This is a genomic window from Bradyrhizobium sp. 41S5, from assembly GCF_011516665.3.
GTDB lineage: Bacteria > Pseudomonadota > Alphaproteobacteria > Rhizobiales > Xanthobacteraceae > Bradyrhizobium > Bradyrhizobium quebecense.
Genome location: NZ_CP083721.1, coordinates 5,763,569 through 5,994,254 on the forward strand (window position 1 = coordinate 5,763,569; position 230,686 = coordinate 5,994,254).

At 64.3% G+C, this 230,686-nt stretch carries 197 protein-coding genes (2 of these 197 cut by a window edge); 82 read left to right on the plus strand and 115 right to left on the minus strand.

The window, feature by feature from the left end; all coding sequences use genetic code 11:
• Nucleotides 1–700: the 3' portion of a hypothetical protein gene (locus HAP47_RS27930; protein ID WP_231168431.1), read on the plus strand. Its footprint begins 539 nt before the window's first position; the window shows 700 of its 1,239 coding nt (coding positions 540–1,239); the start codon falls outside the window, past its left edge; it ends in the stop codon at nucleotides 698–700.
• 109 nt (nucleotides 701–809) lie between these two features.
• Here the strand turns inward: HAP47_RS27930 and HAP47_RS27935 are convergent, their stop codons facing one another.
• The 12 genes from HAP47_RS27935 to HAP47_RS27990 form a co-directional block, all read right to left on the minus strand.
• Nucleotides 810–1,733, minus strand: coding sequence for a glycosyltransferase family 2 protein (locus HAP47_RS27935; protein ID WP_173641835.1), 924 nt, complete (start codon nucleotides 1,731–1,733; stop codon nucleotides 810–812).
• An 11-nt stretch (nucleotides 1,734–1,744) separates the two neighbouring features.
• Nucleotides 1,745–3,952: a glycosyltransferase WbsX family protein gene (locus HAP47_RS27940; protein WP_173641834.1), complete on the minus strand. Its 2,208-nt coding sequence runs from the start codon at nucleotides 3,950–3,952 to the stop codon at nucleotides 1,745–1,747.
• A gap of 332 nt (nucleotides 3,953–4,284) precedes the next feature.
• Nucleotides 4,285–6,318 (minus strand): tetratricopeptide repeat protein, encoded by a 2,034-nt coding sequence (locus HAP47_RS27945; RefSeq protein ID WP_173643082.1) that lies wholly within the window; start codon nucleotides 6,316–6,318, stop codon nucleotides 4,285–4,287.
• Nucleotides 6,318–7,664: an HlyD family type I secretion periplasmic adaptor subunit gene (locus HAP47_RS27950; RefSeq protein WP_173641833.1), complete on the minus strand. Its 1,347-nt coding sequence runs from the start codon at nucleotides 7,662–7,664 to the stop codon at nucleotides 6,318–6,320. Before HAP47_RS27950 ends, HAP47_RS27945 begins: the two co-directional genes overlap by 1 nt.
• On the minus strand, nucleotides 7,654–9,888 hold the full coding sequence (locus HAP47_RS27955; RefSeq protein ID WP_173641832.1) for a peptidase domain-containing ABC transporter: 2,235 nt from the start codon (nucleotides 9,886–9,888) through the stop codon (nucleotides 7,654–7,656). Before HAP47_RS27955 ends, HAP47_RS27950 begins: the two co-directional genes overlap by 11 nt.
• 197 nt (nucleotides 9,889–10,085) lie before the next feature.
• Complete coding sequence (locus HAP47_RS27960; protein ID WP_173643081.1) at nucleotides 10,086–10,700, minus strand: class I SAM-dependent methyltransferase; 615 nt, start codon at nucleotides 10,698–10,700, stop codon at nucleotides 10,086–10,088.
• A gap of 523 nt (nucleotides 10,701–11,223) precedes the next feature.
• Nucleotides 11,224–11,688, minus strand: a complete 465-nt coding sequence (locus HAP47_RS27965; protein WP_173641831.1) for a hypothetical protein — start codon at nucleotides 11,686–11,688, stop codon at nucleotides 11,224–11,226.
• A 137-nt stretch (nucleotides 11,689–11,825) separates the two neighbouring features.
• On the minus strand, nucleotides 11,826–13,268 hold the full coding sequence (locus tag HAP47_RS27970; RefSeq protein ID WP_173641830.1) for a calcium-binding protein: 1,443 nt from the start codon (nucleotides 13,266–13,268) through the stop codon (nucleotides 11,826–11,828).
• 672 nt (nucleotides 13,269–13,940) lie between these two features.
• A complete protein-coding gene (locus HAP47_RS27975; RefSeq protein WP_173641829.1) occupies nucleotides 13,941–15,095 on the minus strand; it encodes a glycosyltransferase in 1,155 nt (384 codons plus the stop codon).
• Complete coding sequence (locus HAP47_RS27980; RefSeq protein WP_173641828.1) at nucleotides 15,092–17,086, minus strand: heparinase II/III family protein; 1,995 nt, start codon at nucleotides 17,084–17,086, stop codon at nucleotides 15,092–15,094. The genes HAP47_RS27975 and HAP47_RS27980 overlap by 4 nt, the downstream gene beginning before the upstream one ends.
• Nucleotides 17,083–19,269 (minus strand): bi-domain-containing oxidoreductase, encoded by a 2,187-nt coding sequence (locus HAP47_RS27985; protein WP_173641827.1) that lies wholly within the window; start codon nucleotides 19,267–19,269, stop codon nucleotides 17,083–17,085. Before HAP47_RS27985 ends, HAP47_RS27980 begins: the two co-directional genes overlap by 4 nt.
• Before the next feature lie 111 nt (nucleotides 19,270–19,380).
• The gene (locus HAP47_RS27990; protein WP_231168436.1) at nucleotides 19,381–20,619 is read right to left on the minus strand and encodes a glycosyl hydrolase; all 1,239 of its coding nucleotides are present in this window, start codon (nucleotides 20,617–20,619) and stop codon (nucleotides 19,381–19,383) included.
• Nucleotides 20,620–20,736: 117 nt separating this feature from the next.
• On the opposite strand from HAP47_RS27990, the gene HAP47_RS27995 reads away from it, so the two are divergent.
• The 3 genes from HAP47_RS27995 (at nucleotide 20,737) to HAP47_RS28005 (ending at nucleotide 24,144) form a co-directional block, all read left to right on the plus strand.
• Nucleotides 20,737–22,047, plus strand: a complete 1,311-nt coding sequence (locus tag HAP47_RS27995) for a glycosyltransferase family 4 protein (RefSeq protein WP_173641826.1) — start codon at nucleotides 20,737–20,739, stop codon at nucleotides 22,045–22,047.
• A 73-nt stretch (nucleotides 22,048–22,120) separates the two neighbouring features.
• The gene (locus tag HAP47_RS28000; RefSeq protein ID WP_173641825.1) at nucleotides 22,121–23,431 is read left to right on the plus strand and encodes a nucleotide sugar dehydrogenase; all 1,311 of its coding nucleotides are present in this window, start codon (nucleotides 22,121–22,123) and stop codon (nucleotides 23,429–23,431) included.
• Between the two features lie 8 nt (nucleotides 23,432–23,439).
• A complete protein-coding gene (locus HAP47_RS28005) occupies nucleotides 23,440–24,144 on the plus strand; it encodes a class I SAM-dependent methyltransferase (RefSeq protein ID WP_173641824.1) in 705 nt (234 codons plus the stop codon).
• Nucleotides 24,145–24,165: 21 nt separating this feature from the next.
• On the opposite strand, the gene HAP47_RS28010 is transcribed toward HAP47_RS28005, so the two are convergent.
• The 8 genes from HAP47_RS28010 to HAP47_RS28045 all read right to left on the minus strand — a co-directional run bounded on the left by HAP47_RS28010 (nucleotide 24,166) and on the right by HAP47_RS28045 (nucleotide 33,217).
• The gene (locus tag HAP47_RS28010) at nucleotides 24,166–24,837 is read right to left on the minus strand and encodes a class I SAM-dependent methyltransferase (RefSeq protein ID WP_173641823.1); all 672 of its coding nucleotides are present in this window, start codon (nucleotides 24,835–24,837) and stop codon (nucleotides 24,166–24,168) included.
• A 186-nt stretch (nucleotides 24,838–25,023) separates the two neighbouring features.
• Nucleotides 25,024–25,650: a class I SAM-dependent methyltransferase gene (locus HAP47_RS28015; RefSeq protein WP_173641822.1), complete on the minus strand. Its 627-nt coding sequence runs from the start codon at nucleotides 25,648–25,650 to the stop codon at nucleotides 25,024–25,026.
• Nucleotides 25,647–26,936: a polysaccharide transporter gene (locus tag HAP47_RS28020; RefSeq protein WP_210285346.1), complete on the minus strand. Its 1,290-nt coding sequence runs from the start codon at nucleotides 26,934–26,936 to the stop codon at nucleotides 25,647–25,649. The genes HAP47_RS28015 and HAP47_RS28020 overlap by 4 nt, the downstream gene beginning before the upstream one ends.
• 26 nt (nucleotides 26,937–26,962) lie before the next feature.
• On the minus strand, nucleotides 26,963–28,255 hold the full coding sequence (locus HAP47_RS28025) for an O-antigen ligase family protein (RefSeq protein WP_173641820.1): 1,293 nt from the start codon (nucleotides 28,253–28,255) through the stop codon (nucleotides 26,963–26,965).
• Complete coding sequence (locus HAP47_RS28030; protein ID WP_173641819.1) at nucleotides 28,252–29,367, minus strand: glycosyltransferase family 4 protein; 1,116 nt, start codon at nucleotides 29,365–29,367, stop codon at nucleotides 28,252–28,254. Before HAP47_RS28030 ends, HAP47_RS28025 begins: the two co-directional genes overlap by 4 nt.
• Nucleotides 29,368–29,370: 3 nt before the next feature.
• Nucleotides 29,371–30,129 carry a class I SAM-dependent methyltransferase gene (locus tag HAP47_RS28035; protein ID WP_173641818.1) on the minus strand — a complete coding sequence of 253 codons (759 nt, stop codon included), beginning with the start codon at nucleotides 30,127–30,129 and terminating at the stop codon, nucleotides 29,371–29,373.
• 154 nt (nucleotides 30,130–30,283) lie between these two features.
• Nucleotides 30,284–32,557: a polysaccharide biosynthesis tyrosine autokinase gene (locus HAP47_RS28040; RefSeq protein WP_173641817.1), complete on the minus strand. Its 2,274-nt coding sequence runs from the start codon at nucleotides 32,555–32,557 to the stop codon at nucleotides 30,284–30,286.
• Between the two features lie 264 nt (nucleotides 32,558–32,821).
• Nucleotides 32,822–33,217, minus strand: coding sequence for a hypothetical protein (locus HAP47_RS28045; protein WP_173641816.1), 396 nt, complete (start codon nucleotides 33,215–33,217; stop codon nucleotides 32,822–32,824).
• A gap of 181 nt (nucleotides 33,218–33,398) precedes the next feature.
• On the opposite strand from HAP47_RS28045, the gene HAP47_RS28050 reads away from it, so the two are divergent.
• The 4 genes from HAP47_RS28050 (at nucleotide 33,399) to HAP47_RS28065 (ending at nucleotide 36,456) form a co-directional block, all read left to right on the plus strand.
• The gene (locus HAP47_RS28050) at nucleotides 33,399–33,662 is read left to right on the plus strand and encodes a hypothetical protein (RefSeq protein ID WP_173641815.1); all 264 of its coding nucleotides are present in this window, start codon (nucleotides 33,399–33,401) and stop codon (nucleotides 33,660–33,662) included.
• 125 nt (nucleotides 33,663–33,787) lie between these two features.
• A complete protein-coding gene (locus HAP47_RS28055; RefSeq protein ID WP_173641814.1) occupies nucleotides 33,788–35,080 on the plus strand; it encodes a hypothetical protein in 1,293 nt (430 codons plus the stop codon).
• A gap of 7 nt (nucleotides 35,081–35,087) precedes the next feature.
• Nucleotides 35,088–35,867, plus strand: coding sequence for a metallophosphoesterase family protein (locus HAP47_RS28060; protein ID WP_231168437.1), 780 nt, complete (start codon nucleotides 35,088–35,090; stop codon nucleotides 35,865–35,867).
• Nucleotides 35,860–36,456: a hypothetical protein gene (locus HAP47_RS28065; protein WP_173641813.1), complete on the plus strand. Its 597-nt coding sequence runs from the start codon at nucleotides 35,860–35,862 to the stop codon at nucleotides 36,454–36,456. The genes HAP47_RS28060 and HAP47_RS28065 overlap by 8 nt, the downstream gene beginning before the upstream one ends.
• Nucleotides 36,457–36,496: 40 nt before the next feature.
• On the opposite strand, the gene HAP47_RS28070 is transcribed toward HAP47_RS28065, so the two are convergent.
• Nucleotides 36,497–37,939, minus strand: a complete 1,443-nt coding sequence (locus HAP47_RS28070; RefSeq protein ID WP_231168439.1) for an undecaprenyl-phosphate glucose phosphotransferase — start codon at nucleotides 37,937–37,939, stop codon at nucleotides 36,497–36,499.
• A gap of 95 nt (nucleotides 37,940–38,034) precedes the next feature.
• Here HAP47_RS28070 and HAP47_RS28075 point away from each other — a divergent pair, with 95 nt between their 5' ends.
• On the plus strand, nucleotides 38,035–38,340 hold the full coding sequence (locus tag HAP47_RS28075) for a hypothetical protein (protein WP_173641812.1): 306 nt from the start codon (nucleotides 38,035–38,037) through the stop codon (nucleotides 38,338–38,340).
• A gap of 115 nt (nucleotides 38,341–38,455) precedes the next feature.
• On the opposite strand, the gene HAP47_RS28080 is transcribed toward HAP47_RS28075, so the two are convergent.
• Nucleotides 38,456–38,830 carry a helix-turn-helix domain-containing protein gene (locus HAP47_RS28080; RefSeq protein ID WP_092125207.1) on the minus strand — a complete coding sequence of 125 codons (375 nt, stop codon included), beginning with the start codon at nucleotides 38,828–38,830 and terminating at the stop codon, nucleotides 38,456–38,458.
• Nucleotides 38,831–39,495: 665 nt separating this feature from the next.
• Here HAP47_RS28080 and HAP47_RS28085 point away from each other — a divergent pair.
• The gene (locus HAP47_RS28085) at nucleotides 39,496–39,684 is read left to right on the plus strand and encodes a hypothetical protein (protein ID WP_173641811.1); all 189 of its coding nucleotides are present in this window, start codon (nucleotides 39,496–39,498) and stop codon (nucleotides 39,682–39,684) included.
• Between the two features lie 289 nt (nucleotides 39,685–39,973).
• On the opposite strand, the gene HAP47_RS28090 is transcribed toward HAP47_RS28085, so the two are convergent.
• Entirely contained in the window at nucleotides 39,974–40,186 is a 213-nt protein-coding gene (locus HAP47_RS28090; protein ID WP_092125205.1) for a hypothetical protein, read from the minus strand.
• A gap of 491 nt (nucleotides 40,187–40,677) precedes the next feature.
• On the opposite strand from HAP47_RS28090, the gene HAP47_RS28095 reads away from it, so the two are divergent.
• Nucleotides 40,678–40,881: a hypothetical protein gene (locus HAP47_RS28095; protein WP_173641810.1), complete on the plus strand. Its 204-nt coding sequence runs from the start codon at nucleotides 40,678–40,680 to the stop codon at nucleotides 40,879–40,881.
• A 467-nt stretch (nucleotides 40,882–41,348) separates the two neighbouring features.
• Here HAP47_RS28095 and HAP47_RS28100 read toward each other — a convergent pair whose 3' ends face one another.
• From HAP47_RS28100 to HAP47_RS28125, 6 genes are all read right to left on the minus strand, one after another.
• A complete protein-coding gene (locus tag HAP47_RS28100; RefSeq protein WP_210285661.1) occupies nucleotides 41,349–42,320 on the minus strand; it encodes an NAD-dependent epimerase in 972 nt (323 codons plus the stop codon).
• A gap of 154 nt (nucleotides 42,321–42,474) precedes the next feature.
• On the minus strand, nucleotides 42,475–42,891 hold the full coding sequence (locus tag HAP47_RS28105; RefSeq protein WP_092125202.1) for a hypothetical protein: 417 nt from the start codon (nucleotides 42,889–42,891) through the stop codon (nucleotides 42,475–42,477).
• A 55-nt stretch (nucleotides 42,892–42,946) separates the two neighbouring features.
• The gene (locus HAP47_RS28110) at nucleotides 42,947–43,222 is read right to left on the minus strand and encodes a hypothetical protein (protein ID WP_173641809.1); all 276 of its coding nucleotides are present in this window, start codon (nucleotides 43,220–43,222) and stop codon (nucleotides 42,947–42,949) included.
• 157 nt (nucleotides 43,223–43,379) lie between these two features.
• On the minus strand, nucleotides 43,380–43,577 hold the full coding sequence (locus HAP47_RS28115) for a hypothetical protein (protein ID WP_173641808.1): 198 nt from the start codon (nucleotides 43,575–43,577) through the stop codon (nucleotides 43,380–43,382).
• A 163-nt stretch (nucleotides 43,578–43,740) separates the two neighbouring features.
• Nucleotides 43,741–43,899 (minus strand): hypothetical protein, encoded by a 159-nt coding sequence (locus HAP47_RS28120; protein ID WP_171948113.1) that lies wholly within the window; start codon nucleotides 43,897–43,899, stop codon nucleotides 43,741–43,743.
• 457 nt (nucleotides 43,900–44,356) lie between these two features.
• Entirely contained in the window at nucleotides 44,357–44,509 is a 153-nt protein-coding gene (locus HAP47_RS28125) for a hypothetical protein (RefSeq protein WP_173641807.1), read from the minus strand.
• Nucleotides 44,510–44,763: 254 nt separating this feature from the next.
• Between HAP47_RS28125 and ku the strand changes: the two genes are divergently transcribed.
• Nucleotides 44,764–45,741: a non-homologous end joining protein Ku gene (ku, locus tag HAP47_RS28130; protein ID WP_176396281.1), complete on the plus strand. Its 978-nt coding sequence runs from the start codon at nucleotides 44,764–44,766 to the stop codon at nucleotides 45,739–45,741.
• A 212-nt stretch (nucleotides 45,742–45,953) separates the two neighbouring features.
• Here ku and HAP47_RS28135 read toward each other — a convergent pair whose 3' ends face one another.
• Nucleotides 45,954–46,118, minus strand: coding sequence for a Flp family type IVb pilin (locus HAP47_RS28135; RefSeq protein ID WP_173641805.1), 165 nt, complete (start codon nucleotides 46,116–46,118; stop codon nucleotides 45,954–45,956).
• Nucleotides 46,119–46,441: 323 nt separating this feature from the next.
• On the opposite strand from HAP47_RS28135, the gene HAP47_RS28140 reads away from it, so the two are divergent.
• Together HAP47_RS28140 and HAP47_RS28145 are read left to right on the plus strand one after the other, a co-directional pair.
• Nucleotides 46,442–48,076 carry a thiamine pyrophosphate-requiring protein gene (locus tag HAP47_RS28140; protein WP_173641804.1) on the plus strand — a complete coding sequence of 545 codons (1,635 nt, stop codon included), beginning with the start codon at nucleotides 46,442–46,444 and terminating at the stop codon, nucleotides 48,074–48,076.
• An 82-nt stretch (nucleotides 48,077–48,158) separates the two neighbouring features.
• Complete coding sequence (locus HAP47_RS28145; protein WP_173641803.1) at nucleotides 48,159–49,373, plus strand: NAD(P)/FAD-dependent oxidoreductase; 1,215 nt, start codon at nucleotides 48,159–48,161, stop codon at nucleotides 49,371–49,373.
• A 146-nt stretch (nucleotides 49,374–49,519) separates the two neighbouring features.
• Here HAP47_RS28145 and HAP47_RS28150 read toward each other — a convergent pair whose 3' ends face one another.
• The 7 genes from HAP47_RS28150 to HAP47_RS28180 form a co-directional block, all read right to left on the minus strand.
• Nucleotides 49,520–50,764, minus strand: coding sequence for an ABC transporter substrate-binding protein (locus HAP47_RS28150; RefSeq protein ID WP_173641802.1), 1,245 nt, complete (start codon nucleotides 50,762–50,764; stop codon nucleotides 49,520–49,522).
• Between the two features lie 42 nt (nucleotides 50,765–50,806).
• Nucleotides 50,807–52,288, minus strand: coding sequence for an ATP-binding cassette domain-containing protein (locus HAP47_RS28155; RefSeq protein WP_173641801.1), 1,482 nt, complete (start codon nucleotides 52,286–52,288; stop codon nucleotides 50,807–50,809).
• Entirely contained in the window at nucleotides 52,289–53,215 is a 927-nt protein-coding gene (locus HAP47_RS28160) for a branched-chain amino acid ABC transporter permease (protein WP_173641800.1), read from the minus strand.
• Nucleotide 53,216: 1 nt separating this feature from the next.
• On the minus strand, nucleotides 53,217–54,092 hold the full coding sequence (locus HAP47_RS28165; protein ID WP_173641799.1) for a branched-chain amino acid ABC transporter permease: 876 nt from the start codon (nucleotides 54,090–54,092) through the stop codon (nucleotides 53,217–53,219).
• 94 nt (nucleotides 54,093–54,186) lie between these two features.
• A complete protein-coding gene (locus tag HAP47_RS28170) occupies nucleotides 54,187–55,410 on the minus strand; it encodes an ABC transporter substrate-binding protein (protein WP_173643076.1) in 1,224 nt (407 codons plus the stop codon).
• Nucleotides 55,411–55,924: 514 nt separating this feature from the next.
• On the minus strand, nucleotides 55,925–57,520 hold the full coding sequence (locus tag HAP47_RS28175; RefSeq protein ID WP_173641798.1) for an MDR family MFS transporter: 1,596 nt from the start codon (nucleotides 57,518–57,520) through the stop codon (nucleotides 55,925–55,927).
• 214 nt (nucleotides 57,521–57,734) lie between these two features.
• Nucleotides 57,735–58,256 (minus strand): YcgN family cysteine cluster protein, encoded by a 522-nt coding sequence (locus tag HAP47_RS28180; protein ID WP_092125191.1) that lies wholly within the window; start codon nucleotides 58,254–58,256, stop codon nucleotides 57,735–57,737.
• Between the two features lie 288 nt (nucleotides 58,257–58,544).
• Here HAP47_RS28180 and HAP47_RS28185 point away from each other — a divergent pair, with 288 nt between their 5' ends.
• Genes HAP47_RS28185 through HAP47_RS28195 form a run of 3 tightly spaced genes read left to right on the plus strand, consistent with a single transcriptional unit; the run spans nucleotide 58,545 to nucleotide 62,015 of the window.
• Complete coding sequence (locus tag HAP47_RS28185) at nucleotides 58,545–60,818, plus strand: transglycosylase domain-containing protein (protein WP_173643075.1); 2,274 nt, start codon at nucleotides 58,545–58,547, stop codon at nucleotides 60,816–60,818.
• 1 nt (nucleotide 60,819) lies between these two features.
• Entirely contained in the window at nucleotides 60,820–61,398 is a 579-nt protein-coding gene (locus HAP47_RS28190) for a DUF1214 domain-containing protein (protein ID WP_050424324.1), read from the plus strand.
• The gene (locus tag HAP47_RS28195) at nucleotides 61,395–62,015 is read left to right on the plus strand and encodes a DUF1254 domain-containing protein (protein ID WP_173641797.1); all 621 of its coding nucleotides are present in this window, start codon (nucleotides 61,395–61,397) and stop codon (nucleotides 62,013–62,015) included. Before HAP47_RS28190 ends, HAP47_RS28195 begins: the two co-directional genes overlap by 4 nt.
• On the opposite strand, the gene HAP47_RS28200 is transcribed toward HAP47_RS28195, so the two are convergent.
• Nucleotides 62,012–62,854: an MBL fold metallo-hydrolase gene (locus tag HAP47_RS28200; RefSeq protein WP_173641796.1), complete on the minus strand. Its 843-nt coding sequence runs from the start codon at nucleotides 62,852–62,854 to the stop codon at nucleotides 62,012–62,014. The genes HAP47_RS28195 and HAP47_RS28200 overlap by 4 nt on opposite strands.
• Nucleotides 62,855–62,945: 91 nt before the next feature.
• On the opposite strand from HAP47_RS28200, the gene HAP47_RS28205 reads away from it, so the two are divergent.
• On the plus strand, nucleotides 62,946–63,806 hold the full coding sequence (locus HAP47_RS28205) for a LysR family transcriptional regulator (protein ID WP_173641795.1): 861 nt from the start codon (nucleotides 62,946–62,948) through the stop codon (nucleotides 63,804–63,806).
• On the opposite strand, the gene HAP47_RS28210 is transcribed toward HAP47_RS28205, so the two are convergent.
• Nucleotides 63,803–64,570, minus strand: a complete 768-nt coding sequence (locus HAP47_RS28210) for a hypothetical protein (RefSeq protein ID WP_173641794.1) — start codon at nucleotides 64,568–64,570, stop codon at nucleotides 63,803–63,805. The two genes, HAP47_RS28205 and HAP47_RS28210, sit on opposite strands and share 4 nt — an antisense overlap.
• Nucleotides 64,571–64,574: 4 nt before the next feature.
• Nucleotides 64,575–64,769 (minus strand): hypothetical protein, encoded by a 195-nt coding sequence (locus HAP47_RS28215; protein ID WP_097670912.1) that lies wholly within the window; start codon nucleotides 64,767–64,769, stop codon nucleotides 64,575–64,577.
• A gap of 295 nt (nucleotides 64,770–65,064) precedes the next feature.
• Here HAP47_RS28215 and HAP47_RS28220 point away from each other — a divergent pair, with 295 nt between their 5' ends.
• Nucleotides 65,065–65,997, plus strand: a complete 933-nt coding sequence (locus HAP47_RS28220; protein ID WP_231168441.1) for a DUF2336 domain-containing protein — start codon at nucleotides 65,065–65,067, stop codon at nucleotides 65,995–65,997.
• On the opposite strand, the gene HAP47_RS28225 is transcribed toward HAP47_RS28220, so the two are convergent.
• Nucleotides 65,994–66,338: a DUF1491 family protein gene (locus HAP47_RS28225; protein WP_173641792.1), complete on the minus strand. Its 345-nt coding sequence runs from the start codon at nucleotides 66,336–66,338 to the stop codon at nucleotides 65,994–65,996. The two genes, HAP47_RS28220 and HAP47_RS28225, sit on opposite strands and share 4 nt — an antisense overlap.
• Before the next feature lie 225 nt (nucleotides 66,339–66,563).
• Between HAP47_RS28225 and HAP47_RS28230 the strand changes: the two genes are divergently transcribed.
• Nucleotides 66,564–68,207: an ankyrin repeat domain-containing protein gene (locus tag HAP47_RS28230; protein ID WP_173641791.1), complete on the plus strand. Its 1,644-nt coding sequence runs from the start codon at nucleotides 66,564–66,566 to the stop codon at nucleotides 68,205–68,207.
• A 65-nt stretch (nucleotides 68,208–68,272) separates the two neighbouring features.
• Here the strand turns inward: HAP47_RS28230 and HAP47_RS28235 are convergent, their stop codons facing one another.
• On the minus strand, nucleotides 68,273–69,040 hold the full coding sequence (locus HAP47_RS28235) for a peptidoglycan-binding domain-containing protein (RefSeq protein ID WP_231168443.1): 768 nt from the start codon (nucleotides 69,038–69,040) through the stop codon (nucleotides 68,273–68,275).
• A complete protein-coding gene (locus HAP47_RS28240) occupies nucleotides 69,033–70,844 on the minus strand; it encodes a PAS domain-containing sensor histidine kinase (RefSeq protein WP_173641790.1) in 1,812 nt (603 codons plus the stop codon). The genes HAP47_RS28235 and HAP47_RS28240 overlap by 8 nt, the downstream gene beginning before the upstream one ends.
• 435 nt (nucleotides 70,845–71,279) lie before the next feature.
• On the opposite strand from HAP47_RS28240, the gene HAP47_RS28245 reads away from it, so the two are divergent.
• Together HAP47_RS28245 and HAP47_RS28250 are read left to right on the plus strand one after the other, a co-directional pair.
• Entirely contained in the window at nucleotides 71,280–71,657 is a 378-nt protein-coding gene (locus HAP47_RS28245; RefSeq protein WP_173643073.1) for a DUF5330 domain-containing protein, read from the plus strand.
• Nucleotides 71,658–71,800: 143 nt separating this feature from the next.
• Nucleotides 71,801–72,232 (plus strand): SufE family protein, encoded by a 432-nt coding sequence (locus HAP47_RS28250; RefSeq protein ID WP_173641789.1) that lies wholly within the window; start codon nucleotides 71,801–71,803, stop codon nucleotides 72,230–72,232.
• 5 nt (nucleotides 72,233–72,237) lie between these two features.
• Here HAP47_RS28250 and HAP47_RS28255 read toward each other — a convergent pair whose 3' ends face one another.
• Together HAP47_RS28255 and HAP47_RS28260 are read right to left on the minus strand one after the other, a co-directional pair.
• On the minus strand, nucleotides 72,238–72,651 hold the full coding sequence (locus tag HAP47_RS28255; RefSeq protein ID WP_092125178.1) for a MucR family transcriptional regulator: 414 nt from the start codon (nucleotides 72,649–72,651) through the stop codon (nucleotides 72,238–72,240).
• 178 nt (nucleotides 72,652–72,829) lie between these two features.
• Entirely contained in the window at nucleotides 72,830–73,714 is an 885-nt protein-coding gene (locus HAP47_RS28260) for a DUF308 domain-containing protein (RefSeq protein WP_173641788.1), read from the minus strand.
• 338 nt (nucleotides 73,715–74,052) lie between these two features.
• Between HAP47_RS28260 and HAP47_RS28265 the strand changes: the two genes are divergently transcribed.
• The gene (locus HAP47_RS28265) at nucleotides 74,053–75,702 is read left to right on the plus strand and encodes a glycosyltransferase family 39 protein (protein WP_173641787.1); all 1,650 of its coding nucleotides are present in this window, start codon (nucleotides 74,053–74,055) and stop codon (nucleotides 75,700–75,702) included.
• 224 nt (nucleotides 75,703–75,926) lie between these two features.
• Nucleotides 75,927–76,706: a class II aldolase/adducin family protein gene (locus tag HAP47_RS28270; RefSeq protein ID WP_173641786.1), complete on the plus strand. Its 780-nt coding sequence runs from the start codon at nucleotides 75,927–75,929 to the stop codon at nucleotides 76,704–76,706.
• A gap of 103 nt (nucleotides 76,707–76,809) precedes the next feature.
• On the opposite strand, the gene HAP47_RS28275 is transcribed toward HAP47_RS28270, so the two are convergent.
• Both HAP47_RS28275 and HAP47_RS28280 read right to left on the minus strand, forming a co-directional pair.
• Nucleotides 76,810–78,210: a M20/M25/M40 family metallo-hydrolase gene (locus HAP47_RS28275; RefSeq protein WP_173641785.1), complete on the minus strand. Its 1,401-nt coding sequence runs from the start codon at nucleotides 78,208–78,210 to the stop codon at nucleotides 76,810–76,812.
• 99 nt (nucleotides 78,211–78,309) lie between these two features.
• A complete protein-coding gene (locus HAP47_RS28280; RefSeq protein WP_173641784.1) occupies nucleotides 78,310–79,929 on the minus strand; it encodes a helicase HerA-like domain-containing protein in 1,620 nt (539 codons plus the stop codon).
• A gap of 354 nt (nucleotides 79,930–80,283) precedes the next feature.
• On the opposite strand from HAP47_RS28280, the gene HAP47_RS28285 reads away from it, so the two are divergent.
• The 9 genes from HAP47_RS28285 to HAP47_RS28325 all read left to right on the plus strand — a co-directional run bounded on the left by HAP47_RS28285 (nucleotide 80,284) and on the right by HAP47_RS28325 (nucleotide 88,421).
• On the plus strand, nucleotides 80,284–80,649 hold the full coding sequence (locus tag HAP47_RS28285; protein ID WP_092127034.1) for a hypothetical protein: 366 nt from the start codon (nucleotides 80,284–80,286) through the stop codon (nucleotides 80,647–80,649).
• A gap of 60 nt (nucleotides 80,650–80,709) precedes the next feature.
• The gene (locus HAP47_RS28290; protein WP_092125172.1) at nucleotides 80,710–81,117 is read left to right on the plus strand and encodes a DUF4332 domain-containing protein; all 408 of its coding nucleotides are present in this window, start codon (nucleotides 80,710–80,712) and stop codon (nucleotides 81,115–81,117) included.
• A 98-nt stretch (nucleotides 81,118–81,215) separates the two neighbouring features.
• The gene (gene folP, locus HAP47_RS28295; RefSeq protein ID WP_371821669.1) at nucleotides 81,216–82,073 is read left to right on the plus strand and encodes a dihydropteroate synthase; all 858 of its coding nucleotides are present in this window, start codon (nucleotides 81,216–81,218) and stop codon (nucleotides 82,071–82,073) included.
• Nucleotides 82,070–82,450, plus strand: coding sequence for a dihydroneopterin aldolase (folB, locus tag HAP47_RS28300; protein ID WP_173641783.1), 381 nt, complete (start codon nucleotides 82,070–82,072; stop codon nucleotides 82,448–82,450). Before folP ends, folB begins: the two co-directional genes overlap by 4 nt.
• Before the next feature lie 20 nt (nucleotides 82,451–82,470).
• The gene (gene folK, locus HAP47_RS28305; protein WP_173641782.1) at nucleotides 82,471–82,962 is read left to right on the plus strand and encodes a 2-amino-4-hydroxy-6-hydroxymethyldihydropteridine diphosphokinase; all 492 of its coding nucleotides are present in this window, start codon (nucleotides 82,471–82,473) and stop codon (nucleotides 82,960–82,962) included.
• 107 nt (nucleotides 82,963–83,069) lie between these two features.
• The gene (locus HAP47_RS28310) at nucleotides 83,070–84,944 is read left to right on the plus strand and encodes a methylmalonyl-CoA mutase family protein (protein ID WP_173641781.1); all 1,875 of its coding nucleotides are present in this window, start codon (nucleotides 83,070–83,072) and stop codon (nucleotides 84,942–84,944) included.
• Entirely contained in the window at nucleotides 84,941–85,411 is a 471-nt protein-coding gene (locus HAP47_RS28315; RefSeq protein WP_173641780.1) for a GFA family protein, read from the plus strand. Before HAP47_RS28310 ends, HAP47_RS28315 begins: the two co-directional genes overlap by 4 nt.
• 12 nt (nucleotides 85,412–85,423) lie before the next feature.
• Nucleotides 85,424–87,583 (plus strand): methylmalonyl-CoA mutase, encoded by a 2,160-nt coding sequence (gene scpA / locus HAP47_RS28320; RefSeq protein WP_173641779.1) that lies wholly within the window; start codon nucleotides 85,424–85,426, stop codon nucleotides 87,581–87,583.
• A gap of 70 nt (nucleotides 87,584–87,653) precedes the next feature.
• Entirely contained in the window at nucleotides 87,654–88,421 is a 768-nt protein-coding gene (locus tag HAP47_RS28325; RefSeq protein WP_231169007.1) for an RsiV family protein, read from the plus strand.
• Nucleotides 88,422–88,436: 15 nt separating this feature from the next.
• On the opposite strand, the gene HAP47_RS28330 is transcribed toward HAP47_RS28325, so the two are convergent.
• The gene (locus HAP47_RS28330; protein ID WP_173641778.1) at nucleotides 88,437–88,907 is read right to left on the minus strand and encodes an SRPBCC family protein; all 471 of its coding nucleotides are present in this window, start codon (nucleotides 88,905–88,907) and stop codon (nucleotides 88,437–88,439) included.
• A gap of 157 nt (nucleotides 88,908–89,064) precedes the next feature.
• Here HAP47_RS28330 and meaB point away from each other — a divergent pair, with 157 nt between their 5' ends.
• Both meaB and HAP47_RS28340 read left to right on the plus strand, forming a co-directional pair.
• Nucleotides 89,065–90,057 (plus strand): methylmalonyl Co-A mutase-associated GTPase MeaB, encoded by a 993-nt coding sequence (gene meaB / locus HAP47_RS28335; RefSeq protein ID WP_173641777.1) that lies wholly within the window; start codon nucleotides 89,065–89,067, stop codon nucleotides 90,055–90,057.
• Nucleotides 90,054–90,701: a pyroglutamyl-peptidase I gene (locus tag HAP47_RS28340; protein ID WP_173641776.1), complete on the plus strand. Its 648-nt coding sequence runs from the start codon at nucleotides 90,054–90,056 to the stop codon at nucleotides 90,699–90,701. Before meaB ends, HAP47_RS28340 begins: the two co-directional genes overlap by 4 nt.
• 89 nt (nucleotides 90,702–90,790) lie before the next feature.
• Here HAP47_RS28340 and HAP47_RS28345 read toward each other — a convergent pair whose 3' ends face one another.
• The 3 genes from HAP47_RS28345 to HAP47_RS28355 all read right to left on the minus strand — a co-directional run bounded on the left by HAP47_RS28345 (nucleotide 90,791) and on the right by HAP47_RS28355 (nucleotide 94,721).
• The gene (locus HAP47_RS28345) at nucleotides 90,791–92,779 is read right to left on the minus strand and encodes an AI-2E family transporter (protein WP_173641775.1); all 1,989 of its coding nucleotides are present in this window, start codon (nucleotides 92,777–92,779) and stop codon (nucleotides 90,791–90,793) included.
• Between the two features lie 150 nt (nucleotides 92,780–92,929).
• Nucleotides 92,930–93,334, minus strand: a complete 405-nt coding sequence (locus HAP47_RS28350; protein WP_173641774.1) for a DUF1236 domain-containing protein — start codon at nucleotides 93,332–93,334, stop codon at nucleotides 92,930–92,932.
• 217 nt (nucleotides 93,335–93,551) lie between these two features.
• Nucleotides 93,552–94,721, minus strand: coding sequence for a sensor histidine kinase (locus HAP47_RS28355; protein ID WP_173641773.1), 1,170 nt, complete (start codon nucleotides 94,719–94,721; stop codon nucleotides 93,552–93,554).
• A gap of 1,017 nt (nucleotides 94,722–95,738) precedes the next feature.
• Between HAP47_RS28355 and HAP47_RS28365 the strand changes: the two genes are divergently transcribed.
• A complete protein-coding gene (locus HAP47_RS28365) occupies nucleotides 95,739–97,109 on the plus strand; it encodes a TIGR03808 family TAT-translocated repetitive protein (RefSeq protein WP_173641772.1) in 1,371 nt (456 codons plus the stop codon).
• A gap of 8 nt (nucleotides 97,110–97,117) precedes the next feature.
• On the opposite strand, the gene HAP47_RS28370 is transcribed toward HAP47_RS28365, so the two are convergent.
• The 4 genes from HAP47_RS28370 to HAP47_RS28385 form a co-directional block, all read right to left on the minus strand.
• Nucleotides 97,118–97,615 carry a TIGR03809 family protein gene (locus tag HAP47_RS28370; protein WP_173641771.1) on the minus strand — a complete coding sequence of 166 codons (498 nt, stop codon included), beginning with the start codon at nucleotides 97,613–97,615 and terminating at the stop codon, nucleotides 97,118–97,120.
• A gap of 541 nt (nucleotides 97,616–98,156) precedes the next feature.
• Nucleotides 98,157–99,395 (minus strand): S8 family serine peptidase, encoded by a 1,239-nt coding sequence (locus HAP47_RS28375; RefSeq protein ID WP_371821670.1) that lies wholly within the window; start codon nucleotides 99,393–99,395, stop codon nucleotides 98,157–98,159.
• Between the two features lie 447 nt (nucleotides 99,396–99,842).
• Entirely contained in the window at nucleotides 99,843–100,580 is a 738-nt protein-coding gene (locus tag HAP47_RS28380) for a hypothetical protein (RefSeq protein WP_173643070.1), read from the minus strand.
• On the minus strand, nucleotides 100,580–101,149 hold the full coding sequence (locus HAP47_RS28385) for a sigma-70 family RNA polymerase sigma factor (RefSeq protein WP_173641770.1): 570 nt from the start codon (nucleotides 101,147–101,149) through the stop codon (nucleotides 100,580–100,582). The genes HAP47_RS28380 and HAP47_RS28385 overlap by 1 nt, the downstream gene beginning before the upstream one ends.
• Nucleotides 101,150–101,566: 417 nt before the next feature.
• On the opposite strand from HAP47_RS28385, the gene HAP47_RS28390 reads away from it, so the two are divergent.
• Together HAP47_RS28390 and HAP47_RS28395 are read left to right on the plus strand one after the other, a co-directional pair.
• Nucleotides 101,567–102,715 carry a GGDEF domain-containing protein gene (locus HAP47_RS28390; RefSeq protein ID WP_173641769.1) on the plus strand — a complete coding sequence of 383 codons (1,149 nt, stop codon included), beginning with the start codon at nucleotides 101,567–101,569 and terminating at the stop codon, nucleotides 102,713–102,715.
• 61 nt (nucleotides 102,716–102,776) lie between these two features.
• Nucleotides 102,777–103,883: a DUF2336 domain-containing protein gene (locus HAP47_RS28395; protein ID WP_173641768.1), complete on the plus strand. Its 1,107-nt coding sequence runs from the start codon at nucleotides 102,777–102,779 to the stop codon at nucleotides 103,881–103,883.
• On the opposite strand, the gene HAP47_RS28400 is transcribed toward HAP47_RS28395, so the two are convergent.
• Nucleotides 103,880–104,518 (minus strand): NrsF family protein, encoded by a 639-nt coding sequence (locus HAP47_RS28400; RefSeq protein WP_173641767.1) that lies wholly within the window; start codon nucleotides 104,516–104,518, stop codon nucleotides 103,880–103,882. The two genes, HAP47_RS28395 and HAP47_RS28400, sit on opposite strands and share 4 nt — an antisense overlap.
• Nucleotides 104,519–104,520: 2 nt before the next feature.
• A complete protein-coding gene (locus tag HAP47_RS28405) occupies nucleotides 104,521–105,066 on the minus strand; it encodes a sigma-70 family RNA polymerase sigma factor (protein ID WP_173641766.1) in 546 nt (181 codons plus the stop codon).
• Between the two features lie 327 nt (nucleotides 105,067–105,393).
• Here HAP47_RS28405 and HAP47_RS28410 point away from each other — a divergent pair, with 327 nt between their 5' ends.
• Nucleotides 105,394–106,077 carry a hypothetical protein gene (locus HAP47_RS28410; RefSeq protein ID WP_231168447.1) on the plus strand — a complete coding sequence of 228 codons (684 nt, stop codon included), beginning with the start codon at nucleotides 105,394–105,396 and terminating at the stop codon, nucleotides 106,075–106,077.
• A 126-nt stretch (nucleotides 106,078–106,203) separates the two neighbouring features.
• Nucleotides 106,204–106,983: an enoyl-CoA hydratase gene (locus HAP47_RS28415; protein WP_173641765.1), complete on the plus strand. Its 780-nt coding sequence runs from the start codon at nucleotides 106,204–106,206 to the stop codon at nucleotides 106,981–106,983.
• Here HAP47_RS28415 and HAP47_RS28420 read toward each other — a convergent pair.
• Nucleotides 106,980–108,842: an acetyl-CoA hydrolase/transferase C-terminal domain-containing protein gene (locus tag HAP47_RS28420; RefSeq protein WP_173641764.1), complete on the minus strand. Its 1,863-nt coding sequence runs from the start codon at nucleotides 108,840–108,842 to the stop codon at nucleotides 106,980–106,982. The genes HAP47_RS28415 and HAP47_RS28420 overlap by 4 nt on opposite strands.
• 242 nt (nucleotides 108,843–109,084) lie before the next feature.
• Between HAP47_RS28420 and HAP47_RS28425 the strand changes: the two genes are divergently transcribed.
• Both HAP47_RS28425 and HAP47_RS28430 read left to right on the plus strand, forming a co-directional pair.
• Nucleotides 109,085–110,503, plus strand: a complete 1,419-nt coding sequence (locus HAP47_RS28425) for a TolC family outer membrane protein (protein ID WP_173641763.1) — start codon at nucleotides 109,085–109,087, stop codon at nucleotides 110,501–110,503.
• A 145-nt stretch (nucleotides 110,504–110,648) separates the two neighbouring features.
• Nucleotides 110,649–111,617 carry an amidohydrolase family protein gene (locus HAP47_RS28430; RefSeq protein ID WP_173641762.1) on the plus strand — a complete coding sequence of 323 codons (969 nt, stop codon included), beginning with the start codon at nucleotides 110,649–110,651 and terminating at the stop codon, nucleotides 111,615–111,617.
• On the opposite strand, the gene HAP47_RS28435 is transcribed toward HAP47_RS28430, so the two are convergent.
• The 3 genes from HAP47_RS28435 to HAP47_RS28445 all read right to left on the minus strand — a co-directional run bounded on the left by HAP47_RS28435 (nucleotide 111,610) and on the right by HAP47_RS28445 (nucleotide 117,621).
• Nucleotides 111,610–114,744: an efflux RND transporter permease subunit gene (locus HAP47_RS28435; RefSeq protein WP_173641761.1), complete on the minus strand. Its 3,135-nt coding sequence runs from the start codon at nucleotides 114,742–114,744 to the stop codon at nucleotides 111,610–111,612. The genes HAP47_RS28430 and HAP47_RS28435 overlap by 8 nt on opposite strands.
• Nucleotides 114,745–114,830: 86 nt before the next feature.
• Nucleotides 114,831–116,078, minus strand: a complete 1,248-nt coding sequence (locus HAP47_RS28440; protein ID WP_173641760.1) for an efflux RND transporter periplasmic adaptor subunit — start codon at nucleotides 116,076–116,078, stop codon at nucleotides 114,831–114,833.
• A 151-nt stretch (nucleotides 116,079–116,229) separates the two neighbouring features.
• Complete coding sequence (locus tag HAP47_RS28445) at nucleotides 116,230–117,621, minus strand: CoA transferase (protein WP_173641759.1); 1,392 nt, start codon at nucleotides 117,619–117,621, stop codon at nucleotides 116,230–116,232.
• A gap of 194 nt (nucleotides 117,622–117,815) precedes the next feature.
• On the opposite strand from HAP47_RS28445, the gene HAP47_RS28450 reads away from it, so the two are divergent.
• Nucleotides 117,816–118,103, plus strand: coding sequence for a hypothetical protein (locus tag HAP47_RS28450; RefSeq protein WP_050626238.1), 288 nt, complete (start codon nucleotides 117,816–117,818; stop codon nucleotides 118,101–118,103).
• Nucleotides 118,104–118,638: 535 nt separating this feature from the next.
• On the opposite strand, the gene HAP47_RS28455 is transcribed toward HAP47_RS28450, so the two are convergent.
• Nucleotides 118,639–119,628 (minus strand): AraC family transcriptional regulator, encoded by a 990-nt coding sequence (locus HAP47_RS28455; protein WP_173641758.1) that lies wholly within the window; start codon nucleotides 119,626–119,628, stop codon nucleotides 118,639–118,641.
• Between the two features lie 286 nt (nucleotides 119,629–119,914).
• On the opposite strand from HAP47_RS28455, the gene HAP47_RS28460 reads away from it, so the two are divergent.
• On the plus strand, nucleotides 119,915–120,103 hold the full coding sequence (locus HAP47_RS28460; RefSeq protein WP_173640767.1) for a hypothetical protein: 189 nt from the start codon (nucleotides 119,915–119,917) through the stop codon (nucleotides 120,101–120,103).
• 1,009 nt (nucleotides 120,104–121,112) lie between these two features.
• Here HAP47_RS28460 and HAP47_RS28465 read toward each other — a convergent pair.
• From HAP47_RS28465 to HAP47_RS28480, 4 genes are all read right to left on the minus strand, one after another.
• On the minus strand, nucleotides 121,113–121,328 hold the full coding sequence (locus HAP47_RS28465; protein ID WP_173641757.1) for a hypothetical protein: 216 nt from the start codon (nucleotides 121,326–121,328) through the stop codon (nucleotides 121,113–121,115).
• A gap of 79 nt (nucleotides 121,329–121,407) precedes the next feature.
• The gene (locus HAP47_RS28470) at nucleotides 121,408–124,803 is read right to left on the minus strand and encodes an error-prone DNA polymerase (RefSeq protein WP_173643068.1); all 3,396 of its coding nucleotides are present in this window, start codon (nucleotides 124,801–124,803) and stop codon (nucleotides 121,408–121,410) included.
• Nucleotides 124,804–124,873: 70 nt separating this feature from the next.
• On the minus strand, nucleotides 124,874–126,661 hold the full coding sequence (locus HAP47_RS28475; protein WP_371821671.1) for a Y-family DNA polymerase: 1,788 nt from the start codon (nucleotides 126,659–126,661) through the stop codon (nucleotides 124,874–124,876).
• Nucleotides 126,552–127,346 (minus strand): ImuA family protein, encoded by a 795-nt coding sequence (locus tag HAP47_RS28480; RefSeq protein WP_173641755.1) that lies wholly within the window; start codon nucleotides 127,344–127,346, stop codon nucleotides 126,552–126,554. The genes HAP47_RS28475 and HAP47_RS28480 overlap by 110 nt, the downstream gene beginning before the upstream one ends.
• Before the next feature lie 254 nt (nucleotides 127,347–127,600).
• Here HAP47_RS28480 and HAP47_RS28485 point away from each other — a divergent pair, with 254 nt between their 5' ends.
• Both HAP47_RS28485 and HAP47_RS28490 read left to right on the plus strand, forming a co-directional pair.
• Nucleotides 127,601–129,064, plus strand: a complete 1,464-nt coding sequence (locus tag HAP47_RS28485; protein ID WP_173641754.1) for a UdgX family uracil-DNA binding protein — start codon at nucleotides 127,601–127,603, stop codon at nucleotides 129,062–129,064.
• Between the two features lie 589 nt (nucleotides 129,065–129,653).
• Nucleotides 129,654–131,276, plus strand: a complete 1,623-nt coding sequence (locus HAP47_RS28490; RefSeq protein WP_173641753.1) for an inorganic phosphate transporter — start codon at nucleotides 129,654–129,656, stop codon at nucleotides 131,274–131,276.
• A gap of 89 nt (nucleotides 131,277–131,365) precedes the next feature.
• On the opposite strand, the gene HAP47_RS28495 is transcribed toward HAP47_RS28490, so the two are convergent.
• On the minus strand, nucleotides 131,366–132,274 hold the full coding sequence (locus HAP47_RS28495; RefSeq protein ID WP_173641752.1) for a LysR family transcriptional regulator: 909 nt from the start codon (nucleotides 132,272–132,274) through the stop codon (nucleotides 131,366–131,368).
• A 138-nt stretch (nucleotides 132,275–132,412) separates the two neighbouring features.
• On the opposite strand from HAP47_RS28495, the gene HAP47_RS28500 reads away from it, so the two are divergent.
• Entirely contained in the window at nucleotides 132,413–133,594 is a 1,182-nt protein-coding gene (locus HAP47_RS28500) for a cytochrome P450 (RefSeq protein ID WP_173641751.1), read from the plus strand.
• 54 nt (nucleotides 133,595–133,648) lie between these two features.
• Here HAP47_RS28500 and HAP47_RS28505 read toward each other — a convergent pair whose 3' ends face one another.
• Complete coding sequence (locus tag HAP47_RS28505) at nucleotides 133,649–134,458, minus strand: lysozyme inhibitor LprI family protein (RefSeq protein ID WP_231168449.1); 810 nt, start codon at nucleotides 134,456–134,458, stop codon at nucleotides 133,649–133,651.
• Between the two features lie 38 nt (nucleotides 134,459–134,496).
• Nucleotides 134,497–135,669 carry a M20 aminoacylase family protein gene (locus HAP47_RS28510; RefSeq protein WP_173641750.1) on the minus strand — a complete coding sequence of 391 codons (1,173 nt, stop codon included), beginning with the start codon at nucleotides 135,667–135,669 and terminating at the stop codon, nucleotides 134,497–134,499.
• 282 nt (nucleotides 135,670–135,951) lie between these two features.
• On the opposite strand from HAP47_RS28510, the gene HAP47_RS28515 reads away from it, so the two are divergent.
• On the plus strand, nucleotides 135,952–136,377 hold the full coding sequence (locus tag HAP47_RS28515; RefSeq protein WP_173641749.1) for a hypothetical protein: 426 nt from the start codon (nucleotides 135,952–135,954) through the stop codon (nucleotides 136,375–136,377).
• Between the two features lie 121 nt (nucleotides 136,378–136,498).
• Here HAP47_RS28515 and HAP47_RS28520 read toward each other — a convergent pair whose 3' ends face one another.
• The 3 genes from HAP47_RS28520 to HAP47_RS28530 all read right to left on the minus strand — a co-directional run bounded on the left by HAP47_RS28520 (nucleotide 136,499) and on the right by HAP47_RS28530 (nucleotide 139,469).
• Complete coding sequence (locus tag HAP47_RS28520; protein WP_173641748.1) at nucleotides 136,499–137,125, minus strand: pyridoxamine 5'-phosphate oxidase family protein; 627 nt, start codon at nucleotides 137,123–137,125, stop codon at nucleotides 136,499–136,501.
• Nucleotides 137,126–137,230: 105 nt separating this feature from the next.
• Nucleotides 137,231–138,568, minus strand: a complete 1,338-nt coding sequence (locus HAP47_RS28525; protein WP_173641747.1) for an amidohydrolase — start codon at nucleotides 138,566–138,568, stop codon at nucleotides 137,231–137,233.
• A 130-nt stretch (nucleotides 138,569–138,698) separates the two neighbouring features.
• Nucleotides 138,699–139,469, minus strand: a complete 771-nt coding sequence (locus HAP47_RS28530) for an IclR family transcriptional regulator domain-containing protein (RefSeq protein WP_173641746.1) — start codon at nucleotides 139,467–139,469, stop codon at nucleotides 138,699–138,701.
• A gap of 170 nt (nucleotides 139,470–139,639) precedes the next feature.
• Here HAP47_RS28530 and HAP47_RS28535 point away from each other — a divergent pair, with 170 nt between their 5' ends.
• The 7 genes from HAP47_RS28535 to HAP47_RS28565 all read left to right on the plus strand — a co-directional run bounded on the left by HAP47_RS28535 (nucleotide 139,640) and on the right by HAP47_RS28565 (nucleotide 147,271).
• Complete coding sequence (locus HAP47_RS28535; protein WP_173641745.1) at nucleotides 139,640–140,131, plus strand: MaoC family dehydratase; 492 nt, start codon at nucleotides 139,640–139,642, stop codon at nucleotides 140,129–140,131.
• An 11-nt stretch (nucleotides 140,132–140,142) separates the two neighbouring features.
• On the plus strand, nucleotides 140,143–140,592 hold the full coding sequence (locus tag HAP47_RS28540; protein ID WP_173641744.1) for a MaoC family dehydratase: 450 nt from the start codon (nucleotides 140,143–140,145) through the stop codon (nucleotides 140,590–140,592).
• 237 nt (nucleotides 140,593–140,829) lie between these two features.
• Nucleotides 140,830–142,137: an MFS transporter gene (locus HAP47_RS28545; protein WP_231168451.1), complete on the plus strand. Its 1,308-nt coding sequence runs from the start codon at nucleotides 140,830–140,832 to the stop codon at nucleotides 142,135–142,137.
• A 196-nt stretch (nucleotides 142,138–142,333) separates the two neighbouring features.
• Nucleotides 142,334–143,953 carry a GMC family oxidoreductase gene (locus HAP47_RS28550; RefSeq protein ID WP_173641742.1) on the plus strand — a complete coding sequence of 540 codons (1,620 nt, stop codon included), beginning with the start codon at nucleotides 142,334–142,336 and terminating at the stop codon, nucleotides 143,951–143,953.
• A gap of 7 nt (nucleotides 143,954–143,960) precedes the next feature.
• Nucleotides 143,961–144,899: an alpha/beta fold hydrolase gene (locus tag HAP47_RS28555; protein ID WP_173641741.1), complete on the plus strand. Its 939-nt coding sequence runs from the start codon at nucleotides 143,961–143,963 to the stop codon at nucleotides 144,897–144,899.
• Between the two features lie 87 nt (nucleotides 144,900–144,986).
• A complete protein-coding gene (locus HAP47_RS28560; RefSeq protein WP_231168453.1) occupies nucleotides 144,987–146,882 on the plus strand; it encodes a potassium transporter Kup in 1,896 nt (631 codons plus the stop codon).
• Nucleotides 146,883–146,992: 110 nt separating this feature from the next.
• Complete coding sequence (locus HAP47_RS28565) at nucleotides 146,993–147,271, plus strand: hypothetical protein (protein WP_173641739.1); 279 nt, start codon at nucleotides 146,993–146,995, stop codon at nucleotides 147,269–147,271.
• A 96-nt stretch (nucleotides 147,272–147,367) separates the two neighbouring features.
• Here HAP47_RS28565 and HAP47_RS28570 read toward each other — a convergent pair whose 3' ends face one another.
• Nucleotides 147,368–147,775, minus strand: a complete 408-nt coding sequence (locus HAP47_RS28570; RefSeq protein WP_173641738.1) for a GFA family protein — start codon at nucleotides 147,773–147,775, stop codon at nucleotides 147,368–147,370.
• Nucleotides 147,776–148,026: 251 nt separating this feature from the next.
• On the opposite strand from HAP47_RS28570, the gene HAP47_RS28575 reads away from it, so the two are divergent.
• The 4 genes from HAP47_RS28575 (at nucleotide 148,027) to HAP47_RS28590 (ending at nucleotide 150,729) form a co-directional block, all read left to right on the plus strand.
• Entirely contained in the window at nucleotides 148,027–148,980 is a 954-nt protein-coding gene (locus HAP47_RS28575) for a metallophosphoesterase family protein (RefSeq protein WP_173641737.1), read from the plus strand.
• A 12-nt stretch (nucleotides 148,981–148,992) separates the two neighbouring features.
• The gene (locus tag HAP47_RS28580; protein ID WP_024579453.1) at nucleotides 148,993–149,316 is read left to right on the plus strand and encodes a cupredoxin domain-containing protein; all 324 of its coding nucleotides are present in this window, start codon (nucleotides 148,993–148,995) and stop codon (nucleotides 149,314–149,316) included.
• A 94-nt stretch (nucleotides 149,317–149,410) separates the two neighbouring features.
• Nucleotides 149,411–149,968 carry a sigma-70 family RNA polymerase sigma factor gene (locus HAP47_RS28585; protein WP_173641736.1) on the plus strand — a complete coding sequence of 186 codons (558 nt, stop codon included), beginning with the start codon at nucleotides 149,411–149,413 and terminating at the stop codon, nucleotides 149,966–149,968.
• Complete coding sequence (locus HAP47_RS28590) at nucleotides 149,965–150,729, plus strand: anti-sigma factor family protein (protein WP_173641735.1); 765 nt, start codon at nucleotides 149,965–149,967, stop codon at nucleotides 150,727–150,729. The genes HAP47_RS28585 and HAP47_RS28590 overlap by 4 nt, the downstream gene beginning before the upstream one ends.
• 143 nt (nucleotides 150,730–150,872) lie before the next feature.
• On the opposite strand, the gene hpnO is transcribed toward HAP47_RS28590, so the two are convergent.
• Nucleotides 150,873–152,264 carry an aminobacteriohopanetriol synthase HpnO gene (hpnO, locus tag HAP47_RS28595; RefSeq protein WP_173641734.1) on the minus strand — a complete coding sequence of 464 codons (1,392 nt, stop codon included), beginning with the start codon at nucleotides 152,262–152,264 and terminating at the stop codon, nucleotides 150,873–150,875.
• Between the two features lie 102 nt (nucleotides 152,265–152,366).
• Here hpnO and HAP47_RS28600 point away from each other — a divergent pair, with 102 nt between their 5' ends.
• Nucleotides 152,367–153,023, plus strand: coding sequence for a DUF2147 domain-containing protein (locus tag HAP47_RS28600; RefSeq protein WP_173641733.1), 657 nt, complete (start codon nucleotides 152,367–152,369; stop codon nucleotides 153,021–153,023).
• Nucleotides 153,024–153,250: 227 nt separating this feature from the next.
• Here the strand turns inward: HAP47_RS28600 and HAP47_RS28605 are convergent, their stop codons facing one another.
• Nucleotides 153,251–155,866 carry an MMPL family transporter gene (locus HAP47_RS28605; protein WP_173641732.1) on the minus strand — a complete coding sequence of 872 codons (2,616 nt, stop codon included), beginning with the start codon at nucleotides 155,864–155,866 and terminating at the stop codon, nucleotides 153,251–153,253.
• Between the two features lie 452 nt (nucleotides 155,867–156,318).
• Here HAP47_RS28605 and ispH point away from each other — a divergent pair, with 452 nt between their 5' ends.
• Both ispH and hpnH read left to right on the plus strand, forming a co-directional pair.
• Nucleotides 156,319–157,245 carry a 4-hydroxy-3-methylbut-2-enyl diphosphate reductase gene (gene ispH, locus HAP47_RS28610; RefSeq protein ID WP_173641731.1) on the plus strand — a complete coding sequence of 309 codons (927 nt, stop codon included), beginning with the start codon at nucleotides 156,319–156,321 and terminating at the stop codon, nucleotides 157,243–157,245.
• 46 nt (nucleotides 157,246–157,291) lie between these two features.
• A complete protein-coding gene (gene hpnH, locus HAP47_RS28615; protein WP_173641730.1) occupies nucleotides 157,292–158,461 on the plus strand; it encodes an adenosyl-hopene transferase HpnH in 1,170 nt (389 codons plus the stop codon).
• A gap of 557 nt (nucleotides 158,462–159,018) precedes the next feature.
• Here hpnH and HAP47_RS28620 read toward each other — a convergent pair.
• The 6 genes from HAP47_RS28620 to HAP47_RS28645 form a co-directional block, all read right to left on the minus strand.
• Entirely contained in the window at nucleotides 159,019–159,774 is a 756-nt protein-coding gene (locus HAP47_RS28620) for a phosphorylase (protein WP_371821673.1), read from the minus strand.
• Nucleotides 159,771–161,732, minus strand: a complete 1,962-nt coding sequence (gene shc / locus HAP47_RS28625) for a squalene--hopene cyclase (protein ID WP_173641729.1) — start codon at nucleotides 161,730–161,732, stop codon at nucleotides 159,771–159,773. The genes HAP47_RS28620 and shc overlap by 4 nt, the downstream gene beginning before the upstream one ends.
• Nucleotides 161,733–161,798: 66 nt before the next feature.
• The gene (gene hpnE / locus HAP47_RS28630; protein ID WP_173641728.1) at nucleotides 161,799–163,049 is read right to left on the minus strand and encodes a hydroxysqualene dehydroxylase HpnE; all 1,251 of its coding nucleotides are present in this window, start codon (nucleotides 163,047–163,049) and stop codon (nucleotides 161,799–161,801) included.
• Nucleotides 163,049–163,885 (minus strand): presqualene diphosphate synthase HpnD, encoded by an 837-nt coding sequence (gene hpnD / locus HAP47_RS28635; RefSeq protein ID WP_173641727.1) that lies wholly within the window; start codon nucleotides 163,883–163,885, stop codon nucleotides 163,049–163,051. Before hpnD ends, hpnE begins: the two co-directional genes overlap by 1 nt.
• Nucleotides 163,882–164,760 (minus strand): squalene synthase HpnC, encoded by an 879-nt coding sequence (hpnC, locus tag HAP47_RS28640; protein ID WP_173641726.1) that lies wholly within the window; start codon nucleotides 164,758–164,760, stop codon nucleotides 163,882–163,884. The genes hpnD and hpnC overlap by 4 nt, the downstream gene beginning before the upstream one ends.
• Nucleotides 164,761–164,956: 196 nt before the next feature.
• The gene (locus tag HAP47_RS28645) at nucleotides 164,957–165,196 is read right to left on the minus strand and encodes a hypothetical protein (RefSeq protein WP_173641725.1); all 240 of its coding nucleotides are present in this window, start codon (nucleotides 165,194–165,196) and stop codon (nucleotides 164,957–164,959) included.
• A gap of 405 nt (nucleotides 165,197–165,601) precedes the next feature.
• On the opposite strand from HAP47_RS28645, the gene HAP47_RS28650 reads away from it, so the two are divergent.
• Nucleotides 165,602–166,105, plus strand: a complete 504-nt coding sequence (locus HAP47_RS28650) for a hypothetical protein (RefSeq protein ID WP_173641724.1) — start codon at nucleotides 165,602–165,604, stop codon at nucleotides 166,103–166,105.
• Nucleotides 166,106–166,184: 79 nt separating this feature from the next.
• On the opposite strand, the gene HAP47_RS28655 is transcribed toward HAP47_RS28650, so the two are convergent.
• The 4 genes from HAP47_RS28655 to HAP47_RS28670 all read right to left on the minus strand — a co-directional run bounded on the left by HAP47_RS28655 (nucleotide 166,185) and on the right by HAP47_RS28670 (nucleotide 172,660).
• A complete protein-coding gene (locus tag HAP47_RS28655; protein WP_173641723.1) occupies nucleotides 166,185–168,569 on the minus strand; it encodes an efflux RND transporter permease subunit in 2,385 nt (794 codons plus the stop codon).
• A 197-nt stretch (nucleotides 168,570–168,766) separates the two neighbouring features.
• A complete protein-coding gene (eutC, locus tag HAP47_RS28660) occupies nucleotides 168,767–169,558 on the minus strand; it encodes an ethanolamine ammonia-lyase subunit EutC (protein ID WP_173641722.1) in 792 nt (263 codons plus the stop codon).
• A gap of 4 nt (nucleotides 169,559–169,562) precedes the next feature.
• The gene (locus tag HAP47_RS28665; protein WP_173641721.1) at nucleotides 169,563–171,149 is read right to left on the minus strand and encodes a B12-binding domain-containing radical SAM protein; all 1,587 of its coding nucleotides are present in this window, start codon (nucleotides 171,147–171,149) and stop codon (nucleotides 169,563–169,565) included.
• A gap of 128 nt (nucleotides 171,150–171,277) precedes the next feature.
• Entirely contained in the window at nucleotides 171,278–172,660 is a 1,383-nt protein-coding gene (locus HAP47_RS28670) for an ethanolamine ammonia-lyase subunit EutB (RefSeq protein ID WP_173641720.1), read from the minus strand.
• A gap of 348 nt (nucleotides 172,661–173,008) precedes the next feature.
• Here HAP47_RS28670 and HAP47_RS28675 point away from each other — a divergent pair, with 348 nt between their 5' ends.
• Both HAP47_RS28675 and HAP47_RS28680 read left to right on the plus strand, forming a co-directional pair.
• Nucleotides 173,009–174,715, plus strand: coding sequence for a methyl-accepting chemotaxis protein (locus HAP47_RS28675; RefSeq protein WP_173641719.1), 1,707 nt, complete (start codon nucleotides 173,009–173,011; stop codon nucleotides 174,713–174,715).
• Between the two features lie 171 nt (nucleotides 174,716–174,886).
• Complete coding sequence (locus HAP47_RS28680) at nucleotides 174,887–176,386, plus strand: GGDEF domain-containing protein (protein WP_173641718.1); 1,500 nt, start codon at nucleotides 174,887–174,889, stop codon at nucleotides 176,384–176,386.
• A gap of 45 nt (nucleotides 176,387–176,431) precedes the next feature.
• Here HAP47_RS28680 and HAP47_RS28685 read toward each other — a convergent pair whose 3' ends face one another.
• The 11 genes from HAP47_RS28685 to HAP47_RS28735 form a co-directional block, all read right to left on the minus strand.
• Nucleotides 176,432–177,310, minus strand: a complete 879-nt coding sequence (locus tag HAP47_RS28685; protein WP_173641717.1) for a transglutaminase family protein — start codon at nucleotides 177,308–177,310, stop codon at nucleotides 176,432–176,434.
• Nucleotides 177,307–179,850: a circularly permuted type 2 ATP-grasp protein gene (locus tag HAP47_RS28690; protein ID WP_173641716.1), complete on the minus strand. Its 2,544-nt coding sequence runs from the start codon at nucleotides 179,848–179,850 to the stop codon at nucleotides 177,307–177,309. The genes HAP47_RS28685 and HAP47_RS28690 overlap by 4 nt, the downstream gene beginning before the upstream one ends.
• A gap of 20 nt (nucleotides 179,851–179,870) precedes the next feature.
• Complete coding sequence (locus tag HAP47_RS28695) at nucleotides 179,871–183,137, minus strand: transglutaminase family protein (RefSeq protein ID WP_173641715.1); 3,267 nt, start codon at nucleotides 183,135–183,137, stop codon at nucleotides 179,871–179,873.
• A gap of 142 nt (nucleotides 183,138–183,279) precedes the next feature.
• A complete protein-coding gene (locus HAP47_RS28700; protein ID WP_231168455.1) occupies nucleotides 183,280–183,783 on the minus strand; it encodes a GDSL-type esterase/lipase family protein in 504 nt (167 codons plus the stop codon).
• 140 nt (nucleotides 183,784–183,923) lie between these two features.
• Nucleotides 183,924–185,447: a UxaA family hydrolase gene (locus HAP47_RS28705; protein WP_173641714.1), complete on the minus strand. Its 1,524-nt coding sequence runs from the start codon at nucleotides 185,445–185,447 to the stop codon at nucleotides 183,924–183,926.
• Between the two features lie 201 nt (nucleotides 185,448–185,648).
• The gene (locus HAP47_RS28710) at nucleotides 185,649–186,425 is read right to left on the minus strand and encodes an HpcH/HpaI aldolase family protein (protein WP_173641713.1); all 777 of its coding nucleotides are present in this window, start codon (nucleotides 186,423–186,425) and stop codon (nucleotides 185,649–185,651) included.
• A gap of 39 nt (nucleotides 186,426–186,464) precedes the next feature.
• Nucleotides 186,465–187,550 (minus strand): malate/lactate/ureidoglycolate dehydrogenase, encoded by a 1,086-nt coding sequence (locus tag HAP47_RS28715; RefSeq protein ID WP_173641712.1) that lies wholly within the window; start codon nucleotides 187,548–187,550, stop codon nucleotides 186,465–186,467.
• A gap of 36 nt (nucleotides 187,551–187,586) precedes the next feature.
• Nucleotides 187,587–188,315: an ABC transporter ATP-binding protein gene (locus tag HAP47_RS28720; protein WP_050406791.1), complete on the minus strand. Its 729-nt coding sequence runs from the start codon at nucleotides 188,313–188,315 to the stop codon at nucleotides 187,587–187,589.
• Entirely contained in the window at nucleotides 188,315–190,087 is a 1,773-nt protein-coding gene (locus tag HAP47_RS28725; protein WP_173641711.1) for a branched-chain amino acid ABC transporter ATP-binding protein/permease, read from the minus strand. The genes HAP47_RS28720 and HAP47_RS28725 overlap by 1 nt, the downstream gene beginning before the upstream one ends.
• Nucleotides 190,084–190,959 carry a branched-chain amino acid ABC transporter permease gene (locus HAP47_RS28730; protein ID WP_173641710.1) on the minus strand — a complete coding sequence of 292 codons (876 nt, stop codon included), beginning with the start codon at nucleotides 190,957–190,959 and terminating at the stop codon, nucleotides 190,084–190,086. The genes HAP47_RS28725 and HAP47_RS28730 overlap by 4 nt, the downstream gene beginning before the upstream one ends.
• A gap of 87 nt (nucleotides 190,960–191,046) precedes the next feature.
• The gene (locus HAP47_RS28735; protein WP_173641709.1) at nucleotides 191,047–192,192 is read right to left on the minus strand and encodes an ABC transporter substrate-binding protein; all 1,146 of its coding nucleotides are present in this window, start codon (nucleotides 192,190–192,192) and stop codon (nucleotides 191,047–191,049) included.
• Nucleotides 192,193–192,478: 286 nt separating this feature from the next.
• Here HAP47_RS28735 and HAP47_RS28740 point away from each other — a divergent pair, with 286 nt between their 5' ends.
• A complete protein-coding gene (locus HAP47_RS28740; RefSeq protein ID WP_173641708.1) occupies nucleotides 192,479–193,474 on the plus strand; it encodes a GntR family transcriptional regulator in 996 nt (331 codons plus the stop codon).
• Between the two features lie 25 nt (nucleotides 193,475–193,499).
• On the opposite strand, the gene hpaR is transcribed toward HAP47_RS28740, so the two are convergent.
• On the minus strand, nucleotides 193,500–194,036 hold the full coding sequence (gene hpaR, locus HAP47_RS28745; protein ID WP_173641707.1) for a homoprotocatechuate degradation operon regulator HpaR: 537 nt from the start codon (nucleotides 194,034–194,036) through the stop codon (nucleotides 193,500–193,502).
• 115 nt (nucleotides 194,037–194,151) lie between these two features.
• Between hpaR and hpaH the strand changes: the two genes are divergently transcribed.
• The 6 genes from hpaH (at nucleotide 194,152) to HAP47_RS28775 (ending at nucleotide 200,674) form a co-directional block, all read left to right on the plus strand.
• Nucleotides 194,152–194,958, plus strand: coding sequence for a 2-oxo-hept-4-ene-1,7-dioate hydratase (hpaH, locus tag HAP47_RS28750; protein WP_173641706.1), 807 nt, complete (start codon nucleotides 194,152–194,154; stop codon nucleotides 194,956–194,958).
• Between the two features lie 21 nt (nucleotides 194,959–194,979).
• On the plus strand, nucleotides 194,980–195,378 hold the full coding sequence (locus HAP47_RS28755) for a 5-carboxymethyl-2-hydroxymuconate Delta-isomerase (protein WP_173641705.1): 399 nt from the start codon (nucleotides 194,980–194,982) through the stop codon (nucleotides 195,376–195,378).
• Complete coding sequence (gene hpaE / locus HAP47_RS28760) at nucleotides 195,371–196,915, plus strand: 5-carboxymethyl-2-hydroxymuconate semialdehyde dehydrogenase (RefSeq protein WP_173641704.1); 1,545 nt, start codon at nucleotides 195,371–195,373, stop codon at nucleotides 196,913–196,915. Before HAP47_RS28755 ends, hpaE begins: the two co-directional genes overlap by 8 nt.
• A 65-nt stretch (nucleotides 196,916–196,980) precedes the next feature.
• Nucleotides 196,981–197,964: a 3,4-dihydroxyphenylacetate 2,3-dioxygenase gene (hpaD, locus tag HAP47_RS28765; RefSeq protein ID WP_173641703.1), complete on the plus strand. Its 984-nt coding sequence runs from the start codon at nucleotides 196,981–196,983 to the stop codon at nucleotides 197,962–197,964.
• Between the two features lie 184 nt (nucleotides 197,965–198,148).
• The gene (locus tag HAP47_RS28770; RefSeq protein WP_173641702.1) at nucleotides 198,149–199,021 is read left to right on the plus strand and encodes a fumarylacetoacetate hydrolase family protein; all 873 of its coding nucleotides are present in this window, start codon (nucleotides 198,149–198,151) and stop codon (nucleotides 199,019–199,021) included.
• Between the two features lie 24 nt (nucleotides 199,022–199,045).
• The gene (locus HAP47_RS28775) at nucleotides 199,046–200,674 is read left to right on the plus strand and encodes a thiamine pyrophosphate-dependent enzyme (protein WP_173641701.1); all 1,629 of its coding nucleotides are present in this window, start codon (nucleotides 199,046–199,048) and stop codon (nucleotides 200,672–200,674) included.
• On the opposite strand, the gene HAP47_RS28780 is transcribed toward HAP47_RS28775, so the two are convergent.
• The 10 genes from HAP47_RS28780 to HAP47_RS28825 all read right to left on the minus strand — a co-directional run bounded on the left by HAP47_RS28780 (nucleotide 200,671) and on the right by HAP47_RS28825 (nucleotide 210,281).
• Nucleotides 200,671–201,885: an MFS transporter gene (locus HAP47_RS28780; RefSeq protein WP_173641700.1), complete on the minus strand. Its 1,215-nt coding sequence runs from the start codon at nucleotides 201,883–201,885 to the stop codon at nucleotides 200,671–200,673. The genes HAP47_RS28775 and HAP47_RS28780 overlap by 4 nt on opposite strands.
• A 42-nt stretch (nucleotides 201,886–201,927) precedes the next feature.
• A complete protein-coding gene (gene alkB / locus HAP47_RS28785; protein WP_173641699.1) occupies nucleotides 201,928–202,581 on the minus strand; it encodes a DNA oxidative demethylase AlkB in 654 nt (217 codons plus the stop codon).
• Nucleotides 202,582–202,594: 13 nt separating this feature from the next.
• On the minus strand, nucleotides 202,595–203,338 hold the full coding sequence (locus HAP47_RS28790; RefSeq protein WP_173641698.1) for a 2OG-Fe(II) oxygenase: 744 nt from the start codon (nucleotides 203,336–203,338) through the stop codon (nucleotides 202,595–202,597).
• Between the two features lie 245 nt (nucleotides 203,339–203,583).
• On the minus strand, nucleotides 203,584–204,270 hold the full coding sequence (locus HAP47_RS28795; RefSeq protein WP_173641697.1) for a DUF2848 domain-containing protein: 687 nt from the start codon (nucleotides 204,268–204,270) through the stop codon (nucleotides 203,584–203,586).
• Nucleotides 204,263–205,612 carry an amidase gene (locus HAP47_RS28800; RefSeq protein ID WP_173641696.1) on the minus strand — a complete coding sequence of 450 codons (1,350 nt, stop codon included), beginning with the start codon at nucleotides 205,610–205,612 and terminating at the stop codon, nucleotides 204,263–204,265. The genes HAP47_RS28795 and HAP47_RS28800 overlap by 8 nt, the downstream gene beginning before the upstream one ends.
• A 109-nt stretch (nucleotides 205,613–205,721) precedes the next feature.
• A complete protein-coding gene (locus HAP47_RS28805) occupies nucleotides 205,722–206,441 on the minus strand; it encodes an ABC transporter ATP-binding protein (protein ID WP_173641695.1) in 720 nt (239 codons plus the stop codon).
• Nucleotides 206,431–207,162: an ABC transporter ATP-binding protein gene (locus HAP47_RS28810; protein WP_173641694.1), complete on the minus strand. Its 732-nt coding sequence runs from the start codon at nucleotides 207,160–207,162 to the stop codon at nucleotides 206,431–206,433. Before HAP47_RS28810 ends, HAP47_RS28805 begins: the two co-directional genes overlap by 11 nt.
• Nucleotides 207,152–208,072 (minus strand): branched-chain amino acid ABC transporter permease, encoded by a 921-nt coding sequence (locus HAP47_RS28815; protein ID WP_173641693.1) that lies wholly within the window; start codon nucleotides 208,070–208,072, stop codon nucleotides 207,152–207,154. Before HAP47_RS28815 ends, HAP47_RS28810 begins: the two co-directional genes overlap by 11 nt.
• The gene (locus tag HAP47_RS28820) at nucleotides 208,065–208,988 is read right to left on the minus strand and encodes a branched-chain amino acid ABC transporter permease (protein ID WP_173641692.1); all 924 of its coding nucleotides are present in this window, start codon (nucleotides 208,986–208,988) and stop codon (nucleotides 208,065–208,067) included. Before HAP47_RS28820 ends, HAP47_RS28815 begins: the two co-directional genes overlap by 8 nt.
• Nucleotides 208,989–209,033: 45 nt before the next feature.
• Nucleotides 209,034–210,281, minus strand: coding sequence for an amino acid ABC transporter substrate-binding protein (locus tag HAP47_RS28825; RefSeq protein ID WP_173641691.1), 1,248 nt, complete (start codon nucleotides 210,279–210,281; stop codon nucleotides 209,034–209,036).
• A gap of 244 nt (nucleotides 210,282–210,525) precedes the next feature.
• Here HAP47_RS28825 and HAP47_RS28830 point away from each other — a divergent pair, with 244 nt between their 5' ends.
• The 4 genes from HAP47_RS28830 (at nucleotide 210,526) to HAP47_RS28845 (ending at nucleotide 214,445) form a co-directional block, all read left to right on the plus strand.
• Complete coding sequence (locus HAP47_RS28830; protein ID WP_173641690.1) at nucleotides 210,526–210,939, plus strand: Zn-ribbon domain-containing OB-fold protein; 414 nt, start codon at nucleotides 210,526–210,528, stop codon at nucleotides 210,937–210,939.
• Between the two features lie 4 nt (nucleotides 210,940–210,943).
• Nucleotides 210,944–212,083, plus strand: coding sequence for a thiolase C-terminal domain-containing protein (locus HAP47_RS28835; RefSeq protein WP_173641689.1), 1,140 nt, complete (start codon nucleotides 210,944–210,946; stop codon nucleotides 212,081–212,083).
• Between the two features lie 157 nt (nucleotides 212,084–212,240).
• Nucleotides 212,241–213,155, plus strand: a complete 915-nt coding sequence (locus tag HAP47_RS28840) for an SDR family oxidoreductase (RefSeq protein WP_173641688.1) — start codon at nucleotides 212,241–212,243, stop codon at nucleotides 213,153–213,155.
• A gap of 177 nt (nucleotides 213,156–213,332) precedes the next feature.
• The gene (locus HAP47_RS28845) at nucleotides 213,333–214,445 is read left to right on the plus strand and encodes an SMP-30/gluconolactonase/LRE family protein (protein WP_173641687.1); all 1,113 of its coding nucleotides are present in this window, start codon (nucleotides 213,333–213,335) and stop codon (nucleotides 214,443–214,445) included.
• A 40-nt stretch (nucleotides 214,446–214,485) separates the two neighbouring features.
• On the opposite strand, the gene ppc is transcribed toward HAP47_RS28845, so the two are convergent.
• From ppc to HAP47_RS28860, 3 genes are all read right to left on the minus strand, one after another.
• A complete protein-coding gene (gene ppc, locus HAP47_RS28850) occupies nucleotides 214,486–217,293 on the minus strand; it encodes a phosphoenolpyruvate carboxylase (protein WP_173641686.1) in 2,808 nt (935 codons plus the stop codon).
• Nucleotides 217,294–217,566: 273 nt separating this feature from the next.
• Nucleotides 217,567–219,111, minus strand: coding sequence for an acyl-CoA synthetase (locus HAP47_RS28855; protein ID WP_173641685.1), 1,545 nt, complete (start codon nucleotides 219,109–219,111; stop codon nucleotides 217,567–217,569).
• Nucleotides 219,112–219,240: 129 nt separating this feature from the next.
• A complete protein-coding gene (locus tag HAP47_RS28860) occupies nucleotides 219,241–220,053 on the minus strand; it encodes a crotonase/enoyl-CoA hydratase family protein (RefSeq protein WP_173641684.1) in 813 nt (270 codons plus the stop codon).
• A gap of 101 nt (nucleotides 220,054–220,154) precedes the next feature.
• Between HAP47_RS28860 and HAP47_RS28865 the strand changes: the two genes are divergently transcribed.
• Together HAP47_RS28865 and HAP47_RS28870 are read left to right on the plus strand one after the other, a co-directional pair.
• Nucleotides 220,155–221,030, plus strand: a complete 876-nt coding sequence (locus tag HAP47_RS28865) for an SDR family oxidoreductase (RefSeq protein WP_173641683.1) — start codon at nucleotides 220,155–220,157, stop codon at nucleotides 221,028–221,030.
• A 245-nt stretch (nucleotides 221,031–221,275) separates the two neighbouring features.
• Nucleotides 221,276–222,856 carry a fatty acid--CoA ligase gene (locus HAP47_RS28870; RefSeq protein WP_173641682.1) on the plus strand — a complete coding sequence of 527 codons (1,581 nt, stop codon included), beginning with the start codon at nucleotides 221,276–221,278 and terminating at the stop codon, nucleotides 222,854–222,856.
• Nucleotides 222,857–222,919: 63 nt separating this feature from the next.
• Here HAP47_RS28870 and HAP47_RS28875 read toward each other — a convergent pair whose 3' ends face one another.
• Nucleotides 222,920–223,393 carry a GFA family protein gene (locus HAP47_RS28875; RefSeq protein WP_173641681.1) on the minus strand — a complete coding sequence of 158 codons (474 nt, stop codon included), beginning with the start codon at nucleotides 223,391–223,393 and terminating at the stop codon, nucleotides 222,920–222,922.
• Between the two features lie 26 nt (nucleotides 223,394–223,419).
• Nucleotides 223,420–224,694, minus strand: coding sequence for an acyl-CoA dehydrogenase family protein (locus tag HAP47_RS28880; protein ID WP_173641680.1), 1,275 nt, complete (start codon nucleotides 224,692–224,694; stop codon nucleotides 223,420–223,422).
• A gap of 220 nt (nucleotides 224,695–224,914) precedes the next feature.
• Here HAP47_RS28880 and HAP47_RS28885 point away from each other — a divergent pair, with 220 nt between their 5' ends.
• Nucleotides 224,915–225,694: an enoyl-CoA hydratase-related protein gene (locus HAP47_RS28885; RefSeq protein WP_173641679.1), complete on the plus strand. Its 780-nt coding sequence runs from the start codon at nucleotides 224,915–224,917 to the stop codon at nucleotides 225,692–225,694.
• 182 nt (nucleotides 225,695–225,876) lie between these two features.
• Here the strand turns inward: HAP47_RS28885 and HAP47_RS28890 are convergent, their stop codons facing one another.
• From HAP47_RS28890 to HAP47_RS28900, 3 genes are read right to left on the minus strand one after another with little or no spacing between them, the layout of a single operon-like run.
• Complete coding sequence (locus tag HAP47_RS28890; protein ID WP_173641678.1) at nucleotides 225,877–226,251, minus strand: DUF6285 domain-containing protein; 375 nt, start codon at nucleotides 226,249–226,251, stop codon at nucleotides 225,877–225,879.
• 1 nt (nucleotide 226,252) lies between these two features.
• Nucleotides 226,253–227,239 carry a phosphotransferase family protein gene (locus HAP47_RS28895; RefSeq protein WP_173641677.1) on the minus strand — a complete coding sequence of 329 codons (987 nt, stop codon included), beginning with the start codon at nucleotides 227,237–227,239 and terminating at the stop codon, nucleotides 226,253–226,255.
• Nucleotides 227,236–228,030 (minus strand): enoyl-CoA hydratase/isomerase, encoded by a 795-nt coding sequence (locus HAP47_RS28900; protein ID WP_173641676.1) that lies wholly within the window; start codon nucleotides 228,028–228,030, stop codon nucleotides 227,236–227,238. Before HAP47_RS28900 ends, HAP47_RS28895 begins: the two co-directional genes overlap by 4 nt.
• Nucleotides 228,031–228,193: 163 nt before the next feature.
• Between HAP47_RS28900 and HAP47_RS28905 the strand changes: the two genes are divergently transcribed.
• The 3 genes from HAP47_RS28905 to HAP47_RS28915 form a co-directional block, all read left to right on the plus strand.
• Nucleotides 228,194–228,976 carry an SDR family NAD(P)-dependent oxidoreductase gene (locus HAP47_RS28905; RefSeq protein ID WP_173641675.1) on the plus strand — a complete coding sequence of 261 codons (783 nt, stop codon included), beginning with the start codon at nucleotides 228,194–228,196 and terminating at the stop codon, nucleotides 228,974–228,976.
• A 325-nt stretch (nucleotides 228,977–229,301) separates the two neighbouring features.
• Nucleotides 229,302–229,679 (plus strand): VOC family protein, encoded by a 378-nt coding sequence (locus tag HAP47_RS28910; protein WP_173641674.1) that lies wholly within the window; start codon nucleotides 229,302–229,304, stop codon nucleotides 229,677–229,679.
• 176 nt (nucleotides 229,680–229,855) lie between these two features.
• Nucleotides 229,856–230,686 carry the 5' portion of an acyl-CoA dehydrogenase family protein gene (locus HAP47_RS28915; protein WP_173641673.1) on the plus strand. It continues 444 nt past the right edge of the window, so only the first 831 of its 1,275 coding nucleotides appear in the window; its start codon is at nucleotides 229,856–229,858; its stop codon lies off the right edge, out of view.

Here is a 230,686-nt window from a genome sequence, read left to right on the forward strand (position 1 = left end):
ATCCTCGCTGCCCCAGGAGCACATCGGCCTCATGGCGGACAAGAACTATCTGAGGGTGGAGAATGATCGGCCGCTGTACTTCCTGGGCTTCATCAAGGGTGTGGACGTGCAGAGAAGCTGGGGAGGCGTGCAAGGTCTCCGCACCCAGCTCGGCAAGTTCAAATCCGACGCCAACGGAGCCGGGCTTGCCGATCCTTACATCGTGCTGGCGGGAGACACGAAATTCCTGAGCCAGGAGGCCGCCAATCTGGGCGCCGACGCGGTCGGGTCATATGCGATCACAACCGGCAACGGCCGAGGAAGCTTTGCAGATCTTGCGAAGTATGCGGAGAAGGGCTGGAACGATCTGGCCGCGAGCCAAGTCCCGGTCGTACCCACGGTGATGACCGGATGGGACAGGCGCCCGCGCATCGAACGTCCCGTGCCTTGGGAAAAGTCGCAACGTCCGGGCGATGGCGTCACCAATTTCTATGCCGCGCCGACGAAGAAGGAATTGGCCGGCCATCTGGCGCAATCGATCAGCTGGGTGAACAGCCGTGCGCCCGACCGCCGGGCCCCCGCGGTGCTGATCTATGCCTGGAACGAAAATGACGAAGGCGGCTGGCTGGTCCCCACCGTGCCCTGCCAAACCGATCGCCTGGAAGCGCTGCGCGAAGTTCTCAAGGCGACCGCAAAGACGGCGTCGAAAAACCTTTGCTAGGTCGGTTTTAGAGACGTGTGTCGCGGCTTGCGTGAAGCCGCGCCGCACGCTCAATCAGGGCTCCGTTCCGATTGCATCGGAACGGACGAGGCCGGCTTTCCGTCCCTGATCAGCGCCAACGAAGCGGCCTGGTCCGATCGTTCGACTCCACCGTCCGATGTTCCGGGTGATAGGGCGCGTAGATCTGCTTGACCCAATAATTGAAGTTCGGGTGCAGCTTCACGAAGTCATAGAACGAATCGCCGAAATTCGACGGGCTGAGGCAGGTCTTGTTTTGCGGCCGCGACGAGATTGCATTCAGGCAATACGACTCCATGCAGGCCTTCGTCTCGCTCTCCGCCACCTTGCTCAGACTTCGGAAGCTGTTGGTCGAGTGAAGTCGATACAGATAGCGGTCGGACTCGAGATAGGTCGGCTCGACCTTGGTGACGGCGCGCAGGGCGAAGTCCCAGTCGTGACAGTATTTGAGGTCGGCGAGCCAGCCCACCTGCCGCAGCAGTTCACGGCTGAAGACGAAGTTTCCGGTCGACACGGCAATCTGGGAATCCAGGAATGTCCATGACAGCGGCGTACCTGCGATCTGGGCCCGGTCGATTGCATAGCGCAGGCGCGTGGGAAACTGGTAGTTGCTGATCGACCTGCCGTGTTCGTCGATCGGCTCGACGGCCGAGAAGCCGAAGAACAGCCGCTCATTGGCATATTGATCCGCGAACAGCCGAACCCGCTCCTTCGAGAAGGCATCGTCCGAGTTCAAAAGGAAGATCATGTCGCCGCTCGTCAGCGACAATGCCCTGTTCCAGGTGTAGTGGGCGCCGAGGTTTTGCGGGTTCTTCAGCAATTTGCAGGAGACAAAGCGCTTTCCAAATGACCCCTTCTTGATCACCCGCTGCGCGACTTCAAAACTCTTGTCCGGCGAATGGTCGTCGACGATGACGAGCTCGATGTCGGCAAAAGTCTGCTGATAGACAGTCTCGAGGCATTCCTCGAGATACTGCTCGTGCTTGTAGCACGCGATGACGACACTTGCGAGCATCGGCGGCGACCTTAACGTCTCACGATGATCGAATGGCGGGACCGCACCAGCGCGCTCGCGCCGTCGCCGACCTCCAGGACAGCGAGCTGATATTCACCGTCCGGCAGATCTCGAATCGAGAAGGACAGCTGGAATCCGAAATAGCAGTCCTTGCTTTCGGCCTTCATGTATTCCTTCACGTCCACGCGCTCATGCCAATCGACGATCAGGCAGTACCCGCTGTTGATCGCGCTATCCGGCGCAAGCGCCGACAGCACCAGGAATCCCGTTCGTTGCCGGCTTGCTTCGAACGTAATGCCCGCGCAGATCCATCCCCGCACCAGTATCTCGAAGCGCGGATCGACGATCACCCGCTCGCCCGTCTGAGAATTGATGTTCTCGATGACCAGCAGTGAACCTGCCGGATTATCGGATGCGCCTTCTGCCTCGACCGGCGTGCCGTTCCTGACACGCTGTACGCCCGAATGAGTGAGACCCGACCGGTGCAGGTTTGCCAGCACTTCGACATGCGTCGAGGCCTCCTTCACCGCCCACTCGAGCTCCTGCCTGCTCAGGCAATCGAGCAGATCCGGGCTATTCCGGATCTGCGCCGAAATCGGCTCAGCCGAAGCCACCCTTCGCACGACGTCGAGAAACGCTCGTCCGTGGCGCGAATCCGGCTCGAGATGAGCACCCTCCGCCCACTCGTTCCAGGAATTGATGAACACCAACGACTCGGAGAAGCTGTTGCCCCTAGCGCGCAGCGTCGCGTCGCGAAGCCAGACCTCGAACGCCTCCGGACTGGACCTGGTGAAGACGTGACCGCGCGCCCCCTTGCGAGGCGTATTGTCCCAACGCGGCATCACGGCAGGAAAGAACGGGAAATCGTAGGTCTTGCCGATCGACGATCGCATCGCATCGACATAGTCGTACACCTTTCCGGCGAAGGTCGGCGGAGCATCGACGTCGGCCGGCGGCACCTCCCGCGTCGAGACCGTGTGCGGCGGAAACTCGATCGCAGCATCACAATTGACGTCACGCGGATCGAACTCTCCGAAGGTCATCGCATTGCAGATCAGCAGCTCGCCGATTCCAAGCTCTCTGGCCCGCTCGCGCCAAATCTCGAACAGACGCTGCTTGTCCGGCAACAATGACGGCCTGTAGACGACGATGATCTTTCGACCGTCGACGGTGATGTAGCGCTCATCGAGCAGCAGGTCGGCCATGTCGTCGATGAAGCGGACATCGTCGTCGAGCGAGTGATTTTGTCCCAGCAGGAGCTCGGCATCCGAGCCGTCCCACCGGCGGGACCAGTTCTCGTTTGCCCAGCAGATGCAGAATGGCAGGTTCGGCTCGCCGTCCTCGAGCAGGAGCTGAAGCGGCTTTTCCAGCAGCCGTCGCCCCTGAAACCAGTAGACGTAATAGCAAAATCCATCGATGCCGTACTTGCGCGCGAGATCGCCCTGCTGCCGACGCGTTTCGGGCAGACGGACGTCATAGAATCCAAGATCGGCCGGCAACCACGGCGATTCGTGAGCCGGAAACTGGGCACGCATGCGCGCGACGTTGGTCCACTCGGAGAACCCCGGTCCCCACCACCTGTCATTTTCTTCAAATGAATGGAACTGCGGCAGGTAGAAGCAAATGTAGCGCACCTCTTTGGTCGCAGCGTCCGCCGGTCCGGCAATTGTCCTGTTGTCGGTGTTCGGAAACAGCAGATCATCGTAGTCGTCGATCGAGAAGCCCAGCGCTACGACCACTTCGCTCGGCGTAAAGTTCTCAAACAGCGGTATCTCGTAGTATTCGCCATCGTTCAGGCTGATGCGCAGATAGATCTGCGCATGCTTCGGCTCCACGAGCGTGTTTCGGAGGGCGCGCGCCAAGCGACGGCGCACCCCCGGCGTGGATAGATCGATACGGAATCCGGGGCGTCCGATCACGCTCCGCGGACCGATGCGGGCCGGCATGGATCGGCCGGTGCGTCCCTCTTCGACACAGTGGGAAGCGACAAAGAGCGCTATCGAAACCGTTGAAGCAGGCGACTGGGCATCGACAATCCAACCCGAGATTCCCCGCCCCGAATATTCGAGGATCGCACCACGCAACCGCGATCCTGACTGGAGATCGCTGATATCGGGATCCAGGAACAGGCTCTGCGGATGGTCTTCCTGCTGAACCGGACTGGCAACGGGCAACATATCCTTCGTATCCCTGACGCTCCGTTCGACCATCTTGTTCATTGCCACTCGATCTCCTGCCAACGTTTAACGCCGGCTCCAGTTTTTCTCCCGGTCACGCGGACGTTCGATCCCGGGATCACATTGCCTGACACGCTCCGGATCGTGACCTCTCGGTTCTTATCGATCATCTTCACACAACCAGAGGTGCAATGAGCATTTATTCCGTGAACCCACATTAACGCAATCTCTCTATCGTCGATATGAAGGCCATTGTTAGTTCTGCCTAGATTGTCACGCGGACATGCACGCTTCCGCCTTCGCGCCCAAAAACAAAGCTGTGTCACCGCCTCTGCCACTGCTTGCGCGCGACGTGATGTCCGCCTCCAACAATTTCAGCCGACGCTCTCGCCCAACGCCTGCAGACGACGCAGTGCACCTTCGTTGTTCTGCTGCGCCGCCTGTCGATACCAGCGCAGCGCCTGATCGCGATCCTGCGCGACGCCGTTGCCGGCACGCAGTGCATCGCCAATGGCGAGTTGTGCTTCGGCCATGCCCTGCTCCGCAGCTGCCGCGAACCACTCGGCCGCCTTTGCCGGATCGGCGTCGCGGCCCTGACCTCGCCCGAGCATCACGGCAAGGTTGTATTGCGCGGTCGTATGGCCCTGACGCGCCGCGGCCTCGTACCATTTCACGCCCTGGGCAAGATGCTGCTCGATGCCCTGCCCGGTGCAATACATCACCGCAAGCTTGAACTGCGCTGCCGCGCTGCCGCCCTCGGCAGCCTTGACGATCCAGCCGGCGGCCGCCTGCGGATCCTTGAGGGCGCTCTTGGGATCGGAATACAGCAACGCCAATGTGTGCTGGGCCTCGACATGGCCGGCACTCGCCGCGCGCTTGAACCATTGGGCCGCGGCCGGTAGATCGACGGCGCCACCGGACCTTCCCATGTGAAGCCCGCCCAACTGGAATGCCGCGGCGGAATGACCGACCTCGGCGGCATCGGTGAGCAGCGTGCGTGCTTGCGCAAGATCCGCTTCGGATGGCTCCTGCTGGATGAGAAACACCGCATAGGCCGTCTTTGCATCGGCGTCGCCGCCCTTGGCCGCCTTGCTGAGCCATTCGGCAGCGCGCACCTGATCGCGCGGCACGCCGTTGCCCGCCGAGTAGAGCCGGCCGAGTTGCACGCCTGCGGCGCTGATGCCTCCCTCGCACGCGCGCTCGAACCACTTGATCGCGGCCGCGACATCGCGCGTCACGCCGTTGCCGTTGAGATAGAACACCGCGATGTTGTGGGCTGCGGTGGCATGGCCGCTCTCGGCGGCGCGTTCGAACCATTTCGCAGCCTGGCGGATGCTGGGCGGAACGCCGGTGCCGGTGGCATAGAAGCGCCCCGTAAAGAACTGCGCCTGCGCGTCGCCGCGCTCGGCCGCCTTCTCGTACCAGTACGCCGCCTCGCGCAGATCCGGCTCGGCGGCGGTGCCGAGCGCATAGAACTCGGCCAGCGCCTGGATCGCCGGCAGGTAATCCTTCCGCGCCGCCTTGCGCAGCGCGGTCTCGGCCTTGTCGAGGTCCTTGGCCACCCCTTTGCCGCTCAGCCGCAACAGCGCGATGTTGTAGAGCGCTATGGCATCGTCATGGGCAGCGGCGCTCTGGAACAGCCGCGCGGCTTCTTCGACATTTTCGGGAAGCCCGGTGCCCTTGAGGCACATGAAAGCGAGCGCCACCTGCGCGCGGACATGCCCCCGCTCCGCGGCTTTTTGATACCAGATCGCGGCCTGCGCAAAATCGACGGGAACGCCGCGCCCCTGATAATGCACGTCGCCGAGCGCGAATTCGCCGGCTGCCGCCTTCTGTTCGGCCGCGGCCTCATACCAGCGCAGGGCAGCCGCGTGATCCTTGGTGCAGCCTTGCCCGTTGGCGTACATGTCGCCCAGGAGCGCCTGTGCGTCCGCCTTGCCGGCCTCCGCCGCCACCGACATCCAGAGGAAGGCGGCGTCGAGATCCCTGGGCACGCCGATTCCGTTCGGGAACACCAGATCGTGGAGGTTGGTCGCCTTGTCACCCAGCCGCGCTGCGGTGGATTGCCGCCACATCTCGGGCCTGTTCGGTCCGAGCGCGGCCTGAAACCCGTGGAAGTAGATCAGGCCGAGCTGGAATTGCGCGTCGGTGTGTCCGTTCAGGGCGGCGCGCTCATACCACGCCACCGCGTCCGGAATGTTGCCGATAACGCCCTCATTCCTCGCATAGAGCAGCCCGATCCGGTAATCCGCCTCCGGGTTGCCTGCCCGCGACGCAAGCCGCCACAAGCGCAACGCCTCGAGATATTGCCGGTTCTCGTAAGCCTCCAGTCCCCGTTCAAACTGCGATGAGTCTGAACGGGACGAACCGGGTCGGAGCAAGTCGAGAAGGGATCGCGTCGATACCATCATGGCTCGCGCATTGCTTCTTTTGCACTGCGCAGCATGCCGCCGAGCAGATACATCGCCACCGAACGGGTGCCGACATTGACATCGCCCTGCAGGGTCATGCCGGGGATGAGGCGGAAGTTCTTCGGAACATCCTTGAAGTTGGTCTCGTCGACCGAGCATCGCGCCTTGTAGTAGGCATCGACCGGCTTTCCGTCATCATCGGTCGTGAACGCACCTTCGCTGATCCAGCGAATCTTGCCCTGCGCCGTGCCGTGCTCCGCCGCGTTGAAGGCATCGACCTTCATCGTGCAGGGGTCGTTCGGCCGGACGAAGCCGACATCGCGCGACAGGATCTGGATCTCCGCCTCGAGCCGGGTCTTGAGCGGCATCAGCGTAATGAAGGGATCGCCCGGCTTCAGCACCGATCCGACCGAGAGCTTGGCGAGGGTCAGGACGACCGACGGCTCGGCCGCCGTCCACCGCACCAGGTCCTGATGCTTGATCGCCTTGTCATAGTTCGAGCGGGCGGTGTCTAGGCTGTTGCGCGTCGTGACCAGATCCTGGCTCAGCTGCGCATTCCATTGCTCGGTGAAGGCCTTGCGATCGGCTTTCAACGATTCCAGCTGGTGTTGCGCTTCCAGCAGAGTGTTGTGCGTGTTGTCGATCTGACGCAACAACTCCAGGCGATTATCCTGAGACAGATACAGGTTCAGCTTGGACCCGCTGCCGCTTTCGGCAAGCGTCGAGCGCATGTCCTCGATCTTGCCGGCGATCTCGGCACGTTGACTGTAGCGCTCGTCGTCCTTCTTCGACTTCTGGATCGTCGCTTCGGTCTGGCTGATCTTGGAGTCGTAGCTGTTCACCTGCGCGTTGTACTGGGCGACGCGCTGGTCGTAGAGCGCCTTCTGCAGGGCGTTGTACCTGGTGACATCCGGATCGCTGCTTTCGGCGAAGGACAACGGCTTTCCGGACAATTCGGCCTCGTCGCGGGCAACCTGTGCATCCAGGCTCGCAATCTGCAGCTTGTACTGCGTGACATCGGCCACGGTGAAGGTCGAGTCGAGGGTCGCGAGCAGCTGACCCGTCTCAACCTGCTCACCTTCCCGAACATCGATCGTCTTGATGATCGATGCGTCCAGGGCCTGCAGCACGTTGATCTGATCGACCGGAACGATCCTGCCGCCCACGCTTGTGATGACCCGATCGACGCGCGTGAAGCACATGATCGCCACGACGGAGACCAGGAATGCCGACAGCACGAACAGTGTCGCGCGAGCCAGCAACGGCTCGGCCGCCTCGCGGATGGCATCGGTTTCGGACTGAAACTGGCGAACGGTCGCGAGCGAAGCCTGATTAGGAGACAAGGGTCGGACTCCTGAAGTTCTTCTCGTTGCGGCCCGCCGGCACGAGATGCGTATTCTGCTGGTACCAGAGCGAGCTATAGATGTCGTTTCGTTCCAGAAGCTCCTCGTGGCGGCCGATATCGTTGACCACGCCACGATTGAGCACGAGGATCGCATCGGCCTTCGTGAGCGACGACAGCCGGTGCGAGATGATGATCAGCGTGCGCCCCTGGGCGATCCGCGAAATGTTCGCGTTCACGATCGTCTCGCTCTCGGCATCGAGCGCGCTGGTCGCTTCGTCGAGGATCAAGATCGGCGGATTGACGATCAGCGCTCGCGCTATCGCGAGGCGCTGACGCTGGCCGCCGGAGAGATTGGTGGATCCCTCGTAGATATAGGTCTCATAGCCGCGCGGCAGTTTATCGATGAACTCCTCGGCGCCGGCCAAACGCGCCGCCCTGACAATGTCGTCGAAGGTCGCATCGGGCTTTGCAGCTGAAATGTTCTCGCGGATCGTGCCGCTGAACAGGAAGTTCTCCTGCAACACGACGCCCACGTTGCGCCGGAGATGGTCGACATCGTATTCGCGGACATCGATGCCGTCGACCTTGATCAGACCGCCGTAGTCGGAGTGCAGCCGCTGCAACAGCCGCGTGATCGTGGTCTTGCCCGAGCCGCTCTTGCCCATCACGCCCAGTGTGGTGCCGAGCGGAATCTCGAACGAGATGTTGTTCAGCGCCGGCGACACCGCCCCCTTGTACTTGAACGTGACGCCGGAGAATTCGACCAGCCCCTTGAGCGGGACCCGCACGCCATGGCCGGAACGTCCCTCCTCGGGCGGCTGATTCACCAGCCTGCCGACGATGGTGACCGCCGTGCGCGCCTCGTCATACTGGTTGATGAGCTGAGCCATCTGCATCAGCGGGCCGGCAACACGTTGCGACAGCATCAGAAAGGCAAACAGCGCGCCTACATAGACCGGATCGCCGCTCGACACTGCGAGGTAAACGCCGAACGCATAGGGCGCACTCACCGCCAGTCGTTCCAACGGACGCACCACCGTCTGGATAGCGGTTCCGGTCAAGCCTTCGGCAAGACGCGCCTTGGCGACGCGCGCCACAAGCACATCCCACATGTGGCGCTGCCGCGTGTCGAGCGCCAGCGATTTGATGGTCCGCATGCCGTTCAGGCTCTGGATCAGGAACGCGCCCTGGGCGCCTTCGGCCGCCAGGGTTGCCGAGGACTTCTTCCGGTAGGTCGGCAGCATCAGGACAAGCCAGGTTACGATCACCCCTGCAAAGCCGAGAACCATCAGCGTCATGATCGGGCTGAAGAAGAACATGACGGGCAGGAAGAAGAACAGCGTCGTCGAATCGAGAATGGTTCCGAACAACTGCCCGGTGAGGAAGCCGCGAATACGAAACACCTCGCGGATGTCCCGCGAAATCAGGCCGACAGCGTTCTGTTCGAAGTAATCGATCGGCAAATTGAGCACTTTCTCGAACACGTAGGTCGACAACTTGACGTCGAGGCGGGCTGTCAAACGCTGCACCAGATACTGCCGCAGGAATGTGAACGCCGCCTCGAACATGATGACCACGAACATGGCGATACACAGCACGTAGAACGTGTTGTAGGCCTTGTAGAAAATGACCTTGTCCGAGAGCAGCCGCCAGAACATGATCGGTGCCAGGCCCATGAAGCCCAGGATCAGCGCCGCGATCGCGACGTCGCGCAGGATCCGCCGCTCGCGGAACAGCAATGCGGTGACAAAGCCGAAGCTGAACGGCTGGGTCTCGTCGGAGATCTCGTAATCGCGCTTGGCCATGACGACGTCGCCCGACCAGATGTCCTCAAAGCGCGGTTGATCGATGACGAGCAGCGCATCCTCGCTCGCGTTCGGATCCTGCAAGACCACCCGGGTGCTGTTTTCATCGCCTTCGAGGCGCAGCAATACCATGTGGCTGCCATCGCGCAGGCGAACGATTGCCGGCAGCGCCCGCTTGAGATGGCTCAGCCCCTTCCAGTCCAGCGTGACGGCCTTTGCCGTCATGCCCGAGGAATTCGCGCACTTCAAAAGCTCGGCAAGCGTGACTTCCTGGTCGCCCAGCAGATTGTCATGGATGAGCTGGGACGGGGTCAGATGCAAACCATGCTGTCTTGCCACGATGACGAGACAGGCGAGACCCGAGGGCGGCAGCGCCTCCACCGAAGGTGCGCCGACGAGCGAGAGGTGTTTGGTCATAGAAGCCTCGAGGTTTCGCGACTGCGCAAGATCAGGTCCCTAGCGAGATATAACTTATCACTGTTAGTTCGCTAACGCAGCATTTTCAGCGCATCGTTCCGAAAAGATATGTGTCACAACAAGCACAGACGCCAGTTCCGGCCCTTGCGAGGGTTGGTTTAACCACGGAACTTTATAACATGATTTAACATCGACAATCACGGGGCGGCGGTCGCCGTCTCCCGGAAGTCGAAGCCGCAGGCCTCGAGCTGCGGCCGGATCCGCCTCTCCTCGGCCTCCGGCATGAGCGCCAACGCGCAGACCTCGAAATTCCCACTGCGAACGGACACCGTCGGAAACCCGGCGCTCAGCAGCAGGTTTCCCATCCGATCGCACGAAAACCCGGTCTTGTGCGCCATGTGGTGGCGTCCCTGCTCGATCGCGCCGGAGTGCCCGTAGATCATATCAAGTGGCCGTATCGGACCGGCCGGCGAGACATAGGCGACCGCACCGAGGCCCTGGGTCAGCATGTGCTGAGCCACCGCCTCCAGGTCGGGCGACATGATCAGCGCGAATCCGTCCGGCTTGAGAACCTCGCGGAACTGGACGAATGTGGGATGTATCTCATGGGCATAGAGATGCTCCATCAGATGGGAGCACCAGATCGCGTCAAACGATGCCGGCCGGCACAGTTTGGCGAGATCGGTAATCGAGCCGACGATATCCGGATTCACGCTGCCGTCGACATCGAGGCGAACCTCCTCCCAATCATGCGACGTCAGGAGCGGCTGGATCCGTTTGGCAACGGTCGATCCAGCGCCGGCGTTCAGCATTTTCTTCTTGGCCAATTGGAGAGCTCCGCGGTTCGCGCATTAAGCGGCTGATTTCTGCAGCGATCGCTCGACTTGACCAAAGTTGCCGGCACCGCTGGAAAACCATCGGCCACAGCACCGTTCGATCAAGCGAGCTACACGCCTTTACAAAAGCTACGTGGTCCGAATGTGACGGAATAACATTCTAACGTCCGTTGACGGAATGACTGGAACGGAACTTGAGACGGAGCTCTGCCGATCCGACGCCAAAGGATCGGCAAGTTCCGATCGCCGTGTTCGCATACCAACGAAAGCGCCGCCCAACCGAGGTCGAGGCGGCCCCTCACTTCGTGAAGACCAGGGGTATTGCAACGTGGTCGAATGACCATCGTTGAAGATCAGGTATTCGATGTTGCTGATCTGGGCCACCTGGCCATTGCTGAAGTTGATGTCCAGAGAGCCGTCCTTGCCCGCACTGATTTTGGTCACGTCGGTCGAGGCGTGATCCAGGAAGGTCAGCGATTCCTTGTTGCCGGGGCCACCGTCAATGGTGTCTTTGCTGTGGAGGTTGGACAGGCACCGCCGTCCAGCGTGCTGGAAGTGCCGCTCGCGCTGACAGAATAGAGCCTGTCGTCGCCGCTACCGCCATACAGTTGCCGGCTCGAAGCAGGTCGTTGCCGGCGCCGGTGAGAACCGTCGAATCGCCGTTGTTGTTGAAGGAGACATAGTCGTTGCCGGCGCCGCTCGCGACCAGCACGGGGGGGCTGCCGTTCACCGTCAGCGTCACGTCGCTGTTGATAGCGCTGGTTTCGATCAGAACATTGGCGTCCGGATCGGGCTTGCTGATCCCGGCGCCCACCTCGACCGGGATCGTGGCGCCGTCGTCCGGGCTGGTGCACCCGGTCCCCGCATTGATCAGATAGTCGAGAATCTGTTGCCGGGTCGCGTGATCGATCGTGGCGTCGATCGCTGCTTTGAGATGTGCCTGGTCCAGATTGCGCGTCGTCATTCGATGACTCACATGAGAGCAGTCCGTCACACTACCTTAGATTGTCAGACGACATATCAGAACGCCACCTGCCAGCAGAAAAGCGCCGCCTCAACCATGGTTGAGACGGCGCCTTTGTTTAGTGGAGACCTAGGATCTTACAGCTTGGTCGAGTGACCATCGTTGAAGATCAGGTATTCGATGTTGCTGATCTGCGTCACCTGGCCATTGCTGAAGTTGACGTCCAGAGAACCATCCTTGCCCGCAGTGATACCGGTCACATCGCTCGAGGCGTGATCCAGGAAGGTCAGCGAGTCCTTGTTGCCGGCACCGCCGTCAATGGTGTCGCTGCTGTGGAGGTTCGACAGGTAGAAGTAGTCCTGACCAGAGCCGCCGACCATCGAGGCCGTACCGGAGGCGGAACCGACGAACGAGTCGTTGCCGCCGCCGCCGAGCAGCGTCTGGTTGCCCGAGCCGGCGACCAGCGTGTCGCTGCCGGAGCCGCCATACAGCGTGTCGTTGCCGGCACCACCGTAGAGCGAGTCGTTGCCGTCACCAGCGTAGAGCGAAGTCGCGTGCGACGCATCGCTGCCCGAGTAGAGCACGTCCTTGCCGGCGCCGCCGTACTCGGCAACGGTGCCGGTGCCGCCGACCAGCAGGTCGTTGCCGGCACCGCCATACAGCGTGTCGGCACCCGCACCGCCATACAGCGAGTCGTTGCCGGCACCGCCATCCAGGATCGAGCCGTGCGACGCATCCGAGTTCGAGTAGAGCGCGTCGTTGCCTGCACCGCCATAGAGCTGATTGTTGCCCGAGCCGCCGATCAGGACATCATTGCCCTTGCCGCCGTCGAGAACCTGGTTGCCCGAACCGCCGGTCAACGTGTCGTTGCCGTCGCCACCGAACAGGCGATCATTGCCGGCACCGCCGTACAACGCATCGTTGCCCTTGCCGCCATCCAACGTGCTGGAACTGCCAGCGGTGCTGCCGGACACCAGCACGTCGTTGCCGGTACCGCCATTCAGCTCGGACGAGCTGCCGCCGTAGAGCGTGTCGTTGCCGGAGCCACCGTTCAGGGTGTCGGCACCGGTGCCGAACAGCAGATCGTTGCCCTTCCCGCCATCGAGCGTGCTGTGACCGGAGACGTTGTCGATCAGCACGTCGTTGCCGTTGCCGCCGTCGATTGAGTCGTGGCCGGCACCACCGAACACCGTGTCGTTGCCGTTGCCGGCGAGAACCGTCGTATCGCCGGTCGTGTTGAGGAAGATCTGATCGTTGCCGTTGCCGGTCGCGACCAGCACCGGGGTGCTGCCGTTCACCGTCAGCGTCACGTCCTTGCTGGTGTCTTCGATGATCGCCTTCAGATTGGCGTCAGTGTTAACAGTGTTATTCGGGTTGGTCTCGATGAGAACATTGGCTTCCGGGTCGGGATTGCTGATGCCGGCGCCCACCTGCACCGGGATCGCGGTGCCGTCATCCGGACTGGTGTATCCGATGCCCGCGTTGATCAGATAGTCAAGAATCTGTTGCTGGGTCGCGTGATCGATCGAGGAGTTGATCGCGTGTTTGAGGTCGGTCTGGTCGAGATTGTAAGTCGCCATCGATGTAGCCCCTGCTTGGGATACGAGGATTCAAGCCGCTCGCCCGCACTTAAGCTGTTGATTCACAACCGGTTTGTTGCGACGCAGCTCAAATGTGGACACACGTTACGAACTTGTTAAGTCCATTGTTAAGTCCGCAATACGTGAGTGTCAATCAGCAATACGCCATTAACGTCTGGTTCCATGAGACTTATGTGAGACTTAGCGCAATTTTTGGCGCAAGCTAACATTCAACGCAGGCCACTCACAAATGTTAGCCGCGGCGCAAAAAAGGGTAGTGATTATACAGGGTTTCATCCGGTCCCAAGATGGCGCCATGGCACGGAATTTCGCAGCCTTTGCGAGCGCTTCGACGCGATTTTCTGATCTGAAAAAATATTTCTGCGCTGCGTGAGAGCTTTTCCAAAAAAGCGTCAAACCTCACAACCGACGGGCAAGCGGAACGGCGTTATGCCGGGTTCCGGTTGTAGGCTATGAGCGCCAGGCGGACGAAAACCGAGGAATCGATCGTAGAATCGGGGCAATTCGGCCGCTCGGCCAAAGCTGGAGCGGAGCCCGATCAAGCGCCAGATATAACGAATTAACATTAGATTCGCTGCAACCCGTTAGGGGCAAGAACGTGGAAACAGCGAGACGGAGCCCGATCACGGCCGAAGCAACCGTCTCCGGCGATCATCCAGCGGCGGCGCGCGCGTAGATGGCCTCGAGCAGCCGCAGATTCTCGCCCGGCGCGTAGCGCTCGAGATAGGCGGTCCGTGCAGCCAGCCCCCACGCCGTTGCGAGATCGGGCGCGCCCAGAAGCTCAACAATCCGCCGTCTGAGCCCTGCCGCATCGCCCGGCGGCACCAATGCGCCGGTCTTGCCGGCACTCACCACCTCGGCAAGTCCGCCGATGTCGGATGCGATCACCGGCGTACCCTGTGCGAAGGCCTCGACCACGACCATCGGAAATCCCTCGTACCATAACGACGGCACGACCAACGCCCGGGCACTCGCCATTTCCCGAAGCGCTTCTGCGCGCGAGAGTGCGCCGAGGAACCTGACATTGGCGGACGCCCGAGCTTCGAGCGCAGCGCGCTCCGGTCCTTCACCGACGATCCGCAAGGGCATGCCGGTCCCAGCAACAGCGTCGAGCAACACGCTAACGCCCTTCTCGCGGCTCAGCCGTCCGACATAGAGCAGCCCTGTGCGCGGCATGGCCGGATCGGGTGCACCCGGATCGGTCATGAAGTTCGGCTTCACGTCGATCCGGCCGGCATCGAAGCCTGCCTGCGCGAACAGCGTTCGGGCAAACTGCGTCAGCGCGATCAAGCGCACACCGGGATGGGTCCAGGTGCCGCGGCGCTGGTGCCGCGCGATCATGTAGGCCGAGGCCAGCGAGCCCGGCAGCGACCCGCGGTAGCAGCGATGGGCAACGCCCCAGAGATGCCCGCGGTCCAGGCATTTGTGGCAGATGCGGCCGTCGCGCAGCAGCATGCCGCCGGTGCAGATGCTGCGATAATTGTGCAGCGTCACCACCGCAGGTACGCGCTGTTGCCGGCAGACATCGAACACGGCGGGCGAGAGCAGCGGGAAGAAATTGTGGACGTGGACGATGTCGGGGCGAAAGCGGCCGATTGCCTCCGCCATGGCCCGTCTTCCCTCCGCATTATCGGCGATCGACAGCGTCGTCGCGATCCGCGCGGCAAGCGAATTGATCGCCTCGTTGCTGACCGTGAGCGTCTCGACACTGTGTCCAGCGTCGCGCAACAGGTCGACTTCCGCTTCGAACACGACGTCTTCGCCGCCGCGTCCCTGATACCTGTTGTGAGCGACCAGGATCTTCATGATCGGCGTGCCGGGTCTGAAGACCAGCGCAGCTCCGTCACCAGGCTTTGGCCGGCGGCCAGCGTTCCGGAGCCGATCAGCGTCGTCGCCGGCACCTTGAGGTCGAACGACGGCGAATACCAGCCGGCCGGCACGGTTTCGTCGCCGCGATACACTGTCCAGCTGAGCGCTGCCGGCAGTTCGAGCTCGCCGCGCCCGCCGGGCCATGACAGGCGCGCGTTACGCCCTTCGAGCTTGCATTGGACGTCGGGACCGAGATGCCAGCTAAGGCTCGCCGGCACCGCAAGCCCTTCATCGGCTAGCACAATATCGGTGACGACAAGCCGCGCCGCCAGACGCTGCAATTGCACCGAACGGCGATGCACGAGACGATCTGCTGTGTCCTGATATCCCGAATGCTCCGCGACCCAGCTTGCGTCCGCATCACGATCGTCCAGGCCGCTCGAAGCGATCAGCCGGCTCTGCGCATGCCGCGTCCAGAGAAACGGCCCGCCCGACACCGACTGGTTGCGCCCGAACAGGCAGAGCGTGTTGTGCGCCAGCGTGGAACGGAAATAGGCACGCCATCGCGGATCGCCGTGATAGCAATAGGTGCCGGGGTCGGCGAGGATATCGACCCCGCCGATCCTGCATTCGAGCGACAGCGCATCCGCATGGGCATGCCCCGCAATGCGGCCGAAGCCATGCGGGCCGTGATCGCAGCGGCACCACACCGCTCGGTCGGCATCGACGAGAAAGGTCTGTCCCGCCTCATCCAGCAAATGCGGGCGGCGCGCGGGTCGCGCGGCGATCGCACGCGCCTTGATGCCGTCGGTCAGAAAAAACGTCCGCAGGTCGGGCTCCGGCTGTTTGGGCCACCACGGCAGATCGCCGAACAGGCGCGCGCCGGTGGCGAGCAGGCCGAGCCAGCGATTGCAGGCCGGATCGTCGAGCAGCAGGCCAATGCCCTCGTCGCCATCACCCTGACGGGGTGGATGGGCGCGATCGTCGAGCATCGCGGCAATGACGTCGCTCATGCGGCACATCGTGGCCCAGACCATGTCGCCCAGCTGGTGCCCGGACGCTTCGCCCTGCACCGCCGCGGCCAGCAGCAGTTCGAGGACAAAGCCGTGATAATCGGTCGCGAGCTCACGATTGCTGCCGCAGGCGAAGGTTTGCGCAACAGCTTCGTCTGCCAGCGTCCTGGCGGCATTCTGGCGCCACAGCGCGCTGTCGCGGAAAAAGGGAAACACACAGGCCGCCACGAACTGCCCGGCAGTCTCCGCGATGAGGTGGTTGTTGGCGGAGGAGCCTCGGCTCGGGAACTGCGACAGCCAGTATTGATGCGCGTAGAGCTGCGCCAGGAACTGGTCGTTGTCCTCGAACAGCGCAGGCGCGCCGGGCCAGTTCTGCAGCAGCTGGCGCACCCAGGCCCACGAGATCAACCGCACGCCAAGCTCGATGCCGCTGATCCAGTGCGGGCCGCGCGGGAATGGATTCTCGCGCCACCAGCTTGTGAGATGCGCGGCCACGCGCCTGGCGTAGCGTTCGTCCGAGGTCAGGTAATACGCCGACGCGAGCACCGTGAGATGGTGGTGACGCGACGGCTCCCAGATGTATTTGATGTTCCCGACCGCGGCTTCGTTGCGATAGGGAACCACAAACGCGTACATGTCAGCAGGCGCCCGCTTGCCGCTGCGAACATCGACGAACCAATCCGGCCGTTCGCCCAAAGCACTATGATCTCTGGCGAATACCCGCCAATGTCCGGCGAGAATCCGGTCCGCAGCACGGATCAGTCGCCCGGTGGCCTGCTGTGGAGCGTGCTCCGGCAAAGGCAGCGGCTTCAGCCGCGCCTGGCGCGGGCCCGGGGCAAGCCTGGCGCTGGCGTGTCGTGCGATGTCGGGCGGAGTGATGCGCCAGAGCAGGCGCAGCAGCTGATCGTTCGCCCGTCCCGCAAGCTCGGACGGCTCCATGCGCTGCAGCCTGCGCAGATACCAGGCCGGATTCATCTCACGCCGGTCAAGGCGCGTGCGACGCCCCGCTCTGCTGCGCCGATGGTCAGATCGACCGGCATCCCGGCGGCTGCGCTCTCCTGCACCGCGAGCGTTGCGCGGGTGGTCGCAAGCAGCGATTTGAGCCCGATCGGCATCGCGGCTCCCGATGCGACCGCGGCGATGAAGGCATCCAGCATCAGCCGCTGCCCCTTGTCGAGCCGCGCTTTCTTCGCCGTTCGCTGTCCCGCGTGCCAGACCTCGAAGCTCGCGAAATTGTCGAAGGCGGCAAAGCCGGTGCTTGCCGATATTTCGAGCGCCTCCTTCGGCACACGCGGATCGCCGCCGGTGAGATAGCTGAGGCTCGCAACCGAGCCGTCGGCAAAGTCGAACGTGGCGATGAGATTGTCGACATCCTTGCCCGACACACGCGCGGAGATGCGCACCGGCTCGGCGCCGAGCCACCATGACAATACGTCGATGAAATGGCCGCCTTCGCCGACGAAGCGGCTGCCCTCGCTCTCGGCCTGCAGATACCAGGATGATTTCTCCAGCGGGCCGGCGATGACGCGATATTGCAGGGTCTGCGGCCCGGCCGCCGCGAACGCCGCGCGCATGCGCTGCAGCAGCGGCGAGAAGCGGCGGTTGAAGCCCACCATCAGCCGGCTATTGCCGGTATCGCGGATCACCTGCTCCAATTGATCGAGCGCGTCTGCATCGATCGCCAGCGGCTTTTCGACAAACACCGCCTTGCCGGCAAGCAGCGCCTGCGCCGCGAGATCGGCGTGGGAGGCATGGCGCGTCGCGATCAGCACAGCATCGATGTCGTCGGCCTCGAGCACCGAGGCCGCATCCGTCGAGGCACGCGCGAAGCCGAACTTGCGCACCGCGGTGGCGCCGCTCAGGCCCGTATTGGTGGCGACCTCGACGAGATCGACGCGCGGGTGACTTGCAAGCTGCGGCAACAGCATGCTGGAGGCATAATTGCCCGCGCCGATGACGCCGAGCCGGACCCGGCCGCTGCGCAGCGCAACGGCCGGACGATAGACCATCTGCATCGCGCGAGGAGCGGCGTCCGGATAGGCGAACACCATGCCGAGCCCCACCTCGCCCCGGCTCATGCGCTCGAACGCCGACGTCGCCTGCTCCAGCGGCACCACTTCGGAAATCAGCCCAGAAAAATCGAGCCGCCCGTCGGCGAGCAGCGCGACGATCGCCTCCATGTTGCGTTTTTCGGTCCAGCGCACATGGCCGATCGGATAGTCGATGCCGCCCTCCTCGTAGAGCGGATCGTAGCGGCCGGGGCCATAGGAGCGCGAGAATCGAACGTCGAGCTCCTTGTCGTAGAATTCGTTCCACGGCAGGTTAAGCGTGCATTTGCCGATGTCGACGATGCGGCCGCGGTCGCGCAGCAACGCGGCCGAACGCGACGCGAGATATGGATCGTCGCTGCCAGCGGTGATGAACACGCAATCGACACCGTTGCCTGCGGTCAGCTGGTCGATCCGGGCGCGAAACCCGGCCGCAGCATCATCCGATGCGACCGCGCAGATTGCGGCGCCCGCCGCCTCCGCCTGACGGCAGCGCGGCTCCAGCCTGTCGAGCCCAGCGACCACGACACCGGCGCTGCGCAGCAGGCGCACCATGATCTGCCCGATCAGGCCGAGGCCGATCACGCAGGCGGTCGCACCGAAACCGACTTCCGACTGGCGCATCGCCTGCAGCGCGATCGAGGCGATCGTCGTGAACGCGGCCTGGTCGAGCGCTGCACCGTCCGGCAGCGGCACGCAAAGGTTCATCGGCACCCAATTATATTCAGCATGGGTTGCATATTGATTGCCGCCGCAGCAGACCCGCTGTCCGACGGAGAAGCCGCCGACGCCCTCGCCGACTTCCACGACGGTGCCCGACAGCGAATAACCGAGCGGCGTGTAGGAATCGAGGCGGTTCATCACCTTCTGATAGGTCGCAAGCAATCCCTGCTGGCGGACCGAGCGCACCACCTTGGCAACCTGGTCGGGGCGCGCGCGCGCCTTGCCGAGCAGCGAAAGGCGCCCTTCGGTGAATTTCATCATCTCGGTGCCGGTCGACACCGCCGAAAATGCCGTGCGCACCAAAACCCCGCCGGGGCGGCAGCGCGGCGCCGGCAAGTCGATCAGCTTGAGCTCGCCGCTCTTATAGTTCTGCGCGATCTGCTTCACGGTCGGTTCAATCGCCTCAAGTTAACAGCACCCGTTGTATCGCGCCGCCGCCCGCAACGAAGCCCGGAACATCGTCATAGTTATCTCATCGCAGAGGATTTAACATCGTTATCATTCTAATAACAGGACCGGTTTGGGCGAGATCTCGACCTCACCGTTGGCGACAGCTCCTTCGCCGCCGTCCAGGCCCTGGTAACGGCTAAAACGCGGGTCGACCCGATGTACGGATCGCCCCCTGGTGGTCCAGAGGATCAAGCTGTTGCGGCCATCCGGCATGCGGAGTTCGACGCGCCAGGTCGACGGCGACGTCCGGTCTGCCGCCACGACGCTGGCGCCGACCAGCCATGATTGGACCGTGCGATAGGCAATTCCGCTCGGAAGCAGCCCGCGCGCCCGGTCCCACAATTTGCCGAAGTCACCGCCCCCGCCGGCGTACTCGTACCAATAGAACCGGTCGACACCGCTGATCCATTTCAGGATATAGGCGCGCGCCAGACAGCCATCCGGATTGTCCTCGTGGGACGACCAGCCGGCCTCGGTATCCCAGATCGGCCTTGTGGAGAGATCGTGCGCGGCGAGGATCTGCTTGAAGCGAGCGATGATTCCGATCACCGCTTCGGGTTCGCTCGCATAGCCGTGGAAGGCGAAGACATCGGCATATTGTCCGCCGCCTTGCGCCATGAAGGCCTGTTGCCAGCGATAACCGTCCGGCGTGCCGTTCGACGGCGGCGTCAGCACAGTTAGGGCGGGATCGCTGGCCTTGATGATCTCGTAGGCCCGTTTCTGCATCTGGACCATGGTCGCGATATCGCCCGAGTAATATTTGGGATCCTCGGGCTCGTTCCAGATTTCCCAGTATTTGATGCGGCCGGCGGCGCGCGTAACGGCCGCACGCACCCATTCGTCCCATGATGTGAGATCGGCAGGCGGCGAGCTCGCGCCCGGCGTGAATGCCGGCGGCGCATCCTTCACCGACGCGGCCCAACGCGGCGTGAAGGCGAGATTGAGGACGATCTCGACGTGCTCGCGCTCCGCCGCCGCAAGAATGGCGTCGAAGCGCGCCCAATTGTAGATGCCGGGCGCCGGGTTGATTTGCGCCCAGTAGATCGCGCCCCACAGGCGGACGCCGTCAAATTTGAGCGCCGGCCATGGCTGTGACTGCCCGATCGCATTGATCGTCATGCCGAAAAGCGTCGGCGGGATCACCACGTTCACATGGCTCACATAGAGCACATCGTTTGCCGCTGCACCGGCCCACTGCAGCGGCCATTTGTGAGCCAGCGGCGCCAGCGCACTCAAAACCAGCGCGATCAACGCCCTTTGTGCCCAATCCCTCACTTTACCTGCCATGTCCGTGTCTCGTCGCCGTCACATCCGCGGCGGGATTGCAAAATGCAAGCTGCGTATGTTAATGCCGATGTTAGTCGGATTGTGATGTTGTTAGGTCAATGGTATAGATCATCGCGGATGTCGAGAGCTGAACCATCACCGCGGCGGATCCTGATCATCGTCGAGAACCTTCCGGTTCCTTTCGATCGCAGGGTGTGGTGCGAGGCAACGTCGCTGCGCAAGGCAAGCTATGAAGTTTCGGTGATCTGCCCGAAGGGCCGCGGCCATAACGAATCCTACGAGTGCCTCGACGGCATTCACATTTACCGTCATCCGATGCCGCTGGAAGCGCGCGGGATCGCCGCCTATCTCATCGAATATCCGGTCGCGCTGTTCTGGGAGACGTGGCTTGCGATCAAGGTGGCGTGGAAGCACGGCTTCGACGTGATCCATGGCTGCAATCCGCCCGACCTGATCTTCTTGATCGGCCTGCTGTTCAAGCTCGGCGGCAAGCGCTTCGTGTTCGATCATCACGACGTCAATCCCGAGCTCTACGAAGCAAAATTCGGCCGCAGGGATTTCTTCTGGCATCTGCTGCGGCTGGTCGAATATCTCACCTTCAAGACCGCAAGCATCTCGATCGCGACCAACGAATCCTATCGCGAGATCGCGATCACCCGCGGCCGGATGCCGGCCAACCGGATTTTCGTGGTGCGCTCCGGCCCCAATCTCGACCGGGTACGCTCCCGCCCCGCCGATCCGGCCTGGCGCCGCGGCCGGCGCTACAGTGTCGGCTATGTCGGCGTGATCGGCCAGTCGGAAGGCATCGATCTGCTGCTGCAGTCGATCGGCCACATCGTGCACGATCTCGGCCGTACCGACATCCAGTTCAACATCGCCGGCACCGGGCCGGAGTGGAATGCGGTGGTCAAACTCTGCGAAGAGATGCAGCTCTCCGATTACGTGAATTTCACCGGCGCTATCGCCGACGAGGCGCTGTTCACGATGCTCTCGACCGCGGACGTCTGCGTCAATCCGGATCGCGTCACGCCGATGAACGACATTTCCACCATGAACAAGATCATGGAGTACATGGCGCTCGGACGGCCGATCGTTCAGTTCGAGGTTCGCGAAGGCCGCCGCTCCGCGCTCGACGCCTCGCTCTATGCGGCGAAGAACGACCCGCACGACTTCGCCGGCAAGATCATCACGCTGATCGATAATGCGGCGCTGCGGCGGACAATGGGAGCATTCGGCCGCAGCCGCATCGAGCGCGAATTGTCCTGGACGCATGAGGAGCCGAAGCTGCTCGCCGCCTATGAGGCGTTGTTCGCCAGGAAGCTTCCCTGGCAGAGCCGCGCCCCACGCCCGATCGCCACCGCAGAGCGGTCGACCTCGCAGGCGTCGAGCGTCAACGCCAATGCAGCTGCCGGGCGGGCATCGCGTTGAACGCCCCGCCGCCCCACTCACGCGAAACGCAACGCGGCCACGCGCAGGTCCCCGGATTGTCGAAGGTCGAAGCATGAACGTCAGCATTTTCGGCCTCGGCTATGTCGGAACGGTCTGCGCGGCCTGTTTCACCGAACTCGGCCACCAGATCATCGGGGTCGACAAGAGCATCGCGAAGGTCGACCTGATCCGCGAGGGCCGATCGCCGGTCATCGAGCCCGGCATCTCGGACAAGGTGGCGCACGCGGTTGCAACGGGTCAGTTGACCGCAACCACCGACGCCACCGAAGCGATCGTCAACAGCGACATATCGATGGTCTGCGTCGGCACGCCGTCGTCCGCCAACGGCAACCTCGACCTGACCGCGATCCGACAGGTCGCCATCGAGATCGGCCGCGGGTTGCGCGCGAAGAACGCGCCGCATACCGTGACGATCCGCTCCACCGTGCTGCCCGGCACCACCCGCGACACCGTCGGGCCGCTGATCGAGGAAGCCTCCGGCAACAAGATCGGACGCGATTTCGACCTCGCCTTCAATCCGGAGTTCCTGCGCGAAGGAAGCGCGATCGCCGACTTCAACGCGCCGTCCAAGACCGTGGTCGGCGCCTTCAATCAGGAAACCGCCGACCGCGTCATGGCGCTCTACAAGGATCTGCCGGGCGCCAAGATCACCCCGCCGGTCGAGACCGCCGAACTGGTCAAATATGTCGACAACAGCTGGCATGCGCTGAAGGTCAGCTTTGCCAACGAGATCGGCACCATCGCAAAGACGCTCGGCATCGACGGCCGCGACGTCATGAACATCTTCCTGCAAGACACCCGGCTCAACATCTCGCCGGCCTATCTGCGGCCGGGTTTTGCCTTCGGCGGCTCCTGCCTGCCGAAGGACGTCAAGGCGCTGAAGCACCTCGCGCACAGCCGTGGACTGTCGACGCCGGTGCTCGAAAGCATCCTGCCGAGCAACGACATGATCATGTCGCGCGGCGCCGACTGGATCCTGTCGCATGACGGCCGCCGCATCGCGTTCCTCGGCATCAGCTTCAAGGCCGGCACCGACGATGTCCGCGACAGCCCCTTCGTCGAGCTGGTCAAAAGCTTGCGCGGTGAGCAGCGCGACATCCGGATCTACGACCCAAACGTGCAGCTGTCGCAACTGATCGGCGCCAACCGGGAATTTTTGATGCGCAACCCGGAGCTGGTCGGTTTGCTGCATGACGATGTGACGGCGACAATCGAATGGGCCGACATCATCGTGCTGACGACGGCCGATCCGTGCTTCGTTGCAGCGCTGAAGGCAACCCGGCCCGACCACGTCGTGCTGGAACTGTCGGACATTGGACTGCCTCGAGAGGTGCGCGCCAAAGTGAGCGGCTTCCACTGGTAGGGAACACCATGGCTACCATGGCCCAGACCCGCGACCGACCTGAAATCCGCTTTCACGACGAGATCTCGTCGGAGTGGGAGAGGCTTCATCAGAGCCGCACCTTCAAGGCGCGCACCGCCGCGATGTTCGATCTGCTCGGGAACGCGGACCTCAATGGCCAACGCTGGCTGGATGCAGGTTGCGGCACCGGAACGCTCTCCCGCCTGCTCGCCGCGCGCGGCTGCGACGTCACCGGCGTCGACGCCTCATCGGAGATGATTGCGGCTGCACGCGAGCGCCCCGCCGACCGGCTCACATTCCGGCAGATTCCGACGATCGCAAACCTGCCGTTTGCGGATCGATCCTTCGACGGCGTGCTTTGCGCGAGCGTGCTGGAATATGTCCCCGACGTGGCGCAGTGCCTCGCCCAGATCCATCGCGTGCTCAGGCCCGGCGGACTGCTCCTGGTCTCGATCCCCAACCGCGGATCGCTGCTGCGCCAGGGCTACAAGCTCGCGCACGTGGCTTCGTCGCGCGTGTTGGCGCGGCCGCTGTTCCGCTACCTTGCCTTTTCCAGACTCGACACCACGCCGGCCGTCATGCAGGGCCTGCTGCGACAACATGGTCTCACAATGCTCGGCGTCAGCTTTGGCGGCTCGCCGCTCCCGCCGGCACTCGATCGCCGGCCCGCGGTCGGTACGCTGATCAATATCCTCGCCCGCCGCCACGATTGATGCGGCGGGCAGATGCCTGCCTCACGCCTTGATCGCCATCAGCGACTTGGTCATGCCGAGATATCGCTCGCGATAGATCTTCGCGTCCGGGAATGTCTCCGTCATCTCGCGCCAGTCGAACAGGTGCCAGTCGGGCGCGGTCCGCTTGAACCAGAAGCGGTTGAACCTTTCGATCAGTGCGATTTGCTGTCGCCTCGGCAACAGGACGATGATTCCGGGCAGCCAGGTATGGCTCTCGATCGGAAAGTACCGGTGCGGCGTCTGCACGTAAAACGACTTCGCGACCCGCGAGATCTCGCCGGCAAAGCGATTCTGGTGCTCGCGCGCCATAGTCCGGAATGCCGTGTCGTTCTCGATCGTCACGACGTCCTGCTTGGGCCCGGTAACATGTTCGATCACCGACGAGCAGAAGCAGAAGTCGAATGCCTGATCGTTGAACGGCAGGCGCTCGGTCTCCTGCAGCAGAACGGTCTTGAACCCGAAGCGCTCGCGCGCGGCCTTCAAATCGTCGCCAGAAATGTCGCAGACGGTGATGTCGGTATGGCGCGGCAGAATCGCGCGAATGTGCCGGCCGGTGCCTCCGCCGAGATCGAGGATCTTTGCGTCGAGCGGCAGATTCACGGTGCGGACGAGGAACTCGCCGCGCCGCTTGCGCGCTGCACCGGAAACTCGGGCTTGAATTGCGCCCAGCAATGTCAGTCTCCTGCTACCGGTTGCGTCGGTCTAAAGCGCGATGAGATTAGGTTGAATCGTCATCGCGCATTGGCTCTTTGTTTGAGCATGATCTTTTCGGAAAACCGCTTCGCACTTTTCCGGATCATGCTCTAGCACGACACGCGCAATTGTTCACGCAACGGCATATCGGCTCTCTGCTTCCGCTCACTTGATCGCCTCAAAGAAGATCGACTCGTCCGGCCGGTTGTCGAGCCGGTCGATGTCGGGGCAGATGCCTTCACGGTAGGTCCGGGTGTGAGTCTCGGAACAGCCCGCGTCGCGGAACAGCGCCGCGAGGGAGGCGCGCGTAAAGCCCCAGTGATGCGCGAAGGCGGCCTCCTTGCGGCGCTCGATCTCGAACACGCCCTTGAGGAAGCCCTGCGGTGCCGCCGGATCGTAGAGGGCGACGATCTTTTCCATATCGGGGACGACGATGCGGCATACCCCACCCGGCGCCAGCACCCGCGCGATCTCACGCGCCAGCCGCTCGACCTCGTCGGGAAACAGGTGCTCGAAGACATGCGCGCTGAACACCGCCGAAACGCTGCTATCCGCGAACGGCAATGGCTTGGTCAGGTCCATGTAGCGGAGGCCGGCAAACTTCCCCTGGCGGTGCTCGGCATAGCGGGCGTCGCTCAGCAGGCCGGCGAGATGCAACGCTTTCGCTGCGAGCGGCACCCGCGCGATCCACAGATGCATCGTGATGTCGGTGTTGATCCAGCCCGCGATGCCGCAATTGAAGGCGCCGATATGCAGCCGCTGCAGCGCGCGGCCGGGTGCGTCGTCAGTCATGTCTTCTCCCGCACCGAATTGGTCAGCACAACCACGATCACCGACGCAGCGCTGGAGGCCACCATCGCCACTACCGCTCCCATCACCTGCCAGGCTTCCGCCGCAAGCGGCAGAACGCAGCACAGCGCGACGAGGCCAGCGATCCGGCTCAGCATGAACCGCTGCGGCCTGCCGGTCGCAAACAGCGGCAGTGCGAGGCCGAGCCACACCGCGTCGAGCGCCATCGCGGTCCCCATCAAGGCGATGCTGCCGGTGCCGACCTCGTAACTCTGGCCGTGGATGACAAGCGCGAGCATGCGCTGACCGAGCAGCACGACCGTCGCGCCATAGGCGAGCGCGATCGAGCCGAGCAGCACGGCATTTTCGCGCGCAGCAGCGGCGACCGCACTGCGCCGGCCGGCGCGCAGCTCGGCTGCGATTTCCGGCAGGCGGACCGAGAACATCGTCGCGCAGAACTGGCTGAGCGGTGCAAACGCCAAGAGCAGGATCCGCAGCGACGCGCTCGCGTCCAGCCCGATCAGGAAGCCGCAAACTGGGATCAGCCCGATGCTGCCGATCCAATAGGTGAACGAAGTCGCGACGAACCAGCGGCCGTTCCGAAACAGCCGCCGCAGCGAGCCGCGGAATATGCGGGTCTGCGGCCAGGCCAGGTCGCTGGTGTGAGCGAGCAGCAGGCTGCCGGCGAGCGCCGCCGAGATCGCGATGCACGCCATCGCGGCGGCAGCGCCGGTCAGCTTGAACGCGATCATCAGCCCGGCCGAGACGACGAGCACCGCGCAATAGGTCAGCGACGACACCACCGCGCGCGGCAGCCGCCCATCGAGATAGCAGATGCGGCGGAACATGCTTTGCAGCCGAACCGCAGGGATCGCGAGCCCGGTTGCGATCACGAGCCCGCCGGCGACACTGCCGACCGCACCGATCACGAGGCCGGCAATTACCAGCAGCAGGCCAAGCACCGCCGAGACGAGCAGCGACGACAGATAAAGGCCGAGCCGCAGTTGCGACCACAACGATTTCGGGATGCGATGCGCAGTCGCCGGCAGCCCGTCGTCGAACAAGCCGCGCAGAAACACCGCCTCGATCAGGATCGAGAACGACCAGGCGATGCTGAATTGGCCGAATGAATTGATATCGAGCACATTGGCGAGCACGATCGTCAGCACGAAGGCCGAGCCGCTGAGCAGCGCCTGATCGATCAGGCCGAGCGCGACATTGCCCCCGGCGCGCCGCAGCCGGCCGAGCGCTCCGCGCGCAGCACCGGCGACCCGGCTCTGGGCCGCCATACGATCCAGCCTTTCAGTCAACACACTCACGCCTCACTCACACGCAGTCTGGCAAACGCCCGCCGCGGCGCCATTTGCAGCCTGGCTTCCGGCCCGAAATAGCACCAGAACACCAGCACGCAGCCGAAGTAATTATGCAGCAACTGACTCGAATCGTTGGCTGACGCGATCACGACGAACAGCAGCATCGCGAACGGCGCCAGCCAGTACATTCCGCGCCGCTCGAACGTGAAGACGATGGTGTTCCACAACGCCCGCGCCAGCAGCAGCATATAGAACGCGCCGCCGAGCAGGCCGAACTGGAGGAAGGCATCGAGATAGGAATTCTCGAACGAGCCGAACTCGGTGTTCCATGGCGCCATGCTCGTCAGCTCGTTCACGGGCGAGTTCGGCAGTTCGTTGAAGAACCCGGAGAAGCCGTAGCCCAGCCAGGGGTGTTGCCAGAAGAAATGCGGCCAGACCGCCCAGAGGAACGAGCGGCCGGTCAGGTTTCCGCTGCGGCCGACCAGCCCGTACAACTCGTCGCTCGGCACGGCGAACATGACCAGCGCAACAAAGGCGAGGCCGAGCCAGTAGATCGAGGCGGCTCCCCTGCGCCCAAGCACCACCAGCAGCAGCCCGAAAGTCACGGCGAGTGCCGTCAACATGCTGATCAGCGGTCCTGCCGCGCCGGCCGCGGCGAGCGCAAAAAGATGACACCCCATCAGCAACAGCGACCAGCCGAACTGCCGCCGCGGCCCCGCCAGCATGCGCACGAAACAGATCAGCACCATGAGACCGAAGAAGGCGCCCGCGAGATTCTTGTGGCCGAACACACCGGCATAAGCCTGGGTCCCGAGCACGGTCGGCCGATGCAGCGGGTCGTAGTCCCATTGCGAGCCGATCACCGGAAACAGCAGGACGTGAACGATCAGCACCGCGATTCCGATCCGGAACAGGGTGTCGACGAGCCGATCGACGGGACAGCTGATCACGACCCAGGCCGAGAACAGCGTGGTCAGGAGATACATCGCGAACTTGATCGACGCGCCCGCGGGGTCCGCGCTCAGCGCCAGCGACACCAGCGCGAAAGCAATGAATGTCAGATAGAGATGCGATTGCAGCATCAGCAGGCCGAAGCGCTTCCGATCGACCGCAATGTGCAGCATCAGCAGGATGTAAAGCAGCAGCCACGCGCCGCGGAACAGCGTGGACTCCCCGGCCCGTTCCGCGAACGAGATGCCCTCGATGAAATTGAACAGGAAATAGATGCAGCCGAGCACCATCACCAGATAGGCGTGCAGAAAGACCTCGGTTCGAAACCACCATCTGCCGATCATTGAACGGCTTCCTGCCGGGCCGGCGCCCTCAAGAGATGATCGACCGCGGCCGCAAAGCGCGCCGCGGCGTCGGCAAGTGCATCCTTTCGCACGCTCTGCCGGGCCTGCTGCGACATCGCCTCCCAGCGCGCGGGATGTTCGAGCAAGCCGCGCGCCGCGTCGACCCAGATCTGCTCATCGAGCACGCAAACATGGCCATTAACCTGGTCGCGCACCAACTCGCCGCCCGCCCCCACATGGGGCGACACCAGGCAGGGAACTCCGCACTGCAAGGCCTCGTTGCACACCAGACCCCACGGTTCCAGCAACGAGGGCAGCAGCAACAGCCGCGATTGCAGATAGACCTCCGATACCGCCTGCCACGGCACATAGCTGTCGTGGCTGACATCGATGCCGGCGCCTCCGAGCCGCGCCAGCATGCGCTGCTCGGCAGCGCCGGACCCGACCACGCGAACCCTTAAGCCGGGCAAGACCCGGCCGAGCACGATGGCGGCGTTCTCGAAGAAGATCGCGTTCTTGGCGTCGTCGTTGATGCGGGCGCACCACAGCAGGTGAAATGGACGGTCGTGGAAACCCGGGGCGGTGTCCGGCGGATCCCATGCCGGCACCAGCGGCACCACGAACAGATCGTCGTCGCCGACACCCTCGCCACGAAAATACGCCCTGCCCTTGTCGCTGCAGCACACGACCGCGTCGCACTGGCGCAGCAGCCAAGGCCGCGCCAGGCGGTGATACGCCGTGTTGGGCATCGTCTCGCGCCAGCCGTCGATCGTCAGTGCAAGCGCCCTGCCGTTGGCGCGCGCCCATGCTGCGCCGGCCAGCATCGAGGGATAAAGACCATTGACGAACAGCAGGTCGGGCGCGAGCGCGTTCAAGGCGCGCCCGATCCCGATATTGAGATGGGTGTAACGCGACCGCGACAGCGGGATCGAGACACCGGGCACCGTGCGCGTCGTGTAGCGCGGTGTGAACGATCCCGCCCAGGAGCGATCGGCCTCCTGCGCCGTACAGGACAGCACGGCGAGATTGAGCCCACGGTCAACCAGCTGGTTGTAGAGCCGGTTGGTGTAGGGTGTGATCATGTTGTTGAAGACCACCACGCGCGGCGCCATGGCTTATCGGTCCCGCGGCGGCGGCGCCGCCTCGGCGCGCCGGCAGAGCGCCCCGCAATGATAGGTCGCAAGCCGGGTCGCAAGCTCGGGGCTGACCGACAACAGCGACTTCCGCACAAGGCTCTTGGCAAGCCCCTTGACCCGCGATGAATGAAAGGCGTGCACCGGCAGGCTGTGATCATAGGTACCGAAGCCGACAACATCGAGCCGCGCGGTCTCCAGCACCAGGCGGAACGTGTCCGGCGTGTAGAAATTGATGTGGCCGATGTCGAGCGTCGATTGCAGCGCCCGGCGATTGGTCCGCGCATGCAGCTCGCACGGCACTTCGAGATAGATGAAATTCCGCGCCACCCGGGCAAGCTCGTGCAGGAACGCGCGCGGCTCGGGCACGTGTTCGAGCACGTGGCTGGCACAGACGAGGTCGAACGATCCGTCGGCGAACGGGATCGTTGCACCGTCATAGCTCGACCAGCGGAACGGGGCCGAAGCGGCGCCGTCGGTCTCCAGGTTGGTTGCGGGATCGATGACGTCGATGCCGGTGAAGTCACGGCCGATGCCGATCGCGGACAGCCGCGCCAGCACGGCGCCGGTGCCGCAGCCGACCTCGAGCACATTGCCGACACCGGCGGCGGAAGCACCGAGCAAGCCGGCAATATGATCGGCCTTGTCGACCGCGCAGACGCGGCGCCAGTCGCGCTCCTGCGCCGAATAGACGCCCTCATAATGCGCGTTGTGCTGACCGATGCTGAATTCCATCGTCATGGTCTAGCCATCGCTGCGGGCGGCATTCGGGCAAGCTCGTCGAGGCGGTCGTTCGATCTGCATCGCGTCCCAGGCGACCGACGAGCACGCGATCGCGGCCCGGAAGCCGCGCGCAAGCCAGATGGCGGCACGCCGGGGCATCCCGCCGTGCGTCTCACTCAGTGTAGCCATATCGCCCATAGTGCGAGTTGTAATAGTAGTTCTTGCCGCCATAGCCGCTATAGCGGCTCATCGCGGCGATATCGGCCTTGTTGAGCACGACGCCGAGCAGGTTCTCGTTGACCGCACGCGCGCTGCGCAGCGCCCGCTCGACCACCTGCACCTGGGTCTTGCCCCATTCCACGATGAAGACGAAGGAATCGACGAAGTGCGCGGTGATGCGGACATCGACCACCGGCGTCAGCGGCGGGAAGTCGACGATCACGTAATCATATTGGCTGCGAACGGCATCGATTAAATCCTTCATCTGGTCGGAGGCCAGCACCTCATGCGAATGCGCGATGCGCGACCGTGTGGCGCCCGGCAGGAAGGCAAGACCGGTCTCGGGATCGCGCCACAGCGTGTCTTGCAATGTCGCATTTTTCGACAATACATCGAGAATGCCGCGCTCGGCGTTCGCGGCGACCTTGCGGCTGAGCGAGGGATTGCGCAGGTCGCAATCGATCAGGAGCACGCGGGCCCCGCTCTGGGCGACCAGCTGCGCAAACACGAAGGCCAGCGTCGACTTGCCCTCGTTGGGCAGCGCCGAGGTCAGGCCAAGGATCTTCGACGGCTTGGTGACGTTGAGGTCTGCATTGACCTTGATCGAGCGGATCGCTTCCGAGAACCGCGAGAATGGTGAATCGATCGCAGCCCACAGCACCGGCTCGTCGCCGCGCTGGATCATGCGCGCGGCGACCGGCAGGTTCGGACGACCGGCCACCGGCGCCTTGAGCTGGCTCGGCGAGAGGCGAGGAACGATCGCAACGCAATCGGCATCGAGGATGGTCTCGACCATGTCAGCAGTGCGGAACACCCGGTCATAGAGATCGCGCAACACACCGAGCGCGAGCCCGGCAATCAGGCCGCCGATCGCCGAGAGCGCGAGCACGACGAGGGTCTGCGGGTGGCTCTTGCTGAGCGGACGCGAGGCACGGGTGATCACCCGCGCCTCGCTGACCGGAAACGACTGCTGCTGCACATTTTCCATGTAGCGCTGCAGGAAATTGTCATAGAGCGAGCGATAGGTCTGGGCCGAGCTCTCGAGCTCGCGCAGCGTGACCTGCGCCTGGTTGGTGGACTGCGACTGCGAAACCGAATCGTTCACCGCGCGCTCGATCTCGGTCTGGCGCTGCAGGGCGATCGCATAGTCGCTCTTGTAGCTCTCGGCGAGCCGCTTCAATTCGTCGATGATCGACGACTGGATCTCGCGCATCTGGTTGCGCAGATTGACGGCGGCCAGATGATTGTAGCCGTAGCGCGACGACCAGTCGGCCTCGCGGTTGGCAAGTTCGAGATATTGCGAACGCAGCTTGGTGATGACCTGGTTGTTCAGGGTATCGGCAACCGTCGCATCGGGGACGCCGCCCTTCACCACCGCCTCGATGCGGTCGAGCCTGGCCTTGGCGTCGGTGACCTGCGACTTCACTTGGACCAGCTGGGTGTTGAGCTCGCCGAGCTGCTGCTCGTTGAGCAGCTTGCCGCTGGACGTGACGATGTTGTTGGTCTTCTTGTAGTCGAGCACGGCGCGCTCGGCATTGGATGCCTGGCTGCGCAGCTCCTGGATGCGGTCTTGCAGCCAGACACTGGCGCGGCGGGTCGCCTGATACTTGGAATCGAGCTGTTCGACGATATAGGCGTCGGCAACGGCGTTGGCGATCTGCGCGGCGCGCTCGGGATCGAGCGATCGGAAAGAGACCTCGATCACATAGGTCATGCCGCGGCGGCGGACGTCGAGCTGCTTCTCGAAGGTGCGGACCGCGCGCCGGGTCCGGTAGAACTCGTTGGACGGCGCGCGGCCGGCAAACAGGCCGGACACGAAATCCAGCACCGCTCCCGCCGCGCCGGCCCTGGAGCCGATGAATTCCGGATCCTCGTTGAGCTTGAGGTCGCGGATCACCGCGAGCGCCACGTTCTCCGACTTCAGTATCTCGACCTGGCTCTCGACCGCGGATGAATCGACCGGGACGTCATTCGCCGGCGATTGCTGCTGGGCGCCCTGGAGTTTGCGCGTGTCGATGATCATCGTGGCGAGCGCGGTATAGCTCGGCGCGGCCGTCATCAGGTAGCAGATGCCGCCGAACAGGCAGAGCCCGGCAGTCCCGAGGATGACCCAATACTGCCGCAGCAGATAGGTGACGAAGGCGTCGAAGGTTTCCGCCAGCGACGGCAGTTCGGCCGGACGACTTCTCAGATCGACGGACGGCGAGATCTGGTTGCGCTGAAGCATCTCCGTCCTATCGCCGCGCCGGCAGGATGCATCCTGCCCTCGCGCCCTCCAATGATCCCGGGAAGCGTCCCGCCGCTGACACCGAAGCGCGTTGCTGCAGAGAATTCTCCATTGGCGATCGGAAGCCCGCTCAGGGAGTAACTGTTGAAGGAAGGGTGGTGCCGCTGGGCGCCGCGCGTGCCAACATCCTTAATACCGCCAGGCGCGGAGCGGAAAGACCGCCGGATCGCTCAAATGTGAACACTGATATCCTCCTAACGAATACTAACAGTTCGTTAGCATAGTCAGAGTTATCGCGCCAATTAAAACCCCTGCCCGGCCGCCCCCGGACCGACCCGCGAATTCAACGTTAACTGGCGAACCGGCCGCGATACAGGCATCACTCTCGGTGCGACCGCTGCCGGCCCCCTTGCCGGAGCGGAACGATTGTGACAGGCCCGCCCCGAGCAAAGCCGCGATAACAACCGCGTAGCCGGTGATTTGGAGCGAGAAATCGATCATCGAATGGAGTGCGCCGGCAGCCGACGCGCAGAGCGCCGCGAGCGGCACGATCACATCGCGGCGGCGGGTCCGCACGCCATGCGCGAGCACGCCGAAGGCTGCGAGCGGCGCGATCACGACTGCCCCGGCCATTAACATTCCGCCGTCGGACGCCAGCATTGGGGACCGTCGCCTTGCTTGACGGCCCTCTTGACGGCCCTCTTGGCAGCTCTGGCGTTTTTGCCGCGGAATTGGGCGTTTTCCCTCCCCCATGCGCCGTGCATCACTCCGACGATTTGCGACGACCGGGTTAACCCCGGCTTAGGACCCGGCCGATAATATGCGGGCGCAGGGTTTGGTTATGTTATTTGTTTTGCTTGGCAATTTGATCGGCGGCGCCGTGCTCGGGCTGCGCCAGCACTGTCTGGTGCTGGTGCCGGTGATGCTTGCCGAACTGATGCTGCTGGCCGCCATCGGCGTAGCTCGGCTCTCGTGGTCCGAGACTGCGCTGCTCATGATCACCGCCATGGTATCGCTGCAGGGCGGATATCTCGCGAGCGCCTTCACGCCGTTGCTCCGGTCCCGCACCTCGACGCCGCTCATCGCCGCGCGCCGTCCGCAGTAGCGCGCTACGGGGTCGCGCGATCTGGCGCGCCCGATTTCCATTGACCTCGCGGCGACCCCGGGGCATCCCGCTGCCTTGCGTTCTCATCTTCCGCAGGACCTGTTTCCGAAGGATTTGCCCCTCCCGTGTCGAACGTCACGGCTTTCATCTGCATCTTGATCGGAGCGTCGATTCCGGTGGGTCTGATCGACGCGTCGCTCGCCATTGGCCTGGTCGGCGCCGCAACGTCGCTCGGGCTGCTGGCAGGCTTGACGGCGATCCGGCCAGGTGAACTGTCGTTCCTGAAGCGGGTCGCCGGGCCCGCCGTTGCGGCAGCGCTCGTGCCGATGCTCTGGATCATCCTGCAGATGCTTCCGCTGACGTTCTGGGCGCATCCGGTGTGGAAGTTCGCCGGCGAAACATTGGAGACACCGCTCAGCGGCAGCATCACGATCGATACCGGCGCAAGCCTTGGCGCGCTGCTGCTCTGGCTGTCGCTGCTCTCGGTCATGATCACCGCCGCGGCGATCGCGATCGATGCCCGCCGCGCCGACATCGTGGCCCGCAGCATTGCAGCGACGGCGGCCGTCGCGGCGGTGATCCTGCTGTTGTATGGCGATCCGATCAAAGCCTGGCTTGGCGCCGCCGACGCTGCGCGCGACGGGACGGCCAACGGATTCCTCGTCGTCGTCCTGATTGGCGTCCCGCTCAGCCTTGCGCGCGCGCTCGATGTCGGCGGACATATTGGCGGCCGCACGGCGGCCCAGTCGGCCCGATTGCGCCGGCTGCTCGCCGCCAGCGCGCTGTTTAGCGCCGCCAGCGCCTGCTGGTACGGCCGGCGCGGCGCCGCCATCGCAATCGCAGCGGGCATCGCGCTCGTCCTGATGACCTTCGCCGCGCGAAAACTTCATCTGCCTCGCTGGAGCAGCGCTGCCGCTGCGGCTGCGGGCGCGCTGATCGCGCTGGTAACGGCGGTCGCCAACCGTCATCCCGACGTGGCGCTTGCCATAGCCTTCGCCCATGCGCCGGACGAGCTCGTGCAGTCGACCCACAATCTGCTCGCCGACCTGCCCGCGCTCGGCGGCGGCGCCGGCACCACGGCGACGCTGGCATCGACCTACATGGACTGGCAAGGGGCGACCACGCGGCCCGCGGTGGCGACCAGTGCCGCAGCCTTGATCGCGCAGTTCGGTTCCGCCATGTTCTGGACTTCACTCGCGGTTACGATCGTGGGCATCGCCGCGTTCACGGCCGGCGCACGCAATCGCGGCCGTGACTGGTCCTATCCCGCGGCGGCGGCAGCCGTGTTGCTGACGCTGGCGCTCGCCGCCTTTACCTTGCCGGAATTGCCGGCGCTGCCCGGAGTGATCGTGTTGGGAGCCGTGATCGGAACAGGACTGGCACAGCGGATCAGCCGTTCACCGTTGCAGGCGGGCTAGACCACAGATGCTCAGCCTCCTCCGGCGTATGGTCGGCCAGACCGGCGACCTCGAACATGACGAGGGCGACGAGACCTGCATCTATGCCGTCGGCGATATCCATGGACACGCCGACCTGCTGCACGAGATCTGCGCACGGATCGATGCCGATATCCGCAAGGTCCGGCCTGCGCGGCCGATCCAGGTCTTCCTTGGCGACTACATCGATCGCGGACCGGATTCGCGCGATGTGATCGCGATGCTCGAACAACGCCGCCGGACCCACAGCGTGGTCTGCCTGCTCGGCAATCACGAGGCCTGCCTGCTGGAGTTTCTCGTCAATCCCGACATGCTCGCGCAATGGCGGCAATTCGGCGGCCTGCAGACGCTGATGTCCTATGGACTGACGCCCTCGCTCAATCCCGACGCCGCGGAACGCAGGGCGCTCGCCGGGCAGTTGGTCCGCCAGATGCCGCCGGCCCATCTCGCCTTCCTGCGCTCGCTGCCGATCACCTATTCCTGCGGCCGCTATTTCTTCGTGCATGCCGGCGTCAGGCCCGGGCTCGCACTGAAGCAACAGCGCAAGGAGGATCTGCTCTGGATCCGCGACGACTTCCTGGTGTCGGAAGATGATTTCGGCAAGGTCGTGGTCCACGGACATACGCCGGTGCACGAGGCCGAACTGCTGCGCAACCGCATCAATGTCGACACCGGCGCCTATGCGACGGGCCGCCTGACCTGCGTCAAGCTGGAGGGCGCGCGGCGAACCCTGCTGATGACCGGCAACCGGGCAGCGCGCCATGGCTGACGCGAAGACTGATGCGCCCCGGCATCACGCACGGCAGCTGTCGCCGGCCTTCGTGCCGGCCGCAATCCTGATCGGCGCCGCGACGCTGGCGTTGTCGATCTGGTGGCTCGCCGCCGATGCATTGCGCGGCAAGCCTTCGCTAGCGGCCGCCCTCGGCGTGGTCAGGAGCGAGCTGTGGCTTGCCGACGGCTGGAGCGAGTTGCAGACCTCGCCCGAGGCGGCCGAAGCCGCCTTCACCCGCACGCTGCGGCTCTCGCCGATGGACGCCGGCGGCTGGTTCGGCCTCGCCTCGGCGACCGGGCGGTTCGACTGGCTGAACCCGACCGCATCGAAGGCGCTGAAGATGTCCTACTACACCGGCTTCAACCGCAGCGACCTGATCGCGCCGCGCCTGATCCTGCTGGCGCAGGTCGATACCACGCGCGATGTGGAACTGGTCGATCTGCTGCAGCGGCAGGTCCGCCTGATCCTCACCCGCGCGCCTGAGCTGAAGCCGGCGCTCGGCCAGGCCTATCGCGTGGCGACCGATGCCAACCGGCTCATCATCGAGGCGGAATTCAAGGACGCCAGCCAGAGCATTCCGGAGTAGCGCGCGCCGGCACGCGGGCAGCCGTCGGATGCCCGACCCGCTAGATTCCCTTGTGCCGCAGCACCGCGCCCACGGTGCGCAGCAGGATGCGCAGGTCGAGCACGAAGCTCCAGCTCTTGATGTAGATGAGGTCGTGCGCGACGCGCAGCTGCATGTCCTCGATCGCGGGCGTCGCGCCGCGCAGTCCCTGCACTTGTGCGAGACCGGTGATGCCCGGCTTGACGTGCTGGCGCTGCGCATAGCTTGCGATCAGCTTCGAATATTTGTCGTCATGCGCCAGCGCATGCGGGCGCGGCCCGACCAGCGACATGTCGCCGCGCAGCACGTTCACCAGCTGCGGCAGCTCGTCGATGCTGCGGCGGCGCAGCGTGGCGCCGATCCCGGTCAGCCGCGGATCGTTCGCGCGAGCCTGCGTGATGACATCGCCGTCCTCGAGCACATGCATGGAGCGGAATTTGAGGATGGTGAATTGCCTGCCGTCGAACCCGTTGCGGCGCTGGCGGAACAGGACCGGCCCCCTGGAGTCGAGCTTGATCGCAATCGCAGTCCCGATCAGAAGCGGCGCGAACAGCACCAGAAGGCCGCTCGATGCCACGATGTCGAACAGCCGCTTGCCGGCCCGCTCGACCGAGGTCAGCGGCGAGCGCTGCATTTCCAGCGTCGGTATCGGGCCAGACGCCACCATCCGCAGCGCCAGGAACCGCTCCGCCGTCCGATCCGGCAGCAGCCGCACCGGCAGCGGTGACGCCCGTAGCTGATCGCACACGAACTGGATGCGCGGTTCCTGCTGCCAGGGCATCGCCAGGATGATCTCGTCGGCGCCGCACTCCCGTGCCGCGCGAATGGCTGACACGACGGCGGCGCGGTCGCCCGCCTCGTCGGACAGGCCGGACAACTGGATCCGTCGCACCTCGCTGAGGCCGAAATCGCGCAGCAGGCTCGATTGCCGCACCCGGGACAATTCGTCCGCCATCCCGACCACCACCGCACGGCGCGTCGCCAGCATGCCGCGGTCGATCGCACGTTGCAGCGGCGCCTGCAGCAGCATCCGTCCGGCCACCAGCCCAAGGCCGCCGATCAGGCCAAACGACATCACCGACCCGCGCGAGACGCCGGAGCCAACCTTCAGAAGGAAGATGATCAGGGTCATCAGCAGGACCACCAGCAGCCACCCGCCGAGCAGGCTGCTCCAGCGCCGGTCGAGACCGGCCAGCACCTGCGCATTGTAGAGGCCCTGCAACTTCGCCACGAACATGTGAAGGATGGCGGCGAGGACCCCGATCCCTAGAAAACCCTCGAAGCTGTTGCTATAAACCGTGTGGTAGTAAAATAGGTGATAGGCCGCGCCGCCAATGATGCTGGACAGCACGACGATGATCATCTCGAAGACGACAGCAAACGCTTCGAGCGAGGCAAAAGCGAACGAGAAGGCGCCGAAGCTAACCGGTACCTTCGCTATTCGAGCGTCCGAAAGGTCCGTCATCGGGAATTAACATTCGCGTTAACAATTCACATGTTTAATATCAGGCAGGTCGTGAGCTCGCAAGACCTGCCGACAATATCAGGCAGAGAGCGTCTATGAGTTCATCGGCTGGCGAAACCGAGGCCGCGCTGCTGGCCCTCCTCCATCTCATCCGCCTGATGGGCGCCGAGCTCGTCGCCGGCCAGCACCGCGACGACGTCGAGGTGCTGGTCAAGGCGGTCGAAACAAAGCTGCGATCGGCCCGCTTTCCGGCCGAAATGCCGAATCAGGACATTGTCAAAGGCCTGGATCTCGCCCAGGCGAGGCTGCGTCCGATCCTCGAGGAGCTGCGCGCAAGATCCGAGAAAGCGCATCTGAGCGACCAGCTGCTGCTGGCTCCCAGGCCCTCGCGTATCCACTAAAGCGCGATGAGATTAGGTCGAATCGTCATCGCGCATTAGCTCTTTGTTTGAGCATGATCTTTTCGGAAAACCGCTTCGCACTTTTCCGGATCATGCTTTAGCGGATCAGCTTTCGTCAGCTCTGGACTTCACCACGGCGGGGCAAACCGTTCCCGCCGCTGGATCTGAGCGCAAGCTTCTCCTCGATCTTCATTTTCTCGAGCAGCAGGTCGGTCACAATCCGACGCAGCCGTTCATTTTCCAGCCGCAATTCGTCAATACGGTTGTGAACGTGGGGAATACCATCTCGATCATCGGAACGAGCGGCAAGCTCGGTCACAGTACCATTCGGGTGATGGCCGCGTGCAGCCTCCTGCTTGCGCCAGCGGTGAAATGTCATCACGCTAACGCCCAGCACCTTGCACGCTTGGGCTTGTGACTGCCCCCGCGCCATGAGTTCCTCGGCTTGTTTGACCTTGGAACTGATCTCGTCAGTCGAATGACGCCTCATTGGTCATCTCATTGCCCCCTAGATTAGCAATCATCGCATGGCCTATAAGCTATGTAAATGCAACAGGAAATTCAAATTGAGGATTTCCCGGGGGCCTTCGGGAGCCTCGAACTTGCCGTCGGCAGCGCCGCATTGTGCGAAGAAACACCGAAGCTGCAAGGTATTTACCGGAATATATGAGCAATATTCCCGCCGTAAGACGACCTCACAGAAAAAGTTATACGACTTTCTGCGCATGACAATTTGATCTGAATAACTGGCGCACCGTTTGCATTCCGAATGAGAAGGAAATGAGAACATCCAATCGGTCCTGCGACAGATTGTGAGTGCGCCATGCCTCTCCGTGATATCTACGCCGCCGGTCGAGCGAGAGTTTCACAACATTCCAACAATCTAATCCCGCGACCTTCGCGTCCGGCGGCTTGCGGGCACGCACGCGCAGCGGTAGTTATTAAGATGTTAGATGTCATGAGAGCTTCAACATATTTGAGGATCATTTTCAGGACACCTAACACTCATAGCTCGATCCGCGAATTATCAATTAGGCGCTTTCCTACCCGAGGCCCTCAGGCGGAACCACGACCGCCCGATCATCCGCGAACCATTCTGTGCTGACGCTTGTCAGAGCCAGTCTCTGACCAACACATTTTAGGAGGATCGACACTATGGCGCGTCTCAAGGTCTTCGAGGGGAAGCAATCCGCGTCCAGCGAGGCGACCGACACCTTGGAGCGCCTCGTCGCGGAGAATTCCGAGCTCCGGCATACCGCCGTCGAGCTGGTGTTGCAGACGTGGATCCTGCGCGAGCGCCTGTCCTACGTCATGGCGCAAAAGCCGGTGCGGCAAGAGCACTGACCGCCTGTCCTCACGACCACAAATTGTCCGCGGCAAGCATAAACGCGATGAGATTGGGTGAATCGTCATCGCGCTTTAGCTTCTTGTTTTAGCATGATCTTTTCCGAAAACCGCTTCGCACTTTTCGAGATCATGCTCTAGATCGATCCAGCTCGCCCAAAATCAGGAACGAGCGAACAGTATTCAATTTAAAATTGAATTATCCATAGCAGCAAAGCGCCCACATCCGCGCCAGACAGGCTTGGATGTGGCCGCAAATTCTGCTCAGTGAGAAATGGGCTGATGGACTTTAGCTGTGGTGAACCCGACGCAATGCGACGCGCGGGGCGTTCTGCTCACGCGACATGCCGAACGAACGAGACGCGCCTGGGCGCTCGTGGATTTCACGCAACGCGGCGATATCAAGCATCAGTGCAACGACTTCGTTGCGCAGCGATTGATTGGTCGCGAGCAACGCCTCTTCGATTGGCTGATGCGAATGTTGAACTTTGTGCTGCTTCATGGCGCGCCCTCGCTCTGCGGTTAAGGGTATGAGCGATGTGATTGAAGTTTCGATGACAGAGTTAGATCACACATATGGAATGCGGTTAATGGGGCAGGTTTGCGACGAACGTGGCTCCGCGATAAATTTTCTCAACCAGGTTCCACAACCTGATCGCGAAACGTTCGATCGATGGCCTTATATGTGTCGTTGCGATGGGAGGTCAGCGGCGGCAACGCGGCGCGCCGCCAAAGAGCGCAACTGGCACTGACCATGAGGCGCGAGCAAGGGCATGAAATCATTTGACGATCGTTGACCGCAGCGATCGCCCTCAAAACCGGCGACACGCCTGCCGGCTATCACAATATCGCCGCGTCAATCGCTCGAGACGTGATGAGGTGTCCAGCCTCGAACCAGATATTCCACCAACCACGACGTGCACACACTAAATCTGCTGCTCTCGATCAATCAGCTTTTTTGCCGCGCATGACAGGTCGAACCGAGCAGCATGGATGCAGCGAACCGGCACCGCGTCCTCTGCATTGATCGCAGAATATTTCGATTCGTTTCGGAATCTCGAGGTCGCGGATCTGAGCGTTCGGATTCGCCCTGACGATGCGGCGGAGGGAATCAACGCCACTCGTTCGATCATGCAAGATATTCACCTCGACCTGGCCGAATGCGACAATGCTATTCTAATTGAAAATGAGCAGTAATGAGGCATTTCGGCTTCAGCAGAGGCAGCGAAATGCCTTCACGTTCTCATCTCGCGTGCGCTTGCACGATTGCCATGGCGGACAGCAGCGGATTCGATCAATCGCCATAAGCATCGCTAATTCGCAACGCGCGGCGCGATCGTGCGCTATTTCGATTTGGGAGGCGCGTCGTCGCCCATCTTGCCGCCATTGGCGACGCATGTGTTGAAATAGTCGCGCTGATCCTTCGCCCCGCCCCTCGCGTCTGCCGGAAGCAGGATTGCCGGGCTCTCGCGGCGGAAACGCCCTCGCGACCAAGGCATCGCAGGCGCGTGCGACCTGGGCGTCGATCGCGTGCACCGGAACGATTGCGCTGGACATGACGATCCCGGCTGATGCGAATGCAAAACCGCTGTTAACTCTCAGTGCCGCACTCTGTTCCACGCCGAGCCAGGTTTTTCTCGAGCCGGAATTCGCTAACGAGCGCACTACGCCCGATCGACGTTGTGATAAGAGCGATACCAGGCGACAAATCTGGCAATGCCGTCCTCGATCCGCGTCTGCGGCCGAAAGCCGATTTCACGCTCCAGGTCGGAGACATCGGCTGCCGTCTCCAGGACATCCCCAGGTTGCATTGGCAACAACTGCTTTTCGGCCTGCCGGCCGAAGCCGTGCTCGAGCAGCGCCACCACATGCATCAGTTCTTCCGGCCTGGAGTTGCCGATATTGTAGACGCGCCACGGCGCCTTGCTCGAACCCGGATCGGGATGCGCTCCCGACCAGTTGACGTCGCCCTCGGGCGCGCGGTCGATCAGCCGCACCATCGCCTCGACCACGTCATCGACATAGGTGAAGTCGCGTCGCATGTTGCCGTTGTTGAATAACTGGATCGGCTTCCCCTTGGTGATCGCATCCGCGAACGCATAGAGCGCCATGTCCGGCCGATACCACGTCCCATACACGGTGAAGAACCGCAGCCCCGTCGTCGGGATGCGATAGAGGTGGCTGTAGGAATGGGCGAGCAGCTCGTTGGCCTTCTTGGTAGCCGCGTACAGGCTGACCGGATGATCGACATTGTCATGGACCGAGAACGGCAGCTTGGTGTTGGCGCCATAAACCGACGATGACGACGCAAACAGCAGATGCCGGCATGCCGTATGCCGGCAGCCCTCGAGGACGTTGAGGAAGCCCTCCAGATTGGAATCCATGTAGGCATGCGGGTTCTGCAGGGAGTAGCGCACGCCGGCCTGGGCAGCGAGATGCACCACGACCTCGAAGCGATAGCGCTCGAACAGCGCTTTGATCCCGGCGCGGTCGGCGAGGTCGAGTTCCAGGAAGGTGAAGCCACGGTGCTGCTTGAGCAGATCGAGCCGCGCGTGCTTGAGCGCCGGATCATAATACTGGTTCAGATTGTCGATGCCGATGACAGGCTGCCCTGCCCGCAGCAAATGCTCCGCCATATGGAAGCCGATAAAGCCGGCGCAGCCCGTGACGAGTAGATTGCCTGCGATCACCACGTTTCGCCTGTGCCTTTCGCCTTGCGCCGGACCAGGGGCCGCACGCCGTCAGGCGCGCGCCGCAGCTTCCGGCTTGGCGTTGCGGCCGCGGGGCGCGTCAGTTGCTGGCGGCCGGAGGTTTGTAGTCAGGAAAGCGGCTCAGTACCGCGGCCTTCATGAACTTGAAGTGCGCAATCTCGGTCGCCAGTTCCTTCAGCCGACGCTGGCCGTTGGAGATCTCGGCGTCAAACAGGTCTTGATGATAGTTGTCAAGCGCCTCGCGTTCCAGATACTCGTCGGTGCCGTTGCCCAGCGTCACCGCCGCGCGGGCCAGAACGTCGTCGACACGGCGTCCGAGGCCGGATTGCTCGCTTTCGGCCGCCTGCAACGCGGCCTCGATCGCTGCCATGATCGATCCGATTCGGGCGCGATCGGTCTCGGCATCGCGCTCGGCCGAGCGTGCCTTGAAACCTTCCTCGCTCCGCCGCGACCTGATCAGGTCATGCGCGCGAGCCCGCAAAAACAGCTGAAACATCTGTCAGTATCCGGTTCGGGCCCACTCAGGCAGTATCGCTCAAAATCGCCCGGTCTTAGTTAAAAAAGGGTGAATTATCCTGTTGCCCTTCCCTCAGGTCGGCCTTCCACTTGATCCAGGCCTTGTCGTGCTTGTCATAGAGCTCGACCCATCGTCCCTCGACGGCTGACGGCATCAGCTCCGCACCGTGGGCTTCCCCGCCCAGCATCGGCAGGGAGGCGTCCAATCCTTCGAATTCCGACGTCTCTTCAAGCGTGAGACCGACCAGCACGCGCCGTCCGCTGACATCGACCACATACCGCCTTGGCGAATGCCCCCTGAGATCACTCATACGTGCAAGTTCCCTCACGATGCGCGGGCCAACGGCAACGACCCGCCGGCACGGGAACCCAGCCCGGCTGCCGCAACGAAGACAAGATGACCGATTGCATGTCGCCCGCCAACCCCAACTCACGCCACTGTCGCGCTACCTCTGCCGGGCTAGCCCGCTAGAACGCGCGGCGCATGTGGCCGAATGCGGTGACCGGCTGCTCCCGCCTCGCCGATTTGGCGGCTGGCGGCGCCACATACGGCGCATAGATCCGATATTGCGCGCGGCGCTTGCGCGATCGCCACGAGCGCGTGGCGAAACCGGAGAAGAAGCCGGCGACGAACGCCGCCGCCAGGATGAGGACAGGAGAAAGCATCACATTCGTCCACGTTAAACCAGATGTTATTAACATTCGGAGTTGTGACGACATCATGATTGCGCGCGCCGAAAGAATGTTCAGCCGCTGGAATTTTTTGTGCAATCGAACGGCGCAACAATGACCAGGCGGCCACATCGGTTGTGCTCGGACGCGAGACGCCTCAGGAGAACCACCACAGCATGAACTTCAGGAACATCGAGCTGAGCAGATAAATCCACCCCGCCATCGCCAGCAGCGTCAGTCCGACGAAGGCACCTGAAACGCTTTTCTCCTTGAGGCGCGCCAACAGCGAGTTTTTTTCTTCTTGCGGGTAGAACATCTCAAGCTCAAGACGCATCTGATTCAAATCAGCTAGCAGCCAATTTCGATGATCTCATGACGCGTCACGGCGGCAATTCGCTTCGCACGTCACAGATCTCGGCTGCAAATCTCGTGAAGGCGAAAGCCGTCGAAGACGGTTCATGGCTCCCGTCCTGGCTGACAAAGTCCTGGCTCAAGAAAATTCCGCGTAACATGGTCAGTGATCGGCTCCCGCGGCCTCAGCAGTCCGCGCGCCGGAATTTTTCGGTTGTGTGATATTGCGCTCTGCGCCGCGAATGCGCGTCGCGCGTCAAACCGATCGTCGAGCCAGAGAATGCCATGCGACCGTACGCGCGACGGCCGTGGCGAGCTGCAGGCGCGATCGACCGCACACCGCGCAAGCGCATGGTGGCCGCCCTGCTCGTATCTCAGTTTAACAATCAAGACCTCGCATGCGGGAGACCGCGATCGCAGCGTCACACCCGGAAAAAGGCGAACCAGATAATTCCGAGGATCAAGACTGCGAGCCCCGTGGAGGCCGTGAGCAGCGCGAGAACCGATGGTCCGGGCTCGGCCTGGCGCGCCTCGGTCGGGGTTTCTGTGATCTGACCGTGTCGTTCCGTTGCCATGGCGACCTCGTTGCTTAAGTGCCTGAAATTCCGGCGATTGCCGCTCCCCTTCGGAGGGCCAACGCGTGATCCGGAGCGATGTTCCGGAGCCGTTTGACTGTTGTCCAACCGTTGTCGCCGCCACCGCGTCAAACGGGCGCAGGCTCGGGCCACGGTTAACGCCGTTGCCAGATTCACCGGGCCGCGTTGTTTCAAACCGGGGTTCCCGGTGTTATCCTTGATCGTTCCGTCGGTTGCGTAATCGGAGTTTGCCTATGGCCCCCCGCGCCAACTGGAAGGGCTTTTTGCGCCTTTCGCTCGTGACTTGCCCGGTTGCCCTGTACCCGGCGACGTCGGATACCGAGAAGGTCTCCTTCAACCAGATCAACCGCAAGACCGGCCACCGGATCAAATACGCCAAGGTCGACGCGGAGACCGGCGAGGAAGTCTCCGCCGACGACATCATGAAGGGCTACAAGGTCGACACCGACACCTATATCGAGGTCACCAAGGAAGAGCTCGACGACATCGCGCTGGATTCGACCCGCACCATCGAGATCGACGAATTCGTGCCGCGCGGCGAGATCGACAGCCGCTATCTGATCCGCCCCTATTATCTCGTTCCCGACGGCAAGGTCGGCCACGACGCCTTCGCGGTGATCCGCGAGACCATCCGCAGCATGGACAAGGTCGCGATCGGCCGCGTGGTGCTGACCAACCGCGAGCACATCATCGCGCTCGAGCCGCTCGACAACGGGCTGATGGGCACGCTGTTGCGCTACCCCTATGAGGTGCGCAGCGAGAAGGAATATTTCGACGACATTCAGGATGTGAAGATCACCAAGGACATGCTCGACCTCGCCAAGCACATCGTCGAGCAGAAGTCCGCCGAGTTCGATCCGGAGGATTTCGAGGATCGCTACGAGCAGGCGCTGATCGATCTGATCAACCAGAAGCGCAACGGCATCAAGATCGCCAAGCCCGCGGCGAAGGCCGGCGGCAACGTTATCAACCTGATGGACGCGCTGAAGAAGAGCCTCGCCAACGAGAAGCAGGCCGCTCCCGCCAAGGCGGAGGCAAAGGCGGCGAAAGGCAAGAAGCCGAAGAAGCGCATCGAGGGCCAGCGCGAGATGCTGCTGCCGATCTCGGGCAGCGGCAAGCGCGAGCCCAAGGAGGCCGTCAAGCCCGAGCCGAAGAAGGCCGAGAAGCCCGCGCGTGCGCAAGGCACCGCGGCGCGGAAGAAGGCGGGTTGAGGTCGCGGCGCTGCCGCAGGCCACCGACTACATCATAAGGCTATCGGCGCCAAGCAGGAGGCGCGCTGGCAGATCGCGGTTGTGTGCATCTGATCGACGCGGGAGAAACCGACGGCGGCCGGTTGATGCTTGCGCGCATCGCGATGCTCGCGCGCCGAATGGAGACGGCGGAGGCGACTGAACCAGAAAGTGTGAAGCATGCCCGGCGGCGATTACTTGAATGCCGAACTGACGGCAGTGAACTGGCCGCTCACACTGGTGCCGATGCCTCTGACGCCGGCGACGATCACGATGCTGATGCCGCCGGCAATGATGGCGTATTCGATCGCCGTAGCCCCGACGTCATCACGCAGAAATCTTGCAAGCAACGCGCGCATGAAAAGCTCCTGTCCGACGCCCGCGGCTTTTTCTCCCGCGCCGTAGCAATATTCCAGCAAAACTAGGCCACATTGGTTGACGGCCCATTGATGGACAGGATGAACGATCGCTTAAAGGTTGCAGAGAAACTCCCTGCTAGTTCTGCCTGCATCCTGACCCCGCCCCGCGAGGCGGCAAGCCGCGATTTGGCGTAAACGCATATCAGGACTACCTGATCCGGCCCCGGCGGCGCTTTACCCTCGCGGCGAAATCCTGTTCCTTTATCGGACAGGACGACAACGAGGCCGGAACGAACCGGCCGGATCCAAAGGGAGTGACCGTCATGAAGCTCGGCACCGCGATCGCGGAAATCATGAAGCGCGAGGGGATCGAGATCCTCACGGGCTACCCGGTCAACCATCTGATCGAATACGCCGCCAGCGCGGACATCCGCCCCGTGATGGTGCGCCAGGAGCGCATCGGCGTGCACATGGCGGACGCGATCTCCCGCGTCACCTCGGGCGAGAAGATCGGCGCGTTCTGCATGCAGCACGGACCGGGCGCCGAGAACGCGATGGGCGGTGTCGCGCAGTGCTACGGCGAATCCGTCCCCGTTCTGGTGCTGCCGATGGGTTATGCGCGCCGGCTTGCCAACATCGATCCGAACTTCAATTCCAGCCAGGCCATGAAGGCGTTCGCGAAATCCGCAGAGCCGATCAACATCGCCGCTGAAGTCTGCAACATCTTCCGCCGCGCCTTCACCAGGCTGAAGAACGGCCGCGGCGGGCCCGTGATCGTCGAGATCCCGGCCGACATGTGGAACGAGGAGGTGCCGGAGCCCCTGAACTACACGCCGGTGCTGCGCACGCGCTATGGGGCCGACCCCGTTCATGTGAAGGAAGCGGCTGCGCTCCTCGTCAACGCCAAGCGTCCGGTGATCTATGCCGGCCAGGGTGTCCACTATGCGAAAGCCTGGCCGCAGCTGAAGCGCCTCGCCGAGCGGCTTGCGATCCCGGTCACCACGAGCCTCGGCGGCAAGTCGTCATTCCCGGAGACGCATCCGCTGTCGCTCGGCTCCGGCGGCCTGGCGGTGCCGCGCGCGGTGCCGACATTCCTCGCTGAGGCCGACGTGATCTTCGGCATCGGCTGCTCCTTCACCGAGACGTCGTTCGGGATCGCAATGCCGAAGGGCAAGACCATCATCCATTCGACGCTCGATCCGAACCACATCAACAAGGATGTCGAGGCCACAATCGGGCTCGTCGGCGACGCCGGCCTCGTGCTCGACGCGCTGCTCGAGGAGATCGGCAAGACCGTGACCTCGGACCGCAAAGCCAGCGCGGTTGCGGAGGAGATCGCCGCCTCCCACAAGGAATGGCTCGCCAAGTGGATGCCAAAGCTCACGCATAACGATGCGCCGCTCAATCCCTACCGCGTGCTGTGGGATCTGCAACACACCGTCGACATCCACAACACCATCATCACCCATGACGCCGGCAGCCCGCGCGACCAGCTGTCGCCGTTCTGGAAGTCGGTCGAGCCGCTGTCCTATATCGGCTGGGGCAAGACCACGCAGCTCGGCTACGGGCTTGGTCTCGCGATGGGAGCCAAGCTGGCAAAGCCGGACAAGCTCTGCATCAATGTCTGGGGCGACGCCGCGATCGGCTTCACGGGCATGGATTTCGAGACCGCGGTGCGCGAGCGGATTCCGATCATGTCGATCCTGCTCAACAATTTCTCGATGGCGATCGAACTGAAGGTGATGCCGATCTCGACCGAGAAGTACCGCTCGACCGATATCTCCGGCGACTACGCCGCGATGGCGCGGGCCTTCGGCGGCTATGGCGAGCGGGTGATCAAGCCCGAAGACATCATCCCCGCGATCAAGCGCGGCATCCAGAAGACCAAAGAAGGCGTGCCGGTGCTGCTGGAATTCATCACCAGCAAGGAGACCGAGGTGTCGCGGCCGGGGACCTGAGGGCACCTCACACGCCCTCACCCACTTGATTTGACCTCGCCTGCGCGGGCAAGCTCCCTCCGATCCGAGGTCGGAGGGAGAGATGGCGCGCATCCTGGTGCTGGGGGCCGGCTTTGCCGGTCTGTGGGCCGCGCTCGGTGCCGCCCGCAAGCGCGACGAGATCGGCGCGCGGGCTAAGGACACCGAGATTCTCGTGGTCGATCGCAACGCCTATCACAACATCCGGGTGCGCAATTACGAGGTCGATCTCGGCGACGTCGCGCTGCCGCTGCAAGATCTGCTCGATCCGGTCGGCGTCACGCATAGGGTGGCTGACGTCACGGCGATCGATCCGGCCAAGCGCGAGGTCATCGCCAAGACAGGCTCCGGCGCGGACACGCTGACCTACGACCGGCTGGTGCTGACGACCGGCAGCGAGCTGGTCCGCCCCGCCATATCAGGCCTTGCCGCACACGGCTTCGATGTCGACACCTTCGAAGCAGCCACACGCCTCAACACGCATCTTGCCGCGCTCGGCAGGCAGCCGCCCTCGCCGGCCCGCGCGACGGTGGCGGTGGTCGGCGCGGGCTTCACCGGGATCGAGGTCGCGGCCGAGATGCCGGCCAAGCTCGCGCACGCCGGCATCGCTGGCGATCACCGCATCATCCTGATCGATCCCAATCCGGTGGTCGGCGCGACGTTCGGCGCGCATGGCCGTCCCATCATCAACGAGGCGCTGGCCGCGCTCGGCGTCGAGACGCGGCTGAACGTCAGGGTCAGCGCCGTCGGCGCCGACAGCATCACGCTTGACAGCGGCGAGATCATTCCGGCCGCAACCGTGGTGTGGTGCGCCGGCATGCGCGCGAGCCCCCTCGCCGCGATGCTGCCGGTGAAGCGCGACGCGCTCGGCCGCCTCCCGGTCGACCGTTGCATGCGCGTCCATGGCCTCAATGGCGTATTCGCTGCCGGCGACGTCGCGGCCTGCCTGATCGATGGCGAGCATCCGACCGTGATGTCGTGCCAGTTCGCGCGGCCGATGGGCCGGTTTGCCGGCCACAATGTGGTCGCGGATCTGTTCGGCGAAAAACTTCTGCCGCTCAATATCGACTGGTATGTGACGGTGCTCGATCTCGGCGCCTGGGGCGCGCTCTACACCACCGGCTGGGACCGCGAGGTGCACACGGCCGGCGCCGCCGCCAAGCTCACCAAACAGACCATCAACCAGCAGCGCATCTACCCGCCGCGCAACGGCGATCGCGCCGCACTGCTTGCGGCCGCGGCGCCGACGATCCAGACGGCACCGCCGACGCGCAAGTAGTCTGGGTTGCGGCGGCTGCCTCGCGCGGGGGAACTGAGAATGACAACTCCGCCGTCATTGCGAGCGCAGCGAAGCAATCCATCGCTCCACTCGCGCCGATAGATGGTCGCTTCGCTCCTCGCAATGACGAGCTTTGAGCTCTACCGTTACTGCGACAGCTTCACAAAATCCGGAAACTTCAGCTTCCCTTCCGCGATCGCCTTCGGCCAGACCGTGATCTGCTTGCCGCCCTGCCACTGGAACACGAGGCCGGTGACGGCTCCCGGGCCGGACTTGATGCCGTGGGTGAACTCGTCGTTCTTGCCGTAGAACTGGATCTTGCCGATCGTGCCATCGAAGTCGGTCTTCTCGAGCTCGGTGACCATCTTGTCCGGATCGGTCGAGCCGGCGCGCTGGATCGCTTCCGCAATGATGTAGACCTCGTCATAGGCGGTGTAGCCGGTATAGGCCGGCGGCGTGCCGAACTTGGCCTTGAAGGCGGCCGCGAACGGCTTTGTCTTCGGCGTCACCGCGACGTCGGGCGTCGCCACGGCGAGCGAGGGCACGCCTTCGGCCGCGCCGTTGGTGTCGCCCCAGAAGGTCGGGCTCAGCGCCTGCGCGCTGATGCCGAACATCGGGATCGGCACCTGCTGGTTCTTCCACTGCACCGTCGGCTGCACGCCGACATGGGAGATGCCGGTGACGATCACGTCGGGCTTGGCGGCTTCCATCTTGTTGAAGATCGGCGTGAAGTCGGTGGTGTCGGGCGAGAAGCGGATGTGCTCGACGACCTTCAGGCCGGCCTTGGGCAGGCAGGCCTCGTAGCCGATGTCGAGCGGCTTGGTCCACGCCGCGTCCTCGCTCATGATCGCCACCGACTTGAATTTGAGCTGATCGACCAAGAGCTCCTTGGCCGCGTCGCAGACGAGCTGCGCCTGCGCGGCCGAGGTCAGGTAACCGTGGAAGGTGTACTTGTTCTTCTCATAGTCGTTGTGGATCGCCTTGGTGATCTCGTTCGAGGCCGCACCGGGCGTGATCAGCGGCATCTTCAGCCGCGACGCCCATGGCTCGAGCGCCAGCACGACTTCGCTGATGTAGCTCGCGATCACGGCCGAAACCTTGTCCTCGCTCACCGCGCGCTGGAACGCGCGCACCGAATCCGCCGACGAGCTCTTGTTGTCGTAGGTGACGATCTCGATCTTGCGGCCCATCACACCGCCCTTGGCGTTGATCTCGTCGGCCGCGATCTGCGCGCCGCCCGGAGTTGCCGCGCCCGCGATCGACTGCACCTCGGCGATGACGCCGATCTTGATCGGGTCCTTGGACTGCGCATAGGCCGGCGCCGCGAGGCACAGCGCGAGCGCCGAGGCCAACAGGCTCACGCGGGTGGTGGTTGAATATGCTGGCATCATGATCTCCCTTGCTTTGCTTTGTTATTCTTCAAACTTTGAGCGTCAGAGAAAGTCCTTGCCGGCCTCCGCGGCGAACCGGCCCGGATCGCCTTCCCAGACGATCCGCGCGTGCTCCAGCACATAGACGCGGTCGGCATGCGGGAGCGCGAAGGTCACGTTCTGCTCGCCGAGTAGCACCGTGATCTTGGTGGTCTGGCGCAGCTTCTCCAGCGCCTTCGACAACAGTTCGAGGATCACCGGCGCGAGGCCAAGCGTCGGCTCGTCGAGGATCAGGATCTGCGGCTGCATCATCAGCGCGCGGCCGATCGCCAGCATCTGCTGCTCGCCGCCGGACAGCGTCTGCGCCATCTGGCCCTGACGCTCCTTCAGGATCGGGAACAGCTCGAACAGCCAGGCCAGCTGCTTCGCCCGCGCCGCGTCGTCGAGGTGCTGGCCGCCGAGATCAAGGTTTTCCCGCACCGTCATCTCGCCGAACAATTCGCGCGATTCCGGGCACTGCACGAGGCCCGAGCGGGCGATCTTGGCAGGTCCCGTGCCGCGCAGCTTCTGCCCGCCGCGCAGGATCTCGCCGGTATAGGGCAGGAAGCCCGAGAGGGTGTTGAACAGCGTGGTCTTGCCGGCGCCGTTCAGGCCGACGATCGAGACGAACTCGCCCTCATGGACGTGGATCGAGACGTTCTCCAGTGCCTGCGCCTTGCCATAATGCACGCTGACATTCTCGACCTGCAGCAGCGGCACCTTATCCTTGAACGAGGTCTCGGGCCGCGCATGGGTCTCGATCGCGCCGCCGAGATAGACTCGCCGCACGGTCTCGTTCTTCATCACGTCCTCGGCGCGGCCAGTCGTGATCTCCTCGCCGAGATACATCGCGAGCACGCGATCGACCAGCGCGGCAACGCTCTTGACGTTGTGGTCGACCAGCATCACCGCGCGTCCCTCATCGCGGAAGCTGCGGATCAATTGCGAGAACACCCCGACCTCCGTGCTGGTGAGGCCAGCAAACGGCTCGTCGACCAGCACCACCTTCGGGTCGCGCGCGATCGCCTTCGCCAGCTCAAGTCGGCGCAGATCGGCGAACGGCAATGTCGGCGGGCGGCGATCCATCACCGCCCCCAGGCCGACACGTTCGGCGATCCACCTGGCGCGCTCGGTCAGCGCCTTGTCGGGAAACAGCATGAACAGGCTGTCGGGCAATAGCGCGACCATGATGTTCTCGAGCACGGTCTGCCGGTTCAGCGGCCGCGAGTGCTGAAACACCATGCCAAAGCCCTTGCGCGCGATCTTGTGCGCAGGCAGCCCGGCCACGTTCTCGCCGTCGAACAGCACCTCGCCCGCGGACGGGCGCTCGATGCCCATCACGCTCTTCATCGCGGTCGACTTGCCCGAGCCGTTCGGCCCGATCAGGCCGAGGATCTCGCCGGGGTGCAGCTCGAAGCTCAGATTTTTCACCGCGGTCAGGCCGCCGAACCGCTTGGTCAGGCCGCGAACCGCGAGTGTCGGAGTAGTGGTCACAGTCTGATCCATTTAGGAGCGCGCCTCGCGTGACAGGGCTGCCCCGAGGAAACCGCCGGGGAAGAATAGCACGACGAGCAACGCCACCGCCGAGACGATGAAGGTCGCAAGCTCGCCAGTCGGACGCAGGAATTCGCCAGCGACAATCAGGAAGATCGCACCTAACGCCGCGCCCAGCACGGTGCGCCGGCCGCCGAGCACGGCGGAGACGATCACGTTCACGCCGACCGCGACGTCGACCACGGTGCCGACCGAGGCGGTGCCGAAGTAGAACACCAGCAGCGCGCCCGACAGTCCCGAGAAGAACGCGCTGACGATGAAGGCCGCGAGCTTGTGCTTGACGATGTTGAAGCCGAGCGCGCCGGCCTGCACCGGGTCCTGCCCGCTCGCCTGCAGCACGAGGCCGACGGGCGATTGCGACAAGCCATACAGAATGGCCGCGCTGATGGTCATGAAGCCGAGCGCGATCCAGTAATTGGCGCCGGCATTGATGGTGATGACATCAGGGATGGTGAGCCCGATTTCGCCGCCGGTCAGGTCGGCAAACACCACGATGAAATTCTGTAGCATCAAGACCGCGACCAGCGTGGTGAGGCCGAAATACGGTCCCCTCACCCGCAGCGCCGGCAGCGCCAGCACGAAGCCCGCAACCACCGACGCCAGCGCACCGAGCAGGATGCAGACATAGACCGACCAGCCGAACTGGTTGTTGAGGATGCCGGCGGTGTAGGCGCCGGTGCCGATCAGGAAGGTCGGCCCGAAATTGACCTCGCCGGCGAAGCCGAACAAGAGGTCCCAGGCCATCGCGAACACGCCGAAATAGAACGCGACGGTGAGCAGCCCGAGGATGTAGCCGGAGACATAGAGCGGCAGCGTCGCGGCAACCACCACGCAGACCAGCGAAATGAAGAACAGGCGCGAGGAGAAGAAGTTGGCCATCTCAGCGCCTCCCGAGCAGGCCTTGAGGCCGGATATACATCACGAACACCAGCAGCAGCAGCGCCGGGATGGTGCGGTAGGCCGGCGAGATCATGTAGGCCGTGATGGTCTCGAGATAGCCGACGACGAAGGCCGCGATCAGCGAGCCGGAGACGCTGCCGAGGCCGCCGAGCACCACGATCGAGAACGCGCTCGCGGTCAGCGGCCCGACGCTGTAGGAGCTGACGCCGAGGAACATGCCGAGCAGCACGCCGGCGATGCCGGCCAGGATGCCGTAGATGCCCCACACCACGATGTAGATCTGGGTGAGCTCGAGCCCGAGCAAGGTGACGCCGCGCGGGTTCATCGAAGCCGCCAGCACGGCCTTGCCGGTCCGCGTGCGGTTCACCAAGAGCCACAGCAGGCCGATCACGAGGCAGCACGCCAGCGCGGTGAAGATATTGTTGCGCGGCGTGCGGTTGCCGAAGATATCGACGACGCCCTCGACGATCGGCAGCACCGTCTTGGCATTATTGGTGAAGAAATAGGCAATCAGCTCCTGGATCATGATGCCCCACAGCAACGTGCCGGTGAGGACGAAGATTTCCTTCTCCTCGTTGGGGATCCGCCTCGAGTTCTGGATCGGCTTCACGACCGCGAAATAGGTTGCGAACGCCATGATCAGCGCCACGCCGACACCGAACAGCGCGCCGGAGTAGATGTCGAGGTGCAGCAGGCTGGCTGCGGCCCAGGCCGCGACCGCTGCAGCCACCATGATGGCACCGTGGGAGAGGTTGAGAACGCCGGAGACACCGAAGATCAGGGTGAAGCCGGTGGCGCCGAGCGCATAAAGCGCACTGATGGCGAAGCCATCGATCAGGATTTGTAAGGCAAGCATCTCAAATCGGCCGCGGCAGCAAAGCTGCCTGTTGTGGAGGACGCGGAACTGAATGCGGATGCTCCCGGGACCGGCCCGGGAGCATGATCATCGATCAGTTGGTGGTGAGCTTGATGAAGCTCGGGAACTTGAGATCACTCTTGGCGATCTCCTTCGGCCAGACCGCGACCTGCTTGCCGCCCTGCCACTGCAGCATCAGTCCGGTGATCAGGCCCTTGCCGTATTTGATCGAATGGGTGAACGGATCGTCCTTGCCGTAGAACTGGACGCGTCCGATGGTGCCTTCCCAATCGGTCTTCTCCAGCGCATCGACCATCTTGTCGGCCTCGACCGAGCCGGCGCGCTTCACCGCATCCGCGATGTAATAGACCTCGTCATAGGCGGTGTAGCCCGCATAGGACGGATAATTGCCGTAGCGCTTCTTGAAGCCTTCCGCGAACGGCACCGACTTCGGCGTCACCGCGACGTTCGGACCCGACACGCCCTGATACAGCACTCCTTCCGCCGCATCGTTGGTGTCCTTGCCGAAGGTCTCGTTGGTCGCCTGCGAGGAAATGCCGAACATCGGGATCGGCACCTGCTGGTTCTTCCACTGCACAGTCGGCTGGACGCCGACATGCGAGATGCCGGTAATGATCACGTCGGGCTTGGCGGCTTCGACCTTGTTGAAGATCGGCGTGAAATCGGTGGTGTCAGGCGAGAAGCGGATATGGTCGACGACCTTGAGCCCGATCTTCGGCAGACACTCCTCGTAGCCGACGTCGAGCGGCTTGGTCCACGCCGCGTCTTCGCTCATGATGACCGCAGTCTTCATGTGCTTCTGATCGACCAGCAGCTCCTTGGCGGCGTCGCAGACCGACAGAGCCAGCGCCGCCGAGGTCAGATAGCCGTGGAAGGTGTACTTGTTCTTCTCATAGTCGGCGTGGACGCTCTTGCTGATCTCGTTGGAGGCGGCGCCAGGCGTGACGAACGGGGTCTTCAGGCGCGAAGCCCAGGGCTCGAGCGCCAGCACCACTTCGCTGATGTAGCTCGCGATGACGACGTTGACCTTGTCTTCGTTGACCGCACGCTGGAATGCGCGCACCGAGTCCGCCGAGGACGAGTGATTGTCGTACGAGACGATTTCGATCTTGCGGCCGTCGATGCCGCCCTTGGCGTTGATCTCGTCGGCGGCGAGTTGCGCCGCCTGCGGGATCGACGCCCCGGCAATCGCCTGCGCTTCAGCGATCACGCCGATCTTGAGGGTGTCAGCCGCCAGCGCGCCGCCGGGGCTGGCTGCCAAAAGGCCCAACACGGCCGCTCCGGCAAGTTGCTGCATCGCACGAACAGGCAGTCGCGATGTTCTTTTCACCCTGTTTCTCTCCTCTTTTTGTTCGGCTCCTTCGAGCTCTTGGGGCCGGACTATAGCTGCGACAAAACGCGCAGCAAGTGAAACTGCGCGCAGATCGCCATGCGTGGACGACAACTAAAGTAGTGGGTCGCCACTCACCGGCTGAATAAATTTGAGGCAACGGGGAATAACAGCGTGGGGTGCCAATCGCTGATTGCCCGATAACGCAAGCCCCCCGCGTCAAAGATATTTTGCTTTATCAGAAATGAACAACTCAGTGTTCAGTGTATGGTTTGTCCGTCTCATCCGATTGAGGGCCGTTTCGCGATCGTCACGAACGCGGTCTGAGGTGAGGTGAAACGTAAAGCAAAGCTCGGGCAAATCATGTCGCGAGAATGCGGGTGTATGCCTCACAAGCCACGCCACACACTCACCGTCGTCCCGGCCCCCGTGCGCAATTGCGCACTAGACCGGGACGACAGCGGTAGGCTTGGCTAGCGCCCTACTCCGCCATCTCGACCGCCGGCCGCGTCGCGGGACCGGCGAGCGGGCGCTCTTCCATCGTGATCATGCAGATCGAGGCGGTGGTCAGCAGCGCGGCGGCGGCGCCGAACACGTAGCGGAACGCGGTGATCATGTCGGCCATCGGGATCGCGCCGACGGTGCCGGCGGACGCGGCATGATGCTCGCCGGCGAGCGAGATGTCGGTCCCGAGCGTCATCAGCAGGATCGTCGTGAAGGCAGCGACCGTGAAGGAGGCCATCATCGCGCGGAAGAAATTCATCGCACCGGTCACGGTGCCGACCTGCGGCCGCGCCACCGCATTCTGCAGCGACACCACGCTGATCGGGAATGTGGTGCCGAGCCCGAGCGCGAACACGCTCATCAACAGCAGCAATCCCCACAGCGGCAGCGTCGTCACGGCCATGCCGACGGCGCAGATCGCAGCCACCGAGGTGCCGACGATCGCGACACGCTTGTAGTGCTTGGCCTTCGCCATGGTCCGTCCGGCGATCGCCGCACCGAAGGTCGAGATCGCCGCGAGCGGGATCAGCGCAAGGCCGGCCTCGCTGGCGGTGAGGTGATAGACCACCTCGTAGTAGAGCGGCAGGTGCACGGTTAGCCCGACCATGGCGCCGAGCGCACAGCCGCCCGCGCCCATCGCGAACGGCACCACCGAGCCGCCGAGCAGCGACAGCGGCAGGAACGGCTCGTCGGCCCGGCGCGCGTGCCAGACGAAGGCACCGGCGAGCGCGATCGAGGCGCCGATCATCGCGGTAATGGTCGGCGACAGCCAGGACAGACGCGTGCCGCCCCAGGTCAGCACCAGCATCAGCACGACGGCCGAGGCCATCAGCAGCACGCCGCCGAGCCAGTCGACCTTGCGCTTGCGGTGGAACACCGGGATCTTGCTCATCTTCGGCAGCAGCAGCGCCAGCGCTGCCGCCGCGAGCGGCAGGTTGATCCAGAAGATCATCGACCAGTGCAGATGCTCGGCGAATACGCCGCCGACCACCGGGCCAAGAATGCCGCCGGCCATCCAGACGCTGGAGAAATAGGCCTGATAGCGGCCGCGCTCGCGCGGGGTGACCACGTCGGAGATCACGGTCTGAACCACAGGCATGATACCGCCGCCGCCGAGCCCCTGCAGACCGCGGGCAATGATCAGCATGGTCATGCTGGGCGCGATCGCGCACAGCACCGAGCCGACCACGAACAAGCTGAGCGAGGTGATGATCATGACGCGGCGGCCATAGATGTCGCTCAGCGTGCCGAACACCGGCGCCACCGCGGTGGAGGCGAGCAGATAGGCCGTGATCACCCAGGACAGATTGGTGACGTCGTGAAACTGGCGCCCGATCGTCGGCAGCGCGGTCGCGACGATGGTCTGGTCGAGCGCGGCCAGGAACATCGTCAGCATCAGGCTGATCACGATGGTGCGGACTTCGTCCGGATTGAGCGATGCCGGCGGCGCCAGCGGCGGCGCGTCGCTGAGTTCGATCACCTCGCTCGGGAGGTGGGACAGCTGTTCGGCAATGTCGTCAGGCAATGTCTGCTGGCCGGCAGGAAAACGGCTCTGCCGTTCATACTTGTTCATTTGGGGCGTAATGCTGCTGCGCGGGCCGATCCCGCGATGGAATCATTCTCTGATCCGCAGTTTATGCAGCAATTCGCTGCTGAGGCAGGCACCTCAGCGCATGGGTGCATCCCACAGCAGTGTTCTCGCGACGACGTGATCACAGAACAGCCGGCGCCGGCCCTCACGCCGTCAGCGTTGCGTTTTGAAAACCTATTTGTTGCGTTCTGAAAATCTACTTGGAGACCTTGGGCCGCTTCTTCAATTGGGCCCGTTTCGGCAGCAGGGCCGGCCAGCGCACGATGTGATCCTCGAGATCGGCGTCGTTGACGTCGAGTTCGGTGCCTTCCACCCGCCCGCGTACCGAGACCCCGGCTTCATGAACCGTGTTGGGATCGCCGGAGATCAGGGGATGCCACCAGTAGAGGTCCCGCCCCTCGGCCACGAGCCGGTAGCCGCAGCTCGGCGGCAGCCAATTCAGCGTCCTGACGTTCTCGGGCGTCAGGCGGACGCAATCCGGAACTTGGTCGGAGCGGTTCGGGTAGTCCTTGCAGGTGCACAGGCCGGAATCGAGCAGCTTGCAGGAGATATGGGTGAAATAGATCTTGCCGGTGTCCTCGTCCTCGAGCTTCTCCAGGCAGCAACGTGCGCAGCCGTCACACAGGCTTTCCCATTCGGCGTTGGACATCTCTTCCAACGTCTTGGTTTTCCAGAAGAATCCCTCCTGGCCCGACGGGCGCTTGGGCGGTGCGGTCATGATATCCCTGACATGGCGGTAAAGCCCTTCTTGGGACGCCGGCGCTCCCTCCGCAAGGGGGGTGATATTGCGGGGGCGAAAAAGCCGGTGGGCAGCGTTAGGGCTTTCATTAAATTCACAAGCCGCGCCATTGGTTTATGGCAGCCGCTCGGATAGAACAACGAACGAGTCCCCAACGACGCAAAAGCGCCTTGGGATTGCCGCAACATCGAAGCAAGACGCTGGCCTGTGCCCGTTTCGGGCGCCCGCAGCGCTGTCGAACTGATCAAGGGTCCGGTCCTTCAGATCATGCCGTCGCATTGGAAACAGAAGGTCCGGAATTTCTTCCTGGACCTCGATGCGCGTATCGACTCGACGCTGTTCTCGTCGGGCAAGGGCCTGCGCGAACTCTACGAGCGCTATTCCACCTTCATGGACCGCTTCTATGTCGGCCGCTGGAAGCGCTGGGTGTTCATCGAGCCGCTGTCCGAGGCCGCGACCATCGGGCTCGGCGGCATGATCCTGATGCTGACGCTCGCGATCCCCGCGTTCCGCGAGACCGCCGACGAGGACTGGCTGAAGAAGTCCGACCTCGCGGTGACCTTCCTCGACCGTTACGGCAACCCGATCGGCAGCCGCGGCATCAAGCATAATGACTCGATCCCGCTGGAAGACTTTCCGGACAATCTGATCAAGGCAACGCTCGCGACCGAAGACCGCCGTTTCTACGACCATTTCGGCATCGACGTTCCGGGCCTCGCCCGCGCCCTCGTCACCAACGCGCAGGCCGGCGGCGTCCGCCAGGGCGGTTCGTCGATCACCCAGCAGCTCGCCAAGAACCTGTTCCTGAACAACGAGCGCACCATCGAGCGCAAGGTGAAGGAAGCCTTCCTTGCGATCTGGCTGGAAACGCGGCTCACCAAGAACGAGATCTTAAAACTTTATCTCGACCGCGCCTATATGGGCGGCGGCACCTTCGGCGTCGACGGCGCGGCGCATTTCTATTTCAACAAGTCGGTGCGCGACGTGAACCTCGCCGAAGCCGCGATGCTCGCCGGCCTGTTCAAGGCGCCGACCAAATACGCCCCGCATATCAACCTGCCCGCGGCGCGCGCCCGCGCCAATGTCGTGCTCGACAACCTCGTCGATGCCGGCTTCATGACCGAGGGCCAGGTGTTCGGTGCCCGCCGCAATCCGGCGGTCGCGGTCGACCGGCGCGACGAGAACTCGCCGAACTATTATCTCGACTACGCCTTCGACGAGATGCGCAAGCTGGTCGACACGTTCCCGAAATCCTACACCGAGCGCGTCTTCGTGGTCCGCACCGCGATCGACATGAACGTGCAGAAGGCGGCCGAGGAAGCGATCGAGAACCAGCTCCGGCAGTTCGGGCGTGATTATCACGCGACGCAGGCCGCGACCGTGGTGTCCGATCTCGACGGCGGAATCCGCGCCATGGTCGGCGGCCGCGACTACGGTGCGAGCCAGTTCAATCGCGCCACCGACGCCTACCGGCAGCCGGGCTCATCGTTCAAGCCCTACGTCTACACCACGGCGCTGCTCAACGGCTTCACGCCGAACTCGAAGATCGTCGACGGCCCGGTCTGCATCGGCAACTGGTGCCCGCAGAACTATGGCCATTCCTATTCGGGTCAAGTCACGCTGACGCAGGCGATCACCCGCTCGATCAACGTGGTGCCGGTCAAGCTCTCGATCGCGCTCGGCGGCAAGGAAGGCCCGAAGGCCGGCCGCGCCAAGATCGTCGAGGTCGCGCGCCGCTTCGGCCTCAAGGCACCGCTGCCCGATACGCCGTCGCTGCCGATCGGCTCCGACGAAGTCACGGTGATCGAGCATGCGGTGGCGTATGCGACGTTCCCGAACCGCGGCAAGGCGGTGACGCCGCATTCGGTGCTCGAAGTGCGCACCGGCGCCGGCGACCTGGTCTGGCGCTGGGACCGTGACGGCCCCAAGCCGCGCCAGGCCATTCCGCCGAACATCGCTGCCGACATGGCCGGCATGATGAGCCACGTGGTCAGTGAAGGCACCGCGCGCCGCGCCGCGCTCGACGGCATTCCGACCGCGGGCAAGACCGGCACCACCAACGCCTATCGCGACGCCTGGTTCGTCGGCTACACCGGCAACTTCACCTGCGCGGTCTGGTACGGCAATGACGATTATTCGCCGACCAACCGCATGACCGGCGGCTCGCTGCCGGCGCAGACCTGGCACGACATCATGGTCGCCGCGCATCAGGGCGTGGAAGTGAAGGAACTCGTCGGCGTCGGCATGGGGCAGAAGCTGCCGCCGCAGCCGGCGCAGGCCAATGCCCAGGCCAACGCGGCCCCGCGCGTGCTGGAGACCAAGCCGGGTCCGCCCCCGGTTTTGACCAGGCGTGGCGCCGATATCCTGGTGCGGGTCGAGAAGCTGCTCGACGACGCCGCCAGGACGGCCAACAAGACTACGCTGAACGAGCCCTCGAAGGCCGGCAAGGCGGAGTCCTCGAGCGCGCTGGCGTTCCCCGAAAACTACGTTGCCGCGGCCGGGCCGGACGGCACGACAGCACCTGCGCCACGCAAGAACTGACGTGCGGCTCCTCCTCACCACCTTGCTGGCACTCGTCATCGCCACGGCCGTTGGCCTCGGCCTGACCTACGCGACGGCGACGCGCGGCACCGATCTCGGCACGCTGAAGATCGGCGCCTGGACGGCGCGGCCAAAGAACGGCACCTCCGACGTCGACCCCTATTCGCGCGCCACCATCGCGCGCAGCGGCGAGCTGCCGATCGGCACCGGCGACGGCATCGCGTTTTCGGCAACCACCGACGACAAGAACAAGCCGCTCGACGGCCGCTGCGACATCGTGGTCAGCGGCGTGACGCCGGCGGCGCGGTTCTGGACGCTGACGCTGTTCGACCGCAAGGGCCATCTCGTCGCCAATTCGCTGCAGCGTTACGGCTTCACCAGCCAGGAGATCATGCGCGCCTCCGACGGCACGTTCGAGATCCACATCGCCTCCCGCTCGCGCGCCGGCAACTGGCTGCCGACCGGCGGCATCGAGCGCTACGCGCTGATGCTGCGCCTCTACGACACGCCGGTCGGGGTCGCGACCCGCACCCAGCGCGACGCGCCGATGCCCTCGATTGCAACGACGGGCTGCCCATGATCCGCGTGCTGTTCACCATACTCGCAGGCGTGCTGCTCGGCGGCGTGGTGCATCTCGTCAGCGTGCTGGCGCTGCCGCGCATCGCCTCGCAGGACGCCTATTCGCGGCTCACGCCGATGACCAGGCTCAACGAGGTGACGCAGCTGCCGCTGGCCGACCCGAGCAACTCGCCGATGCCGCTGATGGATCCGGCCTTCGCGGTGGCGATCTGCCGCTACGATCTCTCAACCGGGCCGCTCAAGCTCACCGTGCCCGTGAGCCAGGCCTATACCTCGGTATCGTTCTACACCCGCAACGAAGTCGCCTATTACGCGATCAACGACCGCTCCGCCGGCAAGAAGGTGATCGAGCTCGATCTGATGACGGAAGCGCAGCACAACGAGCTGCCGGAGGACGAGGAAGTCACCGCCGCCGACCGGCTGATCATCGACTCGCCTACCTCGACCGGCCTGATCCTGCTGAAGGCGCTGGCGCCGGAGCCCGGCCTGATGCCGCAGGCGCAGGCCTCGCTTGCGGCCTCGTCCTGCAAGGTGCAGGCCGAGCCCGTCGCGGCCAAGCAGGAAGCACCGCCGCCTCTGCCCGCCCCGGCTCCACCACCTGCAACACGCAAGCGCTAGCTCGCGGCGAGCGCGTGCCGGCCGCAACGGCAGCTCTCGTAATCGACGGGATCGTGGCTGTTGACGATCGTGACGCTGGCGCCATGCGCCGCTTTCAGCTGGCGCAGCCGTTCCTGGTTCTGGATGCGCGTCGCGCGATCCATGTCCGCCCGGCGCTGGAACATGCCGAGCACCAGCGGGATCCGCGGCCTGGCATCGAGCTGCGCGTGGTGGAAATAGGCATCGCCTGCGTGCAACAGCCATCTGTCCTTGTCGCGCACCGCGATCCCGCAATGGCCGAGCGTGTGGCCCGGCAGCGGAATCATCAGAATGTCCGGCTCGCGATCGCCGAGCGCGCGCACGCCCTTGAAGCCGAACCAGTCCTCGCCGCCGGCGCCGTAGAATGCCCAATCCGGCCCGTGCTTCCACTGCGCCGTGATGTAGCGGCCTTCCGGCGGCGCGACCTGATGCGTCACCGCCATGTCGTACTCCTTGCGATGGACATGCACCTTGGCCTTCGGAAGGTCCGGCACGCCGCCGGCATGGTCGCGATCGAGATGCGTCAGCAGCAGATGCCGCACGTCATCGGGCGAGAAGCCGAGCGCCTTCACCTGGCGGACGGCCGTCTCGGCCGGATCGAGCCGCGGCGCCGTCTGCCGCACCCATTTGCGGCCGAGCCGCGGCGGGTCGCCGATGTCGTCGAGCCCGATGCCCGTATCGACCAGCACGAGGCCGTCATTGCTCTCGACGAGCAGGCAGTGACAGACCATCCGCGCCCGCCGGAAGATGCTGCCGCTGCCGTTCACGAGCCGCTTTCCGATAGGGCACATGGTGCCGGTGTTGAGATGATGGATGCGCATAACAAATCCTCCGCTGAAGCCGGTGCAGACTTGCCAGTCGCGTTTCCATAGGTAAAATATTGTCTTTCTATCACTACGATAGGATATGCCTATGGATATCCGCGAACTCCGCTATTTCGCCGCGGTCTATCGGGAGCGCAACCTGACCGCCGCGGCGAAGCGCTGCTTCATCTCGCAGCCGTCGATCTCGGCGGCGATCACCAATCTCGAGGCCGAGCTCGGCACCACGCTGTTCATCCGGCACAAGAAGGGCATGGCTCCGACGGAGTCCGCCGCCCAGTTTCACGGCATCGCCCGCAGGATCATCGACGAGGCCGATGCGGCGCGAAACCTGTTTCGCAAGCCTGCGACAAAACAGCCGCTGACGCTCGGCCTGCTGCGGACGCTCGATCAGGCGCGGACGATCGCGCTGCTGAAGCCGCTGACGGCCAATGCCGATCTCGCGCTTCGGCTGGTCGGCGCCAATGAGAAAGCCGATGCGCGGATCGTCGCCAAGTCGATGATCAACGCCGGCGAGCGCTTCATCCCGCTCTGGAGCGAACGCTACGTCGCGGCATTGCCGCCGTCGCATCCACTCACCCTCAAGGAGACGCTGCGGACCACCGACTTCGCGGGCGTTCCGATGATCGATCGCTGCCACTGCGAGCAGCAGGAATTCTTCAAGCGCACGTCGCCGCCGCGCAAGCCGGTGGCGATCGCGGAATCGGAGGAATGGGCGATGGCCCTGGTCGCGGCCGGGGTCGGCGTTGCGATCGTTCCCGAAGGCGTGGCGCGCGGCAATCCGGATGTGGCGGTGCGCCCGATTGATGTCGACGTCACGCGCGAGGTCGGCCTCGCCTATCCCTCGGCCAACCCGCCATCAAATGCGCTGAAGGAGTTCATTGCTCGCCTGCCGCGGCAGGCGAGCAGTCGCCGCGTCAGACCCACAACAAGGAAGATGAAGCGAGCCTAGCCCTTCGTCACCACGGCGTGGCCCGTGACCGGTCCTGAGACCAGCGGTGCATTGGCGGTGAGCCGGGCGAGCTCGTTGATCTGGCGTTCGGCGTCGGCGGCCATGCCGTCGGGCGCCTGGATCACCAGCCGCTCCAACGCCCAACGATAGGACGAGATCCGCCGCTCCAGGCTCTGCTGGACCCATTGCACGATCAGCGTGTTCTCTTCCATCCGCGCCACCGCGTCGGCCCTCTCGCGCGGCGACACGTCGGCGATCATGTTGAGGCTGGCACTGCGCTTGCGATCCAGCTCGATCACCTGGATCGCGGTGGCGAAGAACGGCTCGAAGCGCGTGATGTCATCGCGGACCTGGTCGATCAGCAGCGAATAGCGCGAGGCGAACGAGCGATGTGGCTCGTCGATCAGATTGCGACCATACGCCGTGCGATCGAACACGACCCTCTGCCGCCACGGCGAAGGCAGCGGCTGGTAGTCGCCGTACACGCTCTTCCACGCCGGTCGCGACAGCGGCGGCTCGATGAATTGATAGGCGAGATCGCGCAACTGACGTTCGTGTTCGGTGAGCTGGAATTGCGAGGCGTTCTTGCCGACGCTTCCGGTCGCCTCGGCGCCGATCCAGCGATGCATGTCGTCGTTGCGGAAATCGGCGCGGGTGCGGCCGAAATCGCCGCCGCTGCAGCCCGCGAGCGCCGAGCCCGCCACCAGCAGGATCAGCACCGGGAGTGACCGCCGAGCGGCGTTCCGCTGCGCAAGTTCCGGCATTGGATCAGGAGCGGCGTCGGCGACGACGGCCCTGCGCAGTGCCCTGCTCCGGTCCGCGCCCTCCGCCGGTCTCTTCCGTCGTTCGCTCGATCCGCACGACGGGAAGGATCAGCACGGTCCCCATGCCTTCGCCGGCAGCACCGACAGCGCTCGGCCGCCGTGCAGCCGCATCCGCCGGAAACTCAACGATGGTGCCCATGTTCCGCTCTCTCTGGCCCCGCACGGACATGATTTGCCCCGCGCTCGCCGAGTTAAGAACGCGCATGGTTAACGACATCTTAAGCCGCCGATACGGACGGTTACGGATGCGGCGCTGTGCCCAAATAGACACGGGCAAATTCGAGTGTTCGCCTTCACGGCTTGTTTTCCTTAACTGCGTCTTAAAACAGCCTGCGTAGGCTCGCTGCCACAAGGTTTTCAGACCGAGTCTTATTGGCAAGTCGCGTACGCCCGAGATGAGCGCAGCTCCGCTATTTCCTGGTTTCGATGGGCTGATGACGCTCTCCCGCCGCGAGGGAGTCGACATCCGGCCCACTTTGCTGCGCGTCCTGACCGACCTGTATGTGCAGGCGAGCGCGCACTCCGCCGATGAAGAGCGCCAGTTCGTCGAGCTGACGTCGCGCCTGATCGACGAGGTCGACGACGCGACCCGCGCCGCCGTCCGTGCGCGACTTGCGATCTATCCGGCAACGCCCGCCAGGATCATGGACAAGCTCGGGCTGCGCCGCACCGGTCCGGAGCAGCCGATGCCGGCCGCCGCGCCAATTCCCGCTCCGGCACTGTCCGCGCTGCCCGCCAAGATCCCGACCGAGGCAGAGCTGCGGATGGCCGCGAGCCTTGCGATGCGGCCAAACGATGCCGCCGAAATCTCGGACATGTTCTTTGCCGCCAGCGCGAAAGAACGCGCGCAGATCCTGCACAATCTGCAGGAGACGCCACTGAAGGCCGCGGCGCGGATTCCAGCGGCCCGCGCCGCGCGCGCGATCCATATCCTGGAGATGGCGGCATTTGCCGAGGACCTCGATAACTTCGCGCTCGAACTCGGCGAGGCACTGATCCTGCCGTCGCGGATCGCGGCGGAGGTCGTCAATGATCCCGGCGGCGAGCCGCTCGCCTGCGCGATGCGGGCGCTTGACGTCTCGAGCGCCGCATTCCAGCGGATCCTGATGTTCCTCAATCCGGAAGCCGGCTCGTCGGTCAACTATGTCTATCGACTGTCGCGGCTCTACGATCGCCTGACCGAGCGCTCTGCGCTGGTGATGCTGGCGGCATGGCGCGGCTCGACCATGGCGGTGGCGCGCGCCAAGTATCGCTCGTCGCTCTATGATGACGAGCGCCATCACGTCCGCGCGGCATCTTCGCCGACGCGACCGGCGATTCAACCGGGCAGCGCGCCCGGCATTCGCAACCAGAAGTCTGGAAGCTAGGCCTTCGCCAGATCGAGAAAGTGCCGCCCGGCGCGATCTTCGGTCTCGACGATCCAGGCATCGGGATCGAAGCGGAGCTCCTTGATCAATCGCTCATCGACCGAAGGCTCGGACACCGGCTGCTGTGCGGTCGGCACGAACAGCCGCTCGGCCGGACGACTGTCGTCATAGACCGTCTGCGGCGCCGGCGCATACAGCATCGCGTTGCCGTCCATCAGCGCCACCTTGACGAACACGGCGCCTGCCTCTTCTGCGCCCTTCTTGCGGATCGCGCCGAACACGCCCTCGGTCTGGCAGCGGCGCAGATACGCCGCGACCCATATGCTGGTTTTCAATCGCATGCGCCGACCTATAGGCCAGCGGCGCGGCCACGTCCAATTGTCACAGATGACATCACGCACCAGCGGGTTGACCGACACAATCGTCGCTCATATCCTTGCATCAGCGGTGCAAGCCGCGCCCGGGTCCACGGGAAGGGTTGAACCCACTTGCACCTGATATGCGGCCAACCAAGCCTTTGTGCAGCCGGTTTTGTGGACCATCGGCGATGATGCACGGAGGTTTCCATGGACCGATCGCCCGCGCGATTGAATCTCGAACATCTGAAGAAGCAGGCCAAGGAGCTCATTCGCCTTTACCGGCGACAGGCCCCGCAGGCCTACGCCCGTTTCCGCCAGGCGCTTCCGGCAGCAGCCGGGCGCAGCGACGCGCAAATCGCCGCGCTTGATCTGCGGCTCCACGACGCACAGTCCTGCGTCGCGCGCGATCTCGGCTTCGCCTCATGGCCGGACCTGCGGCGCTATGTTGAAGCCCAATTGCCGCCAGGCAAGAGCCGGGACGACCGGATGCGGCGATGGCTGCAGCTGGTCTATGCCGCAGACGTCGCCGGCATGACCGATCGCGCCAATCCGCGCGTCGCGGTGCGGATGCTCACCGAGGATCCCTATCTTGTGGCCGACGATCCCTATCTCGCCTGCGCCGTCGGCGAAGAGGAGACGATACGGCGCACCGCAGCCGATGATCCCGCATGGGTCAACCGCCCCGGCGGTCCGTTGAAACTGCCGCCGCTGGTCGCGGTAGCGCATTCCAGCCTGCTGCAGATTCCGGAATTTCAGGTGCGGCTGCATCGCTGCGCGCGCCTGCTGCTTGAGGCCGGCGCCGATCCCGACCAGCACATCAGCAGCCGTTGGCCGCCCGGATCGCTCGACGCCCCCGATGACAGCAATCCGCTGTCGGCCCTGTATGGCGCCGCCGGGCGCAATCACGATCTCGCGCTGACCCGGCTATTGCTCGAAGCCGGCGCCAATCCGAACGACAATGAATCGCTGTACCACTCGCTCGAAGGCTCCGTGACGACAGGCGTGCTGCTCGAGCACGGCGCGCGGATCGCGGGCACCAACGCGATGTACAAGGTGCTCGACGACGAGAACGTGGCCGCGCTCAAATTGCTGCTGCGACACGGTGGCAATCCGAACGAGTCCGCCCGCAATGCACCGTTGACGGATTGCCGTTCGCCGCTGATGTGGGCGATCCGGCGGCGGCGGTCGCGGACATGCATTGCGACCTTGCTCGACGCCGGCGCAGACCCACGCATTACGACAGCGGACGGTCTCAGCGCTTACCGCTACGCTTTGCAGTTCGGACTGACCGAGGTCGCCGAGCTGCTGCGGCAGCGCACCGGCGACGAGACGCTGGCCGATGATGAGCGGTTCGTCGCGGCGTGCAGCAGCGGCGACGAGGACGAAGCACGGCGGATCCAGGCCGCCCGGCCAGATCTTCCGGGATCGCTTTCACCAAAGCAGTTGCGGCTGCTTCCCGAGCTCGCCACGGCAGGCGGCGACGATGCGGTGCGGCTGATGGTCAAGCTAGGCTGGCCCATCGCGGTGCGTGGCGGCGATTGGGACGCATCGGCGCTCAATCATGCGGTGTTCCGCGGCAATGCCGGGCTGACGCGCTTCCTTCTCGAGCACGGCGCGGAGTGGACCGAGCAGCACGGCTTCGGCGACAATGCGTCCGGAACCTTGTCGTGGGCGTCCTGCAATGAACCGGTCAGTGGCGGCGATTGGGCCGGCTGCGCGCAAGCCCTGCTCGATCACGGCATGCCGCGCGGTATTCCGGATCGCGACGATCCGGAATCGGTGCAGGTGGCCGGCGACAAGAAGCCGTTCTCCGACGAGGTCAGGGACGTTCTGCTGGGCGAAGCTGCCTGACGACACATCAACGCACCAGGAAAGGACACGCATGGCCGGGCAAAACCCGGCCATAACAAGGACGCCTAGTCGATCGAGTGCCCGATCATCGTGCTGAGTTCGTGCACGAGGCGATCGGACATCTGCCCGGTCACCGGCAGCTTGCGCGCGCGCTCGAACTTCGCGATCGCGTGCTGGGTATCGGCGCCGATCGTGCCGGTCGGCTTGAGCTGGCCGTAGCCATATTCGGTCAGCGTCCGCTGGACCGCGGCGATGCGCTTGCCGGCCGGGCTCAGATGCTGTGTCGGGATCGGCGCCGGCGGACGAATGACGCTGGACGGCGCGGCGGCCGGGGACGGTGCGGCGGCCGGCGGCGTGGCCGTCGACTTCAGCACCAGGCTGGCCATCGGATCGACCGGCTTCGCTTCAACAGATCTTGGCTCCGCCGGCTTGGCTTCAACGGACCTGGTCTCGACAGGCTTGGTCTCCACGGGCTTCACGTCGACCGGCTTGGTCGACTCCATGGCGGCGGGCTCGACCGATCGGGCGGCGGCCTCGGCCGGACGCGGGCGCGGCAGCGGGCTGGCGGCCGCGGCAACCGGGGCCGGCGGCGGCAGCATCACCACCGAGCCGCCGAACATCGGCGACGGATGACGGCCAGCCTGCAGGAACAGTGCGTTGATCAGGATCGCAACAATGGCAGACAGGGCCAGCACGCTCGCGACGAGATCCTTCGGACTATGCAGCAGCAGGCGCAGGACGAGGCCACGTTCCTCCTCGGCCGCGATGGCCACTGCCTTGGCGCCGCGGCGACGGCGGGGCGTTTCCTCGTCATCCAAAGTCTGTCTAGGCACTCTTCTTCACCTGTTGGGTTTGCTCTTGCAGTCCGGACCGCAACGCGGGCTTCAGCGTCGAGACATTGCTGGAGGGCTCGACCGCGGCCGGCGGGGTGAACGACAGCGGCAGCGCCACCGACACGATGGTGCCCTCGCCCACCTTGCTCTCCACATTCATCTCGCCATGGTGCAGGCCAACCAGCCCCTTGACGATGGAAAGGCCGAGGCCGGTGCCTTCGTGGCGCCGTTGATAGGTCTTGCCGGCCTGGAAGAACGGATCGCCGATCCGCTTGAGGTCGTCGGCGGCGATGCCCACACCGGTGTCGGAGACCCGCAGCAAGAGCCGCGCTCCCTCGACGCCGGCCGACACGGTCACCTTGCCGCCGCGCTCGGTGAACTTGATCGCGTTGGAAACCAGATTGAGGACGATCTGCTTGAACGCGCGCGAATCGCCGTTCACGATCGGCAGGTCGTCTGGCACGCGGGTGACGAGGTCGACACCGCTCTCGCGCGCTTTCAACGCCACCAGGTTGCAGCAATTGAGCAGCGCCGGCCGCGGCGCAAACGGCTCCGGCGAAATCTCGAAATTGCCGGATTCCATCTTCGACATGTCGAGGATGCCGTTGACGACGGACAGCAGATGCTGGCCGGAATCGTTGATAAGCTGCGCGTATTCCTTGCGGCGGGCCGCATCGAGGCCGAGCACATCTTCCTGCGCGATCATCTCGGAGAAGCCGATGATGGCGTTGAGCGGGGTCCGCAACTCGTGGCTCATGGTGGCCAGGAAGCGCGTCTTCGACGCATCGGCCTGTTCGGCCGCATGGCGCGCTTGTTCGAGCGCCTGCTCCTGCACCTTGCGATCGGTCACGTCGCGGATCACGGCGACCACCTCGGCATCGGCGGAAGCCTGCTCGAGCGCACGGCAGCGCATCTCGACCCAGATGAATTCGGCGGCAGCCTCGCCTCGCGCACCGTCGCGGCGCACGCGGAACTCGACGCTGCGGGACTCGCCGCGCGCGGCGTCCGACAGCGCGGTGAGATAGGCCGGACGATCGGCGACATGAACGCGGTCGAACAGGCCGTGGCCCGACAGCCGCGATGCCGCCACGCCGAGCATGATCTCGACCGCGGGTGAAATGAAGCGCACCGCGCCGTTGCGGCTGTGCCGCGACAGCACGTCGCTCATGTTATGGGCGAGCAGGCGGTAGCGCTCTTCCTCGACGTAAAGCAGCGCCACACTGGTTCGCGCCAGAGACTCCGCGCCGAAGGCCAGCCCGGCCGCATAGAAGATCGCCGATACGACGCCGAAGCCGACCAGCGTGCTGTTCGACGCAACCGCCGGATCGACCACCGGCAGCACGTGGTAATGGCCAAGCATGCTGAGCAGCGCGGCACAGATCATCGCCAGCGCGAACGCAAACGCCACCACGCGCCGCGACGCCGACAGTGCCGCCTCGATCGGAATCACGACGAGCCACACCGCCGCGAACGACGCGATGCCGCCGGTCGAGGCCGCGATCATCATCACGAGACCGGCGAGCGCCAGCGACGACAGCACATGCGCGCCTTCGTAGCGGCCGGTGCGCGACAGGAACCAGGACAGCAGGATCGGTGCGATCAGCCAGGCGAAGGCCGCGACCTCGATCGCCGTCGGCGCACCGCGCATCGCCAGAAAGGCAGGAAACGAGGCCAGCGCCGCCAGACTGCCGAGCAGCCGCGGTGCCATGAAGGCACGGTGGCGCGCACGCGTCAGCGCATCATATTGCGCCGACGGATGCAGCAGCGCATCCAGGCAATCGCGGATCAGACTCAAACTACTCACAGCACTCGCGCTTCGGCTTAATCGTCAGACAGACGCGCCGGAACGCCTCCTTTGTGATTGCAGGCCAACGTGTCAGAGCGAACTTAAGCGAACGCTAAGGCGGGCCGGCCTGCTGCCAAACACCGTGCATTGGCGAGGCTTCGACGCTGTCATTCACCGGTCATTTGTCGGGGATGGTGAACGGCTGGTTTCCGGGTGCGACAAACTATGGTTTCGAAATGGTGGACGCCGCGCAGTAGCGCCGATTTGGCACCCGCCAGCAGCCATCAATCGAAAATTTACGGCGAATCGATTCAGGCGAATTTTCCGCGATTTTTCGGCGGATTTACTTCAATGCAGATACTTCCGATTTATCGACCGATGCTAACCGTGAGGGCAATAGCGGCATCGACCGCGCAAGAAGCAAAAGACAAGATAGACGACCGGGATCGCGCCATGTTCTTCCTGCTGCGTTTGGCATTCTGGCTCGGGCTTGTGCTCGTGCTGCTGCCGAGAGACAAAACACCTGAAGCGGACAAGACGCCGCAGATCAGCGCATCGGACGCGGTGTCGGCCGCGACGGCGACGATCAACGACATGGGTCAGTTCTGCAAGCGTCAGCCTTCCGCCTGCGAAGTCGGCGGCCAGGCCGCGACCGCGATCGGCCAGCGCGCGACCGATGGCGCGCGCAAGCTCTACCAGATCATCACCGACAAGAAGCCGCCCGACCACACCGGCTCGATCGGCAAGGATGATACCGACCCGGGCGCATCCCGCGACACGCTGACGGCGGACGATCAGATGATTGAATTTCGCCTGCCGCCGATGCCGTAAGCGCCAATCGAGCGCTTGCGCGTGAGACGGGTGCCGCTTCGCGTGAAGAAAACGCGCCAAAACAACCGGGAACCGGTTCCATTTTCGTCGCTTTCGCGGCCCGCCTTCCTATATAAGCCGTTGAGAATAGGACGCGGGCCACGATGACGACGATCGACGAAATCAGGGACAATTTTGCGCTGCTGGACGAGTGGGACGACCGTTACCGCTATGTCATCGAGCTTGGCCGCACGCTGGAGCCGTTGTCGGAGGCGGAGCACTCGGCCGAGAACAAGGTGCAGGGTTGCGTCAGCCAGGTCTGGCTGTCGAAGCGGATCGATCGCGATGCCAATGGCGAACCGCGCCTGAACTATATCGGCGACAGCGACGCCCACATCGTGCGCGGCCTGGTCGCGATCGTCCTGACGCTGTTTTCCGGGCACACGCCGAAGGAAATCCTCGCCACCGACGCGCTCGCGCTGTTCGACGAGTTCGGCTTCCGCGACCATCTGACGCCGCAGCGCTCCAACGGCCTCCGCTCGATGGTCGATCGCATCCGCAACGATGCGCGCGAAGCGCTGGCGTCCGCCGCGTAAAATCCTTACTTCCGCTTCCGCGCCTGCTGGCCAAGTCCCATCTTCTTGGCGAGCTGCGATCGCGCCACCGCATAGTTCGGCGCCACCATCGGATAGTCGGCCGGCAAGCCCCATTTGTCGCGATATTGCTCCGGTGTCATGTTGTACTGCGTGCGCAGATGGCGCTTGAGCGACTTGAAGCGCTTGCCGTCTTCGAGACACACCAGATATTCCGGCGTGATCGACTTCTTCATCGACACCGCCGGCTTGGCCGGCTCGCTCGGCGTGTCGGCGCGGCCGCTCGACACCCGCAGCAACGCCGCGTGGACCTGGCTGATCAGGCTCGGAATATCCGAGGCCGGCGTCGGATTGTTGCTGAGATAGGCTGAAACGATGTTTGCGGTCAGCTCGACCGGCGTTTTGCCTGACGTATCGGACATGGCTCAACCTTCCCGTGCTATCGACGGTCCGGCGCCCACCGGACAGTATCCACGTGCAGCAATACATCAATGGAATCGCGTACTACTTCGCGGATATGAGCGGATTACAGCAAATCTGACAAGAACGGCCGTATTTTTCCGGCCCCGAACCCGCCGCCCGCAAGTATTGCTACGGACCTTAAGGCCGCTGCTCCAGATGCGACCTGAGCTCATCGATCGAGGCAAACCGCATCATGCCCTCCGGCATCTGCGCCTCGATCGATCCGTCCGAATAGAGCGAATAGGCCATGCCGTCGACGACGCCCGATTTGAGCACGGTCACCGGCGGCTGCTCCTGGGGCGGCGGTGGATGGCCCGATGACGGCGCCGCGCCGGCTGACTGGGTCTCGCCGAAGGTCGACGGCCGGGGCGCGCGCCGTGGGGCGACATCGACCGACCGCAGCCGCTCGGCCTTCGGCCAGGCATCGTCGAACGCTGCCGGTGCGGGCTCGTCCGCCGCGGCCGAACCAGGACGCAGCTCCGGCGACAGCAGATCCGGCGTCAGCGGCTCAGCCGTACGGCTCTGGGCTCGCTCGCGTTCCTTCCGCGAGGACGAAAACAACAGGTTGCGCCGCTTGGGCGTGGCTTCGCCCTCCGGGGGCGCTCCACCCGGCACGGGCGGCGCCGCCTCGCCCGGCGCGCCGCGCGGGGGGATTTCGTCGTGCCAGGGCGGCGGGGCCGTGGACGCGGATGGCGGGACCGGCGGCGGAGGCGCGGCGACCTTGGGCTCGCGCGGCGGCGGGAAAACAGGATCCTCGGGGGCATTGCGCGGGGAAGTTGCAGACGGTAGCGGAGCCTCGGCCCGGGCACCCGTAGCAACAGGCTCGAGCCGCCTGGCGATGACCTGGAGTTCCCGAAGGACGGCAGCGAGCGCCAGCACGATCGCACCGGTGCATACGCCGGTTACGCCGGTCGTGATCAACGCGCCGCCGACGCTGAATTCCTTGTAGGGGATTCCCAAGCCGATCGCCGCCAAGCCCGCCACAACCAGGCCCACGCCGACGACCAACAGACCAACCATCATCGAACTAACCCCCGGGAGACCCGACCGAAAATCGGCGCGAGCCGCCAACGCCACGATACCGTCATATTGACCACACCGCCAACCGCCAATTGTAGACGGAGTTCCCTAAAATCCAGCTTAACCGGGCCTGATGCGCTTCTTGATCGCGGCTGCAGCCACGTTCAGGAAACCACCTCCCGTAGATCTACTGGCTACGAATTGCTGCCAATTTATTGCAACGCATCTGGGAAATTACGCCACAATTACCAATTACTTGGAAACCGAGCTGCGCTATGGATGCCGGGGAATGAGGCCCTAAAGCGCCAAACTGGGCCACAGGCACGCCGGTATCACTAGCTATGTCATCGATTACGACGTCTGCCCTCGAGGCGCCTGCACGGCGCTCGGTGGAGAAGACCTGCGACGATCTCGCATTCTTCGTCCTCGGCGTGGTCGCCGTGGTCGCCGGCCTCACATTCCGCGACTACGGTCTGGGCTGGGACGATTACACCCACGCTGAATACGCCGACCTCCTGCTGCGCATGTACGGGTCCGGGTTCAGGGACACCGGCGCGCTCTCCTTCGCCAATCTCTATATGTACGGCGGCGGCTTCGATATGGCCGCGGCCCTGTTGCACAAGGTCATCCCGCTCGAATTGTTCGAGACGCGCCGCCTGCTCGGCGCGATCGTCGGCGTCATCGGGCTTGCCGTAACCTGGCGCCTGGCGCGCCGCGTCGGTGGCCCGCTGGCGGGACTGGCGGCCCTGCTGCTGCTCGCGCTGTGCCCGACCTTCTACGGCCACATGTTCATGAATCCGAAGGATGCGCCGTTCGCCGTCGCGATGGTGGTCCTGATCATGGGCCTCGTCCGCCTGATCGAGGAATATCCGGCGCCCTCGCCGCGCACGATCCTGATCGTGGGCTTAGGGGCCGGCCTGTCGATCGGCTGCCGCGTTCTTGGTGGCCTCGCCCTGATCTACGCCGTGGTCGGCTTCATCCCGCTCTGGATCGAGGAATTCCGCAAGCAGGGCCCGCGCGAGGCGACCCATCGCTTTGCCCATGTCATCTATGTGCTGCTGCCGGGGCTCGTGCTGGGCTATCTCGTGATGGGCCTGATCTGGCCGTGGTCGATCATGGAGCCCGGGCATCCGCTGGAAGCGGTGACCTATTTCTCGCACTTCTTCGAGAAGCCCTGGAAGGAGATGTTCGACGGCGCGCTGGTCTCGGTGCCGGACATGCCGTGGTCCTATTTGCCGACGCTGTTCGCGCTGCAGCTTCCCGAAGTGCTGCTGGTGCTGCTGACCGCGGCCGTCATCACCACCTTCATGACGCTGTCGCGCACCGATGTGGCAGCGAAGCGCAAGTCGATCATGCTGATGCTGACGCTGGCGGCGACGCTGCCGCTGGTGATTGCAATGGTGAAGCGGCCGGCGCTCTACAACGGCATCCGCCACTTCATCTTCGTGATCCCGCCGATGGCGGTGCTTGGCGGTGTCGCCTTCGCCCGCGGCATGGACTGGCTCGGCGAGAACCGCCGCGCCTGGCAACCTGCGGCGCTCGCGGTGTTCGCGTTCGGCCTGCTGCTGCCGCTCAGCGAAATGATCCGCCTGCATCCGTATCAATACACGCACTTCAACCACATCGCCGGCACGGTGCGGACCGCCGACAATTTCTTCATGCTCGACTATTGGGGCCTGGCGCTGAAGCAGGCATCCGACGGGCTGCGCGAGCAGCTGGCGGAGCGGCAGGAAGTGCCGCCGCAGCACCGCAAGTGGAAGGTCGCGGTGTGCGGACCGCAGCGCCCCGCGCAGGTCGCGCTCGGGCCGGACTTCACGATCGGCTGGGACAGCCATGCCGCCGACTTCGCGATGACGCTCGGCGAATTCTACTGCAAGGGCCTGGCCGCCCCCGTGATGGTCGAGATCAAGCGCGATGACGTCGTGTTCGCCCGGGTCTACGACATCCGCGGCCGCAGCATCTCGAGCCTGCTGGCGATCCCGGCGCCGTAAGGCGTTTTCGAACGAAGTCGACGCCGGTTCGTGTCAATCAAAACCGAATATGCTCTCGCCCATCGCGGCCTTGGAAGATCGATCCTGCGGCTGCCCACCGACCGTTGCCGTTCGGATCGTGGGCCGCATGCCGGCATGACTGTCACGCCGCTATGCTGCCTTGCTGCGATCCGGCGGCAGGGCTAGGCTCGGTGCAAGCAACAGCCATCAATGGAGCATCGGCCATGTCGCCAGCGGAAGCGCGCCTGAAGGAAGTCCCGTCGGATATCAGCGCGGCGGAATGGGAGCAGCGGATCAATCTCGCCGCCTGCTACCGGCTGGTCGCGCTCTACGGCTGGGACGATCTGGTCGACACCCACATCTCAGCGCGCGTGCCCGGACCCGAGCATCACTTCCTGATCAACCCCTACGGGCTGATGTTCGACGAGATCACCGCATCGAGTCTGGTCAAGGTCGACCTCGACGGCAATCAGCTCTCGAAGAGCGACTACAGCATCAACCCGGCCGGCTTCACAATCCATTCGGCGATCCACGAGGTGCGCGAGGACGCCGGCTGCGTGCTCCATCTGCACACGGTCGACGGCACCGCGGTGTCGAGCGGCCCCGATGGGTTGCTGCCGCTGAACCAGACCGCGCAGCTCGTCACCCATGACCTCGCCTATCACGACTATGAAGGCATCGCGCTCGATCATGACGAGCGCCCGCGCCTGCAGCGCGATCTCGGCACCAAGAACCACATGCTGCTGCGCAATCACGGCACGCTGACGGTCGGCCGCTCGGTCGCGTCCGCCTTCGAGCGGATGTATCATCTGGAGCGCGCCTGCTCGATGCAGGTGGCGACCCGCGCGCTCGGCGGAAGCGCCTATCCGGTCGACCAGCACGCCATCGACAAGAACACCGAGCTGCTGTCGAACCCCGATCGCGCCGAGCTGCGCTCGACCCAGCTCGTCTGGCCGCCGCTGCTGCGCAAGCTCGACCGGGTCAATCCCGGCTACCGTGATTGAAATTTCACAATCTTCGGGTAAGCTAGCCGCCAACACCCTCTACACGGCCTGAATCAAAACGCCGCCCAATTCCGGGCGGCGTTTTTGCGTGCGGCCTGTCGCGCTACTTGGTGTCGGCGAACGCCGCCAGGATCCGCGCCCAGGAGCGGATGCCCTTGTGGTAGCTCTTGAGGTCGTACTTCTCGTTCGGCGAATGGATGTTGTCGTCGTCGAGCCCGAAGCCGACCAGCACGCTGTCGAGGCCGAGCGTGCGCTTGAAGTCGGCGACGATCGGGATCGAGGCGCCGGACCCGACCAGCAGCGCCTCCTTACCCCATTCGTCGGTCAGCGCGCGGCGGGCAGCCGCCAGCGGCTTCATGTTCCAGTCGAGCGCAATCGCCGGCGCAGAGGAATGATCGATGAACTCGGCCTTGCAATCCGCCGGCACGCGCGCGGTCACATAGTCGCGGAACGCCTTGCGGATCTTCTCTGGGTCCTGTCCTTCGACCAGCCGGAACGACACCTTCGCCGACGCCTCCGCCGGGATCACCGTCTTGGAGCCTTCGCCGGTATAGCCGCCGACGATGCCGTTGATGTCGCAGGTCGGACGCGAGGAGACCTGCTCGATCAGGAGCCTATCCTTCTCGCCGGCCGGCACCGACAGGCCGATCGGCTTGAGGAAGCTGTCCGCCGTCAGATTGAGCTGCTTCCATTGCGCCAGGATGTCCAGCGGCAGGTCCTTCACGCCGTCATAGAACCCGGGGATGGTGATGTGGCCGTTCTCGTCATGCAGGCCGCCGAGGATCCGCGTCAGCACGCGGATCGGATTCTGCGCGCCGCCGCCGAACACGCCGGAATGCAGGTCGCGATTGGCGGCCTTGATCTTGACCTCGTCATAGACCAGGCCGCGCAGCGAGGTCGTGATCGCGGGCGTGTTCGGATCCCACATGCCGGTATCGCAGACCAGCGCGAAGTCCGCCTTGAACTCGGCCTTGTTCGCTTCCAGGAATGGCACGAAATTCTTCGAGCCGACCTCCTCCTCACCCTCGATGACGATGGTGATGTCGATCGGCAGCGATCCCGTCACCGCCTTCCAGGCCCGGCATGCCTCGACGAAGGTCATCAACTGCCCCTTGTCGTCCTCGGCTCCGCGCGCGACGATGATCTTGCGCCCGTCGGCATGGTCGGTCACCACGGGCTCGAACGGCGGACGGTGCCAGAGATTCAGGGGATCGACCGGCTGCACGTCATAGTGGCCGTAGAACAGCACATGCGGACGCCCGTCGGTCGTGCCGTTCAGCTTGCCGACCACGGCCGGATGGCCGGCGGTCGGCCGCACCTCGGTTTTGAAACCGAGGGTTGCGATATCCTTGGCGAGGTGATCGGCAGCCGCCTTGCAGTCATTGGCAAAGGCCGGATCGGCCGAGATCGATTTGATCCGCAGCAGCGTGAACAGCCGCTCGAGACTGTTGTCGAAATCGGCGTCGATACGGTCGAGGACCGTCTGCAGCTTGGCGTTGGACATCGCGGATATCCTTTTTGTTTGGACATTGCCGACGTTGTAGCGCGCCGGCCGCCGCAGGCAAAGCCGGCTGCCCATTCCTCCGGCCGGATGATCGCGGTGCTACCTGCGCAGGATTCCGCCGAGCGCACCGCGCACCAATGCGCGACCGATCGAGCCGCCGACCGAACCACCGACCGACTTGCCGAGATCCGCGACCACGCCGCCGACCACCTTGTCGGTCACCGAGCGCGTGACGTTGCGCGCGATCACCTGTCCGGTCGAGAGTCGGCCGCGCTTGACATTGGTGCCAAAGATCGTGGCGGCAATGGCCCCGATCTGGCCGAGGATACCGCCGCCTTCGGCAGGCGCACCACCCGCCGGCGTCGCCGTGCCGGCGAGACGCTTCTGGATGATCTCGTAGGCGGATTCGGCGTCGATCGCGGTGTCGTATTTGCCCTTCACCGGGCTCGCATCCATGATCGCCTTGCGCTCTTCCGGCGTGATCGGCCCGATCCGCGCCGACGGCGGGCGCACAATGATGCGCTCGACCATCGACGGCGTGCCGCCGCCCTCGAGGAACGAGACCAGCGCCTCGCCCTTGGCGAGCTCCATGATCACCCGCGCGGTATCGAGCTTCGGATTGGGCCGGAAGGTCTGCGCGGCCGCCGCAACCGCTTTCTGGTCGCGCGGCGTGAAGGCGCGCAGCGCGTGCTGCACGCGGTTGCCGAGCTGCGCCAGCACCTTGTCCGGCACGTCGATCGGATTCTGCGTGACGAAATAAACACCGACGCCCTTGGAGCGGATCAGCCGCACCACCTGCTCGATCTTGTCCATGAGCGCCTTCGGCGCGTCGTTGAACAGCAGATGCGCCTCGTCGAAGAAGAACACCAGCTTCGGCTTCGGCAGATCGCCGGCCTCCGGCAATTCCTCGAACAATTCCGAGAGCATCCAGAGCAGGAACGTGGCGTAAAGCCGCGGGCTCTGCATCAGCTTGTCGGCGACGAGGATATTAACCATGCCGCGGCCGTCGCGGTCGGTCCGCATGAAATCCTTCAGCGTCAGCGCGGGCTCACCGAAGAACTTCGCGCCGCCTTGGTTCTCGAGCACCAGCAGCTGACGCTGGATCGTCCCGACCGTCGCCTTGGACACGTTGCCGTAGCTCTGCGCAGCCTTGCGGATCGACGCCAGCGGATCTTCGCCGTCGCCGGCGCCCTTCTTGCTGCTGTCGGGCGCGATCGCATCCAGCAGGGCGCGCAGATCCTTCATGTCGATCAGCGCGAGGCCATTCTCGTCGGCGACGCGGAAGGCAACGTTGAGCACGCCCTCCTGCACGTCGTTCAGATCGAGCATCCGCGACAGCAACAGCGGACCCATCTCGGTGACGGTGGCGCGCACCGGATGGCCCTGCTCGCCGAACACGTCCCAGAACACGGTCGAGAATTGATCGGGCTGGAAGGTCAAGCCCATCTCTTGGGCGCGCTTCACAATAAAGTCCTTGGCCTCGCCGACCTCGGAGATACCGGAGAGATCGCCCTTGATGTCGGCGGCGAAAACCGGAACGCCGGCGCGCGCAAATCCTTCAGCCATCACTTGAAGCGAGACGGTCTTGCCGGTTCCGGTTGCACCGGTGACAAGGCCATGCCGGTTGGCCAGCGCCAGCGTCAGCCAGGCTGTCTCCTCACCCTTGCCGATAAAAATCTTCTCGTCGGTATCGGCCAACTTATTGTCGGAGGTCGCCATCGCTTCGCCTCTTCACGCAGATTTAGATCGTTTCGATCATCGCACCCGGTTCGATACCGAACCAGCGCCATCATATTGCAACTTGCCGGTCGATTGAAACCGTCAGCGCAAGCTGACGTATATTGTCGCGCCACTGGTTCCTCATATTTTATTCCCGGCGAAGTAACGAAAGGCATTGCGCATTGCGACAAGATGGTGTGAATCCGCCGCTCACTCTTGCAGCGAGGCCACAGTCACAACGCGATCGAAAAAGAAAACGAACTGAAATGCGCGGATCGCTTGTATTTCGTGACACAGGCGCTCAAGATAAATCTTCAAGAACGACCCGGCAAAGTCCGGTTGAGGCGGGGCAAGATGGACGAATTAGTTGGACAGCTGGCCGCGAAGGCCGGCATCGATGGCGCTGTCGCTGAAAAAACCATCGGCATCGTTCTGGGTTTCCTCCGTAACGAGGGACCTTCCGACAAAGTTCAGGCTCTGATCGACCAAATCCCCGGCGCCGAAGCGGCAATCGCCGCCTCCAACAACAGCGGTGGCCTATCGCGGTTGATGGGCGGCGGCCTGATGGCTGTCGGCACCCGGCTGATGGCGCTTGGCCTGAGCATGGGTGAAATTCAGAACGTCGCGCGTGAACTTTTCAGGTTCGGCCGCGACAAAATCGGAGCGGATCAAATGGGCGAGATCATCTCGGGGACGCCGGGCCTCAGCCAGTTTGCCTGAAGCACTTTCCCAACTCTCCTGCGCGCGCTCCCTTCTACCAGTTACCTGCATACGAGTATCATGACATATCCCCTCTCCGAGATCGAAGGCCTGTCCGCCTATTGCGCCACCAAACTGAAATCGCAGGGTATCCGCACGACCGACGCACTGCTTGAAGCCGCCCGCACCGTCAAGGGACGCAAGGCGCTCGCCGCCAAGACCGGGATCAGCGAACAACAATTGCTCGAATGGGCCAACATCTCCGACTACATGCGGATTCCCGGTATGGGCAAGGCGAAGGTCGGACTGGTCCGCGCCGCCGGCGTCACCACCGTGCGGGAGCTCGCGCAGCGCAACCCGTCGCGGCTGGCGCAGAGCATGAAGGACGCCAATGTCCGGCGTAAGCTCGTCCGCGTGATGCCCTCAGAAAAGTCAGTCGAGCTGCTGATTGAGCAGGCACGCAAGCTGCCGCTCAAGATCACCTATTAGCATCACTATTAGCCTCGCTTAACCGCACCCGCGGTCGCCGGCGCCACGCATCGCTGCGGCACCTTGACTTGCCGCTGCGGTCAGCGCAAAGCCTGCGCATGATGGCAATCAGGCCCATAGCATCGGCGGTGACCGGCCCGGCCGTATCAGCGGTGCTGCCGGCGCTGCTGTCGAGGCCCTATCCGGCGGTGATGGGTATCCTGAACGTGACGCCGGACTCGTTCTCCGACGGCGGCCAGTTCATCGCGCCCGAACAGGCGCTGGCTCAGGCCCGCAGGCTGATCGCCGAGGGCGCCGACATCATCGACATCGGCGCGGAATCGACCCGTCCCTACGGCTCGCAACCGGTCACCGCCGAGGCCGAAATGGCGCGGCTGAAGCCGGTGCTGGCCGAGGTGGTCGCGCTCGGCGTGCCGGTCTCGATCGACAGCATGAAGTCGGAGGTCGTGGCCTGGGCGCTCGACCAGGGTGCCGGAATCGCCAATGACGTCTGGGGCCTGCAGCGCGATGCCGGCATGGCGCCGCTCGTCGCCGCACGCGGCGTGCCCGTGATCATCATGCACAATCGCGAGCAGGCCGATCCGGCGATCGACATCATGCAGGACATCACGGCCTTCTTTGAGCGCTCGCTCGAGATCGCGGCACGCGCCGGCATTGCGCCCGACCGGATCGTGCTCGATCCCGGCATCGGCTTCGGCAAGACGCCGGAGCAGAGCATGATCGCGCTGGCGCGGCTTTCCGAGCTCAGCTCGTTCCGCCTGCCGGTGCTGGTCGGCGCCTCGCGCAAGCGCTTCATCAGCACGGTCGCGGCCTCGGAGCCGCAACAACGGATCGGCGGCTCGATCGCGGCGCATCTGATTGCCGCGCGGAATGGCGCCCGCATCATCCGAGCGCACGACGTCGCGGAAACCGTTCAGGCGCTGCGGGTGGCCGCGGCAATCGAGGGACAGCAATGACCGACACGATCTTCATCACCGGGATCGTCATCCATGCCCGTCATGGCGTGATGGAACATGAGACCGAAGTCGGGCAGCGCTTCGTCATCGACCTCGAGCTCTATACCGACCTCTCGGAATCCTCGCGTACCGACCGCCTCTCCGACACGGTGTCCTATTCCAACGTGGTGGCGACCGCGACATCGGCATTCAAGAACACCAACTACAAGCTGCTGGAGCGCGCCGCCGGCGCGGTGGCCGATGACATCCTGACCACCTTCCCGCGCGTCAGGGCGGTCAAGGTCACCGTGCACAAGCCGCATGCGCCGATCGCCGCGATCTTCGACGATGTCGGCGTGGTGCTCACGCGCTCGCGGCATCCGGCGTCCCAGAGTTGAGCGCCCAAGGTTGAACGCTGATGGCTGACGTCCTGATCGCACTCGGCGGCAATGTCGGCGACGTCCGCACGACGTTTCGCAAGGCGATCGCCAATATCTGCGGCATGACGCAGGCCGCGCTCGTGGCGCGCTCGTCGGACTATTCAACGCCGCCCTGGGGTGACGCGCAGCAAGACAGCTTCATCAATGCCTGTATCGAGATCGACACCAGCCTCGATCCGCACGCGCTGCTGTTCACGCTGCACAAGATCGAGAGCAAATTCGGCCGCGACCGCAAGAACGAGCAGCGCTGGGGACCGCGCACCCTCGACCTCGACCTGATCGCCTATGACGACGTCACACTCGACAAGCCGGAACTGACGCTGCCGCACCCGCGTTTGTTCGAGCGCGCCTTCGTGCTGGTGCCGCTGGCCGAGATCGTTCCCGACCGCGTCATCGCCGGGCGCCGCGTCGCGGATGCGCTGGCTGGGGTCTCGACGGACGGTATTTTCCGTCTAGCGGACCTCGATTAAAAGCCGCACGACCTCAAACAACCGTTTGGCTTGGCCGCCCGCCCGTGGCAATTTCCGGCCAAATCAAGGGACCCCGTCGCGGGGCCGATGAAGGGCGATTTGGGCGGATGACGACCTCGACTGACGATTTGACTCTGGCTTCGGATTTTGCACCTGCGACCTATGACGACTGGCGCAAGCTGGTCGACGGCGTGCTGAAGGGCGCGCCGTTCGACAAGCTGGTCGGCAAGACCTATGATGGCCTGAGGATCGATCCGATCTATCGCCGCGCGACCAACTCAAGCCCGCTTCCCGGCCGCGCCGCCGCAACCCCCTGGCAGATCCTGCAACGGGTCGATCATCCCGACGCCGCAGCGGCCAATGCGCAGGCGCTGGAGGATCTCGAGAACGGAGCAACCGGCCTCGAATTCGAGTTCCCCGGCGGTCCCGGCGCGCGCGGATTCGGCCTCGCCGACGCCAGCAAGAAGACGCTGGCGCGGGCCTGCGGCGGCGTCCATCTCGATGCCGGCATCATGATCGCGCTCAACCCGGTGATCGGACGCGAGAACGCCGGCGAGACGTTTGCCGAGATGGTCGAGGCCCGCAAGCTCGATCCGGCCAAGCTCGACCTGCATTTCAATTATCAGGCGCTCGGCACGATTGCCGTGCGCGGTGCGGCGGCAGCCAGCTGGACCGACTACGCAAAGCCGTTCGGCCAGGTCGTCAACGGCCTGATCAAGCGCGGCTTCAAGGGGCCGTTCGTGCTGGCCGATGGCCGGCCGGTGCACGATGCCGGCGGATCAGAGGTGCAGGAACTCGCCTTCACGCTTGCGACCGCGCTCGCCTATCTGCGCATGCTGGAAGCCGCAGGGCTCGATCTCGATGCGGCGCGCGCAGCCGTCTCATTCCGGCTCAGCGCCGATGCCGACCAGTTCCTGACGATGGCGAAATTCCGCGCGCTGCGCCGCCTGTGGGCAAGGATCGAAGAGGCCTGCGGCCTTATGCCGAAGCCGATCTTCGTCAATGCGCAGACCGCCTGGCGGATGCTGACCCAGCGCGACCCCAACGTGAACATGCTGCGCGCGACGATCGCGACCTTTGCCGCCGGGCTCGGCGGCGCCAATGCGATCACCGTGCTGCCGCATACGCTGGCGCTCGGGCTGCCGGACGATTTCGCCCGCCGCGTCGCGCGCAACACGCAGCTCGTGCTGCTCGAGGAGTCCAACCTTGCCAAGGTCTCCGATCCCGCGGCAGGTGCCGGCGGCATCGAGACGTTGACCTCGCAGCTTTGCGAGGCGGCGTGGACGCTGTTCCAGGAGATCGAGAAGGCCGGCGGCGTCTTCACCGCGCTCGAGCAGGGGCTGCTGCAAAACAAGGTCGCCGCGACGCGGGCGCAGCGCGAAGCCAACGTGGCGAAGCGGCGCGACGTGCTGACCGGCGCCAGCGAATTTCCGAACCTGCACGAGGCCAACCTTGCAGTCCTGGATGTGAAGCCGGCCGCGCCGGTGTCCACCGCCGGTGCCAAGGTCAGCTTCGATGCCCTTGCGCCGATGCGGCTCGCCGAACCGTTCGAGGCGCTGCGCGACAAGTCCGACGCCGCGCTGAAGGCCCGTGGCGCGCGGCCAAAAATCTTCCTCGCAAATCTGGGCACGCCGGCGGATTTCACGGCCCGCGCCACATTTGCAAAAAGCTTCTTCGAGACCGGCGGAATCGAAGCCATCGACAGCGAGGGCTTTGCCGACGCGGCAGCGCTTGCCGCGGCCTTCGAGGCCTCGGGCGCCGCGATGGCGTGCATTTGTTCCTCGGATAAAGTCTATGCCGTCAGGGCGGTTGAGGCCGCCAAGGCCCTTCACGGCGCCGGAGCAAGGCATATCTATCTGGCAGGGCGGCCCGGCGACCAGGAAGCGGCGCTGCGGGCGGCCGGCATCGGTGAGTTCGTCTTCGCCGGCGGTGATGCGCTGGCGACATTGCGCGACGCCTATCGGCGGATGGAGCAGGCATGACGGCAGAGACACCAGCGAAACCCGTTCTGACCGGCGGTTGCCAGTGCGGCGCCGTGCGCTTTGCGGTGTCCGCGGCACCGAACCGCGTCAGCATCTGTCACTGCCGGATGTGCCAAAAGGCCTCCGGTGCGCCGTTTGCCTCATTCGCCGACATCAACAAAGAGGATTTCGCCTGGACCCGGGGCAAGCCGGCGGCGTTCAAATCCTCCTCGATCGCCGAGCGCGACTTCTGTGCCGCCTGCGGCACGCCGCTCAGCTTCCGGCGGATCGACGGTCCCCGTATCGAGATCATGACCGGTGCCTTCGACCGGCCCGACCGGGTGATCCCAACGCAGCAATTCGGAACCGAGTCCCGCCAAGGCTGGGTGGTCGGCATCGCCAATCTGCCGAGCCAGACCACGATGCAGAATTACGGACCGGAGAAGATGGCGACCATCGTCAGCCATCAGCATCCGGACCATGACTAAGGAAGCCAAGGAATGACCCGCATTCCCAATTTCGCCGATGTCGCCTTCCAGCCCGTTGTCACGGCGATGCCGGCCGCGAGCGCCGAGCCGTGGCTGACGCCCGAGGGCATCCCGGTGAAGTCCGTCTACGGCGAGGCCGATCTCGAAGGCATCGATTTCCTCGAGACCTGGCCCGGCATCGCGCCCTATCTGCGCGGCCCCTATCCGACCATGTATGTCAATCAGCCCTGGACCATCCGGCAATATGCCGGCTTCTCCACGGCGGAGGATTCCAACGCCTTCTATCGCCGCAACCTCGCAGCCGGACAGAAAGGCCTGTCGGTCGCGTTCGACCTCGCCACCCACCGCGGCTATGACTCGGATCATCCGCGCGTCTCCGGCGACGTCGGCATGGCCGGCGTCGCGATCGATTCCATTTACGACATGCGCACGCTGTTCGCCGGCATCCCGCTCGACCAGATGAGCGTGTCGATGACCATGAACGGCGCGGTGCTGCCGATCCTTGCGCTGTTCGTCGCCGCCGCCGAGGAACAGGGCGTGCCGCCGGAGAAGCTGTCGGGCACCATTCAGAACGACATTCTGAAAGAGTTCATGGTGCGCAACACCTATATCTATCCGCCCGCGCCCTCGATGCGGATCATCTCCGACATCTTCGCCTACACCTCGCAGCGGATGCCGAAATACAATTCCATTTCTATTTCCGGCTATCACATGCAGGAGGCCGGCGCGACGCAGGATCTCGAGCTCGCCTATACGCTGGCCGATGGCGTCGAATACCTGCGCGCCGGGCTTGCCGCGGGCCTCGACGTCGACCGCTTCGCGCCGCGGCTGTCGTTCTTCTGGGCGATCGGCATGAACTTCTTCATGGAAGTCGCCAAGATGCGCGCCGCGCGGCTGTTGTGGGCCAAGCTGCTGAAGCAATTCAACCCGAAGGACCCGCGCTCGCTCAGCTTGCGCACGCATTGCCAGACCTCGGGCTGGTCGCTGACCGCGCAGGACGTATTCAACAACGTGATGCGCACCACGATCGAGGCGATGGCGGCGACGCAAGGCCACACCCAGTCGCTGCACACCAACGCGCTCGACGAGGCGCTAGCCCTGCCGACCGATTTCTCGGCGCGCATTGCCCGCAACACGCAGCTGTTCCTGCAGCAGGAGAGCGGCACCAACCGCATCATCGATCCCTGGGGCGGCTCCTATTATGTCGAGCGGCTGACCCGGGATCTGGCGGCCAAGGCCTGGGGTCACATCCAGGAGGTGGAGGAACTCGGCGGCATGGCCAAGGCGATCGAGGCCGGCGTGCCGAAGCTGCGGATCGAGGAAGCCTCTGCCAAAACCCAGGCGCGGATCGATGCCGGCCGCCAGGCGGTGATCGGCGTCAACAAGTTCAAGCCGGAGAACGAGAGGCCGATCGACGTGCTGAAGGTGGAGAACTCCACCGTGCGGCGGCTGCAGATCGACAAGCTGGCGCGGCTCAGGAAGGAGCGCAACCAGAAGGACGTCGATGCGGCGCTGGCCGCACTGACCCGCTCGGCGGGTGAAGGCAACGGCAATCTTCTGGCGCTCGCGATCGACGCCGCGCGCGCCAAGGCCACCGTCGGCGAAATTTCAGACGCCCTGGAAAACGTGTTCGGCCGCCACCGCGCCGAGATCAAGTCCATCACCGGCGTCTACAAGCGAGAGGCAGCGGCCATGTCCAACAAGGTCGAAAAGGTGCAGGCGCTGATCGACGCCTTCGAAGAGGCCGAAGGTCGCCGCCCGCGCATCCTGGTGGCAAAAATCGGCCAGGACGGCCATGACCGCGGCCAGAAGGTGATCGCATCGGCCTTCGCCGATGTCGGCTTCGACGTCGATATCGGGCCGCTGTTCGCAACCGCCGACGAAGCCGCGCGGCAGGCGGTCGAGAACGACGTTCACATTCTCGGCGTCTCCTCGCTCGCCGCAGCGCATCTCACCGCGGTGCCGGAATTGAAGGCCGCGCTGAAGAAGCACGGCCGCGAGGACATCATGATCATCATCGGCGGCGTGGTGCCGCCGCAGGATTACGATGCGCTCTATGCCGCGGGCGCCGAGGCGATCTTCCCGCCGGGCACCGTGATCTCCGACGCCGCCGAGGAGCTGATCCACAAGCTCAACGCCCGGCTCGGCCATAGCGCGGCGGCGGCGGAGTAGCGCGACCGTATCCCTTCCCCGTCAGGAGTTCTCCATGCGCGCCGCTCGCTCGATGACGCCTGTCCGCATCATGGGCCTTGCCGGCCTGCTGGCTTGCCTCTGCCTTCCGGCACGCGCCGCCGATCAAAAGCCCGACGCCACCATCAAGAACGCGAGCATCGAGGCCGATGTCTATCTCGACGACAAGATCAAGGCTGATCCGGCGCTGGCGACCGACTGCCTCGCCGAGGGCCGGAAGTGGATCGACAAGAACGCCGCGGAGGCGGCTTCCGCGCGCAAGGACGAGCCTGAGCTTTTCAAAGACCGTGGCGGCTATTCATTCGAGCGCAAATATTCCGTGCGCTCCGTCGTCGACGGCCGCTATGTGAGCGTGCTGCGCGACGACTACATGGACACGCTCGGCGCGCATCCGAACTCCGACGTCAACACCATCCTGTGGGATGCGACGGCGAAGAAGCGCATCAGCATCCGTCCCTTCTTCACCGAGACAGCCGACAACGGCCCAACCTTGACGGCGATGCGCAAGGCCGTCATCAGCGCATTGAATGCCGAGAAGAAGCGGCGCGGCGCCGGCGAGACCACAACCGCCGAGTGGTACAAGGAGCTGAAGCCGACCCTGCTCAAGATCGGCGCGGTCACGCTGGCGCCGTCGACCGAAGCCGACAAGAGCTCCGGCCTCACCTTTCACTACCCGCCCTACGCCGTCGGCCCCTATGCCGAAGGCCAGTATGTCGTCTTCGTGCCCTGGGAGACGCTGAAGCCGTATCTGACGGCGGAAGGCGCGAAGATCTTCGGCGGCACGCGGCCGAAGAGCGACGCGGACGATCAGCCGCAATAGCTGCTTCAGCGGGCCTCAGCCTGGCTGACGCGCCAGCGCTCTGATCAGGGAGCCGGTCCAGTCCGGAATCCAGGCCTGGAACTGGCTGTGCCAGCGATCGGCATCGCCGGGCACGGTGTCGAGCTTGACCGACCATTCGATGAAGGTGCGGTTGCCTTCGACGACCGGCAGCAGGTGCATCGTGCCCTCGTAATGGGTCGGCTGCGGCGTTTCCGAACCGGCATCCGCCAGGAACGGCAACGGCTCGATGCTGGCATAGGTCAGCGAATGCTGCGTGTCCGAGTGGCCGGCAAGGCGTTGCCTGACCCAGAGCCCAAGATAGCAGAAGCGCCTGACAGCACCGATCTGGTCGCCGCGCTTGTCGTCCTCGATCACGCTTTCGCTGACGCCCTCGATATAGGCCGGGTAATTGTTGAAGTCGCGGATCAGCGACCACACGGTATCGAGCGGATGCTCGAGGACGGTGCTGTAATAGGCTCGGGTCATGGCAGGCTCCGGATGTTGGTCCGCAATGATGCGGAACGGGTCCTGATCAACCGCATGGCGGCGGGCGCGCCCACCCGATTTCCGATCTCGCGATTGACCGGGGACGAGTGCGGACTCCGCCCTCGCCTGCAACCGGCAGCCGTTGTAAACCAAGGCCATGACCTCGCCGAAGCCCGCCTCTCCCGACATCCACGCCCTCGCCAAGCAGCTCCGCGCCGGCCACCGCGCCGCGCTGGCGCGGGCGATCACGCTGGTCGAGAGCCGGCGCGGCGATCATCAGGCGGCGGCGCGCGAGCTGGTGCAAGCGCTGCTGCCCGACACCGGCAAGGCGCTGCGGGTCGGCATCACCGGCTCGCCCGGCGTCGGCAAGTCGACCACCATCGATGCGCTCGGCATGTTCCTGATCGAGCGCGGCCACAAGGTCGCGGTGCTGGCGGTCGATCCCTCCTCGGCGCGCACCGGCGGCTCGATCCTCGGCGACAAGACCCGGATGGCACGGCTCGCCGTCTCCGACCAGGCCTTCATCCGCCCTTCGCCGTCCTCGGGCACGCTCGGCGGCGTCGCGGCGAAGACCCGCGAGGCGATGCTGTTGTGCGAGGCCGCCGGCTTCGACGTGGTGCTGGTCGAGACCGTCGGCATCGGCCAGTCCGAGACCGCTGTTTGCGACATGACCGACTTTTTCCTGGCGCTGATGCTGCCGGGCGCCGGCGACGAGCTGCAAGGCATCAAGAAGGGCCTCGTCGAGCTCGCCGACATGATCGCGATCAACAAGGCCGACGGCGACAACCTCAAGCGCGCCAACCTCGCCGCCGCCGACTATCGCAGCGCGCTGCACATCCTGGCGCCGCGCTCCGAGCACTGGCATCCCCCGGTCGAGACTTATTCCGCACTGACCGGCGCCGGGCTCGACCGGCTGTGGCAGAAGATCCTCGATCACCGCACCGCGATGAACGCCTCGGGCGAATTCGAAGCCCGCCGCCGCGAGCAGCAGGTGAAGTGGATGTGGTCGATGCTGGAAAGCCGGATGATGGCGCGGTTGCGCTCGGACGCTGCGATCCGCGCCAAGGTCAAGAAGATGGAGGCCGAGGTCGCCGGCGGCCGCATCTCGCCCGCGGTCGCCGCCGAGCAGATCGCGGAGATACTGCATTGAGCGGCAAACTGCGCATCCTCGTCACCGGCTTCGGGCCGTTCCCGGGTGCGCCGTTCAACCCGACCATGCCGCTCGTCAAGCGCCTCACCGGGTTGCGCCGGCCGGCTTTCGACAACGTCGCGCTGACGAGCCACATCTTCGACGTCACCTACGCGGCCATCGATCGCGAATTGCCCGAGCTGATCGCACGACATCGCCCGCAGGCGCTGTTGATGTTCGGCCTCGCCCGCCGCAGCGCACATCTGCGGATCGAAAGCCGCGCCCGCAATGCGGTGACGACGCGCTTTCCCGATGCCGGCCGCCAGCATGCGCGCCAGGGATCGATCGAGAGCGGCGCCGATGCGAAGGTGTTCGGGCCGCACAGCGAAAAGCTGCGGCGCGCCGCGCTGGCCACCGGCATCGATGCACGAACGTCGCGCGATGCCGGCAGCTATCTCTGCAATTATCTGAGCTGGCACGCGATCGAGGTCGTCAACGGCAACAACGGTCTGCCCCTCGCGCAATTCGTCCACGTTCCGCCGCTCGCCCGTGACGGCACGGCCGCGTCTGGCAAATCATCCATCACGCTGGAAGCGCTGGTCGATGCCGGCGAAGCCATGCTGCTGGAGCTGGTAAAACTGGCCCGGCAGGCCGCGCGCGCGTGAGCGACCCGGATTGGACAATGTCGTCACGAACCGGGACCCTGCGCATCTGGGCGTCGCTTGAGCTTTCTCATTCTCGGGCCATTAAAATCTCAAGCGGCGGCATTACCGGATCTGTCCTGCATGGAAACTGCGATAGACGGGTATGCCCCGCCCGCAGCCTCTATGCAAAGCTTGACAGTCTCCCCCGGGCCCGCTGCTACCAGATCGGCTTTCGCGTTGCCCCGCAACACTTCCAGCGCGGCTGGATCGACGTCCTTGGCCCAACAGCCCAGGATTATGATTGCCTTGGGCAGCTTTCGCCGTAAGCGCCGAACCGAATACCGCATATGCGCTGGTCCGCTCGAATCGAGATAGACCAGGCAAGCGATCACAACACCGGTACCATCAAGTCGGAAGACGTTTGCGCTCGACAGCGCGTCCGCGCCTTCAACCCGCGCTGAGAGACCGTGTGCGGTCGAAAGCTGAGCGAGCATGATCGCACCCGCTTCATCGATGAGACTGCGCCCAGCCAGGCAAAGAACGGGGTGCTCGCCGAGCCAATCGGGCGGCAGGCTTTCCTTACTAACAATGGGTAGGTTTTCGTGCACCGCATTTTCCGCGACGCTTTCGACTGCGGACGAGGCTTCCGCATCGGTGGTTAAATGAACCGTTGTCAGCGCTCTCTCATCCTGATCGGCTACGTCGCCCGCAAACTCCGTGACGGCATCTCGGAGCTTCTCGAGACGCTCCGGGTCCAGCGCTCCGCGCGCGGCATCGATTTGCGCCAGTTGCAAACCCTTCAAGGCGACCTCGTCATAGTATGAGGCCAGAGAACGTTCTTTCAGGAATTGTTCGGCCTTTTCGGCGGCCTCCGCCGGGTCACCGGCCAGCATGCGCTGATAGAAGATTTCAGGCGGCGAAAGGGCCGGGCGGTCCCCGAACATGACGTCAAGAAATTCCAAACGCTCTACATGGCGCCCAAGCACGACAAGGCATACCGTCAAAGGCGTCGCGAGGACGAGCCCAATGGGTCCCCAAAGTGCGGTCCAGAACGTCGCCGCCGCAACCACGGCAACGGGAGAGAGCCCTGTACTGTGGCCATAGACCATCGGCTCGATGACATGGCCGACGACTGGCTCGACAGTAAAAAAGAGCGCGAGCGTCCATAGCAGCATGGACCAGCCAGGATCGACAGCTACTGCCAGGGCAAGCGGGAACGCGGCCGCGATGACGGCGCCGATATAAGGCACGAAACGAAGGACTGCCGCCAGAATGCCCCAAAGGATCGCGCTGGGTGTCCCTATGAGCCACAAGCCCAACCCAATCACCACGCCGAATGCGCTGTTTAGAATGAGCTGGGTCAGGAACAGCCGGCTAAGGCGTATCGCCGCATCGTCCAGCGCCGCCGTGGTTCGTTGCAGGTCATAGGAGCCAGCCAGCCGAATGAGGCGATTACGGAGATCCTCGCGTTGAAGAAGTATAAAGATCACGAAGATGATGATGATGCCGGTTGTTGCGAGAGGATGAATAAGCGGAGAGATCAAGGTCCGCAGGTTCTCCAGTGCACCGGGATCGGGCTGGCGTACTTCCACCGGAACGGGGGCTTGCGAGGCACCAGGATTGACAATTGAGGAGCTTAGCCCCCGCGCCGACGCAGGCTCTTTCGGCCTATCGATCTCCTTACTGAGATCTTTCAACATGTCGGAGGCGCGTTCAAGCGTCCCTCTGCCGGCCCTGGTATCCCGAAACGACTGGATCTTTTCGCTGATCGTCGATTGATAGCGCGGTAGATCTCCGGCGAGCTGCGCCAATTGCGTAGCGAGAAGGCTTCCCATCGCAAAAATGAGTGCGAAGGCGAGCAGAGCTACACTCACGACCGCCAATCCGCGCGGTACATGGATGCGCTGCAGTATCAAGACCACCGGTGCCAAGACAAAGCTGAGAAGAATTGCCAATGCGATTGGCACGAAGATTTCGCGCCCGAAATAGAGCATCGCAACAATTATGACAGCCAGGATCGCAACAGCCACCGTGCCGAACAAGGCCACAAGCTCTTCAGTCGTACGTGCTTTGAACGGCTGCCTGGTCACAGGCATCATCTGCTGGCCCAGCTTCGGTTGTTACGGAATGATTTGACGAATGGGCGTTCGAGCGCGGCATTCGTATTGCCTAAAGTACATGAGCAACGTGCCCGGTAGCCTTATTGGTCGACAAACGAAAAGGCCGTCTCGAAAGACGGCCCATGGTTGTTATTCGACAATCTCGACGATCCGGCGTGTTCGCGGTTCGACTAACACGGTGCGACCATTCACCACCGTATAGCGATAATCACGGGCGCCATACTCGGGCGGTACATCATAGTAGGTAACGCCCTCTTCGGGAAGAACCGCTCCAACTCTTACATCTTCGCGATACTGGTATGATGGACGCCTCTGTTCGACAACGTAAGAATGAAAGCGAGGACGCTGATCAACACCAAGGACTCCCTCTACGCCACCAACGACGCCGCCGACGACTGCACCGACCGGGCCCGCCGCTCGATCACCATCCCGCGCTCCGCGCTCGACGCCTCCAGGGACACCCTGGGCCTGGGCCGCAACGGGAATTAGGAGTGCGACAGCGATAGCGGCAGCTCCGACAGAACGGCAGATCATGACAACTCCTACGGTGGGGATTGGTGCGGGAACAAGTGCCAGACCGGCAATCGGTTCCTATAGATTGTCTTGGACGTACACGTAGACGCGACAACCATCCGGTCGTGCTTTGAAACTCGGAGGCGGACGGCGCCTGATGCACTCGATCTCTTGCGACTTGCAGATCGCCCGGCTTGCGCCTCGCAAAGGAGGCACGTCCGCGCGATCATGAGAATCGTCACGCGGCTGCCGCGACGGAGCTGAGCGGCACGTCCAGCGAGTATGTGAATCCCGACGTTTCGTAGGCAAGTTTCACTTGGCCGTTCAATTGCTGGCCGAGAGATTTCATCATGCGAGTGCCGAAGCTTTGCCGGGTCGGCAACTCGACGGCCGGACCACCACTTTCAGTCCAGGCAAGGTTAAGTCGTTGTTTGGGTTTATCTATCGTCCACGCGATTTCCACGCGACCGGCAGGGACCGAAAGCGCGCCAAACTTGGTCGTATTCGTGCAGAGTTCATTGAAAGTCATTGCAAGTGCAATGACCGCTCCTGAGGTAATTCTGAGATCGGGCCCATTGAAGTGAAAGCGCCTGGACCCTTGGCTGTCATATGGCTCGGTTGCGTTGCTAAACGTGTGGGTAAGACTGGCGCTGGCCCAACTGACCTGCATCAGCAGGTCGTGCGCCCGTCCCAATGCGACCAGCCGGCCCTCCATGGCCTTCTGCCCGGCCTCAATACTCGGCGCTGTACGGAAGCTCTGAGACGCGATCGCGCTTACGGTCGCAAGCGTGTTCTTGATCCGATGATGAAGTTCTCCAAGAATAAGCTGCTGCAACCTTTCCGCGGCTTCGCGCTCCTTGGCGTCGATCCCGGCCTGGGCAAGAAACGTCGCAGCATCGACGCCGGCTTGCTCAAGCAATAGCCGGAGGCTATCGTTCTCTGCCAGCAAAGCGAGTTCCTGGTCGGTGCGTGACGACGGCGTAACCGACCCTACGGGCAACGCGCCTGTCCCCGGAACGATCGTCAGCGCACCCGCGCCCACCATGGCCTGCAACTCCGTGATGATTTGGTCGACGGCCAGCGGTTTGCCGAAGAACTGACTGTTAGTCGGCCTTTCCGCATCAGACGGCTTCACTTGTCCGGAGACCAAGATGATCTTGATGGAGGGCCAGCGGTCGTGGACCGCATGGGCGAGCATCAAGCCGTCGATGCTGCCCGGCATTTGAATGTCGGTAAAAAGCAGGGAAATGTCCGACCGAGATTCAAGAATCGAAATTGCCTGATCAGCATTGACCGCTTCGATGGAGTTGAACCCCGCGTCCTCCACGATGTCGACCGCGCGCATGCGCAGTATCATCTCGTCTTCGACGACCAAGACGTTCGGTACCGGCGTTAAATCTGTCGACACGATGGGCCTCGCTCGCCAAGCAACCGATCAACCGATCGGCCCCTCGCGAAGTTGTCTAAATTTGCCAAAGGCGAAAACGAACCTCACCGACCGCTGGAAGACGGAAGCCGTTGCTGCGACCTTCTGGGCGATATCGAGTTCTTCGTATCGCCGAAAGGCTGCGCAACAGGCCAACTAGCGGCGCGCGGTCACAACGCGAGCTTCTGAAATCTTGGCGGTTGAACCTGACATTCGCAAGCACACGGAGGCGAAATCCGGCCAAATCTGGATTGAACAATTGGGGCCACGCGTCCGGACTTCAAGACGGTCGCTCTTGCCTAGCACCGTAATTTCGCTTGCTTCCACGCTGGGAGCAAAACCAGGTAACGATACCACCGAAGCTCCAAGGAGTGCGAGTACTGCAAGAGCTGAAAGAGTTTTGACCATTTGGGGCTGCTGACTTGTTGTCGCAATCCCATGCGAAGGGACCACGTCAACAACAGCCCGAGGGAGATAGGGTTCCCCGACAGCAACTTGAATTTGTGAAATAATGCGGCTTCGGATTCGAGCTCAGAACCGGCAATACTCTGCTGCGCAGCCCCTAACAGCCAACATATGCGTCCTATGGTCCACGCCTGATTCTTTCGATGCGCCTCGTCATTTCTGATTATCCGAAATTACTTTGACACCCGCCCCAAATCAAGCCGATGAATCCGCTGTCTCGCCCCGGCAAGAGGGGAGAAACACGAACGTGCGGCGGGATGGCCGGCTTTCCCTGCGCCCTCTTGAAGGAGAGGGCGCAACGAAGCGCAAAGCTCGGACAAAACAAGTCGCGAGAATTCGGAACTGTACCCCCATCCTCAGCCGTCGTCGCCCGACACTGAGCTGTTTGACAACGCGAATCGGCTGCACCGGGGGTTAACCCTACTGCCAACAATCGCCCGGCTGCGTCGGCGTGTTCACCATGCCGCGCCGAATTTCGCGCTACCACTCGGGCGCGAACGTCACCGCTCGCGAATGTTTGCGAGGGCTGTGCCCATGGACGTCAACCGCCGCCATCTGATCGGAGCCTCCGCCGCCGGCGTCGCCGGTGCGCTTGCGATGTCGCCGGATGCGGCGCGCGCCGCGCAATCTGCCGGCTCGCTCGGCCGCGACGTCACGCAATATGGCGTCCGTCCCGGCAGCCCCGACGACCAGACCCGCAATTTGCAGCGCGCGATCGATGATGCCGCGCGCGCGCAGGTGCCGCTGGCCTTCCCGCCCGGTGTCTATCGCACCGGCCTGTTGCGGCTTGCGCCCGGGAGCCAGCTGATCGGCGTCCGCGGCGCCAGCCGGCTCGTGTTCAACGGCGGCGCCTCGCTGCTGGAGGGCGAAGGCGCCGGCGGCATCGTCCTGATGGGCCTTAGCTTCGACGGCGGCAACGTTCCGCTGCCGGCGCGGCGCGGCCTCGTGCATTGCCTGTCCTGCCACGACATCCGCATCACCGATTGCCAGTTCACCGGCAGCGGCGGCTGCGGCATCTGGTTCGAGCAGATGTCGGGCGACGTCAGCAACAACATCTTCACCAGCATCGCGTCGACGGCGCTGGTGTCGTTCGACGCACTGGGCCTCATCGTCTCGCGCAACACCATCAAGGGCACCAACGATAACGGCATCGAGATCCTGCGCACCGCGATCGGCGACGACGGCTCGATCGTCGCCGACAACCGCATCGAGGACATCAAGGCCGGTCCCGGCGGCTCCGGGCAGTACGGCAACGCCATCAACGCCTTCCGCGCCGGCAACGTGATCGTGCGCGGCAACCGCATCAGCAATTGCGACTTCTCGGCGGTGCGCGGCAATTCGGCCTCCAACATCCACATCACCGACAACAGCGTCAGCAATGTCCGCGAGGTCGCGCTCTATTCGGAGTTCGCGTTTGAGGCCGCGGTCATCGCCAACAACACCGTCGACGGCGCCGCGATCGGCGTCTCCGTGTGCAATTTCAACGAAGGCGGCCGCATCGCGGTGGTCCAGGGCAATATCATCCGCAACCTGCTGCCGAAGCGCCCGATCGGCACCGACCCGAACGACAGCGCCGGCATCGGCATCTATGTCGAGGCGGACAGCGCCGTCACCGGCAATGTGATCGAGAACGCACCGACCTTCGGCATCGTCGCCGGCTGGGGTAAGTATCTGCGCGACGTCGCGATCTCAGGCAATGTCGTGCGCAAGGCGTTCGTCGGCATCGGCGTCTCGGTGGTGCCGGGCGCCGGCACCGCGCTGATCAACAACAACATGATCTCGGAAACCCCGCGCGGCGCGGTGGTCGGGCTCGATCACGCTCGCCCGATCACGACCGACCTGTCAGTGGGCGGCGCCCAGCAATATGCGCAGCTGGTGGTCGGCGCGAACGCGGTGCGGCGCTAACCTTCGGCCTACAGCGCGTTGCGTAGCAGCGGATAGCGCCGCTGGATGGTGTCGAGATCGAGCACCGGCGGCGGCATGACCGGAGGGGGCATCTCCAGCGGCGGTGCGTCGGCCACAACGGGCGGCTGCTCCAGGACCTCGGCCGCTGTTTCCATCGCGGCCGCGACCGCAGTCATCGCGGCCTCGGCCAATGTCGCCGTCTCCGAGCGGCGCTGCTGCGCCGACGAAAGATCGCGCAGCGGCGGTAGTTTCGACTTGCCGCGTCCGAGCCAGGACAGATCGATCGGCGAATTGTCGAGCGAGGCTTCTCGGGTCAGCAATTCCCGCCAGATATCGACCGCGGCCCGTGCTTCCCTGATGTTCTCGAGAAAGGCCTGCTCGCTGTGATAGCGGCGCCAGCGTCCGGTTTCGAACAGCTCGTTGAGGTGCTCCAGCCTTTGCTCGGCAAGGTTGCACCAGCGTGCAACGATCTCCTGGCCTCTGGCCACGTCGGTCCGATGTGTCATTCAACTTGCCCGCAGGGAAAGAAACGGACGCAGACGCAACCGAACCGAATCAACTGGACGTGACACTGATATTCTGTGGAAAAGGTAAATAAAGTCTAACTAAATTCTTAATCGCGGACAGGCGATGAAGGAAGTCCGCTCGACTAAGGAGTTCCTGCCCTAACCATCGTCAAGTCATCGACTTGCATGGTGGCGATGCGCGCCGCTCCCGATCGCTGCGCAGCCGAACGATCCACAGCAAACAGCCGCGGCCGTCGCGCGCATCCTGCCGCGATCACGCAGCGCGATCGCGTCCGGCCAGTCCGTCATGCGAGGTAGCCCCCAAAATGAAAGACCCGTCCGGGGGGACAACCGGACGGGTCAAAGCCATATGGGCGCTTGGGGTGGATGGGCGCTCGCGCCTGATACAGCCGGGGAGGGATAAACCGCTCCCACACACATAAGTCGTGAGAGGACGGCGGACGTTCAAATCGCCGGCGATTTTTTTAACCTTTTCGCCGCCCGGTTCCATCGCACCGTTGCAGGCTTTCAGCACCGAAAATCACTGCGCAGCACGGTGTTTTGCGGCTGAATCGTCCGCTGCGATGGACGGCGCGGGTTCATTCAATGCGCGGCTCACGGAAGTGTTATTGCGGTCCGCTGCAGTCGCGGGCTGCGACGGCTTGTCCGCGACGGGCGCGCTGGTCGCCGCCATCACCGCGGCAAGCGCATCCGCCTCCCCGGCCCCGAACAGATCGTCACGTCCAGGTGTCCCGAGATCGCGGGCCGTGCCGGTCAGGACCTTCCGTACCTCGGCGGGCTTCAATGCCGGACTGCGCTCCAGCACCAGTGCCGCGATGCCGCTGACGAACGCGGCCGAAAAGGAGGTGCCAGACATCAGCTGGTACTTGCCGTCCGGCACCGGCACGAGGAGATCGGCGCCCGGCGCCGCCAACGCGATGTAGCTGCCGCGGTTCGAGGCGGCCATCAGCCGCTCGCCGGCATCGATGCCGCCGACCGCGATCACATCGGGATTGGCGGCGGGATAGAGCGGCGGCGATTTCGGGCCGGCATTGCCGGCCGCCGCAACGAGCACGACGTCCCGCGCCGCGGCGGCGGCCACGGCGCGCGCGACAAGTGCGTCGTTCGGTCCGGCAAAGCTCATGTTCACGATCTGCGCGCCGTGCGCCACCGCGTAATCGAGGCTCCTGAGGATTACATAGGAGGTGCTCTCGGCGCCGCCGGCGGCCGCACCGAAGGCGCGGATGGCCAGGATGCGTACTTCCGGCGCACTCCCCGTCAGCCGGACGCGGGCCGCGATCATACCGGCGACGGCGGTGCCGTGGGCATGCGGGCCATCCTTGCTGCCGAGCGCATCGAACGTATCCGCGACTGTGTTGGCCAGTTCCGGATGCGCAGCATCAATGCCGGAGTTGATAACGGCGATGGTGACGTTCATCCCCCGCGCCAGCCTGTGCGCCTCGGGCAGATGCAGCTGCGTCTGGGCATATTGCGCCGGATCACTGCCGCCCACCGCCGGCTTCTGGTCCTGCAGCGCGTAACGGTAGTTCGGCTGCACGGAGCGGACGCTGCTGTCGCTTGCGAGGTCGCGGGCCACCGCGTCGGCGGAGCGATGGCCGGCCGTGTGGAACAGGCCTATCGTCGCGCCGAGCAGCGGGATGTTCTGCGAGGCGATCCGCCTCAGGCCATGGCGACGCGCCAGCGCGTCGGTCTGGGTCTCGGTCAATGCGCCGTCGATCTCCGCCACGAACTCGTTCGGCGCGGTTCGCGTGGCCGCCACGTCCTGCGCGCGGATGCTGCCGCCACCGCCGGCCCTGCCCTTCCTCGCTGCGCCCTTGCCGCCACCGTTGACGGATACCAGCCGGCCGGAGCACTGGCGCGTGCCGTCATCATCGCAATCGGCAGAGAAACGGGGGCGTCACGGGCACGGGGCGCCGGCATGCTCGATCGCGGTCCATCGCCGGTCCACGACGTCGCCGGGCCGTGGAGCGGCGCGCGGCCAGCCAGCCCGCCGCCGGCGTTGCCGATGCCGGGATCAACCCGCGGTCCGATGGAAAGCTGCGGCCTGCCGCCGATCGTTGATCGCATGAAATTCTGGGCGTAGGCCGAGCCGGCAACAGACACCAGCAACAACACGGCGGCCGCAATGGCCGCTCTGTTCGTCGATCTGGTCCGGCCGTTGGCGGTCATGGTGACCTCAACTCGGCGCAGGACCGTCAGCCGCCGCTTACGGGGTCTCGACCGCGAGGCTGACGATCTTCTCTTTCTGCAAACGGGCAATCAGCGATGCGACGCCATCCTTGTCCATCGCGCGGAACTGCAATCGGAACATCCCGCCCTTACTGTCGATGATCGCGCCCTGGTAATTGTCGAGCAGCGACGTGATGTCGGCGATCCTGGCATCCGGCGTGAAGCGCACCAACAGCCGCGTCGGCGCCGCCGCCACGCTGGCGCCGAGGTCGCGGGTGATCGGCGCACTGGGTGCGACGGCCGCGCTCGGCGCGCTGAGTTGTTCGGCGGCATCAAGCGAGGCGGTCTGGAACGAGGCCGGCTCGCTGCGCATCAGCACCGCACCGATCACGCCTGCCTGCAACAGGACCACAAGCGCACCGAGGCTGGACGACCAGGCCAGCGTCCGCGGCGACAATTTCGAAAAGAACTCCGTGACGGAGGCCGACACGCGCGCGCCCGCCGACGGCTTGCGCTCCGGCTCGGCATCGATCGCTGCAAACAGCGTCTGCATGGCACGCGCCGAGGGCGCACCGAGGCTCTCGTTGAGGCCGATGGTCTCGGCATATTCCTCGCGGATGACCTCATACTGCCTGGCCAGGTCCGGATCGGAAGCGAGTGCGTCCTCGACGCGGCGCGCGTCACGCGCGTTCAGCGTGCCGGCCGCATGCCAGGGCAGCAGCATCTCGACATCGTCAGGATCTTGACCCTGCACCTTCTTGTTGCTCGCAGCCATCATGGCCAACCTCGCTCGACGCCGGCTGCCTTCAGCAACTCGGCAAGTTTCTTGCGCGCATAGAACAGGCGCGTCTTCACGGTATTCTCAGGAATCCCGACGATCTCTGCGACGTCTTCGACGGATTTCTCGTGATAGTAGACAAGATCGACAATTTCCCGGTGTTCCGCCGATAGTCCCGTCAGGCACTTACGCAGCGCGTCACCCGTGTCCTTCTTCTGCACCACCGTTTCCGGATCGTCGGACGTGTCCTCGATCGCGTTCGCGGCCTCATCGTCCAGTTCAGCGTCCTTCCTTCGCCGCAGCGAAGATAACGCCTTGAACCGGGTAATCGCCAGAAGCCAGGTCGAAACGGCGGATCGTCCCTCGAATTTGCCCGCCTGACGCCACACGTCCAGAAAGACCTCGCTAATGAGGTCCTCCGCCACCTGTTCGTCCCGCACGAGCCGAAGCCCGAAGCGGTACACCCTGACATGATGCCGTCCGTACAGCACCTGCATGGCGAGCCGGTCGCCTTGAGCGATCCGAGCGATCAGAACCTCGTCTGAAGCCGCCTGTGCCGCACTCAATGGCCGTCTCGCAAAGTTGGTCTGAGGGGCGTGGTGCGTGGTTCGACGCGAGAGGCAAGATTCTTCACAATACGGCAATGCCCTGACCGCATGTGTGATCTATGACACAGTCGACGATCCCAATGAGGAAAAATCGCCGGAGACTCGATAAACGGTACCATAATAGTGAAACTCTCGCGGACTCGCACCATCCGGCGCGACCATACCAAGGCTTTGCCGGCAAGCCAGCGCTGTCGCGAAGCGGGGGGCGCCGCAAGCCCCCGCCCCGATCGCTCCCGACCCGCCTCCGTGAACGGATTCCCCTTACGAAACAAGGATGATGACCGGGTTTCACCGGAGCAGATTCGGTTCCAAAAGATACCAAACCTAAAGGCTTTCCCACTTAGATTTTCGCCGGATTTCAGCAATGGCGAGACCATGGGCAGCGCTGCGTCGTCACTTCCCAGCCCGATCGCGGGTACAACGGAAAGCGGCCGTCCCAGACTGACGCGCGAGCGCCTGACGCGCCGGGCCAGGCAGCGCCGCCAGATCCAGTCGATGATCGCCGCCTGCTTCGTGCTCGATGCCGTCGTGCTGCTGATCTACGCGCATGCCGGCACCACGTCGGTCCTGGTGGCGGCGGGCTATGCCCTGACCGGCCTCTCTCTCGTCGTCATCGATGTGCTGCTTTCGGAGCGCGGCTTTCACGAGCGCTTCAGCGACCACTACCTGGTCGCGCCGCAATCGGCCGTCAACATGGTGAACCTGCTCGTGTTCACCTACATCGCGCCGGAAGTCGGCGTGCTGTTCCTCTGCAACCTGTTCGTGGTGTTCGGCTTCGGTGCGCTGCGTACCTCGGCGCGCCAGACCGCGATTGTCTGGACCATCATGGTGCTGGGCCTCGCCGCGCTGTTCCTCAGCACCGACAAGGCGATCGGGATGCCGACCGGCACCAGGATCGACCGCCTCGCCACCATGCTGGTGTTCGCGCTGACGATCGGGCGCTGCATGTGTCTCGGCATCTTCTCGAGCTCGATGCAGCAATCGCTGTATCAGAGCGGCGTGAAGCTGAAGGAGGCCTACGGGCGCATCGAGGAGCTCGCCGAGCTCGACGAGCTGACCGGCACCTCCAACCGCCGCAGCATCATGCGCACGCTCGAGGAGGAGATCGCGCGGTGCGCCCGCAACGGCAGCTCCTGCGCGGTGGCGCTGATCGACCTCGACCATTTCAAGCGCATCAACGACGTCTACGGCCATCCGATCGGCGACGAAGCGTTGCGCACCTTTGCCATCGGCATGTTCGCCAATCTCCGCAGCATCGATCGCTTCGGCCGTTACGGCGGCGAGGAATTCCTGCTGGTGCTGCCCGACCTGTCGCAGGACCAGGCGATGCGCGCGCTCGAGCGCCTGCGCGCGATCATCGCCGGTCTCGACTGGAGCGCATTCTCGCCCGGCATGCAGGTGACGATTTCCGCAGGCGTCACGACGCTCAAGCCGCACGAAAACTCCGACACATTACTCGCCCGCGCCGATGGCGCGCTTTACGCAGCCAAGGCGAGGGGACGCAACCGCATCGCCAGTGCCTAACATCCTTTCATTTCCCTATTCGGCGCCGGAGAATCCGTCGCCACCGCTCCAGGACAGAGTCATGAGTTCGAAGCCCGAGACCGCCCCCGAAAGTCTGCTCGACGAGCTGCAGACGACGCTCGCGCACGGCACCGTCGCACGCCGTGTCGAGACGCTGCGCCGCGTGACCGACCTCTTCATCAACGGCTCGGTCAACTATTCGGACCAGCAGATCGTGCTGTTCGACGACGTTTTCCAATGCCTGCTCGAGCACATCGAAAACTCGGCCAAGGCGCTGCTCGCCAACCGCCTCGCCCCGATCGAGACCGCGCCGCCGCAGACCATCCGTACCCTTGCATTCGACGACCTGATCGAGGTCGCAGGCCCTGTGCTGACGCTGTCGCCGCGGCTCGACGATGACACCCTGATCGAGACCGCGCGCAGCAAGAGCCAGGCGCATCTGCTCGCGATCTCCAACCGCAAGACGCTGAGCGGCGCCGTCACCGACGTGCTGGTGCTGCGCGGCAACGACGAGGTGATCCAGAGCGCGGTCAACAATCCCGGCGCGGAATTCACCGAGCGCGGCTTCACCCGGCTGGTCAGCCGCGCCGAGGGCGACGACAATCTGTCGACTTGCGTCGGCCTGCGCCCGAACATCCCGCGGCATCTCTATCTCAAGCTGGTCGCCAAGGCCTCGGACACGGTCAGGCAGCGGCTCGAGGCTGCTAATCCGCAGCAGGCCAAGGAAATTCCGATCGCGGTGAAGGAAGCGACGCGACGCGCGCGCTCGGCGCCCGCCGCCGTAACGCCGGACACCACGATCGCGCATGCGCTGGTCAAGTCGCTCTACCAGGACGGCCGGCTCGACGAATTCCAGCTCGCAGCCTTCGCCGAGGCCGGCAAGTTCGACGAGACCAATGCCTCGCTTGCCGCGCTCGCCAATGTCTCGGTCAGCATCGCCGAGAACATGATGATCGAAACCCGCGCCGAGGGCGTGATGATCCTGGCCAAGGTCTCGGGCCTGTCATGGTCGACGGTGCGGTCGATCATCAATCTGCGCGACGACATCTCGGGCGGTGAGCCGACCGATTTGCAGGCCTGCAAGGACACCTATGAGCGGCTGCGGCCATCGACCGCGCAGCAGGTGCTCCGCTTCCATCGCATGCAGCAGTCCGCGCCCGCGGCCTAGTATCGCAACGCCCGCTTCCCCATCAGCGCGCCGACACTTGCGACGATCGCGGTCGCCAGCGTGTACCAGGTGGCAACGAACAGCGGCGAGTCATCGGTGCAGTGCGACGCATAGACGGTGGCCGCGAGCCCTGCCGAGAGCAGGCCTGCGACTGCGCCCGCGATCGCAGGCCGCGCCGGCGCGCCCTGCCGCAGCCCGTACAGCGCGCCGACCAAGAGCGGCAGCGACATCGCGGGGATCGCGGTCATGCACGCCACCGAGTTCTTGCCGATCAGGCGCGTCATCATCGGCGTGCGCTGCGGCATCATCATCTCGCCGCTGATCGCGGCAACGAGGATGCCGGCGGGAATCAGCAGCCACCAGCCGAAGCTGCGCAGCGAGGCTTCCGGCCGCGACAGATGCAGGCTGACCGCAATCGCCGAGGCGGCGAGCGCCAGCGTCACCGCGAATTTCAGGTCGAAGAACGGATTATGCATCGCGGTCATCACGTCGGGCCGCACGCCGAGCTCGGCGAAGAAGATCAGCAGCGAGACCGGCGCCGCCGCCAGCAGCGCCATCATCAGCGCAAGACTGATCGGACGAGGCCGATAGGCATTGTCGGCGGTCAGGGTTCGAATGAGTTGATCCGTGTCCATGCTCATCGGTCCCGTAATTTCGCTGTCAGGCTCGCAAGCCCACGATGCAGTGCGACCCGCACCGCGCCCTCGGTCATCGCGAATTTCGCGGCGGTGTCCTTGATCGAGGTGCTGTCGACCGCGATCGATTGCAGCACGTCGCGCTGCCGCGCGGGCAACGCCTGCAACTGGGCGGTCACCTCGCCGGGCGATGCCGTCGGCTCCGGTGTTTCCCCCGGCAGCGTCTCGGCGAAGTCATCGATATTGACGAAGATGCGCTTGCCGCGGCGGCGCAGCGCGTCGATCAGCTTGTTGCGTGCGATCGCGAACAGCCACGGCGCGAACGGCGCGCTCGTGTCCCAGGTCTGCCGCTTCAAATGCACCGCCAACAAGATGTCCTGCACGATGTCCTCGGACTGATCGACCGGTTGTCCCGCGCGCGCCAAGCCACGCCGCGCCGCGGCACGGAGTACCGGCGTAATGGCCTTGAGCAGGCGATGATACGCCGCGTCATCGCCTGAAATGGCCGACCGCATCAGGTCGGTCCATTCATCCTCCCGTTCGCGCACGCAGGCTCCTGAACTGCAATTCGGCCGATCTTTCAGTTTGTTACGCGGCACACCAAGGACATCACGAATTCGTGATAATCATCCTCAGGCAACGCCGCGCCGAGGATCAGCCTCAAAGAATCGCTCCGGCGGGTTTGCAGACGGAAGGGCTCATAACACCGATCGGTCCGACACGCATCGGTGCAGCTGTTGCCGATGATCCTCCGGGACGAAATTGCCCAGCTTTTGCCCTCTAATGCCCGAAGATTCCCTTTTTTTGCCCCGGTGTAGACACGCGGCGGGGTCTCATTTCGCGTTCGGGACGGGCGAAATGGGGAGATCATCAGAATGAAGATCAAAGCCAGCAGGCGCTTGGCCTTGATGGTTGCGACAGGGCTGACAGGGTTTTGTGTGTGTCTCGCCGGACCGTTGCCGGCGCATGCGGCCGGTTCGGATCCCGCCGCGGCGAAATCCGACAATGCTTCGACCGACAAGTCCGCGCAGCAGAGTTCGCGGCATGGCCGGCGCCATGCGCGCCACCAGTCTTCCAAGACGGCTGACAAGACGGCCGACAAATCCGAGGGCAAGAAGGCCGCGAGCGCTGCCGGCAGCGTGACGTCGGCGGGCATGCCCGCCACGGTCGCCAATGCCAATGCGGAGCTGACGTCCGGCGACGGCAATGCGAGCACCGCGCCCGCCGGCGTCAATCCGGTGATGGCCGCCTCCGACAAGCCCGGCGACGCGCAACCCGACGGCAGCGTGGTCGCATCAGACCAGCTCAACGACCTCGACCGGGCCCTGCAGCAGGAGCATCCGGCGGAACAACCGCAGCCGGTTCAACCGCAGACCGCCCAGCAGGAGGCGCCCTCGACGCAGCCGCCGCCTGTCGCCGTAGCGGCACCCAAGCCGGCCCCGGTTCTGGCGAGCAGCGACAGCGCGAGCTTGGACCAGACCTCGCTGATCGGGAAGATCTTCATCGGCTTCGGCGCCCTGCTCACGGTGGCCTCCGCGGCGCGCATGTTCATGGCCTAGCCGCGGCGCTTGCGGCTTGCGGCGCGGGGTAGCGCCGCACCGCGGCCCAAAGCCTCGTTTCAGCCACTTGAAGCGCATCCCGCCAGCGGGCACATTGCCCGGCAAATCAGGCACGGGGTTTGCGTCATGGCTACGTTTGAATTCATCATCGTCGAAAGCAAGGGACCGGTCGGCGTCATCACGCTGAACCGGCCCAAAATGCTGAATGCGCTGTCGTTCGGCGTGTTCCGCGAGATCGCCGCGGCGGTGGACGATCTCGAGGCCGACGACAAGATCGGCTGCATCCTGATCACCGGCAGCGAGAAGGCCTTCGCGGCCGGCGCCGACATCAAGGAGATGCAGCCAAAGGGCTTCATCGACATGTTCAACAGCGACTTCACCGCCATCGGCGGCGACCGCGTTGCCCGTTGCCGCAAGCCGACCATTGCCGCGGTCGGGGGCTATGCGCTCGGCGGCGGCTGCGAGCTCGCGATGATGTGCGACATCATCATCGCCGCCGACACCGCCAAGTTCGGCCAGCCGGAAATCACCCTCGGCACCATCCCGGGCATCGGCGGCACGCAGCGCCTGACCCGCGCGATCGGCAAGTCGAAGGCGATGGATCTCTGCCTCACCGGACGGATGATGGATGCGGCGGAAGCCGAGCGCTCCGGCCTCGTGTCGCGGATCGTTCCGGCCGACAAGCTGCTGGAAGAGGCGCTTGCCGCAGCCGAGAAGATCGCCTCGATGTCGCGTCCGACCGCCGCGATGGCCAAGGAAGCCATCAACCGCGCGTTCGAGACGCCGCTTTCGGAAGGCATGAATGTCGAGCGCAACCTGTTCCACTCGACCTTCGCGCTCGAGGATCGCTCAGAGGGCATGGCGGCCTTCATCGAGAAGCGCAAGCCGGTCAACAAGAACCGCTAATTCACGCGACTTCGTTGCAATGCCGCGGTGACGAGCGCGCGATAGGCGCGCTCGGCGATATGCGTCGGCTTGTCGAGGCCGAGCCGCACCAGGCATTCGCGGTCGGCGGCGTCAGGCGGATGCCGCATCCCCTGCCACAGCAGGCCGGCGAGTTGCAGCGGGGTCTGCTGTGCCTGCTGCAATATCTGCAGGGCTGGAATCAGCCGTTGCTCGACGTCGGTGAAGTCACTGCCGAACGGGAATGACGGCAACAGACCTGCGTCACGTGCGGGCTTCAGCGCAGTGCTGATGCGCTCGGGATAATTTTCGCGGTGAGCGGCCGGGATTTCATGGCTGCGCGGCAGCTTGCCGGCATCCTTGGCCTGCCGCATCAAGTCGCCCTGGAAGCGCGAGTCCGACACCTGCAACATCGCGGCGATCACGTCCGCATCGGATTTCCCCCTGACGTCGGCGACGCCGTATTCGGTAACGAAGACATCGCGCAGGTGGCGCGGAATGGTCTCGTGACCATAGGACCAGCGGATATTCGACTGCGTCTGCTTGCCGGTCTGATGGGTTGCCTCCAGCGCCACCACCGAGCGCGCGCCCTCGAGCGCGAATGCCTGCGCCACGAAATTGTATTGGCCTCCGACGCCGCTCACGACCTGGCCGTTCTCGAGCCCGTCGGAGATCGCAGCCCCCAGCAGCGTCGCCATCATCGCGCTGTTGACAAAGCGCGCATCGACGCGGGCGCGGCGCTTGCCGTCCTCGTCGCCGAAGATCTCGTTGGTGAAGGACACCGGCATCATCTGGATTCGCGCCAGCTGCTCGGGCGTCATCTCGCGCAGCGCCCGATAGAAGGATTGCGGACCCAGAAAGAATGCGCCGTGCAGGATCACGCCGCCAACGTCGCGTTTGAGAATGCCGGCGTCGATCAGCCCGAGAAACGCTTCGAACAGCATCTCGCTGACGCCATAGAGCCCCTTCTCGAACGGCCCGGTCTCGGCCGCCGCGAGCTGCGCGGTACCGGGCGCAAGGCGCTGCAAGATGCCGTGGAATTGGGCGTTGTCGCGGTGACGCACCACGAGCCCCTGCGCCAGCGCATCGCCGACCTGCCCGATCCCGATCTGCAGCGTGCCGCCGTCGCGGACCAGACCCGCGGCATGCAATCCGATCGCATATTTGGTGTCGCTGATCGGCTCCGATGGCGGCGCGAACAGCGGGAAGTCGGTGTCGGGACTGTCGAGCACCGCGGCGAATTCATCCGCTGGCAGATCGCCGGGCCCAGGCATGAACGGCAGCTCGGAATTGACCTGGCCGATCAGCTTGAATGACGCCCGCCCCTGCGCGCGCGCGCGCAGCACGTCGAGCGTCGTGTCGGTGTTGCAGCTCAGGCTGTAGCGCGGCACACCGTCGACCACGCGCTTGGCGACCAGCTGGGGAACGACATTCAGTCCGCGCGACAGCAGGTATGACGCCGCGTGAGTGTAGTTGGCGGAGATGTAGTGCTGCTGGGCGAATGGCTGATGCAGCCATTGCCCGGCGAGGAAGAAGAACTCGATCACCTTGATGTTGGGCGGAAGCGCGCCGCGATGCAGCGCCTCCGCATAGGCGAGATCCGGATAGAGGCCGAACAGGCGATCGATCACCGGACCGATGAAGCGCTGTTCGAGCAGGCTCTTCGGCTTCGGTTTTTCCAGCGTCAGCGCCGAGAACAGCGTCAGATTGATCGAGCGGTCGGCGACCGCCCGCGCGTAAAGCGCGTTGATGATGTGGTTGGCCTTGCCAAGGCCGAGCGGCAGCCCCACCACAAGTTCGGTTCCGACGTCACGAACGATGTGCTCCGCGATCGCCTCGGGATCAGAGAAGAATTTCGGCATCTGCGATGAACCCGGGGCAGGCAGGGGATGACCGGCATCGCTGAATCGGCGGCCGGCGGTTCAAACTTATACTTCATATGACAGGTGCGTTCGCCTGTGACGAACCGGCAACAGACAACAACCGAAATGATGTGCAGATGTTGCGCGGCGGTTTGCCTGTGGCGGCGGCGCCCCGTAAACAGGTAGATGTGTCGACGGCATCGGCGAGAGCGGATTGCCGGGGTTTTGGTTTGCGGGATCACATGGTTGGGCGCGCCGCGAGGATTGGCGATGTAGCGAGGCGCGTGCTTTTGTCGGGCATCGGCCTTGGCGCGCTGGCCTGCGCGCTGCTGACGGACACCGCGGCGCGCGCCGAGAGCCTGCCGGAAGCCCTGGTCAAGGCGTATCAGACCAATCCGCAGCTCAATGCCGAACGGGCGCGCCAGCGCGCGACCGACGAGAACGTGCCGCAGGCGCTGGCCGGTTACCGCCCCCAGATCGTCGCCGGCCTCTCGCTCGGCCTCCAGGCCGTGCGAGACCAGTTACCCGGCAACGTGATCCAGGGCGCGACGCTGAAGCCCTGGCAGATCGGGGTCACCGTGACCCAGACCCTGTTCAACGGCTTCAAGACCGCCAACAGCGTCCGCGTCGCCGAGTTGCAGGTGCAGTCCGGCCGCGAGGCCCTGCGCAATGTGGGCCAGGGCGTGCTGCTCGACGCCGTCACCGCCTATACCAATGTGCTGGCCAACCAGACCCTGGTCGAGGCGCAGCGCGCCAATGTCGCCTTCCTGAAGGAGACCCAGGCGATCACCCAGCGCCGCCTCAATGCCGGCGACGTCACGCCGACTGACACCGCGCAGGCCGAGGCCCGGCTCAGCCGCGGCCTGTCCGATCTCAACGCCGCCGAGGTCAACTTCGCGATCAGCCAGGCGACCTATGCGCAGGTGGTCGGCAGCGCGCCGTCGCAATTGCGTCCGGCCGAGACCATCGACCGGCTGCTGCCGCGCAGCCGCGAGGATTCGATCGCGCTTGCGGTGCGCGAGCATCCCGCCGTGATGGCCGCAGGCTACGACGTCGACGTCGCCTCGACCTCGATCCGCGTCGCCGAGAGCAGCCTGATGCCGAACGTCACCCTTCAAGGCAGCGTCAGCCGCAGCCGCGACAGCGACCCCACGCTCGGCACTTTCGGGACCGACCAGGCCTCGGTGATCGGCCAGGTCACGCAGCCGATCTATGACGGCGGCACTGCGGCCTCGCAGACCAGGCAGGCCAAGGAAGTGGCGGCGCAGAGCCGCCTCGTGCTGGACCAGGTCCGTAATCAGGCCAAGACTGCCGTGGTCAGCGCCTGGGTCGCCAATGAGGGCGCCAAGATCGCGGTGTCGGCCTCCGAGTCCGAGGTGAAGGCCGCGGAGGTTGCGCTCGCCGGCGTGCAGAAGGAAGCCGCCGGCGGCCAGCGCACCACGGTCGACGTGCTCAACGCCCAGCAGGATCTGATCACGGCGCGGGCCCGGCTGATCGGCGCGCAGCGCGACCGCGTGATCGCCTTCTACACGCTGCTCAGCGCGGTCGGACGCCTCGACGTCAAGTCGCTTAATCTTAAGACGCCCGACTATCTGCCCGAGGTGCACTACCATCAGGTCCGCGACGCCTGGCACGGCCTGCGCACGCCGTCGGGACAATAGGCTTTGTGGAACCGTTCGCACCGCGAACCGGACCTTTCCGCCCGCTCTCTCTCCGCCGATAGCCTCCGCCCCCCCCCCGCCGGCCATCAACAATGCCGGTGCGCGGATCGCGCGCATAACAGCCGAGCACGCAGGGAGACGTCCAATGCTGACGCGACGCAGTATGATGCTGGCTTCCATCGCAACGGGAGTGACCATGACCGGCAGCAACGCATTTTCCAAGGCATCGCAACCATCAACTCCAGTAAACTTCGACGTGCCTGCCGGTGCCTGCGACTGCCACACCCACATCCATGGCGACCCCGCGAAATTCCCGTTCTTCGCCGGCCGCGTCTACACGCCGGCGCCGGCCTCGCCGGAGGAGATGAGCGCGCTGCACAAGGCGCTGCATGTCGAGCGCGTGGTGATCGTGACGCCGAGCGTCTACGGTCCCGACAATTCGTCGACGCTGTTCGGTATGACGGCGCGCGGTCCCACGGCGCGTGGTGTCGCCGTGATCGACGACAAGACCAGCGAGGGCGATCTCGACGCCATGCAGAAGGCCGGCTTCCGCGGCATCCGTCTCAACCTCGCGACCGGCGGCGTCAATGATCCCGATGTCGGCCGGCAGCGCTTCTCGGCTGCGATCGAGCGGATGAAGGCGCGCGGCTGGCACGTGCAGCTGTTCACCAGCCTCACCATGATCTCCGCGATCAAGGACCTGGTCGCGGCAGCGCCGGTGCCCGTGGTGTTCGACCATTTCGGCGGCGCCGAGGCCGCGCTCGGCACGGGCCAGCCGGGATTTGACGACCTGCTCGCGCTGGTCGAATCCGGCAAGGCGTATGTCAAGATCTCCGGCGCCTACCGCGCCTCCAGGCTCGCGCCCGACTATGCCGACGCCGCGCCGCTGGCCCAGGCGCTGATCGCGGCCAATGCCGAGCGCATCGTCTGGGGCACCGACTGGCCACACCCGGATTCGGTGACCCCCGAAGGCAAGAAGGTCACCGACGTCACGCCGCTGTACCAGATCGACGACGGCCGCCTCCTCAACCAGCTTCCGGTCTGGGCGCCGGACGCCGCGGTGCGCAAGGCGATCCTGGTCGACAATCCGGCGCGGCTCTACGGCTTTACCTGACGGTGTCCTTTGGCCGGCGCGAGAAGTAGGAGATCAGGACCGGCAGTGTGATCAGGATCACCAGCGGCGCCAGCATCATGCCGGTGACGACGACGATGGCCAGCGGCTTCTGCACCTGCGAGCCGATGCCCTCCGACACCGCCGCCGGCAACAGGCCAATGCCGGCGACGACGCAAGTCATCAACACCGGACGAAGCTGCAATTCGCCGGTGCGGATCACCGCGCGCATCCGCTCATAGCCCTCGTCGATCAGCTGGTTGAACTGCGACAGGATGATGATGCCGTCCATCACGGCGATGCCGAACAGCGCGATGAAGCCGATCGCCGCCGACACGCTGAACGGAATGCCCGAGATCAGCAGCCCAAGCACACCGCCGAAGATCGCCATAGGGATCACGCTCATCGCGAGCATGGTGTCGACCATCGAACCGAAATTGAAGAACAGCAGCACTGCGATCAGCACGAGGCTGATCGGCACCACGATCGACAGCCGCTTGATCGCGTCCTGCAAATTGCCGAACTCGCCCACCCATTCGATACGCGAACCGGGCGGCAACTGGACCTGCTCGTTGACCTTCTGCTGCGCTTCCAGGATCGCGCTGCCGAGGTCGCGATCACGCACCGAGAACTTGATCGGCAGATAGCGCTCCTGCTGCTCGCGATAGATGTAGGCCGCGCCCGAAATCAGCTTGATCGAGGCGACCTCGCTCAGGGGGATCTGGGTGACCCCGCCATTCGGATTCGTTGCCCCGATCCGCAGGTTCTGGATCGCCTCCGCGCTCTTGCGGTATTCCGGCGCAAGTCGGACGATGATCGGGAAGTGCCGGTCGCTGCCGGGTTCATAGAGATCGCCCGCGGTGTCGCCGCCGACGGCGACCTTGATCGTGGCGTTGATGTCGCCCGGGGACAGGCCGTAGCGCGCCGCCCGCGCCCGGTCGACGTCGATCTGGACGGTCGGCTGGCCGAGCGAGGTGAACACTGCGAGGTCGGTGACGCCCTGCACGGTCGACAACACGGACTTGATCTTGTTGGCAGTGTCGGTCAGCGCCTGCAAATCGTTGCCATAGAGCTTGATCGAGTTCTCGCCCTTCACGCCGGACACCGCCTCCGACACGTTGTCCTGCAGGTATTGCGAGAAGTTGAATTCCACGCCGGGGAACTTGTCCTGTAACTGCGCGAGCAATTGCGCGGTGAGGACGTCCTTGTCATGCGTGCCCGGCCAATCGCCGGCCGGCTTCAGCGGCGCGAAGAATTCGGCATTGAAGAATCCGGCGGCGTCGGTGCCGTCGTCGGGGCGGCCGTGCTGCGACACTACCGACACCACCTCGGGACGGCTACTGATCAGCTTCCGCATCTCGTTGACATAGGCGTTGCCTTCCTGCAGCGAGATCGTCGGCGGCAGCGTGGCGCGGATCCAAAGATTGCCCTCTTCCAGCTTGGGCAGGAATTCGAGGCCGAGGAACCGCACGGAGATGATGGTCATGACCACAAGGCCGGCCGCACCGGCCATCACGATCTTGCGGTTGGCGATCGCCCAGTTCAGCGCCGGCAGGTAGATCGCATCGAGCTTCTTGACGATCCAGGTTTCGGTCTCGTGGATATGCGCCGGCAGGATGAGCGCGCTCAGCGCCGGCGTGATCGTGAACGTCGCCAGCAATCCGCCCGCCAACGCATAGGCATAGGTTCGCGCCATCGGCCCGAAGATGTTGCCCTCGACGCCACCCAGCGTGAACAGCGGCAGGAAAGCGGCGACGATGATGGTCGCGGCGAAGAAGATCGAGCGCGATACGTCGGCCGCCGCCGACAGGATCGCGTGGCTCTTCATCCCCATCACCGTATCCTCGGAGATGTGGCTTCGCTCGTCTTCCGACAGCGCGGTGGTCTGCGACAGCCGGCGGAAGATCGCCTCCACCATGATCACGGTGGCGTCGACGATCAGGCCGAAATCGATCGCGCCGACCGAGAGCAAATTGGCGGATTCGCCGCGCAGCACCAGGATGATCACGGCGAAGAACAACGCGAACGGAATCGTCGCGCCGACGATCAGCGCGCTGCGCAGATCGCCGAGGAAGATCCACTGCAATAGCACGATCAGGAGGATGCCGACCACCATGTTGTGCAGCACGGTGTGGGTGGTGAGCTCGATCAGATCCTTGCGGTCGTAGATGCGTTCGATCTTGACGCCCGGCGGCAGGATCGAGGAATTGTTGATCTGGTTGACCAGTTGCTCGACGCGGGCAATGGTCGGCGAGCTCTGCTCGCCGCGGCGCATCAGCACGATGCCCTGCACGATGTCGTCGTCATTGTCGATGCCGGCGATGCCGAGCCGCGGCTTCTCGCCGATCGTGACGGCGCCGATGTCCCTGACCAGCACCGGATTGCCGCCTGATTGCGAGATCATGGTGTTGGCGAGATCGTCGATCGAGCGGATCAGGCCGACGCCGCGCACCACGGCCGATTGCGAGCCGATGTTCACGGTGTTGCCGCCGACATTGATGTTGGCATTGGAAACCGCCTGCAGCACCTGCGGCAACGTCAGGCCGTTGGCGACCAGCTTGTTGAAGTCGACCTGGATCTCGTAGGTCTTGGTCTTGCCGCCCCAGCCGGTGACGTCGATCACGCCGGGCACCGCGCGGAAGCGGCGTTGCAGCACCCAGTCCTGCAACGTCTTGAGGTCGAGCACGCTGTAGTTCGGCGGTCCCTTCAGCCGGTAGCGGAAGATTTCGCCGATCGGGCTGGTCGGGGAGATGCCGGGCTGCACGTTGCCGGGTAGCGGCGCGAGCTGCGACAGCCGGTTCAGCACCTGCTGCAGCGCCTCGTCATAGGTGTAGTCGAAGGAGAACTGCAGCTTGACGTCGGAGAGGCCGTACAGCGAGATGGTACGGATAGTCTTGAGGTTCTTGATGCCGGCGACCTGGGTCTCGATCGGGATCGTGATGTAGCGCTCGATCTCCTCGGCCGAGAGGCCCGGGCTCTGCGTCACGATGTCGACCATCGGCGGGGTCGGATCGGGATAGGCCTCGATGTTGAGCTGCTTGAACGCAAGCAGGCCGCCGATGATGACGACGACGAACATGGCCACCATCAAGTAGCGGCGATTGACGGCAAGGGCGACGAGGCGATCCATTCAGATCGGCACTTTCAACGGTGAGGATTTTTCTTGGTGAGCATGGTCGATCCGGAAAGCCGGTTTCCCCTTTTCCGGATCATGCCCTAGATGCCAGATGCGGCGCGGTCGATGAAGAGGCTTCCCTTCGTCACGATCTGCTCGCCCGGCTTGAGATTGCCGGCGACCTCGACGAGGTCGCCATTGATGAGGCCGGGTTTGATCTGGCGCAGCTCGATGGTCTTGTCGTCGGCCTTCGCGACCCAGACGCGAACCTGGTCGCCCTCGTAGATCAGCGCCTGTTTCGGCACGCCGACCGCCGGGTGGTCGCCCTTCGAATACAGCGTCACATTAGCGAACATCTCGGGCTTCAGCCGATTGTCGGCGTTGTCGATGGTGGCGCGGACCAGGAGCCGTCGCGAGGTCGCGTCGATCGCGGCGGCGACATAGTTGACCCGGGCGTTCAGCACCTTACCGGGCAGCGCCATCACGCTGAAGCTGAGGTCCTGCCCGACCGCGACATTGTCGGCGTCGGATTCGCGGACAAAGGCGATCAGCCAGACCGTCGAGAGATCGCCGATCACATAAACCGGGTCGCTGGCGCCGGTCGAGACATACTGGCCGGGGCCGGCCTTGCGCTGGACCACGGTGCCGCCGATCGGCGCGAACACCGTCGTCTCCGGATTGAGGCGGCCCTTCTGCTGCAAGGTCGTGATGGCTTCGTCGCCGAAGCCGAGGATGTGCAGCTTGTTCTGCGCGGCTTCCAGCAGCGTCTGCGCCGAGCGCGCATCGTTCTGCGCTTGCACCAGCGCCGCCTGCGCAGTCTGATAATCCTTCAGCGGGATTGCCTTGCCCTCGGACAGGTCCTTGGCGCGCTTCTCCTGGATCTGCGCCAGGTCGAGCGCCGACTGGGCCTTGTTGAGGCCGGTCATCGCGGCGACGTAGTCGTTCTGCGCCTGCACGGTGTCGGCCGCTTCGATCACGAACAGCGGCTGCCCCTTCACCACGGTATCGCCCGGCCGGACCAGCAAGCGGGTCACCCGCCCGGTGTAGGGCGAGTAGACCGGAGTGGAGCGGTCCTCGTCGATCCCGATCTTGCCCTCGGTCACCAGTTCGGAGCGGAAGGTGTGCTCGGCCACGGTCTGGAAGGTCAGGCTGGCCCACTCGGCCGGCGACGGCGCATAGCGCGTGCCCCCCTTGCGGGACTGGCTGGAGACTTCAGACAATGCCTGCTTGTCCGAGCCGAAACGCGTGTAGCCATAGGCGCCCGCGCAGGCGACCACCAGCACCGCCGCGGCCACGAGCAGGCGCGGGCGGCTAAAGCTCTGCATTCGCTTGGTAAACTCTTTCAGCATGCGGTCCGCGGGGTCGATCGATGCAGCTCCCGGCGGGACAGCCCCAGCGGTGCGCTAATAGTGCCGATTTGGCGTTTCAAACAACCTAAAAATCGCACTTCGGCGGTGCGCGTCGTTAAAGTTCGGATAGCCTGAACGGGGGCTGAACGCCTCATCCGGGAAACTCCGGGGGATTGCTGCCGAGCGGCATCGCCGGGCGGGACCAATGGGCCGGCGTGCGCGACAGGATGGCAGCGTGCCGGACCGAACTCAGCGTGCCAAAGCCGGACGGAAGCCGCTCGATGAAGGGCTGCACCGCATCCGCCTTCAGGTCCTCGGTGGCAAGGCCCCCTTCGAGCCGGCCGAGATTCCAAAGCCAGCGCCCGGTCTGTGCCAGCGACACCCGGACGTGCCAGCTGCCGCCCTCGCGCGCCTGGCGTGCCCTGGCCATCATGGCGCCGAACGCCATGAAGTATCCGGTGGCGTGGTCCAGCATCTGGGCCGGCAATTCCTTCGGTCCATCGACGCCGGCGGCCTGCCCCTCGGCATGATTGAAGCCGGTCGTGGTCTGCACCAGCGAGTCGAAGCCGCGGCGCTCCGCCCACGGACCGGCATGGCCATAGGCCGAGAGCGTCACATAGACGATCCCGGGATTGATGCGGGCCGCTTCCTCCGGCGAGAAGCCGAGCCGCGCAATCGCCTGCGGACGATAGCCCTGGGAGAGAATATCGGCCTGCGCGACGAGACCGCGCATCACGGCCCGCCCCTCCTCGCTGCGCAGTTCGAGAAAGCTCGTCAGCTTGCCGCGGCCGGTGTCGATGGTGAGCCAGGGAATATCAGGCAGATCGGGACCGGAGATCAACAGCACGTCGGCACCATGCGCGGCGAGCGTGCGGCCGGCGACGGGACCAGCGATCACGCGCGACAGATCGAGCACCCGGATGCCGGCCAGCGGCCGCTTCCCCGCGGGCCACGGCTTTGGCACGGCCTCGCCGATCTTCTCGATCGAGATCAGCGGCAGTCTTGCAAGTTCTGCTGCATGCGGCGTCGCCGACCACTCGTCATATGAGCGCATCAACGCGACGACGCCGCCGGCCGCGTAGGCCGCGGTCTCGAATGCCTCGCCGTCCCATTGCAGCAGCGCGGCCTGGACATCGTTGCGCTCGGCGTTGCAGCCGAGCACCTTGCAGACGGCGTCGCGGTGATGCGGAAAATTGGTGTGCAGGCGAACGAAGCGGTTGTCGCGGACACGGTAGACGCCGGCGATCTTGTCCCAGGCCGGCGGCGGCGGCTTGTCGTCGACCCGCAGATATCGCTCGCTGCGGCATTCGACGACGGCATGGCGCGTGTCGACCGCGACATCCTGCTGCTCGCCGCTGCGGGCTTTCCAGATCTCGGCCGCCGCAAGGCCCGCCGCGGCAATCGGTACCTGAGCCGCCGCTGCGACCCGAAACGACGACGGCAATTGCGGCTCGCTGCCGGTCAAGGCGACCGCATCGAGCGCGGACGGCGCGCCACCGGTGCCGGTCCAGACATCGGAAAGGATTTCACGGATGTCCTGCATGCGCATTCCTGTTTGCGATTATTCTATGCCTGAGCATGATGACAAAATGGCAATGCCCGATCCCCAACCGTCATACCTTGGGCAAGATCACACGTTCCCGGACCATGCCTTGTTTGGGCATGATCTTTTCGGAAAACCGTTTCACACTTTCCCGGACCATGCCTTAGCTCTGCCCGACCCGAACAGGAGTTGCAATGGCTGCCATCGATCCCCTTACCGCCGGCGGCGTCTTCCTCGCGACCGCGGCGACCGACGCTGTCTATGTCATGTTCACCTCGGCGGTCGTCGCGCGCAAGCGCGTGCCCGCCGCCACCTGGAGCAGCGTCTGGTACGTGCTCTCCTCCTATGCGGTGATCAGCTACACCGAGAACTGGCTCTACGTCGCCTTCGCCGCGGCCGGTTCGTGGGTCGGCGCCTATGCGTCGATCACCTTCCTGCACCGCCCGCCGGGCGGACCGCCGGTGGGGGCCGCGGTGGAATAACATGCAGCTGCCGAGGAATTCATCCGCCTGCAAACGCAGGACCGAGCTGATGCGGATTGTAAGCTTCGTGTAAGCATTCGTACGCAAGTCGCGGATGAATGGCTGATCGCGCAAGTTGGCGGACTTACACCATCGTTATTGTCGGCTACGCGCAATGTTGCCAACGAATGTGGACGAACTCGATAAACTCGATATCAGCCAGATTGCCGATTTGGAGATGATTGCAAGCGAAATGTGGGCAGTTTCCGACCAGCAGTTGGCGATCCTGCATGGACTTATGCAAGACCACCCACTCTAGCGCCGAATCCGGCCCAGCGCGACATCGACCCGACGGATCATGACCGTCATGCAAGACTAGCGCCCAGGCCAACGCAGCGAACATCATTGCCGCTCAGGGTAGCGTAGACAACAAAATCGAGCATTTCCGTCAACTCGCGCTGCCCGCAGAGGAGGGATGGCGGCTTCTTGAGGGTAAAGCTGACCTACCGCAGACATCATCAATGCACACGCCTTAGCCACTAGCGGAAAGAGAGAGCTAAAGGCGCCGCCGAGTTCGCGCCAGCACTTCAGACGGAAGCTCGCCGAACAATTTGCGGAAGTCGCTCGCGAAATGGCCGAGATTTCCGAAACCGCATTTAAAAGCGATTTCAGAGACGGAAGTCCGTTGATTTGCTTCCTGGAGCATCTTTTTCGCGCGTTGCAAACGCACCATTTTGGCAAATGCCAGCGGAGTGTATCCACGGCTTCTTCTGAAAGCCGCATAGAGACTGCGGATGCTGGTGCGCGTTTGCGATGCCAGATCCTCAATCGTAATAGCGCGTGTCCAATTTGCTTCTATGTATTCTTCCGCCATGCGGACCACGAGCGGAGATGGCTCCTTGGCAGGGCTCTCCAAAACATCGGTGAAGTTATGCCGGTGAGCCGAGAGGAGCGTGACGATTAGCGCTTGCTCAAGCTCAAGGAGCATCGGTTTAGGCAAGTGCGCAGCCGTCGAATTTAACTGGCTGGCCAGGAACAAGGTCAGCTCGCGTAACAGCTGAGCGCTTGGCTGCTTAGGAGCAGCTGTCGGGTCAAACACCAGCGTCGTCCGAGGTTTTGCGCCCAGCAGGGTTGTTAAGGCGTTCTCCAGCGCTGCAGCCTTGATGCGAAGGATCAGCTGCTCGAACTCGGGCTCAAATATTATGGTTGTAGGCTGCCCAGGTGGCGTAATGACCACGTGCTGCCGATTGACCGGCATCGTCGTCTTTTTGTCCAGAATGACGCCCGCCTCACCCTTGAGGCCGATTTGTAATCTTGCGAAATCGGCCTCAGGAAATTCGACGACTGTCTTCGCGCCATACCCGCAAAAGCCAAGGCCGACATTTGAGAGTCGAAGGTAGTTTGCCACACCTTCGAAGTCGTCGGGATCGGGGACTTCAAATCCGCTCGCGCCATAGACCGTAAACAGCGCATGTCGCATTTCTTCCGGATCACCTGTCCGAATGACGGGAGACCGACTCAACAGGCTTTCACGGTCATCCAACATGGTGGAAAGGACCTTGCGCTACCGGGGCAAATCTAATGGAAATAGTCAATCTTACAAAAATGCCTCCGGGACTGATCTAGATCAACTGCTTCGGATCAATTGCTCAAATCTTGCCAAGAATATCCAGATCGTGACGTTCTGAATTGAGCAAAGTTTGCAAGTTTTGGTGCAAGAAAACTCTTCAGGCCTCGCGCCGTTTGCAGTATTGACTTTTTGAAACGTAGCTCTAGGTGCGCGCGTTCGCTGCGTTCTTGACTTCCGGCCGCTGATGGAGAGGGGGCGATCTATGGCTGATGCGATGGAAAGATTCATCGCGGATCAAAACATGACGCGGTACCAGTTGCTATTGCAAAAGGAAACGCATCCGGATCGCCGCAGAATGTTGCTTCAGTTGCTTGCTGACGAAGCCAAAACACTGCCCGAGCCTATCAGGCGAGTAGCGATGCTCAGGATAAATCGAATTTCAATTACCTAATTATATTCGTCAGTATGGAGCAAACTTCCCCATCATCCATACTGGCCAACACAGGGGCCGTCGAACGCCGCATTCGACGGCTCCAGTTCATTCAAGAATAGAACCGACAGCCTTCCTAGCGGCTTCAAGGTGTTTACGGATGAGCGTGGCAGCGAGTTCCAATGCGTCCGCCATTTCGCCCCTAAAGGTGACACCAGTGGCCGAGCCTCTGTGCGAGATGTGCGCACGCACCTTGACTTTTGTTGCCACGATGAGAGGGATTGGTCTACGTCCGAAGGTCACGGTGTACCGTTGCGACCACTGCAAGCGGATCGACGCCGAAGAATAAGATGTCGCACAAAGACACGTCCCGCGACCTCACCAGGTTCTGAAGCCGAACCAGCCGAACTGCCCTTGTCGTGCTGCCAGAAGCATCTGCGACTGGGCGCTTTGCCTCGGTCGAGCCGCAAGACGCGACATCTTGTGTTGTCGCTTGCGATCGACGGTCGTAGCCGGGCGTGTATCCGGTTTGGGCAGCATCGCGAAAGAATTCGCCATCACCGGGCTGTGTGCGACGGTAACGGGCTGTTTGGCTACATCCGACGAAGTTGCGACCTCGGTCGCCGCCTCCGTCACGGGCACAGCCGCGACGATCACCGGCGATCGGGTATCGAAGACAACACGCCCGGGCCATTTGCGATCTGAATGGATACATGGCCGGCCGGTCCGCAGCCGCCTGATCGACGGTCGGGGCCTTCGGCAGCCAATAATTCGCAACAAAGAGCAGTGCGAGCAACACTGCTCCGACCTTCCAAAAATATGCCGCCAGTGGCATGTTGGTGACCCCGGTGCGCCCCCGAACATTGTCGTGGGCCTGGCCCAGACGCCTTTAGATTCATGCGTCGATTTGTGCGAGACCTGCTCGGTCAAGCAGCACGATTTTGATGTGTGGCACACAAGGCGAGATCGGTTGGTTGCGGTGCACACTATCGCTGCGATGAAGGCTACGATCCGCCCTGCGCTCCGTGCGTTAGGGGCGCATGAAAGCGAAGTCCGTGTCAGGGTCGCAATTGTCGGCGATGAAGCGAAGCTCCGACTGGACGTCGGAGACGCTCCTGTCTTCGAGGTATTTCGAGACGACAAGGCCGAGCAGCGAGCGGCAGAGGCTGTCGTGCCCCACCCCAGCGGCCTCCGCTTCGGCAAGTGCTGCTGAGAAATGAAGCTTCGCAATCTCGGCTGCGGACATCCCGGTCTCCTTTTTTCCTTTGTCTTACGGGAGCTCCGCAGTGCCTTTGATCTGCGTCAAATCGAGGCCCGCGCCGGCGTCAATGAAAATCCCGTGACGACGGCAGGATGCGGACGTTGCGCGGGTGGCGGATTTTTTGCGGCGAGTTGTCGCCGTGATCGCGGCGGTCGTCGTTGAGCGGCTCGATCAGCGCCGGTCCCGGCGGCACCGGATGCTTGCGACTGAGGGATTCGTTGGCGAGGCCGATCAGATCGTGGGAACGGTCGGTCATGCGCTGCGCCACCAGATGCGTCACGCCCTCGGGGCTGCTCTGGATATAGCCCTCGACCAGGATCAGGCGCGCACCCATCACTTCCTTGCGGTACTGCTCCATCACTTTCGGCCATACCACGATGTTGGCGATTCCGGTCTCGTCCTCCAGCGTCATGAACACGACACCCTTGGCGCTGCCCGGCCGCTGCCGCACCAGCACGACGCCGGCGCAACTGACGCGGCGGCGGTCGTTGCTGCGGTTGATGGTGTGGCAGGCGACGACGCGCTCTCTGGTGAACATCTCGCGCAAGAATTCCATCGGATGGCCCTTCAGCGACAGGCGAATGGTCTGATAGTCGGCGACCACCTGCTCGGGACGCGGCATCTCCGGCAGCGGTTTTGCGCCCTCATCCGGCTGCTCGCGCGCGGTGGCGGCCTCGAACAGCGGCAGCGGCACATCGTCGGGCAGCCGCCGCACCGCCCACAGCGCCTCGCGGCGATCGAGCCCGAGCGAGCGGAACGCATCGGCGTCGGCGAGCAGGATCAGCGCGTGTTTCGGGAGGCCGGTATCGCGGGCGAAATCTTCCAGCGAGGTGAAAGGCCGGCGGTTGCGCGCGGCTACGATGCGGTCGGCCCAGTCGAGCTCTTGCTTCGCCTCTCCCGCTTGCGGGGGAGGGAGCACAGGCGCATCCCGGAATGACGATTGTAACTGCTTCAACCGCTCCTCGTCCTCATCCAGCCAGTGAAACCCGTCGATCTGGCGGAAGCCGAGCCGCACCGGGCAGTATTTTCCGTCACGTTCTTCCAGCGTGTTCTGCGCAAAGCTGAAGGAGACATCGATCTCGCGCACCGTGACGCCGTTGTTGCGGGCGTCGCCGACGATCTGCGCCGGGGCATAGAAGCCCATCGGCTGCGAGTTGAGCAGGCCGCAGCAGAACGCATCGGGATGATGGTGCTTCAGCCATGAGGAGATGTAGACGAGCTGCGCGAAGCTCGCGGCATGGCTTTCCGGGAAACCGTAACTGCCAAAGCCCTTGATCTGGTCGAAGCAGCTGCGGGCGAAATCCGGATCGTAGCCGCGCGCCACCATGTTGCCGACCAGCTTCTCCTCATAGCTGCCGATGGTGCCGAGGTTACGGAAGGTCGCCATCGAGCGGCGCAGACCATTCGCTTCTTCCGAGGTGAAATGGGCCGCCTCGATCGCAATCCGCATCGCCTGCTCCTGGAACAGCGGCACGCCGAGCGTCTTGTGCAGCACGTTGTAGAGTTCGTCCTTGTCGCCCTGATCTGGCGCCGGCGATGGATAGCTGACCTTTTCCTGGCCGTTCCGCCGCCTGAGATAAGGATGCACCATGTCGCCCTGGATCGGACCGGGACGCACGATCGCAACCTCGATGACGAGATCGTAGAAGGTGCGCGGCCTCAAGCGCGGCAGCATGTTCATCTGGGCGCGGCTCTCGACCTGGAACACGCCGAGCGACTCGCCGCGGCACAGCATGTCGTAGACTTCCTTTTCGTCCTGCGGGACCGAGGCGAGCTCCCAGCGCTCGCCCTTGTGGTCATCGATCAGGTCGAAGCATTTGCGGATGCAGGTCAGCATGCCCAGCGCCAGCACGTCGACCTTCATCATGTGAAGCGCGTCGACGTCATCCTTGTCCCATTCGATGAAGGTGCGGTCGTCCATCGCGGCGTTGCCGATCGGCACATAGGTGTCGAGCCGGTCCTGGGTCAGCACATAGCCGCCGACATGCTGCGAGAGATGGCGCGGAAACTCGATCAGCTCGGTGGCGAGCTCGACCGCGAGGTTGATCATCGCGTTCTTCGGGTCCAGCCCGGCCTGCCGCACCTGCATGTCGTTGAGGCCCTTGCCCCAGCTGCCCCACACGGTGTCGGCGAGCGCCGCGGTGACGTCTTCCGTCAGCCCGAGCGCCTTGCCGACGTCGCGGATCGCGCTGCGCGGTCGATAATGGATGATGGTGGCGATGATGGCGGCGCGGTGGCGGCCGTAGCGGCGATAGACATACTGCATCACCTCCTCGCGCCGCGAATGCTCGAAATCGACGTCGATGTCGGGCGGCTCCAGCCGCTCCTTGGAGATGAAGCGCTCGAACAGCAGATCTACCTTGGTCGGATCGACCGAGGTGACGCCGAGTACGTAGCACACCGCCGAATTGGCCGCCGAGCCCCTCCCCTGGCACAGGATGTTCTGGCTGCGCGCATAGTGCACGATGTCGTGCACGGTGAGGAAATAATGCGCGTATTTCAGCTCGGCGATCAGCGCGAGCTCCTTGTTCAGGGTGGCGCGAAGTTTTTCGTCGATCTCGCCGCCGAAATATTTGTCGACGCCGGCCCAAGTCAAATCCTCCAGATGCTGCTGCGCGGTCTTGCCCGGCGGCACCGGCTCGTCGGGATACTGGTATTTGAGCTGGTCGAGCGAGAACGAGATGCGCTTGGCAAAGCGCATGGTCTCCGCGATCGCGTCCGGCAGATCGCGGAACAGCCTCGCCATCTCATGCGCCGGCTTGAGATGCCGCTCGGCATTGGCCTCGAGCCTGCGGCCGACCGCCTCGATCGTGGTCTTTTCGCGGATGCAGGTCAGCACGTCCTGCAACGGGCGGCGGGCGGGATGGTGATAGAGCACCTCATTGGTGGCGAGCAGCGGCACGCCGGCATCGGCGGCGAGACCTTGCAGCCGCGCGAGACGGCGCCTGTCGTCGCCGCGATAGAGCAGGCTTGCGGCGAGCCAGACGCCATCGGCCGCGCTGGCCTTGAGCTGCGCGAGCAGATCAAGCGCTTTCTCCTCTTCGAAACGATGCGGCAGCGCCAGCACCAAGAGCTGGCCTTCGGCGAAGTCGACGAGATCGGACAGAGTGAGCCGGCAGTCGCCCTTCTCGATGCGCTCGATGCCGCCGCCGCGCTTGCCGCGGGTAAGCAATTGGCACAGCCGGCCGTAGGCGGCGCGGTCGCGCGGATAGACCAGAATGTCGGGCGTGCCGTCGATGAAGACGATGCGGGCGCCGATCAAAAGCTTGGGCGGATGGGCGACCTTGTCGCTGTCGCGCTCCTTCCAGGCGCGCACCACGCCGGCCAGCGTATTGTGATCGGCGAGCCCGATCACGGGGATCCCGAGTTCGCTCGCCTGATGCACATAGGCGCGCGGATCGGAGCCGCCGCGCAGGAAGGAGAAATTGCTGGTGATGCCGATCTCGGCATAGTCGGGCATCAGATCCTTGTTTTGACGCGTTTTCTTCACGCGAACCGGCTCCCACTTCGCTCGAAAACGCTCTGCATATTCATGCGAACAGCCCGTGCACATACCAGTTGGCCGGGACCGGCCTGCCCTGCTCGTCGCGCAGCTCGCTCTCGTAGAGGCCGTCGCGAAAGATCCAGAAGCGCTGGCCCTCGGCATCCTCGACGCGGAAGTAATCGCGCGTCAGCGCCGCGCCGTCCTGCTTCCACCATTCCATCGCGATGCGCTCGGGGCCTTCGACCCGCACCACCGCATGCAAGGCGCGCCGCCAGGTGAACTGGTGCGGCGGGCCGTCCGGCACACTCGCAAACGGCACTTTGATGGGCTCGGGCCGCTCGAACAGCCTGAGCGGTCGCAACGGCGGCTCGCCGGCGACGCGCTCCGGCCACGCGGCGGCGCTCGCCGCGGCCAGATGATGCTGCGCCGGCAGCGCGAGCGCAGCGCGTTCGGGGATGTGGCTCTCGAGCGGCAGATGCACGACGACGCGTTTGCCCCCGATGCGGGCGGCGATGCGGTCGATCAGCGCCGAGATCTCGTCATTGTCGTGCACAGTGGCGTCAAGGTCGCGCTGCTGCTGCACCACGATCTCGGTACGCCCCGCGGCGAGGCGGATGAGATCGAAGCCGAAGCCGGGATCGAGCGGATCGTTGAGCGCATCGAGCCGCTCGCGGAACAGGCGGTCGATCATCTCCGGCCGCGTCACCGGCCGTCCGGTCTCGACCATGATCGTGCGCACCGCTCCGTCGGTGCGGAAGAAGCTCGCTTCCAGCTGCCGCGCGCCCTTGCCCTGCTTCTCCATCGCCGCAACCAGCGTCTTGGCGAGGCTTGAGAGCGTCAGCGCGATCACGGTGTCGGTTGCGATGGGTTCGGGAAAACGCTTCTCGACGATGTAATCGGGCAGCGGCTTGCGCGGGCTGATCGGGGCATCGCCCTGCCCGAGCGCGTGACCGAGCAGGGTGGTGAAGGCCGAGCCGAACCGCGCCGAGATCTCATGCGGCGCGCGCGAGGCGACATCGCCGATGGTCTTCAGGCCGGCGCGGCGCAGGCCGGTGGTGACCGTGGCATCGGCGCCGAGCGCCGACACCGGCAGCGGACCGACCGCCTCTGCCTCCGCGCCGCTGGCTACGATCTGCCCCGAGGCGTAGCGCGTCAGCGTGCGCGCCGCGATCGAGGTGCCGGCAATCGCCGCACTGACGGCAAAGCCGCGTCGGCTCAGCGCATTGGTGACGATCTGCAGCAGCGCGCGCTCGCCGCCGAACAGATGCGCGCAGCCGGTGATGTCGAGAAACAGGCCGTAAGGCGGATCGAGCGCGACCAGCGGCGTGAAGCGGTCGCACCAGTCGGCGATGTCGTTCAGCGTCTTCAGATCGGCGGCGGGGTCTGCGTCGTAGACCGTAAGCTCCGGGCAGATCGCCCGGGCATTGGCGAGCGGCAGCCCGATCGACAGCCCGGCGCGCACCGCCGCCTCGTCGATCGCGTGCAGCAGGATCGCGTTGTGGTCCTTTGCGACCACGACGCTGGGGAGGTCGCTACTTGCCCCATTCGTGAGGGACGCATGAGCGGACGGGTTCCCTCCCCCCTTGCGGGGGAGGGTCAGGGAGAGGGGTAAGCCACATACGCCGGTGTCCGTGGTACCCCTCTCTCCAACTCTCCCCCGCAAGGGGGGAGAGAGCCCTGCCAATGTGCTCGCCTCACCTGAAGGTTTATCCACCTCATACGCGTCAGCTTGCGAGGCGATGTCCTGCGCGAGCTTGCGCTTGATGCGGTCGATGGGCAGGCGTGGCAGCCACAGGCTGAGGATACGCCGACGGTTCACTGAATTGGCACTCATCACATTTCCATTCCATGATCCATCGCCCAACCGGGCCATGACGATTGCGTACGAGTTCGGCCTCGAAGCGCGGCGCGCCCCAGGCGCTTGCGGCATTGCCTGGCGGCGAATGCGCCGCCCGCACGATCCAGCGCGTCTCCGCGGTCGAGGGGATCGCTGTCGCCGCGATCCGCAGCACCAGCGCGGTGACGCCGGAGGCTTGCGCGGCCAAGGTCAATTTGCGGCTGGCGACGAGATCGAGCTGGCGCGCATGGCCCCAGATCTCGAGCACGACCGCGCCGAGCGCATCGCAGGCGAGCGCATCGGCCGCGGTGCGCAGGCCGCTGTCGACATCGGCGGCACGCACGGTGACCAGGAGGCGCGGATCGAGGCCGAGCTCGGCCAGCCCGCGCATCGACAGCGCGCCGTTTTCGCGATCGGAAAAATCCTGCCGCACCCAGACCAGCGGCTTGCGCGCTGACACCCGTCCGGCGAGCCCGGCGATGAAGCCGGTCGCCGCGCCGCCTTGATGGCCGGCTGCGAACACCTCGTGCAGCGCGGCCGGTGCAAGCCCGCCGCGCAGCATCGCGTCCGCGCTGGCATGTCCAAGCGCGATGCGGTTCGGCATCGCTGCCTCCGATGGCGCCTCGATGCGTGCGATGCTGCCGCGCAGAGACGCAAGCGTACCCGTGCGTGCGCCATTCATTGCGCCGCTCCTTCCACCTGAAAATTTGAGGCCGTCACTGACCAGAACAGAGAACCAGGGACTGGCCCATTTGTTCATGATATGTTCTAATATAAAGCTAACAGGGCCCACGGAGTCAATCGGATTGGTGAGCCCATCGATTCATGAATGGAATCAATGGGATTCAGCAGCCGCCGAACCGGATGGGCCCTGCTCTTCCGCAAGTCAGGCGCGCAGGCCCCAAAATGGCGGCGTGACGGAAACGGAGCAATCGCATGCGCATCATCGTGCTCGACAACGACACCGATTTCGAGGGCTGGCGCAAGGCCGCGCGGCGATTGGCGCTGAATGACGTGAAGCCTGCGGAGGCCACGTGGACCGTACGCAAGGACGACGAACTGTCGTCAGCCTCCTGCGTGAATGACTTGCCCGATGCGCCACAGGCGCGATTCAACGTGACAGCCATATTCGTCGAGCTTGCAAAGGCCACGATCCTGCATCGCAATGACGAGCGCTTCGCCCTGCTCTATCGCCTGCTGTGGCGGCTGCGCAGCCATCACGATCTGCTCAGCGCGACTGATGATCCTGACGTCGCCGAGGTCCACGCAATGGCGCGCGCGGTCTATGGCGACATCGACAGGATGCACGCACAGCTTCGCTTCCGCGAGATCGGCCGCGAGCGGACGGCGCATTACGTCGCCTGGTTCGAGCCGGAGCATCGCATCGTCGAGTTCGCCGCACCTTTCTTCGCCGGCCGCTTCGCCGACATGCCGTGGTCGATCCTGACCCCCGACGTCTGCGCGCATTGGGACGGGCACGCGATCTCGATCTCGCCGGGCATCGCCAAATCCGAGGTGCCGAGCGAGGATCGGCTCGAGGAGGCCTGGCGGCGTCATGACAACGGCCTCTTCAATCCCGCGCGGCTGAAAGTGATGGAGATGCCGCAGGCCTATTGGAGGAACCTGCCCGAGGACTCAATCATTAAGCCGCTGATCGAAGACGCCATGCGCATGACCAGCGGCCCCTTCATTGCACGCAAGGCGGCCGCGCCGCTGAAGCCGCAGGATGAGCCGATGGCCCGCAAGCAAGCCCGAGACAAGCAAGTCAAAGACAAGCAGATTCAAGAGATGCAAGTTCGCGACACGATCGCTGCCTTGCGCGAAGAGGCAGCCGATTGCCGCGCCTGCCCGCTGTGGAAGGACGCAACCCAGACCGTGTTCGGCGAAGGGCCGCAAGACGCGTCGCTGATGCTGGTCGGCGAGCAGCCCGGCGACAAGGAAGATCTCGCAGGCCATCCCTTTGTCGGACCGGCCGGGCAGATGCTCGATCGCGCGCTGCAGGACGCCGGCATCGCGCGCGCCAAGGTCTACATCACCAACGCGGTGAAGCACTTCAAATTCGTGCCGCGCGGCAAGATCCGGCTGCATCAGAAGCCGGGCACGCCGGAGATCCGCGCCTGCCGTCAATGGTACGCGCGCGAGCTTGACGCCATCAAGCCGGAACTCGTGGTGGCGCTCGGTGCCACCGCAGCGCAGAGCGTGCTCGGCAAGATCACCCCGATCAACAAGAACCGCGGCCGCCTGATCGATCACGACGGAACCAAGGTGCTCGTCACGGTCCACCCGTCCTACCTGTTGCGGCTGCCCGACGAGAAAGCCAAAGCGCTGGAATATCAGCGCTTTATCGACGACCTGAAAATTGCCGCAGATCAGTTGCGCAATCCGGCCCGCGCGGCCTGAGTTGCGCCAACCCGGCGGAACCGGGGACCACACTTCAACGTGAAATTGTTTCTGGTGCTGACAAATACCTACAACCTTTAATTGATCCGTGGTACTGTGACGTGTTCCACAGGTATCGGGCGTCATGTTCACGCCATGACGTACCTGAGGTGGGCGCGCTGCGCGGTTTGCTAGCCCCAATCGTGCGGCGCGCCACCTCATCTCGCAATGCTCCCCTCCTCACGCGTCCGCGCACCCGCTGGATTTCTGGTTATTTGAATTCCTGGTAGCCAGGATTTTCCGGTGACCTCGATTTCCGGTGGCGCGGCTTCGCCGGCCCGACGCCTCGCCGCCGGCGTCCTCGCCTTCCGGCATGTCTCGCTCCGCGAAACCCGGAAGGTGACTTCAGTCACGATCATTGCGCGATCGGTGATCGTCTGTTGCTGAAGATTGCCACGAGGCCGCGAAGGCCCGTGGACCTTCAATGCGTTGCACAACAATTCGGCGGGATGTCCACCGTTTTGGGTGGCCGGTTCACTTCACGGGGCGGATTTCAATTGCCTGTCATATGCATCGATCAAAATCGGAGGCATTGGGACAGGAGTTTACCATGAGCGATATGGCGTTACCCGGCTCGATCGAGCCCGCCCTGAAAAAGGGTCCGGACCTCGACAAGGGCTTCCACCCCATGACCGGGGTGATCTATATGGGCGTGGTTGCGGCCGCGCTGCTGTTCGTTGCCTACAGCATCTATGCCGACGTCGACGCCACCGGCACGCGCGTCACGTCGTTCCTGCCCTACATCATGCTGTTCGTTGCGCTGCTGATCGCGCTCGGCTTCGAATTCGTCAACGGCTTCCACGACACCGCTAACGCGGTCGCCACCGTGATCTACACCCGCTCGCTGCCGGCGCATATCGCCGTGGTCTGGTCGGGCATGTTCAACCTGTTCGGCGTGCTGCTCTCGAGCGGCGCCGTCGCGTTCGGCATCGTGTCGCTGCTACCGGTCGAGCTGATCCTGCAGGTCGGCTCCAGCGCCGGCTTTGCGATGGTGTTCGCGCTGCTGATCGCCGCCATCATCTGGAATCTCGGCACCTGGTGGCTCGGCCTGCCGGCATCGAGCTCCCACACCCTGATCGGTTCGATTATGGGCGTCGGCATCACCAACGCGCTGCTGCGCGGCCGCGACGGCACCTCCGGTGTTGACTGGTCGCAGGCGACCAACATCGCCAAGGCGCTGCTGCTGTCACCGCTGTTCGGCTTCGCGCTCGCCGCCGGCCTGCTCTACATCCTCAAGATCGTGCTGGCGCGCGCGACGCCGGCGCTGTTCGGCGAGCCGGTCGGCAACCAGCCGCCGCCATGGTGGATCCGGGGCATCCTGATCCTGACCTGCACGCTGGTCAGCTTCTTCCACGGCTCGAACGACGGTCAGAAGGGCATGGGCCTGATCATGCTGATCCTGATCGGCACCGTGCCGACCGCCTACGCGCTGAACCGCGCGCTGCCCGCGAGCCAGATCGAGCAGTTCGCCGCGCACTCCACCTCGGCCAGCAAGGTCATCGAAGGCAAGGCCGCCGGTTACAATGTGATCGGCAATCCGCGCCCGGCCGTGACCAACTATGTCGCGCAGCACCAGATCAACGAAGGCACCTATCCGTCGCTCGCGGTGCTGGTGCGCGACATCGGCCAGCAGGTTGCCCAGTATGGCTCGCTTGCCAAGTTCCCGGCTGATGCGGTCGGCAACACCCGTAACGACATGTACCTGGCGTCCGAGGCGATCCGCTTCCTGATGAAGGACAAGGAAGCCGAACTGACCGCGGCCGACGTCGCCACGCTGAACGAGTACAAGGGCTCGCTCGATGCCGCGACCAAGTTCATCCCGAGCTGGGTGAAGTTCGCCGTCGCCATCGCGCTCGGCCTCGGCACCATGGTCGGCTGGAAGCGCATCGTCGTTACGGTCGGCGAGAAGATCGGCAAGACCCACCTGACCTACGCGCAGGGTGCCTGCGCCGAGATCACGGCAGCCGCGACGATCGCGGCAGCCGACGGCTACGGCCTGCCGGTCTCGACCACGCACGTGCTGTCGTCAGGGATCGCGGGCACCATGGCCGCCAACGGCTCCGGCCTGCAATGGGCGACGATCCGCAACATCGCGATGGCCTGGGTGCTGACCCTGCCGGCCGCGATGATCATCTCGGGCTGTCTGTACTATGTATTTTACCACGTGTTCTGATGCCGACACCCTTTCCGCGCGGCATCGCGCCGGACGCAAGGCCCGCACCATTGGTGCGGGCCCTTTGCTTCTTGACGGTCGCGGCGCGCTCAGGCGGCGTACACTTTCGCGATCTCGGCCAGCAGTCTGCGCGCCCATTTGTGCAGGCCTGATTTGGCCGTCCGGGCGCTCCAATACATGTCGATCGAGATCGGCACGCGGAACGGCAACGACGCGACGTGCAGGCCGCCGCGCATCGCCCGCGCCAGGTGATGCGGGATCGTCGCAACGAGCCGTGTGCCGGCGACGATGCGCTCCAGACTGTCGTGGTTCGGAAGGCTGACCGCGGGTTCAATCTCGATCTCCCTCGCCTTGAGCGCCTCGAGATAAAGCGGCTGCCACTCGCCGCTATGGGTGATGAAGACGTGTTCCGCCTTGGCGTAGGCCGACAGTGCGATCCGGCCGCGCGCCAGCGGATTGGCCGGATCCATCACGCAGACATAGTGATCGGTGAGAATATGGCGCCGAAAGAAGCTTTCGCCGACGACCCCGACCGGACCGAGCACGATGTCGCACTGGTTCTGCTTGAGATGGATGTCGCCATGGCCCGCGGCATCGAGCAGGACGAGACGGACCCGTGGTGCGCCGGCACGCAGCCGTTCACTGAACTGCGGCATCAGGGTCTGGCGTTCGTGATAGTTGCAGGAGATCGTCACGCCGCCCTGCGCCGTCGCCGGATCGAATTCCGCCGGTGAGGCAAGCCCGTCGATCTCGCCGATCATGTCCCGCGCCCAGCTGACCAGCGCCGCGCAGCGTTCGGTGGCGGTCACGCCATTGCCGTTGCGAACGAACAAGGGATCACCGAGCGCGCCGCGCAGCCGCTCGACCGCGTAGCTGATGGTGGACTGGTTGACCTCGAGCCGCCTGGCCGCCGCCGAGAACGACTGCAGGTCGTAGACCAGCACAAGCGTCCGCAAGGTCCCGATGTCGATCGGATCGATCGAGGAATTGGCCACCACGCTGCACCTCCTGCCTTGCCGGCAGCCCAGCCTAGCACAAGGTCATGGAATATTTCGATGGTCTATATCAATCCCATCTAATTGAACGATTGCTGGCACTGGCGCTAGGCTTCGCGAAAAAGCGCTCCGGGAGGACCAATGACCCACACCGTGCCTGTCGTGACCGACATCGCGTATCAGGATCTGCTCGACGACCCCTATCCGATCTTCCGCCGCCTGCGCGAGCTGGCGCCGGCGGTCTTCGTCGAGCCGGCCAGGCTGACGCTGGTGACGCGCTTCGACGACATCGTGCGCATCGAGCGCGATCCCGCGACCTACTCGGCCGATAATCCGACCTCGCTGGTCAACAAGGTGATGGGGCCGACCTTCATGCGCAAGGACGGCGCCGAGCACGCGATCGGCCGCAAGGCGATCGAGCCCTCGTTCCGCCCGGCCACGATCAAGGAGTATTGGGCACCGAAATTCACCGCGATCGCGCAAGAGCTGATCGATGAGCTGTCCGCTGCCGATCAGGCCGATCTGTTCTCAGCGCTGGCCGCGCCGATGGCCTCGCGCAGCCTGATGGCGATGATCGGCTTTCGCGCGATGCCGTGGCAGACCCTGGCCGACTGGTCGCAGGCGCTGATCGACGGCGCGGGCAACTACACTGCCGATGCCGGGATCGAGCGCAAGGCGATGCAGGCGAGCGCCGATGTCGACGCCGCGATCGACGCGGTGCTCGACGATCACCGCGGCCACCCCAATCCCTCGATCCTGTCCTCGATGGTCAACGCCGATCCGCCGATGCCGATCGAGGGCATCCGCGCCAACATCAAGGTGATCATCGGCGGCGGACTGAACGAGCCGCGCGATGCGATCCTGACCCTCGTGCTCGGTCTCCTGCAAAACCCGGCGCAGAAGGACAGCGTGCTGGCGAAGCCGGAACTATGGCCCGCTGCGCTCGAGGAAGCGGTGCGCTGGATCTCGCCGATCGGCATGTATCCGCGCCGCGTCACGCGCGATGTCGACCTTTCCGGCACCGCGCTGCCCGAGGGCCTTCAGATCGGGCTCTGCGTCGGCGCGGCGAACCGCGACGGCAATCGCTTCGCCGAGCCCGATCGTTTTGACGTGACTCGGCCGAAGCAATCGCATCTGGCGTTCGGCGCCGGACCGCATTTCTGCGCCGGCACCTGGGTGTCGCGGCTCACGGTCGGCAAGATCGTGGTGCCGATGCTGTTCGCGCGCTTGCGCAATTTGCGCCTCCGCGCGGAGGCGCCGCCTGTCGTCCGCGGCTGGGTGTTCCGCGGACCGGTGACGCTGCAGGTGCGATGGGATGCGTGACCGATGCACATCGCGTTGTCGGATCACTTCTTGGCAGCAGCGCCAGCTCTCCCCCTATCCGTAGGTGGATAGGTCGATGCGAACAGGCAATCGTGCACCCACGACTGATCGATCTCGATCGTATTTCCAGAGGTCGTCCGCATGCGGCGTTGGCAGGTCACTGGATGAGACCGGATTCATATTCCAGCGCACATCGCCCCGGATCGTGGCACTGTCGCCGGGCTCCGGGCATGGCGCGTCCGTTGAGTCAGGGCTTCTCGAACATGTCGCCACAGGCTGCGGCGCACCGTCTTTCAGGACACTGACGAGTCGGTTTTCGGATATGTGACCGCTCGCCCACTGCATCCCGACGCTACAGATCCTGTCGCCATTCTGGCGATGCGCCTCGCCCCAGCAGCCATAAGTCCAGCTTCCATAGGGCGGAGGCAGAAGAACGCAGGACGTCTTGTAGCCGGCGAACGGTCCGCCGCTGTCTCCGGATGCGACGCGCCGCTCTCGTTCCATCGCGTGCACCGGTCCGGCCTTTTGCAGAAAGTCGAGCCGGTTGCGAGTGATTTGCAGCAGAACCTCACGATCATCGGTCTTATCATCTTCCGCTTGCCCATATCTATCCGGGCCGTGCGAACGCACCTCAAGCCATCGGCGTTGGCTCTTGACCAACGCCTCATGGAATTGCTGATCCGTGGTTTCGCGCAGAAGCTTGAAATAGGCGGCGCTCATCTCCGCGTCGGCCTTCTTCAAGTCCGGCGTCGCACAGATCAGCTTGTCCACCGGCAGCGAAGCCCGTGCGCAATCGAGCGCCGGAGCCGGACATGAGTGGCCGACCACGAGAACACCGACCGCCAGAACAAGGCCGAGTTTCATTGTCGTCTCGTGTGACTCGCGCTCGCTGCGATCGCGGCTCACGCCGCCAGCGCGTCCTCCACGATCTTCACGAAATACGAGGTGCCGTAGACGATCGCCTCGTCGTTGAAATTGTAGGCGGGGTGATGCAGGCCGGCGCTGTCACCGTTGCCGCAGAAGATGAAGGCGCCGGGCCGCGCTTCCAGCATGTACGAAAAATCCTCGCCGCCCATCAGCGGCGGCATCGGATGCACGTTGCCGTCACCGGCCACCTCCTTGGCGATCCGGGTCGCGAATTCGGTCTGCGATGCGTGGTTGACGGTGACGGGATAGCCGCGCTTGTAGTCGAGATCGATCCGGGCGCCGGTCAGTTGCGCCACGCCCTTGACCACTTCACCGATGCGCTTCTCGATCAATTGCCGGACCTCCGGGGTCAGGGTGCGGACTGTGCCGCGCAAGACCGCGGTCTGCGGAATCACGTTGCGGGCATTGCCGGCGTGGAATTCGCAGATCGAGATCACGGCGGAATCGAGCGGATCGACGCTGCGCGACACGATCGACTGCAGCGCGGTGATCAGTTGCGCGCCGACCATCACCGAATCGATGCATTTGTGCGGCCGCGCGGCGTGGCCGCCGAGCCCCTCAATGTTGATATTGACCTCGTCGGTGGACGCCATGATCGGGCCGGAGCGGATCGCGAACGAGCCGATCGGAATCCCCGGACCGTTGTGCATGCCGTAAACCTGCTGGACGCCGAAGCGGTCCATCAAGCCGTCCTTGATCATGGCGGCCGCACCGGCCCCGCCCTCCTCGGCCGGCTGGAAGATCACGACCGCATCGCCGGCGAAATTGCGCGTCTCGGCGAGATAGCGTGCCGCGCCGAGCAGCATCGCGGTGTGGCCGTCGTGGCCGCAGGCGTGCATCTTGCCCGGCGTCTTCGAGGCGTAAGGCAGGTTGGTTTCCTCGTGGATCGGCAGCGCGTCCATGTCGGCGCGCAGGCCGATCACCTTGACGTCGCCTTTGGCCGGACCCTTCTTGCCCTTGATGACCCCGACCACGCCGGTCTTGCCGAGCCCGGTCACGACCTCGTCGCAGCCGAATTCCCGTAGCCGGTCGGCCACGAATGATGCAGTGCGGTGCACGTCATACAGGAGCTCGGGGTTTTCATGGATGTTGCGGCGCCAGGCCTGGATATCGGGTTGCAGATCGGCGACGCGGTTGACGATGGGCATGAGAATTCTGGCCTCAGAGGTTGGACGTAAGTCCTGTCTAGCATGCAAGAGGCGGTCCACCCAACAGATGTGGCATGCCTCCGGCCTGGGCCCGCATTCGCAAATGGGATGCCGAATGTTCCCCGGACGTGGGGGCCGGGCGACCTTGCGTCCGTTCGCCAATGTCTGGCCCGACGGAATCGCATCCGACCAAAGCCTAATGGTGCCGGGGATATCTCATGCGGATACTACTTCAGGTTTCCGCACCGAAATCCTCCGGCCTTCAAAGAAGGGCGCGGCTGCATGACGCCGGATCAAGCGGTCTTGTTCTCCACCATCATCCTGCTGGTGCCGATGGGATACTTCCTGCTCGCGGCCCCCGCGTTCCTGCTCGTGAAGCTCGACGTCCCGCCCGTCACGCGTCTGCTGCGCGGCATGTTCAATGCCTACTTCCTGGTGCTGACCGTCTCGGGTGTGATCGGGACGCTCGCGTTCGCCGCCGCGGGCCGGCCGGCCGTCGCGCTTGGCATCGCCCTGATCGCGGCGTTTGCGGTGCTGGCACGCCGATGGTTTCTGCGCCGGCTCGATGCCGAGGCGGACGCAAGAGACCTGGGCGATTCCACCGCGGTGCGGCGGCTCCGCCGGCTGCATTGGGGCGGCATGCTGTGCAATGCGGTTCAGGTCTTCGTTCTGGTCGGCAGCATTCCCTACATGGCGCCGCTGCCTTGATCGGGTCTTGCTCCGCCGATCCCATATCCGCTTGGGGCGCGTAAGATTGGAAGCAGCGTCCGCGTTGCCCTCGAAGCGCGGCGCAGGGCAGGATTCGTTCTCGCCACGAGGAGCCTGCTCGCTATGCGTCGCGTTTCCGATGTGGATCGTATTTCGAAAGGACGTCTTTGAGGTAATCCCGGCTCTTCCATTCCGGTGCGGGCGGCTCGTAGCCGGGTCGAGGAACGAACGGATTCGCCGCCACATCCGCTGACGCGCTCATCATGTCCGGAATGTAGCGCGGGCAATTCGGGAAGATTTCGCATTTGACGCTGACGACAAGCTTCGCCCCATGATGCCGGGCAAGCGTTTCCGCGCCGTCGTGGATCGTTGCCTTGCCTCGGATGCGCGCGCGAAACGTCTTGCCGTCGAGGCGTACAAAGAGCAACCCGACGTTCGGGTTGCGGTGAATATTGCCAAGTGTGCGGTACATGTTGTTGCCGTCATACTCGGGGTATTCAAGCGTGTCGGGCCCGGTGATCTTCACGAAGCCGGGATCGCCACAACGCATCGAACAATCGACATTGTCCTGATAGCTCGTCGCAATGAAAAAGAGTCGCGTCTCCTCGATGAGCTTGCGCTCCTGTTCCCAGAATTCGAAGTGGAGGCGATGCTTCTCGAGGCCGTCGGCGACGCGACGACCGTCGAAGCGGTCCTGCAACTCACGCATTCCGTCGTGGTAAAAAGGGGCGCGAACGGGATCTGCCACAGGACTCCTCCAGCAAGTTGAGCAACCGGTCTGCAAGTTTTGGCACGGCCAGAATATGCGGTGCAACGGCAGCAGAATCTCTTGGGCGCGCCCGGCCTCAGACGGCTAGTTCCCCCGCGCCTGCCGGTCGAACGCGCTCAATACGGCAAGCGTCATGGCCTCGATACCTGTCTTGATGGTGGGCTCCGGCACCGGCGCGAACAGCGGCGAATGATTGCTCGGCAATGGCGGGCCGTTGCCCGCCCGGGCCGCGGCAACGCGCTCCGGCTGGTAGACACCGATATTGAAGAACATCGACGGCACGCCGGCGGTGACGAATTCCGAATAATCCTCGCTGGGCGTGCCGGGCGGTGACGGTGCGAACTTGTCGCCAAACGCCGCCTTCAGCACCTTTTCCGCCGTGCCGACCACGTCGGGATCATTGATCACGGCCTTGGTCCCTTCGGCGAGGTTGATCTCAGGCTCCGGCGCATTCGACATGGCGGCGACCGCCTTCGCCGTCCGCTCGATGCCTCCAAGCATTTTGGCGCGCACTTCGGGCTTGAAGGTGCGAATGGTGCCGAGCAGCACCACATCGTCAGGAATGATGTTCGACGCGGTGCCGCCGTGAATTGCGCCGATGCTGACCACGCCGAATTCGGTCGGGTCCTTTTCGCGGCTGATCACGCTCTGAACATCGACGACAAAGCGCGCGGCCATCATCACGGGATCGATCGTCGCCTGCGGTACCGCACCGTGCCCACCGCGGCCACGGAATTTGATGTAGAGGCCATCGGCGGCGGACGAGCCGATCCCGACGCGATAGCGCACTGTTCCGTAGGCGAACGGGCCATCGTGCAAGGCGAAGCCGAAATTCGGCTTTGGAAATTTCGTGAACAGGCCATCCGCCAGCATCGCCTTGGCGCCCGCCACGATCTCTTCAGCCGGCTGGGCGATGAACATCAGCGTGCCGTGCCATTGGTCTTTCAAGCCGACCAGCGTCTTGGCCGCGCCCGCCCAGCTCGCCATGTGGATGTCGTGGCCGCAGCTGTGGGCCACGAAGGTTTCCCGTCCCTGCCATGTGGTCTTGTCGTGGCTGGCATAGGGAAGGCCGGTCTTCTCTTCCATCGGCAGCGCGTCGAGCTCGGTGCGCACCATGATGGTGGGGCCCTCGCCGTTCCTGTAGATCGCGACCAGCCCGGTCTTGCCGACGTGCTCCGTCACCTCAAAGCCCAACGCCCGCATTTCGGCAGCCAGTTTGGCCGCGGTCTTCTCCTCCTGAAACGCGATCTCGGGATGGGCGTGAAGGTCCTTGTAGAGCGCGTCGAGTTTCGGGTAGTCCGCCTCGACCGACTTCTCGATTGCGCCCTTCAGCGCGGCGACATCGAGTTCGGCATTGGCTCGCAGCGGCAATGAAGCGCAGAGCGCGGCGGACGCAAGCAGAGTGAGAACAATCTTGTTCATGGCAATCGCTCCAACCGAACCCCGCATACTGCATTCCGAGCAACCCTTGCAACGCCAGGCCGGGCTCGGCTGCGCGATTTAAGCAGGCAAGTCGATTGGAAACAATGACTGATCCAGAGCGTGTGCTCGCCTACCCCGAGGTGAGCATCTGGCTGCGGATCTCCTGTGCGGTGCGGCGCAGCGGCAGCAGAAATTTCTTGCGCGCGCCGGCCTCGCTGACCGTGCCCGAAATCGTGTTGACGCTGAGCGCCGCGACCACCGCACCGGCCGGATCGCGCAGCGGCACGGCGATGCCGCAGATCGCGGGATCGAGCTCGCCATCGACCCAGGCATAGCCGTCGCTCTCGACCCGCGCGAGCAATTCGCCGAGACGCTCCGGATCGGTCACGGTGCGCGGCGTGACCTGCTTGAAGCCACCGCTCGCAAGATGAGCCTCGCGGGTGCCAGGCGGCAGCGCCGCGAGCATGACGCGGCCGAGCGACACCAGATGCGCCGGCAGCCGGCTGCCGACGCCGAGATTGGCCGACAGAATCCGGCGCGCCGGCAGACGCAGCGCATAGACGATCTCGTCCTCATCGAGCACCGCCATCGCGCAGGACTCCCCGATCTCGTTGCGCAGATTCTCCAGCGCGCGCTGCGCATGCGCCCAATAGGGCAATGCATTGAGGTAGGACAGGCCGAGCCCGAGCGCGCGCGGCCGCAGGCTGAAATAGCGTCCATCGGAGGCGCAGTATTTCAGCGCGACCAGGGTCGCGAGGATGCGGCGTGCGGTGGCGCGGTTGAGACCGGCGGTGTCGGCGGCCTCCGCCAGCGTATGCCGGCCCGGCGGCTTGCCGAGCGCCTCGATGATCGAAAAACCGCGCGCGATCGCACGCACGAAGCCGTCACTCTCTTTGCTCATGACGCCGTTCTGCTGGGGCCGTCGTATTTGCTCATCACATCGCAGCCCGCATGGCTGCCTGCACATGACGCGGCGCTGCCCGCTTGTCAGGGGCTCCCGACCGCGCTAGCGTCAATTCACACAGCGAATGAAATGTTCGCCTGGCGAACTAAATAGCAGGAGGATCCTCGATGGCGCAAGCAGAAAGTTCTGCGGCCACCCCGTTCGAAACCGATTTCTGGAAGGACGCGAAGCTGCGCAAGGTGTGGGACGACATCGTCCCCGGCGAGCCGCGCAAGACGCTGCCCTACACGCTCACGCAGGAAGCGATCGCGCTGTACTGCCGCGCGGTCGGCGAGACCAATCCGCTCTATCTCGACGAAGCAGTCGCGAAGGCCGGGCCCTACGGCGGCCTGATCGCGCCGCCCGCGATTCATATTCTCTTGATGTTCGCCTGCACGCCGGCCGACGACTGGATGCGCTCGCCGGGCACCGTCAATGCCGGGCAGTCGTGGAGCTACACCATCCCTGCCCGTGCCGGCGACACCATCACCCTGCAGGCCCGCGCGCTCGACAAGTTCATCAAGCGCGAGCGGCTGTTCGTGGTGCACGACAACGTCTTCTTCAACCAGCATGGCGACGTGATCTGCTCGGGTCGCGGCCAGACCATCCGTCCGATGTAAGGAGGATCACGATGACCTCAGCGAATTTCGATGCTCTCAACGCCGGCGACACCATCGACGGCCCCGCTTTCGCGGTCACGCGCGAATCGATCCGCCTGTTCTGCGATGCGTCGCTCGACTACAACCCGCTGCATCTCGACGACAACTACATGAAGGGCGATTTCGGCAAGACCAATTTCGGCGGCATCATCATGCATGGCATGAACAATTTCGGCCTGATCTCGCGCATGCTGACCGACTGGGCTCTTCCCGCCGGCGCGATCCACCGCAGGCTCGAGACGCGCTGGCTGAAGCCGGTGAAGCCCGGCGACACGATCCGCCCCGCCGGCACCATCAAGGCCAAGCAGACGACCGCGAAGTCGCGCTGGGTGCTGGTCGACGTCGCCGTGCAGAACCAGCGCGGCGAAACGGTCGCGGCCGGCGAGGCGATGCTGGAGTTTCCCGCCGCGAAGGCGGGCTAACGGACCTTAGCCTCCGCCCCGCGCGCGCGGAGAGGTCGGAACGCATCGCCAGATGCGTTCCGGGTGGGGGGAGCCTCCGCGGGCTCAGCTATCGCCGCGTTGTGCGGAGGCAGCCCCTCACCCAACCGCTCAGAGCGAGCTTCGCTCGTCTCGCCCCCGTAAGAACGGGCGAGGGAGCACGGCTCGTTCGCGGCTAGCCAACTCAACAACAATCAAAAGAATCATTTGGAGGTTTCGATGCAGGATGCGGCCCAATCGCGGCTTTATGGACGGATCGCCTGGCGCCTGATCCCGTTCCTGCTGGCGTGCTACACGGTTGCGATCATCGATCGCTTCAACATCGGCTTTGCCAAGCTGCAATTCCTACACGACCTCAACATCGATGACGCGGTGTTCGGGCTTGCCGCCGGCATCTTCTCGGTCGGCTATGTCGCGCTCGAAGTGCCGAGCAATCTGCTGCTGGTCAGGATCGGCGTCCGCAAGACGCTGCTGCGGATCATGCTGCTGTGGGGCATCGTCACCGTGCTGCTCGCGCTGGTGCAGAACCAGTATCATCTCTATCTTTTGCGCTTCCTGCTCGGCGCCGCCGAGGGCGGCTTCTTCCCCGGCATCCTGTATTACCTGACGCTGTGGTTTCCGGATCGAGTGCGCGGCCGCATGACCAGCCTGTTCGTGATGGCGGTGCCGCTCGGCGGCGTCATCGCCGGGCCGTTGTCGGGCCTGATCATGGATCACATGCAGGGCGTCCATGGCCTGCATGGCTGGCAGTGGCTGTTCATCCTCGAAGGCGTTCCAGCCGTGCTGCTCGGCGTCGCCGCGTATCTTTATCTCGCCGACGGGCCGCAGGCCGCGAACTGGCTCAGCACCGACGAGCGACGGCAGGTCTCAAGCGATCTCGCCCGTGATCGCGCCGCCGCTCCTGATACGACAAGCAGCTTTGCGGCGGCGCTGCGCGAGCCGCGCGTCTACCTGCTCGCGTTCATCTATTTCGCGTTCTTCTGTTCGCTCAACACCATCCTGTTGTGGACACCGACGCTGCTCAAGCGCGTCGGCGTGGCGACCACCACCGAGATCGGCTGGCTGAGCGGCGCGATCTCGGTGGCGTCGGCGATCGGCATGGTCGCGATCGGCTACAGCTCCGATCGCACCAGGGAACGGCGCTGGCACGTGGTCTGCTGCGGCCTCGTCGCAGCGGCGTGCTTCGTCGCCTTGCAGGCCGCGCAAGGCAGCATCCTGCTAACCGTGACGCTGCTTGCCATCGCCTCGATCGGCATCTTCGCGATTCTCTCCCTGTTCTGGACCATTCCGAACGCGATGCTGGAAGGCAGAGCCGCAGCGGGCGGCATCGCGCTGATCAGCGCGATCGGCTCGTTCGGCGGCGCGGTCTGCCCCGCCCTAATCGGCTGGATGAATGTCGCAACCGGGAGCATCTACGCACCGCTCGCTCTCGTCGGCGCCGTGCTCGGCATCGGCATGCTGGCGCTGATCGTCTGTGTGCCGCGGCCCGAGCCCGAGGTCACACTCGCCGAACCCGGCCGTCTCTGATCATTCGCAGACGCCCGGCGCCGTCGGCCGGGCTTGTCTCCGCCGGCTGCGTCTGGATAGAACTCGGCTCTGACTCTGTCAGAACCGAGTTCTATTTTCTTGTATTGACGCGTTTTCTTCACGCGAACCGGGCTCCACTTCGCTCGAAAACGCTATAGAAGGACGTCAACAAAAGACGCTTGCCGGGAACGAGGACATGCCGCGAAGGCTCGAGGGTGATTTCGACTACATTATCGTCGGCGCGGGCACGGCGGGCTGCATCATGGCTAACCGCCTGTCGGCCGATCCGAAGAAGCGCGTGCTGCTGCTGGAAGCCGGCGGCAAGGACAACTGGATCTGGTTTCACATCCCGGTCGGCTATCTCTTCGCGATCGGTAATCCGCGTTCGGACTGGATGTTCAAGACCGAGGCTGAGCCCGGCCTGAACGGCCGCGCGCTCGCCTATCCGCGCGGCAAGGTGATCGGGGGCTCGTCGGCGATCAACGCCATGATCTCGATGCGCGGCCAGGCCGCGGATTACGATCACTGGCGCCAGCTCGGCCTCACCGGGTGGAGCTACAGCGACGTGCTGCCGGCATTCAAGCGGCTGGAAGATCACTTCCTTGGTGAAAGCGAGCATCATGGCACCGGCGGCGGCTGGCGCATCGAAGCGCCACGGCTGTCATGGCAGGTCCTCGATGCGGTCGGCGATGCCGCCGAGGAGATGGGCATCAAGCGCATCCCCGACTTCAACACCGGCGACAACGAAGGCACCAGCTATTTCCACGTCAACCAGAAGCGCGGGCGGCGCTGGTCGTCGGCGCGCGGCTTCCTCAAGCCGGTGCTGAACCGCAGCAATCTGCGGCTCGAGACCGACGTGCTGGTCGACCGTCTGATCATCGAGAGCGGCCGCGCCGCCGGCGTGCTGTTCCGTCAGGGCAATGAGGCGGTGGAGGTGCGCGCTAAAGGCGAGGTTATCCTCTGCGCCGGCTCGATCGGCACCACGCAGGTGCTGCATCGGTCCGGCATCGGTCCGGCCGAATGGCTGTCGCCGCTTGGCATTGACATCGTGGCTGACGTGCAGGGCATCGGCCACAATCTGCAGGACCATCTGCAGCAGCGCGCGATCTACAAGGTGTCGGGCGTGCGCACGCTGAACGAGACCTACTACAACCTCGTGCGCCGCGGCCTGATGGGCCTCGATTACGCGTTCCGTCGCCGCGGGCCGCTGACCATGGCGCCGTCGCAGCTCGGCATCTTCACGCGCTCGGATGCGACGCGCTCGCGCGCCAACATTCAGTTCCACGTGCAGCCGCTGTCGCTCGACAAGTTCGGCGACCCGCTGCATCGCTTCCCCGCAATCACGGTGAGCGCCTGCAATCTGCAGCCGACCTCGCGCGGCACCGTCCGCATCCGCTCGACCGCGCCCGACGACAAGCCGTCGATCGCGCCGAATTACCTGTCGACCGAGGACGACCGCCAAGTCGCGGCCGACGCGATCCGCACCACGCGCAAACTGATGAAGCAGAAGGCGCTGGAGAAATATCGTCCCGAGGAGTTCCTGCCCGGCCCCTCGGTCGGCGACGACGACGCCTCACTCGCCAAGGCCGCCGGCGACATCGGCACCACGATCTTCCACCCCGTCGGCACCGCAAAGATGGGAACGGCCAACGATCCGATGGCCGTGGTCGACGAGCGCCTGCGCTTCTACGGCCTCAACGGCTTGCGCATCGCGGATGCCTCCGTGATGCCGACCATCACCTCCGGCAACACCAACACGCCGACCGCGATGATCGCCGAGAAGGCTGCAGCGATGATCCTGCAGGATGCACGATAGAGCGACGATGAACTCCCGGAAGCGCATTCTCGTTGGCGATGCCGGCGCGCAGATCGCGCTGGCACGATGGGGCGAGCCGGCTTCCGGCAAGCCGCCGGCGCTGCTGCTGCACGGCACCGGCTTTGTCGCCGAAGTGTGGACCGAGGTCGCGGAAGCGCTGGCCGCCGACTACACCGTCTATGCGCTCGACCGCCGCGGCCATGGCCTGAGCCACAAGCCGCCGGCCGACCGCTACCAGTTCCAGGATTTCGCCGACGATGTCTGCATGGTGGTCGAACGCCTCGACCTTCGGAACATTTACGGCATCGGTCACAGCGCCGGCGCGACCGACCTGATGCTCGCCACGAAGCTGATGCCAGACCGCTTCGCGCGGCTGTTCGTGACGGAGCCGACCGCGATGGATCCGCGCGTGCCGCGCACAGCCGGCCTGAGCGACATCGCACGCGCGTCGGTGCAGGGCGTGCTGCGCCGACGGGCCGAATTCGATAATGCCGACGATCTGTTCCGGCGATTGCGCGCCGCGCCGGCGTTCGCGCCGTGGACCGAGCCGTCGCTGTGGGCCTATATCCATCACGGTTTTGCACGGCTCGGCGACGGCCGCATGCAGCTACGCTGCACGCCGGAAATCGAGTCGGCGCTGCTTAGGCCGATCTTCCAGGCCATGGAGCAGATCTACACCGGCGATGCGCGCGGCAATCCGTTCCCGTGGTTCTCCGACATCGCCTGCCCGGTCTGCATCGCCACGGCTGAGCAGTCATGGCCGGTCTACAAGGAGATGGCCGATCGCGCCGCCGCCCTGATCCCGCACGCCAGCCGCTGGACGTTCGAGAACGTCGGGCACTGCGTCGCGCAGGAAGCGCCGGAGCTCATGGTTGCGGCGCTCAAGGCATTCGCCGCGCGAATTGATGAGAATCGGCGCAACAATCAGGCGACATCACCGTTGTAACCCAGCGCCCTGTCGTCCAGGCGGGACGACCTCCGCGGGGCTCGACGACAAGGGTGAGAATGGATGCCGCCTTCGACAGTTTCCGCCTTGAACGATACAAGCGGGTTCGTCGGCGAAACACATGGCCGGTTTGAGCAGGCGCCAAGTCTCACCAGGATCCTCCTCGCGCTCGGTATCGTCTACGGCGACCTCGGCACCAGCCCGCTCTACACTTTGCAGACGATCGTCCACCTGATGGGCGATCGTTTCACGCCCGAAGCAGCCCTCGGCTCGCTCTCGCTGATCGTCTGGGCGCTGATCATCACGATCTCGGTCAAATATTGCATCTTTGTCATGCGCGCCGACAATCATGGCGAGGGCGGCATCCTTGCGCTCATGGCCCTGACCGGAGCACGCTGGTCCGGACAGGGGCGCTGGCTGGTGACAATGGGGCTGTTTGGCGCCGCCTTGATCTATGGGGACGGCATCATCACCCCCGCGATCTCGGTGCTGAGCGCGGTCGAGGGTCTGAACGTCGCAACTGATACATTCAAGCCGTACACGATGCCGATCGCGGTTGCGATCCTGATTGGATTGTTCGCGTTGCAGCGGCAAGGGACCGCAAGGGTCGGCAAGGCATTCGGTCCGGTGATGTTGCTCTGGTTCCTGACGATGGCGCTGCTCGGCATCGCCTCGCTGGTACAGCACCCCACCGTGCTGCGCGCGCTCAACCCCATGCACGGTATCCTGCTGCTCACCACGCATGGCCTGCTCGGCTTCACCCTGCTCGGCGGCGTCTTCCTTGCCCTCACCGGCGGCGAGGCGCTCTATGCCGACATGGGGCATGTCGGCCGCAAGCCGATCCGCCTCGCTTGGTACGGCATCGTGCTGCCTGCGCTGGTACTCAACTACGCGGGCCAGGTCGGCAATTTCATCGCATCGCCCGATCCGTCCGCCAATCCGTTTTTCAAACTCGCATCGGTCTGGGCGATCTATCCGCTGGTGCTGCTTGCGACCCTGGCGACGATCATCGCGAGCCAGGCCATCATCACCGGCACTTTCTCGATGACACGTCAAGCTATGCAGCTAGGATGGTTTCCGGGCGTACGGATCAACCAGACCTCGGCCGAAGAATATGGCCAGATCTACGTGCCCTTCGTGAACTGGACTATGATGTGCCTGACGGTCGCGCTGACTATCGGCTTCGGCAGTTCTGACCGCCTGGCCGGCGCCTATGGCGCGGCCGTTTCCACCACCATGGTCCTGACCACCGCCCTGCTCTACCAGGTGATGCGGCGAAGATGGGGCTGGAGCGCGGCGCGGGCGACCTCGATCGCTGGAGTGCTGCTCACGGTCGATCTTGCGTTCTTTCTTGCCAATCTCTTCAAGATCGCGGAAGGCGGCTGGATTCCCCTGCTGTTCGGCGCGCTGCTGTTCGGCGTCATGGTCACGTGGCATTTCGGCCTCGACGCGCTGCATCGACGAAGCATGGCCCAGTCGGACCATGTCGATGCGTTCTTTGCTGGCCTGCGCGACCGGCACATCGCGCGGGTGCCGGGGACCGCGATTTTCCTCACGCGGCTAAACCACCGCATTCCGCCGATCATCGTCAACTACGTCAAGCAAGCCCATTCGTTGCATCAGACGGCGATCGCATTGACGGCAAGCTTTGAAAGCGTACCTCGAATCCGCCCCTCCGATCGCATCCGCTGCGAGCAGCTTTGCGAAGGCGTCTGGCACATCACCGTTCATTTCGGCTTTGTCGAGATACCCGATCTGCCAGCTGTGCTGGCGAATGCAAAGCAGATCGGGGTACCAATGCAGAAGGACACGACCTACTACATCGAGCGTCACGACCCCGTCAGTTCCAGACGCCGCAATCCGTTGGCGCGGTTCCAGATCGCGCTGTTCGCATTCATGGCCCGGAACTCCGCACACGCCATCGACCGATTCAGGATTCCAAACGGTTCGCTGGTCGAGATTGGCAGCCGGACAGAGCTCTAGATGATGATGCACCGGCCGCGGCGATTGCGATCTTTCCCCGACCGAAAGAAATCGCCGTCCCCTTGCGGCGGACGGCGGAAGCCACTCACGCAGTACTGGAACGGTTCTTAGTGATTGCCGTGGTGCTCGGCGTGATGCCGGCTCGCCTCGGTGTGGTGATGCTGGGCGTGGCTGGCGTGACCGTGGGCGCTGTGCGCGTGATGCGCCGCCTTGTGGTGGTCGCCGGCTTCGTGGTGCTTGGCGGCTTCGCGGTGATGACGCGCCGCGTGCTCGTGGTGCTCAGCTGCCTTGTGGTGATGCTCAACGCCTGCGTGGTCGCTCATGAAGAATCTCCCGGTGTGGCGAGTGAAGTCCGCCATTCTTATGCAGGAGCGCTGACGTTATGCTGACGGCTGCAAGACAGCTTTGTTGCGGCGTTCATCTATGTTGCGGGACGTCGCCATGTTGCGGCGCGCATCAGCGCCACTGCACCGGTCGGCCACCCGTCATTCCGGCGGCGGAAAGCGCTCGACGGTCGGTAGCTCATGCGCCGCTTCCATCCAACGCAGCCGCTCCGCGACCTGGATATGCATGGTTGCCGGAACCGCATCGGGATCGTCATAGGTGCCGCTCTGAATGTCGATGAACCCGGGCAACATGTTGCCATTGGTGTAGAAAAGCCCGGTGCCGCAGCTCGCGCAGAATTGCCGCCGGCCATGCTCGGAGGACCGGTAGATGCTGGGCTGCCCCTTGGTCACCTTGACCATGCCTTCTGCGACCATCACCCAGCCGACCATCGGCGCGCCGGCATGGCGCCGGCAATCGGTGCAGTGACACAGCGCATGGACGACCGGTTCCCCGGTCACCTCGTAACGTATCTCTCCGCAGTGACAGCCGCCGGTGACCTCAGCCATGTGTTCCTCCGACCGATCAGTGGTTTGCCGGGTCGATAGCGTTGCAGGCCCCAAACTTTCAATGGCGCATCTTGCCCTTGCGTCCCCCTGTCGCGCCGGCGGTATGTCTGCTCATGTCGCGGCGGGCTTTCCCGCTCTCACGAAATCGTCATGCCGGCCCTCACCCCCCTCCAAAGCCCCGGGAATAAACCCTCAGGCCCGCCGATCACCTTCCCGGAAACCCAATCCCTGGGCCCAACGGGAGACTTGCTATGAGCGGACACGATCACGACCACCACGATGAAGAGAAAGGCGTCAGCCGACGCAAGGTGCTGGAATGCATGACCTGGGCCGGCACCGGCGTGCTCTGGACGGTTACCGGCGGCGTGCCGCATTCGCTCGGCATCGTCGACTCGGCAGCCGCAGCCGAAGCGACCACCGGCATGACCTTCATGCAGATCAGCGACAGCCATGTCGGGTTCGACAAGCCGGCCAACCCGAACGCCATCGGCACACTTGAGGAGGCCATCAACAAGGTCCGGGCGATGCAGGTCAAGCCGTCGTTCATGATCCACACCGGCGACATCACGCATCTGTCGAAGGCGTCCGAATTCGATGACGCCGATCGCATCATCTCGCAGGCCAAGCTCGACGTGCATTACGTGCCGGGCGAGCACGACTTCATCGACGAGGAGGTCAAGCTCTACAAGGAACGCTACGGCAAGGGCACCAAGGGTCCGGGCTACTACTCCTTCGACGCCGGCGGCGTGCATTTCGTCGGCCTCGTCAACGTCGTCGACCTCAAGGGCGGCGGCCTCGGCAATCTCGGCAACGAGCAGCTGGAATGGCTCGAGAACGACCTCAAGGGCCGCTCGAAGTCGACCCCGATCGTGCTGTTCGCCCACATCCCGCTGTGGACGGTCTATCCGCAATGGGGTTGGGGTACCGAGGACGGCGCCCGCGCACTGGAGTACGTCAAGGGCTTCGGCTCGGTCACCGTGCTGAACGGCCACATCCACCAGGTGATGCAGAAGGTCGAGGGCAACGTCACCTTCCACACCGCGCGTTCGACGGCCTTCCCGCAGCCGGCGCCGGGTGCCGCCCCCTCGCCCGGCCCGATGAAGGTCGAGGATGCCAAGCTGCGCAGCATGCTCGGCGTCGCCAGCATCAACTTCAAGCAGAACAGCCAGCCGCTGGCGATCATCGACACGCCGTTGCAGGGCTGAGGGACGAGACCGATGAGTTCGATCAATCGACGCGATTTCGGTATAGCCGTGGTCGCGACCATGCTGCTTCCTGTCACGGCGGCCCGCGCCGAAGACGTCGCGGTCCACATCGACAACTTCTCGTTCGCGCCGAACCCGCTCGACGTGAAGGTCGGCACCACCGTGACCTGGACCAACCGCGACGACATCCCGCACACCGTGGTGTGTGCGGGAAAATTCCGCTCCAAGACCATGGATACCGACGGCACCTTCTCGTTCACCTTCACGGAGCCCGGCGAGTACAAGTATTTCTGCTCGCTGCATCCGCACATGACAGGCAGTATCAAGGTTGGGTAACGTGACCACCCATACAATCACAGCGATACCCGGCCGGTGGCTCTCCGCCCCCGGCCGGGCACAAGCCGTCTCTCCACATGCCGGGCAGGACACGATGGTTGTCAAAGCGTCGCAAGACGATCCCGAAAAGGCGCGGCGCTTCCGCGAAGCCGCGCTGCCGTACCTTGACGACGCCTATACCCTGGCACGCTATTTGTTGCGCGATGCCGCCGACGCCGAGGATGCGGTGCAGGAATGCTATCTGCGCGCCTACAAGCATTTCGACAGCTACCGTGGACCTGCGATGAAGCCGTGGCTGTTTGCGATCCTGCGCAATGTCTGCCGCGCCGAATATGCCCGCCGCAAGACCGCCCCCACCGCGGTCGAGGAGCTGCCCGAGGGTGGCGATCAGACCCCGCTGTGGAACGAGGCGCCGGAGACCCCGGAAAAGCAGCTGCTGCGTCGCTTCGACGGCGACACCGTGCGCAAGCTCGTCGCGGCGCTCGCCGAGCCGTTCCGCGAGACCTTTGTGCTCAGGGAAATCCAGAATCTTTCTTACCGCGAGATCGCCGATGTCGCCGCCGTGCCTGTCGGCACCGTGATGTCCCGCCTCGCACGCGCCCGCGCCATGCTGCGATCGGCCTGGCTCGCGGAACAGGAGCAAGTGAAATGAACTGCGAGGAAGCCGAAGTGCTGGTCCACGCGCTGATCGACGGCGAACTCGATGCCGGCCATGCGCGCGAAGTGGAAGCCCATATCGAGGGTTGCGCGCATTGCGCCGCCCTGATGAAGGAATATCAGGAGATCCGTCAGGCGATCGCCGAGAGCGACGTGCGCTACAAGGCACCGCTCGAGCTGCGCCGCAAGATTGAGAAGGCATTGCCGCAACCGCAGGCGGCGCCGACCCGGCGCTCGGTGCTGCGCGGCTTCGCGATGGGCTCCGCCGTGTCGGCGATGGCCGCGACCGGCCTCGTCGCGATCGTGCTGCGCAACGACGACGAGCAGCGCATCGAGAACGAGGTGGTGTCGGCGCATCTGCGCTCGCTGCAGGCCGGCCACCTGATCGACGTGGTCTCGACCGATCAGCATACGGTCAAGCCCTGGTTCAACGGCAAGCTCGACGTCTCGCCGCCGGTGATCGATCTCACCGCGCAGGGCTTTACCCTGATCGGCGGCCGGCTCGACTACGTCAACGCCCGCGAGATCGGCGCCGTGGTCTACAAGCGCCGCCAGCACGTCATCAACCTGTTCGTGGCGCAGACGGCGAACACTGAACGGAAGTCCGCGAAGATCTCGACACTGCAGGGCTTCAACATCCGGCGCTGGAGCGACCGCGGCCTGAATTACTGGGCGGTCAGCGACCTCGGCGCCGATGAGCTGACGGAGTTCGGCGACAAGTTCGAAAGCGCGATGCACGCGAACAAGGAGGGGTGAGATGCTTCCCTTGGTTGACCTTCATTGCGAGGAGCGACAGCGACGAAGCAATCCATATCTCCGTCTGTCGCGATGGATTGCCTCGCTTCGCTCGCAATGACGGATGAGGCTGCTTCGTAGCCCGGATGCGACGGGTTCGAACTTTACGCCGACTTGCGCACCGCGTTGTCGACCAGCGTCTTGCCGAGCGACCAGATCGCGCCGGGAACCTTGTGGCTGCCGGCGATCACCTCGTCGAACGACTTCTCGATCCAGCTGCAGTCCTCTTCGGTGATCATGAGCGGCGGCAGCAGCTTGATGGTGTAGAGGCCGTGGCCGGCGACCTGGGTCAGGATCTTGTGATCCTTGAACAGTGGCACCGTGATCAGCTGGCAGAACAGACCCTTGTTGGCGGTCTCCAGCAGGTTCCACGACGCCTTCAGCCGCAGCGATTTCGGCGGACCGAACTCGACGCCGATCATCAGGCCCTTGCCGCGGACTTCCTTCATCAACTCGTAGCCGGGCACCATGCGGGTCAGCGCAAGGCGGAGCTCGGCGCCGCGTTTGGCGGCGTTCTCGACGAGCTTCTCTGCCTTGATGACATCGAGCGTGGCGATGCCGGCAGCCATCGCCAGATCGTTCTTGGCGAAGGTCGAGCCGTGCACGACGGCCCGATCCATCTGGTTGAAGATCTTGTCGAAGATATTCTTGCGCGTCAGCAGCGCGCCGATCGGCACGTGGCCGCCGGACAGCGCCTTCGCCAGCAGCACCATGTCGGGCTCGATGCCCCAGTGCTCGATCGCGAGGAACTTGCCGGTGCGGCCGATGCCGGTCTGGATCTCGTCGGCGATGAACAGCGTGCCGTATTTGCGGCACAGCGCCAGCGCGCCGGGCAGGAACTCGTCGGTGGGCATGTTGACGCCCTTGCCCTGGATCGGCTCGACGATGAACGCGGCAACCTGGCGCGACGACAGCGCTTTTTCGAGCGCCTCAAGATCGTTGTAGGGGATCGGGGTGCAGCCCGGCAGCAGGGGCTCGAAGCCGCTGCGGAAATTCGAATCATCGGTCAGCGACAGGGCGCCGTAGGACAGGCCGTGGAACGAATGCCCGCAATAGACGATGCCGGGGCGGCCGGTGGCGCCACGCGCGAACTTGATCGCCGCTTCGACGGTTTCGGCACCGGAATTGGCGAAAAACACCTTGTCCAGATATGGAACATATTCCAGAAGCCGTTCCGCGAGCACGCCGGCGAGCGTGGAGACGTCGAGCTGCACCAGATTCGGCAGATCGGCGTCGAGCACGCTCTTCAGCGCCTTGCGCAGGTCCGGATGATTGCGGCCAATCGCAAAAACGCCAAATCCGCTCAATAGATCGAGGTAACGAGCCCCCTGACGATCGAAGAGGTACTGGCCTTGCCCCTTCTGGAAGCCGACGTCATAGCCAATGGTCTTGAGGACGCGAACGAGCTGCTCGTTGAGGTGACGCGTGTGCATGGCACCGCGCTGCCCCTCGCGCTCCACAAAAATCTCGGAAACGTCTAAATTGGAACTTACCATTCGTTACATACGTCGGTTGATGGCCATCTCGTCAACTTAAAACGCTCGCTAGCGGCGTTTTGACCCCCGCTCGGATCGTCTAGTTAAGCACAGGTTTGGACCATGTTGCACTGCCCAAGAACTTTCGCGCGTACAATAGCCTTTTCAGGTTTATTTTTGGCCACCATATTATCACCGGCGCTTGCAGCGGACCCGACCGGCGACTGGAAGGTCGCAGACGGTGTCGCCACCATCCGTGTCGCCCAGTGCAATGGCAACATGTGGGGTGCGGTGTCCTGGGAAAAAACCCCCGGCGGCAAGGATAAGAACAATCCTGATCCGGCGAAGCAAAGCAGGCCGACGCTCGGCATGCCGATCCTGATCGACATGAAGAAGAAGGCCGGCGCCGATGCGTGGGAAGGCCAAGTCTACAACGCGAAGGACGGCCAGCTCTACAGCTCGACCATCAAGCCCGTCGGCACCGATCAGCTCGAGATCCAGGGCTGCGTGCTCGGCTTCCTGTGTGGCGGCGAGACCTGGACCCGCGTCGGTCCGCCGATCCCCGTCAGCGCTGCCGGCAACCCGCCTGCCGCGGGCAGCCCGGCAGCAAAGGGCGCCCTGCCCAAATCGGCAGCGCCGCAGAGGACCACCGGCGCCGTGGCACCTGCCACCAAGCCGGGGCAAAAGCAGGCAGCCCATGCCCCAGGCAGCGCCAATGCGTCTGCTGACGTCGTGGGCGATATTTGCCTGCTCCCGGACATCGCACGGCCGACGCATTAGAGCGTTTTCGAGCGAAGTGGACGCACCGGTTCGCGCGAAGAAAACGCGGCGAACAACAAACTAGAGATTCGGTTCTGATTCTATCAGAACCGAAAATGCTCTAGCAGAGGCCAGCTTGCGACGCCGCACGCAGTCGCGCGCGAGCACGCTGGCTGCTTCGGGACGTTGATGCGTGCCTGAATTTAGGGCTCGGCGGCACACTGCCGCCAAGCCCGATCGCCTGCGCGTCAGGTCACGTCGTTGGCGATATCCTCCTCCTTGAGGGCTTCGCGCGGCTTGCCCATCAGCGCCGGCTGGAACAGCAACACTGCCGCGAGTGTGGTGACGAGCGAGAGCGCAAGCAGCTTGCCCATGCTCGCGGTGCCGGGATGACTGGACAGCCACAGGCTGCCGAACGCGGTCGCCGTGGTCAGCGCGCTGAAAAAGATCGCACGCGTCAGGCTCGACTGCAGCAGGTTTGTCCTGCCCTGTCGCCACGCCGTGACATAGTAGATCTTGAACGCGACGCCGACGCCGAGCAGCAGCGGCAGCGCGACGATGTTGGCGAAGTTGAGCGGCAGTCCGATCAGCACGCAGATCTCCAGCGTGACGATGCCGGCCACCAGGAGCGGCACCAGCGTCATCAGCACGTCGACGACGCGGCGCAGCGTCAGCCACAGCAGCAGGCCGATCGTGACCAGCGCCAGGATGCCGGCGTGGATGAACGCATTCACGATGACATCGCCCGACTTCAGGATCGAGACCGGCCCGCCGATCGCGGTCGGCTCGGCGGCGAGCACGGCGTCGGCAAAACGGCGCAGATTGTCGTTGTCGTTGGGATCGCCCTTCGGCTCGACCTCGACACGCATCAGGCCGTCCTTGGTCTTCCAGCTCTCGACCAGTTCCGGCGGCAGGTTCTGCAGCGTGACGGTCTGGGCCTGCAGCGTATTGCGGAGCTGATCGAACACGATCTTCATTGGCGCGACGAAGACGTCCTGCGCCTTGTCGCGGATGGCCTGATTCGAATCGGCCAGCTTCTGCAGGGCGTCGGCGAGCCGGCGTGCGGCAACCGCGCCCGCCCCCTTGCCGTCGCCCGCGGTCCTGCGCAGGCTGTCGACCGAGCTCTTCAGCGACTCGACGTTCTCCTGATCCGACGGCGCCGGATCAACCGAGTCAGGGTTGAGCGCGGGGCCGAGCGTCTTGGCCGCCTGCGCGATCAGCTTCAGCTTGGCCGGCTGATCATCAGGCACGAAGCTGTCGAGCGACATCACGCGCGACACTTCCGGCAGCTTCTCGAGCTTGGCCTCGATCTTCTTGGCGTCGGCCTCCGAGCGCGTCATCACGTTGATGGCGTTGGCGCCGGTGTTCGGATCGTTTCTCAGGTCGAGGAAGGTCGCGATCGATTCCGCCTGCTTGTTGCGCAGATTGATCGGGTTGAAGTCGAACTTCATGTAGTGCAGCAGCGGCAGGCCCGCGACCGTGACCAGGATCGTGCCGACGATGATCGGGACGCGATGCTTTTCGAGGAAGTGATCGAGCGGCGCCAGGAAGGCGTAGCCGACCGGCTCCTTCTCTCCAGGCGGATTGAGCAGGTCGAGCAGCGCCGGCAGCACCGTGATGCTGGTGATGAAGGCCACCAGCATGCCGGCGCCTGCGATCTTGCCGAGTTCGGAGATGCCCTTGTAGTCGGTCGGCAGGAAGCACAGGAAGCCGGCCGCGGTCGCCATCGCCGCGAGCGACAGCGGCACCGCCGAGCGGCGCGCGGCGTTTTCCAGCGCCAGCGTCAGGTTGTCGTTCTTGTAGCGCTCGGAGCGGTAGCGGACGCTGAACTGGATGCCGAAGTCGACACCGAGGCCAACGAACAGCACCGCGAAGGCGATCGAGAGCAGGTTCAGCGACCCGACCATCATCAGGCCGACCGCCGTGGTGATGGCAAGGCCGATGAACAGGTTCACGAACACCGCGAAGATGATCTTGCCGGAATGCAGTGCCAGCCAGAGGATGATCAGCACGATCACCACGGTGCCGATGCCGTTGCGGATCGCGCCGTCCTGCACGGTGGCGTATTCTTCGTTGGCGATCGGCACGGGTCCGGTCAGGCGGACGCGCGCGTGATACTCGGTCGGGAATTTCAGGTCGGCCGCCGCCTGGCGGATCGCGTCGGTTGCGTCCTTGCCCGGCTCCAGCGCCGAATAGTCGATGATCGGCTTGATCTCGATGAAGGCGCGCTTGTCCGAATCGGTCAGCGGCTTGTCGCTCGTGAGCTCGCGCCAGGAGAAGGTCGCGTTGCCCTTGGCGAGGACGGTCTCGACGGTCTCGGAGATCAGGTTGAAGGGCGGAGCCGCATTGTCGAGCTTGACCTGTCCGCGCTTGACGCCGGCAAGGCCGGTCTCGAGCGCACCGGTCAGTCCGCGAATCGAAGGGTCGCCGGCCATGATCTCGATCAGCGGCGCGGCCGATTCGAGCTGGCCCGTGACCTTGCCGACCTCTTCGGTCGGCAGGAACAGCAAGCCGTTCTTCTCGAAGAATTCGCCGGAGCCGAGCGCGGTGATCGCCTCGAAGTTCTTCTTGTCGGCTTGCAGCTTCGCGGTAAGCGCCTTCGCGGCCGAGCTGGTCAACTCGGGCGTCGCGGCCTCGACGACAGCCAGGATCAGCCGCTCGCGATCAAAGGCTTCCTCGAACTGGTTGTCGCGCTTGCGCCAATCCAGATCCGGCGAGATCAGCTTGTTGATGTCGGTGTTGATCGAGAAGTTGCGGGCCGTATAGAAGCCGGCGCCGATCGACAGCAGCACCGAGAGAATGACAACCGGAAGGGCAAAACGCGTACAGGTTCTAACAACGGAGACGACAATATTTGTCAGCACTTCGTTTCTTTCTAATCTCTGGGAAGCAAGGCCGAAAACGCCCGCTCTGTAGCGGAGTTCCGGGGACCGACCTAATGTTGTTTTGGTTACCTTCCTCGACGAGATGGCAAGGAGGTTCCAAAGCACAGGAACGGCCACGAGTTGCCGGTATAGACCGCAGGAGTGGGCGATAAAGTGACGAACAAGTGAGGGGACAGACGGTCGCACGGCCCGAAATCCACACTATATTACCTCAATCTTCCGACCTCCCTGGCTACCCATCCGCTCGAAGCGCTACCTTTTTGCCACAAATCCCTGTATTTCCATGCCCTTGAGGGCGCGGATCACGTGCAGGACCTGAGATGGTGCGGACATTGCAACTGAAGTTGCGGCGTCCGACCGGGCGGAGTGCTTTGCCGAAATGGCCGCAGGGCATGAAATGAGATTGGTGCAATTTGCGTAACGGACGACCTATGGAAGTGTTTCTTGCCCAGCCGCGCGGCTTTTGCGCGGGCGTTGTGCGCGCGATCGAAATCGTCGAACGCGCGCTGCAGAAGTATGGCCCGCCGGTCTATGTCCGACACGAGATCGTGCACAACAAATACGTGGTCGAAAGCTTGAAGAAGAAGGGCGCGATCTTCGTCGAAGACCTGTCGGAAGTGCCGCCCAAGGCGGTGACCGTCTTCAGTGCCCATGGCGTCGCCAGGAGCGTCGAGGAGGAGGCGGAGGCCCGCGACCTGCCCGTGCTCAATGCCACCTGCCCGCTCGTCACCAAGGTCCATAACCAGGGCAAGCGCTATATCTCGAGAGGCCGCGCCCTGATCCTGATCGGGCATGCCGGCCATCCCGAGGTCGAGGGAACCATGGGGCAGGTTCCGGGGCCGGTCCTGCTGGTCCAGAGCGTTCAGGATGTGGCGGAATTGCGGCTGCCGACCGATGCCCCGGTCGCCTACATCACCCAGACCACCCTGTCGGTGGACGACACCAGGGACATCATCGCGGCCCTTCAGGCAAAATTTACAGATATTCAAGGCCCGGACATCAGGGATATCTGCTATGCGACACAGAACCGCCAATCTGCGGTAAGGGACCTAAGCAAGCTGGTGGACGTCATTTTGGTGGTGGGGGCCACCAATAGTTCCAACTCGAACAGGCTTCGTGAGATCGGCACCGAGGTTGGTGTCGCGAGTTATCTCATTGCCGATGGGAGCGAGCTCAACCCGGATTGGCTGAAGGATGCGAAGGCCGTCGGCATTACGGCGGGTGCATCGGCACCTGAAGTTTTGGTCGACGATGTCATCGAGGCCCTGCGGCGCATCGGACCGGTGTCGGTCTCGGTCGTTCCGGGCCGAGAAGAGAATATCGAATTCCGGCTGCCGGCCGAACTGACTGCGGGCTGATCTGAACCCACTTTCCCTTTGATAAGTGCAGAAAGAAAATCGTCTAATGGCTATACCGTTCTTCAAGGAAATGCGTATCGGCGGTTATCTGATCAAGCAGAAACTGCTTGGCCGCAAACGCTATCCGCTCGTGCTGATGCTGGAACCGCTGTTCCGTTGCAACCTGGCCTGCGTTGGCTGCGGCAAGATCGATTATCCCGATGCGATCCTCAATCGCCGCATGACCGCGCAGGAATGCTGGGACGCGGCCGACGAATGCGGCGCACCGATGGTGGCGATCCCGGGCGGCGAGCCGCTGATCCACAAGGAGATCGGCGAGATCGTGCGCGGCCTCGTGGCGCGCAAGAAGTTCGTCTCGCTGTGCACCAATGCGCTGCTGCTCGAGAAGAAGCTCGATCTGTTCGAGCCGTCGCCCTATCTGTTCTTCTCGGTGCATCTCGACGGCCTGAAGGACCATCACGACAAGGCGGTGTCGCAGAAGGGCGTGTTCGATCGCGCTGTCTCCGCGATCAAGGCGGCGAAGGCGCGCGGCTTCACGGTCAACGTCAACGCCACGATCTTCGACGGCCATCCGGCCGAGGAGATCGCCAAATTCCTCGACTTCACCACCGAGCTCGGCGTCGGCGTCTCGATGTCGCCAGGTTACGCCTATGAGCGTGCGCCCGACCAGGAGCACTTCCTCAACCGCACCAAGACCAAGAAGCTGTTCCGCGACGTCTTTGCGCTCGGCAAGGGCAAGAAGTGGAATTTCATGCATTCCGGCCTGTTCCTCGACTTCCTCGCCGGCAACCAGGAATACGAGTGCACGCCCTGGGGCATGCCGGCGCGCAATATCTTCGGCTGGCAGAAGCCCTGCTATCTGCTCGGTGAAGGCTACGCCAAGACCTTCAAGGAGCTGATGGACACCACCGATTGGGAGACCTACGGCACCGGCAAGTACGAGAAGTGCGCCGACTGTATGGCCCATTGCGGTTACGAGCCGACCGCGGCGACCGCTGCGATCAACAATCCGCTGAAGGCGATGTGGGTCGCGCTGCGCGGCATCAAGACCACTGGCCCGATGGCGCCGGAGATCGACATGTCGAAGCAGCGTCCGGCGCAGTACATCTTCGCCGAGCAGGTCCAGAAGAAGCTTTCGGATATCCGCCGCGACGAGGCTGAGGCCGCCGAGCAGAAGAAGGCCGCGGCAGCCCGGAAGGCGTCGACCGCCGCCTAAGCCGCGCCGCCCGGACATCAAGGACAAAGGCCCGATCGCGACGCGACCGGGCCTTTTGTCGTCATCCTGCCGGAACGCGGCTGCGAGCGGATTGCAGCAGCTTCTCTATCCCGGACGCGCGCGGCGCGCTGAGCGTGCCACGTTCGATCCCGAGCGGGACATTGCGCAGCGCCAGCTGAACCTTATGAATGCAGGATCATAGTTCATAGTCGATCGAATAGCGGTATCTGTCCAGCATCCACGGGCGGTCCGAGGTCGCAGGACAGCGCGCACCGCCTGCGGACGCTGCACCTGCAGGACCAATGATCATCGGAGACTTGCCGTGCCATGCGCAGGCAGGAACAGGCCTCGAGGGTCACCCGCCCGCAAGCCGGCAAATGCACGCCCGGCAAATCGTCCGCTGAATGCCCCGGAATCCGGTCCGGCGCGGCATCGAGCCAAACCATCAGGCACCAAAGCAAGAGGCCCAATCGCGATGCGATCGGGCCTCTATCTTTAAGCTTGATTGTTTGAGCTTGGTGCGGCGCGCAACGCCATCCCGGCTCGGGACAGCTGGATCAGGCCGCCTTCGCCACCAGCACGTCTTCCACCGGCATCAGCACGTCGTTGCCGAGCAGGAAGCCGCGGCAGCTGCGCAGCGAGCGCAGCGCGCGATTGAAATCGATTCCGGTCGACACCAGCGCCCGCAGCGTCCGCGGATTGCGCACGATGCCGCGCAGCACCTTGCGCAGGTCGATGTCGCCGTTCGGCTTCACCGCGGATTTCGCAAGCTCGGGCAGCGCCCGGTGCGCGGGATCGCTGATCACGCGCAGCGCGGCGAACGGAACGCCTGCCTTGGCCGCATAGGCTGCCGCGATATGGCTTTCCATGTCGACTGCGGCTGCGCCCGTCATCGAGCGCAGGGCGGCCTTGCAGGCCTTCGCCGCGATCACCTCTTCCACGCCGGCAAGCCCGCCGCGAACGATCCTGCGGCGCTTCAGCGCGGCGCTGGCGATCATCTCTTCGTTCAGTGCGGATGCGGCCAGGAAACGGGTATCGCCGGACATCACTTCGGTCGCGACGACGACGTCGCCCGACTTTAGCGACGGGTCCAGCCCGCCGGCCACGCCGAACGAAATCACGCCACGGAAGCTCGTCGGATCCAGCGTCGCCAGCAATTCACGCAGCTGCTGCGGATCGCTCGAGCTGCAGATCACGATCATGCCGGGACCGGCTGCGATGCGGGCCTCCTGCACCAATCCAGTCACAATCAATACCGGCCGAGGATCAATTCTACTGCCCACGGTCTCGGCGGCCCCCGCCTCAACAATCACATCCCGACCCCTACCACCCTGCTATTGGTGCTTCTCAAATTCCGATACCGCGCCAGCGCCCAGAGCGGAAAGAACTTCGAGTAGCCATGATATCGCAAGTAAAATACCCGCGGAAACCCCGTAGCTGTGTATCGCTGCTCGTCCCACAGCCCTTTTTCCGTCTGTGTTGCCTTTAGGTACTCCACCCCCCGCGCAACGGCGGGATTTTCGACCTCTCCGGCCGCCATCAATCCAAGCAAGGCCCATGCCGTTTGCGAGGAGGTCGACGGCGCGACTTCATAACCCTTGTAATCCAGCCGGTAACTGACGGCGTCCTCGCCCCAGCCGCCGTCCTGATTCTGGACTGACGCCAGCCAATCGACCGCTTTCCGAATCATCGGGTCGTTGCGATCGACCCCTGCGACATTTAGCGCACAGAGCACCGACCAGGTGCCGTAGACGTAATTCAGGCCCCAGCGGCCGTACCAGGAGCCCTCGGCCAGCTGGGTGCGGCGCAGATAGGCGATGCCGTCGGCCATCGCCTTGCTGCTCTCGGCGGTCTCGCCGAGCTGGCCCAGCATCGAGATACAGCGTGCCGTAACATCCTCGGTCGGCGGATCGAGCAAGGCGCCGTGATCGGAGAACGGGATGTTGTTGAGGTAATATTCGAGATTGTTGGCGTCGAACGCCGCCCAGCCGCCGTCGCGGCTCTGCAGCCCCTCGATCCACTCGCGGCCGCGCGCGATCGCCTCGTCGTACTCCCGGGTTCCGGTATGACGCCGCGCGCGATCCATCGCCATCACGACTACCGCAGTGTCGTCGAGATCGGGATAGTGATCGTTGTTATACTGGAACGCCCAGCCGCCGGGACGGACATTCGGCGCCTTGACCGCCCAGTCGCCCTTCAGCTCCAGCACCTGGCGCGGCTTTAGCCAGTCGAGCCCCTGCTTGGCCTTGGCGAGCGTATCGTCGCTGCCCGCTTCCTGCAGCGCATGACAGGTCAGCGCGGTGTCCCACACCGGCGAGACGCAGGGCTGGCAATAGGCCTCGTCGTCGCCGATCACCAGCAACTTGTCGATGCCGCGGCGGGTGACGGCGCGCGGCGGGAAATTCTCGTCCTTGCCGAGCGCCTCATACATCATGACGATGTTGGCCATCGGCGGATAGATCGCGCCCATGCCGTCTTCGCCGTTCAACCGCTCTTCGGTGAAGGCGAGCGCGGCATCGATGGCGCGCTGGCGCAGGCGCTTCGGAAACATCGGCTCGATCACGCGCAGCACGGCGTCGAGCGAGCGGAACAGATAGAACCAGCTCGCGCTCTGATGCGGCGCCTTCGGCGCCATGCGAACCGATTTCGGATCCTCCAGGAACAGTTCGTCGATGCCGACGCCCTTCGGATTCTTGGCACGCGGCTTCAGCGCAACGAGCACCATCAGCGGCACCATGGTGGTGCGCGCCCAGTAGGAGATCTTGTTGATGTGGAACGGCGACCACATCGGCAGCAGCATGATCTCGATCGGCAGCACCGGCGTCGCGCGCCAGGTCACGACGCCATAGAGCGCAAGCAGGAAGCGCGTGAACACGTTGCTGCCCGAAGCCCCGCCGCGCGAACGGATCGCCTCGCGCGCCCGAACCATGTGCGGCGCGTCGACGGAATCGCCGATCATCTTCAGCGCGAAGTACGACTTCACGCTGGCGCTCATGTCGAACGGGCCGTCATGCACCAGCGGCCAGCCGCCATGCGCGCCCTGGACGCGGCGCAGATAGTTGCCTAGCTTGGCCTCGAGCGCGGCATCGACGGGCTCGGCCAGGTAGTGACGCAGCAGGATGTACTCGGCCGGAATGGTGCTGTCGGCCTCGAGCTCGAATATCCAGTGCCCGTCGGACTGGCGATAGCCGAGCAGCGCTTCGGTTGCCTTGGAGATGCTCTTCTCCAGCGCGACCGGATCGACTGCGACGCCGTGATCTCTCGAAAGCATTTCGCTCGATATCCTCTTCATTGCGGACCGGCTGATCGAAAGCCGCGGCCGCTTAACAGGTCAAATCTAACGCCTGGCCAGAACCAGATCTGCGGCGCGATCACCCGACCGCACCGACCCCTCGATGGTTGCCGGCAACCCGGTAGCAGTCCAGTCGCCGGCAAGGAACAGGTTTTTCTGCGCCGTCGTGGGCCCCGGACGCAGGGCGTTCTGCTCCGGCGTCGCCTCAAATGTGGCGCGGCGCTCGCGCACGATCTGCCACGGCGGCAAGTCGCCGGAAACGCCGGATGCCTTGCAGATGTCCCGCCAGATCGCCTGCGCGAGCTCCTCGCGCGGCATGTCGACCAGGCGGTCGCCGTTGCTGATCGTCACCGACAGCCGCTGCGGGAACGCGAACAGCCACTCCACGAGGCCGCCGACCACGCCGAGAATGGGCGCGGCGTCGCGCGGCGGATCGACGCGGAAATGCGCATTCACAATGGCGCGGAATTTGGTCGGGGTTTTCAGGCCGGGCAGCAGCGTTGCCGCGGCGCGCGGCGGCACCGCGAGCACGACGGCATCGTCGGCCGCCAGCGTGATCTTGTCGCCACCGCCGAAGTCGAGCTCGCTGATGCGATCACCCGACATGCCAAGTGTACGCAATTCGTGACTGAACTGGACGCTGTGGCCCCGCTCCTGCAGCAGCTTCACGGCCGGCTCGATCAGCACCGAGCTCAGGCCGTCGCGCGCGATCAGCGGACGGCAGGCCTGCCCGCCGGCGAGCAGCGTCTCGCGCACGATGGCGCCGGCAAGCCCGGCCGAGCCCTCCGGCGGATCGACGTTCAATGCGGCGAGCAGCAGCGGCTGCACCAGGCGGTCATACAGCGTGCCCTTGCAGGGAATGGTGTTGCCGACCAGCGCCTCGGTGCCGGCCCAGGCCAGCGGCGCCAACGCGAGATAGTCGCGCAGGCCGGTGTCCGGGACACGGCGCGCCTCGTCGAACACCCACAGCGGCAGGCGGGAATCGCCGAGGTCGAGCTGCCAGCGCTGGCCGGAGGCCAGATCGACGAACGGAAACTGCGCGCGCGCAGGTCCCACGAGGCCCGCCTCGGTGCCGATCGAACGCGCGTAGCTCAGCGCATGGCGATTGCCCGACAGCAGCAGATGGTTGCCGTTGTCGATGGTGAGATTGGTGGCGGCGTCGAAATAAGAGCGGCAGCGGCCGCCAGCTTGCTGCGTCGCCTCGTGGACGGCAACCTTGTAGCCGCCATTGGCGAGCCGCACGGCCGCCGAGAGGCCGGAAATACCGGCACCGATGATATGAACGGTCTTTTGCATCAGATGATCGCGTAACGAAGAAGAATGCCAATCTTGGCGGCCTTGGACACACGCACCGGCTCACGCGGAGCGGCGAAGCCGCGCGCGATCAGGAGATCGAGGATCGCGCGGTAGTATTTCGACATGATCCGCGGCGCGCGCACGGCGCGGCGCGAATTGCGCTTCATGATCTCGTCGGACTTCTGGAAGTGCATCTTGGCGCGCTCGGCAAGCGGCGCGCACACTTTCGGCAGCGCGCGATCGGCGGTGACGCGGGCCGGGTCGTTGTTGGTGATGCCGGCATGCCAGAGCCATTCGCGCGGCAGATAGAGCCGGCCGAGACCGGCATCCTCGTCGATGTCGCGCAGGATGTTGGTGAGCTGCAGCGCGCGGCCGAGATGGTAGGCGAGCTGGATGCCGTCTTCCTCGGGCAGCCCAAACACGCGCACCGACAGCCGGCCGACCGCGCTCGCGACGCGATCGCAATACAGATCGAGCGTCGCAAGATCGGGCGCGCGGATGTCCTGCGGCACGTCCATCTCCATGCCGTCGACGATCGCGACGAAATCCTCGCGCTTCAGGCCGAAGGCCTTCACCGACGCGACATAGTCCTTCAGTCGCGCCGGCGGATGTCCCGCATACAGCGCATCGATATCGTCGCGCCACTGCTGCAAGGCGGCCAGGCGCTCCGGCCGCGGACCATCGGAATCGGCGATGTCGTCGACCTGCCGGCAGAAGCTGTAGATCTGGAACATCGCCTCGCGCTGCGCGTGCGGCAGGATGCGCATCGCGGCATAGAACGAGCTGCCTGACGCGGTGGTTCCGTAATTCGCGTTGGCCGCCGCCTCAGCACTCATGCCCCTGCCGCCGTCTTGGAGACCGCACGTCGTCCGATCGCCCGCCGCGCCGTCTCGCCGGCGACGCCGCCAAGGCTCTGCAGCAGCAATTCGACCGGGCCCAGATGCACGCGCTCGCTGAGCGGGTCACGCACCTTCAGCATGTTGACGATCTTGTCGGCGAACGCCTGGATCACCGAGATCTCGAGCCCGAGCCGGAAATCCTTCACTTCGGCGGCGAGCGACTTGCTCTGGTCGAGCAGCGCTTCGGTGCGCACCGCGAGCGCCTGCAGGCATTGGAGCAGGGCCGGCTGCGACTTCGCCTCGCCGAGCATCTCGACGGACGCACCCGTAGCGGCCAGCGCATTGCGCGGCAGATAGACGCGGTTCAGATTCCGGTAGTCCTTGCCGCAGTCCTGCAGATGGTTGTTGATCTGCAATGCGGCGCAGAGCGCATCCGACGCCGCCCAGGTCGAAATATCCTCGCCATGCACGTCGAGCATGAAGCGCCCGACCGGCATTGCCGAGTAACGGCAATAATCGATCACGTCGTCCCAGTTTTCGTAGCGCAGCTTGGTGACGTCGAGGCGGAACGCCACCAGCACGTCGAGCGCATGCCGCGGCGGCATGCCGCGCTCGGCGAAGGCGCGGCGCAGGCTGACCGCTTCCTTCTGGCTATCGCCATTGCCGAGCAGCTCGGCCTCCATGAGGTCGAGATAGCGCAGCTTCTCCTCGGCCGGCAGCGTGGCGTGATCGGCGATATCGTCGGCGGTGCGGACGAAATTATAGAAGGCCAGGATCAGGGCACGATGCCGCGGATGAATGATCCACGACGCGACCGGAAAATTCTCGTCGCGGTGGGTCTTTCCGGATCGCAGGTCGCTCGCGGTGGTCATGGGAAATTTGGGCTACACTGGTCATGGCACGACGCAGGCGCGGACGGTCAGGCGCATGCGGGGGATTTGCGAGCCCCATATAGGGGAATACGCCACCAAAACCAATGCTATCTGTGACCGCCAGCATACGTAGCCGCGGCCGGCATGGCTGCCAGCCGCAGTGTCGATAGCGGTCCCTTGAGACCTGAATTCGGTCTTATTGGCCGTGGGTCTTCAGCACCTGGTCGCAGGCGGCGCTGATCTTGCTGCGGTTCTGCTGCAGGCAGGCGAGAATGGTGAAATCGCCCTGATCGATGACGGAGCGGCAGTGACGCTGCACGTCGCGCGTGCAGGCCTTCTGCTCATCGGGCGTACCGCCGCGCCCTTGCTGCTGGGCGAAGGCGCTGGACGAGAGCGGGATCGACAACAGGGCAACAGCCAGGAGAAATTTACGCATCGTATTCCTTCATTTCCGACAGCAGAAAATCTGTTCCCGAAACGCGTTTCGGCATGGCCGGGACGGATTTTGGGGATTGCAGACGCCACGTAACGCGGCAACGGATTGACGACAAGCACTGCTAAATGCGGCTAAATTTGCGACGCTGTAAACCCCCGCATAAGCCATTGATTTAACACAACGATTCATGCCATCACTTTGTCGCGTTTGGGTATTGCGGATCGCACTCGCGCAAAGCTACATGCCATCATGAGGCCGATGGTTTCTGATTCTGTGCGATGACAACAGGGCTCGCGCGCGCTGCTACTGTCGTTTGAACCTAACATTCTTGGGTGACACTAAACCTTCGATGCGGCGAGACGCTTTCTTGCGAAAGAGGCGTTGATTTTGATGGGAAAATTCACAATGAAACTGTTTGGTTCCAGCCTTTATGGTCAGGCCCTCAGAGCCGTGGGCGTCGGCGCCGCACTGATGCTGTCTGCCTCCGGAGTCCATGCCCAGGCCAGCGGTCCGTTTGCCGGTTTTGCCGGCTCGTGGACCGGATCGGGCACGGTAGCGTTGTCCAACGGCACGACCGAACGGATTCGTTGCAAGGCGGATTACAAGGTCGCGCCATCGGGCATGAACCTGAAGCAGTCGCTGCATTGCGCGAGCGATAGCTACAAGTTCGACCTCTCCAGCGACGTCACCAGCCAGGGCGACCGGATCTCCGGCAACTGGAGCGAGGCCAGCCGCAACATCTTCGGCAATTTGCAGGGCACCGCGGGCGGCGGCCGGATCGACGTGTTTGTCGAGGCGTCCGGTTTTGCCGCAAACCTGAACCTGCAGACCAACGGCTCCAAGCAGGTGGTGCAGATCGACTCCAAGGGCGAGATCCGCGGCGTCACGATCACGATGACGAAGACCTGACATTCCCGACCGATTTCGCCCGCCAACAAGAAGGCCCGGTTCCGAACGCTTCGGAACCGGGCCTTTTGTTTTCGATCAATCAAGTCTTCTCGATCGGCGCCGGTTGCCCGCCCTTGCCGCGGAGCCTTTGCGACAGGTTGATCAGGAACATCGAGGTCGGCCGCAGGATGAAGAGGTCCGCGACCAGGGCCGCGACCATCGAGAACGCGCTGAGCCAGCCGAACAGCCGCAGCGACGGCAGGTCGGAGAACACGGTGACGACGAGGCCGCAGGCCAGCACCACCGTGGTCAAGATCAGCGCCGGGCCGACCAGCACCGTGGCGCGCTCCACCGCAAGCTCCGGCGTGACACCGGGCTTGGTCTCGAGCCGCAACCGATTGAGGAAGTGGATAGTGGCGCTGAGGCCGAGGCCGAACGACACGGTCAACGCCACGACGCTGGCGAATTGCAGCCCCTCCCCGAGCAGCCACAGCACCGTGCCTGACAGCACCACCGGGAAGATGCCGGGCAGGATGCAGGAGAACATCACTACGACCGAGCGGAACGCGAGCCCGATGAAGATCGCGACCAGCGCAAACTCCACGGTGAGGCCGCGGTTGAGCTTCTCGATCATATTGGCGCTGTTGCGCGCGGCAATCACCGACAGGCCGGTGACGGCGATCTCGTAGCCGGGATGCTCGGCGCGCACCTTGTCCAGCGAATGATCAAGCTTGTTGACCACCGGAAGCAGCTGGCTCGAATCGAGATCCGGGACGCGGCCCGACACCACGACCGCATCCTGATCCTTCGAGATGAAGCGGCGCACCAGATGCTCGGGAATCACGCTGACATATTCCTTCAGCGTCGCGACATCGTTGCTGCCGGCCTTCTCGGCGAGCCAGCGCCGCAGGGTCTCCAGTGACCAGACGTTGCCGACGCCGGCGCTGTCCTCGACCATCGCGTGAACGTCGGCGATCGTCTTCAGCGTCTCCGGCGAGTAGAGCGATTGGCCCTTGGGAAATTCGATCAGCACATCGACCGGATTGGCGCCGGTGAGCTTGGCGTCGAGCCGGCTCGACGCCTCCACCGCCTGCCGCTTGTCCGGCACCTGGTCGGCGAGCCGGTAACGCGGCTCGAGATTGGCATAGATAATGCCGAGGCCGCCGACGACGATCAGCGCGAGCAGGCTGAACAGCCCGGGACGGCCGACCATCCGCACCGCGATCCAGTAGCAGAAATTGCGCAGCGCCTGCACGCCCGCGTCCGCGCTCTGGAACTTGACCGCGAAGACCTTCTCGTTGCGCACCAGCAGGATGCCGAACACCGGCACCAGCGAGAGCACCGCGACCAGCGCGATGATGGTCGCCGCAAGCCCGGCCTCGCCGAACTTGCGGATCAGGTCGGAATCCGAGAACTGCAGCGCGATGAAGGAAATGCCCGCCGTGCCGTGCGTCAGCACGCAGGCCGGGCCGACCACCAGCACCGCGTTCTTGAACGCGGTGAACTTGTCCTGGCCCGCGATCAGCCGGTCGCGCGCCGCGAATGTCAGCTGCATCGAGTCGGAGAAGCTGATCACCATGATGAGCGGCGTCATCACGTTGAGGAACATGTTGAGATTGAAATTGGCCCAGCCGAGGCCGCCGAGCGCGAGCAGGATCGCGATCATCGGCGGGAACGCCGCCGCCACCATGAAGGATATCTTGCGGAAGAAGATGATGGCGATGACGCAGCCGGCAAGGATGCCGAGGATGTTGTAGGTTAGGCCGTCGCGCTCGACCGCATTGCGGATCTCGAGCTGCATGACCGGCACGCCGGACAGCTGGGCATTGAGCCCGCTGCCGCTGAGATCGTCGGCCATGATCTTCCTGATGTCGCCGACCACCTTGCTGAGCTTGTTGCTGCCGACCACCTCCGGCTCGAGCGACAGCACGACCAGCGCGAGCGTGCCGTCCTCCGACAGCAGTTTGCCGCGGATGATCTCGTTGCTTTTGACGGTCTCGACGAACTTGTCGTAGGCCACGCCCTCGGGGAGTTCATTGGGGAACAGCGCCGCCGGCAGCTTGCCGGGCTCCGGCGCCTGGCGGGCGGAGAACAGCGACACCAGGCCGCGCACGCCCTCGACGAGCTGCAGGTCTGTGACCATGTCACGGAGCTTGCCGAGATTGTCGCGTTCGAGCAGCGTCTTGCCTTCGACCACGACGAGGACGTCGAACTCGGTTGCCGGGAAGCGCTTGGTCACCGCCTCATATTGCTTGTAGTCCTTCGATTCGGAACGGAACAGCTGCGACAGCGAGTCGTCGATCTTGATCCGATGCACGCCGAACACCGCGCCGATCAACAACAGGACAAGCACGATGCAGGACAGGATCGGCGCCCGCATCGGGATCAGGCCGAGACGCTCGATCCCGAACGCGATGCTCGGGCCCGACCGCGGCTCTTCGACCTTCTCGACGTGGACCTGACTTTCGGAGTTCTTTTCGAGCATGCCCTGTCCAGTTCTGAAAACGGCTTAATCTGTCTAGCTTGGGTCGAGGGGCGCGAATGAGGCGGGTGAGCGCGGCTTATCGGCGCTAGTCCTTGAAAACACGCGAATATTGACCGGCGCGTGTTTTACCTGTCTGCCCCTTTGCTCGCAAGCGCGAGGGCAGAACCAAATGCGCGGGGAACCGCTGATCCCCACTATTAAGTATCTGATTTGTCACACCCTGGAAGCGCATTCTGTGACGATTCACCGCCGCTTTCATCTTTCAACGCGACCCCGGTGATCTGGCGTGCCAGTCCCTCGCGCACAAGCCACGAGATCCTGGATGCGCCTTCCGGGTAGCTCAGGCCGGCACGATGGATGTTGGAGATGCAGTTGCGGTCGGCATCGGTGAGGCCGATCCGCGGCGCGAAGGTGAGATAGGCACCAAGGCTGTCGGGCACGGACAGGCCGGGCCGTTCACCGATCAGCATCACCAGCATGCGCGCGCCGATGATGGCGCCGATCTCGTCACCGAGCGCGACGCGCGCGCCTGACGCGACGATCACCGCACCAGCGTCGATCCCGTCGGCCGCAAGCCGCGGCAAGAGGTGCCGGATCAATTCGACGGCGTGCACATTGACCGCGGTCGGCGACAGGCCGTCCCCGATCACAATGGCGCAGGAGCATGCGGTGATGCCGCACCCTTCCAGCGACCGTCGCGATGCTGAGTCCAGCATGCGTCCGAGATCGGGCCGGCGCAGATAGTCGCGCCGGCCGGGCGCCTGGCTCGACACCTTGTGCGACGTGATGCCGAGGCCGGCAAGACCGGCCGTAGTGCCGCTGACATCGAAGGCCGCGTGAACGGCGTCGCGGGCGCGGGCGTGGTCGAGCGTGAACGAGAGCAGCGCATCGGTCGGCAGGCTGGCTCCGGACCGGCCGAGACCGATACGCGCCGGCGTGAGGTCGCGCAAATCGGGAAGCGACGGGGACGATGGCGCCGGTGTCGTCATGCTGTCATTCGGCGGGGACGGAAGCCTCGCGCAGCCGGATCGAGTAGTTCGAGGCGTTCTGCCGGCCGCTGGAGGCTGCGCGCGCAAACGTGATCAGATGATGTGCAACCAGCGTCGCCGAGATCAGCCCCTCGATGTCGCCGCGCTTGAGCCGGCCGAGCGCAAACTTCCAGAACACGCGCTTGTAGTCGCCGAGCACGCCGACCTTCCAGAAGATGTTGCGCAGCATGATCAGGCCGCGCCGGATGTTGGCCCAGCTCTTCATCTCCGGGCTGACCGGCACCTTGATGCGGTTGGCATAGGTGTAGTCGCATTGATGCAAGTAGCGCTCGAACAGCTTCTCGGGCTGATAGGCGATCTCCATGCATTTGCGCCAGGAACTGACCACGTCCTCATAGGGCAGCAGGAACTCGACATTGGAGTCGCGGCCGTCGTCATGGACCAGCCTTCCTGCCTTTTCGAGCCGATCCCACAGCGGCGTCTTCGGCAGCGCCTGCAGCAGGTTGATGGTGAGGAGCGGGATCCGCGACTCCTCGACGAAGGAGAGCAGCGCGTCAGCGGTCTGGGGCTTGTCGGTATCGAGCCCCATGATGATGCCGGAGACGACCTCCATGCCGAACGAGTTGATGGTGCGCACGCCCTCCAGGATCGGAACCATCATGTTCTGATCCTTGTGCATCGCCTTCAGCGCGTCGGGATCTGGCGTCTCGATGCCGACGAAGATCGTCACAAAGAAGGCCTCGCGCATCTTCTCCAGTATCTCGGGGCGCTTGGCGATGTTGAGCGTCGCCTCGCAGGCGAGGCGCGTGACATAGCCGGTCCGCTTCTGCCACTCGATCAAATGCGGCAGCAGCTCGCTCGCGGCCTTGCGGTTACCGATGAAATTGTCGTCGACGAAATAGACGGTGTCGGTCGCGCCGCAGGCGCGCAGCTTGTCGAGCTCGGCGATGATCTGCTGCGGCGACTTCAGCCGCGGATTGCGGCCATAGAGCCCGGGGATGTCGCAGAACTCGCACTGATAGGGGCAGCCCGAGGAAAACTGGATGCTGCCGAGGAAGTACTTCTTGGTTTCGGCGAGCTCATAGGCCGGCAGCGGAAAATCCGTCATCGGCAGGCGGTCGACGGTCTTGAGCACCACCTGCTCGTCCGGACGCCTGGTGTCTTGCTCCAGACGCTTGATCAGCTCATTGGTCGCATCGCCGAGCTCGCCGACATGAAGGTAGTCGAATGAGGGGTAGTAGTCCGGACAGGCACTGACCGACGGGCCGCCGATCGCGACCGCCAGATCATGGCCATGCGCGCGGTGGCAGATGTCATTCATCTGCTGGCGCTGGATGTGCATACCGCTGACGAACACAGCGTCCGCCCACTCGAAATCCTCCACTGTGGCCGGACGCAGATTCTCGTCGACGAACCGGACCGGCCAGTTCTCGGGGAGGTATGCGGCAATCAGCAGCAGGCCCTGCGGCGGCATGAACGCCTTGACGCCGTCGGTCAGGGGGTAGGCGTGCTCGAAGGTCCCAAAGGACGACGTATAGCGCGGAAAGACGCAGAGAATACGTCGTGCTGTCTTTATGCCCTCTGCTCTCATCAATCGACCCCGAAGCACCCGCAAATCTAACCACGGCGCGGAACGCTGGGCCAGAAATTCTTCAACATTGTGGCGCTTACCAACGTCACAACGGTGAGATAGTTGCCCTGCAGAATTTAGCTATCCCGTCAGGTCAACAGCCGGGCGGCGAGGTCGGGCAGCTGCCCCGCATCGGCAACGAGGCGGAAGTCCTGCCCGGCAAGGCCGACGCGTGCCAGCCAGTCGTCGAATTCGGGCGCCCGCTTCAGGCCGAACAGGTCGCGGACGTAGAGCGCATCGTGAAACGATGTCGACTGATAATTCAGCATCACGTCATCGGCGCCCGGCACGCCCATGATGAAGTTCACGCCGGCGGCCGCAAGCAGCGTCAGGAGATTGTCCATGTCGTCCTGATCGGCCTCGGCGTGGTTGGTGTAGCAGACGTCGATCCCGAGCGGCAGGCCGAGCAGCTTGCCGCAGAAATGATCTTCGAGCCCGGCGCGGATGATTTCCTTGCCGTCATAGAGGTATTCGGGACCGATGAAGCCGACCACGCTGTTGACGAGCAGCGGATCGAACGCCCGCGCCACCGCGTAGGCCCGCGCCTCGCAGGTCTGCTGGTCGACCTGGTGATGGGCGTTGGCCGACAGGGCCGAGCCCTGCCCGGTCTCGAAATACATGACATTGTCGCCGACCGTGCCGCGGCGGAGCGACAGCCCGGCTTCCCGTGCCTCCCGGAGCAGCGAGAGGTCGACGCCGAAACTGCGGTTGGCCGCCTCGGTGCCAGCGATCGACTGGAACACGAGATCGACCGGCAGCCCCTGCCCGATCAGGCCGAGCGTGGTCGTGACATGGGTCAGCACGCAGCCCTGCGTCGGAATCCCGAGCCGGGTGATGACGTCGTCCAGCAGCCGCAGCAGGGTGCCGATGACGTTCGGATCGTCGCTCGCCGGATTGATGCCGATGCAGGCGTCGCCGGATCCGAGCAGCAGCCCGTCGAGGATCGATGCGGTGATGCCCTTGGCATCGTCGAACGGATGGTTCGGCTGCAGCCGCGTGCTCATTCGCCCGCGCAAGCCGATGGTGTTGCGGAAGCGGGTCGTCACCTCGCATTTCTTCGCGACCAGGATCAGATCCTGGTTGCGCATCAGCTTCGACACTGCCGCCACCATCTCCGGCGTGACGCCGCGCGAGATCCTGTTGATCGCATCTCCAGTGGCGGCATCCGACAGCAGCCAGTCGCGGAAGCCGCCGACGGTGAGCGACGACACCGGCAGGAAGCCGGCAACGTCGTGGCTGTCGAGGATCAGGCGGGTGACTTCGTCGTCCTCATAGGGGATGACCGGCTCATCGAGGAATTGCTTGAGCGGAACGTTGGCAAGCGCGAGCCGCGCGGCGATCATCTCCGCAGCGCTGTCGGCCGCGACGCCGGCCAAACGGTCGCCGGACCGCGGCGGCGAGGCCTTGGCAAGCAGCATGCGCAGATCGTCGAATGCATAATTGGTGGCGTCGATAGTGTGACGATAGAGCATGGGAATTCGCGTCGAGGCTGGGGACGGCGTAATCTAGCACCTCTTTACGAAAGTCATGCCATCAGCTTCGCCCTGTGCGCCGGAGGATGTTGATGAATGATGATGATGGCGGTCCGTCATTCAACACGGCGGCAGACCGACGGAACCCGACCGCCTCGGCGCGCCTCATAAGGCATTGGTATTATTTAGAGATTTTAGCGGTTGCGACCGGTACGAAACGCACGCGTTAAGAGATTGTCCATGAAGATTTTGCATAAGCTTTAATTGGCCGAAGGTACTCCCCGGCCTCTTGGAGTGCCCGCAATGCCGTCCCCCGTCACATCCCCCATCTCCACATCCCGGCCTCCAATGGCATCCCGATTCTCGCTTGCTGCCAGGCTGTACTCGACGTTTGCGCTGATTGCGGCGCTGACCGCAGCCATCACCGTCCTGTCCGACTACAACGCGCGGCGCAATGCCGAACTGACCGCGGCCGTCGACCTCGCAAGCCGCGCCGCGCTCAATGTCGAGCGGGTCAACTCGCTGGTTTACGCGGTGGTGATGGAATCCCGCGGCATCTACATGTCGACCGAACCTCCGGCGGTGAAGAAATACGGCGACGGGCTGCTGGCGTTCAACGACCGAATCCTCGGCGTGGTGAGGAACTGGGAGACCCTGGTACAGGCCGACGACGCCGCGCAGTTCGCGGTGTTCAAGAAGCGCATCGAGCAATTCATCGAGTTCCGGAAGGAGCTGGTCCGCCGCGGCATCGAAATCGGCGCCGCTGCCGGACGTGAGTGGGGCGACAACGACGCCAACCGCGACGTACGCACCGCACTGAACAAGGACCTCGAGGCGCTGTCCAAGGTCTACGCAGAGCGCAGCAAGAAGCTGGCACAGCAGACCGACACCAACCGCGAGCTGGCGCTGCTGCTGACCGGGCTCGGCGCGGCGGCCCTGATCGTGGTGGTGCTCGGCGTGCTGATCATCGCCCGCTCGGTGGCGCGGCCACTGTCGCAGATCACCACGACCATCAAGCACGTCGCCGAGGGCGCCGACCATGTCGACGTGCCGCACGTCGGGCGCAGCGATGAAATCGGCGCACTGGCACGCGCCATCAAGGTCTTCCAGGAGGCGATGGACCGCAATCGCAGCCTGAACGCGCAAGTCGTACAGGACTCCGAGGCTCGCGACGCCCGCGGCCGGCATATCGAGAGCTTCGTCGAGACGTTCCGCGGCACCATCGGTGAGGTGCTCCGCGCGGTGCACGACAACGCTGCGACGATGCGGCAAACCGCGCAGACCATCGCGACCGTCGCGGCGGACGCCAGCGGCCGGACGGTTGCGGCGGCAGGCGCGACCGAACAGGCCTCGAGCAACGTGTCTGCGGTGGCCAGTGCAGCCGAAGAGCTCTCCGCCTCGGTCCAGGAGATCGGCCGCCAGGTCAAGCAGTCGTCGGGAGCGGTCGATCAGGCAGGTGCGCGCACCGACCGGTCGATCACCGAGATCGAGAGCCTTGCCGCCACCACGCAGCGCATCGACGGTGTGCTGAACCTGATCCAGGCGATCGCCGAGCAGACCAACCTGCTCGCGCTCAACGCCACCATCGAAGCCGCCCGCGCCGGCGATGCCGGCCGCGGCTTCGCAGTCGTCGCGCACGAGGTCAAGGCGCTGGCCGGGCAGACCGCCAAGGCAACCGCCGAGATCAGTGAGAATGTCAGCCTGATCCAGGCCTCGACCCGCAACTCGGTGGCCGCCGTGCGCGAGATCGGCCAGGCGGTGCGCGAGATCAGCAACGTCACCGCCAACATCGCAAGCGCGATCGGCCAGCAGGATGCAGCCACGCGCGAAATCTCCGCCAACGCACAGATGGCCGCCCAGGGCAACGAAACCCTGGTGACGAATGTCAGCTCGCTCCGCGACGACATGGACCAGACCAGCAAGGCAGCGGAATCGGTGCTTGAGGCATCGAACGATCTGACCGCAACTGCCGAGACGCTGTCGCGCGAGGTCGAGCAGTTCTTCCGCAACTTGCGCAGCGATGCCGCCGAGGACCTGCGACGGACCGGAACCTGAACGGATCAGGCGATCCGTCCGGGCCCGGCGTCAGATTCCGACCAACCTGGAATGGTTAAGACTATCGCAACGCGCGGGCGCAAATTGCCGGTGCTTGCGGTCGCCTTTCTCAATTTGATGCCCCTATAGAAAGTCAAAGTGCGCGGGGGCGCGGGGAAGTGGAAGCGAGCAATGAACGGGCTGTTGCCAAAGCCGAGGGCCGTGCCGACCAAACGGCTGCTTGCGCTCGGGATCGGTCTCGTCTTGTGCTTTTCGGCGATCTGCGCGTCCATTCTCTGGGAGATGGCCGGCAAGGACTATCAGCATGCGAAGGAAGGCGCGACCAACCTCGTCGCCTCCATCGCCAGCGAGATCGACCGCAACATCGAGCTCTATGACCTCTCGCTGCAGGCCGTCGCCGACGGCGTCAAGCTGCCGGAGCTCGGCAAGATCAGCCGGGAGCTTCGCCGGGTCGTGCTTTTCGACCGCGCCGCCACCAAGGATCTCGGCTCGATCCTCGTGCTGAATACGGCGGGAGAGGTCACGCTCGATTCCCGGACATTGACGCCGCGGACCGCAAATTTCGCCGATCGGGACTTCTTCCGGGTGCATCAGACGCGAGCCGACAGCGGACTGTTCATCAGCGCTCCCTGGGTGACTTCAGACGGCGAATATCTGATCAGCCTGAGCCGCCGCATCAGCAATGCCGACGGGTCCTTTGCCGGCGTGGTCGCGGGCAGCATGCGGCTCAGCTATTTCCACAATCTGTTTCGCAAGCTGCGCTTCGGCCTCGGCGATAGCATGGCGTTGTTCAACACCGACGGCGTCATGCTGATGCGAGCACCGTTCGACATCGGCAAGATCGGGCAAAGCATCAGGGACTCACAGGTCTTCAAGCAGTTCCCGGCACGGCAATCCGGCTCCTACATGACGAAATCGCTCGTCGATCACGTCAGCCGGCTCTATGTCTTTCAGGCGGTCGGACACCATCCCCTGCTGATCGCCGAGGGCCTCGCGCTCGACGGCATCTATGCCGACTGGTGGCAACAGCTCTGGCTGATCGGAAGCGTGGTGGCGGCCCTCTGTGGCTTCTCGATCGTCCTGATGTTCTACCTGCTGGCCGCTCTCAAACGCCGAGCCGCCGCTGAAGGCCGGCTCGCGCACCTCGCGAACACCGATGCGCTGACAGGCCTCGCCAACCGCCGCCGCCTCGACGATACGCTTGACGTCGAATGGCGGCGTGGCATGCGCGCAAAGTCGCCGGTATCGCTTCTGATGATCGACGTCGATCATTTCAAGACCTTCAATGACACGTACGGCCATCAGGCCGGCGATGCTGTGCTCGCCACTGTGGGACGGTGCATCGCCACCAGCACCAAGCGCGCAACCGATCTCGGCGCGCGCTACGGCGGCGAGGAGTTTTCGGTGTTGCTGCCTGGCATCGGCAAGGCGGGCGCATTGGAAGTTGCCGAGCAGATTCGCGCGAAGCTGACTGCGGCGCGCGAATCCGAGCATGAGTTGCCGACCATCAGCATCGGACTGTCCTGCCTCGTCCCGGATCACGAGCGCACATCGCGCGATCTGCTCAAGGCCGCGGACCTCGCGCTCTATCAAGCCAAGCATGAAGGCCGCGACCGCGTCATCATCAGCCCGATCGGGTGGGACAAATCGGGCAAGCGGCAGGTCGCCTGATCGAGATCGCGGCCGCGCGGGCGAAGGCGCGCCTGTCCCCTCGGTTCACTCCACCGGCAACACGTCGACGGCGACGCCGAGCTTCTGCTTGCGCGCGCCGACGATGACGCCGTCGACCGGCGAGACATCGGCGAAGTCGCGGCCGATCGCGAGAATGATGTGGTCGTTGGCGACCATGAGATCGTTGGTCGGATCGAACCCGACCCAGCCGAGCTCGCCGCCGCACCAGACCGACACCCAGGCGTGGGTTGCGTCCGCGCCTTGCAGCCGCGGCTGGCCCGGCGGCGGAATGGTGCGCAGATAGCCGCTGACATAGGCCGCCGGCAGGCCGAGCCCGCGCAGCCCCGCGATCATCACATGGGCAAAATCCTGGCAGACGCCGTGGCGTTTCTCGAACACGTCGCGAAGCGGCGTCGAGATCACGGTCGCCTTCGGATCGTATTTGAAGTCGCCGCGGATACGACGCATCAGGTCGGCCGCACCGGCAAGGATGCCGCCGCCGGGCGAAAAACTCGCGGAAGCGTAGGCCGTCACCGGCCGCAACACCGGCACCAGCGCGCTGGCGAAGACGTAGCCGACCGGCGAGGCCGCATCGAGGCTCAAGGCCTCGAATGCGCTGTCGCGCACGCACTCCCAGGGCGGGCTCGCCGCGTCACGCGCCGGCGGCTGCCGCGCCACCGAGACCCGCGAGCGGGAATCGATCCGAAGGCTGCGATGCGCGGTCTCGATCAGGACGCTTTCGGTCAGCGTGCCGAAGAAGTCGCGCCGCGCGGTGCGCTCCGCGGGCTTCGGACGAATTTCGACCGAATGGGAAACCAGCTCCTGCCCGTCGCCGGTGATCGGCTCCAGCCGCAGCGAGCACCGCGCGAAGCTGACCTGGGTCTCGTAACTGTAGGTCGTGACGTGACGGATGTCGTAGATCACGCCAGCCCCGTGAGCTTCTCCGGCCGGCTGGCGTTCGGTCCGTGCGGGAAATAATGCAGCCCGACCGAGTCGGCGAGGTTGAGCAGATCCTGCTCCAGCGCAAACAGCGTCTTGACGTCGAGGCTGCCGGCTTCGGCCGTCGTCAACATCGCCTCGACCGTAACCGCAAGCCGCTGCGGCCGCTCGATCAGGCCGTGCTCCTTCAGGCTCGGCAGCGCGGCGATATGCTCGTTCAGCGCCGCGACCTGGAATACGACCGAGCGCGGATTGTAAGGATCGAGCACGGCGAGATCGCGCACCGGCGTCAGCAGCGGCTGCACCAGATAGCGCGAGCGATAGGTGATCTGGCAGTCGACCAGAGTCAGCAGGACGTCGAGATCCTCGTCACCGGCCTCGTCATAGGCGAACTGGCGGGCAAAGCGCGTGGTGTTGATAGCGCGCTCGGCACGGCGGCCCATCTCGAGGAAGCGCCAGCCCGCCGCGCGGTTCATGTTCTCCTGCGCGAGGCCTGCGAAGCTTGCGAGCTCCTGCAAGGTCAGCTCGGCGGCGCTGACGACGCCGTCATCGTCGTGAACCTCGATCGCGAGCCGATCCGCCATCTCGGTGATGACCTGCCAGGCGTCCGGCGACAGCCGCTCGCGCAGCGAGGTGGCCGTGCGCTGCGCCGATCGCACCAGCGACAGCGCCGAGCCGAACTTCTCCTCGTTCTGCAACGCTTCGAGCGCGACCTTGGCGGGATTGGCGCGCGCCGTCTGCGAGGCCGCGCCCCAGGCGACCAGCATGCGCTGGATGCGCTCGGCCGAATGCATCGCCGGCGTCGAGCCGGTCGAATTCGCCCGTGCAGGATCGCGCAGCGGCGTGCACAGCGCCCGGATCAGCCGGATGGTCGCCTCGGCGCGCTCGAGATAGCGGCCGAGCCAGAACAGATTGTCGGCGGCGCGGCTCGGCAGCACGCCGGCGATGCGGCGGATGCGGACGGTGTCGACCGCCGGCAGCAGGGTCGAGGTCGCGACTGCCTTGTCGGAGACCACCCAGACGTCGGCGGACACCGCGCCATCGCCCATCGACACCGCGCGCGCATCCGCCCGATCGGCAATCCGGCAGAAGCCGCCGGGCAGCACGGTCCAGCCGTTCGGCGTCGCCGCCGCGAACACCCGCAGCACGAACGGACGCGGCGCGATGCGGCCGTTCTCCCATACCGGGGTGGTCGACAGCCGCACCAGCTCCTGCCCGACATAGTCGATGCCGCGATGGCTGATCGCATCCTTCAGGCGGTCGCGGTCCGTGGCCGACAGTTCGCCCGGGAGCACCGGCCCGTGGCCTGGAAAATCCGCAACGCCGCGGCCATAGGCGCCTTCGATCGCGAATTCGTCGAACCGCGACAGCACCTGCTCGCGGGCGGACTTCTGGCCGCACCACCAGGTCGCGATATGCGGCATCATCAGGTCTTCAGAGAGCAGACGTCGGCACAGACTGGGCAGGAAGCCGAGCAGCGCCCTTGCCTCCATCACGCCCGAGCCCGGCATGTTGGCGACCACGACGCCGCTCTTGCGCAGCACCTCGACGAGCCCGGGCACGCCGAGATAGGAGGAGGCGTCGAGCTCGAGCGGATCGAGCATGTTGGAATCGACCCGGCGCAGCAGCACGTCGAGCCGCTTCAATCCGGCGACGGTGCGGATGTGGATGCGATCGCCTGAGACAGCGAGGTCGTCGCCCTCGACCAGCAGGAAGCCGAGATAGCGCGCCAGCGTGGCATGCTCGAAATAGGTCTCGCTGAACGCGCCGGGTGTCAGTAGGCCGATCCGCGGCTCGTCGCGGTCGGCGCTGGCACGCAGCGAATCGCGGAACGCTTCGAAGAACGGCGCGACGCGCTCGACATTCATCGACTTGTAGAGATTGGAAAAGGCACGCGACAGCACCAGGCGGTTTTCCAGCGCATAGCCGGCGCCCGACGGTGCCTGCGTGCGATCGCCGAGCACCCACCAGCGGCCGTCGGGCCCGCGGCCGATGTCGGCGGCATAGAGATGCAGATAGCGGCCGCCGGGCGGCTTGATGCCGCTGACCGCGCGCAGATACTCGCTGCTGCCGGCGATCGCTGCAGCGGGGATGGCACCGTCGGCAACGAGACGGCCCTCGCCGTAGAGATCGGCCAGCACCATTTCCAAAAGCTGCGCGCGCTGCGCGACACCGGCGGCGAGTTGCCGCCAATCGGCCGCATCGATGATCAGCGGCAGATGGCTGAGCGGCCAGATCCGGTCGGACGTGTCGCCGGGCGCGCGATAGGTGACGCCGGCCTCGCGCAGATGGCGATCCGCGGAGGCAAAGCGGCGCTCGATATCGGCCGGCGACAGCCCGGCAAAGGCGTCGAAGAAGCGGGCCCAGACCAGCCGCGGCGCGCCGTTCTCGGCAATGTATTCATCGGGAATGCCGGGCAGCCGGACATAGTCGCGGGTCCACTGCGCCATCCGGCGCTGACCGGGACGGGCCCTGCTCTCCTGACTGCTTCCTTGACTGCTTCCCTGGCCACCCGATGCGGTCATTGCACTTCCCCTGCACCCAATTACTGCAGGAGCGGCGTCCGCAAGTCGAGGGTCAAGGGAAACTCAATTGTGCGTTCCTCCGGCGATGGTTCGATCCTGCCGGGGGTATGTCCGTGCTCCTGGAAGCGCGCCAGCCGCCGCGCCTCGGCCTCGTAGGAATTGACCGGCTTGGTCTCGTAGTTGCGGCCGCCGGGATGGGCGACATGATAGACGCAGCCGCCGAGCGAGCGGCCGTTCCAGGTATCGATCAGGTCGAACGTCAGCGGCGCGTGCACGGGAATGGTCGGATGCAGGCCGGAGGCCGGCTGCCAGGCCTTGAAGCGCACGCCGGCGACCGCCTCGCCGGCGCGGCCGGTCTCGGTCATCGGCATCCGCCGGCCGTTGCAGGTGATGGCGTGGCGGCCCTCTACGAAACCGGTCGCCTTCACCTGGAGCCGCTCGACCGAGGAATCGACGTAGCGCACGGTCCCCCCAGCGGTGCCCTCCTCGCCGAGCACATGCCACGGCTCGAGCGCCTGCCGCAGTTCGAGGCCGACGCCACCGTGGTGGATGCGGCCGAACGCGGGGAAGCGGAATTCGAGCTGGGCCTGATACCACTCCGGCTCGACGTCGTAGCCGGATTGCTTGAGCTCGGCGAGCACGCCCAGGAAATCCTCCCAGAGGAAATGCGGCAGCATGAAGCGGTCATGCAGCGCGGTGCCCCAGCGCACGAACTTGCCCTGCTGCGGCTCGCGCCACAGCTTTGCGATCAGCGCGCGGATCAAGAGCTGTTGCGCCAGCGACATCCGCGGGTCGGGCGGCATTTCGAGCGCGCGGAATTCGACCAGGCCGAGCCGGCCGGTCGGGCCGTCGGGCGAATACAGCTTGTCGATACAGATTTCGGCGCGATGGGTATTGCCGGTGATGTCGACCAGGATGTGCCGGAACAGACGATCGACCAGCCACAGCGGCGCATCCATCCCCGGCGGCGGCACATGCGATAGCGCGATCTCGAGTTCATAGAGCCCGTCATGCCGCGCCTCGTCGATGCGCGGCGCCTGGCTGGTCGGTCCGATGAACATGCCGGAGAACAGATAGGACAGCGACGGATGCCGCTGCCAATACAGCACGAGGCTCTTCAGCAGATCCGGCCGGCGCAGGAACGGTGAATCCTCCGGCTTGCTGCCGCCGACCACGATGTGGTTGCCGCCGCCGGTACCGGTGTGGCGGCCATCGATCAGGAAACGGTTGGCCCCGAGCCGCGTCTTCGCGGAGTCCTCATAGAGACCGAGGGTGATGTCGACGGCCTCGCGCCAGCTTTGTGCCGGCTGCACGTTGATCTCGATCACGCCGGGATCCGGCGTCACCTTGATCACCTCGATCCGCGGATCGAACGGCGGCGCGTAACCTTCGACGTGGACTTGCAGCTGCAGCTCTTCCGTGGCGGCTTCGATCGCGGCAATCAGCTCGAGATAGTCCTCGACCTTCTCGACCGGCGGCATAAAGGCGCACAGCACGCCGTCGCGCACCTCGATCGACATCGCGGTACGCACCGGCAGCGGCCCTTCAATGTCCTTGAGCGCCTGCTTCAGCTCCGGATCGATCTCCCCCAGCGCATCGCGCGGCGCCATCGGATCCTGCTCGATAACATAGGGAAAATCCTCGGGCGGGACGTGTTCGAGCGAAGAGATCGGAAGCCGCAAGCCCAGCGGGGAATCGCCCGGAAACAGGAACAGATGGCTGCGCCGGATCTTCCAGCGCTCGCTGCGCCAGCGCGCTGGCACGCGATCGCCCAGCGGGCTCCAGCGCTGGATTGGCAGCACATAGCCTTTCGGCGTGGTCAGCCCCTCGTCGAACACCCGCGCCAGCCGTGCGCGCTCTTCCGGATCGGTCAGTTTGGAATTCGCCGGGCTGACATTGGCCGGCAAGCCGGCCTCGCGCTCGAGCCAGAACGCAGTGTCCTCAAAGGCCGGCATGACGTAGTCAGCCTTCAGGCCAAGCCGCGTGGCGATGCCGATTGCGATGCGCTCCGCATCGGCGATCCCAGCTTTGCCCGGATTTTCGACTGAGGCGATCAGGCCGGCATTCTTCCAGATCGGCTTGCCGTCCTTGCGCCAGTAGAGGCCGAACGCCCAGCGCGGCAGGCTCTCGCCGGGATACCATTTGCCCTGGCCGTAGTGCAGCAGGCCGCCGGGCGCGAACCGCGTGCGCAGCTTGCGGATCAGTTCGTCGGCCAGCCCGCGTTTGGTCGGACCGACCGCGGCGACATTCCACTCCGGCGATTCCAGATCGTCGACCGAAACGAAGGTCGGCTCGCCGCCCATGGTCAGCCGCACATCGTCCTTCTTTAGATCGGCATCGACCTGCTCGCCGAGCCGGTCGAGCCGCGCCCAGGATTCATCCGAAAACGGCTTGGTGATCCGCGGCGCCTCGCGGATCCGCTTGACGCTCATCTCGAAGCCGAACTCGACATTGGCGAAGCCCGCGGTGCCGGTCACCGGCGCGGCCGAGCGGTAGTGTGGCGTGGCGCAGACCGGGATATGTCCCTCGCCCGTCAGCATGCCGGAGGTGACGTCGAACCCGATCCAACCCGCACCTGGCAGATAGACCTCGGCCCAGGCGTGCAGGTCGGTGAAATCGCTCTCGACCTCGCGCGGCCCCTCGAGCGGATCGATGTCGGGTCGCAGCTGAATGAGATATCCGGAGACGAAGCGCGCGGCGAGCCCGAGATGGCGCAGCGCCTGGATCAAGAGCCACGCCGAGTCGCGGCAGGAGCCGGAGCCCGCGGCCAGCGTCTCCTCCGGCGTCTGGATGCCGGCCTCCATGCGGATCACGTAGCCGATCTTCTTCTGCAGCTGCGCGTTCAGCTCGACCAGGAAATTGACGGTAGAGTCGGCCTTGTGCGGAATGTCCTTCAAATAAGCCGCGAGCAACGGCCCCGGCACCTCGGTCTCAAGATAAGGCGCGAGCTCGGTCTTGAGATCGCCGGGGTATTCGAATGGAAAGCTGCCGGCATAGGGCTCGACGAAGAAGTCGAACGGATTGACCACTGTCATCTGTGCAGTGAAGTCGACCTCGACCTTGAGCTCGGTCGCCTTCTCCGGAAACACGTAGCGCGCCAGCCAGTTGCCCTGCGGGTCCTGCTGCCAATTCACGAAATGATTTGATGGCATGACCTTGAGCGAATAGCTCAGGATCGGCGTGCGGGTATGCGGCGCGGGCCGGAGCCGAATGGTCTGAGGCCCGAGATCGATCGGCCGATCGTATTTGTAGTGCGTGACGTGATGCAGTGCGACGAAGATCGACACGGACCAAGGACTCCAGCAGCTTTTTTGAGCAGAACACTGGTTCCGGTCGACATCAAGCACTAACAACGGGCAGCGACTGCCCAGGAATTATCCGCCGCGTTGTCCCGACCTCAGCAACTGGCGTGGCTGGTTACCCTCGCCGCTAGCGGCCGATCGCGCCGGATACCTGCGAAGCGAGCTGCTCGGCGAGCGTGTGATAGCCCTCGGGGGTCAAATGCTGGCCATCGGGCTGATGCGGGAGGCCGTGCAGCATCCCGTTGGCGAGCATGATCACCGCGATGCCACGGGCGCTTAGTCGACTTTGGATATCCGCTGTCCGGTCGGGGCTGCCCTTGCGCCGATCATTGCCGCCCGGCTGTAGAATCACCGCACGGGTCCCGTTCGGGACGGCACGGTCCAGGCGTTGCAGCATCCCTTCCGTGGTGTCGCCATTGATGCCGGCGTTCACGACACGGACGTTCAATCCCTTCGCCCGCAAGATCGCTTCGAGCTGCGCGGGATAGGCCTGGTTGCGCGCCACGCCCTTGCCGTAGGTATTGCTCGCGCCAAGCGCCACGATGGTTGCGGCGTCGGCTGAACCGACGCCAAGACTCAAGGCGGCCAGGAATGCGAGGCATCCAATGATTCCCAATCGACCCGCGCGCATCTTTCCTCCGTTCAGATCGAAACGCCAGCCTGTAGCCCGGACGGAGCGAAGCGCAATCCGGGAGACCACGTCAATAGAACTCGTCGTCCCTGCGAAAGCAGGGACGACAGCGGAGTGTGAGGCTAGATCGTAGCCCTAAACTACATCGTCGCGCCCAAGACCCACGGCGCGAACTCCGCACCGCCGAAATCAAAGCTCTCGCTCTTGGTCGGCTGGCCCGAGGCGGTCTTGAGGATAAGGTCGAAGATGCGCTGGCCGCATTCCTGCACGCTCTCCTCGCCGTCGAGGATGGTGCCGCAATTGACGTCCATGTCGTCTTCCATCCGCTTGTACATTGGCGTGTTGGTGGCGAGCTTGATCGAGGGTGCGGGCTTGCAGCCGAACACGCTGCCGCGGCCGGTGGTGAAGCAGACGAGGTTGGCACCCCCGGCGACCTGCCCGGTGGCGGCGACCGGGTCGTAGCCGGGCGTGTCCATGAACACAAAACCCTTCTTGGTGACGGGCTCGGCGTAGTGCAGGACGTCAACGAGATTGGTGCTGCCGGCCTTGGCCATCGCGCCGAGCGACTTCTCCAGGATCGTGGTGAGACCGCCGGCCTTGTTGCCGGGGCTCGGATTGGCATTCATCTCGGCGCCTTCGCGCTGGGTGTATTCCTCCCACCAGCGCATCAGGCCGACCAGCTTCTCGCCGACCTCGCGGCTCACGGCGCGGCGGGTCAAGAGATGCTCGGCGCCGTAGGTCTCCGGCGTCTCCGAGAGGATCACCGTGCCGCCGTGACGGACCAGCAGGTCGCTCGCCGCGCCGAGCGCCGGATTGGCCGACACGCCTGAGTAGCCATCAGAGCCGCCGCATTGCAGCGCTACGGTGAGCTCGCTTGCCGGCACCGCCTCGCGCTTGACCTTGTTGGCGTCGGTGAGCGCCTCCTTCACGAAGGCAACACCGGCTTCCACGGTCTTGCGCGTGCCGCCCACTTCCTGGATGTCCATCGCGCGCAAACGGCCGGCGAGCTTCTGCTCGGCCATCAGGCCGCCAATCTGGTTCACCTCGCAGCCGAGGCCGAGCACGATGACGTTGGAGAAATTGACGTGGCGCGCGTAGCCGCCGAGCGTGCGGCGAAGCAGCGCCAAGGGCTCGTCCTGGGTCATGCCGCAGCCGGTCTTGTGGGTCAGCGCGACGACGCCGTCGACATTCGGGAAATCGGCCAGCGGGTTGTCGCCGGTGAACGGATTCTTCTTGAACATGTCGGCGACGATGCCCGCAACATGGGCGCTGCAATTCACCGAGGTGAGGATGCCGATATAGTTGCGCGTCGCGACGCGGCCGTCGGCGCGGCGGATGCCCTCGAAGGTCGCCGGCAGATCGAAATTCGGCACCGGCTTGACGTCGACGCCATAGGCATAGTCCTTGGCAAAATCGCCCATGCCGCAGTTCTGGGTGTGCACGTGCTGGCCGGGCGCAATCGGCTGGGTCGCAAAGCCGATGATCTGGCCGTAGCGCCGGATCGGCTCGCCCTGCGCGATCGGCTTGATCGCGACCTTGTGGCCGGCCGGAATGCGATCGAGCGTGGTGACGCCGTCGGTCACTTCAAGCCCCGGCGGCAGGCTCGCGCGCGCGATCAGGACGCTGTCGTCGGCGTGCAGGCGGATTACTTGTGCCGAGGCCATGGGGTGTCTCCTTCGTCTTTATATTCGCCTCTCCCCGTCCTTTACGGGGAGAGGCCGAATCCTCGCGCAGCGAGAATTCGGCTGAGGGGCAAGGCACACGCGCAATCGCGAACAAAGTGCTTGCCGGATAGAAGCTCCTCACCCCAACCCTCTCCCAGCAAGAGCGGGTTGAGGGAGCAGAGCTAATGTTGCGGACAGAGCTTACGCCTTGCCGCCGGACTTCTCGCGGGTCTGGTTGACCTGCATCTTGGCGTAGACCTGCATCAGGCCAACTTCGTTCGACAGCGTCACGAGCTTGAAGCCCATGTTGATCGCGCGCACGGCGCCCTCCGCGCCCGAGCAGTGGATGCCGGGGTTGAGGCCGCGCTTGCCGCACTCCTTGATGATCTTCTCGTAGATCTTGAGAATCTCCGGCTCGTCGCGATCGAGCTTCGGCACCAGGCCGTAGGAGAAGCCGAGATCGGACGGACCGATATAGACGCCGTCGATGCCTTCGACATCGAGGATCGCTTCCATGTTCTCGACCGCGGTCTTGGTCTCCATCATCGGCAGCAGCACGATCTCGTCGTTGGCAGTCTGCTGATAGGTGCCGGCCGAACCGTACATGCCGGCGCGGATCGGGCCGTTGGAGCGCACGCCCTTCGGCGGATACTTGGCATACGAAACCAGGTTCTTGGCTTCCTGCGGCGTGTTGACCATTGGGCAGATCACGCCATAGGCGCCGCCGTCCAGCACCTTGCCGATGATGCCCGGCTCATTCCAGGGCACGCGGACCATCGGCGTGACCGGATGGGCATGCATCGACTGGAAGCACTGCACCATCGACTGATAATCCTGCACGCCATGCTGCATGTCGACGGTGACGCTGTCGAAGCCGCATTGCGCGATCACTTCGGCCGAGAACCCGGAGGGGATCGCGAGCCACGCGTTCACCACCGCCTTGCCCGATGCCCAGACTTGCTTGACCTTGTTTGCCATTGATCGCGTTTCCCTTTGCGGTTTATTGGGGGACGAGCCTCAGCTGGTCGCCCGCTGGATCGAAACTTCGCTGACGCCGACTTCGCGCGCGCTATTTACTATCGCCGCCCAGGTGTCGTCAGGCAAGGGGATGCCATTCCTGGTGCGATCGGCACGGATTTTCCGCTCGGGATCGCCCGGAACCAGCACGGACTCCGTACCCGCGATCGGCTTGGTGGCGCGGATGAAATCGGTGTAGCGGGTGATTTCGTCGTCGAAGAAATTGCTGGTGTCGATCACCTTGGGATCGATGTAGAACGCCATCATGCCGTTGGCGAAGCGCCGGTCCGACGACGTCGCGCCGGTGCCGGTCAGCGCGCCGCCGAGCAGCTCGCAAATGAAGGCGAGGCCCGAGCCCTTGTGGTCGCCGAAAGCACGGATCGCGCCGGTTCCCTTGGTATGGTCGCGCGGTCCGTCCGGCGTGTACGGGCCATACAGCACATGCGGATCCTCGCTCAGCGTCCCGTCGGCATCGACCAGCGCGCCCGGCGGCAGCTTCTTGCCGCCACGGCTAGCCACAAGGCACTTGCCCTCGGCGACGACGGAGGTCGCGAAATCGAGCACGATCGGATCCTGGCCCTGGCGCGGAATGCCGACGCAATACGGCGCGGTCGACAGGCGCTTCTCGACGCCGCCATAAGGCGCGACCAAGAGCGAGCCCGCCGCGGTCACGAAATGAATCGAGACGAGCCCTTCGGCGGCGGCCATTTCGGCCCAGTCGCCGACGCGGCCGAGATGGCCGGAGTTGCGCAGTGCGACGGCGGCAAGCCCCGCCTTCTTGCACTTCTCGATGCCGAGCCGCACTGCAATGGGCGTGACGGTCTGGCCATAGCCGAACTTGCCGTCGACCACGGCGAGCGAGGCCGTGTCGACCACGACCTCCGGGGTCTGGTTCGGCACGATCGAGCCCATCTTCTTCCACCTGACATAGACCGGCACGCGGATCACGCCGTGGCTGTCATGGCCCGTCAGATTCGCGGTCGTCAGATAGGTCGCGATGCGCTTCGCCTCTTCCGGAGAGGACTCCGAATGGGAAAACACCTCGGACACGAAGTTGATGAGATTATCGACCTTGATGGTGACCATGAAAAACTAGCTCGCTCGATAAAGCACGGGACGTTGTCAGGCGTGGGTTTTGGCGTGGCCGCCGAGATAGGCCGCGGCGATGGCTTCATTGCCCCACAATTCGTCGGGCTTGCCGCCCAGCACGATCCGCCCGGTTTCCAGGACGAAGCCGTGATCGGCGACTGAAAGTCCCATGCGCGCATTTTGCTCGACGAGCAAGACCGTGGTGTCCTTCCTGATCTGCGAAATGATGCGGAACACCGCCTGCACGATGACAGGCGCGAGCCCGAGCGAGGGCTCATCGAGCAGCAACAGCCGCGGCTTGGCCATCAGGCCGCGCGCCACCGCGACCATCTGCAGCTGGCCGCCGGACAGCGTCCAGCCGAGTGCGTTGGAGAAGGCGCGGATGTCCGGGAACAGGTCGAACATCGCGTCGGCTTCGCGCGAGATCTGCGACGCCCCGACCTTCCGGTTCGACGCGCCGAGCATGATGTTCTCTTTCACGGTGAGACCCGGGAATACGCGCCGGCCTTCCGGCACATGCGAAATGCCGAGCCGCACGATCGCTTCCGGCCCGAGGCCTGCGATCGAATGACCGTCGAACAGGATGTCGCCGGAGGCGGGCTTGGCGAGGCCGGAGATTGCGCGCAGCGTGGTCGACTTGCCGGCGCCATTGGCGCCCAGCAGCGTAACCACCTGCCCCTGCTCCACGGCGATGGTGACGCCGCGCAGCGCCTCGATCTCGCCGTAGCGGACCACGAGATTGCGGATTTCGAGCAGCGGCATCATTCGCTCCCGAGATAGGCGGAGACGACGTCGGGATGACGCAGCACCGCCATGGACTCGCCGTCGGCGATACGGCGTCCGAAGTTCAGCACGGTGATGTGCTGGGCTGCTTCCGAGACCAGCGTCATGTCGTGATCGATGATCAGGATGGTGAGGCCTTGCGCCGCGATGCGCTTCAGCAACTCGTGCAGCTCGAGCTTCTCGGTCGAGTTGAGGCCGGCAGCCGGCTCGTCGAGCAGCAGCAGCGTCGGGTTCGAGGCCAGCGCCCGCGCGATCTCGATCAGGCGCTGATGGCCGTAGGAGAAGCTCGAGATCAGCTCGTTGGCGCGGTTGCCGAGGCCGACGAAGGTCAGCGCCTCCATCGCGCGCTCGGTCAGCGCGTCGTCGCCCTTCCCGATCATGGTGTTGCCCGGACGCTCAGCGCCGATCTCGACATTCTCCAGCGCGGTCATCGAGCGGAACAGGCGGATGTTCTGGAAGGTGCGTCCGAGCCCTGCCGCCGTGCGCTGATGCGGCGCCATGCTGGTGATGTCGGTGCCATCGAGCACGATCTTACCCGCGGTCGCCTTGTAGAGGCCGGACAAGACGTTCAGCGTCGTGGTCTTGCCGGAGCCGTTGGGTCCGATCAGCGCATGTACGCCGCCGCGCTTCACCGCGATGTCGACGCCATCGACCGCCTTGAGGCCGCCGAAATGCTTCGAGAGCCCGGTGACTTCGAGCACGATGTCGCCGCCGGTCGTCGCAGGCTTGAGCTGGAGCGCCCCGGCAACAGGCGGCGCCGTGCTGTGCGCGCGCCAGCGCGTGAACGCGTCGGACACGAAGCCCCAGATGCCGTCCGGCATGAAGCGGATGATCAGGATCACCGACAGGCCGTAGATCGCGAGGTAGAGACCGGGCACGCTCTTCAGGAAGCGCAGCCATTCCGGGATCAGGATCAACAGCCCGGTGCCGATCGCAGAGCCGATCGGCGAGGCCACGCCGCCGAGCAGCGACATGGTTAGGAACACGATCGATTCCGCGAACGAGAACTGGTCCGGGCTGACATAGGCAAAGCCGCCGGCAAACAGGCCACCCGCGAGGCCCCCGAGCACCGCGCACACCGCGAAGGCGTAGATCTTGGTGCGGAACACGTCGATGCCGTTGACGCCGGCCGCGAGCTCGTTGTCGCGCACCGCGCGCATGGCGCGGCCAAGCTTGGTGTCGGGTAAATGCCAGACCAGATAGCCGACGATCGCAAGCATCGCGACGCAGAAGGCGAGATAGCTCTGCGAGGTCTGGAATAGCGCGGGACGACCAATGTTCGAAACACCGTCCGGCCCATGCGTCAGCCAGATCGCGTTGATCATGACCAGCGTCACGATCTGCTGGAACGAGATCGTGACCATCGCAAGGTAGTGGCCACCGAGCCGCAGCGTCGAAGCACCGAGAAATGCGCCGGCCAGCAGCGCAATCACGCAGCCCGCGACGAGACATAGCCAGAAGCTCAGGTGCAAATCGGTGGTTCCGATGCCGACCGTGTAGGCGCCAAAGCCGAAGAACGCGGCCTGTGCGAGATTGATCTGGCCGCAAAGGCCAAGCACGACCGAGAGCCCGAACACCGCGATCGAGAATGTCGTCGCCTGCATCAGGATGTTGAGGATATAGCCGTCGAACTGCATTTTCGCGGCAAGCGCCACCACGATGGCCGCGCCGACGAAATACGGCAGATGCCGAAGCAACAGCGGCTTCGAGCGCACGGCAGGCGCCGGAATCATGTTGTCGCTGGCGCTCATGCTTTCTCCGCGACGCGTTCGCCGAAAATTCCTTGCGGCCGGAAGATCAGGAAGGCAATCAGCACCAGGAAGGCAAAGCCGTCCTTATACGGCACCGAGATGTAGGCGGCGCCGAACGTCTCGATCACGCCAAGCGCAAGGCCACCGATGATGGCGCCGGCGACATCGCCGAAGCCACCGATGATGGTGGCGGCAAACGCCTTCAGCGCGATTGTCGAGCCCATCTGGATCGAGACGAACAGCACGGGCGCCACCAGGATGCCGGCTAGGCCGCCGAGCACCGCAGAATAGATGAAGGTGATCATGATCATGGTGGAGACGGAAATGCCGAGCAGCGAGGCCATCTCCTTGTCCTGCGAGGTCGCCTGCAGCTTCTTGCCGAGCAGCGTCTTCTCGAAGAACCAGAAATTGAAGATCACCAGCAGGATCGTGACGCCGATGATCAGGAGATACTGGCTGTCCAGATAGACCGGGCCGAGCTGGATGCCGGGAGTCTCGAACCAGCCCTGCAGCACCTGCGGCTGCGGACCGTAGATCGCGAGCACGGAGTTCGACAGCAGGATCGAGGCGCCGATGGTGGCGATGATCACAGGCAGATAGCTGCGGTGGCGCAGCGGATAATAGACGCCGAGATTGAAGATGACGCCAAGAAGCGCCATGCCCGCAAGCGCGATCAGGAACGACAGCCAATAGGGCCAGCCGAGATCGACGGCGAACACCACCATCAGATAGGCAGCGACCATCGAGAATTCGCCCTGCGCGAAATTGACCACATTGGTGGCACGGAAGATCAGCACGAAGCCAAGCGCGACCAGCGCATAGACCGCGCCGATGCCGACTCCCGTGAACAGCAGTTGAAGGAACAGATCCATGACCAGCATTCGGTTGAAGGGATGCGCGGTTCAACATCGATCGGCGCTAGCCTCCCCGGCGGACGCCGGAGAGGCCGTGTGCCGATATCAATCGTTGAACTCGATATGCTTGTCGAAGACGATCTTGCCCTTGTCGTTCTTCACGATGTTATAGCCGTGAAGCCCGTCGCCGTTCTGGTCGAAATTGTATTCGCCCTCGGCACCCGGGAACTTCTTGATCGCCAGGATCGCATCGCGGACCTTGTCGGGGTCGGTCGAGCCAGCCTTGTTGATCGCCGCCGACAGCACGGTGACCGCGTCGTAAGTCCAGGAGCTTTGGTTGTCGGGCGCAACCTTGACCGCGTCACGATAGATCTTGCCGAACGCCTTCGAACCCTCGCTGGAATCTTCCGCGTAATCAGCTACTCCGTAGGTGTTGTAGAGCGCGGGACCGGCGAGCTTGAGTGCGGTGATGTTGACGATCGAGGGCGAGCCGACCCATGGAATATTGACGCCAAGCTGGCGCAACTGGCGGGCGAAGATGCCGAGGTCGTTCTCGAAGGTGAAGTAGGAGCCGAGGATGTCGGCGCCGGACTGCTTGATCGCAAGCACGACCGGCGTGAAGTCCTGGCTCTGGTTGGCGTAGCCCTGGTCAAGCACCGGCGGTGCGCCGAGCTTGGTCAGCGCTTCGCTCAGCGCCTTGCCGCCGGCGGTGCCGAACGCGTCGGTCGAATGCAGCACGGCCCATTTCTTCTTGCCGAGCGTGCTGACGCCGTATTCGGCGATGACGCGGCCGGAATAGCTGTCATTGGGGCGAAAGCGGAAAAGCCACTTGTTGCCCATATGGGTGAGGTTCGGATCGGTGCCGCCGATCATGACGGGCTTACCGAGCTTGATCACATCCGGCGCCATCGCGTGGACCTGGGTCGAACGGATCGAGCCGAGGAAGCCGACAATGTCGGACTGGGCGGCAAGCTTGGAGAAGGCCAGCACGATGCCGGGATTGGTGGTCTGGTCGTCCTCGACGATCAGTTCGCCCTGCCTGCCGAGGATGCCGCCAGCCTTGTTGACGGCCTCGAGCGCGAGCTTGGCGCCCTTGATGGCATAACCGCCGGACTCGGCGGCGGGGCCGGTGACGGGCGCGCACATGCCGATCTTGATTGTCGCTCCCTGCGCCCAAGCGCTGCGCAGCAGCGCAGGAGCAGCGAGACCTGCCGCCAAGCCGGCGGAAAACTCACGCCTCGTCAGTTTCATTCAATCCTCCCTGTAAACGCCGAACTTGCATGTCGGCTGCGTTGAAACGAGCTGACGCGTCGATCGGTTGCCTATCCGCAGCCGTCAATCGGCGCGACGAACAAACGTAAGCGCCGCTGCAGCGCACAAGACGCGCAACGGCGACCATCGATCTGGCGTTTGACATAGCTAAACATGATTGCACATTGCACGCAATAGTCAAACGTCGCTAGCAACGGTGTGTAAATGCCTGCTACCAGCGACCATGACGGGATCACATGATAGTGTGACCGGCGGGCAGTCATCGATGTCGATTCCAAGAGCGAAATCGCAGACCAGACGAAAACAGCCGGCCTACGCGCTGATCAAGAGCGCATTGGCGAAGCACATCCGGACCGGCGACGTGCCACCCGGCACGGTTCTCTCCGAATCGGCGATCGCGACCTTGTTCGGCTCCAGCCGCTCGCCGGTACGGCAGGCATTCGAACAGCTCGAGCACATCGGCCTGGTGCGCCGCTTCGACGGCCGCGGGGTGATCGCCGGCAAGCGCAAGGTCGACCCGCGGCGCGTCCCGATCACGCCGGAGATGTTTGGGCTGACCGACGGCCCCCTCGAGGCGGTGCGCAGCGACGCCTGGGACACGCTCTATTACAAGCTCGAACGCGAGATCATCTACCGGTCGCTGTTCGGACGCTTCCGCGTCAGCGAGCTCGCATTGGCGCGGCACTTCCGGGTCGGGCGCACGGTTGCGCGCAATTTGCTGCTACGTGCGCAGGCGATCGGAATCCTGGAGAAGGGCGCCAAGGCTCATTGGTATGTCGTGCCGCTCGACGAGGATCGCCTTCGCGACATCTTCGAGGTGCGCGCAACCCTCGAGCCGCTGCTCCTCAAATCCGCTGCGGCGAGGATTCCGACCGCACTGCTTGACCGGATGGCGGAGCGGCTGCGCGAAGGGATCCAATTCCGCAGCCGCGTCGGCGTCGGCGAGCTCGATGAGATCGAGAGCGACCTCCATATCCGCTGCCTGGGTTACGGCATAAATCGCGAGATGATCGAAGCGCTCAAGCGCACCCATTGCGCTTTCGTGATCGGCAAGCACATTCAGGTCGCCCTGACCGCGCCGCAGATCGATTCCTTCATGGACGAGCATCTGGTGATCATCGAAGCCTTGCGCGCCCGCGATGGCGATACGGCCGCCGCGACCTTGCGCCGCCATATCGAGTGGTCGCACTCCAAGGTCGCCGGCTGGATTACCGAATTCCGCGCCATCAACGTGATCTCGCGCGTGCCCTACATGGCGTGAGCGGCATTGCCGCGCATCGCCGCGATTACTCGTCGGCCTCGACTTCGGCGTCATCGGCCAAGCCCATTCCGGCGAGGCTTGCCTCCAGCGCGCCCAGCATTTCGTGCAACTCGGCAAGCCTGCGCGCGCCATATCGTCGTGTGATTTCGGCGTAGATCGCCTCCGACGTCGGCGCCACCGCCTCGATCAGCTTCAACCCCTTGGCGGAGATCGAGACTACCGCGCGCCGCCCGTCGTTCTCCGCCGCCTTGCGCTCGATCAACGCGCGGGCCTCGAGATCACGCAGGATTCGCGACAGGCTCGGGCCGAGCAGAAACGCCACGCGGGCGAGCTCGGTGACCTCGATCTCTTCAACCGCGGTGAGCGCACGCAAAATCCGCCACTGCTGTTCGGTCAGCCCGTGATTGCGCAGCGACGGACGGAACTGCCGCATCACCGCCTCGCGCGCACGGAGCAGCGACATCGGCAGCGAGCGTGAGAATTCGCGCATCGGGGTCCGTCGCGGCGACGCGTCGTCGCCCTGCCCCGGCCGGGTCTCATCGAACGATTTCTTGCGTGCCATTACTCAGCTCAATCTACAGCAACAAAATTTTGCGTTGCAACACGCCCTGATTCAGTTTGCGGAAATTCACTTAACATGTTAATCATCTCTCGACATCCACTTTTGTGTATCACGCATGGCCCTCTCCAAGGACGATATCCGCGCTGCCGCCGAACGGCTCGACAGAGCGGAAAAGACCCGCAAGCAAATCCGCCAGCTCTCGCTGGGATACCCCCGCATTACCCTCGAAGACGCCTACGCGATTCAGAAGGCCTGGGTCGAGATGAAGGTGGCGCAGGGGCGCGTCGTCAAGGGCCACAAGATCGGCCTGACCTCGAAGGCGATGCAGAGCGCGCTCAATATCGACGAGCCGGATTCTGGCATCCTACTCGACGATATGTTCTTTGCCGATGGCGGCCTGGTGCCGACCGACCGCTTCATCGCGACCCGCGTCGAGGCCGAACTCGCCTTCGTGATGAAGCATCGCCTCGCGGGGCCGAACTGCACGCTGTTCGACGTGCTCAACGCCACCGACTTCGTGGTGCCAGCGCTGGAAATCCTGGATACTAGGGTCGAGCATGTCGACCCCGAGACCAAGGCGACGCGCAAGATCTTCGACACTATCGCCGACAACGCCGCCAATGCCGGTATTGTGCTCGGCGGCCGTCCGATCCGTCCGCTCGAAGCCGATCTGCGCTGGATCGGCGCGCTCTGCTTCCGGAACGGCCAGCTCGAGGAAACCGGTCTGGCCGCCGGCGTGTTGAATCATCCGGCGACCGCGGTGGCATGGCTCGCCAACAAGATTGCCCCGAACGGGCTGGCGCTGGAGGCCGGACAAATCGTCCTCGCAGGCTCGTTCATCCGCCCGATCGAGACCCGCAAGGGCGACACCATCCAGGCCGACTACGGACCGTACGGTTCCGTGAGCTGCTACTTCGCCTGACGCACTCAGCAGGAGAGCTGCATGCCACATTTCACGATTGAATACTCAGCCAATCTCGACGGCCTCGTCGACATGGGCGCGACGGTCGAACTGGTCCGCAAAGCCGCGGTCGAGACCGGTATCTTCCCGCTCGGCGGCATCCGCGTGCGCGCCATCAGATGCGAGCACTACGCGAGCGCCGACGGCCGCAAGAATTACGGCTTCCTCGACATGGTGCTGCGGCTGGGCGAAGGCCGCGACCTCGCCGCGCGCAAGAAGGCCGGCGAGCACATCTTCAAGGCCCTGTCGGCCCATCTCGATCCGGTATTCGCCAAGAACAAGTTCGCCTTGTCGTTCGACATGCAGATCAACGACAAAGAAACGAGCTGGAAACGCAACAACATCCACGACGCACTGAAGGTGGAGACGGTCAATGGATAAAGCCACTCCGAAATCCACAGCCGAATTGTTCCAGGCCAACCGCGATCGCGCCGGTCCGTTGCTTGCGAAACTAAAAGCCGAAGGCATCGGCCATGTGATCGACGGCAGGGTCGTGCCGGCGGCCTCCGGCCAGACCTTCGAGACGACATCGCCGATCGACGGCACGGTGCTGGCGACTGTTTCGCGCGGTAGCGCCGAAGATATCGACCGCGCGGCAACCGCCGCGTCCAAGGCCTTCAAGGCCTGGCGCGACATGCCGGCGGCGCAGCGCCGCAAGCTGCTGCATCGCGTTGCGGACGCGATCGAGGAGCGCGCCGACGACATCGCCGTGCTCGAATGCATCGACACCGGCCAGGCACACCGCTTCATGGCCAAGGCCGCGATCCGCGCCGCGGAGAATTTCCGCTTCTTCGCCGACAAATGCGGCGAGGCCCGCGACGGCCTCAACACACCCTCGGACGAGCACTGGAACATCTCGACCCGCGTGCCGATCGGCCCTGTCGGCGTGATCACGCCGTGGAACACGCCGTTCATGCTCTCGACCTGGAAGATCGCGCCTGCGCTCGCTGCCGGCTGCACCGTGGTACACAAGCCGGCGGAATGGTCGCCGGTGACCGCCGACCTCCTGGTCAAGCTGGCCAAGCAGGCCGGCCTGCCGGACGGCGTGTTCAACACCGTGCACGGCTTCGGCGAGGACGCCGGCAAGGCGCTAACCGAGCACCCCGCGATCAAGGCGATCGGCTTCGTCGGCGAGAGCACGACGGGCTCGGCAATCATGGCGCAGGGCGCGCCGACCCTGAAGCGGGTGCATTTCGAGCTCGGCGGCAAGAACCCGGTGATCGTATTCGACGATGCCGATCTCGACCGCGCGCTCGATGCCGTCGTGTTCATGATCTACTCGCTCAACGGCGAGCGCTGCACCTCGTCGAGCCGCCTCCTGGTCCAGGAGAGCATCGCCGACCGCTTCATCGCAAAGCTCGCCGCGCGCGTGAAGGCACTCAAGGTCGGTCACCCCCTCGATCCGGCGACCGAGATCGGGCCGCTGATCCACGAACGGCACTTCGCCAAGGTCTGCAGCTATTTCGACGTCGCCACGCAGGACGGCGCAACGATTGCGGTCGGCGGCAAGCCGCATGACGGTCCGGGCGGCGGGCACTATGTGCAGCCAACCCTCGTCACCGGCGCCGACGCGACAATGCGCGTGGCCCAGCAGGAGGTGTTCGGTCCGTTCCTGACCGTGATCCCGTTCCGCGACGAGGCCGACGCCATCGAGATCGCCAACGGCGTGCAGTACGGCCTTGCCGGCTATGTCTGGACCGGCGACGTGGGCCGCGCGCTGCGCGTCGCCGACGCGCTGGAAGCCGGCATGATCTGGCTCAACTCGGAAAACGTCCGCCACCTGCCGACCCCGTTCGGCGGCATGAAAGCCTCCGGCATCGGCCGCGACGGCGGCGACTACTCGTTCGACTTCTACATGGAAACCAAGCACGTCTCGCTCGCGCGCGGGACGCACAAGATTCAGAAACTGGGAATTTGATTGCACGTCGTTCCGGGGCGCAGCATCGAACCCGGAATGACCGATAAAATTGAGGGGAAACGTCCATGCCCGTTCCGACACACGTCTTTGATCCGCCGTTCAACATCATCCGCTGCAGCCATGCCGTGCTCGACGTCACGGATCTGGAGAAGAGCGCCACCTTCTACGAAAAGACGGTCGGCCTCCACATCGAGGACCGCGACGACAAGTCGGTGTATCTGCGCGCCAGCGAAGAGCACCAGCATCACTCGGTGGTGCTGCGCAAGGCGGCAAAGGCCGCCTGCAACCGCCTCGGCTTCAAGGTCGGCAATGACGGCGACCTCGACAAGGCCGCCGCCTTCTTCTCCGAGAACGGCATCGCCCACGCCTTCGTCGACCAGCCGTTCCAGGGCCGCACGCTGCAATTCACCGATCCGTTCGGCTTCCAGATCGAGCTCTACGCCACGATGGAGAAGCGTCCGCATCTGTTGCGGCGCTACGATCTCTACAAGGGCTGCCATCCGCAGCGGCTCGACCATTTCAACGTGTTTGCCGCTGAAGTGCAGGACACCGTCGATTTCTACGCGCGACTCGGCTTCCGCCTCACCGAATACGCCGAGGAGGATGGCGACAACGGCCGCATCGCCGCCGCTTGGATGCACCGCAAGGGCAATGTCCACGACTTCGCCATCACCAACGGCCGTGGCCCGCGCCTGCATCACATCGCCTATTGGGTGCCGACCGCGATGAACATCGTGCATCTCTGCGACGTGATGGCCTCCTCCGGCTTCCTCAAGAACATCGAGCGCGGCCCGGGCCGGCACGGCATCTCCAATGCCTTCTTCCTCTACATCCGCGATCCCGACGGCCACCGCATCGAGCTCTACACCAGCGACTATTTCACCGGCGATCACGACCACGAGCCGCTGCGCTGGTCGCTGCGCGATCCGCGCCGCCAGACATTGTGGGGCGCGCCGGCGCCGCGCTCCTGGTTCGAGGAAGGCTCGACCTTCGCCGGCCAGGCCGTGCGCGAGCCCCGCTTCGTCGCCGACGTGCTGGTTGCAGACTAGTGCCCGCCTCCCTCCACACGTCGTCCCGGCCGAGTGCGCGATTGCGCACGGAGCCGGGACCCATAACCACAGGACCGCGTTGCTGCCAAGATCGACGCCCCGCGTGCCATAGTGTGAGGCCCGTGGTTATGGGTGCCGGCTCGCGCTTCGCTTAGCCGGGACGACATCAAGAATTGGATTGCTAATGTCAGCCCCTCGCCTCGCCACCTATACCGTCAACGGCGCCACGCAATATGGCGCCGTTACCGACACCGGCATCGTCGACCTCTCGTCGCGCTTCGCCAAAGACTATCCGACCTTGCGCGAGGCGATCGCCGCCGGCGCACTGACCAGGCTCGTGGAGGACACGGCCAAGCGATCGCCCGACCACGCGCTCGACGCGGTTGCCTGGCAGCCGCCGATCCCGGCGCCGGACAAAATCATCTGCATCGGCGTCAACTATCCGGACCGCAATGCCGAGTACAAGGACGGCTCGGACGCGCCGAAATATCCCAGCATGTTCCTCCGCGTGCCGCGTTCCTTCGTCGGCCACAACACGCCCGTCGTGCGGCCGCGCGTCTCGCCGCAGCTCGACTATGAGGGCGAGCTGGTGCTGGTGATCGGCAAGGCCGGCCGGCACATCGCCGAGAGCGCCGCGCTCGATCACATCGCCGCCATCACGCTCTGCAACGAGGGCACCATCCGCGACTGGGTACGCCACGCCAAATTCAACGTCACCCAAGGCAAGAACTTCGATTCCACCGGCAGTCTCGGCCCGTGGATCGTACCTTACACCGGTGAGGCGCAGATCGCCGATATCCGGCTGACCACGCGGGTCAATGGCGAAGTCAGGCAGGACGATCGCACCTCGCGCTTGATCTTCGGCTTCCGCTACCTCATCAACTACATCTCGACCTTCACGACGCTGGTTCCCGGCGACATCATCGTCACTGGGACGCCTACCGGCGCAGGTGCGCGGTTCGATCCGCCGCGCTATCTGAAGCTTGGCGATGTCGTCGAGGTCGAGGCCGAAGGCGTCGGTATCCTGCGCAACGGCGTCGTCGACGAAGCCAGCTAACCTCGCAAGCAAGTGGACAGTGCCATGACCTCAACATCCGGCGGCGAAGCGATCGTCAACGGCCTCGTCGCCCACGGCATCGACACCGTGTTCGGCCTGCCCGGCGCGCAGATCTACGGCCTGTTCGATGCCTTCCACCAGGCGCAGCTCAAGGTGATCGGCGCCCGGCATGAACAGGCCTGCGGCTACATGGCGTTCGGCTACGCCCGCTCCTCGGGCAGACCCGGCGTGTTCAGCGTGGTGCCCGGCCCCGGCGTCCTCAACGCCTCGGCGGCGCTGCTCACTGCCTTCGGCTGCAACGAGCCGGTGCTGTGCCTGACCGGCCAGGTGCCGACGCAATTTCTCGGCAAGGGCCGCGGCCATCTGCACGAGATGCCGGACCAGCTTGCGACGCTGCGCACCTTCGTAAAATGGGCCGACCGGATCGAGTATCCCGACAACGCGCCCGCGATGGTGTCGCGTGCATTCCAGGAGATGCTGTCGGGCCGGCGCGGTCCCGCGTCGCTGGAGATGCCGTGGGATGTGTTCACCCAGCGCACCCAGGTTGCCCCGGTCAAGCCGTTCGATCCATTGCCGGCACCGCAGCCCGATCCGGACCGCATCAAGGCGGCCGCCGATCTGATCGCCGGCAGCAAGGCGCCGATGATCTTCGTCGGCAGTGGCGCCATTGAGGCCCGCGAGGAGATCCTCGAACTGGCCGAGATGATCGACGCGCCGGTGGTCGCATTCCGCAGCGGCCGGGGCATCGTCTCCAACGCGCACGAACTCGGGCTCACCATGGCCGCGGCCTACAAGCTATGGCCAAAGACCGACCTGATGATCGGCATCGGCACCCGCATGGAGCTGCCGACGATGTCGCGCTGGCCTTATCAGCCGGCCGGCCTGAAATGCGTGCGGATCGACATCGACCCGGTCGAGCAGCGCCGCTGGCCGGCCGATGCCGCCGTGATCGCGGACGCCAGGGCTGGCACCGCCGACCTCATCGCGGCCGTGCGCAAAGCCGGCTACAGCAAGTCCTCGGGCCGCCGCGCCGCCATCCGCGAGGCGACCGCTGCCGCCGAGCAGGAGATCCAGCGCATCCAGCCGCAGATGGCCTACCTGAAGATCCTGCGCGAGGTGTTGCCGGCAAACGCCATCGTCACCGACGAGCTGTCACAGGTCGGCTTCGCCTCCTGGTACGGCTTTCCGATCTACGAGCCGCGCACCTTCGTCACCTCGGGCTATCAGGGCACGCTCGGCTCGGGCTTCCCGACCGCGCTCGGCGCCAAGGTCGCCAACCCCAACAAGCCGGTGGTCGCGATCACCGGCGACGGCGGTTTCATGTTCGGCGTGCAGGAGCTCGCCACTGCCGTGCAGTTCAGGATCGGCGTGGTGACGCTGGTGTTCAACAACAACGCCTATGGCAATGTCCGCCGCGACCAGCGCGAGCGCTTCGACGGCCGCGTCGTCGCCTCCGATCTGGTCAACCCCGATTTCGTCAAGCTTGCGGAGTCCTTCGGCGTCGGTGCCGCGCGCGTCACCTCGCCCGATCATTTCCGCCCCGTGCTGGAGAAGGCGCTGGCCGATGGCGGCCCCTACGTGATCTCGGTGGAAGTGCCGACGGATTCGGAAGTCACCCCCTGGGCGTTCATCCATCCGGCGAGGAACAATTAGGCGCTTTTCACGCCGCGTTGCAGACGCGACGCGGCGATCACGAGCAGGCCGGCGCTGGCAACCGACCAGCAGGCGACCGGCGCCCAGTGCACCAGCGGCGCATAGTCCGGTATCTTCTGCAGGCCACCGGCGACCGCTGCCATCCGCGCAAAGGTCGCGAGCGCCAGCGCCGAGAACACGAGGCCCGTAACCTTGCCTTCGGCGCCGGTCTCGCCGATCGCAAGCGCTGCGGACACCGCGCTCATCAGCATGCAGCCCCAGGCCGCTCCCGCCATGAACTGCGCGACGATCAGGACGTTGAGGCTTCCGGCCATCTCCGCGGCAACGATGGCGAATGCGCCGAGCAATCCCGCCGCGCCCATCACGATCAGGCCGCCGCGATGCTTGACGACAATGCTCGCCGGAAACATCGCGATGTTGAATCCGATCCAGAACACCGGCATCAGCCATTGCAGCTCGCCTGATTTGACAAAGCGCAAATAGAACGGCGCGCTGTTGATGTTGAAGTGCAGCTGATAGCCGAGCGAGAGCAGCACCATCGATCCGATCAGGAACATCGGCACCGCCCCGAGCCGCTTGGCCGGTAGCGCAAGCCGCTCGGGCTGTACCTCCTCGGCGATGCGGCGCTCGATCCCCGAGAACGCGAGCGCGGTCAGCAGCAGCACGGCACCGGACAGCACGAACGGTAGCCGCGCATCATGATCGCGCAGCACGACCCCCAGATAGGGCGAGACCGCGCCCGCGATGCCGTAGCCCAGCATCGCCAGCGCGGCGAGGAACGCGACGGAGGGTTGCGCGCGATACTTGCCGAGCAGCGTCAGTGGCGGCGCGCGCAACGCCGACGATGTGACAGCCCAGATCACGATCAGCACGATCAGCCAGAATTTCGCGCCCGGGCCGGTGCCGGCCACATAGGGCAGCGCGACGAAGGCGGCGCAGGAGATCGCAGCGAGAACGCCGACGAACAGGCCGAGACGGCCGACCAGGCTCGCAATCCTGTCGGCGACCATGCCCATCGCCGTGTCGGTGACGGTGAAGATGCCCTGGTCCATCATCAGGATCAGGATGACGGTCGACGGCGCGATGCCGACATCGGCGCACAGCTTGGGCAGATAGATCAGGTAGGTGGTCCAGCCCAGCGTGAACACGAGCTGCAGCACGGCGAGATAGACGCCGGTGCGGTTGACCGCGCGATCGGCCTTGGTGGTCATGATACGAGTTTAGACCACCTCACCCATTTGCGGGAGGGGGCGTCAACGCACCTTGCGGAAGGTCAAATTGATGCGCTGCCGGCCGAGCACGCTGTGCTCGCCATCAGCGAGCGCCGCGACGCCGTGATAGAATAGCCGTGACGGCCCACCCCACACCGCAACGTCGCCATGTTCGAGCCGATAGCGGCGCGGCGTATCGCTGCGCTTCAGCCCGCCGAACAGAAAGATCGCCGGCAGCCCGAGCGAGATCGAGACGATCGGCGCGCCGTAATCGAGCTCATCCTTGTCCTGGTGCAGCGACAGTTTTGCACCGGGGACATAGCGGTTGATCAGACAGGCCTGCGGCGCGAAGCCGTTGAAGCCGGCGGCGGCCGCAGCCTCGGCGGCGAGTCCGCGCAACACCTCCGGCATCGCCGGCCAGGGTTGTCCCGAGTCAGGATCGATCGGGTCATAACGATAGCCACTGGGATCGGAGACCCAGCCGACGCTGCCGCAATTGGTCATCGCGACCGACATCCGGTGGCCACCCGGCGTGATCAGATGCCGGAACGGCGCCTGCTTGACGATCACGCGCAAGGCCGGGATCAGCTCGGCCTCGAACGGCCGGACAAAGCCGCGCAACAGCACCGCGCCGTCCGCGATGGTCTCGCGCGGCGGCCGGGCATCGCCAACGGTCTCGAACAGATCAGCAGCCACGCTTCTTTCGCACTCACTTTGCGTCGTGGAAGATCACACCAACGGTGTGGCGATGGCCGGACCTGATCCGGCTGACGCCATGGCGCAGATTGACACGATAAGGCCCGCGCGTCCCCTGCACCGGACGATGGTGTACGGCAAAGGCCACCGCATCGCCCTTCGTCAGCGGCACCACCTCGGGCCGCGACTGCATCCGCGGCCGCTGCTCGGTCAGCACGAACTCGCCGCCGGTGAAATCACGCCCCGGCTGCGACAGCAGGATCGCGACCTGGATCGGGAACACGTGCTCGCCATAGAGATCCTGATGCAGGCAATTGTAGTCGCCCTCGCCATACTGCAGCAGCAGCGGCGTCGGCCGGGTCTGCCCGGCATCATGGCAGCGCTTCAGGAACGCCGCGTGCGACGCGGGGTAGCTGATCTCGATACCCATCGTCTCGTTCCAGCGATTGGCTGTCGCGGTCAGCCGCGCATACAGCGCCGGCCGCAGTCCCGCGATCAGGTCCGGCAGCGGATAGGAGAAGTACTTGTACTCGCCGCGGCCGAAGCCATGGCGGCCCATCACGACCCGGCTGCGGAACCGGCTGTCGTCGGGATAGAGCGCGGCGATGGCGTCGCATTCCTCTGGCTTCAGCAGGCCGCCAAGGACAGCGCAGCCCTGCTCGTCGAGATCGGTGGTGATCTGATCCCAGTCAAGCTCATCAACGCGGGCGGGAATGCTGGTGGTCGGGCGAGTGATGGTTTTGGCTGTTGCTGTCATGAGGCGGAATCTGGCCCATGAGCGCGGCTGGCGCCACCCGATTTCCGATCCAAATATGCCGAGAACGCCGCCACAATCACGGCGTCGTTCCTGCAGGGATCCATAGCCACAGGTGCTGGTTGTGAGAAGGCCGTCTGGCCGCGTGCCCTTTGCGAAAGCCGCGGCGTATGGTCCCTGCTTTTCGCAGGGACGACGCGCGGGGAAAGTACCACCCAGATCTCAACAGGATCACGCGCGGAAGGAAATCAGCCCCTGACCGGTAGCGTCACCACGTCGTAACCGTGGCTGATCGTCCGCTTCAGCACCGGGTCTTCCAGCTCGAACTCGAAGCGGCTGGCCGGGCGGATGCCGCCCTTGGCGGCGAAAGTGCCGCCAAACATGGCGCAGCCGTCGGGCAGCGCGCTCTTGTCGAAGCCGCGCGCGATCAGGTCCTTCACCGGCAGCATGTGATCGAGCGTGCCTTCCTGGTAGAGCATGCGCTGACCGCCGATCACGGCCCATGAGCGCAGGATGAGCTGGTCCCAATGATCGATGACGTCCTCGAGTTCCCAGAGTTCAGCCGCCATCGGCTTGTCGCACATCTGCTTCGACACCGTGACGCTGTAGCTCTCGACCTTGCGGTCGGTATGGTCGGAGCCGCAGCCGACGAAGATGCGGCCCTGCCAGCCGATCAGCACGAACTCGACCTCGCCGCTCGAATCCTCGCCGCAGACCTCGATAGTATCGGCGAAGGTGAGCCGGCGCGCCGAGCAGCGGTAATAGATCGGCGTCGTCGCGGGCCGTGCGATGCCGAGCGCTTCGAGCTCGGCGATATGCTTGTCGCGCGCCACCGGATCGCGGCCGGTCCAGCCGGCGATCACGGCCTGCTTGATTTCGAGCGTCAGCGGCGTCGCGACGCCCTTGTCGTCGACATTGAAGGTGAGATCAAACACGGATGACGGTCTCCATTCCGGCCGCAAGCTCGAAGATGCGGCGATCCGAACCGCCCGCGGCAGCGAGCATCAGGCCGACCGGTGCCTCGCCCTCGCGATGCGCGGGCAGCGAGATGGCACAGCCGTCGAGCACGTTGATCAGCGAGGGATTGCGCAGCGCGCGCAGGTTCTCCGTGGCGAATGCCTTGTCATCGGCGAGGCTGGCAATGGTCGGCGGCAGGTTCGCCGTGGTCGGCAGCACCATCGCGTCGTAAGGCGCGATGCGCGCCTCGGTCCGGGCGATGAACGAGCGGCGCGCATTGATGATGTCGATATAGTCGGCCGCCAGAAAGCCCTCGCCGCGCTGGATCCGCACCGCAACGCGCGGATCGTAGATGTCGCCCTTGCTGGCCAGCAGGAAGCGGTGCCAGGCATAGCTCTCGGCCGCGGAAAACCCGCCCTTGGTGTTCATCACGCCGACATCGAGCAATTCCGGCACCTCGATCCGCTCGATCAAGGCGCCGGCGCGCGACAACGTCGCCAGCGCGCGCTCGAAGGTCTTTGCGACGGCATCGTCGAGGTCGTCGAGCACGACCGTGGTCGGCACCGCGAGCCGCATGCCCTTGACCGGGCGCGGGGTGACCGGCGTCACCGGCTCGTCGGCCAGCACGGCGTCGAGCGCGGCGCAGCAGGCAACTGAATTGGCCAGCGGGCCGTAGCTGTCGAGGGTGAACGACAGCGGCACGCCGCCATCGAGCGGAATCCGGCGCTGCGTCGGCTTGTAGCCGACGATGCCGTTGAAGGCCGCCGGAATCCGGCAGGAGCCGCCGGTGTCGGTGCCGAGCGCGCCGAACGCCATGCCGTCGGCGATCGAGACCGCCGCCCCCGAGGACGAGCCGCCGGGCACATGACCAACGCTCCGGTTCCAGGCGCTCTTCGGCGTGCCGTAATGCGGATTGATGCCGATGCCGGAATAGGCGAACTCGGTCATGTTGGTGCGGCCGATCACGATGAAGCCGGCGCGCTTGAGCCGCGCCACCGCAGGCGCATCGGCATCCGCCGGCGCGGAATCATCCAGCGCCCGGGAGCCTGCGCGCGTCACCTGCCCCTTGATGTCGAACAGGTCCTTGATCGAGACCGGAATGCCAGCAAAGGGCGACGGCGCCGCATTGGCCTTGCGCAGCCGGTCCATCGCGTCGGCGGCTTCGAGCGCGGCGTCGCGGTCGACATGGATGAAGGTGCGCTGGCCCTCGCCTGACGGATCGGCGATCCTGGCGATGCATTGCTCGACGAGCTTGCGGGCAGAGGTCGCGTCGCTGGCGAGATCGGCGGCAAGGGAGGCGAGTGTCGGATTTTTGGACATGGCTTTCACTTTACGGCTTGCACTTCACGGCTTGCTGGCTGGCAATCAAAAAGCCTTCCAGCTGATTGTCGCGCGAACCGGCGCCGATTTCCAGACCGGTGCGCCGGCATCACTTCAGCCCGAAATAGGCCCGGTGCAGCTCTTCATTGCCGCTCATCTCGGCAACCGTGCCGGAGAACCGGATGCGCCCGCCTTCCAGCACGAATACGCGGGTGGCAATCTCAAGGAAACCGATATTTTGCTCGGCGATCAAGAGCGCCAGTCCGCGGCCCTGCAGGCTCGACAAGGCGCGAAGCACCTCCTTGACGAACAGCGGCGACAGCCCGGCCGAAGGCTCGTCCATGACCAGCAGCTTCGGCTCGGCGGACAGCGCCTTGGCGATGCCGAGCATCTTGCGCTGGCCGCCGGACAGGCTGGAGGCCGGATCGCGGCGCTTGTCGCGCAGCACCGGAAACAGGCCGTACAATTCGTCGACCCGCGCGCCTGGATTGGCATGGCCGAGCGCCTGCGCACCGACGCGGATATTCTCCTCGATCGACAGATCGGGGAATACCGCGAGCTCCGACATATAGGTCATGCCGCGCTTCATGCGATCCGAAGATCGCATTTTCGTGATGTCCTCGCCGCCGAGCTTGATGTGACCGCTGCGGGCTTCGATCAGGCCGACCAGCGATTTCAGGAAGGTGGTCTTGCCCGCGCCATTGGCGCCGAGCAGCAGCACGGTCTCGCCGGGGCGGACGTCGAGATCGACGCCCCACAACACCTGCATGGTGCCGTAGCCCGCATCGACGCCCTTGGCGTCCAGAAGCGACGCTGCATCAGTGGGCATGCTCGCCTCCCAAAAACACCTCGATCACCTGTGGCTCGCGCACCGCGGTGGCGAGCGTGCCCTCGAAGATTTCCTTGCCCGCATTGAGCACGATGACGCGGTCGGTGATCTGCTCGATGAAGCCCATCAGATGCTCGACCACGATGATCGCCATGCCGGTCGCGGCCAGCGCCTTGATGCGGCCGGCGATCCAGTCGAGCTCCGCCGGGTTGAGACCGGCCGCGAGTTCGTCGAGTAGCAGAAGCCGCGGCCGCGTGGCGAGCGCGCGGGTCAAATCGAGCATCTTCTGCTGCGCGCTGTTGAGATCGGCGGCGGGGCGGTCGGCGACCTCCTTCAGCCGGTATTCCTCAAGCAATTCGGCGATCGACGGCGGCGTGCCGGTCGCGCCGCCATAGGCCAGCGCCACCTGGATGTTCTCGCGCACCGTGAGCGACAGGAACGGCTTCGGCACCTGGAAGGTACGGTTGATGCCGCGGTGAACCAGCTTGTGCGACGCGATGCCGCCGGAGGACGCGCCGTCGAACACGACCTCACCGCCGTCAGGCGCATACAGGCCGGAGATCACGTTGATCGCCGTGGTCTTGCCAGAGCCGTTCGGACCAACGAGGCCAAGAATCTCGCCCGGCACGACATGGAAGCTCAGGCCATCGAGCGCGTGGAAGCCGCCGAAGCGCTTGACCAGCTTCGAGACCTTGAGGATGGAGTTTTGCTCAGGGGACATGCCACCCCCTGCGCGTTGCCAGCGACACCAGCCCTGCGGGCAGGAACAGCACCAGTCCCATGATCAGGAGACCATAGATCAACTGGAAATATTGCGGCGTGGTGAAGCCGATCAGATTGTAGATGCCATAGAGGATCAGCACGCCGACGATCGGTCCGGTGATGGTGGCAACCCCGCCGAACAGCGCGAACACGATCGCAAAGATGCTGAACTCGCCGGAGAACACGTTGTCCGGATAGAACACCGAGACGTACCAGGCGTAGATACCGCCGGCGAGGCCTGCGACCAGCGCCGAGGCGAGCCAGGCAATCACCCGCATCTTGATGATGTTAACGCCGGCCATCGAGGCCGACACGGCATCCTCGCGCACGGCCTGCAGTGCCAGGCCGAACGACGAGTTCTTGAGATAGACCACCGCGCCGACCGTCAGCGCCATCACGACGACGGCCGCATAATAGGCGTGGGTCGGGTTGAACGTACCGGTCAGCGACACGCCGTAGGGGCCCTTGGTGATCCCCTCCAGCGCCGGGTTGGCGACGAAGTGCAGCACCGCGAGCGAGGCCGCGAGATTGGCGATCGCAAAATACGCACCCGACAGCCGCAGCAGCGGCGTCAGCAACAGGCCAAGCGCAACCGCGACGGCGCCGCCGACCAGCACGGCCAGCGGCGCCGGCGTCTGCAGATGCATCACCATGATGGCAAAGCCATAGGCGCCGGCCCCGAAGAAGCCGACGTAGCCGAACGGCAGATAGCCGGTGAAGCCATAGATGATGTTCACGCCTTGCGCGAGGATCAGGAAGATCACGAAGTTGAATAGCAGCAGATGGTTTTGATAGACGCCGGGCAGCAGGGCGAACACCACCACCAGCGGCGCCAGGATGAACAGCAGGTGTTTCGAGGCGTTATGCAACGCGCACCCGCCTTCCGAGCAGACCGCTCGGGCGCAACAACAGGATCACGATCAGCAACACATAGGGCAAGAGGTCGGCCCAGGAACTGAGATAGGTTTGCACCAGCATGTAGCAGAGGCCATAGACGACGCCGCCGAGCGCAGTCCCTAAGGGATTGCCGAGCGAGCCGAGCACGACGATCGCAAACGACGTCACCGTCGCATCGGCGCCGAAGGCCGGCGTCACCGAGCCGAACATGAAGGGCGCGAACACGCCGGCAACCGCCGCGATGCCGAGCCCGATGCCGAATGCCGCAGCCGAGACGCGGTCGACATCGATGCCGGTCGCCAAGGCCTCGTCGCGCCGTGACATCACCGCACGGGTCAAGGTGCCGAGCCTTGTGTGGTAGAGATAGAGGTACACCAGCGCGACCGCAACGAGGCTGGTGCAGGCCGCGATCACCCAGGGCGCGGGAAATCCCTGACCGAAGATCTGGATTGGCCCTGCCCCGCCGGCCTTGCCGCCGAACCACTTGACCTTGATGGTCGTGAACACGGTGCCGAGCAGCCGGCTCTGGATCGATCGCTCGCTGGTGCCGGCGAAGATCGTGGTGACGGCTTCAATCACCTGCGACAGGCCAAAGAACAGGATGATCGACAGCATTTCCGGGTTGGCCGAGCCCTGCAGCCGTGGCACCAGCACCCAGTACAGCAGCACGCCCGCCAGCACGAACACCACAAAGGCCAGCGGCACCGCGAACAGCGGGTCGATGCCGGCGATGCCGACCACGCCGAGCGCGATGAAGGCGCCCAGCATCAGGATGTCGCCATGCGCAAGGTTGACGATGCGCATGACCCCGAACACGAGATTGAGACCGATGCCGACCAAGCTGAAATACAGCCCGAACAGCACGCCGGCAACGAGCGCATAGGTCATGCTATCGCTCGCCGCCGAAGATTACGCCTGCCGCCCTCACCTGCATCACGGTGCCGGATAGATCGGCTTGCCGGTCGCGGTCTCGTGCGGGTAGATCGAGACGAACTTGATGTGATCGTGCTCGTCGACCGTGAGCTGGCCGAGCGGCGTCAACTCGCCGATCTGGCCGCCGGTCTCATCCAGCGCGAAGGTGCCGTCCAGCGTCTTGAGCTGGCCGCTGAGCGAGAACACCGCGCGGCGCAGCTCCATCTGCTCGAGGCTGGTCGCAACCGACAGCGTCTTCTCGATCACCAGCGCGGTGGTGTAGCCGGCCACCGCGTTGAAGCCGAACTCCATCTTGCCGTCGTTGTACTTCTTCAGCCAGGCGGCGCGGAAATCCTTCATGTTCATCCCGAAATTGACGGGATAATCCAGCTCGGACGGCGGCACATAGGTCCAGACGTGCTCGAGGCCCTTGGCGCCGACATTCTTCTCGAGCAGCTCGGTCTCGAGGCCGGCATAGATCGCGAACAGCATCTTGAACTTGGTGCCGACGTCCTGGACGTTGCGCAGGAAGGCGATGTCATTCGGCGCGTAGCCGAAATGGATCACCGCGTCGGGATTGGTGTTGCTGATGTTGTTGATGATGACGTTGTAATTGGTGGTCTCGGTCGGGACGCCCTGGTCGTAGACGATCTCGATCGGCGCGCCGGACTCCTTGACGAACTTGCGGAACGCGTTGGCTTGGGTGCCCGTGAACTCGTTGGTCGCGTAGAGGATGGCGATCTTCTTGATGCCGAGGCCAGGGCCGTCATGGCTGATGAAATCCGCCACCGGCTTCGGCCAGACCGTCGACACCGGATCGGCCATCAGCGCGATGTAGGGATTGTCCTTGGAGAAGAAGCTCGCGCCGGTGCCGGTCTGGTCGAACAGGAACATCTTGTGGTCGCGCGCGATCGCGACCGCGGGCGCCGTCAGCACCGATCCGGAATCGGCGACCAGCAGATCAACCTTATCCTGGGTGACGAGCTGATTATAAAGCGTCGAGGCGGTCGCGGTGTTGCTCTGGTCGTCATAGGAGACGAGCTTGATCGGGATCTTCTTGTCGAACGCCTTCACGAAGACGCCACCCTCGGCGTTCTTCTGCTCGACCCACAATTTGAGCGAGCTGTAGACCGGCATCGAGATCGAGGCGTAGCGCCCCGAGGACGCGTAGAGTGTGCCGATCTTGATCTCCGACGGTGCGTCGGCGGCCATCGCCTGCGTGGCAAATGCGAGGCTGGCAGCGAGTGCCGCGCCGATGATCCTCAGCATGATATTATTCCTCCCGGGTATCTTGGACGTATCGTGGACCGGTCTTCGACGTATCTTGGACCGCGGCCCTTCTACGCGCCGGACCGGAGCGACACAAGCATCGCGGCCTTAGCAATTGTGCGAGGGGCGGAATATGCGGCATGCGCGAAACACAGGCCGCTGGGCGGGGCGTGGATGGACCGTTGACGGCCGTTGGTCCGATGGCGCATCAAGACCGTAACGATTTCGGGAGGAGACATCAGACATGGCCGAGCCCGCGCGCGCGAAACCAAAACCGACGCCTGAGACCCAGCATTTCTGGGATGGCACCAAGGCCGGCGAGCTGCGCCTGCAGCGCTGTGACGCCTGCGCCAATGTCTACTTTCCGCCGCGGCCGTTCTGCCCCTCCTGCGCCTCGCGCAAGGTCTCCGTCTTCAAGGCTACCGGCAAGGGCAAGCTGTACAGCTACGTCATCAACCATCGTCCCGCCGCCCCCGGCTTCACGCCGCCCTATGCGATCGCCATCGTCGAGCTCGACGAGGGCCCGCGCATGATGAGCAACATCATCGATTGTCCGCAGACGCCGGAAGCGCTCGAGCTCGATATGCCGCTCGAGGTCGCCTTCGAGGCACTCGACGACAGGATCACCCTCCCCCTCTTCCGCCCGGCAAAGGGGTAATGTGATGCGCAGGAACCAGGTTGCCGTCGTCGGTGCGGCCGAAACCACCGAACTCGGCGTCATCCCGAACATGTCGCAGATCCAGCTGCACGCGGACGCCGCGCTGAATGCGATCGCGGACGCCGGCCTGAAGCTGTCCGACATTGACGGCTTCGCCACCGCGGTCGAGACCCCGCAGCAGATGGCGCACTATCTCGGCATCACGCCGACCTGGGTCGACGGCACCTCGGTCGGCGGCTGTTCCTTCATGCTGCATGTTCGCCACGCGGCTGCCGCGATCGAGGCCGGCCTTTGCAAGACCGTGCTGATCACGCATGCCGAGAGCGGCAAGTCGATGATCGGCAAGCAGCCGCGCTTTACCGCGCCCGACAGCCTGAACGGCCAGTGCGAATCGCCGTTCGGCGTGTACGGTCCCCCGAGCATGTTCCCGATTCCGGTGCTGCGCTACATGAAGACGCACGGCATCACGCATGAGCAACTCGCGATGGTCGCGGTCGTGCAGCGCGAATGGGCGGCGAAGAATCCACGCGCGACCATGAAGGACCCGATCACGGTCGCCGACGTGCTGAACTCGCGGATGATCGCCTATCCGTTCCGGCTGCTGCAATGCTGCCTCGTCACTGACGGCGGCGGCGCGCTGATCCTCACCTCCGCCGATCGCGCCAGGGATTTCCCGCAAAAGCCGGTCTACATCCTCGGCACCGGCGAAAGCGTCGAAACGCCGATGGTCAGCCAGATGAAGACATTTGACTCATCGCGCGCCTTCAAGGTGGCGGGCCCGCTCGCCTTCAAGGAGGCCGGCATCGCCCACAAGGACGTCGATCATCTGATGATCTACGACGCCTTCGCGCACCTGCCGCTCTACGGCCTCGGCGACCTCGGCTTCATGCCGCATGAGGAAACCGGCAAGTTCATCGCCGACGGCAACACCCGCCCCGGCGGCAAGCTGCCGCTCAACACCAATGGCGGCGGGCTGAGCTACATGCACTCCGGCATGTACGGCATGTACGCGTTGCAGGAGAGCGTGCGGCAGATGCGCGGCATCGCGCCGGCGCAGGTGCCGAACGCGAAGATCTCGGTCTGCCACGGCGTCGGCGGCATGTTCGCCGCGAGTGGCACGATCATCTTTACGAACGAACGCTAGCAATGGCCGGCGCGAGCGCAGCGCCCAATCTGTCATTGCCGGGCTTGACCCGGCAATCCATCTCCTTCCGAGGAAGGATGGATGCGCGGGTCAAGCCCGCGCATGACGAGTGGGCTCTGCATCGGCCTGCGGACACACAGAACCAAGGAGAACCCACATGGCAAAATCACTGCAGGATAAGGTCATCATCGTCACCGGCGCGGGCCGCGGCATCGGCCGCGAGATTGCGCTGCTCTGCGCCGCGGAAGGCGCCAAGGTCGTGGTCAACGATCCCGGCGGCGCCGCCGACGGTGGGGGCTCGAGCGCAGCGCCCGCCGAGGAAGTGGTCGAGGAGATCAAGAAGCGCGGCGGCACCGCGGTCGCCAATTTCGAATCGGTGGCGGAAGCGATCCCCGCCAGCAAGATCGTGAAGACCGCGACCGATCATTTCGGCCGGCTCGACGGCGTCGTCAACAATGCCGGCATCCTGCGCGACATGATCTTCCACAAGATGAGCGTGGAAGCCTTCGAGGCCGTCATCAAGGTGCATCTGATGGGCTCGTTCTATGTCAGCCACGCCGCAGCGCGCATCTACCGCGAGCAGGAGTCAGGCTCGTTCGTGCACTTCACCTCGACCTCCGGCCTGATCGGCAATTACGGCCAGGCCAATTACGCCGCCGCCAAGCTCGGCATCGTCGGCCTGTCGAAATCGATCGCCCTCGACATGGGCCGTTTCAACGTCCGCTCGAACTGCGTGTCGCCGTTCGCCTGGACCCGCATGATCGGCACCATCCCGACCGAGACCGACGCCGAGAAGGCGCGCGTCGAGAAGATCAAGCAGATGGGCCCGGAGAAGATCGCGCCGGTCTGCGCCTATCTGCTCTCGGACGCCGCCAAGGACGTCACAGGGCAGATCTTCGGCGTGCGCATGAACGAGATCTTCCTGTTCAGCCAGCATCGTCCGGTGCGCTCGGTTCATCGCGGCGAAGGCTGGACGCCCGAGACCATTGCCGAACACGGCATGCCGGCGCTGAAGGGATCGTTCGCCAAGCTCGACCGCTCAGCCGACGTCTTCACCTGGGATCCGATCTGAATTTGGGATCCGATCTGACAGTTTTATGAAAAGTCGCCTCGGCGAACGCCGTGCGCAATCGCGCACGAGGCCGAGGCGGCACACTCTTTGGTTGTTTCTTCATGGCGCGCCCGCATTGTGCCCGAATTGCCGGCGCATGATCGTCCTCCCGATAACAAAAAGCCTGGGAGGACTTTCGTGACAAATCCAAGCAACACAGAGCAACACGGGCGCGACGGCACGAAGGCGTTCGACCGTCGAACAATTTTGCGCGGCGCAACCGCGCTTGCTGCAACTGCGATGGCTGCATCCGATGCCGCGGCACGCGACTTCGGCCGCAACGCGGAACCGCAGCGTTATCCCGACCCCGACATCGTCGTGATCGACGACAAGCGCTTCAAGGCCAAGGTCGGCAACACCGCGATCAAGCGGCTGTACACCGGCTGCCTCTGGGCAGAAGGCCCGGCCTGGAACGCGCAGGGCCAGTATCTGGTGTGGAGCGATATCCCGGCCAACCGGCAGTTGCGCTATCTCGACGATGACGGCCACATCTCCGAGCAGTTCCACAAGCCGTCGAACGAGGCCAACGGCTCGACCTTCGATTTCGAGGGCCGCCAGATCACCGCCGAACGCACCCGCCTGGTGCGCTACGAGCACGATGGAACCGTCACCTCGTTGGCGGAGCAGGCCAACGGCAAGCAGCTCAACGGGCCGAACGACATGGTCGTGCATCCCAACGACAAGTCGATCTGGTTCACCGACCCCGGCTATGGCGCGGTCTCGATCTACGAGGGCCAGCGCGCCAACACCGGCTCGAACCAGCCCTACCAGAAGGAGGCCGTCTACCGCATCGACGCTGCGACCGGCCAGATCACCAAGGTTGCCGACGAACCGTTCAAGCCGAACGGCATTGCCTTCAGCCACGATTACAAGAAAGTCTATGTCTGCGACACCGGCATCACGCATTATCCGAACGCGAAGAACATCGTCTGGCAGTACGACCTCAACGGCGACAAGCTCTCCAACCCGCGCACGTTGATCGACATGACGCTGGACGGCAAGTCAGGCTTCCCCGACGGCATGCGCGTCGATATCGACGGCAACATCTGGGTCGGCGCCGGCTGGGTCGGACCGGGCTATGACGGCGTGCAGGTGTTCGCACCCGACGGCCAGCGCATCGGCCAGATCCTGCTGCCGGAGACCTGCGCCAACCTCACCTTCGGCGGCAAGAAGCGCAACCGCCTGTTCATGACCGCAAGCCAGTCATTGTATGCGGTCTATGTGGAGACAAGAGGCGCGCACAACTGTTGAGATAGCCGTCGTCCCGGCGCAGGCCGGGACGACACCGTGGCTAGCCGCTATTCCTCAAGCCCGCCGAGATCCCGTTGATCGTGATCTGAATCCCGCGCAGCACCTGCTCGTCCGGGTTCTGCGCGCGGTGCTCCTTCAACAGCTCCACCTGCACGTGGTTGAGCGGGTCGAGATAGGGGAAGCGGTTGCGGATGCCGCGCTCCAGCAGCGGGTTGCCCTGCAGCAGCCGGTCGTGACCCATGATGTCGAGCAGCGTCTCGATCGCAAGATGCCACTCGCGGCGGATCTGGCCGAAGATCTTCTCGCGCAGCGCGACGTCGGGCACCAGCTCCGCATAGCGCGAGGCGATCGCGATCGAGCTCTTCGCCAGCACCATGTCCATATTTGAGAGCAGCGTGCGGAAGAACGGCCATTCCCTGTAGAGCTCCTGCAGGAACGGCATGCCCTGCTCCGGATGCTCGGCAATCCAGGTCTCGACCGCGCTGCCGAAGCCATACCAGCCCGGCAGCATCAGCCGGCATTGCGCCCAGGAGAACACCCACGGAATGGCACGCAGGTCCTCGATCTCGCGGGTCTTCTTGCGCGAAGCCGGACGGCTGCCGATGTTCAAGGTCGCGATCTCGTTGATGACGGTCGAGCCCCAGAAATAGTCGGCGAAGCCTGCGGTCTCATAGACGAGACCGCGATAGGCCTTGAACGCGAGCGCGGAAATTTCCTCCATCGCCTTGAGATATTCGCGGCGCGGCGCGCTCTGCCGTGGCTGCAGCAGGCTGGTTTCCAAAGTTGCCGCAGCGAGGATCTCCAGATTGTTGCGGCCGACCTCGGCATTGGAATATTTCGAGGAGATGATCTCGCCCTGCTCGGTGATGCGGATCTGGCCGTTCACCGCGCCGCCGGGCTGCGCGATGATCGCATCATAGCTCGGGCCGCCGCCGCGGCCGACCGAGCCGCCGCGGCCGTGGAACAGGCGCAGCCGTACGCCGTGGCGCTCGAACACCTCGACGAGGCCGATCTCGGCCTTGTAGAGCTCCCAGCCCGAGGTGACGAAACCGCCATCCTTATTGCTGTCGGAATAGCCGAGCATCACCTCCTGCACGCTGCCGAGGCTGTCGACGAGCTTGCGATAGTCGTGCAGCACCAGCATGCGGTCCATGATGCCGCTCGAGGCCTGCAGATCCTCGATGGTCTCGAACAGCGGCACGATATTGATGGCGCTGCGACCGGACGGATTGACCAGCCCGACCTCCTTCAGCAGCACCGCGACCTCAAGCATGTCGGACATGCCCTTGCACATCGAGATGATGCACTGGGCGATCACCTCGGGGCCGAACTTGGCGTGGGCTTCAGCCGCGGCGCGGAACACGGCGAGTTCGCCCTGGGTCTCCTCGGAATATTTGACGAAGGGCGAAGCCAGCGGCCGCGCGTTGCGCAATTCGCCCAGCAGCAGGCTGACGCGCGCGTCCTCGCCGAGGGCCAGATAGGACATGCCGGGATTTGCGGTGTCGAGCAGCTCGGCGATGGTGCGCTCATGCACCGCCGAGTTCTGGCGGATGTCGAGCCGCGCCAAATGGAAGCCGAAGCAATCCACCGCCCGCCGCAATTGCCGCAGCCGGCCGCGCGCGATCACGCCGGAATTGTTCGCGATCAGCGAGCGATCGAGCACGTCGAGATCGGCCTGGAACTCATTCACGCTCGCATAGGGTTCGGCCTTGCCGACCGGTGGCCGCGTGGTCTCGACCTCGAGCCGCATGGCGGTCGCTGCGAGCCGCGCATAGATACCCGATACCGCCAGACGATACGGCTCGCCGCTCCGATGCGGCGAGGTGTCCGGCGAACGCTCGGCGAGGATCCGCAATTCGTCCGAGATGTCGGCGAGATGTGCCGCAAGCGACAGCTCGGCGCCGAGCGTATGCAGCTGTTCGAGATAGAAGCTGAGCACCCGGCTCGACTGCAGCCGCAGCGTGCCGCGCATCACCTCGGCGGTGACGAAGGGATTGCCGTCGCGGTCGCCGCCGATCCAGCTTCCCATCCGGAGGAACGAGGCGAGTTCGGCCGCCTCGCCGCCCTCGTTGTTGAGGCGGTCCTCCAGCGCGCAGTGCACGCGCGGGACTTCCTGCAGGAAGGTGTAATCGTAGAACGACAGGCCGTTGGCGACCTCGTCGAGCACGGTGAGCTTGGTCCGGCGCAGCAGGTTGGTCTGCCACAACGTCACGACCGCGCGGCGCAGCTGTTCATCGCTGGCTTCGCTCTCCTCCGGCGTCATCTGCAGCCGCTCGCGGCGGTCGAGCAGGTGGGCGATCTCCATCTCGCGGTCCATCGTGCTCTTGCGGCGCACCTCGGTCGGATGCGCGGTCAATACCGGGCTGACCAGCGCGTTCTTGAAGAAGCTGCGCAGGTCGGCCGGGCTGATGCCGGCCTGGCGGGCATGGACCAGCGTCTGCTCCAGCGTGCTCAGCCGCGGCGCCCCGCCGGGGCCGCGGCTGCGCATCTGGCGGATGTTGTTCTGGTCCTCGGCAATGTTGGCGAGGTGGGAGAAATAGCTGAAGGCGCGGACGATCTGCAACGTCTCGGCAATCGACATGCCGTCGAGGATGCCTTCCAGTTCGCGCCGCGCCAGCTTGTCCTCGTCGCGATGGAACCGGACCGAGGTCTGGCGGATGCGCTCGACCAGGTCGAACACGTCGGCTCCTTCCTGGTCGCGCACGGTGTCGCCCAGCACGCGCCCCAAGAGCCGGATGTCGTTCCGGAGCCGTGCATCCTCCTCTTGTGCCGCCTTCTCAAGGAGACTGGCTTCTGCGGCACTCCTGGCACCGAGGTCGGTGTCGGAAGGCATGGTCTGGGGTGACATGGCGGGCTACTCTAGAGGCTGCCGGGTTCCTCCGGAGTGTGCGCTTTTTTTGCCGCAGCGCAAGATGAACTTGGAAGCGGTGCACACTCGGCCGTCGTCCCTGCGAAAGCAGGGAACCGTAACCACCGATATCCGAGGTTGGCATCAGACGGGGCCACAGCTCGCGCAAGGGGGAAATCCGTGGTTATGGGTAGCGGGTCGCGCGGAGCCTGTCATTGGGCGGCGCTTTGCGCCGACCCGTTGGCTTGCCCGGGACGACGGCGGGATTGTGGCCTAAATCCTCCGCCCCGCCCGCTCCCAATACGGGTCGCGCAGCCGGCGCTTGAAGATTTTTCCGGAGTCCTCCCGCGGCAAATTGGTCTGGATCTCGATGTGCTTGGGCACCTTGTAGTCGGCGAGCGCAGTCCTGAGCTGGGCGCGGACGGAGGCGATGTCGAGCGTGACGCCCGGCTGCGGCTCGACCACCGCCATCAGAGCCTCGCCGAACTCGGCGTCGGGAATGCCGAATACCGCGCAGTCGTGCACACCGGGCACCGCATGCAGCACGGCCTCGATCTCAGCCGGATAGATGTTGACGCCGCCCGAGATCACCATGTCGCGCTTGCGGTCGCAGATGAAGACGTAGCCGTCCGCGTCGATATAGCCGACGTCGCCCGAGGTGATGAATCCCTGGCGGTCGATCTCGGCGCGCTTCTCCGACTTGTTGTGATAGGTGAAATCGGGATTGCCGGCGATCCGCGAATAGATCTCGCCGATCTGGCCCTGCGGTACCTCCTTGCCGTCGTCGCCGATGAAGCGAAGCTCGGCGCCGGGCGAGATCTTTCCGACCGTGCCGGGCTTCTTCAGCGCGTCCTCGGAATTGGCGAACGTCACCGCACCCGACTCGGTCGATCCGTAGAATTCGTAGATCACCGGTCCCCACCATTCGATCATGGCGCGCTTGACGTCGGGCGGACAGGGCGCGGCGGCATGGATGATGTGGCGGAGCGACGACATGTCGTACTTCTGGCGTACCTCCTCCGGCAGCTTCATCAGGCGGATGAACATCGTCGGCACCATGAAGATGGTGTCGATCTTTTCGCGCTCGATCAGCTGCAGAAATTCCTCCGCATCGAAACGCGGCATCAGCACCAGCACGCCGCCGAGCTTGCCCGAACGCAGCCCGAAGGAATTCGGCGCCGAATGGTAGAGCGGCCCCGGCAGGATCGCGCGTGCCCCCGGCCGCAGGCCGTAGATCATCCCGCGCATCGCCTCCGCATTGGCGGTCTGCTCCGGCGTCGGCGCGAAGCGACGCACGCCCTTCGGATGGCCTGTCGTGCCCGAGGTGTAGATCATGTTCTGCGGTTGCGGCACCACAGGGCCGTCATAGCGCGGGAACTGCGCCAGCCAGGATTCGAAATCGATCGCGAAATCCGGTGTCGCGAGATGATCGGGATTGATCTTGTAGTTGACGAGGATTTCCGGGGGCGTCGGCACGCTGAGCACGGTGACATCGGGCGGGATCGCGCCGCGCAGCGGCTGCAGCATATCGGCATGGCCGATCAGGACGCGCGTGCCGGAATCCGTCAGCACGTAGTTGATCTCCTCCGGCTTGAAGTGCCAGTTGATCGGCACCCCATAGGCGCCGAGCCGCATCGCCGCATAGGCAGCCTCGATGAAGGCGATGTCGTTGCGCATCAGCATGCAGACGCTGTCGCCCGGCTTGACGCCGAGCTTGTTCAGGCCGCTGGCAATGCGGTCGGTACGCTCGGCCACCGCAGCGTGATCGCGCCGGCGGCCGCCGCTGATGATGCCAAGGAAGGGTTGGGACGTTTCCATTTGTCGCTGTCCGATCTGTCGTCGGGTTGGAAGTTAGGTCGTCATTCCGGGGGGCGCAGAGCGCGAACCCGGAATTTCGAGACTCCGGGTCTGGTGCTAACGCACCATCCCGGAATGACGGCGTGACAGTTACCCCGCATCCGCAAACCTCGGCGCCCGCTTCTCCAGATTGGCGCGCACGGATTCGGTCTGGTTCGGGCTGCCGAGCAGCTTCTGCTGCTCGACGGATTCCGCAAGCAGCGCGGCGGCCGGATCGACCGACAGATTGTTCAGCATCCGCTTGGCCGCACGGATCGCATCCGGGCTCTTGCCGGCGATCTCGCGCGCGACTTCGAGCGCGGCCGCGCGCGGATCGTCACAGATGCGGGTGGCGAGGCCGTAGCTCTGGGCTTCCTGCGCCGAGAAGATCCGGCCGGTATAGGTGAGCTCGCGCAGGATATCGTCGCGCACGAGGCTCGCGAGGATTGGCGTGCCGGCCATGTCGGGGACGAGGCCCCACTTGATCTCCATGATCGACATCCGCGCATCTGGTGACAGGAAGCGCATGTCGGCGCCGAGCGCGAGCTGGAAGCCACCGCCGAACGCGACGCCGTGGACCGCGGCGATCACGGGCACCGGAAGCTGGCGCCAGCCCCAGACCGCTTGCTGCGCGAAATTGGCTTTGCCATGGGTGCGGATCGTGAGGTCGCGGCTCTCGCCGCCCGGCACTCCGTTACCGCCGTCCTTCATGGCAGCGAACCGGCCCATGTCCAGGCCGGCGCAGAAGGCCCGTCCCTCGCCGGAGAGCACGACGACCCGGACGCCTTTTTCCGTGGAAAGCCGGTCGGTTGCGGCGACCAATGCCTCGAACATCGCGGCATCGAGCGCGTTCATCTTGTCCGCCCGCACCAAGCGGACATCGGCGATACCGTCTGAAATCGATATCGAAACGCGATCTTCCATCATTCCCTCCGCTTTGTTCCTTGAGTTGGCGCTTTACACAAAGGCCGTTGTCCGCTTTTAGTCAATCGACCAATTAACTGACAACCCCCGTGGAGGAAACGATGTTCTCTGATCAGCTTCTTGCCGGGCGGCGCATACTGGTAACCGGTGGTGGCACCGGCCTTGGCAAGGCCATGGCTTCGCGGTTCCTGCAACTCGGGGCCGAGGTGCATATCTGCGGCCGCCGCAAGAGCGTTTGCGACGAGACCGCCACCGAGCTGATGGCCGAGCATGGCGGACGCGTGGTCAGCCACGGCGTCGACATCCGCAATGCGATGGCGGTCGACGAGATGATTGAGGCGATCTGGACCACCAGCGGCCCCCTTACGGATCTCATCAACAACGCCGCCGGCAATTTCATCTCGCGCTCGGAAGAGCTCTCCGCGCGAGGGTTCGACGCAGTGGCCAACATCGTGATGCACGGCACCTTCTACGTGACGCATGCGGTAGGCCGGCGCTGGATCGCCGGCGGACATCGCGGCAACGTGGTGTCGATCACCGTGACCTGGGTGCGCAACGGCTCGCCCTATGTGGTGCCGTCGGCGATGAGCAAGTCGGCGATCCACGCCATGACCATGTCGCTCGCGGTCGAATGGGGCCGTCACGGCATCCGCCTCAACACCATCGCGCCCGGCGAGATTCCGACCGAGGGCATGAGCAAGCGCATCAAGCCCGGCGACGAGGCCGGCGCGCGCACCAAGGCGATGAACCCGATGGGCCGCGTCGGCACCATCGAGGAGTTGCAGAACCTCGCCGTGTTCCTGATCTCCGGCGGCTGCGACTGGATCAACGGCGAAACCATCGCCATGGACGGCGCTCAGGCGCTCGCGATGGGCGGCAATTTCTATCAGCTGCGCGACTGGAGCGACGACGACTGGACCAAGGCGCGCGATTCGATCAAGGCGCAGAACGAGAAGGATCGCGCTGCGCGGGGCTGACGCCCGCCTCAACCACCACTGTCGTCCCGGCGAAGGCCGGGACCCATAACCACCGCTCCTCATCGCTGAGCTCGCTGGGGCCCCAGCGTCGCGCCACAATCCACATTCGTGGTTATGGGTCCCGGGTCGCGCTTCGCTTGCCCGGGACGACTGTGTGGATGGATCGTGCACCAGTCCCCGTATTGTTTTTCCCGCGCGATGCCGCCACACTCCGCGCAACCAAAGCAAGATGTCACGGGGGAAACATGTCCGACGCGCCGAAACTGAGCAACCTCGCCGACATGGTGCGCGACCGCGCTGCAAGCCGCGGCGATGCGCTGGCCTATGAGTTCGAGGGCCGGCAGACCTCCTTCGCCGAATTCGACACCAACACCAACCGCGTCGCCAACGCGCTGCTCGCGATGGGCATCAAGAAGGGCGAGCGGATCGCCTATCTCGGCAAGAACAGCGACTTCTATTTCGAATTGCTGATGGGTGCGATGAAAGCCGGCGTGGTGATGGCACCGGTGAACTGGCGCCTCGCAGGCCCCGAGGTCGCCTTCATCGTCGACGACTGCAAGGCTCCCGTCCTGTTCGTTGGCCCCGAATTCATCACGCAGGCGCGCAACATCAGGGACAAGCTGCCCAGCGTCCGCACCGTCATCACGACCGAGGGCGGTGCGCCGGAATGGCCCGACTATCTCGCCTGGCGCGACGCGCAGAGCGGCGACGACCCGCGCGTCGCGATCGAGCCCAAGGACATCGCGATCCAGCTCTACACCTCGGGCACCACGGGCAAGCCGAAGGGCGCGATGCTGTCGCACGCCAACTTCCTCAATCTGGTGCAGAGCGGCAACGAGGCCGAAAAGCCGGAATGGAACCGGTGGACCACCGACGACGTCTCGCTGGTCGCGATGCCGATCTTCCACATCGGCGGCTCCGGCTGGGGCGTGATGGGGCTCTATCATGGCGCCCGCGGCGTGATCGCGCGCGAGTTCGACCCAACCAAGGTGCTCGACTTCTTCGAGCAGTCCGGCATCACCAAGCTGTTCATGGTGCCGGCCGCGATGCAGTTCGTGGTGCGGCAGCCGCGCGCGCAGCAGGTCGACTTCTCGCGCCTGAAATACATGCTCTACGGCGCCTCCCCGATCCCGGCGGCGCTGCTGAAGGAGTGCATCGAGGTCTTCAAATGCGGCTTCGTGCAGATGTACGGCATGACCGAGACCACCGGGACCATCGTCGCGCTCCCGCCGGAGGATCACGTCGAGGGGCTCGACCGCATGCGCTCCGCCGGCAAGGCGCTGCCCGGCATCGAGCTTGCGATCCTCGATCCGGATGGCAAGCCGCTGCCGCCGGGCGAAGTCGGCGAGATCGCCACCCGCTCCGGCTCCAACATGGCCGGCTACTGGAATCTGCCCGAGGCCACCGCGCGCACGATCGATAGCGACGGCTGGCTGCGCACCGGCGATGCCGGCTACATGGACAGTGACGGTTATCTCTACATCCACGACCGCATCAAGGACATGATCATCTCCGGCGGCGAGAACATCTACCCGGCCGAAGTCGAGAGCGCGCTGTGCGATCACCCGGACGTCGCGGAAGCCGCCGTGATCGGCATTCCCGACGAAAAGTGGGGCGAGGCGGTGAAGGCGGTGGTGGTGATGAAGCCGGGCAAGAGCGCGACGGCCACCGACATCATCAACTTCACCCGCGAGCGGATCGCCGGCTACAAGACGCCGAAATCGGTCGACTTCATCCCGGCGCTGCCGCGCAACCCGTCAGGCAAGATCCTGCGGCGGAGCCTGCGTGAACCGTATTGGGCGGGCAAGGACCGGCAGGTGAATTAGCTCCCCTGTCGTCCCGGCCAAGCGAAGCGCGAGCCGGGACGACGATGGAGAGAGAGCCGCGCATCACGTCTTCTTCATTCTCTCCCGCAGGACGCGCCAGCGCTCCTGCGCTTCCTCCGGCCAGATGTCTCTCCGATCGTAATATTCGGCGAACACCTTGGCGCTCGGCGGGAATGTGACCCAGGGCTGCTTGGACGACGTGAAGATGTGGACATCAGGCGGGCACTGGCTGGGATCATCGAGCGTGCCGACGCGGACGAAGCGCACCGCCGCTCCCGAGCCCGGATAATTGCTCCAGACCGCGACCTTGCAGCGCGGGCAGCGCGCGATCTTCTGTCCCTTGCCGCTCGCCGACGGCGTGTCCACGATCTCGGGCTCGGCCGCAATGTGCTCGACCCGCTCGGCCTCGTACATCGCGTTGAGCGCGTGCACGGTGCCGGTCTCCCGCTGGCACCATGTGCAATGGCAGGCATGCACGATCAGCGGCCTGCCGATGAGGCGGTAGCGGACGTTCCTGCAGGTGCACCCACCTTCCATCTCGTGCCGCCTCCCCGGTTAACGCCTCAATGCTTGCCGGCGCCCATGTAGCCGAACAGGAAGCCTGCCACCTTGCGCTTCTGGATTTCCTCGCTGCCCTCGGTGATACGATAGCGGCGGTGATGGCGATAGATGTGCTCGAACGGCTTGTGGCGCGAATAGCCCATGCCGCCATGCACCTGCATCGCGCGGTCGGCGGCCTCGCAGCACAGGCGGTTTGCCCAGAAATTGCACATCGAGACCCTGTCCGACAGCGTGTGCTCGACCTGCGCCTGGGTCAGCTGGTCCATCTCCCAGGCGGTCTTGCGGATCAACAGCCGCAGCATCTCGGCCTGGGTCGCAAGCTCGACCAGCGGCCACTGGATCGCCTGGTTCTCGGCCAGCGCCTTGCCGAACGGCTTGCGCTCGCGGGCATATTTCACGCTCTCGTTGATGCAATAGACCGCAGCGCCGAGCGAGCTCGCCGCCTGGCGAATCCGGTTCTCGTGCACGAAGCATTGCGCCAGCGACAAGCCGCGGCCGACCTCGCCGAACTGCGCATCCTCAGGCACGAACACGTCGGTGAAGCTGACCCGCGGATGATCGGTCGGCATATTGAAGGTCCACATATATTCCTCAACCTTCACGCCCGCCGATTTCGCCGGCACCAGGAAGCAGGAGATGCCGCGCGCGTCGCCGTCATTGCCGGAGGTGCGGGCAAACAGCGCGCAGTGCGTCGCGACATGCATGCCGGTGGTCCACATCTTCTCGCCATTGATGATCCAGCCCTTGACGTTGTCGCGCGTCGCCGGCACCGCCCTGGTTTCCATATGCGTGGCGTCGGAGCCATGCTCGGGCTCGGTCAGACCGAACGTGATGCGGTACTTGCCGGTGATCGAGCCGTCGATCATCGCCTTCTGCTCGTCGGTTCCATAGCGGTCGAGCATGGTCACGATCGGCAGATTGCCGACGATCGAGTGCTCGTTCTGCAGATCGTTGTGCAGGCCGAGACCTTTCGAGGCAAAATGCTCGCGGATGACAGCCATCCAGAGATTGGAGCCGTCCTTGCCGCCGTAGCGCTTCGGGATCGCGAAGCGCAGATGGCCCGCGGCATCGGCCAGGTTCTTGACCTTGCGCAGCAAGAGCTCCCATTCATGGCGCGGCAGGCCGCCCTTGTCGAAATCGGTGCGCGCCCATTCGCGGCGGTGATCGAAGAAGCGGATGTTGTCGTCAGCCGCTTCCAGCGGCTTGATCTCGCGTTCGATGAAGCGATCGAGCTCGGCGAGATAGGCAGTCAGGTCAGCCGGCAGGTTGAAATCCAAGGCGGTCACTCCCGAAAATATTGTTGATTCTGGTTTTGCGTTTAGGCGCTATCGCGCAGGCGCGTTCGGATCGATTAAGGTGAGAAGCGCGTGGCCAAGTCAAGCAGGCCGATGAGGCTTGCGCGCGCGGTCGCGTTGCGTAATTGGATGGCACGGAACGACGCGCAGGCGGTAGGATATCAGCCATATTCTTCGCCGCAGAAAATCGACGGGAGCAAACATGGATCTGAAATTCTCCAAGGTGACGCGCAAGGGTCCCATCACCATCGTGACGCTGTCGCGGCCCGAGGTTTATAACGCGCTGCATATCGACGCGCATTTCGAGCTCAACAAGGTGTTCGACGACTTCTCCGCCGATCCCGAGCAGTGGGTCGCGATCGTCACCGGCGCCGGCGACAAGGCGTTCTGCGCCGGCAACGACCTGAAATGGCAGGCCGCGGGCGGCAAGCGCGGCTGGGACAAGGGCGGCTTCGCCGGCCTCACCACCCGCTTCGACTGCGACAAGCCGATCATCGCCGCCGTCAACGGCGTCGCGATGGGCGGCGGCTTCGAGGTCGCGCTGGCCTGCGACCTGATCATCGCATCGGAGAATGCGACCTTCGCCCTGCCCGAGCCGCGCGTCGGCCTCGCGGCGCTTGCCGGCGGCCTGCAGCGGTTGCCGCGCCAGATCGGGCTGAAGCGCGCCATGGGCATGATCCTGACCGCTCGCCATGTCAGTGCCAAGGAAGGTCTCGAGCTCGGCTTCGTCAACGAGGTGGTGCCGCAAGGCGAGGCGCTGGCCGCCGCCGAGCGCTGGGCCGAGACCATCGCCAAGAACTCGCCGATGTCGATCCGCGCCTCCAAGCAGGCGATCCAGAAGGGACTCGAAGTCTCGCTCGAGCAGGCGCTGGCCGAGCAGCGCGACTATCCGGCGGTGAAGGCGATGGCCGCCTCGCAGGATTATATCGAGGGCCCGAAGGCGTTTTCGGAGAAGCGCCCGCCGAAGTGGCTGGGGCGGTAACAGCTCTCTCCCGCGTCATTGCGAGCGAAGCGACGCAATCCATCTCGCCAAGCGCAGAGATGTGGATTGCTTCGTCGCTTCGCTCCTCGCAATGACGCGCACTTCGTAAGATGGGTAGAGCGCAGCGAAACCCATCGACGTCTGCCGCGTGCCATGATGGGTTTCGCTTCGCTCTACCCATCCTACTTATTTCCCAACTCCCTCTTGTAGGACGCGTAGTTCGGCTGATCGACGGCGAGCTTGTCCATCGTCGTCTGCCAGAGATGCTCCGATAACCCCGGCGTCTTCAAATCGACGTCGCCGCGTGCGATTTTCTCCGACAGCACGCGGTTCAGCTCCATCAGCGTGCCGTCCGCGCCGACAAGCGCCTTCAGCCGCGCGGCCTCGGTGGCATCGCCGGCCTCGGCAAGCGCGAGCTGCCGCGTCACCAGATCGAGTGCGTTGATGCCGACCCGCAGCTTGAAGCTATTGTGCCCCTTGATCGCAGGCGCGATCTCGTTGCGCAGGAAATCAGCGACGGCCTTGATCAGTTCGGTGGGTGTCGGTTCGTCCTGCATCTCAACGACCTCTCGGTACGAGTAACCTAAGCAGATCGATCTCGGTCTCCGACGCGCGGCGCCCGATCATCGCGCGCTCCATCGAGTGATCGGGGCCCAGGCGGAAGCGCTGCATCATGCCGCAGCACATCACACCCCAGCGCAGCGTGCCCATCACTTCCCAGAACTTCACGCGGTCGGGATCGACCTTGCGGCCGGCTTCCGCATAACCCACGAACAGGTCCTCGCGGGAGCCGAAGCCGCCGACCGGCTTGTCGATCTCGCCGAAGCGCCAGGAGTTGACGCAAATCCAGCCGAGGTCTTCCATGGGATCGCCGGTATGCGCGAGCTCCCAGTCGAGCACCGCGCGCACCCCGTCGGGGCCGATGATCAGATTGCCGTGGCGGAAATCGCCATGCACCAGCGTCACCTCGGACGACGGACCGGGATCGTGATCGCGCAACCAGCGCAGCGCCAGTTCGAACACCGGCCGCGGCCAGTTGAAGCTGTGATATTCACGGGCGAGATCCTCGATCTCCTTGGTCGCGGTCAGGCTGCGTAGCTGTGGCAGTTTGGCCTGGGGCAGGCCATGGATGCCGGCGATGACGCGGCCGAGCTGGCGCGCCAGGATCGGCCGCGCCCTGGCAAATTCCTCATCGCGCAAAATTTTGCGCGCGATGGTCTCGCCCTCGACCCGCGCCATGATGAAGCCGCGGCCAAGGCCGTCCTCCGGCCTCAGCACATGCATCACCTTCGGCGACGGCAGGCCCGCGTCATGCGCGAGCCGCATCAGCGTCGCCTCCGCATCGAGGCCGGCGGCGCGGCCCGGCGCGGCACCGTAGCCCGGCGGCGCGCGGCGCAGGATCGCGCCGATAGTGCCGTTCGGGTGCACGATGTCGAACGTCCAGGTCTCCTGGCTGGCACCGCCAGAGAGCTTTGCGGCACCGGCGACGCCGGTCGCGCCTGGCAGAAACGAGGCGACGCAGCGGGTGAGCTCGGTCTCGATCATTTGCCCTTGAACTTCGCCGGCCGCTTCTCGAGGAACGCGGTGACACCTTCCTTGAAGTCCTCGGCGCGGCCAGCGATCCGCTGTGACTCGAATTCAAGATTGAGCTGATCCTCGAGGGTGTTTTCCGGACTGTCCCAATAGAGCTTGCGGATCAGCGACAGCGCGACGGTCGGGCCGTTGGCGAGATCGTGCGCCAGCTTCATGGTCTCCTCCATCAGCGCGCCGTCGTCATAGACGCGGTTGACGAGGCCCCATTCCAGCGCCTTCTCGGCCGGCAGCCGCTCGCCGAGCAGCGACAGCTCGACCGAGCGCGCCTTGCCGATCAGCCGCGGCAGCAGCCAGGTCGAGCCGCAATCCGGCACCAGGCCGATGCGGCGGAACGCCTGCAGGAAATAGGACGAGCGCGCGCACAGGATGAGGTCGCCCATCAGCGCGAAGCTCATGCCGGCGCCGGCGGCCGGACCGTTCACCGCCGTCACGATCGGACAGTGCAGCTTACGCAATCGGCGCAGGAACGGGTGGAACGCGGTCTCCAGTGCTGCGCCGGCGTTGCTCTTGCCGGGCTTCTGCTGCTGGTTGCGGCCCTGCAGATTGGCGCCGGTACAGAAGGCGCGGCCCGCACCGGTGATCACCAGGCAGCGCACCTCGTCGCGCTTGTCGTCGATCGCATCGAGCGCCTCGGCAAGGCCGCCCAGCATGTCGATCGAGACCGCGTTCATGACTTCCTGATGGTCGAGCTTGAGGATCGCGACCGATCCGTCGAAGTCGAGCGTGACGTGCTTGAACTGCATGGTTTCCTCTTTACGTTGCTGCGGCGGTTGGTACCGCAGTAGGTCGATGGGCCGACCTATATTTGGACCCATATTTGATTTTTGTGCCGGGCTTGTCCATGGTCGGCAGCAAGCCCATCCGTGAACGCGTGATTAGCGCGCACCAAACCAAATGGAAACCCCAATGAGTGGCATCTTCGATCTCACCGGCCGCGTCGCTGTCATCACCGGCGGCAATGGCGGCATCGGCCTCGGCATCGCGCAGGCGCTGAACGCCGCCGGCTGCAACGTCGCGATCTGGGGCCGCAACGCGGAAAAAAACGCCAACGCCGCGGCCTCGATGAAGGCCGGACCCGGCAAGGTCGCAACCCAATTCTGCGACGTCACCGATCCCGGCTCGGTCAAGACCGCGATGAAGGCGACGCTCGACACCTTCGGCCGCGTCGACGGCTGCTTCGCCAATGCCGGCATCGGCGGCGGCGGACGCCGCTCCTTCATCGACCGCACCGAGGAGGAATGGCGCAGGATGTTCGCGACCAATCTCGATGGCGTGTTTCACGTATTCCAGGCTGCCGCACGTCACATGACCGAGCGTTCCGAGGCCGGTGACAAGTTCGGCCGGCTGGTCGCGACCTCGAGCCTCGCCTCGCTGTTCGGCACCGCGCGCAACGAGCACTATGCCGGCACCAAGGCCGCGCTGAACGCGCTGTGCCGCGCGCTCGCCGTCGAGCTCGCCCGCCACGGCGTCACCGCGAATGCGATCCTGCCCGGCTGGATCAAGAGCGACATGACCGCCGGCATCATGGCCAACGACAAGTTCGTCGCCAATGTGATGCCGCGCATCCCGGTACGCCGCTTCGGCGAGCCGAGCGATTTCGGCGGCATCGCCGTCTACCTCATGAGCAAGGCGTCGTCCTATCATACGGCGGACTGCTTTGTAATCGACGGCGGGTACACGGCGTTTTGAGTTTCTGCGGCCGCCACATTCACCGCCGTCGTCCCGGCGAAGGCCGGGACCCATAACCACAGGACGCCGTTGTTGAAGCAAGCTGGGGCCACAGCGTCGCAACGCAATGAGCAACGGTGGTTATGGGTCCCGGGTCGCGCTGCGCTTGCCCGGGACGACGGCGAGTGTGTGGTGCAAGTTTTGATGCACCCCTGCACGTCTCAAATTCTGCCGTCGTCCCGGCGCGACGCAGCATCGCTTCCGTCGCGGCAAGACTGCTGCTAAGCGTTCGAGCGACAAGCACGCGACAAGGCGGCTTTCGTCAACAACAGGGAGGATATTTCAGATGTTTTCACACGTGATGGTCGGCACCAACGATCTGGACAAGGCCAAGTCGTTCTATGACGCGCTGCTTGGCACGCTCGATGTCCGGCCGGCTCGCGTCGACGGTCACCGCATCATGTACCTCACCAAGGCCGGCATTTTCATGGTTTCCAAGCCGATCAACGGCGAACCGGCGACGCACGCCAATGGGGGCACGATCGGCTTCGCCTGCTCTTCGCCGGAGCAGGTCGAGGCCTGGCACGCGGCCGGCGTCGCCAATGGCGGCAAGAGCTGCGAGGACCCGCCGGGCGTGCGCGAAGGCAATGGCATCAAGCTCTACCTCGCCTATTTGCGCGACCTCGACGGCAACAAGATCTGCGCAATGCATCGGATGACCTAAACGGCGTCCGCCAGAATCTTTTCACGCTGTGCGCGGCGGCGTTCAAACAACGTTTGAAACGCCGTCGCGATATTCCGCGATGCGGTAGGGATGATCGGAAAATCGGTGCTCGCGCTTCGCGTCGCACGCGTTTATTGTCCGCCGCGAAACACGCCTACGCGACGGGAGAAACGACAATGAAGCATGCCTATGTGCCGCGCACCACGAACTACACGCTCAATCCGGGCGACGAGCTCAACGACCTCCGGATGTCGGAAAAGGTCCGCCCGCTCTACGACCATGTGAAGCAGTTCATCCGCGACACGGTTGACCCGATGTCGGTCGAGTTCTATCGCGCCGGCGAGAAGAAGACCAACCGCTGGAGCTTCACGGACGAGCAGCTCGCGATTCTGCAGAAGGCCAAGAACAAGGCGAAGGAAGTCGGCCTCTGGAACTTCTTCCTGCCCGATGCCGAAACTGGCGAAGGCCTCAACAACCTCGACTACGCCTATATCGCCGCCGAACTCGGCAAGAGCCCGCTGGCCTCCGAGACGATGAACTGCTCGGCGCCCGACACCGGCAACATGGAAGTGCTGGAGCGCGTCGGCACCAAGGCGCAGAAGGAGAAGTGGCTGAAGCCGCTGCTCAACGGCGAGATCCGCTCGGCCTATGCGATGACCGAGCCGAACGTCGCCTCCTCCGACGCCAAGAACATCTCGACCACCGCAAAGCTGGTCGGCGACGAGTGGGTGATCAACGGCGAGAAATATTACATCTCCGGCGCCGGCGATCCGCGCTGCAAGATCATGATCGTGATGGTGAAGACCAATCCCGACGCGGCGCCGAGCAAGCAGCAGTCGCAGATCCTGGTGCCGATCGACACCCCCGGCGTCGAAATCCTGGGCCCGATGCATGTGTTCGGCCATGACCACGCGCCGCGCGGCCACATGCATCTGCGCTTCAACAATGTGAAGGTGCCGAAGGAGAACATGCTGCTCGGCGAAGGCCGCGGCTTCGAGATCTCGCAG

Coding starts and splice junctions, on each gene's coding strand:
- HAP47_RS28535 (WP_173641745.1), top strand. CDS start 139,640: ATGGCGCAAGCAGAAAGTTCTGCGGCCACCCCGTTCGAAACCGATTTC.
- HAP47_RS28725 (WP_173641711.1), bottom strand. CDS start 190,087: ATGAGCGCCAGCGACAACATGATTCCGGCGCCTGCCGTGCGCTCGAAG.
- HAP47_RS28420 (WP_173641764.1), bottom strand. CDS start 108,842: ATGCCGAAATTCTTCTCTGATCCCGAGGCGATCGCGGAGCACATCGTT.
- HAP47_RS28140 (WP_173641804.1), top strand. CDS start 46,442: ATGAAGCTCGGCACCGCGATCGCGGAAATCATGAAGCGCGAGGGGATC.
- HAP47_RS28215 (WP_097670912.1), bottom strand. CDS start 64,769: ATGGGCACCATCGTTGAGTTTCCGGCGGATGCGGCTGCACGGCGGCCG.
- HAP47_RS28570 (WP_173641738.1), bottom strand. CDS start 147,775: ATGGCTGAGGTCACCGGCGGCTGTCACTGCGGAGAGATACGTTACGAG.
- HAP47_RS28435 (WP_173641761.1), bottom strand. CDS start 114,744: ATGGATCGCCTCGTCGCCCTTGCCGTCAATCGCCGCTACTTGATGGTG.
- HAP47_RS28020 (WP_210285346.1), bottom strand. CDS start 26,936: ATGGCGGCCCAGAGCCGGGTCGCCGGTGCTGCGCGCGGAGCGCTCGGC.
- HAP47_RS28490 (WP_173641753.1), top strand. CDS start 129,654: ATGAGCGATATGGCGTTACCCGGCTCGATCGAGCCCGCCCTGAAAAAG.
- HAP47_RS28450 (WP_050626238.1), top strand. CDS start 117,816: ATGGCTGCCATCGATCCCCTTACCGCCGGCGGCGTCTTCCTCGCGACC.
- HAP47_RS28330 (WP_173641778.1), bottom strand. CDS start 88,907: ATGACCCGAGCCTATTACAGCACCGTCCTCGAGCATCCGCTCGATACC.
- hpaH (WP_173641706.1), top strand. CDS start 194,152: ATGGCCCTCTCCAAGGACGATATCCGCGCTGCCGCCGAACGGCTCGAC.
- HAP47_RS28905 (WP_173641675.1), top strand. CDS start 228,194: ATGAGTGGCATCTTCGATCTCACCGGCCGCGTCGCTGTCATCACCGGC.
- HAP47_RS28755 (WP_173641705.1), top strand. CDS start 194,980: ATGCCACATTTCACGATTGAATACTCAGCCAATCTCGACGGCCTCGTC.
- HAP47_RS28000 (WP_173641825.1), top strand. CDS start 22,121: ATGAACGTCAGCATTTTCGGCCTCGGCTATGTCGGAACGGTCTGCGCG.
- HAP47_RS28585 (WP_173641736.1), top strand. CDS start 149,411: ATGGTTGTCAAAGCGTCGCAAGACGATCCCGAAAAGGCGCGGCGCTTC.
- shc (WP_173641729.1), bottom strand. CDS start 161,732: ATGCTTTCGAGAGATCACGGCGTCGCAGTCGATCCGGTCGCGCTGGAG.
- HAP47_RS28255 (WP_092125178.1), bottom strand. CDS start 72,651: ATGTCCGATACGTCAGGCAAAACGCCGGTCGAGCTGACCGCAAACATC.
- hpnH (WP_173641730.1), top strand. CDS start 157,292: ATGGCTATACCGTTCTTCAAGGAAATGCGTATCGGCGGTTATCTGATC.
- HAP47_RS28885 (WP_173641679.1), top strand. CDS start 224,915: ATGGATCTGAAATTCTCCAAGGTGACGCGCAAGGGTCCCATCACCATC.
- HAP47_RS28145 (WP_173641803.1), top strand. CDS start 48,159: ATGGCGCGCATCCTGGTGCTGGGGGCCGGCTTTGCCGGTCTGTGGGCC.
- HAP47_RS28740 (WP_173641708.1), top strand. CDS start 192,479: ATGTCGATTCCAAGAGCGAAATCGCAGACCAGACGAAAACAGCCGGCC.
- HAP47_RS28480 (WP_173641755.1), bottom strand. CDS start 127,346: ATGAATGGCGCACGCACGGGTACGCTTGCGTCTCTGCGCGGCAGCATC.
- HAP47_RS28735 (WP_173641709.1), bottom strand. CDS start 192,192: ATGAAACTGACGAGGCGTGAGTTTTCCGCCGGCTTGGCGGCAGGTCTC.
- HAP47_RS28805 (WP_173641695.1), bottom strand. CDS start 206,441: ATGCCCACTGATGCAGCGTCGCTTCTGGACGCCAAGGGCGTCGATGCG.
- HAP47_RS28770 (WP_173641702.1), top strand. CDS start 198,149: ATGTCAGCCCCTCGCCTCGCCACCTATACCGTCAACGGCGCCACGCAA.
- HAP47_RS28645 (WP_173641725.1), bottom strand. CDS start 165,196: ATGCGTAAATTTCTCCTGGCTGTTGCCCTGTTGTCGATCCCGCTCTCG.
- HAP47_RS28170 (WP_173643076.1), bottom strand. CDS start 55,410: ATGCAGCAACTTGCCGGAGCGGCCGTGTTGGGCCTTTTGGCAGCCAGC.
- HAP47_RS28115 (WP_173641808.1), bottom strand. CDS start 43,577: ATGCTTTCTCCTGTCCTCATCCTGGCGGCGGCGTTCGTCGCCGGCTTC.
- HAP47_RS28870 (WP_173641682.1), top strand. CDS start 221,276: ATGTCCGACGCGCCGAAACTGAGCAACCTCGCCGACATGGTGCGCGAC.
- hpnE (WP_173641728.1), bottom strand. CDS start 163,049: ATGCAAAAGACCGTTCATATCATCGGTGCCGGTATTTCCGGCCTCTCG.
- HAP47_RS28600 (WP_173641733.1), top strand. CDS start 152,367: ATGTTGCACTGCCCAAGAACTTTCGCGCGTACAATAGCCTTTTCAGGT.
- HAP47_RS28445 (WP_173641759.1), bottom strand. CDS start 117,621: ATGCAGGACATCCGTGAAATCCTTTCCGATGTCTGGACCGGCACCGGT.
- HAP47_RS28455 (WP_173641758.1), bottom strand. CDS start 119,628: ATGTTGGATGACCGTGAAAGCCTGTTGAGTCGGTCTCCCGTCATTCGG.
- HAP47_RS28505 (WP_231168449.1), bottom strand. CDS start 134,458: ATGAAACTCGGCCTTGTTCTGGCGGTCGGTGTTCTCGTGGTCGGCCAC.
- HAP47_RS28080 (WP_092125207.1), bottom strand. CDS start 38,830: ATGAGGCGTCATTCGACTGACGAGATCAGTTCCAAGGTCAAACAAGCC.
- HAP47_RS27995 (WP_173641826.1), top strand. CDS start 20,737: ATGTCGAGAGCTGAACCATCACCGCGGCGGATCCTGATCATCGTCGAG.
- HAP47_RS27960 (WP_173643081.1), bottom strand. CDS start 10,700: ATGCTGAACGCCGGCGCTGGATCGACCGTTGCCAAACGGATCCAGCCG.
- HAP47_RS28025 (WP_173641820.1), bottom strand. CDS start 28,255: ATGATCGGCAGATGGTGGTTTCGAACCGAGGTCTTTCTGCACGCCTAT.
- HAP47_RS28515 (WP_173641749.1), top strand. CDS start 135,952: ATGACGCCGGATCAAGCGGTCTTGTTCTCCACCATCATCCTGCTGGTG.
- HAP47_RS28810 (WP_173641694.1), bottom strand. CDS start 207,162: ATGTCCCCTGAGCAAAACTCCATCCTCAAGGTCTCGAAGCTGGTCAAG.
- HAP47_RS28095 (WP_173641810.1), top strand. CDS start 40,678: ATGCAGCGAACCGGCACCGCGTCCTCTGCATTGATCGCAGAATATTTC.
- HAP47_RS28285 (WP_092127034.1), top strand. CDS start 80,284: ATGGACGAATTAGTTGGACAGCTGGCCGCGAAGGCCGGCATCGATGGC.
- HAP47_RS28015 (WP_173641822.1), bottom strand. CDS start 25,650: ATGACTGACGACGCACCCGGCCGCGCGCTGCAGCGGCTGCATATCGGC.
- HAP47_RS28350 (WP_173641774.1), bottom strand. CDS start 93,334: ATGATCTGCCGTTCTGTCGGAGCTGCCGCTATCGCTGTCGCACTCCTA.
- HAP47_RS28200 (WP_173641796.1), bottom strand. CDS start 62,854: ATGCGCATCCATCATCTCAACACCGGCACCATGTGCCCTATCGGAAAG.
- HAP47_RS28655 (WP_173641723.1), bottom strand. CDS start 168,569: ATGCTCGAAAAGAACTCCGAAAGTCAGGTCCACGTCGAGAAGGTCGAA.
- HAP47_RS28900 (WP_173641676.1), bottom strand. CDS start 228,030: ATGCAGTTCAAGCACGTCACGCTCGACTTCGACGGATCGGTCGCGATC.
- HAP47_RS28465 (WP_173641757.1), bottom strand. CDS start 121,328: ATGTCCGCAGCCGAGATTGCGAAGCTTCATTTCTCAGCAGCACTTGCC.
- HAP47_RS27935 (WP_173641835.1), bottom strand. CDS start 1,733: ATGCTCGCAAGTGTCGTCATCGCGTGCTACAAGCACGAGCAGTATCTC.
- HAP47_RS28425 (WP_173641763.1), top strand. CDS start 109,085: ATGGTTGGGCGCGCCGCGAGGATTGGCGATGTAGCGAGGCGCGTGCTT.
- HAP47_RS28065 (WP_173641813.1), top strand. CDS start 35,860: ATGGCTGACGCGAAGACTGATGCGCCCCGGCATCACGCACGGCAGCTG.
- HAP47_RS28530 (WP_173641746.1), bottom strand. CDS start 139,469: ATGAGCAAAGAGAGTGACGGCTTCGTGCGTGCGATCGCGCGCGGTTTT.
- HAP47_RS28045 (WP_173641816.1), bottom strand. CDS start 33,217: ATGCTGGCGTCCGACGGCGGAATGTTAATGGCCGGGGCAGTCGTGATC.
- HAP47_RS28195 (WP_173641797.1), top strand. CDS start 61,395: ATGATCCGCGTGCTGTTCACCATACTCGCAGGCGTGCTGCTCGGCGGC.
- HAP47_RS27965 (WP_173641831.1), bottom strand. CDS start 11,688: ATGACGACGCGCAATCTGGACCAGGCACATCTCAAAGCAGCGATCGAC.
- HAP47_RS28120 (WP_171948113.1), bottom strand. CDS start 43,899: ATGTTCTACCCGCAAGAAGAAAAAAACTCGCTGTTGGCGCGCCTCAAG.
- HAP47_RS28310 (WP_173641781.1), top strand. CDS start 83,070: ATGACGACCTCGACTGACGATTTGACTCTGGCTTCGGATTTTGCACCT.
- HAP47_RS28430 (WP_173641762.1), top strand. CDS start 110,649: ATGCTGACGCGACGCAGTATGATGCTGGCTTCCATCGCAACGGGAGTG.
- HAP47_RS28485 (WP_173641754.1), top strand. CDS start 127,601: ATGCGCATCATCGTGCTCGACAACGACACCGATTTCGAGGGCTGGCGC.
- HAP47_RS28690 (WP_173641716.1), bottom strand. CDS start 179,850: ATGACCGCATCGGGTGGCCAGGGAAGCAGTCAAGGAAGCAGTCAGGAG.
- HAP47_RS28525 (WP_173641747.1), bottom strand. CDS start 138,568: ATGAACAAGATTGTTCTCACTCTGCTTGCGTCCGCCGCGCTCTGCGCT.
- HAP47_RS28035 (WP_173641818.1), bottom strand. CDS start 30,129: ATGACGATGGAATTCAGCATCGGTCAGCACAACGCGCATTATGAGGGC.
- HAP47_RS28410 (WP_231168447.1), top strand. CDS start 105,394: ATGAAGATCAAAGCCAGCAGGCGCTTGGCCTTGATGGTTGCGACAGGG.
- hpaD (WP_173641703.1), top strand. CDS start 196,981: ATGCCCGTTCCGACACACGTCTTTGATCCGCCGTTCAACATCATCCGC.
- HAP47_RS28470 (WP_173643068.1), bottom strand. CDS start 124,803: ATGCCCGACTATGCCGAGATCGGCATCACCAGCAATTTCTCCTTCCTG.
- HAP47_RS28260 (WP_173641788.1), bottom strand. CDS start 73,714: ATGATGGTTGGTCTGTTGGTCGTCGGCGTGGGCCTGGTTGTGGCGGGC.
- HAP47_RS28800 (WP_173641696.1), bottom strand. CDS start 205,612: ATGTCCAAAAATCCGACACTCGCCTCCCTTGCCGCCGATCTCGCCAGC.
- folK (WP_173641782.1), top strand. CDS start 82,471: ATGGCTGACGTCCTGATCGCACTCGGCGGCAATGTCGGCGACGTCCGC.
- hpaR (WP_173641707.1), bottom strand. CDS start 194,036: ATGGCACGCAAGAAATCGTTCGATGAGACCCGGCCGGGGCAGGGCGAC.
- HAP47_RS28390 (WP_173641769.1), top strand. CDS start 101,567: ATGGGCAGCGCTGCGTCGTCACTTCCCAGCCCGATCGCGGGTACAACG.
- HAP47_RS28400 (WP_173641767.1), bottom strand. CDS start 104,518: ATGGACACGGATCAACTCATTCGAACCCTGACCGCCGACAATGCCTAT.
- HAP47_RS28370 (WP_173641771.1), bottom strand. CDS start 97,615: ATGACACATCGGACCGACGTGGCCAGAGGCCAGGAGATCGTTGCACGC.
- HAP47_RS28165 (WP_173641799.1), bottom strand. CDS start 54,092: ATGCTTGCCTTACAAATCCTGATCGATGGCTTCGCCATCAGTGCGCTT.
- HAP47_RS28710 (WP_173641713.1), bottom strand. CDS start 186,425: ATGGCAAACAAGGTCAAGCAAGTCTGGGCATCGGGCAAGGCGGTGGTG.
- HAP47_RS28275 (WP_173641785.1), bottom strand. CDS start 78,210: ATGTCCAACGCCAAGCTGCAGACGGTCCTCGACCGTATCGACGCCGAT.
- HAP47_RS27990 (WP_231168436.1), bottom strand. CDS start 20,619: ATGGCAGGTAAAGTGAGGGATTGGGCACAAAGGGCGTTGATCGCGCTG.
- HAP47_RS28780 (WP_173641700.1), bottom strand. CDS start 201,885: ATGACCACCAAGGCCGATCGCGCGGTCAACCGCACCGGCGTCTATCTC.
- HAP47_RS28070 (WP_231168439.1), bottom strand. CDS start 37,939: ATGACGGACCTTTCGGACGCTCGAATAGCGAAGGTACCGGTTAGCTTC.
- ppc (WP_173641686.1), bottom strand. CDS start 217,293: ATGTCACCCCAGACCATGCCTTCCGACACCGACCTCGGTGCCAGGAGT.
- HAP47_RS28050 (WP_173641815.1), top strand. CDS start 33,399: ATGTTATTTGTTTTGCTTGGCAATTTGATCGGCGGCGCCGTGCTCGGG.
- HAP47_RS28715 (WP_173641712.1), bottom strand. CDS start 187,550: ATGGTCACCATCAAGGTCGATAATCTCATCAACTTCGTGTCCGAGGTG.
- hpnD (WP_173641727.1), bottom strand. CDS start 163,885: ATGAGTGCTGAGGCGGCGGCCAACGCGAATTACGGAACCACCGCGTCA.
- HAP47_RS28155 (WP_173641801.1), bottom strand. CDS start 52,288: ATGGATCAGACTGTGACCACTACTCCGACACTCGCGGTTCGCGGCCTG.
- HAP47_RS28665 (WP_173641721.1), bottom strand. CDS start 171,149: ATGAGAGCAGAGGGCATAAAGACAGCACGACGTATTCTCTGCGTCTTT.
- HAP47_RS28230 (WP_173641791.1), top strand. CDS start 66,564: ATGGACCGATCGCCCGCGCGATTGAATCTCGAACATCTGAAGAAGCAG.
- meaB (WP_173641777.1), top strand. CDS start 89,065: ATGACCTCGCCGAAGCCCGCCTCTCCCGACATCCACGCCCTCGCCAAG.
- scpA (WP_173641779.1), top strand. CDS start 85,424: ATGACCCGCATTCCCAATTTCGCCGATGTCGCCTTCCAGCCCGTTGTC.
- HAP47_RS28730 (WP_173641710.1), bottom strand. CDS start 190,959: ATGGATCTGTTCCTTCAACTGCTGTTCACGGGAGTCGGCATCGGCGCG.
- HAP47_RS28265 (WP_173641787.1), top strand. CDS start 74,053: ATGTCATCGATTACGACGTCTGCCCTCGAGGCGCCTGCACGGCGCTCG.
- HAP47_RS28910 (WP_173641674.1), top strand. CDS start 229,302: ATGTTTTCACACGTGATGGTCGGCACCAACGATCTGGACAAGGCCAAG.
- HAP47_RS28205 (WP_173641795.1), top strand. CDS start 62,946: ATGGATATCCGCGAACTCCGCTATTTCGCCGCGGTCTATCGGGAGCGC.
- HAP47_RS28090 (WP_092125205.1), bottom strand. CDS start 40,186: ATGAAGCAGCACAAAGTTCAACATTCGCATCAGCCAATCGAAGAGGCG.
- HAP47_RS28075 (WP_173641812.1), top strand. CDS start 38,035: ATGAGTTCATCGGCTGGCGAAACCGAGGCCGCGCTGCTGGCCCTCCTC.
- HAP47_RS28180 (WP_092125191.1), bottom strand. CDS start 58,256: ATGACCGCACCGCCCAAGCGCCCGTCGGGCCAGGAGGGATTCTTCTGG.
- HAP47_RS28105 (WP_092125202.1), bottom strand. CDS start 42,891: ATGTTTCAGCTGTTTTTGCGGGCTCGCGCGCATGACCTGATCAGGTCG.
- HAP47_RS28270 (WP_173641786.1), top strand. CDS start 75,927: ATGTCGCCAGCGGAAGCGCGCCTGAAGGAAGTCCCGTCGGATATCAGC.
- HAP47_RS28345 (WP_173641775.1), bottom strand. CDS start 92,779: ATGATGCCTGTGACCAGGCAGCCGTTCAAAGCACGTACGACTGAAGAG.
- hpnC (WP_173641726.1), bottom strand. CDS start 164,760: ATGACCACCGCGAGCGACCTGCGATCCGGAAAGACCCACCGCGACGAG.
- HAP47_RS28135 (WP_173641805.1), bottom strand. CDS start 46,118: ATGCGCGCGTTGCTTGCAAGATTTCTGCGTGATGACGTCGGGGCTACG.
- HAP47_RS28540 (WP_173641744.1), top strand. CDS start 140,143: ATGACCTCAGCGAATTTCGATGCTCTCAACGCCGGCGACACCATCGAC.
- HAP47_RS28460 (WP_173640767.1), top strand. CDS start 119,915: ATGGCTGATGCGATGGAAAGATTCATCGCGGATCAAAACATGACGCGG.
- HAP47_RS28100 (WP_210285661.1), bottom strand. CDS start 42,320: ATGGCGGAGCATTTGCTGCGGGCAGGGCAGCCTGTCATCGGCATCGAC.
- HAP47_RS28380 (WP_173643070.1), bottom strand. CDS start 100,580: ATGGCTGCGAGCAACAAGAAGGTGCAGGGTCAAGATCCTGACGATGTC.
- HAP47_RS28720 (WP_050406791.1), bottom strand. CDS start 188,315: ATGCCGCTGCTCGAAATCCGCAATCTCGTGGTCCGCTACGGCGAGATC.
- HAP47_RS28210 (WP_173641794.1), bottom strand. CDS start 64,570: ATGCCGGAACTTGCGCAGCGGAACGCCGCTCGGCGGTCACTCCCGGTG.
- HAP47_RS28175 (WP_173641798.1), bottom strand. CDS start 57,520: ATGAACAAGTATGAACGGCAGAGCCGTTTTCCTGCCGGCCAGCAGACA.
- HAP47_RS28680 (WP_173641718.1), top strand. CDS start 174,887: ATGAACGGGCTGTTGCCAAAGCCGAGGGCCGTGCCGACCAAACGGCTG.
- HAP47_RS28820 (WP_173641692.1), bottom strand. CDS start 208,988: ATGACCTATGCGCTCGTTGCCGGCGTGCTGTTCGGGCTGTATTTCAGC.
- HAP47_RS27945 (WP_173643082.1), bottom strand. CDS start 6,318: ATGGTATCGACGCGATCCCTTCTCGACTTGCTCCGACCCGGTTCGTCC.
- HAP47_RS28500 (WP_173641751.1), top strand. CDS start 132,413: ATGACCCACACCGTGCCTGTCGTGACCGACATCGCGTATCAGGATCTG.
- HAP47_RS28590 (WP_173641735.1), top strand. CDS start 149,965: ATGAACTGCGAGGAAGCCGAAGTGCTGGTCCACGCGCTGATCGACGGC.
- folB (WP_173641783.1), top strand. CDS start 82,070: ATGACCGACACGATCTTCATCACCGGGATCGTCATCCATGCCCGTCAT.
- HAP47_RS28825 (WP_173641691.1), bottom strand. CDS start 210,281: ATGCTGAGGATCATCGGCGCGGCACTCGCTGCCAGCCTCGCATTTGCC.
- HAP47_RS28415 (WP_173641765.1), top strand. CDS start 106,204: ATGGCTACGTTTGAATTCATCATCGTCGAAAGCAAGGGACCGGTCGGC.
- HAP47_RS28220 (WP_231168441.1), top strand. CDS start 65,065: ATGACGCTCTCCCGCCGCGAGGGAGTCGACATCCGGCCCACTTTGCTG.
- HAP47_RS28290 (WP_092125172.1), top strand. CDS start 80,710: ATGACATATCCCCTCTCCGAGATCGAAGGCCTGTCCGCCTATTGCGCC.
- HAP47_RS28890 (WP_173641678.1), bottom strand. CDS start 226,251: ATGCAGGACGAACCGACACCCACCGAACTGATCAAGGCCGTCGCTGAT.
- HAP47_RS28875 (WP_173641681.1), bottom strand. CDS start 223,393: ATGGAAGGTGGGTGCACCTGCAGGAACGTCCGCTACCGCCTCATCGGC.
- HAP47_RS27975 (WP_173641829.1), bottom strand. CDS start 15,095: ATGAAGATCCTGGTCGCTCACAACAGGTATCAGGGACGCGGCGGCGAA.
- HAP47_RS28280 (WP_173641784.1), bottom strand. CDS start 79,929: ATGGCGACCTCCGACAATAAGTTGGCCGATACCGACGAGAAGATTTTT.
- HAP47_RS28245 (WP_173643073.1), top strand. CDS start 71,280: ATGTTCTTCCTGCTGCGTTTGGCATTCTGGCTCGGGCTTGTGCTCGTG.
- HAP47_RS28185 (WP_173643075.1), top strand. CDS start 58,545: ATGCCGTCGCATTGGAAACAGAAGGTCCGGAATTTCTTCCTGGACCTC.
- HAP47_RS28315 (WP_173641780.1), top strand. CDS start 84,941: ATGACGGCAGAGACACCAGCGAAACCCGTTCTGACCGGCGGTTGCCAG.
- HAP47_RS28700 (WP_231168455.1), bottom strand. CDS start 183,783: ATGCGCGCGGGTCGATTGGGAATCATTGGATGCCTCGCATTCCTGGCC.
- HAP47_RS28060 (WP_231168437.1), top strand. CDS start 35,088: ATGCTCAGCCTCCTCCGGCGTATGGTCGGCCAGACCGGCGACCTCGAA.
- HAP47_RS28855 (WP_173641685.1), bottom strand. CDS start 219,111: ATGGAAACGTCCCAACCCTTCCTTGGCATCATCAGCGGCGGCCGCCGG.
- HAP47_RS28510 (WP_173641750.1), bottom strand. CDS start 135,669: ATGCCCATCGTCAACCGCGTCGCCGATCTGCAACCCGATATCCAGGCC.
- HAP47_RS28395 (WP_173641768.1), top strand. CDS start 102,777: ATGAGTTCGAAGCCCGAGACCGCCCCCGAAAGTCTGCTCGACGAGCTG.
- HAP47_RS28790 (WP_173641698.1), bottom strand. CDS start 203,338: ATGACAGCAACAGCCAAAACCATCACTCGCCCGACCACCAGCATTCCC.
- HAP47_RS28830 (WP_173641690.1), top strand. CDS start 210,526: ATGGCCGAGCCCGCGCGCGCGAAACCAAAACCGACGCCTGAGACCCAG.
- HAP47_RS28545 (WP_231168451.1), top strand. CDS start 140,830: ATGCAGGATGCGGCCCAATCGCGGCTTTATGGACGGATCGCCTGGCGC.
- hpnO (WP_173641734.1), bottom strand. CDS start 152,264: ATGGTAAGTTCCAATTTAGACGTTTCCGAGATTTTTGTGGAGCGCGAG.
- HAP47_RS28705 (WP_173641714.1), bottom strand. CDS start 185,447: ATGGCCTCGGCACAAGTAATCCGCCTGCACGCCGACGACAGCGTCCTG.
- HAP47_RS28580 (WP_024579453.1), top strand. CDS start 148,993: ATGAGTTCGATCAATCGACGCGATTTCGGTATAGCCGTGGTCGCGACC.
- HAP47_RS28575 (WP_173641737.1), top strand. CDS start 148,027: ATGAGCGGACACGATCACGACCACCACGATGAAGAGAAAGGCGTCAGC.
- HAP47_RS28775 (WP_173641701.1), top strand. CDS start 199,046: ATGACCTCAACATCCGGCGGCGAAGCGATCGTCAACGGCCTCGTCGCC.
- HAP47_RS27980 (WP_173641828.1), bottom strand. CDS start 17,086: ATGAATCCGGCCTGGTATCTGCGCAGGCTGCAGCGCATGGAGCCGTCC.
- HAP47_RS28670 (WP_173641720.1), bottom strand. CDS start 172,660: ATGCTCTATCGTCACACTATCGACGCCACCAATTATGCATTCGACGAT.
- eutC (WP_173641722.1), bottom strand. CDS start 169,558: ATGACGACACCGGCGCCATCGTCCCCGTCGCTTCCCGATTTGCGCGAC.
- HAP47_RS27940 (WP_173641834.1), bottom strand. CDS start 3,952: ATGAACAAGATGGTCGAACGGAGCGTCAGGGATACGAAGGATATGTTG.
- HAP47_RS28895 (WP_173641677.1), bottom strand. CDS start 227,239: ATGATCGAGACCGAGCTCACCCGCTGCGTCGCCTCGTTTCTGCCAGGC.
- HAP47_RS28160 (WP_173641800.1), bottom strand. CDS start 53,215: ATGGCCAACTTCTTCTCCTCGCGCCTGTTCTTCATTTCGCTGGTCTGC.
- HAP47_RS28555 (WP_173641741.1), top strand. CDS start 143,961: ATGAACTCCCGGAAGCGCATTCTCGTTGGCGATGCCGGCGCGCAGATC.
- HAP47_RS28650 (WP_173641724.1), top strand. CDS start 165,602: ATGAAACTGTTTGGTTCCAGCCTTTATGGTCAGGCCCTCAGAGCCGTG.
- HAP47_RS27955 (WP_173641832.1), bottom strand. CDS start 9,888: ATGACCAAACACCTCTCGCTCGTCGGCGCACCTTCGGTGGAGGCGCTG.
- HAP47_RS28440 (WP_173641760.1), bottom strand. CDS start 116,078: ATGCTGAAAGAGTTTACCAAGCGAATGCAGAGCTTTAGCCGCCCGCGC.
- HAP47_RS28250 (WP_173641789.1), top strand. CDS start 71,801: ATGACGACGATCGACGAAATCAGGGACAATTTTGCGCTGCTGGACGAG.
- HAP47_RS28150 (WP_173641802.1), bottom strand. CDS start 50,764: ATGATGCCAGCATATTCAACCACCACCCGCGTGAGCCTGTTGGCCTCG.
- ispH (WP_173641731.1), top strand. CDS start 156,319: ATGGAAGTGTTTCTTGCCCAGCCGCGCGGCTTTTGCGCGGGCGTTGTG.
- HAP47_RS28225 (WP_173641792.1), bottom strand. CDS start 66,338: ATGCGATTGAAAACCAGCATATGGGTCGCGGCGTATCTGCGCCGCTGC.
- HAP47_RS28040 (WP_173641817.1), bottom strand. CDS start 32,557: ATGCTTCAGCGCAACCAGATCTCGCCGTCCGTCGATCTGAGAAGTCGT.
- HAP47_RS28325 (WP_231169007.1), top strand. CDS start 87,654: ATGGGCCTTGCCGGCCTGCTGGCTTGCCTCTGCCTTCCGGCACGCGCC.
- HAP47_RS28365 (WP_173641772.1), top strand. CDS start 95,739: ATGGACGTCAACCGCCGCCATCTGATCGGAGCCTCCGCCGCCGGCGTC.
- HAP47_RS28005 (WP_173641824.1), top strand. CDS start 23,440: ATGGCTACCATGGCCCAGACCCGCGACCGACCTGAAATCCGCTTTCAC.
- HAP47_RS28030 (WP_173641819.1), bottom strand. CDS start 29,367: ATGGCGCCGCGCGTGGTGGTCTTCAACAACATGATCACACCCTACACC.
- HAP47_RS28550 (WP_173641742.1), top strand. CDS start 142,334: ATGCCGCGAAGGCTCGAGGGTGATTTCGACTACATTATCGTCGGCGCG.
- HAP47_RS28865 (WP_173641683.1), top strand. CDS start 220,155: ATGTTCTCTGATCAGCTTCTTGCCGGGCGGCGCATACTGGTAACCGGT.
- ku (WP_176396281.1), top strand. CDS start 44,764: ATGGCCCCCCGCGCCAACTGGAAGGGCTTTTTGCGCCTTTCGCTCGTG.
- HAP47_RS28475 (WP_371821671.1), bottom strand. CDS start 126,661: ATGAGTGCCAATTCAGTGAACCGTCGGCGTATCCTCAGCCTGTGGCTG.
- folP (WP_371821669.1), top strand. CDS start 81,216: ATGATGGCAATCAGGCCCATAGCATCGGCGGTGACCGGCCCGGCCGTA.
- HAP47_RS27970 (WP_173641830.1), bottom strand. CDS start 13,268: ATGGCGACTTACAATCTCGACCAGACCGACCTCAAACACGCGATCAAC.
- HAP47_RS28125 (WP_173641807.1), bottom strand. CDS start 44,509: ATGGCAACGGAACGACACGGTCAGATCACAGAAACCCCGACCGAGGCG.
- HAP47_RS28860 (WP_173641684.1), bottom strand. CDS start 220,053: ATGGAAGATCGCGTTTCGATATCGATTTCAGACGGTATCGCCGATGTC.
- HAP47_RS28085 (WP_173641811.1), top strand. CDS start 39,496: ATGGCGCGTCTCAAGGTCTTCGAGGGGAAGCAATCCGCGTCCAGCGAG.
- HAP47_RS28110 (WP_173641809.1), bottom strand. CDS start 43,222: ATGAGTGATCTCAGGGGGCATTCGCCAAGGCGGTATGTGGTCGATGTC.
- HAP47_RS28840 (WP_173641688.1), top strand. CDS start 212,241: ATGGCAAAATCACTGCAGGATAAGGTCATCATCGTCACCGGCGCGGGC.
- hpaE (WP_173641704.1), top strand. CDS start 195,371: ATGGATAAAGCCACTCCGAAATCCACAGCCGAATTGTTCCAGGCCAAC.
- HAP47_RS28675 (WP_173641719.1), top strand. CDS start 173,009: ATGGCATCCCGATTCTCGCTTGCTGCCAGGCTGTACTCGACGTTTGCG.
- HAP47_RS28835 (WP_173641689.1), top strand. CDS start 210,944: ATGCGCAGGAACCAGGTTGCCGTCGTCGGTGCGGCCGAAACCACCGAA.